Consider the following 230,070-nt stretch of genomic DNA (forward strand, 5'->3'; position numbering starts at 1 on the left):
TTCGAGACGCGCGTCGCTGTCCACCGCCTTTGAGTCAAAGCCGTAGTTGGCGTACACCTCGACGTCGATCGGCCCGGCCTTGATGTTGTGGGTTTTGGTGGTCAGCGCGTAGTGGCCGTTGTCGCCGGTGTCGGAGCTGCCGGTACAGGTGATGCGCGACGGGTTGGTCTCGTCGGCCATCACTTCCGGGCTGCAGGATTTCACCTGCGACACCGCCGCCACGTCGAACTGCACGCCGCCGATATCAAAGTTCTTTACCCCGGCGCCCTGGCCGTCGTGGTTCATCCAGAAGTAGTCGTTGATCCCCTGTTGCGGACGCTGGTGGAAGTCGCGGCCGGCCCAGATATAGGCGTTGGGGTTGGATTCCAGCACGTTGGTGACCCCGACGTAGGCCTTCTTCAGGTTAACTTCGTCGCTCCAGTGGTCGAACATCACGTTGAGATCCCAGATAGCCCCCTGCGCGCTTTTGAAGGCCTTGCTGATCTGGAATTCGCCGCCGTTGCTTTCGTTGCCCAGACGGCCGATCGCCGAGGCGCCGTTATAGGAGCCGTCGACGCCGACATATTTCTGGTCGCCGGTCTGGAAGTGGGCGCCATAGCGGGCGTAGCCGCTGAACTTGAGGCCAAACGGAATGGCCATATCCGGCGAGGCGGCGGTGGTCTGCGGGTTGGTGATCACGTCGACCTTTTTGTCGGCCGCGGCGTCGATTTTCGCCTGGCGGTCGGCCAGCGCTTTATCAACGGCTTTGGCGACGATGGCGTCGATCTGTTCCTGAGTAAATTCTTGCGCCATTACAGAGGTAAGCGGAAAAAACGCGGCGATAACCGCCATGGTTAATGGAAGCTTTTTTATCATTGTCATGAGTTTCTCAATATAGGTTAATTTTATTCAGACAATAACCAGCCTATTCTGAGCTGACAGAATATGTCGCTATCATCAGAACAAGTTATTTTTTATTTTGTACGGTCACAGAGGCGTTACACAATTATCGTTACCCTTCCTCCTTCTCTGATATTAAACAGGTGGTCTTTCGCCACTGACAAAAAAAACACAGCACGAACCAATAAACGCTATTTCCCGGCAGCGGATAGACGGCGCAATACATGCCCCCGCGGGGGCATGTCAGCAAAAATTAACCAAAGATATAGGTATTGACGAGATTTTCGAGTAATTCCTGACGCCCGCTCTGAGGCTGCGGATTCAGATTATGCTGCTCAGCGTATCGGGCAATATTATCCAGCGACATCTGCCCGCTCATAATTTTCTGCCCCAGCTCGCCCTGCCAGCCGGCATAGCGTTTTGCCAGACCCTGATCGAGCTTGCCATCTTCAATCATGCGCGCGGCCAGCTTGAGGGACAGCGCCATCACGTCCATGGCGCCAATATGGCCATAGAACATGTCGTATTTGTCGGTGCTCTGCCGACGAACTTTGGCGTCAAAGTTCAGGCCGCCGGTGGTGAATCCCCCGGCTTTAAGGATCTCGTACATCACCAGGGTATTTTCTTCCACACTGTTCGGGAACTGATCGGTATCCCAGCCGAGCTGCGCATCGCCGCGGTTGGCATCAACGGAGCCGAAAATGCCCAGCGCGATGGCGCTGGCGATTTCATGGTGGAAAGAGTGCCCCGCCAGAGTGGCGTGGTTGGCTTCAATGTTCACCTTGATCTCATTTTCCAGACCAAACTGCTTCAGGAAGCCATACACCGTCGCGACATCGTAATCGTATTGATGCTTGGTGGGCTCCTGCGGTTTCGGCTCGATAAGCAGCGTGCCGCCAAAGCCAATCTTATGCTTGTGCTCCACCACCATCTGCAGGAAGCGGCCAATCTGCTCGCGCTCCTGGCGCAGGTCGGTATTCAACAGCGACTCGTAACCTTCTCGGCCGCCCCACAGCACATAGTTTTCGCCGCCGAGCTGGTGGGTGGCGTTCATGGCGGTCACCACCTGCGTGGCCGCCCAGGCAAACACCTCCGGATCGGGGTTGGTCGCCGCCCCGGCGCCGTAGCGCGGGTGGGTAAAGCAGTTGGCGGTGCCCCACAGCAGTTTCACGCCGGTTTGCTGCTGTTTCTCCGCCAGTACCTCGGTCATCACGGCGAAATTATGCAAATACTCTTTCAGCGACGCGCCTTCTGGCGAGACGTCGACATCGTGGAAGCAGTAATACGGCACGTTGAGCTTGTAGAAAAATTCAAACGCCACGTCCGCTTTGCGTTTGGCCATTTCCAGCGCATCGCCCGCGGCCTGCCAGGGACGCTCAAACGAACCGGCGCCAAACATATCCGCGCCATTCCAGCAGAAGTTATGCCAATAACAGGCGGCAAAACGCAGATGGTCTGCCATGCGTTTTCCCAGCACGATTTCATCCGGATTATAGTGGCGAAATGCCAGCGGATTATCGGTTTTGGGTCCGGCAAAGCGAACGCGATCAACCTGGTCGAAATAGGTTTGCATGATGAACTCCGAAATTGAGAAACAGGAAAATTAACAACTGTGACACATCGTGTATTCTCATCGTCGGTTGCTCAATTACGTTATTTCACTCGGCGATTGAGAAAATGCTCAAATGTGAGCCATCTCGCAAATAAAACTATTTTAAATATCTCGCTTCGCGCGCGTATAGAGTACACTCCCTGGGGAATTCAGGTATCCATATCAAATTAAAATGCCGGTTTTGTCACTTTGTCTGTCTGCCCGAAAATTAGCGGCGGAAAACGGTTTAACGCAGGTGATACAGGCCTTTGCTTCGAGGATCACAGAAGTAAAAAAACATAATTACGTAATTTAAAAACGTAATAGATTCTTCCTGGTCAACTGTGTCAGAAAGTGTTTCACCTACACAAAACAAACCGGAGTCTGCTTAGAATGAGTAAAAACATAATGCACAGTCGGCATGATGAATATCATAAATTAACCCGCGGAGAACGAATTGGTTATGGCATGGGCGACTTTGCGCAAAACCTGGTTTTCGGCACAATTGGGGGTTTTCTGGCTTTGCATATGCTGACGGTAAATACCATCAGCACGGCAACGGCAGGCTTTATTTTTCTTTTTGTCCGCATCATTAACGTGTTTTGGGATCCGATGGTCGGAACCTATGTGGATAAACGAACCTCAAAAGCAGGGAAATATCGTCCCTGGCTGTTACGAGCCGGCGTGCCGCTGGTGATCCTGTCGGCATTACTGTTCGCGCCAATCCCTGGGGTGAAAGGTTCGGTGGCTTTCGCCTTTATTATTTATCTGGCGCTGGACCTGGTTTATTCCTTAGTCAATATTCCCTATGGCTCGCTGAATGCGTCGCTGACCCGCGACCCGGAATCGATCGATAAGCTGACCAGTACCCGCATGATGCTGGCCAACAGCGCCAACCTGCTGGTCTATACCCTGTTCCCGATGTTTGTGCAGATGGCGGCGCCGAAAGATCGCAGCCTGAAAGACACCGGCTTTTTTGGCCTTGAGCTGAATCTCGGCAACTATACCGATCCGTCAGCGAACTACGCCTGGTTCGGCGTGTACGCCATCTATATGATCATCGGCGCGGTGGCCCTGTTTATCTGCTACAAATGCACCAAAGAACGCGTTGTCGCGACCGCCGAGCAGACCGCCAACGTCAAAACTACCGACCTTTTCCACGAGCTCAGACATAACCGTCCGCTGGTTATTCTCGGCATGTTCTTTATGCTGGCCTTTACCTTCATGTTCTTCATGAACACCGTTAACGGCTTCTTCAACCAGTTCGTCGTCGGCCATTCCGAATGGATGGGCGCGGTGGGTCTCGTCGCGTCTATTCCCGGCATCGCCTTCCCGGTGTTCTGGCCGAAACTGAAAAAAATCTTTGGTAAAAAAGGCTTCTTCCATCTGTTCCTCGCCATGTTCATCGTCGGCGAACTGCTGACCTACGTCTGGTCCCGCGAAGGGATGCACGACGCCCTGTGGCTGGCCTACATCGCCACCTTTATTAAACAGTGGGGCTTAACCTCCGCCACCGGCTTTATGTGGGCGCTGGTACCGGAAGTTATCGCGTACGGCGAATTAAAATCGGGCAAACGCAATGCCGCCATTATCAATGCCATTATGGGACTCTTCTTCAAGATCGGCTTCACCATCGGCGGCGCTATCCCGCTGTGGCTGCTGGCGGTGTATGGATTTAATGAAAGCGGCGCCGTGCAGAGCGCCAGCGCCATCGACGGGATCATTATGACCGCGGTGTGGATCCCAATTGCGCTGGCCGCTATTTCGATGGTGATCATGCAGGTTTATCCGATCTCCGATAAACATGTTACCGACATCAACCGTCAGCTGGATGAGATCCGCGTGTAGTTAAAAAAATTATAAATCAGACCGATCCTTAACTTTCCATTTTAAAAGGTGTAATGAAATGTCACTTATTCAAAACCCGATATTACGCGGCTTTAATGCCGACCCCAGTATTATTCGCGTCGAGGATACGTACTATATTGCCAACTCGACGTTTGAGTGGTTCCCGGGCGTGCGTTTACATGAGTCCAAAGACCTGAAAAACTGGAACCTGCTGCCTTCGCCGCTCTCCACCACCACCCTGCTGGATATGAAGGGCAACCCCTCCTCCGGCGGCATTTGGGCGCCGGCGCTCTCCTGGGCCGACGGGCAATTCTGGTTGGTGTATACCGATGTGAAGGTCACCGAAGGCGCCTTTAAAGACATGACCAACTACCTGACCACGGCGAAGGATATTCGGGGCCCGTGGAGCGACCCGATCAAGCTGAACGGCGTCGGGTTTGACGCCTCGCTGTTCCATGACGACGATGGCCGGAAATATATCGTCCAGCAAACCTGGGATCACCGGGAGTACCATCACCCCTTCGATGGCATTACCTTAACGGAGCTGGATACCAAGACGCTGAAGTTAATGCCGGAAACCGCGCGCACCATCTACCGCGGCACCGCCGTGGCGCTGGTCGAGGGGCCGCACCTCTATAAACTGAACGGCTACTACTATCTGTTTGCCGCCCAGGGCGGCACCGTGTTTACCCACCAGGAGGTGGTGGCGCGGTCGAAAACCCTCGAGGCCGACAGCTTCGAAACCGAGCCGGGCGACGTGTTCTTAACCAACGTCGATACCCCGGACAGCTACATCCAGAAACAGGGCCATGGCGCGCTGGTCTCTACTCCGGAAGGCGAATGGTATTACGCCTCGCTCTGCGCCCGGCCGTGGAATCGCCCGGGGGAATCCATCTACGACCCGCGCGGCTGGTCAACCCTCGGCCGGGAAACCGCGATCCAGAAAGTGTACTGGGACGACGAGGGCTGGCCGCGTATTGAAGGCGGTCACGGCGGGAAAACCTTCGTCGAAGGGCCAAAAGACGCCATCTTCACCGAAAGCGCCAGCGATAATAGCCAGCAGGATGACTTTACCTCGCCAGCGCTCGACCCGAACTGGAATACCCTGCGGGTGCCGTTTACGGCCAAAATGGGCACCACCGGCGACGGCAAATTAACCTTAATCGGCCAGGGTTCGTTAGCCAATACGCATGACCTGTCGCTGATTGCCCGCCGCTGGCAGGCCTTCTATTTTGACGCCGCGGTGAAGGTGAAATTCGAGCCCTTCAGCTACCAGCAGATGGCCGGGTTAACGAATTACTATAACGACCGCCACTGGAGCTTCGTCTTCCTGACCTGGAATGAAATTAACGGCAAGGTCATCGAAGTCGGCGAAAATAACCGCGGGAAATACACGTCGTACCTGAAAGATAACGCCATCAAGGTGCCGGACGGCGTCGAATACGTCTGGTTCCGGACTAAAGTCCGCAAGCAGACCTACAGCTATGAATACAGCTTCGATGGCGTGACGTTCACCGAGATCCCGGTCCAGCTGGATGCCGCGGTACTGTCCGATGACTATGTGTTGCAGAGCTACGGCGGGTTCTTTACCGGGGCGTTCGTCGGCCTGGCGGCGGTAGACTACGCCGGGTACGGCACCCAGGCTGAGTTTTATCAGTTCGAGTATCAGGAACTGGGCGATAGGTTAGCGGCCGATGGGAGCTATAGCTGGGAGGCTGGCGAGACGCGGGATAAGTAAGAGAAAGCTGGCCCACGCTACCGGTGAGGTAGCGTGGGGTTTGTGCTGTGTGTGATGTAATTAAAGCGAGCGCTGTAGGATGTCAGTCTGCGGGGCGCAGCCGGGCCTTCAGCTCTTCGGGAGTAAACGGCGGATCTCGCCGGTGCAGCATTGCATGGCAATTGGGACATACCGGGATCAGATCGGTTTCAGGGTTCAGACGGTAGTCCTGCTTGATCCCGGCCAGCGGAATGAGATGGTGGATATGGATAAAACCCTGGCCGATTTCGCCATAGCGGCTGGCCATATCCAGACCGCATACCTGACACCGGCAGCCATGCAGGCGAAGCGCCGCCTGACGAGCCTGACGGTCGCGCTCATAGCGATTGACCACCACCTGCATCGCCGCCCCTTCCACGAACTCCATAGTCGTCTGTCCCTCATCGGGGAAAAGCGCAACCTCGTCATCGCCAGCGCCCTGCGACGCGATCGTAAATCCTTGATCCAGTAACAGACGCACGCATTTGGATTTAATCCCTCCGCTGAAATCCGCCGGGGTAAATTCCGTTCCCGTGGCAAGCGTGGCCGCTAACCCGACGATGGCTTTTGAAGGATACCGACGCCCCTCAAACTCGATCTCGTACAGACGCGCGCTTTTAAACTGATGCGCAACGCCTGCATCGTAAGCGCGAATGGCAGCGATGATGCATTCCCTGGATAAATGGTCCGGTAGTTTTTTCATAAGACATAGCTATCTGATGGCGCGAAGCTTGAGTATAAATAGAAAGCTATGGGCTTTTCGAACAAATAACTAGCAGTGATAGTTAAATAGCGATCCACGTAGAATCGCCGCATCTGGTGGGTTGATCGGCAAGGATTTTGCGAGCATCATCGCATTTATTTAGCTGCCAATGTAACGCTATGCCCTCCAGCACCACCCTGCAACACGCGATCGAAAACATCACTATCTGGCGCAAAGGCGAACAGCGTGCGCCGCATAAACCACTATTGCTGCTGTACGTCCTCTCGCAGTACCAGCGCGGCCATGCGCGGATGTTCGACTACGCCTCAGAGATACGCGATGAGCTGCATAGCCTGCTGGAACGCTTTGGTCCGCAGCGCCGCCAGTACCGGCCGGATATGCCCTTCTGGCGCCTGAAAGGCGACGGCTTCTGGGAGCTGCACAACAGCGAACAGTGTTCATCCCAGGGCAGCCGACAGCCGCCCGGCAAAGAGCTTGAGCTCTGCCACGTCGCCGGCGGCTTTGATGAGCCGCATTTTGCGCTACTCAACAGAAATAAGAAGCTGATCAATACCCTCGCCCATCAAATCCTCGAGGCGCACTTTCCGGAGAGTATTCAGGAAGAACTGGCTGAAGAGATGGGGTTTGATCTGCTGCAGATCCGTAAAGAGCGTGACCCGCATTTTCGCCAGCAGGTGCTGCGCGCTTATAACTATGAGTGCGCGATCTGCGGCTTCAATATGCGCCATGATAATACCTCCGTCGCCCTGGAAGCGGCCCATATCAAATGGAAGCAGCACGGCGGCCCCTGCGAAATCCCTAACGGCCTGGCGCTCTGCGCGATTCACCATAAGGCTTTTGATAAAGGATCCATTGGTCTGGATGAGGATATGCGCATCCAGGTTTCGCCAGCGGTGAACGGCGGAGGCATCGTTGGCAGGCTGTTCTGGGATTTTGATGGTAAGCCGATTACCTTGCCGCAGGGGAAAGAATGTTATCCCCAGGAGGGGTTTGTGGCATGGCACCGGCGGGAGGTGTTCAGGGGGTAAGGGGGGATGGTGATAAGCGGGTTTCGATGCTGCCTTCTCGCTCCTGAACATCAACAGATCTTTTCGTGTCTGCGCCACCATCGTCTTTAAGCCACATATACGGAGGGATTGGCATCTCATTTGCTCCTTATCGTTGAAATTAACTTCAATGTCATAATGTAAAGCACAGCTGAAAGGAATATCACTATTATCAGCGATATATAAAAGAAAGTGTCATACATCGTATCGGCATTCACAATCCCGAATAAGAAGTGGCAAATATCTCTTGCGATATCATAATCGAGATAGGTTTCCGGTCTTGGAAGTGCACGTCCCAGAACCAAAAACAGCAATATAAAATAAATAATCTTACTGATTTTACGGGCAAGAGATGTTAGAGCCACTGGCAACAACCTCCACCCAACCACGAGCCATAAGGGAACGCATGCAGGGGACCTGAACCAGTGATGTATTCATAAGCGCATTCCGGATCATGGCAAAATCAGAATTATGGGCGATAGTAATACAACCCTCGGAAACCGTACCCGGATACAAACGGAAGTTACCAAGTTTCACACCCTCTACCCACGTCTCATCGTCAATTCCGCGGTCGTCACGCCATAACGCAAACCAATCGCTATTCCCCCGCCGTAGTTCGCGGCAGGACGTAATGAAACGATTGGTATTAGCCCTGCTTTTATTTATTTTCAAAGAATTGGCTGTAGCCCCCGCTCTCACGCCGGAAGCGGATATCACTCTGGTGAATCCGTCAATGTTTGCTCGTGAAGGATATCGACGGCACAACATGATGCTGTCGATGTGTTCACATAAACCGCCTGTTCATGAGTCATAACCCGTTTCTGCCATGAACAAGTCAGAGTAAATACATTTAAACCAATAATTTTAACATCCAAATTTTTTGCGTATCCAATCACTTATCGAATACTTATATGCGCTTTATTATTTATTAAATTAATACATCTCACACCAAGATAATTCATCATAATAATCAACCGTAAAGTGATATACTATGATGTTTTACGCCTTATTTAAATCAATGGTTCAAAATCATTTTGCAATACAATTTGTAACAATTAGGTTATGGTAACACTTATCAAGTTTTTTATTCTCTTGCAAATTAACATCGCTTATTTCTTGCAAAAATGATGTAGATCCTCAGTCATTTATTTAAACATAGGATAGCTATATGGCAGACATAGAAGGGATAGCGCGGAAGTTATATAACATCATTATCTCTCCTGATACAGTTACAGGGCTTATCAATGGTGGGTTATCTGTTCCTTTAGATTATGGTTATCTGATTTACGGTATCTTTGATACGGATACAAGATATGAACGTGAAACAGAAAGAATCCGTATGATGACCGCGATAAGACATGACATTCTTAACTATGAAAATATCGTTAATGCAGTTAAATTAATCTTTCAGTTATTTAATAAATATATATCCGAATCAGAACAAGATAGAATATACAGAAGTGTAGTTACCTCTATCGTGGGTAGAATCTCTACGAATATTATCGCATCGAACATCGCTAAAGCCGTTATAGAAAAAACGTCATTTACTTATGTAGTATTTAAGGGGAAAGGAAATCCAATAGCCTTTTTAAGTACTATCCTCTTGTTTGGTGGAATGGCAGAGCGTTCCATCAGGACGTCTGATAAACTCAGGAATGAAGCGCCCGAGGTATACTCGTTGTTAAGACCCCGCGATTATGTTCTTCTTTATTTCTTATTTGCCGATGCGGTACAACCTTTTGTGGATGCCATCCATGCAGGGTACACCGAGGGCAACCCCGTATTCGACAAGATTATGAAAAGAGTGGAAGATCATTTAAATACGAATGCTAAGGCTGGGTGATATGAAAAAAATCATCACGCCACTCGTCGATATAGTTCTCTGCACCTATATTATTACCACATGCTTTATTTGCCTGACTGAGTTTAATAACTGGCAGAATAAAATAATCGCAGTGACGATTATAATCGGCAGCGCTTATATCATCGCCATTGCATTGAATAGATTACTGGGAACAAAGATAGGTGTGTTAAGCGGTATTTTTAATTTACTATCAGGCCCACTATTAATTATTGGCGCTATTGTTTGCATAGCCTTACTTGACCCGTGGCCGGTTAAGGTTATTGGTCTGTTTTTATGGGTCATTATAATGTTTTGTTTACCTTCATTTATAAATAGAGATAAGGAATAATCATGTCAAATCCAGCATATCTTTGGCTAACCGATACAAACGGCTCCCCTATAACTGGTAGTTCTCTCGTTACAGGGCGTATTGGCGCTATTGAATTAAAAGCGGTAACGCACCACCTATCCATTCCTGTGGATGGAAACACCGGGAGATTAATAGGAACCAGAGTACATACGCCTATTACGGTACAGAAAGATTTTGATAAAACAACGCCCCTTTTATACAAAGCGCTGAGTGAGAACCAAACATTAAAGTCGGCAACCATAAAGATGTATCAGATCCTTGATGCAGGTGTTGAAAGCGAATATTTTAATATTATATTAGAGAATGTAAAAGTAACCGGAATTACCCCCAACTTATTTCCTGATTCTGGTACAGGTACGCACAGCGAGACGATTCAGTTAAGGTATGAGGCCATCACCTGGAAACATTGCGATGGGAATATCATTTACAAAGATTCCTGGAACCACAGGGCAACGGCATAAATTCTCCTTAGACTAAAGGCCATTCAAAAAAGTGGCCTTTTATAAGTTTAACTGATGATTTAAACCACCCTCGCCAAACAAGCCATCCAAATGCAACCGCATGGTTTGGAGGCATAGTATCTTGAAGCTATACCTCCTTGAGTAGCGCTAAATTAATTCAACACATTCGATACCTGCATAGCTTTAAGCCCCCTATAACTTCCGCTGTTCCAGGCTGGAATAAATCGTTTTAATTTCCGCTTGTAAGCTTTCGCCACGGTATACCATCGACGTATCGTATCGTTTGTACTTCTCATCACGCGTAGCGCTAAACCAGTTGAACGATCCTATGCACAGCAGCCCTTCATCACCAATCACGATTTTACTGTGAACACGGTTGACCAACATAGTCACAATGCCCAGCGCATTTAGTTTTTCCACTGCATCATTAAGGCGCTGCTGTTTTGCTTTGCGCTTTTCATAACTGACGTCTTGGGTATTAAAGCTTTTATCCGTTACGACAGTAATGTCGATACCACTTTAAGCACACCTGTTTTAGTTCCACGCACTTTTTGAGAGTTCCGGTTTTTCAGCCATCAGCCGGTACTCTTCCGGCGTCAGGTTGTTCAGGGACTCATGAGGCCGCTCGTTGTTATATTCTATCAGCCAGCGCTCGGTAATTTCCCGTGCTTCATTCAGTGTTCTGAACAGGTAAAAATCCAGAATTCCTGTCCGGTATGTCCGGTTGAACCGTTCGATAAAAGCATTTTGTGTAGGTTTACCCGGTTTAATAAATTCGAGCTGCACGCCATGTTCTTCGGCCCATTGTGCCAGTGCCCGCGAGACCAGTTCTGGCCCGTTGTCCATCCGCATTTTCAGCGGATAGCCGCGGTTTGCCACGATCCTGTCCAGCACCCGGATGATTCGCTGAGCCGGGATATTCCGGTTGATTTCTATCGCCAGTGCTTCACGGTTAAAATCATCCACCACATTGAAGGTCCGGAAGCGTCTGCCGCAGACCAACGCGTCGTGCATAAAATCGATGGGCCAGCTCTGGTTTAACGCTTGCGGTGTCGCCAGGGGTGCTGAATTACGCACTGGCAGCCGCTGTTTTCCCTTGCGACGAAAATTCAGTTTCAGCAGGCAATAAATCCGGTGAACACATTTATGGTTCCAGGTATTGCCCTGCCTGCGCAGCAGCTGGAACAGCTTCTTAAAACCGTAGCGCGGATAGCGTTCTGCCAGTTCAGTCAGCACGTGGATCACGGGTTCATCACGCCGGGTATCGGGCTGATAAAAATACACCGTCCTGCTCAGCGATAACGTCCTGCAGGCCTGGCGTAAACTTATGGCAAATTGCGTCGTCAGATAGCTGACGAGTTCACGCTTTATCGCTGGTTTTAAAGCTTTTTTCGATGACGTCTTTCAGTGCCCGGCACTCAAGACTGAGATCAGCAAACATCTGTTTAAGCCTCCGATTCTCGTCTTCCAGATCTTTGATTTTTTTAATATCGACCGCTTCCATCCCGCCATGCTTTGCCTTCCAGTTGTAATAGCTGGCTTCCGAAATAGCGGCCTCACGGCAAACATCCTTGACGGTACGTTCAGCTTCGACGGACTTCAATACGGCGATGATCTGGTGTTCAGTGAATCGGATCTTGCGCATAGCGATCTCCTCTGGGGACATAATCAGTATGTCGGAAGATCTCTAAAAGTGAATGGTTCATTTTGCCGGGATACTTACAACACCCCCACCGCAGTTCGCGGAAGGATGTAATGAAACGATTGGCGTTAGCCCTGCTTTTATTTATTTTCAAAGAATTGGTTGTAGCTTCCGTTCTCACGCCGGAAGCCGACCATTATGACAGCTATCTGTTAGTCGGCACTTAGCCCGCAACAGCCATTGCTGGAACAACTTACGACCTTCTGTTCCGTCCAGTGTTCTCCAGAGTGTAGGCCAAGCGGTGCCATATTCTAAGCAACCACCAAAGGTGAAAGAACATACTCGCTAGATAAGTTCCAGCGTCACCAGCTTTACCAGCAACACCGGCTAACAGGTAACCACTAGTAATTTACCGGTCCGCGATACCGCCGCCCTGATCCAGCTTCACAAAAGACAGGCTCTTGCTCTGTTGGAATGCAGGCAATTGTGGAAATCTCGTCTGCAACTGACCGTGCGGATAAACACTATCCATAGCTGGCGACCTGCTCCCATTGATTAACATACTTTGATTTTATTACATTTGCTCATTTACTCGCCAACACCAAAAACTTACACTTCCCACATGGAATTAAAAGCAAAAATAAGGATAAGGACGAATGGCTATTGGTCATTTTTTATTTAGGGGTGATAAGACCGCTTGCGGTGGCAGGATTCTTGAAGGATGCCCCGACCATCAATTTTTCGATAAAGATATGGCATGTGAAGGCCATAAAGTAACCTGCGGCAAACATCCAGGGCATTATCGTATCTGCGGCGGCCTTGATAGTGACGAAATACATGGTAAAAGAGTAGCCGGAACACTGCACAGCCGTTGTTCCTGTCCCTGCAAATCACGTTTTATTCCTTCCATCGATGACACTTATGAATTTTCTACAGGGGCAGCGAAAGCCGACACAGCCCAATCTCAAGTCGTCGAATTTCCCGTTCTCCCCGGCCCGATTTATGATCCCCAAGCTGATAATGTGACTGACACCTGCAAGCCAGAAGATAACCCGCTGCTGAACGGCGTTTATATCTGGACTGAAACGACAAGTGCAGGTCATGTTTTCGTTTCAGTGCATGAGAATAACAATATCTTCCTCTACACCTATGGACGCTATGGACGCACTGATAAAAGTACCTTCACTGGGGATGGGATTTTAGACTTTTTCCAAGATGAAGATGCGCGTAAGTATTACCGATACGAACTTTATGAAATGGGAGCTCGCGCTTTCCGCATTGATGATGCAGATCCTAAAATAATCCGTAAATTCTTCGAAAACCTTTGGAATGGCGGTGTAACACCAATCCAAACGCCAAACATGCAAGATGGTACAAAGCGAAGAGGCCGAACCATTGATAAGTATGATGTCACTGGTAGCAACTGTACCACTCACTCAGTCGAGGGGCTCAAGTTTGCTGGCTCAAAGGTATTCGAACACGGTTACACATCCACGACAACACAGCTACCAATCGACATAGAAGAAGATTTTACTATTCCGGTTTCACTGCAAAGATATCTTGAATCAAAGAGTGCGGATTTCTCATCAATCCTCGTTGTCGAAATGACTAATACATTCAAACAGCAGTACCCTAACACCGAGAACAAAAGCCCTCAATCAATAGGAGGGAGTGCAAAAATTCAACAATCTGCTGCCGATTCCGCTGCTGTTGCTGGCTCAACATCCCCCTACTCAGGCGGTACAGTAGGCGGTTCATTGGGAAGCACTTACGATGATGAATAAGAAGTTCTGGATCAGATGGGTGAGTATCGCGCTGATCTGTGCAGCGTATTACGCTATCGTGCTTTATTTCGATCTGGTCTTCGCTCTTAACTTTACAGAGACAATGAGTCAAGGCGGAGAATTTACCCCTTCTCAATGTACCTGGTTTGTTAAGGAGCTAGCGCAAAATCACTCTGATTCGGCTTTAGCCTCCATCATTGGTTTCGCTGTCTGCGTCCCTTTGATCCTGCTCATCTTCAAGAAAGTGAAATGACTGTCAAAGGCTGGCGAGATCCAGCCTTTTCCTTCCTCCCTCATTTTAGACAATATGTAGTGGCACACTGAATTTGGCCACCCTGGACTGCCCCCACCACTCCGGTAGACGATTCTGCCCTAAAGTTTGAGTAAAGGAGGTTCGACTGGCGCTTCGTCAACATCATCACCCGCGCCCTGGTGGCACTGGGCCAGCGCCCGGACTACGCCCGTATCGCCCGCCACGTTATCAACATCGACGAACTATTTATCGACTACGCCCGCGTCTTTTTGCCCAGCCAGGACCGCCAGGCATGGGGCAACGTGGTACGGATTGCCGTTGGCATCACTGAGAAAAACACGCCACGTAATCTTCAGGGAAGGGACAGCTACGTCGTCGCGCTGGAGCAGTACCTTTCAACCACCCGATTACACGACACGATCCTCGACGGTCTACGTACTGCCGTGCGCTATGACAAAACCTATTTCGATAAGATCGTCGCCTCGCTGCTGCCACTGCTGGAAAAACTGACCACCAGAAAAATCTCCCAACTGCTGGCCCCGGACTACGGCGACCTTAACGACCCGCGCCCAGTATTCAACTGGCAGCAGGCCATTCGCCAGCGGGCGATTATTTATGTCGGGCTGGATGCATTGTCTGACGCAGAAATTGCCGCCGCTGTCGGCAATTCAATGTTCGCCGATCTGGTCAGCGTCGCCGGACATATCTACAAGCACGGCGTGATGGATGGCCTGCCGCAGACGGAAGAGAACCCGGCCATCAACCTGCACTGCGATGAGTTCAGTGAACTGATGGGCGATGAATTTATTCCGCTAATAAATAAAGGCGGCGGCGCAGGTGTAGAGGTTACGGCCTACACCCAGACGCTCTCCGATATAGAAGCCCGCATCGGCGACCGCGCCAAAGCGGACCAGGTCGTCGGCAACTTCAACAGTCGGATCATGATGCGGGTGCGGGAATCTGCCACCGTCGAATTGTTGACGAAGCAACTGCCGCAGGTGGATGTGCTCAGCAACAGCATCAGTTCCGGCGTTGCCGACAGCGCCGACGCACAGGGCAATATCAGTTTTTCCAGCAACACCCAGGATCGGATGAGCAGCATACAGGTGCCGTTACTGGAACCCGCCTCACTGGTACAGCTTCCCAAAGGGCAGGCGTTCGCTCTGCTGGAAGGTGGTCAGCTCTGGAAGCTACGCATCCCATTACCGGACGCAGCACACGATCCGCTGATGCCGGAAAGCATCACACACATAGCCCGCTATATGGAAAAACAGTACGACAGCACGCCCATATGGTGGGACCGCCCGGAGACAGTTGTAACGGCGAAAAATGACCCTATTTTATGGCTGAACGACAGCGAAACCACGGAGAAACAGACCGATGATACCCCGGACACACCGCCAGCTCGTGAGCGTTGAAGTGATGTGGCCTGCACAAACACTGCCTCTTCCCCTGCAACAGGCGGTGGAAGCGCTGACGCAGGGAGAAACGCCCGACCAGATTATCGCCCGGATGAATTTGCAGGGCTTTCAGGCATGGCGCGAAGCTACATCGCCGCAAGGCGAACACGACATTTTTCAGATACGACTGGATGAGGCACACGAGGCACGGTTCCTCTGCCGCTACATTACTCTGCCGCTGCACTGATGCCCGAACATGCGCCACCAGGCCCCGTGCGTCGCCCCGGACGGCTCGGCTGGATAGCATTACTTCCCGGCGTGCTGATCGGTTTTTGCCTCGGCGCGTGGATGCTGGCGATAACGCTGGAGTGGCTGGGCGAGGCGTTTTTCTGGCGGAACACCTGCGCCAGTCACAGTGAGCAGGTATTGCTGGCGACATGGCAGTGGTGGAAAAGCTCTGCTGGCGCACCGATGTGGTTAGTAGAAGACCTCGCGATTGTCAGCGATACGTTGCAGAAAGGGAGCGCGGCGCTGATTGCTTCTCTCAGTGGTCAAAGCGGGTTGTTCTGGACGGAGGCTGTCACGACGGTAATCCGCTGCGCGTTACAGTCTGCGATTAAGTTACCCTTACCTTTCTGCTGCGCTGGCTATTTTATTGCAGGCGCTACCACAGTTTGTGCTGACCATTGTTATAGGGCTGATTGACGGGCTGGTACGCCGCGACTTACGGCGATTCGGCGCAGGCCATGAGTCCGGGTTTGTTTATCATCATGCAAGGCGTATGATTTCATCCAGCTAGACAGCGACGGGGCTGGTGTTGCCGCAATTTCTTACCCCTGAATATTTTGTGGTACTAAGTTCAGTAATAGTTGGATTAGCGGTATCCTTTGTAATTAGGACATTTAAAAAATATTTTTGAGTATATTAAAATGACATTAAAGACTATCATCGAACAATTTCCACCGTTATCAGTTGATGAGCTAGTCACTGGGATCAATAATTTCCCTCAATACAACATAGCTATGAAAAAAGAATTCTTAGCTAAATTGATCAAACACCACCCTTTGCTCTATGTTGATTGGGGAGAAGGCTCTTCATATTATAGAGCAAGGTATATGGGAAATGATGCGTCCCCTATTGACCACGTCAGTAAAATTCTTTGCCCCCCAAAAGAAATAAGATCCTACGGTAGAATTGATTCAGATGAAAATGAGATTCTCTACACAGCCAGCAGTAAAAACACTGCACTTAACGAGTTAAAAAATTATAATAATAGCTTTAATTATTATACTATAGCTACTTTTCGTATCTATAATAGCATAAAAGTTCTTCCGATCGGGGAACTTTCACATACTCAAGTTACAGGAAGAGGAATGCTTCTGGGTAATCAATCACAATCAATTAACAAATTGATCAATGCCTGCAATCCTGATGAAGTAACCCGATTACTTATAACTGACAAATTCCTTTCTGACTCTCTAATGAGCGATAACTACAACATAACTTCATATGTTGCCAATTGTATCTTTGAAAAAAATTCTGACATTTATGTTATAGCATACCCCAGCAAACAATATCCCGGAGGAATAAATTTCGCCATAAAAAACAAAGTGATATGGGATCACCTCGGCATAAATGCAGTTAGATATGCGCAGATTCGACATTTAGCATGTGGCTACTTTGAAGAAAGAAATACACGTCATGTGAAAGGGATTACACAAAGAGGGAAACTTATCTGGGATGAAAATCATGCTGATGATGAATATTATACCTATCCTTTGGAACCGCTCTGGACCCCGGGACAGAGCATTTAAATTATAAAAAACTCTGTTTGATTCATCGGCTGACAATAACAGTTTATAGGGTCATCTAGCAAACGAATGCCAGCGGGATGACTCATATGACTACAAATAAGCTGACATTCACGATTTTCACCATAATTGACCAGCCCCCAGGATTCGATATAACCGTAAGTTAGTAATATCTGTTTTCTAACTGTTTAATTCCCCATTTCACCATCGTGCTGCAAATTCTGATGGCGTCTGATAATTTAGTGCTGAATGTGGACGACACTCGTTATAATCCTGCCGCCAGACATTAATGGTTTTCCTGGCGTGACCGATATCTCTGAACTAGTGCTCATTCAGACATTCATCGCGAAAGCGTCCGTTAAAACTCTCAAAAAATCCGTTCTGCGTTGGTGTAAGCGCACCCGTTTTAGTTCCACGCACTTTTTGAGATTTCCGGGGTTTCAGCCATCAGCCGGTATTCTTCCGGCGTCAGGCTTTTCAGGGATTCATGGGGGCGCTCGCTGTTATATTCAGCCAGCCAGCGCTCTGTAATTTCACGTGCTTCGTTCAGGGTTCTGAACAGATAAAAATCCAGTATTTCTGTCCGGTACGTCCGGTTGAATCATTCGATAAAGGCATTCTGTGTTGGCTTGCCGGGCCTGAGAAATTCCAGCATCACACCATGCTCTTCTGCCCATTGTGCCAGCGTCAGCAAGACCAGCTCCGGACCGTTATCCATCCGCATCTTCAGCGGATATCCGCGGTTTGCCACGATCCTGCCCAGCACTCTGACAACCCGCTGCGCCGGGATATTCAGGTCAATTTCGATCGCCAGCGCTTCCCGGTTATAACCATCCACCACGTTGAAGGTTCTGAAACGTCTGCCGCACACCAGCGCATCGTGCATAAAATCGATGGACCAGCTCTGGTTCATCGCCTCTGGCGTTGCCAGCGGAGCCGGATTGCGCACCGGCAGGTGCTGTTTTCCCTTACGGCGAAAATTCAGTTTCAGCAGGAAGTAAATCCGGTGAACGCGCTTATGGTTCCAGGCGTTGCCCTGCCTGCGAAGGACCTGAAAAAACCTTTTATATCCGTATCGCGGATAGCGTTCAGCCGCCACGGTCAGCGCCATAATGACTGGCTCATCACGTTGCGTATCCGGCTGATAACGAAATACCGTCCTGCTCAGCGACAATATCCTGCATGCCTGACGTAAGCTCATGGCAAACTGCGCGGTCAGATAGCTGACCAACTCACGCTTTATCGCTGGTTTTAAAGCTTTTTTTCAATAACGTCTTTCAATGCGCGGCACTCGAGGCTCAGGTCCGCAAACATCTGTTTCAACCGGCGGTTTTCATCTTCGAGGTCCTTCATCTTTTTGATATCAGAGGCTTCCATACCGCCGAACTTCGCTTTCCAGTTGTAGTACGAGGCCTCAGAAATCCCGGCTTCGCGGCACACATCTTTGACGGTGCGTCCGGCTTCGACGGACTTCAGAACGGCGATGATCTGGTGTTCGGTGAATCGGGCTTTGCGTATGGCGATCTCCTCCAAGGATATATTCAGTATGCCGGAAGATCTCTAAATGTGAATGGTCCGGTTTACCGGGATGCTTACAGGTTGACTCAGATTGACTTCTGTTGAAAGGAGAATCGCGAAAAGCCTTGCGTAGCGCGGATTTCAGGCACAAAAAAGACGTCCGTCGACGTCTATTGATGTTCCGATGGTGCGAAGGCCGGACTCGAATTTCACACCCAATAGACTGATATCAATGTAGTATATAAGCAGGAATAATTATTTATACCCACACTTGTACCCACAAGTTAAAATCCGTACAAAAAATAGACACTACGAGTGGGTATAAAGCCATACCAGTAGAACACCGATATGGCTATCAAAGCAAGATTCAGGCAGGTAGGAAAGTTTTCTTCAGAGGCACCAAGAGTTTGGTCTCGATATCAACTTGCTCGTAGTTCTCAATAAGCGCTCGGACAAGATCATCAAGTGTCCAGAGCGTCAGAGGTATCGTCGAACGATCAGCCTCATAGCGAGCATCTTTTGTAAAACCACCGGTACTGACATAAAGCCCGCGATCGTCTTTATGGCGACCGCCAATAAAGCTACGGATCTGTTGGCTTCCCATCTGTTCCCTGCGGTGCTTTACTTCAACGATGATACGCGGATTTTCAAAACCGAACCCATCAGGTGAAGCAATAATGTCTTTACCCCGATCGGCTCCCGCAGGTGAGACCTGCGTTTTATAGCCCATACTGCGTAAAACTCCGGCAACCAGATTTTGCATCTCGTCCCAGTCAAGAGAGTTGATACGATCTTTGATACCCTCAAACGCCAGCATTTCCATATCGCGGAGCGGATCAGAAACGACTTCATCTTCATCCATAGCAATTGGATTCTGAGTAATTACATCTGCAGTGGGTTTCTTATCCTGCAAAAGCTCTTCTAGAGCATATTCTGGGAGCTGGAAAACCGTTAGCGTGGAGCCCAATGTGTTTTTGGTAGCAACAGACAATCGATCGCGATCGATTTCTTCAGTATTCCATTTAACCTGTCGAGCGATTCCCATCCCCTCTTCTACCCATTCAGGGTGGTACTGGAAATCAGATGTAACCTTACCTAGCAGATAAGTACGATTGGCTGGCGAATAGGTAATAACCCAATCACCCTTTTGGATCTCATTCACAAAACGCCAGACCTGCGATGCACCAGAACGGGCTGTTCCCAGCTTTGTTAAGGGATCTGCCTCCTGGTATAAGGCCAGTAACTGGGCTCGGGACAGGCCGGGTTTGACTAATGGAGCCAGCTGAGACCAACCGATGCCTACAATTTGCTTATCGCGAAAATCGTCATAGAGCTTGCCGCCATCGCCACGAATCATCCACATTCTGTTGCCCATACCAGTCCCTTCATGAGGAAAAGAAATTAAGCTGGATCATAAGCTTGTTCGCCGTAGGCGTCAAAATCCTCTACAACGACGTCACTGCATCCCCGGATTGTGTTTTGCGATGATATAGTCAGTTAAAATTACAGCTTCAATTATAGGGCAGGATCGGCTACAGGGGTGGTTCAATTCAAGTAGAATATAGATATATTCTATACGATAGCCTCGGGCGATTAGTTCAGTAACTCCTTCCGCTGCGCGCTTACGAACAAAATATCCATTTAACTCATTGATAATAATATGGAAAAACCACTAAAGCACATATACACACGATGCATAAACAGCAAACTCACCCCATGTATTTTTGACTGATTATACAATTTTTATTACTCTTGGTAGTATAGTTCTCCTGATTGCTCTATATCATAAAAGATAAATTATTAGTCCTTGTGCATAGCGACACTAATGTATAACTTGCTTTTATTTTAAATTATAAAAAGCTCAGTAAATAGGACGAAATCAATCAATTTTTCTTATCATTTAATTTAAAAAAACTTGTAAAACTCACCCACAAAAAATAGTAGTTGAAGTTGCACAAACGAAGGCGTAAGCTGATCTGTTTATTTAATTAAAATCACGATGTTTTTCGCTTGTCTGTAAGGAGTTTGCCTTGAGTCAATCAGAATGCATTTCTTGGGTAAAATGTACTTCCTGGCTAAGTAACTTTCTTAATCGTAGAGGATTGAGACAACCTGATAGCCGTCCCCTATATGAATATCATGCGACCAATGATGAATACAATAATCTAACACAACTACTTCGTGCAGTTGGTCAAGTACAGAGTAATATCGATGATAAAGGTTACGCTGCCTGTTTTGTCCTTTTTTGCTCTGAATGGTATCGCAGAGATTATGAGCGCCATTGTGGTTGGATGTGGGACCCTATATATAGAGCATTGGGAGTATCATTAACGTCGACTGAATTAAGGATTATTATCCCTAAAGGGATGGAAGGTTACTGGAACCGCCCAATCCGATTTTACGAATCGGAACGACGTAATTTTCTCGGAACATTGTTCAGTGAGGGGGGATTACCATTCCGCTTACTGAAAGAATCGGATAGCCATTTTCAGAATGTATTCTCCCGGATTCTCAATCAATATGGGCAGGCACAACTGGCAGGATTTTCCATACTTTCTCTAGTAAGAACTGTCATAGAAAAATCAGCCCTGCCAACTGTTTTTAGCGAAGACACTTCTGTAGAACTCATCAGCCATATAGCGGAAAAACTCAGCTCGCTGGTTCTAATGTACAACCTGAGCAATCATACCGAACCCGTGAAGCAGCTTGATAAAGTGCATCCAAAATGGCGTGATGAGTTCCCTATGCCTTTGGATGATGAAACAGGTACTCGCTTTCTTAATGGGTTGCTATGTACTGCCTCCGTAGAGGCTAAATCCCACTTACAAAAAAATAAGGGTTCCGGTTGTCAATTCTATTGGTCGGAAAACCATCCCAATCAAATCCAGGCGATAATTTCGCTGCCTGATGAACTCACCTTCCCAATCATCAGCACTCCCTCAACGACGCGATTTGAACTTGCCATTTATGAAGATGGTGAAGAAGTCACCTGTCTCGGCCCCGCCTATGCATCCCTGGAGAACGCCCATGCCAAAGTTCGCCTGCGTAAAAGTGAGTCGAGATTTGTCAGACGCCAGCCAGCTGCGAGCTTAACGATTGTTGCACGAACTGGAGGAATGATTGTTGGCACCATAAAACTTGAAGATAGTGAAATCGCCGTTGGCGAGGTACCACTTACTTTTGTTGATGATGAGGAACGCTGGTTATTGCAAGGGCAAGCTTCTTGTACTGTACGTAATAGCAATGTTCTTATTGCCTTACCTCAAGAAAAAACCACTATTTCAGGGTGTGAAGGCTCTCCAGGTACAGCGTCGTTATTAGGACTCAGAACACTGTCCGTAAAAGGACGCCAAGATATAACCATTTCCGGAGATGAAACATACAGGATCCGCACCGGGAGGGAACAATCTAATCAGAGCGGATTTGATTTTGATGGAAAACATGTTACCTGGAATTGCCATCCTGATGAAACATTCCTTGGTGTACCTAAAGTTACGGCGAAAAACCTGAATGCTGAAGATATACAATTCAAACGTTACCTGAGTGGCATATCGTTAGATGAATGTCAGGTACAAGAGATGATGGGTACGCAATATGTTTCTGTCAGAAATACTCACAATGAAACTCTACTGCGTCGAAAAATTGGGATCTTGCCGGCAGATTTTAACATTGAAATAAAGGGTGGTGAGCTAGCCAATGAAGGTTCCATTGTTATCTCAACGCAACATCCCTGCATGTCTGTCTTAAAAGATAAAACATTAGAGGTTGCTCGCAAACGCTCAGCAGGACAAACAGAAATATTACTTAAAGCAGAAGGAATACCTCCTGCGTTTGTCTCTTTGCAGATTTACCCAAATTTGGGTGCAGCCCCAGTAGAGATGACTCTACCTTTCCCTGCAAAAGGTTGCCTGGCCCTTGATGCAAATGGATGCACTCTGGATAAAAATATTACTCTGCATGATTTGCTGGGTTCGAGAGCCTTTTTATTTGGTAAAAATGGCGATCCGACACGTTTTTCACTGGAATTACATTTACGTTCCAAAAGTGGGTTACAGGCATGGCATGAATGGTGTTATACCGCGGGGGAACACCCCGTCGAACTCAATTTATACAGCCTGAGAGAGCATATTGAAAACTTACTGTCTCTTGAGACAGGAATTGACCAGGTTGTTGAGATGCAAATCAAAGGCGCAGGTGCTGTAATGAGCTGGCAGATTCGCCGCTATAAATACAGTTTACGCTATGATTATGAAAGAGAACTTCTCGTCAGCCAGTCAACCCATTATCGTACCGAGCAAATGTCTTCACCTGTCATCATGTTATTGAGTGAGCCGGAGAGAAAAATCACCCCATTATCATCAAGAATGAGCGAAGGTGTACCGACAGGTGAATATGAACTGAGTTCGGTTATTAACAAAAATGGGCCGTGGTTAGTCGTCCCCAAACAGGGTGAGGAAATGGCGTTTCGCCCCTGCTTCATTCGTGGGGAACCGTCGTTACCTGTGGATGAAAGTAGTATTCGTTCATTGCAGAAAGCGACCCAGCTTTTTAATCCCCAGTCTGAAGTTAATACCATTACACTGGTACTTGAACAGATGGCTAACGATCCCGCTCATTCCGGCTGGCAATTTATGCGTTGCCTGTACGACCAATTTGGTTATCTGCCGCTGGCAACCTTTGAAGTTTGGCGTGCGCTAGTACAGCATCCACGAGCACTGGCGATGTCGCTATTTAAATTTGAGATGTCAGCTGAGTATCTGAGCCGCATTGAAAATGAGTTCCCTATTTTATGGGAGTTCTTCCCCATCTTCGAAATCAAAACTGCAGCCGATCGATTTAAATTGTTCCTGAGCCAAAAGGGTGCACCGGAAGAAACCCAGAATTTACTGGTGAAGAGCTTGTATCAGCGATTGGGGCTCGTTTTTCCGACATATGCCGACGAAATTGAGAAATGGTTAAGTTATGGACAATTCCCTCCGCCCATTCCAGAGTTCTTCATTCGCGAGTGGTATCAGGAGCTTTTACGTGAGCATAGTGAAGCTCGCTGGCCAGAGTACGGCAGCAAGCGGCTGCATAGCTGGATGACATCACAAAAAAATCCAGTGATCAGCATTAATCCTGACGCAGAATACCGCTATTCCGTTGCCTGGTTACCCGTCTTCGCCGCAGCTGTAGCAAGCGGCAATACCTCTTTTGAAGCCGTATTTGACCGTAAACCGGGTGCCGTGTTTTTCCTGAGACAGGTCAGGGACTTCGATTCCCGCTGGTTTAAGGCCATCTTCCAGTGCAGCCTGTTGCGTTATTTTGCTCAAAAATAAAAAGGGATAAGAATGACTACACGCTATTTTTCGTCACTTATTGAACAATCGTTGTCTCGTTCAACTGAAGCAACACTGAGTATCATGGGGGTCACAAACCCGCAGTTGCGTGAGCACCTCGCGCAACAAATGGGCGCCGATTGTGGGAAATCAGGCTCATTCCTTGCTTCTCCCGTTTTCCAACAAATGTTTGGCTGGAAAGCGTCAAACAAAACGATGCGTAGCCTGACGGAAGGCAAGGCATTGCTCAGTAAAGCTGTGGTTGATTCGCTGGATGATCAGAACAATGGACGCTATCGTTTTGGTGCTGACTGGAAACCCTTTACTCACCAGCTAGCCAGTTGGAAGGCTCTGCTGGAAAAAAAACATTCTGTGGTAGTGACCAGCGGTACGGGTTCAGGCAAAACCGAATGTTTTATGGTGCCGGTGCTGGAAGACCTCTACCGGGAATTACATGAAAATGGCAACAACCCACTTATCGGCGTCAGGGCCCTTTTCCTCTATCCACTTAACGCCTTAATTAATTCGCAACGTGAGCGCCTGGACGCCTGGACACGTGGTTTTGGTTCCGGAATCCGATACTGCCTCTACAACGGAAATACCGAAAATCTACACGCCGCAGTGAAAAGCGAACAGGTAAAAAGACCGAATGAAGTACTCTCGCGCGAAAAAATGCGTGAAGAACCCGCTCCAATTCTGGTGACCAACGGCACAATGCTGGAATATATGATGGTCCGCCAGATCGACGCTCCAATTATCCAGCAATCTAAATCACAAAAATCATTACGCTGGATCGTATTGGATGAAGCGCATACCTATGTCGGCTCGCAGGCCGCTGAACTGGCGCTGCAGTTACGCCGCGTGATGACGGCCTTTGGTGTGACTCCAGATGATGTTCGCTTTGTAGCAACCTCTGCAACCATTGCCGGAAGCGATGCCGAAAAGCAATTAAAAAAATTCCTCTCTGAATTATCCGGTATACCGCAAGAGCGCATTGACGTACTGGACGGAAGCCGGGTTATTCCGGAACTGGAACCATGCAAACACGTTTTTATTCCGTTAGAAGAAATTGAGCAAATCCCTGATACAGACATGAAGGGCGTAAGCCCAGAGCGCTTTGATGCACTTACGCATTCACCTGAAGCGTATTACTTGCGCGACATGCTAGTTACTCAACCGAATCCAATGAAGTTGGATGATATGACGCAGCGGTTGAACTCGCTAACAAAACAGCATTATAGCCAGCAGGATGTGTTGCGCTGGATTGACGTCTGCTCTGGCACACAACCCAATACTAAGGATCCCGCATTTCTTAAGGTCAGGGCGCACATATTCCAACGCAATACCCAGGGGGTGTGGGCCTGCGTTGATAAAGAATGCAGATTAAAGCACGGTACCCCGCTGGAAAAGGGTTGGCCTTTTGGCTATGTGTATGTGAACAAACGCCAAAATTGCGATTGTGGAAGCCCGGTTTACGAGCTGGCATTCTGTAATGAATGTAATGAGCCACATCTTCTGGCGCGGGACAAAAAGGGAAAACTTGTCCAATGGGAAAATAAAGGCGGTGATGAGTTCTCTTTGCAAGATGATGTGCATATTGAACATGATGCCGCAGAAGAAAAAGTTGATAAAGAGAGTCGTTTTCAGCCCGCACTCATTATCGCCGCAGAGAAGACCAGCGCGGCGGGTTATACCCAACAGCGTCTGGACCGTCAGACGCGTCGTATTGGTGTTATTAACAATGACAGCATCCCGCTAGTTATTAACGACATTGAACAAGTATGTAGTGCCAGTAGCTGTGGCTACAGAGGCACGAGCGGAAAACAACCGTTCCGCCGTGCCTTATTAGGTGGGCCATTTTACGTCACCAATATTGTGCCAACCGTTCTGGAATATTGTCAGGATTTTATTAGTGAAGAAGGAAAAGAGGGCGTCGGACCTGATTCGTTACCAGGTCGAGGCCGTCGACTTATTACCTTTACCGACAGCCGGCAAGGAACGGCCCGCATGGCAGTGCGCATGCAGCAAGAAGCTGAGCGCAGCCGCTTACGCGGCAGTGTGGTGGAAATCCTGAGCTGGCATCAACGAACACAGACTTCTGCAACACCGAATGCCAATGCCGATCTGGAAAAGTTAGCGACGAGGGCAAAACAGGCCCACAATGAGGCGAAAGAGTATAGAAGCTGGGGAATGCCGGAACAAGCAAAACTGGCTGAAGCGCAAGCCGAACAGCTTGAACAGGCTATTCAGGCCGCGACCGGTGGCAAAGCTGCGACCATTCTGTTTTCGCGGACCTGGATTGAAATGGTTAATGAACTTAAAGAGAAAGCCGATATTCGCGGCCCTATTCTGCAATATAACCACTATCTGAAGCCTGAAATTTTCAATGAGAATGGCGGGCCGCTAAAGCTTTCTGAGATGTTGTTATTCCGGGAGTTTATGCGCCGGCCCAAACGAACTAACAGCCTGGAAACGCAGGGATTAGTTCAGGTTGGTTATCAGGGGCTGGAGAAGATCCATAAGATGCCGGTGCATTGGCAAGAGAAAGGGCTGACGCTGGATGACTGGAAGGATTTTCTTAAGGTTACGCTGGATCTGTACGTACGTGAAAGCAACTTCACACAACTGGACGATGAGTTGAAAAACTGGATTGGTAGCCGTTTTTCATCGAAATTCGTCCGTAACCCGGACACAAAAGATCCCGAAGATAATCAGAACAGACGCTGGCCACAAATTCGTAATGGCAATATATCCCATCGTTTAGTGAAGTTATTAATGCTTGGCGCAGGATTCAAAACCGTAAATACGGCGACGATGGATATTATCAATACGTGGCTGAAAGAAGCGTGGACCCAACTTACCGGCCCACTTGCAGTGCTGAAACCTGATGGTAACCGTTTCTATCTGCCAAAAGAGCACATGACTTTTTCTTTAATCACAGATGCCTGGATTTGTCCGGTAACCAATAAGATTCTGGATACGGCCTTTAAAGGCTTAACCCCTTATCTGCCCACCCACATTTCGTTTGAACACCTTACCAAGACACAATATGACGCTTTTGTCGCGCAAAAGGTCACCATGCCGGAAATCTGGAAGCTGGATCGTTCGCAAGAAGACTACGCTCCGGGTCTGGCGAAGGTACGTGACTGGGTTAGTAAAGAGCCACTAATCGCACAATTACGTTCGGAAAACGTCTGGACGGATATTAACGATCGTGTCGTGGAAGGCGGATTTTACTACCGCACAGCCGAGCACTCTGCTCAGCAATCGTCAGAACGTTTGCAAAGCTACGAAAAGATGTTCAAAAACGGGCAGCTTAATGTTCTTAACTGTTCTACCACCATGGAAATGGGGGTTGATATCGGTGGCATTACCGCCGTAGTGATGAACAACGTACCGCCCCATCCGGCTAACTATTTACAGCGTGCCGGGCGAGCCGGGCGTAGTCAGGAATCGCGTGCGATCTCTTACACACTATGTAAAGGGAACCCGCACGATCAACAGGTTTTTGCCAACCCACTCTGGCCATTTGAGACCATGATCCCCGCGCCAATGGTGGCAATGAATTCCGCCCGGCTGGTGCAACGCCACGTCAATGCGTTATTACTGTCCGACTTTTTATGTCACGTCATTGGCGAAACAGATAAAGAAAAAACCAGTCTTGATAGCCTCTGGTTTTTCGGTGAAGACGACGGGCAATCAAAATGTGAACACTTTAAAGTCTGGCTCGAGCGTCCGGTTCTTGATATCGACGCGGCGCTGGAACGGCTGGTGAAAGGTACAGCATTACATGGCGCCAGACCCGACCTGTTGCGGGATAAAACAATCCATGCGATTACGTTCCTGCAACAGCGATGGCTTTCCGTCTACCGCGATCTTGTAGCCCAGGAACGAGAATCGCAGCCGCAAACGCCTTATCGCAAGCGCATAGAACTGGAGAAAAAACGACACTGTGGCGAGTATTTGCTGCGTGACCTGGCGGCCAGGACTTTCCTGCCGGGATACGGCTTCCCGACAGATGTGGTGACGTTTGATAACTTCACTATGGAAGACTATATCCGTGAAAAATCACAGAAAAGCCGGGATAAAAAAGATCGCGAAGATAATGTGTCACGTTATAAGGGACTTCCCTCACGTAACTTGGGGGTTGCCATCCGTGAATATGCACCAGGTGCAGAGATCATACTGGATGGCCGGGTCTTCCGCTCTGCTGGCGTCTCACTGCACTGGCACAATATTAATGCCGATACCAATGAAGCCCAGCGTCTGGATTGCGCCTGGCGCTGTCACAAATGCGGGACCATAGGCTATGAAGAGGGGTTGAGCAGTTCCGGGACGCTATTTTGCACCAACAGCGCCTGTGGTGAAAAAATCATCATGGATAATCGTCGCCAGGTGCTGCAGCCAGCCGGGTTTGTAACTGATGCACACGCGCCGGTGACGAACAATATTGAAACCATGAAATTTATCCCGGTTGTCCCTGCCTGGGTATTTGTTAAAGCAGAACCCGTATCGCTACCTAACCCGATAATGGGGTATATGGCATCTGGCGCTGATGGGCATGTTTTCCAGCAAAGCCTTGGAGAAGGTGGGCATGGTTACGCACTTTGTCTGAGCTGCGGTCGCGCAGAGTCGATGTTGAACGCAAACGATGCGCCGAAAAGTATGGAAGCCCACTACCCGCCGCGTCCGGGAAAAGCAGATCGCGACAGCCAGAATCAACGTCTAATTTGCCCCGGCTCGACGGCGCTCATGAAGAACGTCACGCTGGGGGCATTGGCACGAACGGATGTCTTTGAAATGGTTCTACGCAAGCCGCAAAACGGTGAATATCTCCCGGATAGCACGGAAGAAGGGCGGATTGTTGCCATGACTCTGGCGGTAGCACTACGTCAGGCGCTGGCCGGGGTTTTGGGTATCTCCGCGGCAGAACTGGGCTACGCCGTGCGTCCGGTCAGACTGGAAGATGGACAATCAGTATTAGCCGTTCAACTCTACGATGTGATTAGCGGTGGTGCAGGTTTTGCATCCAGTGCGCCAATGCACATTGAGGCCATTCTGTTGGGAATGGTGAAGCAGTTGGGTTGCCACCACTGCGATACGGCATGCAGTGAATGCCTCCTCGACTCCCAGACTCGCCACGATCACGATTTGCTGGATCGTAAAGCAGCACAGGCATGGCTTGGTGATGACTTCTCGTACTACATCGGTTTGCCGGATGATGAAACATTCTCGCTACCGGATGCCCGATATTGCCCGGGAGCCATTGGCGATACCCTTCGTCGGGCGATTAACGAGGGTGCTGAAAAACTCACACTGTGGATGAATGGGCCACTCAATGAGTGGGATCTTTATGCCCGTCAATTCCGGGCGGCTATTCAGAACTACCGGATTAAGGACAATGTTGCGGTCGACCTTGTCATTCCTGCTGGCGTCGATGATCCGGAGCTGTTGCATGAGCTTTCGCAGTTTACTGCTTTGGGCGTGCGTTTGTGTCATAGCGAACAGGCTCTGGAATTGCCGATTGTTGCGCAAGTCGCCTTTGCCGATCGCGTAATGACGCTGGCTTCACGCAGCCAGCAGGCAACTATCCCAGGGCCAGGCTGGCACCTGAATGACGAACTGGTCGTTCGCAGCCTCGGCTATAACACGGTAAAACTGAACGAGTTTGTTTTGCCGGGGAAAGCAGCGAACTCTGTTGAGCGTGTCAAAGACATAGAGATTCATAAACAGTTAAATGGTGCACTTTCGCAGTTCGGACAACGCTTCTGGGACACGCTGTTTAACAGCCATGAAGAAGCACAATCGCTGATGAAAAACCAGCGAATCACCAGCGTTCACTATACCGATCGCTATCTGCAAAACCCGGTTGCGCTGGCACTGCTGGGGGCGATACTGAAACCGCTAAAAACAAAGCTGACCGATGACGCGGAGCTTGAGCTTGATACTCTGTTTAAGCCCAAGGATCGTCCCGGCAACCGGCCGTTCCATGACTGGATGAGCGATGCGGATTTTCAGGATTTCGCCGACCAGTGGTTTACTGCGGCAATGGGCAGAGCGGTAGAACTGACGGTGTTCGATTCGCCACGTGATATTCCACATCATCGTAAGCTGACGGTGACCTTTGAAGATGGTCAGACGTTGAAGATTCGATTCGACCAGGGAATGGGATACTGGCGTATCGACTTCCCAAATGCATGGCGTAACTTTGACTTTACTGACGATGTGACTTATCAGCTAGTAAAAATGGCGCAAGCCTGCCAGGAGGGCAAAGTCCTTAATAGCGAGGACAGCTGGGCAACGGATGTGCTGGTAGAGGTGATGTCGTCTTAATGGATTAGCACTCCTAATTCCTTATTGGGAGTGCTAAAACGACTCGAGTCAGCGATGTTTGATAACCATCATTACGCTTTTTTACGCGAGGATTTTTTACCGCTGCTGGCCGCGCGTTCGGCTTTAATCCTTTCCAGCAGCGCGGTGGCGCTGTTTTCACCGCTGATAAGACTTGGGTTTTCAGCACGCCACTGGGCGGTAAGTTCACCGCGGAACGCTTTCGCCAGGATCGACTGGGTGAGATTGTTGACGCGGGTTAAAGCGTTGTTGACCTGTTTTTCGATGGTGTCGGCGTAGGCGAAGAGCTGCTCGACACGATGGACGATTACGGCTTGTTCTTTTAAAGAAGGGACTGAAAGTTCAAAATTCCGGAGACTTGATAATGAGACTGTTTTTTGTGCAGTCCCAGTAGCAACATCACTTGCATGTTTGAATATTTGTGGTGATTCTAAATAGAATAATAAAAATCTATAGTTAATCAAATTGCTATTTGGCTTTATGATGGCAATATGTCGTTGGAAACAAAATGGTTTAGTGGTGTTAACAACTACTGGGATTCCAAAAGAACCTGTAACAGTGTATAAAATATCATTTAGAGATGGTTTTCTAATCTCTTTTAGTGCCAGGTAATAAGACTCTGGAACCCATCTGGATACATTTTCAAGATCAATTTTCCCTTTATTAACATCGGAGATGACTAGAAAGGGGATTCCTGTTTCAGATTTTGGTGGAGCTTGATGGTCACCATCCGAAATACTGACACAAAGATTTTTTAATGAATATACTTTCCATTGTTCAGTATTCGTTGATAATTTTCCATTAACAATTGCAGCTAGCACCACCTGACGAAAACGTTTCAGGATTTGTGGGATTTGCTCAAGACGTGCTTTGGTGCTATCTACCTGCGCCAGCAGCGTATCGAGTTTTTCGGCGATGATTTTTTGTTCGAAAAATGGCGGGAGATTAATTGAAAGAGCCTTCAAAACTTCCAGACGTATTCCTTTTACCGTTGTACCGGTCCCTAAACTTTCGATTAGCTGCGCCTGCGAACGGTACCAGTGAATAAAGAAATTACGTTCAACTCCGCTAGACAGGAATAACGCCTTTAAGTCTTGGTTAATTGCTGAATCAAAAGACGCTGTAACAATTTTCCCCAAGCTCATACGAGTCGCAATAATCGGTGTCCCAGCAGGAATTATATTTGTACTGCTATTTTCTACTGCATCATTGGTAATATGATCGATAGTATCTGTAAGGGTATGTTTATTCATATCCTTGACACTCATCCATGGAATATCCCCTTGATAATACTCAGGGATTGCTTTGCTTGGGGTACCTCCGCCAATAATAGTAAGGAGTATATTATCCAGCTCGCTTTTTACCCACCCCTCCGGCAATTTCCCCTCACTCATACCTTCACCTCACCAAACGCTTCATTCAGCAACTGACGCTGCGCATCCGCCTCATCGCCCGCGCCCAGCTCGCGCATCAGCGCATCCAGTTCGCTCAACGCCTGTACCAGCTCGCCCATCGCTTCTGCCGCCAGCACGTCCGGCTCCGGCAGACTGTCGGCGTCGATGCTGTCTTTATCTTTCAGCCAGGAGATATCCAGTGAATCGGATTTTGCCGTGCGGATCCATTCGCGGCTGAACTTACGCCAGCGGCTGGTCGCCTGGTGCTGGTCGGTGTTTTTGTTCTCTTCGCTGTCGGCGACTTCGCTCTCTTCGGCGTTAAAGCTCCACTCACCCTCGGTTCGCGGGCTTAAGCCGTGCGGATCTTCGCCGTAGACGGTTTCAAACGGCTGCAGATGCTGCTCGGTGAACGGCGTGCGCTTGCCGAAGCTTGGCATATTGGTCCGCAGGTCATACACCCACACGTCGTCGGTGCAGTTTTTATCCTGATGTGGATTGGCTACCGTGCCTTTGGTAAAGAACAGCACGTTGGTTTTGACGCCCTGGGCGTAAAAGATGCCGGTCGGCAGACGCAGGATGGTGTGCAGATGGCATTTGTCCATCAGGTCGCGACGAATGTCCGTACCCTTGCCACCTTCAAACAGGACGTTATCCGGCACTACCACCGCCGCGCGACCGCCAGGGTGCAGGGTTTCGATAATATGCTGCATAAAGCACAGCTGTTTATTGCTGGTCGGGTGCACGAAGGTGCGGGTAATGTTGGTGCCTGCGGCGCTGCCAAACGGCGGGTTGGTGGCGACAATATGCGCCTTCGGCAGGTTTTCACCGTCGCTGCCCAGCGTGTTGCCCAGACGGATAGCGCCGCCGTGGTCGAGGTTGCCTTCAATGTCGTGCAGCAGGCAGTTCATCAGCGCCAGACGGCGGGTGCCGGGCACCAGTTCAAGGCCGATAAACGCGCGGTGGATCTGGAAATCCTGGGTGTCGCCGTCGAGATCGTCCAGATCGTGAGTCTGCGACTTCACGTAGCGATCCGCTTCAATCAGGAAGCCCGCCGTACCTGCAGCCGGATCCTGCACCACTTCGCGCGGCTGCGGCTTCAGCAGATGGATAATGGTTTTAATCAGCGGACGCGGAGTGAAGTACTGGCCCGCGCCGGATTTGGTTTCGTTAGCGTTCTTCTGCAGCAGCCCTTCGTACATATCGCCGAAGTCGTCTCGGGACTTCCCGTGGTTGCCGTTGTACCAGTCCAGCGCGTCCATATAGCTGACCAGCTCAGTCAGCTGTTTGGGTTGCTCAATGGTGGTACTGACATTATGGAACACCGCCTGCACCAGCTTTTTCTCATCAGTGCCTAACTGGACCAGCAGGTTACGGTAGAACTGCATCTGATCCTGGCCAATGCGCGACTTCAGATCATCCCAGCGGTAGCCTTCCGGCAGGTAGTCCGCTTCCTGGCCGGTCTCTTTACACATTTTCAAAAACAGCAGCGAGGCGAGTTCATTCACGTAGTTTTGATAGGAGACGCCGCCGTCGCGCAGGTTGTCGCACAGTTTCCACAGTTTGGCGACCAGATCGTTATTGTTCATTGAAGATCCCATGTAAAACAGCGGCCCTTATCGGGGCCGCAGAAGAAGAAATTGCCGGGGATGATAACGCGTCAGGCGAGCTCATCCCAGATGTAATCGCTGAACTTATCCAGCACGCTGTCGAGGTCGTCGTCAAAGGCACGCTGTAACATTGGCTTACCGCCGCGGCGGTGGAAATTGCCGGTTTTGAAAACATCGTCGTCGAGCACCACCTTCTCTTTTAGCGCCTGCGCTAAACGGTCGAGCCAGCTTAGCTGTTCATCGCTCCAGTCGTTCTCGGCCTTGATACGCGTCAGCGCGTGATCGACACGCTCGTCGAACGGTTTGAGCGCATCGCCCACCGCCGCACGGCGGATGTGGCCGATCAGCCGGGCGGCGATATCCTGATTGCGCGTCGCTTTCCACGCGCTGCGCAGGGATGACTCTTCAAAATGCTGGCGGTCAAACCACTCCTGCAATTCCACCAGCCCTTTACGGGTGAGGTCGCGCGGGCGATTAATCACCGCCTGCAGCGCGGGCTGGGTGTTCGGGGAGCGTTGCACCAGCTCATCAAACGCTTCGAGGAAATCCTGCGGCGTGTCGTAATCGCCATACAGCGATTTGACGCTCACCACCTCATCGTCAATATCGAGGAAAATGGGGGCCTCGCGCAGTGCGTTGATATCGGTTTTCAGCCTTTCGAGGCGCGCGATAAAGCCGGGAAGCTTATTAAAAATCTCGGCGCTCCAGTGCGGTCCTTTTTCCCGCAGGCGTGAGGCCAGACCGCCAAAGTTGACGCCCGCGGCATCCAGGCACAGCTCGTCCAGACGGCGAACCTGCTTATCCACAGCTTCGCTGCGATCGCGGTTATAAATGGCGAGGCCGATGATTCTCTGCAGCTTAGCGACCAACTGTTCATGGCTGTGCTCGGCAAAACTGCGGCCATCCGCTTCAATGGTTTTGTAGGTTTCTGAGTCGGTAATTTCATTGACCAGCGTTTGCAGTTCCACCTGTGGACGCACAACCACCGGGCGCATGGTATCGACGCTTTCCAGCGAGCTGTAGATATCAACACAGTCGAAAATCTTAAAGCTGGTTTTCCCCACCGACGGGCACAGACGCGTGGCACGGCCCTTCATCTGCTCGTAGAGAATGCGGCTTTTGACTTTGCGCAGGAACACAATATTACAGATTGACGGGATATCCACGCCGGTGGTCAACAGATCGACGGTAACCACAATATTGGGTAGCCGCTCTTTGTTGAAGCGGACGATCATGCTTTGCACTTTCTTCGCGTCTTTATCGGCATCACCGGTGATCTTGATAATCGCGTCGTGCTCCAGCTGCGGATACTTTTTCTTAAACGCGGTGCGCAGCTCGTCAACCACCATGTCGGCATGGGCGTTGGTGACGCAGAACACCAGCGTTTTTTGTTGCCCGGTGGGATCCAGGTATTTGGTGAGCTCACCGCATACCGCACGGTTAAACGCCGGGATCACCAGGCCGCGGTTAAAATCGGCAACCTCAAAATCCTGATCGTCAGCCAGCGTGTCGTTGATCAGCTCGCCCTGTGGGTTCAGGCGTTCCACCTGTTCACCCTCGGAAAGATAGACCCCATCCTGCGCATTGCGGGTAACGATCTGAATAGGCGGATCCTGATCGATCAGGTAGCCGTCGATCACCGCCGTACGGTAGGTGTAGCGGTAAACCGGCTCGCCGAAAATATCGACCGTGTGCAGCGCTGGCGTGGCGGTCAGGGCAATTTTTACCGCATCGAAGTGATCGAGAATGCGACGGTAGGCGGAAACGTAATCCAGCTGGCTGCGAAACTGCAGCTCGCCTTCGGTCTGCTCTTTATCGAGAATGTAACCGCGGTGTGCTTCATCGACGACAATACAGTCGTAACGGCCGACCGGCATCGGTTCATCTGATTGCAACGTGCGTTTAACCAGCGACTGAACCGTGGCGACGTGAATTTTGGTGCTGTCTTCCGGGAATTTATCAGTCAATCCTTTGATATCGAAAATGCTGTTAAAAGTGTCGCCGTTAATCCGTGTATCTTCAAACGATCCCAGCGCCTGCTCGCCGAGCGAGCGACGATCAACCAGGAACAAGACGCGTTTGAAACGCTGCGACTGGATCAGGCGGAACATCAGGGCGATGGCGGTACGGGTTTTACCGGTACCGGTCGCCATTGCCAGCAGGATCTCTTGTTGGCCGTTAACAATGGCCTTCTCTACCGCGCGAACGGCATCCTCCTGGTAATAACGCAGACCCAGTTCGCTCATTCCGGGGTTATCGGCAAACCACTGATTCTGTTTTTGCGGGTCGCTGCCCAGCATATCCAGCAGCTCTTCCGGGCGATGCCATTCCGGCAGCGCTTTCGACATATTGGTGGTGTGGCGGACGTCGCGATACCAGATACCGCTTTTGGTCTTCATTGCCGCGCGGTATTCACGCCCGTTGGTGGAGTAGCAAAAGGGGATTTTAAAACGCTGTGTGCCGCTGGTGTCCTGCCAGCTAATTTCGTAAGCAGGTACCGCTTCATGTACTTCATCAGGAGAGTAGTGTTCTAACAACGTGTCGCGTAAGAACGCGTTATCGAAGTATTTACTGTAGCGATACGATTCGTTGAGTTTGCCGGGAACATCGATATTTTTACGTTTTGCTTCGACCACTGCGATAGGCTTAAGGCCCACGAACAGAACATAATCCGCAAAACCTTGCTTCCCGGTTTCATCTTTGCCAGTTGGCCATTCGGCAATGGCTTTATTTACACCCGGTTCTGGACGCTCACCTTTGGAGAAACGTAACGTTTTACTATCGGCCTGCCAGCCCGCTTTACGCAGTTGGGCATCAATCAGGAAGCGGCTTTCTTCCTCGCTGAGATTCAGTGTGCGCTTGATAGCCTGGTCGGTAATCTCTTTATGATATGCCTTGCGTTCCTGTTCGGTTTGTTTTGCTAACTCGGCGTTTTTGGCGGCGAGTTGCGCTTCCAGTGCGGCCACGCGTGCTTTGGTTTGTGCTTCGGTTTCCTGCTGTTTGCCTTCGAGAACGGCAATGTAGCCGTTGAGTGCAATTAATCGTTGCTGCTGAGCTTCCAGTTCTGCCTGGCTTTGTACTTTTTCCTGTGTCTGCTGTTCCAGTTGCTGTTTGAGGGTGAGAACTTCGGCGTGGTAGCGATCCTCACCGTGCTCAGGCAGCACAAAAACCGGCACAGGAAAGTCGTAATCTTTGGTTACCAACCGGTAATACCAGACGGCAAGACGGAAACCCAGGCGCAGGCACATCTGAACATCATCCAAATCATTATGGTATTCGTGGACGGCCTGGTTACCAATTCGGCGCAATTTATGGAATACAGAAAGGATGTTGTCATCAACAAAGGAAATTTTGCCCAGTTCACGCAGAAGATCGTGTTGATTCTCACAGAGGGGGATATCCAGCAGCAGGCCAAGGTGTTTAGCCGTCGCTTCGCCAAACATACGCATTTTCACCAGTGCGGTGTTGGGATCATCCGGGTAATTATTTTCCGCCGCACAGGCGATGGCATAGGTGAAATCGTTGACGCCCTTCAGGAACTCAAAATTGGATTTAGTCATCATTAGGTTTTAATCCATCGCTGTGCGAGCCTATCCATATATTTAAGGCTCATAACTCTTTATCTTAGCTTTCCACATCTTCCCGGGCAATGGCCAACGTCACAGCAACTGACTAATTCTTAAGGGTTCGTCTATTTTGTAGTGTTGTACTAAACACAAAAAGTCCCAAACTCTTCAACCAAGTCAGCTGACCATATCGAGCGCACACTTTTAAATTATAAAATCGATAAATAATTAAATCATTTCAACACATTACCATTATTCCCAAAATCAAACGGGCTAACCCCTTTCTCCCGATTCGCATCCAGAAAGTCAGCCCACCATTGCAGCATCAGTTTGCGTTCATCCAGATGCTCTGCTTTATGAATATAAGCCGCACGTACTAAGTTACGTTCCATATGGCTCATTTGCCGCTCTACAGCATCCCTTGACCATAGCCCTGACTCAATCAGCGAGCTACATGCCATAGTCCTGAAGCCATGCCCACAAACCTCCACCTTAGTGTCATACCCCATAACACGCAGCGCCTTATTCACCGTGTTTTCACTCATGGGCTTACGAGGGTTATGATCGCCAATGAAAACAAAATCGCGCTCACCACTAAGCTTGTGAACCTGTTCAAGGATTGCCAATGCCTGACGAGACAGCGGTACTAAGTGGGGTGTGCGCATTTTAGAACCACGTTGAGAATGCTTCACTCCATCGATAGCTTCTCGTTCTGCCGGGATTGTCCACATTGCCCTTTCAAAATCGATCTCAGACCAACGGGCGAAGCGCAATTCACTAGAACGAATAAAGATTAATAACGTGAGCTCAACAGCCAGACGAGTCAAAGGCCGCCCGGTGTAGCTATCAATTCGGTGGAGTAGTTCAGGTAAGCGTTTCAGTTCAAGTGCTGGTCGATGGACACGATTACTTGAAGCAACTGCCCCAGCCATCTCCTGAGCAGGATTGTAATCGATCAAACCGCTTTGCACTGCATAACGCATAATCGCATTGGTACGCTGCTGAAGACGCGAAGCCACTTCAAAACGCCCTGTAGCCTCAACGACCTTGATAGGAACGAGGAGATCGCGCGTGCTAAAACTATCAATACTCCGCTTCCCAATTGCTGGGAACAAATTATCCTCCAGACTCTTCAGCACCCGTCGGCTATGTTCTTCTGACCATTTTTTATTTGCGGCATGCCACTCTCGGGCAACTAACTCAAAGGTAATATTTTCTTTCGCCTGTTCTTCTTTCACAGCACGTTTGTGTTCGCGAGGATCGATTCCAGCAGCAACAAGCTTTCTGGCCTCTTCCCTCTTTTGACGAGCATCAGCTAATGACGTTTCAGGATAAACACCAAACGCCATCAGGTGCTGCTTACCACCAAAGCGAAAACGGAACCGCCAGTATTTTGAGCCGTTAGGGTGAATGAGCAAAAACATGCCATCCCCATCGACAAGGGTATACTCCTTTTCCTGTGGTTTTGCAGAACGCACTTTGATATCTGTCAGAGCCATAAAAGTTCTCCTTCCATGTGCCGAAGTGAGTATACAACCATTATCGAACCAACATATATACTCGGTTCTATACTCACAAGCGTCTTGATGTGGGTTGACTCAGATTGACTTCTGTTGAGTGAAAAAGCGAGGAAAGCCTTGCGGATACTGGATTTCAGGCACAAAAAAAGACGTCCGTTGACGTCTATTGATGTTCCGATGGTGCCGAAGGCCGGACTCGAACCGGCACGTATTTCTACGGTTGATTTTGAATCAACTGCGTCTACCGATTTCGCCACTTCGGCACTGAAGGGGATGCGGAAACGTTCTGGATTATACCTGTCGGCGGCGGTCATGCAAGCGACAGCGTGTCGTCATTGCGCTAAGTGTTGAAAAAAACAGCGCTATCCTGCGCGGCGTCACCTTTTACGACCGTTCCACAGCGCGACTGCCACCAGCCCCCCTCCTCTCACTCCCCCGAGAACCCGGCTCCCCCTGCCAGCCCCCCTTCTCCCCCGGTAACCCCAAACCCCACTCAAACTTATCTCAACTTGTTCTCACCTCACTCTCAACCACATCCCCAGCACAACCCATCTTTCCCCAGATAAATTCCCCTCGCCTATACCCCAATATTCCCCCCAACCCTACCCACCACCATTCCCATATATTCCAGAAAGTTTTAGCCAATACCTTTTTGTTATTCACTCGCTCCGCAGCCAAATATTAATTTCATCAATATTTTTATAACTTTACATTAATGAAAAGTTTTCTTTTTGCCGTTTATTCCAGGATTTTCCTCAGGCGTGAAGGGTTCCGGTAAACACTATTTTTACTAGTCGCTGTACGAGTCTTGATGGACATATTCACTCGATGAATTAACTCAGGAGAATACTTGTGACGACGTTAAAACCTTTGCTGGCCCGCAACCGCAGCTGGGCGCTGCAGAAGTGTCAGCATGACCCGGGCTATTTCGAAAAATGGGTCGACGGGCAGCGGCCCCACTCGCTGTGGATCGGCTGCTCCGACAGCCGCGTTCCCGCCGAGGTGCTCACCGGCAGCCAGCCCGGCGAGCTCTTTGTCCACCGCAATATCGCCAATATGCTCGATCCCGCCGACGATAACGTCATGAGCGTCCTGCAATATGCCCTCCACTACCTTGAGGTGGAGCGGGTGGTGCTCTGCGGCCACTACGGCTGCGGCGGCGTGCAGGCGGCGCTCTCCCTGCCCACCCTGCCGCTGGCGCAGGAGTCCTCGGCGCTGGCTCGCCGCATCGGCCAGTTGCGCCACACCCTGCATCACGAAATTGCGCAGATCGCCGATGGGTGTGGTGTTGAGGCCTCCCCCGGCGCCAGTGCCAGCGCCAGCGCCGACGCGGAGCCCTCTCGCCGTGCCCTTCACGCCCTGGTGGAAGCCAACGTTCGCGCCCAGTTCGCCCGTCTGCTGGAGAGTGAGCCGGTGCAGACGGTGCTCGCCAGCGGGCGACCGCTCAGCCTGCACGGCTGCGTCTACGATCTGGCTTCCGGCCATTTAACCACCCTCGTCGAACACCTCTCACCGCAGGAGCACGCCCCATGAACACGCTTCGTCAGGACTCTCTCGCCGGCATCGTCGTCTTCCTTGTCGCCCTGCCGCTGTGCCTCGGCATCGCCCAGGCCAGCGGCTTACCGCCCTTCGTCGGCCTGCTGACCGGCATCATCGGCGGCCTGGTCGTCACCGCCCTCAGTCCCTCCCGCTTCGCCGTCAGCGGTCCCGCCGCCGGACTGGTCACCATCGTCGTCGCCGCCATTGAATCCCTGGGTTCCTTCTCCCTCTTCCTGATGGCGCTGGTGCTGGCCGGCGCGCTGCAGCTGCTGTTCGGCATCCTGCGGGCCGGGCGCTTTATCTCGCTGGTTCCCGCCAGCGTCATCAAAGGCATGCTGGCGGCGATCGGCATCCTGCTGATTATGCAGCAGATCCCCGTCGCGCTCGGCACGGCGGAAGAGACCGGGCTTGCCGATGTGGTTCAGGGCAATGCCGCTTTCTCCGTCACTGCGATGGCCGTGGCCGCGGGCGGCTTGCTGGTGCTCTGGCTGTGGGGTTCGCCGCTTATCCGCCGGGTGAAGAGCCTGCGCTGGATCCCCGGGCCGCTGATCGCCGTCCTGCTCGGCTGCGTGACCACCCTGCTGCTGACCCATTTTGCGCCGCAGCAGCTGGCCGCCCTGCCGCGTATTACCCTGCCGGCGTTCGGCAGCCTCGGCGACCTGCTGGGCGAGCTGGAGTCTCCCGCATGGAGCGCGTGGCGCAATCCGTCGGTGTGGGTGGTGGCGGTAACCCTGGCGCTGGTCGCCAGCCTCGAAACCCTGCTCAGCCAGGAGGCGCTGAAAAAGCTGCGCCCGCAAAATCCGCCGCCTTCGCCGAACCGTGAAATGGTCGCCCAGGGCGTCGGCAACCTGCTCTCCGGTGTGCTGGGGGCGATGCCGATCACCGCGGTGATCGTCCGCAGCTCGGTGAACGTCAGCAATGGCGCGCAGAGCAAACTGTCGATCTTTATCCACGGCGTCCTGCTGTTAATCTGCGGCCTGTGGTTCAGCGGCCTGCTGACCTTAATCCCGCTCGCCAGCCTCGCCGCCGTGCTGCTGTATACCGGCTATAAGCTGGCGACCCCGCGGCTGTTCATCGAGCAGTTCCGCCAGGGGGCGGCGCAGTACGTCCCGTTCCTCGCCACCATCGGCGGGATTATCGCCTGCGGCATGCTGGCGGGGATCGGGATTGGTCTTGCCACCCAGATGGCATTCAGCCTCTGGCGCAGCCATCGCCACTCGCTGCAGCTGGCGCGCTACGATGACCACTACGTGCTGCGCATCCAGCAGAATCTGACCTTTATGCACAATCCGCATCTGCTGGCCCTGCTGGCGAAAATTCCGGAAAAGAGCGTGGTGATCGTCGAGCACGATAGCGTCGGCTACCTCGACCCGGACGTGCGCGCAGTGCTGGATGATTTTGCCGAGAACGCCCCGCAGCGCGGCATCCGCCTTAATCAGTGGCCGCTCGCCAGCCGCTGACCTTAACGGGCGGCTGGCCCGCCCGCTTCGCGACCCCTCCGATTGCCAAGCGCCGGGGAATACCATGCTCTACACTTTCTGGGTTATCACGCCAACCCCAAGGAAATGAACATGACCATCATTAAAAGCTACGCCGCCAAAGAAGCGGGCGCCGATCTGTCGCTGTGGGAATACGATGCCGGCGAGCTACAGCCGGAAGATGTCGAAGTTGAAGTGGAATACTGCGGGATCTGCCATTCGGACCTGTCGATGATCGACAACGAATGGGGGATGTCGAGCTACCCGCTGGTGGCCGGTCACGAGGTGATTGGCCGGGTGGCGGCGCTGGGCAGCGCGGCGCAGGATAAAGGGCTGAAGATTGGCCAGAAGGTCGGCATCGGCTGGACGGCGCGCAGCTGCGGCCATTGCGACGCCTGCATCAGCGGCAACCAGATCAACTGTCTGGAAGGCTCGGTGCCGACCATTCTCAATCGCGGCGGCTTCGCCAATAAGCTGCGCGCCGACTGGCAGTGGGTGATCCCCCTGCCGGAGAGCATCGATCTGGCGTCCGCCGGCCCGATGCTGTGCGGCGGCATCACCGTCTTTAAACCGCTGCTGACCCACCACGTCACCGCCACCAGCCGCGTCGGGGTGATCGGCATCGGCGGCCTCGGCCATATAGCCATTAAGCTGCTGCGGGCGATGGGCGCGGAAGTGACCGCCTTCAGTTCCAACCCGGCGAAAGAGCAGGAAGTGCTGGCGATGGGCGCCGATCGCGTGGTCAACAGCCGCGATCCTGAAGCCTTAAAAGCGCTGGCCGGTCAGTTCGACCTGATCATCAACACCGTGGCGGTGGACCTCGACTGGCAGCCGTACTTCGAAGCCCTGGCTTACGGCGGCAACTTCCACACCGTCGGCGCGGTGATGAAGCCGTTCCCGGTGCCGGCCTTTACCCTGATCGGCGGCGACCGCAGCATCTCCGGCTCGGCGACCGGTAATCCGTCCGAACTGCGCACGCTGATGAAGTTTGCCGGGCGCAGCAAAGTGGCTCCGACCACCGAGCTGTTCCCGATGTCGCAGATTAACGAAGCGCTGAAGCACGTTCGTGAAGGCAAAGCCCGCTACCGCGCGGTGCTGAAAGGCGACTTCTGATCCTTCTCTCCCGCCGGGCGGCCCGCTCGCCCGGCGTTTTCCCCGTCGCTTCATCAAACCGTCATCTCCCCGCCATGCCTCTGTAGTCATTGCTTCCCACAATCCGGGCTTCGATAAATGGCTGAACGAGATGCGCGTCACCATGAGAAAGACCTGGCTTCCCTGGCTGATCCTGTCGCCTTCCCTGCTGTTTTTACTGCTGTTTACCTGGTTCCCGCTGGGGCGTTCGGTGTATGACAGCCTGTTTGATACCCGCATGGCCAGCGACGGCGCACAGTACGTCGGCCTGGATAACTTCGCCCGCCTGTTTGCCGATAACGTCTTCTGGCAGTCGCTGGGCAATAACCTGCTCTATATCCTGCTGACGGTGGTGCCCGGGGTGACCCTCGCCCTGCTGCTGGCGGTGGCGCTGAGCGAGAACCATCGCGTCAACCGCTGGCTGCGCACCGCCTTTTTCTTCCCGATGATTATCCCGATGGTCAGCGCCGCCGCGCTGTGGCTATTTATCTTTATGCCCGGCCTCGGCTTGCTCGACCACTATCTGGCGAAGCTGTTCGGGCCGATGAACAACAACTGGCTGGGGCGCAGCAACAGCGCGCTGCTGGCCCTGGCGCTGATCGGCGTGTGGAAGTTCGCCGGCTACTACATGCTGTTTTTCCTCGCCGGGCTGCAGAGCATTCCGGCCTCGACGCGGGAAGCGGCGCTGATGGAGGGGGCTACCCGCACGCAGGTCTTTTTTAAGGTCACGCTACCGCTGCTGCGCCCGACCCTGAGCTTTGTGATCACCACCGCGCTGATCTACTCCATCACCCAGATAGACCACGTGGCGGTGATGACCCGCGGCGGGCCGGATAACGCCACCACCGTGCTGCTCTATTACATCCAGAATCTCGCCTGGGATACCCACGACCTCGGTAAAGCCTCCGCCGCCACCTTCCTCACCCTGGCCGGGCTGTTCGCCTTCTCGCTGATTAACCTGAAACTGCTGGAGAAAGGAGCCCACTATGAGCGCTGAAATCTCGCCGCTGCTGGTCCGCACGCCCGCCGCCGCCCGTCCGCTGTGGCTGCGCCTGCGCCGCTCGTCGCCCTTTACGCTCACAGTATTAATGTGCTGCATGGCGCTGCTGTGGGTCAGCCCGTTTATCTGGATGCTGGCGACCTCGTTCAGCGCCACCACCTTCGGCGACGATATGGCGTCGCTGCTGCCGCGCCTGCCGCTGACCCTCGATAACTTCCGCGACGCCTGGCAGAGCGCCGACTGGCTGAGCCTGTACGCCAACACCCTTATCTTCACCTTCGGCACCTTCTGCGTGCAACTGTTGACCATCACCACCGCCGGCTACGTCTTCGCCTGCCACGAGTTTCGCGGCAAGCAGACGCTGTTTCTCCTGTTCCTGGTGCAGCTGATGATCATGCCGGTGGTGATGATGGTGCCGAACATGCTGACCCTGAAAACCTTCGGCCTGCTCAACACCCTCACCGGGGTGATGATGCCCTACTTCACCTCGGCGTTCGGCGTGTTCCTGATGCGTCAGGCGTTCCTCGCCATTCCGAAAGAGCTGGAGGAGGCCGCGCTGATGGAGGGCTGCCGCTGGTGGCAGGTGCTGTTCCGCGTGCTGCTGCCGATGTCCTGGCCGTCGGTGCTGGCCTTCGCCACCGTCAGCATTACCTACCACTGGAACGAGTACCTGTGGCCGCTGATGATGCTCAACGATCCCGATAAGCAGGTGCTGACCGTCGGGCTGGTCTCCTTCGCCATGGGCGCCGAATCCGGCGGCCAGTGGGGCACCATCGGCGCCGGGACGCTGATGGTCTGCCTGCCGCTGATGCTGGCGTTCATCCTTTTTCAGAAACAGTTCCTGCGGAGCTTCGGCTTCTCCGGGATCAAATAAGGAGTGATTCATGCTGTTAGCGCACATTTCCGATACCCATTTCCGCAGCCGCGGCGAGAAGCTGTACGGCTTTATCGACGTCAATGCCGCCAACGCCGACGTGGTCTCCCAGCTTAACGCGCTGCGCGAGCGCCCGGACGCGGTGGTGGTGAGCGGGGATATCGTCAACTGCGGCCGCCCGGAGGAGTATCAGGTGGCCCGCCAGATCCTCGGCAGCCTGAACTATCCGCTGTATCTGATCCCTGGCAACCACGACGACAAAGCCCATTTTCTCGAGCATCTTCACCCGCTGTGCCCGCAGCTGGGCAACGATCCGCAAAATATGCGCTATGCGGTGGATGACTTCGCCACCCGCCTGCTGTTTATCGACTCCAGTCATGCCGGCACGTCAAAAGGCTGGCTGACCGACGAGACCATCGGCTGGCTGGAGGCCCAGCTGTTCGAGGGCGGCGACAAACCGGCAACGATCTTTATGCACCACCCGCCGCTGCCGCTGGGCAATGCGCAGATGGACCCGATCGCCTGCGAAAACGGCCACCGTCTGCTGGCGCTGGTGGAGCGTTTCCCGTCGCTGACGCGCATCTTCTGCGGCCATAACCACAGCCTGACCATGACCCAGTATCGCCAGGCGCTGATCTCCACTATCCCCGGCACCGTCCATCAGGTGCCGTACTGCCACGAAGACACCCGGCCCTATTACGACCTCTCCCCGGCCTCGTGCCTGATGCACCGTCAGGTCGGCGATCAGTGGGTGAGCTACCAGCACTCGCTGGCCCACTACGCCGGCCCGTGGCTGTACGACGAAAACATCAGTTGCCCAACGGAAGAGCGCTAACCGCTATGCTCAGTCTGCAAAACATCAGTAAACGTTTCGACGGCAAGCCGGCGCTCAGCGCCCTGTCGCTGGATATTCACGAAGGCGAATTCGTGGTGCTGGTCGGCCCGTCGGGCTGCGGGAAAAGCACCCTGCTACGCCTGCTCGCCGGGCTGGAGCCGGTCAGCGAAGGCCAAATCTGGCTGCATAATGAGAACATCACCGCCGCCACGCCGCGCGAGCGCAACTTCGCGATGATCTTCCAGAACTATGCCCTGTTTCCGCATCTGTCGGTGCGCGACAACATCACCTTCGGCATGAAGGTGCGCAAGGAAGAGAAAAGCAGCTGGCAGCCGCGGGTGGACAAAGTGGCGCAGATGCTGCAGCTGGAGGCGCTGCTCGACCGCAAACCGGCGAAGCTCTCCGGCGGCCAGCGCCAGCGGGTGGCGATGGCCCGGGCGATTGTGCGCAATCCGCGGCTGTTCCTGATGGACGAGCCGCTCTCCAACCTCGACGCCCGCCTGCGCAGCGAAGTGCGCGACAGCATTATGGCGCTCCACCAGCAGCTGAAAACCAGCACCATCTATGTGACCCATGATCAGACCGAGGCGATGTCGATGGCCGACCGCATCGTGGTGATGAACGGCGGCCACGTGCAGCAGGTCGGGCGCCCGGAGTATCTGTACGCCAACCCGGCCAATCTGTTCGTCGCCGGATTTATCGGTTCGCCAGCGATGAACCTGCTGTCGCTGCCCTGCGCCAACGGTGCAGTACTGTTGGGAGAACAGCGCTATCCGCTGCCGCCGCGACACCGGGATCAGACCCACGTCTGGCTGGGCATTCGCCCGGAACATATTACCGACCGCGTGGAGGAGGGCCATCTGCGCCTGCCGGGCACCGTCCTGCAACGAGAACTGATGGGAGCCGATTATCTGCTTCACGTCAGCACCCCAATGGGCACCCTGCGCTTTAGCCGCCGCCACCGCGGCACGGTGCCGGAAAAAGGCGAATCGCTACCGATCGGCTTTTCACCTGCCGATGTGCATCTTTTTCATGCTGAGACCCAGCATAATTTGTTGATGGAGTGTAATCATGTTTAAACCTTTTACGCTAGTCGCGGTTGGCCTCAGCCTTGCCCTGAGCGGCGCGGCGCTGGCGAAAGAAAAAATAGACTTCATGTTCCCGGCGCCGGTGGACGGCAAGCTGACCATGGAGATGACCCGCGTCATTAAGCAATTCAACGACTCACAGCAGGATGTCGAAGTACGCGGGATCTTCACCGGCAACTACGACACCACCAAGATCAAAGCCGAATCGGCGCAGAAGGCCGGCCAGCCGCCGGCGCTGGTGATCATGTCCGCTAACTTCACCACCGATCTGGCGCTGAAGGATGAGATCCTGCCGATGGACGAGCTGTTTAAATATGGCGATCAAAAGGCTGGCGATTTTCTGCACAAGGAATTCTGGCCCGCGATGCATAAGAACGCCCAGGTGATGGGCACCACCTATGCGATCCCGTTCCATAACTCGACGCCGATCCTCTACTACAACAAGACGATGTTCGATCGGGCCGGGATCAAACAGCCGCCGCAGACCTGGGCCGAGCTGCTGGCCGATGCCAAAAAGCTGACCGACGAGAGCACAGGCCAGTGGGGGATCATGCTGCCGTCGACCAACGACGACTACGGCGGCTGGATCTTCTCGGCGCTGGTGCGCGCCAACGGCGGGAAATACTTTAACGAAGACTATCCGGGCGAGGTCTATTACAACTCGCCGACCGCCATCGGCGCCCTGCGCTTCTGGCAGGATCTGATCTACAAGGACAAGGTGATGCCGTCCGGGGTGCTGAACTCGAAGCAGATCAGCGCCGCGTTCTTCTCCGGCAAGCTCGGGATGGCGATGCTCAGCACCGGCGCGCTGGGCTTTATGCGCGAGAACAGCAAAGACTTTGAGCTTGGGGTGGCGATGCTGCCGGCCAAAGAGCAGCGCGCGGTGCCGATCGGCGGCGCCAGCCTGGTGAGTTTTAAAGGCATCAGCGAGGCGCAGAAGAAAGCGGCGTATCAGTTCCTGACCTATCTGGTGAGCCCCGACGTGAACGGCGCGTGGAGCCGCTTCACCGGCTACTTCTCGCCGCGCAAGGCGTCATACGATACGCCGGAGATGAAGGCCTATCTGCAGCAGGATCCGCGGGCGGCGATCGCCCTTGAGCAGCTGAAGTACGCCCATCCATGGTACTCCACTTGGGAGACCGTGGCGGTGCGTAAGGCGATGGAGAACCAGTTGGCGGCGGTGGTCAATGATGCCAAAGTGACGCCGGAAGCGGCGGTGCAGGCGGCGCAGAAGGAAGCCGACGCGCTGATGAAACCGTATGTGGATAAGACCGCGCTGGCGGAAGTGAAGTGACGCGTTACCCGTCATCATCATCCTCACCCCGGCCCTCTCCCTGAGGGAGAGGGAACTGTCCGGCGCTGTGGTTAAGCCCTGGGTCCGGTTGTGAAAGGCAAAAAAGCAGGCCATACCCGGTATGGCCTGAAAATGTCACAACGATTAGATCCCTGCCGTTTCGCGGATATATTTGCGCGCTTTGACGGCGTATTCGAAAGGATTGGCCAGAGCAGGATCCTGCTCGGCTTCCACTACCATCCAGCCTTTATAGCCAAAGTCGTCCAGCAGCTTGAACACCGGACGGAAATCGATCACCCCGTCGCCCGGGACGGTGAAGGTGCCTTTTTTCACGCCGTCGAGGAACGACAAGCCGTCGCGGCGCACCTGGTCGATCACCGGCGGGCGGACGTCTTTCAGGTGGACGTGGTTGATGCGCGGCAGATACTTTTTGAGGATCGCCAGCATCGGCGCTTCGCCGCCTTCGGAATACCAGGCGTGGCCGGTGTCGAACAGCAGGAAGACGCGCTCGTCCACCAGCGACATAAATTTGTCGATTTCCGCGGTGGTCTGAATGCCGGTGCCCATGTGGTGATGCAGACAGACCTGCATTCCCTTCTCCGCCGCCAGGCGGCCGAGGGTGTTGTAGCCTTCCGCCACCCGCTGCCACTCTTCGTCGCTGAAGCACGGCTTCGCATCGCCGAGGATCGGTTTATCCAGCCCCTGGATGCTGCCGCTCTGCTCGGAGCAGCCAATCACTTTCGCGCCCATCGCATGAAGGAAGTTCATGTGATTGACGAATTCATCAATGGTTTTTTCCCGCTGGCCGTTGGCGAAAAAGGTGCTGAACCAGGCGTTGCAGATCTGAATGCCGCGGATATCCAGCATCGGCTTGAGAACCGCCGGGTCGCGCGGATATTTGCTGCCGACTTCGCTGCCGGTAAAGCCGGCCAGCGCCATTTCGCTGACGATCTGCTGGAAGGTGTTTTCGCTGCCGAGCTCCGGCATATCATCGTTAGTCCAGCCGATTGGGGCGATAGCCAGTTTGACGTTATCTTTGTTCATAGTAGGGCTCCTGCCGCTGCGCCTTAGCGGCGCAGCAATTCACGTTCAATAAGTTCACGGGTTTCCACTGCCTGGTATTTCATTTTTTCCGGGTAGCCAAACAGCGAGGTGGCGACAATCGGCTCCCCGCCGACCTTGAAGGTCTGCTCGGCGAATTTCATTTCGCGCAGGGTGCGGAACAGCGCGTCGAAATCCACATCCCCTTCCCCGACGCCTACGTGCTGGTGCACCACGGCATCCACGCCCGGCGGGTTAACGATATAGCGGCAATGTTTCGTATGGTTGCGGGTATCCGCAATCAGGACATGGGAGAGATCGCTCCCGGCATAGCGCAGCATGCTCGCCACGTCGCCGACGCCTTTGTCGTAGAAAAAGGTGTGCGGCACGCTGTAGACGTACTTCACGTTATCGCTGCGGAACGACTTCACGATATCGACGGTTTCATTGTTCTCTTCGCAGAAATCCCAGGGATGCGCCTGGATCTCCACGCGGATGCCTTCCCGCTCAAAAATCGGCAACAGCTCTTCCATTGAGCGATAGAACATTTCATCGCAGATCTCAGGCTGATTCGGATCGCCGGAGAACTCGGTGTTGATCACCTGAACGCCCATCTCTACCGCAATTTCCACCAGCCGTTTCCAGTTTTTCACCGCCGCCTGACGGCGCAGTTCGTCCGGGCCGGACCAGCGGTAGACGCAGATAAACGACGACAGCTCAAGGCCGGTATCGCGCAGCGCCTGCTTGTACTCCGCCATGATCTCCCGGCTGGCGCGCGGGTGCTTGTAGAACGGGTTAATCTGCGGGTGCGGCGACTGTTCAATGTACTTGTAGCCCCACTCCGCTACCTGATGGACCATGCGGGTGATCCCGAGGTCCTTAATGACATCCACATCAAAAGCAATTTTCATCGTCGTTACCTGTGCAAAGAAGTTCCGTCAGCAAAACGCGCTTAACGTTTGTAGAATGCCGGGCACTCAGGCAGCGTCACTTCAACCGGCTCGCTGGTTCCCTGCGCTTTAATGCAGGCATCCGCCGCCACCGACGCCGCGTAGCCGTCCCAGGCCGACGGGCCTTGCAGCTGGCCGGCTTTGACGTCGTTGATAAAGGCCTGCAGCTCGACGTCGTAGGCTTTGATAAAGCGGTCTTTCCAGTCGGTGAGAATGGCGGTCGACAGGCTGGCGGACTTGCGCATCTGGACGGCAGACGGCTCCGGCAGACGGGCAATCCCGGTTTCGCCGACCACTTCGCACTGGATGTCATACCCGTACTGGCAGTTCACGAACACTTCGACGTCGATCAGGGTGCCTTTTTTGGTTTCAAAGGAGACGATCTGCGGATCTTTCAGGCGCGCATGGGTGTGCGAGGTGGAGCGCGGGAAGCGCACCTGCACGGAACGGTAGTCATCGTTCAGCAGCCAGCGCAGCACGTCCAGCTCGTGGATCAGGGTGTTGGTGATCGCCATATCGGTGGTGTAGTTCTCGCCGACCGACTGGTTGCGGTGGGCGCAGCGCAGCATCAGCGGTGCGCCGATATCGCCATCGTCGATCACTTTTTTCAGCGCCAGATAGCCTTCGTCGTACGGGCGCATAAAGCCAACCTGTACCAGACGACGGCCGGCCTTCATTTCGGCATCGACGATGCGACGGCAGCCTTCCGCAGACATCGCCAGCGGTTTTTCGCAGAACACCGGCTTACCGGCGGCAATGGCGGCCAGGGTGTACTCTTCGTGGGTCGGGTCCCAGGAGGTGACCAGGATGGCATCGACATCGCTGGCGTTAATCACGTCGTGGCCGTCGGCGTAGACTTCCGCCTGCACGCCCGGCAGCGCGACCGCCGCGCGGGCGTTGTCGGCATTGATATCAGACACCGCCACAACGGTGGCGCCCTGCAGAACCTGGGTGCAGCGACGGATGTGTTCTTTACCGATAGCGCCAGCGCCGATGACACCTAATTTGAGCGACATAATGGTTTTCTCCGTAAGTCTGTAGGATTCAGGGTAGAGGTTCGTTTTAGTAATCACGCGCCTGGGCGCGCTTTTCATTAATCATTTGCGCCACCTTGCGGATCCGCTCAGAGAGCGCCGTCTGGGCGACCCCGACGTTCCACCAGCTGCCGTATTTGTGCACCATGGTCTTCGGCAGCACTTTAATATCAATCAGGGTGCTGACCGTTTCGCGACGGGCGGCGTCCAGCGCGTGGCGCAGTTCGTCCAGGGTGGTGACGCGCCAGGTTTTGCAGCCGTAGCCGGCGGCGATGGTGGCGAAGTCCACCGGCACCAGGCCGCCCTGCAGCTGGCCGGTTTCCGGCTGGCGGTAGCGGAACTCGGTGCCGAAGCTGTCCATCCCGTGCTCCATCTGCAGGTTGTTGATGCAGCCGTTGGCCATGTTGTCGAACAGCACGACGTTGATCTTCGCCCGCTCCTGCAGGGAGGTGACCAGCTCAGAGTGCAGCATCATGAACGAGCCATCGCCGACCAGGGAGTAGACTTCGCTCTGCGGCTGCGCCAGCTTCACGCCCAGCGCCGCGTTGACTTCGTATCCCATGCAGGAGTAGCCGTACTCCACGTGGTAGGTGTTTTCCGCGCGGTTGCGCCAGACGCGCTGCAGATCGCCTGGCAGGCTGCCCGCCGCCGCGACGATCACCGCCTCGGCCGGCAGCGTTTCATTCAGTACCCCAAGAACGCTGCTCTGGGTCAGGGTGGAGTCGGTGATCTGGCGGAACTCGCGATACACCGATTCGCGATCGAGATGATCGTCGATCTCCGGCACAAAGGATTTTTCCTGCCACACCGCCTGGTAGACGCGCTGGGTCTCTTTTAACTGACGGCTCTGCACGCTCTCGATCTGCGCGCCCCAGCCGGCCTGCCAGCCGCTGTCCGCCAGCGCCGCGTCGAGAGCGGTCATCGCTTCCCGGGCGTCCGCCAGCATGGCAATGCCGTCCAGCTTCCAGGCGTCGAAGTTGCTGACGTTAATATTCAGGAAACGCACCTCCGGGTGCTGGAAAATCCATTTCGAGGCGGTGGTAAAATCGCTGAAGCGGGTGCCGACGCCGATCACCAGGTCGGCCTCTTTCGCCAGCAGGTTCGCCGCCAGGCAGCCCGTTTCGCCGACGCCGCCGACGTTCAGGGGGTGAGACGAGACCACCGTCCCCTTCCCGGCCTGGGTTTCGGCGAAGGGCACCCCGTAGCGCTCGGCGAAACGGGACAGCGCTTCGCCCGCGCCGGAGTATTTCACCCCGCCGCCGCAGACGATCAGCGGTTTACGGCTGGCTTTGATGGCCGCCACGGCGTCCGCCAGCTGCGCGGCGCTGGCCGGGCGGCGGTCGAGACGGTGCACGCGGCGCGCAAAGAAGGATTCCGGGTAATCCCAGGCTTCGCCCTGCACATCCTGCGGCAGGCACAGCGTTACCGCGCCGGTTTCCGCCGGGTCGGTCAGGACGCGCATGGCGTTGATGCAGGCGCTCATCAGCTGTTCCGGGCGGGTAATGCGGTCCCAGTATTTGCTGACTGCGCGGAAGGCATCATTGGTGCTGATGCTGAGATCGTAGCTCTGTTCAATCTGCTGGAGCACCGGGTCCGGCTGGCGGGTGGCGAAGACATCGCCCGGCAGCAGCAGCAGCGGGATGCGGTTGGCGCTGGCGGTGCCGGCGGCGGTGATCATGTTGGCCGCTCCCGGACCGATGGAGGAGGTGCAGGCGATAATCTGCCGGCGCAGGGCCTGGCGGGCAAAACCGGTGGCCGCGTGGGCCATCCCCTGCTCGTTGCGCCCCTGATAGACGCGCATATCGCCGCTGTCCTGCTCCAGCGCCTGCCCCAGCCCCAGGACGTTGCCATGGCCGAAAATCGCGAAAATGCCTTTCACGAACTTCAGCTCTACGCCATCCACTTCCAGGTACTGGTTATCGAGGAACTTCACCAGCGCCTGCGCCGTTGTCAGTCTCAGTTTGCCCATGATGCACAATCCTTATTGTTCAGTATTTGTGTGTGGCGTCGCGCCGATGCCGCCGGGGCCGTCGTTCACGTCACTGGAATACCTGTGGATTATAGGCAAACATTTTTTTCATTAAATACAAATACAGAAGAAATATTTCATTTTGCGAGAAGGATCAAACTCTCTACCCATTTCATACGTTTCACTTACATTCCAGACACGTTTTCGGGCCCTTTTTTGCCGCACCAGACGGCAATATCCCCTTAAAAATCATAGGTAAATGGATGCCATTTGGCGTTTCATTTTCCCCCGGGTCGACAGAGGGGGCGATCCGCGCTCGCGCGAGGCTCAGTGCGGCAGAGTGGTAGATCCCTCACACTTTTGGTTTTTTAATTTCGAACGAGTTTGCAAATGAAATATTTATTTCTCAAACTAAGGGTAACCAATAACCCTCAGGCTGTTCACGGAGTCGACGTCGGGATCCCGACCCTTCCAGGCAGCAGACACCAAAAAGGAAATCCTAGCTATGAATGCAGCAGTAAAGCGGCTCGACGTCATCTGTATAGGTCGGGTGGCCGTCGACCTCTATGCCCAGCAGATTGGTTCGCGGCTAGAAGACGTTGCCAGTTTCGCGAAATATCTGGGCGGCTCCTCCGGCAACGTGGCCTTTGGCACCGCGATTCAGGGGCTGAAATCGGCCATGCTGGCGCGCGTTGGCGATGAACACAACGGCCGTTTCCTGCGCGAAACGCTCAACCGCGCCGGGGTGGATACCGAGTATCTGATTACCGACAAATCTCGCCTGACCGCGCTGGTGATGCTGGGGATTAAGGATCAGGAGACCTTCCCCCTGATTTTCTACCGCGATAACTGCGCCGATATGGCCTTAACGCCTGACGACATTAGCGAGGAGTATATTGCCTCCTCCCGGGCGCTGGCGGTGACTGGCACCCACCTGTCGCACGCCAACACCCGCGCCGCGGTGCTGAAGGCGCTGGAGTACGCCCGCCGTCACGGCCTGCGTACCGCGCTGGATATCGATTACCGTCCGGTGCTGTGGGGGCTCACCTCGCTCGGCGATGGCGAAACCCGTTTCATTGAGTCCGGACCGGTCACCAGCCAGCTGCAGGAAGTGCTGCATCTGTTCGATCTGGTGGTGGGAACCGAAGAAGAGTTTCATATTGCCGGGGGCAGCACCGATACCCTGACCGCGCTGAAAAATGTGCGCAATGCCACCAAAGCCACTCTCGTCTGCAAGCGCGGGCCGATGGGCTGCGTGGTGCTGGAAGGCGACATCCCGGACAGCTGGGACCAGGTGCCGCTGCAGCAGGGCGTGCGCGTGGAGGTTCTCAACGTGCTGGGCGCCGGAGATGCCTTTATGTCGGGTCTGCTGCGCGGCTGGCTCAACGACGAAGGCTGGGAGCAGGCTTGCCGTTACGCCAACGCCTGCGGGGCGCTGGTGGTCTCCCGCCACGGCTGCGCGCCGGCGATGCCGACCAAAGTCGAACTCGATGACTACCTGCAGCGCGCCGAATCGGTGCCGCGCCCGGACGTCGACGAGCGCCTCAACCACCTACACCGGGTCACCAGCCGCCGTCAGCAGTGGCCGGAGCTGTGCATTTTCGCCTTTGACCATCGCAAACAGCTGGCCGATCTGGCGCGGGAGACCGGGCGTGACGAAGCCTGCATTCCGCAGCTCAAGCTGCTGTTGTTGGCCGCGGCCGAAGCGGCGGCGCAGGAGGCAGGTCTCGATCAGCGCAGCGGCATTCTGGCCGACGGCACCTACGGCCAGCGTGCGCTCAACGCCATTACCGGCAAGGGCTGGTGGATCGGCCGCCCTATCGAACTGCCCAGCTCGCGACCGCTGCGTCTGGAGCATGGCAACATCGGCTCGCAGCTGATCGACTGGCCGCTGGAGCATGTCGTCAAATGCCTGGTCTTCTATCACCCGGACGACCCGGCGGCGCTGCGTGCAGAGCAGGATGCCCTGCTGCTCGAGGTCTGGCAGGCCTGTAACAAGTCAGGCCATGAACTGCTGCTGGAGGTGATCCTGCCGGAAAATGGCCCGGACAAAGACGAGCGCCATTACCACACCATGCTGGAACACTTCTATCAGCTGGGGATCAAGCCGGACTGGTGGAAGCTGCCGCCGCTCTCCAGCGCCAGCTGGCAGCAGATCACCGCGCTTATCGAGCGTGAAGATCCGTGGAGCCGCGGGATCCTGATCCTCGGGCTTGACGCGCCTTCCGACAAACTGCGCGCCGGTTTCGCCGAGGCGGCCGCACACCCGATGATCAAAGGTTTCGCCGTCGGGCGCACCATCTTTGGCCAGCCGTCGCGGCGCTGGATGCAGGGTGAGCTCAGCGATGAGGCCCTGATAGAGGAAGTGAAACGCAACTACCTGACGCTTATTGGCTACTGGCGCGAAGCCCGCCGCTGATCCCCCGACGCCCGTCTCCGTCACCTTGCGGAGCGGGCGTTTTTCTGTTTCTTCGTGAAATGAATCGCGTATTTCGTCGCAATAAATGAAAAATTCGCTTCATTTGGTACACTGGAAGCCATATTCCTTCCATTTTCTCAGAGCGCACTCTATGGCCAATAACCCAACACAGCTGACCATCCTGCAGGATGAAATCAGGCGTCGCTACGATACGTTAAGCAAACGCCTGAAACAGGTCGCCCGCTATATCCTTGATAACAGCAATAGCGTGGCTTTCGATACCGTGGCCTCCATTGCGCAACAGGCGGATGTTCCCCCTTCCACGTTGATTCGTTTTGCCAACGCCTTCGGCTTCAGCGGCTTTAACGAAATGAAACAGATGTTCAAGCAACATTTGATGGAAGAGACCGCCAACTATACCGAGCGCGCCCGTCTTTTCCGCCAGACCACCAGCGATGAGTCCAGCCCGCCGGAAACGCCGACGGAAATCCTCAATATGTTCACGATGGTGAACAACCAGGCGCTGCAGCAGCTGGCGATGCAGACCTCCAGCGATGATCTGGAGCGCGCGGTGGCCCTGCTGGGCGAGGCGGAAAATATTTACGTCATTGGTCTGCGCCGGTCGTTTAGCGTCGCCTCCTATCTGACCTATGCGCTGCGTCACCTCGATCGCAAAGCCTTTCTGATCGACGGCCTCGGCGGCATGTTCACCGAGCAGCTGAGCCTGGTCGGTCCGAAAGACGTGGTAGTGGCGGTGAGCTTCTCGCCGTACGCCCGGGAAGTGGTCGAGCTGGTGGAGCTGGGCGCGCAGCGCAAAGCGCGGCAGATCGCCATTACCGACAGCCAGGTCAGCCCGCTGGCGGCTTTCAGCGATGTCTGCTTTGTGGTGCGTGAAGCGCAGGTGGATGGATTCCGCTCGCAGGTTGCTTCGCTGTGTCTGGCCCAGACGCTGGCGGTTTCGCTGGCGCTGAACAGCAGCCAGGAGTCCGAGGCCAAGCAGAAGGCGTGAGATAGGCTGCCTGGCGTTTGTTACTCGGCGGCGCAGTATAGGCTTACGGAAGGATGCCGTAGGCCGGATAAGGCGAAGCCGCCATCCGGCACAAAGGCGGGTATGGTGTCTGCGGTGTCCTGCCCGGCGGCGCTGCGCTTGCCAGGCCTGGGGTATATGGGCTTACGGGAGGCTCCCGTAGGCCGGATAAGGCGAAGCCGCCATCCGGCACAAAGGCAGGTATGGCGCCGGAGGTGTCCTGCCCGGCGGCGCTACGCTTGCCGGGCCTGGGGTATAGGGGCTTACGGGTGGCTCCCGTAGGCCGGATAAGCGTAGCGCCATCCGGCATAAAAGCAGGTATGGCGCCGGAGGTTCCTGCCCGGAGGCGCTGCGCTTGCCGGGCCTGGGGTATATGTGCCTGCGGGGTGCCGGAGATAATGTTATTGGTATGCAACTCTATTAATCCGGGTAAAGCGTTTGTCGCATGTGATTTCAGCGCACATTGCGCTCCCGGTTAATCTTCTGCGTTATGCCTGGCATGGCGCAGGGAGCGCACAGGGGGCGGCCAGTCGCCGCCGCCCCCTGTACCCCCGGGCTCCGGCCAGCAAAATCGCCGCTACGCGGTCCCTTCGACTTATCCCTGCAGGCTTCGGGTCGGGCCGAGGCAGCGTCCGTGCAAAACACGGCCCTCAGCCCGCATCCATGCGGGCTGCCCCGGCCTTCCGGGAACGTCTCAGCGATTTTGAGGCCGTCAGCACCGGCAGTTTCAGCAACAATGGTGAATAAATTAACGGCAGGTCGCACGAACCGTATGCCGGGCAAGGCGTGAGCCGCCGCCCGGCATAAAAGCAGCGCCGTGCCTGTGGTCATCGCCCGGCGGCGCTGCGCTTGCCGGGCCGACGGTATAGGGGCTTACGGGAGGATGCCGTAGGCCGGATAAGGCATTTGTGCCGCCATCCGGCACAAAGGCAGGTATGGCGCCGGAGGTGTCCTGCCCGGCGGCGCTGCGCTTGCCGGGCCGACGGTATAGGGGCTTACGGGATCCTCCCGTAGGCCGGATAAGGCGAAGCCGCCATCCGGCACAAAGGCGGGTATGGCGCCGGAGGTGTCCTCCCCGGCGGCGCTGCGCTTGCCGGGTCGGGAGTGGGATTCCGCGGAGCGTTTCGCGAAAAAACACCCACCGCCCTCAAACAGGAAGGCCGGTTAGCATCGCTAACCGGCCTTCTTTATCCGCTTCTGCACCGCGCGTCAGTCGTGGCGCGGATACTCCGGCGTGTTGATCCAGGCGTGGTCATCTTCCCAGGTGAACAGCCATTTCCGGTCCGGCCCGGCCATCACGTTCAGATAGTAGCTGTCGTAACCGGCAATTGCTGCCACCGGATGGTAACCGCGCGGCACCATCACCACATCGTGGTTGTAGGGCGCCATACAGGCGTCCAGGCTGCGGTCGTCGGTGTAGACCCGCTGGAAGGCAAAGCCCTGCGGCGGATCGAAGCGGTGATAGTAGGTTTCTTCCAGCTGCGTCTCTTTGCCCGGCTGGGCGGTATCATGCTTATGCGACGGCCACGAGCTGGTGGCCCCCTCGTCGGTGTAGACTTCCACCACCAACAGGCAGTCCGCCTCGGCGCTGTCCGGCAGAATATTATGCACCCGGCGCTGATTGCGCCCTTTCCCACGGTGCTCTACCCCGACGTCTTCCGGCCGAATGAGGCGTGCCGGGAAGCGGCCTTTGCCCGGCGCGCTGCATACCGCCAGCTCCAGATCGGAATCGGCAGTCACCTCGACTTTATCCTGCGGCGGGACGTAGACCGACCACGGCGGGGTGCGCTCAAACGGCGACATCCGTTTACCGAGATTCGGGAAATCGGCATGCTGCGTTTTCACCGACGCCAGCCCGGCGACCAGCACCAGGCACAGCTCGCGATCGCCGCTCTCCAGCGTCACGGTCTGCCCTTTTTTCAACATCCAGACATCAAAGCCGATATAGCGCCAACCGGCGCTTTGCGGCGTAATATGCTGGATCTGTCCCTCTTTTCGCGATTTAGCCAGTAACGACATGGCACTCTCCTTCGCCGATTAACCTAACGTCGGCATGCTGAATTCAGATACGGTCTGCTGCCCTGCCGGCCAGCGTACGGTGGCGGTCTTCATGCGCGTGTAGAAGCGCACGCCGTCCGGCCCGTGGACGTTCAACGCGCCAAACACCGAGCGCTTCCAGCCGCCAAAGCTGTGGAACGCCATCGGCACCGGTACCGGCACGTTCACCCCGACCATCCCCGCCTGCACGTCGTGGACGAATTCACGCGCGGTGTGGCCGTTGCTGGTGAAAACGGCGCTGCCGTTGCCAAACTCATGGCTGTTGACCAGCTCAAGGGCGCTGTTATAGTCCGCCGCGCGCACAATCCCCAGCACCGGGCCAAAGATCTCTTCGCGCCAGATGGTCATCTCCGGGGTGACGTGATCGAACAGGGTGCCGCCGACATAGTAGCCCGCGTCGTAGCCCGGCACGCGCAGTTTGCGGCCATCGACCACCAGTTTTGCCCCTTCGCTTTCGCCTTTATCAATATAGCCGAGCACTTTTTTCTGGTGGGTATCAGACACCACCGGTCCCATCTCGTTCTCTTCCTGGCCACGCATGCAGCCCGGGCCTACTTTCAGCGCTTCCACCAGCGGCTTCAGGCGGGCGATCAGTTTGTCGGCGGTTTCATCTCCCACCGCCACCACCACCGGCAGCGCCATGCAGCGCTCGCCTGCGGAGCCAAAAGCGCCGCCCATAATGGCGTTAACGGTGGCGTCGAGATCGGCATCCGGCATCACAATCGCGTGGTTTTTGGCGGCGCCGAAGGCCTGCACGCGCTTGCCGTGGGCGCTGGCGGTCTTATAGATATACTCCGCCACGCCGGAGGAGCCGACGAAGCTCACCGCCGCAATACGCGGGTCAGTGTACAGCTGCTCAGCATCTTCATTGCTGCAGTGCACGACGTTAAACACGCCGTCCGGCAGACCAGCCTCTTTTAACAGCTCTGCCAGACGCACAGCGGCCGTCGGCGCCAGCGCGGGCGGCTTGAGGACGAAACTGTTGCCGCAGGCCAGCGCCAGCGGGAACATCCACATCGGCACCATCGCCGGGAAGTTGAACGGGGTGATCCCTGCCACCACGCCCAGGGGCTGCATCAGCGAGTAGCTGTCGACGCCGGTGCCGACGTCAGAGGAGTATTCGCCTTTAATCAGGTGCGGGATCCCGCAGGCGAATTCGACCACTTCCATACCGCGGGTCAGCTCGCCCAGCGCATCCGACCACACCTTACCGTGCTCGCTGACGATGATCCCCGCCAGCTCTTCCACGTGCTGCTCCAGCAACATTTTGAAGTTGAACAGCACGCGGGCGCGGCGCAGCGGCGTGGTACGGGACCAGCTGTCAAACGCATCGCGAGCAACCTGAATCGCCTCGGAGACTTCCTGCGCGGTTGACACCGTGACTTCGCGCACCGCTTTGCCCGTCGCCGGGTCGTACACCGGCATCGTTTCGTTGCTGCTGCTAATAACGGTTTTCCCGCCAATAAAGTTTCCTGTGATCGTCATGTTCTCGCCTCATAGTGAAGGGGGCCAGCGCACACCGGCCCGTCGCTGATTCTGCTGTGCTATAACCGTAGTAAAATGAAATTTATATTTCAACATTGTTGTGAAATGAAATTTCATTTTGGTGATAACAGTCGCATTTTGCGCTAACCGGTCGCCTGTGCGCTTCCCGCATCGCGCCTCGTTGCCCTCGACGCCAGGCTTCCCGCCGCTGTCGCGCCGGCAGTCGGTGCCGGTGATATTTTGCGAGACAGCTCAAACATTCATCATTTCCATTCTTGATAATTTTGGAATAAACGTTTTGACTGTTAGCCAATTGAACGAACCTACCCCCTCTTCCGTCAGGAGTGTCCTATGGCCATCGCAATGCAACGTTTTTGTATTAACCGCAAAATCGCGCCAGCGCTCAACATTGAAGCGTTTTTCCGTCTGGTGAACCGTCTGGGCCTGAATAAGGTCGAGCTGCGCAACGATTTACCCAGTGGAAAAGTGACCGACGATCTGAGCCATCAGCAGGTGCGCGAGCTGGCGGCGCGCTACCACATCGAGATCCTGACGATTAACGCGGTCTACCCCTTTAACCGTCGTAGCGAAGAGGTGCGGCAGTTGACCGAATCGCTGCTGAAAGAGGCCCAGGCCATCGGCGCCAAATCGCTGGTGCTCTGTCCGCTCAACGACGGCAGCGAGGTGCCGGCCAGCGAAACCCTGGGCGCCCTGCGCGACCTGGCGCCGCTGTTCGCCTTCTATGGCATCCACGGCCTGGTGGAGCCGCTGGGCTTCCCGCAAAGCTCGCTGCGTTCTGCGCACCAGGCGCAGACGCTGATCCACGACGCCCGCGTGCCGTTTAAGCTGCTGATCGATACCTTCCATCACCATCTTTACCCGCAGGCGGCGGACGAGTTCAGCCAGGTAAAGGTGGCGGATATCGGGCTGGTGCACCTTTCAGGAGTGGACGATAGCCGTCCGCGCGAGCAGCTCACCGATGCCGAGCGCATCATGCTAACCCCGCAGGATCGTCTCGGCACCTGCGAGCAGGTTAAAGCGCTGGAAGCCCGCGGCTATCAGGGGGTGTACGCTTTTGAGCCCTTCGCCCCCGAGCTGGCGCAATGGAGCGAAGCGGATATCGAGCGCGAAATTGAGCAGAGCATCGCGCTCATCCAGCGCCACTGCGCCTGAGACCCTCACGGTACAGCGTGCGCGGCGCGTGACGATTTTCCCAACGCCGGACGACGAGGTTGCCTATAATCGTCGCAGGATAAATGGAGGAATCGACCATGAGCTCACCCCTGTTGATTGCGCGCACGCTGGATAACGCGCTCTATTTACTGCCTGCGATGGCCAACCGCCATGGGCTTATCACCGGTGCGACCGGCACCGGTAAAACCGTCACCCTGCAGAAGCTGGCTGAGTCGTTCTCGGAGATTGGCGTGCCGGTATTTATGGCCGACGTCAAGGGCGACCTGACCGGCATTGCCGCCGCGGGGCAGAGCTCAGAGAAACTGCAGGCGCGGCTGGAGAAGATCGGCGTCAGCGACTGGGAGCCGCACGCCAACCCGGTGGTGCTCTGGGATATCTTTGGCGAGAAGGGCCACCCGGTGCGGGCGACGGTCTCCGATCTCGGCCCCCTGCTGCTGGCGCGCCTGCTCAATCTCAACGAGGTGCAGAGCGGCGTACTGAACATTATTTTCCGCATCGCGGACGACCGCGGCCTGCTGCTGCTCGACTTCAAAGACCTCCGCGCCATCACCCAGTTTATCGGCGATAACGCCAAGTCTTTCCAGAACCAGTACGGCAATATTAACAGCGCCTCGATCGGCGCCATCCAGCGCGGGCTGTTGACCCTGGAGCAACAGGGCGCCGAGCACTTCTTCGGCGAGCCGATGCTGGATATTGCCGACTGGATGCGCGTCGATGCCAGCGGTAAAGGGGTGATCAATATCCTTAGCGCCGAAAAGCTCTACCAGATGCCGAAGCTGTACGCCGCCAGCCTGCTGTGGATGCTCTCCGAGCTCTACGAGCGCCTGCCGGAAGCCGGCGACCTCGATAAACCGAAGCTGGTGTTCTTCTTCGATGAGGCGCATCTGCTGTTCAACGACGCGCCGCAGGTGCTGCTGGATAAAATTGAACAGGTGATCCGCCTTATCCGCTCCAAGGGGGTCGGCGTCTACTTTGTCTCGCAGAACCCGGCGGATATTCCCGACGCCGTGCTCGGCCAGCTGGGCAACCGCGTGCAGCATGCCCTGCGCGCCTTTACGCCGAAGGACCAGAAGGCGGTGAAAACCGCCGCCCAGACCATGCGCGCCAACCCGGCCTTCAGTACCGAGCAGGCGATCCAGGAGCTGGGCACCGGCGAGGCGCTGATCTCCTTCCTCGATGAGAAAGGCAGCCCGTCGGTGGTCGAGCGGGCGATGGTTATCGCCCCCTGTTCGCGAATGGGGCCGGTCAGCGATGACGAGCGCAATGGTCTGCTGAACCACTCGCCGCTGTACGGTAAGTATGAGGAGGAGGTGGACCGCGAGTCGGCTTTCGAAATGCTGCAGCAAGGGGTGCAGGTCGCCACCGGGCAGCAGTCGGCTCCGCCGGCGAAGGGCCAGCAGAGCGGGGAAGACGACGGGCTGCTTGGCGGCCTGAAAGATATCCTGTTCGGCAGCACCGGCCCGCGAGGCGGTAAACGCGACGGTATCGTGCAGACCGCAGCGAAAAGCGCGGTTCGCCAGGTCACCAATCAGATCGTCCGCGGCATGCTGGGCAGCCTGCTGGGCGGACGCAAGCGCTAAAAAAAAGCCCCCTCATCGCTGAGGGGGCTTACGTTTCAGGCTTACCCGCTAGGCCTTGCGCATCATCAGCCAGAGGCTTATCAGGAAGAAGCTGGCGCTCGGCAACAGCGCGCCGATGATCGGCGGTATGCCGTAGACCAGGGTCAGCGGGCCGAAAATCTGGTCGAGGACATAGAAGATAAAGCCGAAGCTAATCCCCGTCACCACCCGCACGCCCATCGGCACGCTACGCAGCGGGCCAAAGATAAACGACAGCGCCATCAGCATCATCACCGCCACCGACAGCGGCTGGAAGATTTTGCTCCACATATTGAGCTGGTAGCGTCCCGGATCCTGGCCGCTGGACTTGAGGTATTTCACATAGTTGTGCAGCCCGCTGATCGACAGCGCATCCGGATCCAGGGCAACCACGCCCAGTTTGTCCGGCGTCAGGTTGGTTTTCCAGGTGCCGCTCACCATCTGCGACCCGGTCACCTGCTTTGGATCGGTCAGGTCGGATTCATCCACCTGCGACAGACGCCACACTTTATTTTCGCTATCGAATTTTGCCGAAGCGGCATAGCGCACCGACTGTAAACGACGCTCCGGGTTGAAGGCATAGATGCTGACGCCCCCCAGCTCATCGTTGCCTTTCACCCGTTCGATATAGACAAAGTTGTGGCCATCTTTCGCCCACAGCCCCTGCTGGGTTGAGAGCAGCGAGCCGCCGTACATCTGCTGGGCACGGTAGTTGCGCGCCATCTGTTCGCCCTGCGGCGCCACCCACTCGCCGATGGCCATGGTCAGCAGCACCAGCGGGATCGCGGTTTTCATTACCGCCAGCGCTACCTGCAGCCGGGTGAAACCGGATGCCTGCATCACCACCAGTTCGCTGCGCTGGGCCAGCATCCCCAGCCCCAGCAGCGCGCCAAGCAGCGCCGCCATCGGGAAGAAGATCTGGATGTCCTTCGGCACGCTGAGGATGGTGTAGAGACCAGCGCCCAGCGCATCGTAGCTGCCCTGCCCGGACTTTTTCAGCTGATCGACAAACTTGATAATGCCGGAGAGCGACACCAGCATGAACAGGGTCATCATGATGGTGTTGAAAATCGTCTTACCGATATAACGGTCAAGTACGCCAAACGCCTGCATCAGGCCGCTCCTTTATTAAAACGGGCGCGGAAGCGGCGCATCGGCACCGTGTCCCACAGGTTTAACAGCACCGCCAGCGCAAAATAGAGCAGGTTAATCGCCCACATCCAGATAGCCGGGTCCATTTTGCCTTTGCCGCCGTTCGACTTAATCGACGTTTGCAGCAGGAAGAACACCAGGTAAAGCAGCATCGCCGGCAGCATCGACAGCACACGGCCCTGACGCGGGTTCACCACGCTGAGCGGCACCACCATCAGCGCCATAATGAAGACGGTCGCCACCAGCGTGAAGCGCCAGTGCAGTTCGGCGCGCGCGCGGTCGGTGTGGGTTTTCCACAAGGTGCGCATATCCATCTGTTCGGTGTCGTCCGGATCGGCGCTCACCGCCTGGTGGCCGATAATAGCCTGATAGTTATTGAAGTCGGTAATGCGGAAGTCGCGCAGCATCGCGGTGCCTTCAAAGCGGGTGCCCTTGTTGAGGGTCACCACCTGCGAGCCGTCTTTCTGCTGCGACAGCTCGCCGGAATCCGCCACCACCACCGAGGGGCGCGCATTGCCTTTCGGACGCAGCTGGGCAAGGAAGACGTCATGGAAGCGGTTGCCGTTGACGCTTTCGATAAACATCACCGCGTTACCATCGCTGGCCTGCTGGAACTGGCCCTGGGCCAGCGCCGCCATACCGGGGTTGGCTTTAGCTTCGGCCAGCACCTCGTCCTGATGGCGCGACGACCACGGCCCCGCCCACATAACGTTGACCGCCGCCACCGCGCCGGTGAACAGCGCAAGGATCATCGCCGCCTTGATCAGCACGGCTTTGCTCAGGCCGCAGGCGTGCATCACCGTAATTTCACTTTCGGTGTACAGCTTGCCGAGGGTCATCAGCAGGCCAAGGAACAGACTTAACGGCAGGATAAGCTGCGCCATCTCCGGGATGCCGAGCCCCAACAGCGAGAGCACCAGATTGGTTGGGATATCGCCATCCACCGCGGCGCCGAGGATCCTGACTAATTTCTGACAAAAGAAAATCAGTAACAGGATGAATAGGATCGCCAACTGGCTTTTCAGCGTCTCACGAACCAGATATCTTATGATTATCACTATAAATACGCCCGTAAAAACCCGTTTTAGTGCAGGAAAATTGCTTGTTTCATGGCTTAAACGTCATTTATTCTCTTTGGTCGTCGAAAACGTCGCTAAGATTAAATGACTCATCGGTTCTGCATGTCAGGATCTTTTCTGACGAACCCAGGCCTTAATAACGTTAAGATTAACACGAAGTCACCGCAACAGCGGATATGAGTTACGAAAGCTTGCAATTATATACTCAATGGATTTCGAGTTGTAAGAAGGCAGCAGGGCTGTGGCCCCTGGCGCGCACAATGTGCCACGTCAGGGTAAGCAGGCGCAGCCGGCGCATCTGCAACTTGAAAGGCGACGAGTATAGCCGTAGCCACCACTGTTGTCTTTAAGATTCAGGAGCATAGTGCATGGAGTTCAGTGTAAAAAGCGGTAGCCCGGAGAAGCAGCGGAGCGCCTGTATCGTGGTCGGCGTCTTTGAACCACGTCGCCTCTCCCCCATCGCCGAACAACTCGATAAAATCAGCGACGGCTACATCAGCGCCCTGCTGCGTCGCGGCGAGCTGGAAGGCAAACCTGGCCAGACGTTATTGCTGCACCATGTGCCTAACATTCTGTCTGAGCGCATTCTGCTGATTGGCTGCGGCAAAGAGCGCGAGCTGGATGAGCGTCAGTATAAGCAGGTCATCCAGAAAACCATCAATACCCTGAATGATACCGGCTCAATGGAAGCCGTCTGCTTCCTGACCGAGCTGCACGTCAAAGGCCGTAACAACTACTGGAAAGTTCGCCAGGCGGTTGAAACCGCCAAAGAGACGCTGTACAGCTTCGACCAGCTGAAGACCAACAAAAGCGAGCCGCGTCGCCCGCTGCGTAAAATGGTCTTTAACGTGCCGACCCGTCGCGAGCTGACCAGTGGCGAACGCGCCATTCAGCATGGCCTGGCGATTGCCGCCGGCATCAAAGCGGCGAAAGATCTTGGCAATATGCCGCCGAACATCTGTAACGCCGCCTATCTGGCTTCCCAGGCGCGTCAGCTGGCCGATACCTACAGCAAAAACGTCATCACCCGGGTGATCGGCGAACAGCAGATGCGCGAGCTGGGGATGAACGCCTACCTCGCCGTCGGCAATGGGTCGCAGAACGAGTCGCTGATGTCGGTCATCGAATATAAAGGCAACCCGGCTGAGGACGCGCGCCCTATCGTGCTGGTCGGTAAAGGCCTGACCTTCGACTCCGGCGGTATCTCCATCAAGCCTGCCGAAGGCATGGACGAGATGAAGTACGACATGTGCGGCGCGGCGGCGGTGTACGGCGTGATGCGGATGGTTGCCGAACTGCAGCTGCCGCTGAACGTCATCGGCGTGCTGGCGGGCTGTGAAAACATGCCTGGCGGCCGCGCCTATCGTCCGGGTGACGTCCTGACCACTATGTCCGGCCAGACGGTGGAAGTGCTGAACACCGACGCCGAAGGCCGCCTGGTGCTGTGCGACGTCCTGACCTACGTTGAGCGCTTCGAGCCGGAAGCGGTTATCGACGTGGCGACGCTGACCGGGGCCTGCGTGATTGCCCTCGGCCATCACATCACCGGCCTGATGTCGAACCATAACCCGCTGGCCCATGAGCTGATCGGCGCCTCCGAACTGGCGGGCGACCGCGCATGGCGTTTGCCGCTGGCCGACGAGTTCCAGGATCAGCTGGAGTCCAATTTTGCCGATATGGCGAACATTGGCGGCCGTCCTGGCGGCGCGATCACCGCCGGCTGTTTCCTGTCGCGCTTCACCCGCAAGTACAACTGGGCGCACCTCGACATCGCCGGTACTGCCTGGCGTTCCGGTAAGGCCAAAGGCGCGACCGGTCGTCCGGTGGCGCTGCTGTCGCAATTCCTGCTCAATCGTGCGGGTTTTAACGGCGAAGAGTGATGTGACATGCCGGGCGGCGCTACGCTTACCCGGCCTACAAACGGCAGCACACTGTAGGCCGGGTAAGCGTAGCGCCGCCCGGCTTTGCATTTAAATCCACAACAAGAAGCCCCATATATGAAAAACGCAACGTTCTATCTTCTGGACAATGACGCCACCGTCGACGGCCTGAGCGCCGTCGAGCAGTTGGTGTGTGACATTGCCGCAGAACGTTGGCGCAACGGCAAGCGCGTCCTGATCGCCTGCGAAGATGAACAGCAGGCGATTCGCCTCGACGAGGCGCTGTGGTCGCGGCCGCCGGAGAGCTTTGTGCCGCATAACCTGGCGGGCGAAGGCCCGAGAGGCGGCGCGCCGGTAGAGATTGCCTGGCCGCAAAAGCGCAACAGCAGCCCGCGGGATATTCTTATCAGCCTGCGGCTAAACTTTGCAGATTTTGCCACCGCTTTCACAGAAGTGATAGACTTTGTCCCTTACGAAGACAATCTGAAACAACTGGCGCGCGAACGCTATAAGGCGTACCGCATGGCTGGTTTCAACCTGAACACGGCAACCTGGAAATAATGGAAAAGACATACAACCCACAAGATATCGAACAGCCGCTTTACGAGCACTGGGAAAAGCAGGGCTATTTCAAACCGAATGGTGATGAAAGCCAGGAGAGCTTCTGCATCATGATCCCGCCGCCGAACGTCACCGGCAGTTTGCATATGGGTCATGCCTTCCAGCAAACCATCATGGATACCATGATTCGCTACCAGCGCATGCAGGGCAAAAACACCCTGTGGCAGGCCGGTACCGACCACGCAGGTATCGCTACCCAGATGGTGGTTGAGCGTAAGATTGCCGCTGAAGAAGGGAAAACCCGCCACGACTACGGCCGCGACGCCTTTATCGACAAAATCTGGCAGTGGAAAGCGGAATCCGGCGGCACCATTACCCGTCAGATGCGCCGTCTCGGCAACTCCGTGGACTGGGAGCGCGAGCGCTTCACCATGGACGAGGGGCTTTCCAATGCCGTGAAAGAAGTCTTTGTTCGCCTGTACAAAGAAGACCTGATCTACCGCGGCAAACGCCTGGTTAACTGGGACCCGAAACTGCGCACCGCCATTTCCGACCTCGAAGTGGAAAACCGCGAATCGAAAGGTTCCATGTGGCACATCCGCTACCCGCTGGCCGATGGCGCGAAAACCGCTGACGGTAAAGATTACCTGGTGGTCGCCACCACCCGTCCGGAAACCCTGCTGGGCGATACCGGCGTGGCCGTTAACCCGGAAGATCCGCGCTACAAAGATCTGATTGGCAAATTCGTGGTGCTGCCGCTGGTTAACCGCCGCATCCCGATCGTGGGCGACGAGCACGCCGACATGGAAAAAGGCACCGGCTGCGTGAAGATCACCCCGGCGCACGACTTTAACGACTACGAAGTGGGTCGTCGTCACCAGCTGCCGATGATCAACATCCTTACCTTTGACGGCGACATCCGCGAAAGCGCGGAAGTCTACGACACCAAAGGCAATGAATCCGACGTCTACTCCAGCGAGATCCCGGCGGAGTTCCAGAAACTGGAACGCTTCGCGGCGCGTAAAGCCGTTGTTGCGGCAGTTGACGCCCTCGGCCTGCTGGAAGAGATCAAACCGCACGACCTGACCGTCCCTTACGGCGATCGCGGCGGCGTGGTGATCGAGCCGATGCTGACCGACCAGTGGTACGTGCGCGCGGACGTGCTGGCCAAGCCAGCAGTCGAAGCCGTTGAAAACGGTGATATTCAGTTCGTGCCGAAGCAGTACGAAAATATGTACTTCTCCTGGATGCGCGATATTCAGGACTGGTGTATCTCCCGTCAGCTGTGGTGGGGTCACCGCATCCCGGCATGGTATGACAACGACGGCAACGTCTACGTAGGCCGTAGCGAAGACGAAGTGCGTCAGGAAAACAACCTGAGCGCCGACGTTGCCCTGCGTCAGGATGAAGACGTTCTCGATACCTGGTTCTCCTCCGCGCTGTGGACCTTCTCCACCCTCGGCTGGCCGGAAAACACCGACGCCCTGCGTCAGTTCCACCCGACCAGCGTGATGGTGTCCGGCTTCGACATCATCTTCTTCTGGATCGCCCGCATGATCATGATGACCATGCACTTCATCAAAGATGAAAATGGCAAGCCGCAGGTACCGTTTAAGACCGTCTACATGACCGGTCTGATCCGCGATGACGAAGGCCAGAAGATGTCCAAGTCCAAGGGTAACGTCATTGACCCGCTGGATATGGTTGACGGTATCACCCTGCCGGAGCTGCTGGAAAAACGTACCGGCAACATGATGCAGCCGCAGCTGGCGGATAAAATCCGCAAGCGTACCGAGAAACAGTTCCCGAACGGCATCGAGCCGCACGGCACCGACGCCCTGCGCTTCACCCTGGCGGCGCTGGCCTCTACCGGCCGCGACATCAACTGGGATATGAAGCGTCTGGAAGGTTACCGTAACTTCTGTAATAAGCTGTGGAACGCCAGCCGCTTCGTGCTGATGAACACCGAAGATCAGGATTGCGGCTTCAACGGCGGCGAAATGGTGCTCTCCCTGGCCGACCGCTGGATCATCGCGGAATTCAACCACACCGTGAAAGCATATCGCGAAGCGCTGGATAACTTCCGCTTCGATATCGCCGCCGGTATCCTGTATGAGTTCACCTGGAACCAGTTCTGCGACTGGTACCTGGAGCTGACCAAGCCGGTTATGAACGGTGGCAGCGAAGCGGAGCTGCGCGGGACTCGCCATACGCTGGTAACCGTGCTGGAAGGTCTGCTACGCCTGGCGCATCCGATCATTCCGTTCATTACCGAAACCATCTGGCAGCGCGTGAAAGCGATCTGCGGTATCACCGCCGACACCATCATGCTGCAGCCGTTCCCGCAGTACGATGCTTCTCAGGTGGATGACGCGGCGCTGGCCGACACCGAATGGCTGAAGCAGGCGATCGTCGCCGTGCGTAACATCCGTGCGGAAATGAACATCGCTCCGGGCAAACCGCTGGAACTGCTGCTGCGCGGCTGCAGCAAAGAGGCCGAGCGTCGTGTGAACGACAACCGCAGCTTCCTGCTGAACCTGGCGCGTCTGGAAAGCATTACCGTGCTGCCTGCCGATGATAAAGGTCCGGTCTCGGTGACCAAGATTGTCGACGGCGCCGAGCTGCTGATCCCGATGGCGGGCCTCATCAATAAAGAAGATGAGCTGGCGCGTCTGGCGAAAGAAGTGGCCAAAATCGAAGGTGAAATTGGCCGCATCGAGAGCAAGCTGGCCAACGAAGGCTTTGTCGCCCGCGCGCCGGAAGCAGTGATCGCTAAAGAGCGCGAGAAGCTGGAAGGCTACGCGGAAGCGAAAGCGAAGCTGATTGAGCAGCAGGCGGTGATCGCCGCGCTGTGATCCTCCCGCCCCTTGCCACCCGGCAAGGGGCGTTTTTTATGAAACATCCTCGCTTGCGCTTTCCCCTGTCGCGATGTTATTAACATCATCATTCGTCTTTTTTGGGTAATGAGTCATTGTATGAATACGAGCGTCCCCGCGGCGACGTTGCTGCGTCGCATTACGGCGGCAGACAATGCCGCCATCGCCAGGGTCATCCGCCAGGTCTCGGCTGAATATGGCCTGACCGCCGATAAAGGCTATACGGTCGCCGACCCGAATCTCGATGAGCTGTATGAGCTGTACAGCCAGCCGGGCTCCGCCTACTGGGTGGTGGAGAAAGAGGGGGAAGTAGTTGGCGGCGGCGGCGTCGCGCCGCTCGCCTGCAGCGAGCCGGATATCTGCGAGCTGCAGAAAATGTATTTTATGACCAGCGCCCGCGGCCAGGGGCTGGCGAAGAAGCTGGCGCTGCTGGCGCTGGACTACGCCCGCGAACAAGGGTTTAAGCGCTGCTATCTGGAAACCACCGCCTTCCTGACGGAGGCGATCGGCTTATATGAACATCTCGGCTTCGAGCACATTGACGGGCCGCTGGGCTGCACCGGCCACGTGGACTGCGAAGTACGGATGCTGAAAACGCTGTAGCGCCTCGATATCGCAGGCGTCCCCGGTAGCGCTGCGCTTACCGGGGCTACAGGGCCCGAATACGGCGGGTTACGCCGCTACCGGCACACCGCTGTGAAAGCGGAACTCGGCCTCCGGACGGAGGATCAGCGCCGCTTCCGCCTCGCCGAGCTGGCGCACCCGCTCGCTGATATCTTCTCCGGCAATCTTCTGCGCCAGATCCAGATAGTCCTGATAGTGACGCGCCTCGGAGCGCAGCAGCGACAGGTAGAACTTCTGCAGATCGTCGTCCAGCCACGGCGCCAGGGCGGCAAAGCGTTCGCAAGAGCGGGCCTCGATATAGGCGCCGCAGATCAGCTTATCGATCAGCATCACCGGCTCATGCGAGCGCACTTCGCGCCGCAGGCCGCGGGCATAGTTGCTGGCGGTGATTTTGACGTAGGGGATATCGCGCGCCAGCATCATCTCCCGCACCTGCGTGAAGTGATGCAGTTCCTCTTTAATCAATAAAATCATGCTGTCCAGCAGCTGGCGGCCCCACGGGTCGTCGGTCTGCGGCATGGCGCTTTTGTTGATCCGTTTATGCAGGGCGACAAAATCCGGCTCCGGCCCCCGGCGGTAGGTGAAGTCTTCGTACGGCTTCAGGCAGGCCAACAGTTCGTCGGCGTCAGCTTTATCCGCGACGTAGCGACGCACCAGCAGCATGGCGTTCTGCGCCGCTTTCAGCTCGCACACCATATGGTCGGTCAGCAGCAGCGGCAGGTTTTCCGGCTTGCGGGCTTCGTCAATCCACGCCTGCGGCGTCGGGCAGTGCAGGAAGTTGATAATCGGGGAAAGAATCTGCGGGTAATCCATGAAAGTTCCTTGCTATACGGCGGCAGGCGCCGCCGTATCCATCTACGACATTTGCGACTTAGTGGCGAACACCATCGTCGTCTTCATCGACATACTCTTCGTCATCGTCGTCGCCGTCTTCACCGTTCGGGTCCTCATAATAGGTGCCCCAACCGTCATACTCGACGTCATATTTTTCTGCCAGCGTCATCAGCTGTTCCACCTGGGCATCGATCAGGTCTGCGTTCAGCGCGCATTCGCTCAGAATATCGCAGCAGATGACCATGTCACCCTCTTCCACTTCCAGCTCTTCGGGCTCGGTCACTTCGTAGCCCAGCTTGAACGCTTCAACCGCCACTTTCTCCAGGGTTTCGAAATCGTCTGCAGAGAGGTGATGCTCAATCGTGTACAGTGCGTCCGGATCGCTGCCATCTTCCAGCAGCTCTTCGATAATCAGACGCGTCTCTTCACGCTGTTCTTCCAGGTGTTCCGGGTTTGCCATGGCTCGTTCCTCATAATGTGCGGCAGTTATCCCTATTGTCACATACCGCCGTCATTGCCTCCACTTCTCAGTGAAAGATTTCGATCACAGACTTGCAAATGAATATTCATACATATAAATTGAATTTTAATTCAATTAGTGGCCTATGCCAGGTGAGGGAACCATGTCTGCGTTTTACCAGAAGCATTTTTTAAAGTTACTCGATTTTACGCCTGCAGAAATCACCGCCCTGCTCGAGCTGGCGGCAAAGCTGAAAGCCGATAAGAAAAACGGTATCGAAGTCCAGAAACTGGCAGGAAAAAACATCGCGCTCATCTTCGAAAAAGACTCAACCCGTACACGATGCTCTTTCGAAGTTGCCGCATACGATCAGGGTGCCCGCGTGACCTATCTGGGGCCCAGCGGCAGCCAGATTGGCCATAAAGAGTCGATCAAGGACACCGCCCGCGTGCTCGGACGGATGTACGACGGCATTCAGTACCGCGGCCACGGCCAGGAAGTGGTAGAGACCCTGGCGCAATACGCCGGCGTGCCGGTGTGGAACGGCCTCACCAACGAGTTCCACCCCACCCAGCTGCTGGCGGACCTGCTGACCATGAAAGAGCATCTGCCGGGCAAAGCCTTTAACCAGATGACGCTGGTCTACGCCGGCGACGCGCGCAACAACATGGGCAATTCGATGCTGGAAGCCGCCGCCTTGACCGGTCTGGATCTGCGCCTGGTGGCGCCATCGGCCTGCTGGCCGGAGGCCGCGCTGGTGGAGACCTGCACCGCGCTGGCCAAACAGCAGGGCGGCAACATCACCCTGACGGAAGATATCGCCGCGGGGGTGAAAGGCGCCGATTTTATCTATACCGACGTCTGGGTCTCAATGGGCGAGGCGAAGGAAAAATGGGCCGAACGTATCGCCCTGCTGCGCGACTATCAGGTTAACAGCGCGATGCTGGCGCTCACCGGCAACCCGCAGGTCAAGTTCCTCCACTGCCTGCCGGCGTTCCACGACGACCAGACCACGCTGGGCAAACAGATGGCTGCCGATTACGGCCTGCACGGCGGCATGGAGGTGACTGACGAGGTGTTTGAGTCGGCGGCGAGCGTGGTCTTCGACCAGGCGGAAAACCGGATGCACACCATCAAAGCGGTGATGGTGGCGACGCTGAGCAAATAGCCCCTCGCTCGCGGCTGTGTCCCGGATGGCACGGCGTTCATCCGGGATTCGGTTCGCCATTTTACGCCATCAGCATCTTCACCACCGCTTTGCGCACCTTCGCCGGGGCGCCTACGGCGCACAGCGGTTTATGCACTTCGCCGGGATAAAACACCACAAAATCCCCTTCGTTAAGGATCACCGTTTTTTCCTGCCGGCCTTCGGCAAGAAAAGCGATGTCTTTCTCCGCCAGCCAGTCGGTCTGCGGCTCTCCTGGCGGCAAGGTGCTGAAGGTCATCCCCTCGCTGCCGCGGAGCACAATCTGGATATCGAGATAGCGAGCATGGTATTCCGCGCGGCGCGCGGCCTGCGGCTCGGTGGTGTCTTCGGAGATCAGATAAAACAGGTTGTCGCCGTCGATAGCGTGTTTACCCAGCGGCGTCGCCTCGCTGACCTGAGCGATAACCTGTTCGATAGCCTCGCGCAGCGCGGCAGGCAGCCATGGCTGCAGATGGTGGATATTGCCAATAATCATTGCTTACCTCAAATATAAAACAGCATTTCATTTCTTTGTTTTATACCCCCATCACCGCTGCCATACCAGTACAGTTTCACGCTTCTTTGCGCTGGCGCACTTTTCGACAGGCAAACGATTACCTGTTTGTGAATGAATCGCTTGATCGTCATAACGGTCTGCGTATAATGCCAGTCGTTTTGCCGGGAGGAAGCATGGCCAATTGCGTACGACATTCTGTCTTAGCGCGTCTCAATGCAGACGCTGGCCTGCCGTTTTTCTTTCCGTTGCTCATTGGATTCCCGAAGCCCCTTATTTAAGGGGCTTTTTTTTTGCCCAGGCGTCAGGAGATAAGCATGGCTAACCCGCTATATCAAAAACATATCATTTCCATAAACGATCTCAGCCGCGAAGACCTCGAACTGGTGCTGGCGACGGCGGCAAAGCTGAAAGCCAATCCACAACCCGAGCTGCTGAAGCATAAGGTTATCGCCAGCTGCTTCTTTGAAGCCTCGACCCGCACCCGCCTCTCTTTTGAAACCTCGATGCACCGCCTGGGCGCCAGCGTGGTCGGCTTTTCCGACAGCGCCAACACCTCGCTGGGCAAAAAAGGGGAAACGCTGGCGGATACCATCTCCGTCATCAGCACCTACGTCGACGCCATCGTGATGCGTCATCCGCAGGAGGGCGCCGCGCGCCTGGCGACCGAATTCTCCGGCGGCGTGCCGGTACTGAACGCCGGCGACGGCGCTAACCAGCACCCGACCCAAACCCTGCTCGACCTGTTCACCATTCAGGAGACCCAGGGCCGCCTCGAAAACCTCAACGTGGCGATGGTCGGCGATCTGAAGTATGGCCGTACCGTCCACTCCCTGACCCAGGCGCTGGCCAAATTCAACGGCAACCGCTTCTACTTCATCGCCCCGGACGCGCTGGCCATGCCGCAGTACATCCTCGATATGCTCGATGAAAAAGGCATCGCCTGGAGCCTGCATAGCGCCATCGACGACGTGATGGCGGAAGTGGATATTCTGTACATGACCCGCGTGCAGAAAGAGCGTCTGGATCCGTCGGAATACGCCAACGTCAAAGCGCAGTTCGTCCTGCGCGCCGCCGACCTCGAAGGGGCGCGCGCCAATATGAAGGTGCTGCACCCGCTGCCGCGCATTGACGAAATCACCACCGATGTCGATAAAACACCGCACGCCTGGTACTTCCAGCAGGCCGGTAACGGCATCTTCGCCCGCCAGGCGTTACTGGCACTGGTACTGAATAGCGAGCTGGCACTGTAAGGGGGAATGAGAGATGACACACGACAATAAACTGCAGGTAGAAGCGATCAAACGCGGCACCGTGATTGACCATATCCCGGCGCAGGTCGGCTTTAAGCTGCTCACCCTGTTCAAACTGACCGAAACCGACCAGCGCATCACCATCGGCCTGAACCTGCCCTCCGGCGAGATGGGCCGCAAGGATTTGATTAAAATCGAGAACACCTTCCTGACCGACGAGCAGGTTAACCAGCTGTCGCTGTACGCCCCGCAGGCGACGGTAAACCGCATTGATGATTACGAAGTGGTGGGCAAATCCCGCCCGAGCTTGCCGGATCGTATCGACAGCGTGCTGGTCTGCCCGAACAGCAACTGTATCAGCCACGCCGAACCGGTTTCTTCCAGTTTTGCAGTGAAAAAACGCGCTGATGACATCGCACTCAAATGCAAATACTGCGAAAAAGAGTTTTCTCATTATGTGGTGCTGGCCAACTAAATGCGGTTGGTATTGGTGGTAGGCCTCCCTATAATGGCTACCACCCTACGCTTCGTCCTTCAGGCGGCGTCTGCGCCGGCGATACAGCGCTTACCGCCTGGCGGCAACCTGAATGATTTTGCGTAACATTACTCAGTTCATCTGGAGATAACATGAGCAAAACTATTGCGACGGAAAATGCACCAGCGGCGATTGGCCCCTACGTTCAGGGCGTTGACCTCGGCAGCATGATCATCACCTCTGGCCAGATCCCGGTCGACCCGAAAACCGGCAGCGTCCCGGAAGACGTGTCCGCGCAGGCGCGCCAGTCGCTGAACAACGTGAAAGCGATCGTTGAAGCCGCAGGCCTCACCGTCGGCGATATCGTCAAGACCACCGTATTCGTCAAAGATCTCAACGATTTCGCTACCGTTAACGCCACCTACGAAGCGTTCTTCACCGAGCATAACGCCACCTTCCCGGCGCGCTCCTGCGTTGAAGTCGCACGTCTGCCGAAAGACGTGAAGATCGAGATCGAAGCCATCGCCGTGCGTCGCTGATCGCTAACCTCGGCATGAAAAAAGGCAGCCAGTGGCTGCCTTTTTTACGTGGGTCATCCGAAAACGCGTCCCTCACTGCCAGCCGTAGCGGCGGCTGTAGAAGCCCTTCACGGCCTGGGTCAGCACCATATAGCCCGCCAGGATCGCTACCAGCCATGGGAAGTAGCTCAGCGGCAGGGCCTGCAGCTGCAGGTAGCTAGCCAGCGGCGAGAACGGCAGCGCGATACCCACCGCCATCACCACCAGGGTCATGGCGAACAGCGGCCAGGCGGCCCGGCTCTGAACGAACGGAATGCGCCGGGTGCGGATCATGTGCACAATCAGCGTTTGCGACAGCAGCCCTTCGATAAACCAGCCGGACTGGAACAGGGTCTGCATCTCCACGGTATTGGCGTGGAACACCCACCACATCAGGCCGAAGGTGAGGATATCGAAAATCGAGCTGATCGGCCCGAAGAAGACCATAAAGCGCCCGAGATCGGCCGGGTTCCAGCGCTGCGGCTTGCGGATCTGCTCATCATCGACGTTATCAAACGGGATCGCCACCTGGGAGACATCGTACAGCAGGTTCTGAATCAACAGGTGCAGCGGCAGCATCGGCAGAAACGGCAGGAAGGCGCTGGCCACCAGCACGCTGAAAACGTTGCCGAAGTTGGAGCTGGCGGTCATTTTGATGTACTTGAGCATGTTGGCGAAGGTGCGGCGGCCTTCGATTACCCCCTCCTCCAGCACCATCAGGCTCTTCTCCAGCAGAATGATATCCGCCGCCTCGCGGGCGATATCCACCGCGCCGTCGACCGAGATGCCGATATCCGCCGCGCGCAGCGCCGGGGCGTCGTTGATGCCGTCGCCCATAAAGCCCACCACGTGACCTTCACGCTTGAGCAGCGTCACGATACGCTCTTTATGCAGCGGCGCCAGGCGGGCGAACAGCGTGGTGCGTTTGGCCAGCGCCGCCAGCTCGTCGTCGCTCATGGCTTCAATCTGGCTGCCAATCACCACTTCGCCAGCATCCAGTCCCACTTCATGGCACACCTTCGCCGCCACCAGCTCGCTGTCGCCGGTGAGGATCTTCACCGTGATGCCGCTGGCCTTCAGCGCCTTCAGCGCCGGGGCGGTGGTCTCTTTCGGCGGATCGAGGAAGGCGATGTAACCTTCAAGGATCAGGTCCGACTCATCGGCGCGCTGGTAGTCGCCTTCGCGGGCCGGCAGGTATTTGGTCGCCACCGCCACCACCCGTAGCCCCTGTCGGTTGAGGGTATCGGTCACCCGGCGAATGCGGCGCAGCATGGTGTCGTCCAGCGGTACGATATCGCCGTTGTAGCGCACCTGGGTCGAGACGTTGAGGATCTCCTGCAGCGCCCCTTTGCAGATCAGCTGATGCGCGGCGTCATCCTCCTTCACCACCACCGACATGCGGCGGCGTTCGAAGTCGAAGGGTATCTCATCCACCTTCTGCCAGCGTTCCGCCAGCCCGCGGGCGGCATCCAGCTCAACCCCGTCCAGCACCGCGGTGTCGAGCAGGTTTTTCAGGCCGGTCTGGTAGTGGCTGTTGAGCCAGGCGGCATGCAGTACCCGCTCGCAGACCTTGCCGGAGACGTCGGTATGGTTCTCCAGCACAATCTTATCCTGGGTCAGGGTGCCGGTTTTATCAGTGCAGAGGATGTCCATCGCGCCGAAATTCTGAATGGCGTCGAGGTGCTTCACGATGACCTTTTGCTTCGACAGCTTCACCGCCCCGCGCGCCAGCGTCGAAGTGACGATCATCGGCAGCATCTCCGGCGTCAAGCCGACCGCCACCGACAGCGCGAATAGCGCCGCCTCCCACCAGTCGCCTTTGGTGTAGCCATTGATCAGCAGCACCACCGGGGCCATCACCAGCATAAAGCGGATCAGCAGCATGCTGACCCGGCTGATGCCCTTCTGAAAGGCGTTCGGCTCGCTCTCCTGTTCACTGACGCGGCCGGCCAGTTGGCCAAACCAGGTGCGGCCGCCGGTGGCGAAGACGATGGCCTGCGCCGAGCCGCTCACCACGTTGGTGCCCATAAAGCACAGGGTGTCGCACTCCAGCGGGTTTTGCTGCAGCGGATCGCGGCTGCGGGCCACTTTCTCCACCGGCAGCGATTCGCCGGTCAGCGAGGCCTGGGCGACGAATAAATCCCGCGCCTGCAGGATACGCAGGTCCGCCGGGATCATATCTCCCGCCGACAACCGGATAATGTCGCCCGGCACCAGCTGGTCGATAGGCAGCTCCAGCCAGCGGCTCTCCCCCTGCTCGTTCACCACCCGCAGCACGGTGGCGGTGTTGCTCACCATCGCCTTCAGCGCATCCGCCGCTTTGGTCGAGCGCGCCTCCTGGATGAAATTGAGCAATGTCGAGATCCCCACCATCAGGGCGATAACCCCGGCGGCGAACAGATCCTCGGTGGAATAGGAGACGATGCCGAGCACGGTCAGCAGCAGGTTGAACGGGTTGCGATAGCAGGTCCACAGATGCACCCACCACGGGGAGGGCTTCTGCGCCGGGATCTGGTTGTCACCATGTTTGAGGATTTTCGCCGCCACTTCGCCTTCATTGAGCCCTTCAGGGTGGCTGTCAAAGGCGCGCCAGATCTCCTGGTCGTCCATCGCCGCCACGTTCAGGCAATGCTGACCAAGCGATTCAGGAATGGGGCCACTCGCCAGATGGCGGGCGTCCGGCAGCGGATCGCGCTGGACTAAACGACGTGGCAGATGGCGGCTAAGCTGCGCGAACAGCTGCCGGGTATAATTTTTCAGCATAAACAGTCCCTCCGCGCTCGCCAAAGCGAACGCAGCGTTGCCGACGGGCGTAGCAAAACCTACCTGTCAGGCATGTTATTTTTATGGCAGGGACATCAAGGACGTCACTGCTTTACGCTTTCCGGTAAAGCAGTGTTAAACAGGCTTACCGGAAAGAAAGGTTGCTCCATCGAGGATGAGGAGTGGGATCGGGGTCCATAACTATCTCCGGTAAGTGAATATAAACGGCGCGAATTATAGCGCCCTCGCTGAGGATTGTGTGGCAATAATGGCGATGATAAACCCGCGCAACTAAACCGAACGTAAACCAGACTTTGCTCATTGCGGTTTGGTTGAGTAGCATTAGGCTCACTTCTACCATCCCTGACGAGAATTCCGCATGCAGAACCGGCTGACCATCAAAGATATCGCGCGCTTAAGCGGCGTAGGGAAATCGACGGTATCCCGCGTCCTTAACAACGAGAGCGGGGTCAGCGAACGGACCCGCGAGCGCGTCGAAGCGGTGATGCAGCAGCACGGTTTCTCGCCCTCCCGTTCCGCCCGCGCCATGCGCGGCCAGAGCGATAAAGTGGTGGCGATTATCGTCACCCGTCTCGATTCGCTGTCGGAAAACCTTGCCGTGCAGACCATGCTGCCCGCCTTTTATGAGCAGGGTTACGATCCGATTATGATGGAGAGCCAGTTCTCCCCGGCGTTGGTGGAGGAGCATCTCGGCATGCTCGCCCGGCGCAATATTGACGGCGTGGTGCTGTTCGGTTTTACCGGCATCGACGAAGCGATGCTCGCCCCCTGGCGCGACACCCTGGTGCTGATGGCCCGCGACGCTCCCGGCTTCGCCTCGGTGTGCTATGACGACGAAGGGGCCATCACGCTGCTGATGCAGCGGCTCTACGATCGCGGACACCGCCACATCAGTTTTCTTGGCGTACCGCACAGCGACGTCACCACCGGCGAACGCCGCCATCTGGCCTACCTCGCCTTCTGTAAAAAGCATCGTCTGACGCCCACCGCCGCCCTGCCGGGGCTGGGCATGAAGCAGGGATATGACACCGTCGCCAACGTGCTGACGGCTGAAACCAGCGCCCTGGTCTGCGCGACGGATACCCTCGCCCTCGGCGCCAGCAAGTACCTCCAGCAGCAGGGTCGCGATGCGCTGCAGCTCGCCAGCGTCGGCAGCACGCCGCTGATGAAGTTTCTCCACCCGGAAATCTTGACCGTCGATCCGGGCTATGCCGAGTCCGGACGCCGGGCCGCCCGGCAGTTGATCGAGCAGATCGCCGGCAGCGTCGATCCCCGCCAGATCGTGATTCCCGCCGCCCTCAATTAATCTCGCTCGGGCGATTTATGTGATCGTCGCCGGGTTTCGGGAACGTTCCCATTTTGCAAATTAAGCGGAACGGTTAGGATGCCCTCAAGGTAAAAACGGCATCTCTCCCCTCTGTTTTTGAGGCTTCATCATGAGCAAAGTAAACCAGCAGGACATCGATAAACTGATCGAACTGGTGGGCGGGCGCGGTAACATCGCCACCGTCAGCCACTGTATTACCCGTTTGCGCTTTGTGCTGAACGACCCGGCCATCGCCAGACCAAAAGAGATTGAGCAGCTGCGCATGGTGAAGGGATGCTTCACTAACGCCGGCCAGTTCCAGGTGGTCATCGGCACCGAGGTGGGCGATTACTACAAGGCCCTGCTGGCGACCACCGGCCAGACCTCCGCCGACAAAGAGCAGGTCAAGCAGGCCGCGCGGCAAAATATGAAGTGGCATGAACAGTTAATCTCGCACTTCGCCGAGATCTTCTTTCCCCTGCTGCCGGCCCTGATCAGCGGCGGTCTGATCCTCGGTTTCCGCAACGTTATCGGCGACCTGCCCATGAGCAATGGCCAGACGCTGGCCCAGATGCACCCGTCGCTGAAAACCATCTATGACTTCCTGTGGCTGATTGGCGAGGCGATCTTCTTCTATCTGCCGGTGGGGATCTGCTGGTCAGCGGTGAAGAAGATGGGCGGCACGCCGATCCTCGGGATCGTCCTTGGCGTCACCCTCGTCTCCCCGCAGCTGATGAACGCCTATCTCCTCGGCCAGCAGGTGCCGGAGGTGTGGAACTTCGGCCTGTTTACCATTGCCAAAGTCGGCTACCAGGCGCAGGTGATCCCGGCCCTGCTGGCTGGCCTGGCCTTAGGCTTTATCGAGACGCGCCTCAAGCGCATTGTGCCTGACTACCTCTACCTGGTGATTGTCCCGGTCTGCTCGCTGATCCTCGCGGTGTTCCTCGCGCACGCCATTATCGGTCCGTTCGGCCGCCTGATCGGCGACGGCGTGGCCTTCGCGGTACGCCATCTGTTAACCGGCAGCTTCGCGCCGATCGGCGCCGCGCTGTTCGGCTTCCTCTACGCGCCGCTGGTGATTACCGGTGTCCACCAGACCACCCTCGCTATCGATATGCAGATGATCCAGAGCATGGGCGGTACCCCGGTGTGGCCGCTGATTGCGCTGTCGAATATTGCCCAGGCGTCGGCGGTGGTTGGCATCATCATCGCCAGCCGCAAGCAGAATGAACGTGAAATCTCGGTACCGGCGGCGATCTCCGCCTATCTCGGGGTCACCGAGCCAGCGATGTACGGTATCAACCTGAAATACCGCTTCCCGATGCTGTGCGCAATGATTGGCTCTGGCCTCGCCGGCCTGCTGTGCGGCCTGAACGGCGTGCTGGCGAACGGCATCGGCGTCGGCGGCCTGCCGGGGATCCTCTCCATCCAGCCTACCTACTGGCAGGTGTACGCCATGGCGATGGCTATCGCGGTGGTGGTGCCGATTATCCTCACCAGCGTGGTGTATCAGCGCAAGTACCGTCAGGGCACCTTGCAGATTGTCTAACTTCTTCTTTCGGGGCGCCTTTGGCGCCCCTCGTTGCAGCAGGAAAGTACTATGAATCATCTCCCCCACTGGTGGCAAAACGGCGTTATTTATCAAATCTATCCGAAGAGTTTTCAGGATACCACCGGCAGCGGTACCGGCGACCTGCGCGGCGTCACCTCCCGCCTCGACTATCTGCAAAAGCTTGGGGTCGACGCCATCTGGCTGACGCCGTTCTACGTCTCACCGCAGGTGGATAACGGCTACGATGTGGCGAACTACACCGCCATCGATCCCTCCTACGGCACGATGGCCGACTTTGACGCCCTGGTGACGGAGGCAAAGGCCCGCGGCATCCGCATCGTGCTGGATATGGTGCTGAACCACACGTCGACCGAACATGAATGGTTCCGTCAGTCGCTGAATAAGGAGAGTCCCTACCGCCAGTTCTATATCTGGCGCGATGGCGAACCGGACGCCCTGCCGAACAACTGGCGCTCTAAATTTGGCGGTAACGCCTGGCAGTGGCACGCCGACAGCGGGCAGTATTATCTGCACCTGTTCGCCATTGAGCAGGCGGATCTCAACTGGGAGAATCCGGCGGTGCGCGCCGAGCTGAAAAAGGTCTGCGAATTCTGGGCTGACCGCGGCGTCGACGGTCTGCGCCTCGACGTGGTCAACCTGATCTCAAAAGACCAGACCTTTCCCTGCGATCTGGACGGGGATGGCCGCCGCTTCTATACCGACGGCCCGCGGGTGCATGAGTTCCTGCAGGAGATGAGCCGCGATGTCTTCACCCCGCGTAACCTGATGACCGTCGGCGAGATGTCCTCCACCTCGCTGGAGCACTGCCAGCAGTACGCCGCGCTGGACGGCCGCGAGCTGTCGATGACCTTTAACTTCCACCATTTAAAGGTCGATTATCCCGGCGGAGAGAAATGGACCCTCGCCCGCCCGGACTATGTGGCGCTGAAGGCGCTGTTCCGCCACTGGCAGCAGGGAATGCACAATCGGGCGTGGAACGCGCTGTTCTGGTGTAACCACGATCAGCCGCGCATCGTGTCGCGCTTTGGAGACGAAGGCGAGTACCGGGTGACGGCGGCGAAGATGCTGGCGATGGTGCTGCACGGCATGCAGGGCACGCCCTATATCTACCAGGGCGAAGAGATCGGCATGACCAATCCGCACTTCAGCAGCATCAGCGATTACCGTGACGTCGAAAGCCACAATATGTTTATCGAACGTGCGGCGCAGGGGCAAAGCCCGGACGAACTGCTGGCGATCCTCGCCAGCAAGTCGCGCGACAACAGCCGCACGCCGATGCCGTGGCACGCCGGCGAGAACGGTGGCTTCAGCGACGGTGAGCCGTGGATCGGCCTTGGCGATAATTACCAGGAGATCAACGTCGAGGCGGCGCTGGCGGACCCCGATTCGGTGTTTTATGCCTATCAGCAGCTGATTACGCTGCGTAAAACCCTGCCGCTACTGACCTGGGGCGATTACGAGGATCTGCTGCCGGAGCATCCGTCGCTGTGGTGCTATCGTCGTCAGTGGCAGGGGCAAACGCTGGTAGTCGCCGCTAACCTGAGCCGCGAGCTGCAGGCCTGGCAGCCCGCTGAGGCCCCGGGCGAGTGGAAGATGATCATCAGCAACTATGCCGAGACCACCCCGCGCCCGACCGGGCTGACGCTGCGGCCGTTCGAAGCGATATGGTGGCTGCAGGGATAACGCTTTTCCCCGGTGGCGCAACGCTCACCGGGGCTACGATTTGTCAGGCTGGAGGTTATGCGCGGTCGGCATCAGCAATCGCAGCGCTCGCTTGGGGTTGCGCCGAGGCGTGCTCTTCTTTTGCCTTTAGCCGATCCCAGGCGCGGAAGAACGGATAGTAGACCACCAGCGAAATCGCTAAATTCACCACCTGCAGCACCGTGCCGGAGATATGCCCTCCGGTCGCCAGATAGCCGCTGATGAAGATCGGCGTGGTGAACGGCAGCGCGATTCCGGCGGGCGGCGCCACCAGCCCGGTCGCCATCGCGGTATAGGACACGATCACCAGCAGCACCGGCGTTAAAATAAACGGCAGGAAAAAGTACGGGTTCATCACCAGCGGGATGCCAAACACCATCGGCTCGCTGATGTTAAACAATGCCCCGGGCGCGGCAATTTTCCCCAGCTGCTTCATCTGCTGGCTACGGCTACGCAGCAACATAAAAATCACCAGCCCCAGCAGCGCGCCGGTACCCCCGGGGGCAATCCACAGATCGTAAAACTGCTGAGTAATGATATGCGGGATCGGCTGACCGTTCTGGAAGGCCGTCAGGTTCTCGGACATATTCGACAGCCATACCGGCTGGATAAACACCAGTACGATCGCGTCGCCGTGCAGGCCCAGGGTCCACAAAATACCAATCAAAATGACTGAAATAATCATGCCCGGCAGCGTACCGCCGACGTGGTGCATCGGAATACCAATCAGGGTGGCGATCATACTGTTGATATCGCCGAACGGCGAGGCCTCGACCGCCAGGCGCAGCGCCAGCACCACCGCCAGCACGCAGAAGCCGGGGATCAGGGCAAGGAATGATTTCGCCACTGCCGGCGGCACGCCGTCCGGCATGCGGATAACGAGATTGCGGCTGGCGACCAAACGATAAATCTCCGTCGACAGCAGCGAAATGACAATGGCGACAAACAGCCCCTGGCTGCCGACCATGCTCACCGGGATCACCCCTTTAATCACCTCCGCCGCGCCGTGTACCGGCGTAAACAGCGTGTTCTGCGGGATCGTCATCATGAAGGCCACCAGCGACATCGCTCCAGCGCTCAGCGGATCGAGAGTGCGATACTTCTCCGCCAGCCGGTAGGCGATGCCGAAGCTGGAAATCAGCGCCATGATGTCGTAGGTCGCTTTCACCGGGTACAACATTTTATCGCGCCAGACCTCGCCAAACAGGCTGCTCATCATATCGGCATAGCCGGGGATCGGCAGGTAGGCGAAAATCAGGAAGAATGAGCCAATCAACATAAACGGCATATTGAGAATGATGCCGTCGCGCACCGACAGGACGTGCTTTTGCCCGGCGATTCTCAGCGCCGCCGGCATGACGTAACGTTCAATCCAGCTTGTATTCGACATGGTGTGCTCCCGAGGGGAAATAGCGGTCAGTTAAATTGCGTCAGCCATTGACGGTTGATGGTTAATACTTCATCCAGCAGCGCCTGGGCATCGGTGACGTTACCGACCAGCGGGTTGGTCACCAGCGCCAGCAGTGCGCTTTCGCGACAGCCGTGTACCGCGGCTTCAATCGTCAACCGCTCGAAGGCTTTCACCTGCTGGGTCAGGCCATTCATCGCCGGCGGCAGCGGGCCGAACGCCAGCGGCCGCGCCCCTTGCGCATCAATAATGCTGTTGGTTTCCACCACCGCATCATCATCCAGGCCATGAATCGCGCCGTTGTTGCGGGTATTCACCACCATCTCCGCGCCCAGGTTGTTGTAGATCGCGTTGATAAGCTCGACGGCCACCTCCGAGTAGTAGGCGCCGCCGCGAAAGCTCAGTTGCTCCGGTTTTTCTTCCAGCTGCGGGTCGGCGTACAGCGCAAACAGCTCCTGCTCGACTTTCATCACCTGTTCGGCGCGGGTGCCCTTGGTTTTCGCCGCGGCGATCTCTTCCGCCAGCATCGCCGGCGTCAGCCAAAAATAGCGATGATAGGGGCACGGAATCGCCTTCAGCGCGCGCAGGAATTCCGCCGGCCACGGCAGCTCTTTAATGTTGTTCATCGACAGCGCCTTACCGTCGCACAGCATGTCGATCACCTTGCCGGTGACATCCTCGCGCCCCTGTAGCACCTTATGCACCCAGACCATATGGTTGAGCCCGGCAAAGCGCAATTTCACTTCGGACTCCTGGGCGCCCAACATCCCGACGATCATGTGCTGCATGTTGATCGGCACATTGCACAGGCCGATGATCTTCGCCGTGCTGTAGCGGCTGACCGCCTCGGTGACGATCCCCGCCGGATTAGTAAAGTTGAGAATGAACGCTTCCGGCGCCAGCTGTTCCACTTTGCGCGCCACCTCAAGGATCACCGGGATCGTCCGCAGCGCCTTGGCAAAACCGCCGACGCCGGTGGTCTCCTGGCCCAGCAGGTGGTACTTGAGACCCAGCCGCTCATCGGCGGCGCGCGCCGCCAGCTGTCCGACACGCAGCTGGGTCAGCACAAAGCTGGCGCCGCGGATGGCCTCATCGAGCGTAAAGTGGACGCTGACCGCCACCTGCTCCAGCCCTTTATGTTTCAGCATCCGCCGGGTCAGCGCGGCGATGATCTCCACCTTTTCCCGGCCGGATTCGACATCTACCAGCGCCAGCTCTGTGACCGGAAGCTGCTCGTAACGAACGATAATCCCTTCAATAAGCTCCGGCGTGTAGCTGCTGCCGCCGCCGATAACGGCAATTTTCAGTGCTTGCATAGTGTCCTCTTTTCGGATTTTCGGCATACAGAGCGCCGCGCGCGATCGGCAGGACCGCACGTGATGATGATGAAAAACGGGATGAGAAAATTAGTGTTCGAGCAGGGCTAGCGCTTTATCCAACACCGCGGCGCCGCGCATCATGCCGTAGTCAGCCATATCGATCACCGCCACCGCCTTGCCCTGCGGCGCGGCCAGCGCGGTTAGCCGTCCGGCTTCATATTTAACCTGCGGCCCGAGCAGAATGACGTCGGCGTTTGGCAATTCGCGTTCAAATTCCGCCACCGCCACCGCATAGATTTCCAGCGCCAGCGCACGCTGCTGGGCTTCTGCTTTCATTTTGTTCACCAGCATGCTGGTCGACATGCCTGCGGCACAACAGAGTACGATTCGTGGCATTGCGCTTCCCCTTTACGTGTTATCGCTTCAGCCCTCAGGGCCTGGACGACTATATTGTTAATATTGTGTGATAGTGAAGGCTATATGAAAATAATTTTCACCGATGTGATCGAGGCTCAATTTTTACGCATTTTTATCGCCAGGGTGTCACCCTTTACTGCTCTAACCATAGGAAATATGCGGCGTGGGTGCTATAAAGAGAGACAGTCGATAATTGAAAAATATTTTCAAATGCGGTTTTTGCCAAAGGGAACATGAGGATGGATATCGTAGGTCAGCTGCAGGAAGGAATGCGCCGCTTTAGTGCCCAGGAGTCGCGCGTCGCCACCTTTATTCTACAAAATCTAAGCTTTACCGCCAGCGCCTCTATTGACGAGCTGGCCGCCAGCGCGGGGGTCAGCCCTGCCACCATTACCCGCTTCGCCCGCTCAGTGGGCTGCGATGATATTCGTGATCTGCGTAAACAGCTGGCGCAGGCCAGCGAACGGCGCGCCAGCTGGCTTACGCCGGACAGCGCCGCCCTGCCCGTCGCCTGGCGCGACAAACTTAGCAGCCTTGGCGTTACCCTAACTCGTCAGCTCGGCCATACCGCGGAAGCGGCGGTGGAAAAGTGTAAATCGCGCCTGCTGAGCGCCCGTGCGGTACACTGCTTCGCCCTTGGCGCCCAGGACGTGACGCTGGCCGCGCTGCTCCAGCATCAGCTACTGCCCTCCGGCATCGCGATTAATCTCTGTCAGGATGCGGCGCTGATGCGGCTGACCGCCAGCACCCTCAATGACGATCATCTGCTGCTGGTGCTGGCCACTGCCGAGGCCAACCCTGTGTTGCAAAGCGCCACCTTGCAGGCGCGTACGCAGGGAGTGACCATTATTGCTCTGACGCCGGAACAGCACGCCCTTGGCGATATGGCCAGCGCCATCCTGCCGCTGCCCGCTGACCCGCAGCAGGCTCGCTATGCCCTGCTACTGCTGGTCGATCTGCTTAACGATACGTTGATTGCCTGAATATTTGCCCGTTTCATGCCTGAACGGGCTCGATTTTTGCTTATATTTTAAGCGCCTAAATTTACATTTATCGCCAGCGCCCATCATCCGTACTCTCACCTTTTTACCTTGTTCTGGGTCAATAAAATCGCAAACATCTTTGATGCAAATCACTACATATAGAACTTAAAATGCGCCTCGGCCCAACATGTTGTATTAATCGTCTATTATGTCACCATATCTTGTCGATGTCTGGCGGTGATGAGATGTGGATAAAACGGGCCGGATCCGAAGGTAAACAGCACGAGCCGTAGCGTGCAGCGCCTTCGGGATAACCTCCGCCTCTGTGGATAACCTGTTCTATATATGGAGTGATCATGACACCGCATGTGATGAAACGTGATGGCTGTAAAGTGCCGTTCAACTCAGAGCGCATTCAGGAAGCAATTCTGCGTGCAGCTAAAGCAGCGGGAGTCGATGACGCAGACTATTGCGCCACCGTCGCAGAAGTCGTTAGCCAACAAATGCAGGGCCGCGCCCAGGTCGACATCAACGAGATCCAGACCGCGGTGGAAAACCAGCTGATGTCCGGCCCCTATAAGCAGCTGGCGCGCGCCTACATTGAGTATCGCCATGACCGCGATAGCCAGCGTGAGAAGCGCGGCCGCCTCAATCAGGAGATCCGCGGCCTCGTCGAGCAGACCAACTCCGCGCTGCTCAACGAAAACGCCAACAAGGACAGTAAAGTCATCCCGACCCAGCGCGACCTGCTGGCCGGGATCGTCGCCAAGCACTACGCCCGGCAGCACCTGCTGCCCCACGATGTGGTGATGGCCCACGAGCGCGGCATGATCCACTATCATGACCTCGATTACTCGCCCTTCTTCCCGATGTTCAACTGCATGCTGATCGACCTGAAAGGCATGCTGACCCAGGGCTTTAAGATGGGCAACGCGGAGATCGAGCCGCCGAAGTCTATCTCTACCGCCACCGCGGTGACAGCGCAGATCATCGCCCAGGTCGCCAGCCATATTTACGGCGGCACCACCATCAACCGCATCGACGAAGTGCTGGCGCCGTTCGTCAGCGAAAGCTTCAAAAAGCATCGCAAAATCGCCGAAGAGTGGCAGATCCCGGATGCCGAAGGCTATGCCCGCGCCCGTACCGAAAAAGAGTGCTACGACGCCTTCCAGTCGCTGGAGTATGAGGTCAACACACTGCATACCGCCAACGGCCAGACGCCGTTCGTCACCTTCGGGTTCGGCCTTGGCACCAGCTGGGAATCGCGGCTGATCCAGCAGTCGATTCTGCGCAACCGCATTGCCGGCCTCGGTAAAAATCGCAAAACCGCGGTGTTCCCGAAACTGGTGTTCGCGATCCGCGACGGCCTGAACCATAAGTTCGGCGACCCGAACTACGACATCAAACAGCTGGCGCTGGAGTGCGCCAGCAAGCGCATGTACCCGGATATCCTCAACTACGATCAGGTGGTGAAAGTCACCGGGTCGTTTAAAACGCCGATGGGCTGCCGCAGCTTCCTCGGGGTATGGGAAAACGAGAACGGCGAGCAGGTGCATGATGGACGCAATAACCTCGGCGTGATCAGTCTCAACCTGCCGCGCATCGCCCTGGAAGCGAAAGGCGATGAAGCCGCCTTCTGGGCGCTGCTGGACGAGCGCCTGCAGCTGGCGCGTAAAGCGCTGATGACCCGTATCGCCCGCCTGGAAGGAGTGAAGGCTCGCGTGGCGCCGATCCTGTATATGGAAGGCGCCTGCGGCGTGCGGCTGAAAGCCGACGACGACGTCTCCGAGATCTTCAAAAACGGCCGCGCGTCCATTTCTCTGGGCTATATCGGTATCCATGAAACCATCAATGCGCTGTACGGCAACCAGCATATGTACGACAGCGAGGCGCTGCGTGAGAAAGGCGTGGCCATCGTCCAGCGCCTGCGCGACGCCGTCGATTTGTGGAAGGAAGAAACCGGCTACGGCTTTAGCCTGTACAGCACGCCGAGCGAAAACCTGTGCGATCGCTTCTGCCGTCTCGACACCGCCGAGTTTGGCGTGGTGGAAGGGGTAACCGACAAAGGTTACTACACCAACAGCTTCCACCTCGACGTGGAGAAGAAGGTCAACCCGTACGATAAGATCGATTTCGAAGCGCCGTACCCGCCGCTGGCCAACGGGGGGTTCATTTGCTACGGCGAGTACCCGAATATCCAGCATAACCTCAAGGCGCTGGAAGACGTGTGGGATTACAGCTATCAGCACGTGCCGTACTACGGGACCAATACGCCGATCGATGAGTGCTACGAGTGCGGTTTTACCGGCGAGTTCGAGTGCACCAGCAAGGGCTTTACCTGCCCGAAATGCGGTAACCACGACGCCGCCCGCGTTTCCGTTACCCGCCGGGTGTGCGGTTATCTAGGCAGCCCGGACGCGCGGCCGTTCAACGCCGGCAAGCAGGAAGAAGTGAAGCGCCGCGTGAAGCACCTGGGCAATGGGCAGATTGGTTAATTCCAGCTGGTTTAGCCCCTCACCCTCTCCCCAACGGGGAGAAGGGACCGGCCCCGTAGCCGTTTGGCCACTAAGGAGCCGTTCCCGGATAGCGGCGCGCAGCGCCTTATCCGGGCTACCACTACCACTGTTGTAGCTCGGCCGAGCGCAGCGACGCCAGGAAATGGCCGCACTCCTTCGTTTTCGCAAAGCAATTAACGTCAGAGCAAGGCGGCAAACGAAGGAATCCCCGGGAGCGTACATTCAGTACGTGACCGGGGTGAGCGAGCGCAGCCAACGCGGCTATGGCGTTAATTGAGAAGCGAAAATGAATTATCACCAGTACTACCCCGTCGACATCGTCAACGGCCCCGGCACTCGCTGCACCCTGTTTGTCTCCGGCTGCGTCCACGAGTGCCCCGGCTGCTACAACAAAAGCACCTGGCGGGTGAACTCCGGTATGCCGTTTACCGCTGAGATGGCCGACCGTATCATCGCCGACCTCAACGACACCCGCATCAAACGCCAGGGGCTTTCGCTCTCCGGCGGCGATCCGCTGCATCCGCAGAACGTCGCGGATATTTTAAAGCTGGTTCAGCGCGTGCGCGCCGAATGCCCCGGCAAAGATATCTGGGTCTGGACGGGCTATAAGATTGACGAACTGAACGCCGAGCAGATGGAAGTCGTGAACCTGATTAACGTGCTGGTTGACGGTAAGTTTGTGCAGGATTTGAAAGATCCGGCGCTTATCTGGCGCGGCAGCAGCAACCAGGTCGTACATCATTTGCGATAGCGTTTAGAGCCGTTTATTCGCCTGATGATAAACGGCCGCTTTCTCTCTTTTGCCAATGGCAATAACGTAAACCACCACCACACTATCTCGTACTTGATACACCAACCGATAACCTGACGCCTTAAGCTTGATTTTGTAGCAATCCGGTAAATCGCTCAGCCTGGTCGACTCAATTCGCGGATTCTGCACAATCTGCTGGAGCTTATTTTTGAACTGTTTTTTGACCGTCTCGCCAGGCTTCTGCCATTCGCGCCTGGCTCGTGGATCAAACTCCAGTTCATAGGTCATCCAGACTCACCTTAACCCCTGGCCGTGGGTTTTCCAGCCGTTCGCGAACGGTGCGTAATAACGCCGCTTCGCCATCACTGATGGTCATACTTTTCACCGGCATGCGGCCATTTTCCGCAATGTATTGAAACAGCAGGCGTACCGCCTCCGTTGGTGTCATATCGAGTTTCTCCAGCACGGCATAAGCCTCTTTTTTGAGTTTATCGTCCAGTCGAACATTGAGCGTGGCCATTATGCCTCCGGAAAGGGGAATTTTGTAATGCAGTATAGCATTACATTTGAATTACACTCGAATCTGGAAAACGCCTCTCAAAACCGGCTGACGCACTCCATCGCCACCGTTTTAAACTCATCAAAGCTGCGGGTCGCGGCGAGGCGACTCATGGCGCGCTCGCGCAGGAAAGTCACGAAAATATCGTAGATCGCCATCGCCTCTTCATACTCGCGCTTGCTGATAGCGAGCAGGAAGATGAGATGGGCGGTTTCGTCGCCCCAGGCGATGCCCTGCGGGGCGATAACGGTATAAACCACCGTCTTTTTCGCCAGCAGCCCCAGGGAGTGCGGCAGCGCAATGCCATCCCCCAACATGGTGCTGACGATCGCTTCACGTTCCACTACCGAAGCATGAAACTCCGCATCGACAAAGCCTTCCTCCAGCAGCTGCTGGCACAGCTCGGCGAACAGCGTTTGCTGATCCATCGGCTTATCCACCACCCGGAAGTGGGCGGCATCGAAGTATTTATTCAGCATCCACGGACGGGTACGGTCCACCAGCACCAGCTTGCCGATTTGATCCAGCTGATAGTCGGTGGGGAACGGCGCGATGGTCACTACCGGCTTGTCTTTTTCGCCGATCCGCACCGTTGAGATAACGAAATCCGCCTCGATCGCGTCCCGCTGTTCGTACTCGCGCTGGGAGATGGTAGCGGCGATCTCCAGCTGCGGATATTTACGCTGCAGGATCGCCTCGATCATCCGTACCATCGCATTGCTGGTATCGCACACCAGCAGCACCTGCGGCTGACGCTGGTAGCCGATGTTGTAGTGACGCTCCAGCCCAACGCCGATATGCAGTACCAGAAAGCCGATTTCGTTTTCGCTGATGGTGTACGGAGTATATTTCCCCCAGCTGGAGACCGCGGCCAGGGTCATATCCCAGGCCATCGGGTAGTGCTGTTTGATGTTATCCAGCAGCGGATTGGGGATCATGATCTGGTAGCGCACCCGGGTGATCATGGTTTTAATGTGGGTCAGCAGATCGGCATGCAGCTGGGCGTCGTCCAGCAGGTTGTAATTATACTGGCTGTTGATGTAGCGCAGGATGTAATTGACCAGCGCTTCATCATCGTCGGCGCTGATAGTTTCCGGATCGACATCCTGCACCTGACGGGCCGCGATATGCACGCATAGCCACTCTTCTTCGGCGGGCGATAAAGGTTTCCCGGCCAGCCGCTGCAGCTCGCCCGTCAGCTCGCGCGCGGCGTCGCGGACGTTCTGCGCCACATCTTCAGCGCTGAATTCGGCCAGCGGGTAGCCTTCGCTGACGCGGCGCACCACCACCGCGCCATACAGGCAGACAAAGCGCTCGCCGGCGTCGGTGAGGCGAATATGATGCCGCGTGAGCGTCTCCTGCAGCACCGGCTCCAGCAGCGCTGGCACCTCCGCCGCAAAGGCCTCGGCGCCGATCGGCGGCGCGATATCGCCTTGCTGGGTCAGCTCCCACAGCAGGTCGGTCAGGCAGGCGCGAATTGACACCTCGCTGCCGAACAGCTTCATACCGTGGCGCGGGCGGGTTTCAAGAGTCAGCTGATAGCGCTGGAAGCGCTCGCGCACCTCAACCATGTCATTTTGCAGCGTGGCGCGGCTGACGAACCACTCATCCGCCAGATCTTCCAGCTTGATAGAGAACGCCGAGGTCAGGAAACGCACCAGCAGAAACGTGATGCGATCCTGGGCGGTACGCGGCACGTGCTGCGCCTTCGGCGCGGTCTCCTCCAGCGCCTGGAAACTCGTCGGATTATCTATCTTCAGCTGATAACCGCTGCCGCGGTTAAGGATAAACTGCGCGCCATATTGCGCCAGCAGCGTATTCAGGGCGGTAATATCGGCGCGCACGGTACGGGTGGAAACCGACAGGCGTTGCGCCAGCTCATCCTGCGGCAGCGTTTCATTTCGCAGCAGGGTGAAGAGTTGCGCTAAGCGTTGGTTGGGAAATCGCATGTCAGTTCCTTGTAATTACGGCTCAGGGTTGGGCGGATATCACCATCTGCGATGGGCTACCGACCGGCGTATAGTCGGAGGCAAAGGTTAATTTGCCATCCTTCGGCGCCACGCTGAAGCGGGTAATATTATCGCTACGCTGGTTCATGACGTACAGCCACTGCCCCTGATTATCCAGCGTCAGGGTGCGGGGATAATCGCCACGCGTCCAGATATCTTCCTGGTGACTCAGGCTGCCGTCGGCCAGCACCGTGAAGTGGGCAATGCTGTTATGCAGGCGGTTGGCGACATATAGCTGTTTGCCATCGTTGCTCAACACAAGTCCGGCGGCAAAGCTGGTGCCTTTATAACCTTCCGGCAGCGCGGAGACAGTTTTGCCTTCACGCAGCAGGCCGCTTTGCTTATCCAGATGATAGAAGGTCAGCGTCGACGCTTCCTCGTTAATCAGCCACAGGCCGTCGCCCTGTGGCGTAAAGACGAAGTGGCGCGGGCCGGCTCCCGGCGACGAGGCGGCGATAAACGGCGGATCGTTCGGCGTTAGCTTGCCGCTGGCGCTATCCAGCCGATACTGATAGATCCGATCCAGCCCCAGATCGGTAGAGTAAACGTATTTCCCGCTGGGATCGGCGGCGATCATATGGGCATGCGGGCCGTTGTGATCGCTGATGGCGAAGCTGCCCTCGACGGCCGCCGCCGGGCGTTCGGCGCCTGCCGGGCCTTCATCCTGATGCCTGTCCACCGCCTCAGCCAGGCTACCATCTTCTTGCACCGGTAGCACGGCGATACTGCCGCTGACATAGTTAGCCACCAGCAGATGCTTACCGTCCGGCGTCAGGGAGAGATACACCGGCCCGGCGCCGCCGGAGGCGACCTGGCTGAGCGCGGTCAGCTCGCCGTTCTTTTCAATGCGCCACGCCTGCACCACGCCTTTTTCGACCTCACTGGCGGCATACAGCGTTTTGCCATCGCGCGACACGGTTAATTGCGCGACGTTCGGCAACGAGCTCACCAGCGTCTTATCGCGCAGGGCGCCGGTTTTGGCATCGACGGTAAAGCGATACAGACCTTCGCCATTGGGGTTATAGGTGCCTACCCAGGCATAGTGGGTTTGCGCGGCGCCCGCGGCGGCGGCAAACAGGGACAGTGAAGCGACAAGCAGATGACGAGCGACAGGCATAGCAACTCCTTGATGGTTCAGTGGGATAAGCTGCCCCTCACCCTTTGAGGGTGAGGGACAAGGGCACTACTTCACTAACTGTTTGGTCATCTCCAGCAGCTGGCGCACATCGGCCGGGCGGGTGTTACCGCTGGCTTTATCGATAATCGAGCTGTAAATATGCGGGATGATTTTGCTTACCCCGGCATCGAGGGCGATTTTCAGGATCTCGCTGTAGTTTTCCAGATCGATACCGCCGGTCGGCTCGAGCCAGAAATCGTGCGCGGCGCAGGCTTTGGCGACGGCTTCAAACTCGGCGCGGTGCTTCAGGCCGCCCATCGGGAAGTATTTGATGGAGCTGCCGCCCATGTCTTTCAGCAGCGCGATGGCGGTTTCCAGCGGCACAATGCCATCCGCCGCGCCGCTGCTCAGCGGGCCGGTGGAGATCTTAACCATTCCCGGCGTACCGGTGGGAGAGACCAGGCCGTTGACCACCGTCTCGTTCTGCCCGAGCAGCGCGCGGCTGGTAGCCACGCCGGTGAAGACCTGGTTGACGTGCTGCGGCTGCACCTGGCGACAAATCTCGCTCACCATCGCCGACTGGTTTGGATCGCCTGCCCCCAGCCCGACGGAGAGCGCATTATCGATCAGCTTCGCGTAGTCGCGCATATCGGCCACCGCGCTGGCGACGTCCGGATAGTTTTTGGAGAGCACGCCGACCAGGACGTGACCTTCCGCCGCGTCGTAAATTTCACGGGCGTTGTCTTTGCTGCCCGCCAGGACGTTCAGGCACACGCGGTCACGGTAAAAGTTTGGGGTCAGTTTCATGCTTGTTTCTCCTTATTCAGAACTTCTGCGATGCGGCGAGCGACCACCGCCAGCTGCTCCGCGTTTACGCTGCGGACATCGGCTTCGATAATGCCTTCATTCGCTTTATAGCCGCGGAAGTAGATGGCGTATTCACCCTGCTTCAGCGCGTTAACCAGATCGCCGGTCTTCACGCCGGTCGTGGCTTCATCAAATTTAATTTCGGCGCGGGCGATATCGCGGCCCGCGCTGTCCCACACCACCCGCGCGGTCACGCCGTTAAGCGCGTTGAGCTGTTCGATAAACGGCGTCATCTTCGCCACCATCTGCTCGCCGCTCTCTTTGCTCGCCGTCAGGTAGTGTTCAATGGCGCAGGTCAGGCCGAGAATGCCCTCTTTACCCACTTTCATCGCCCGGCCAATCCCCATCGACTGGCGTTTAACCCACTCGACGTACTGCGTTTTGCCGATCACCAGCCCGCTGGTCGGCCCTTCAATCGCTTTCGCGCCGCTGTAGATAACCAGGTCGGCGCCCATGCGGTAGTAGCACTGCAGATCTTCTTCCGCCGCCGCATCGACGATCAGCGGCAAGTTATGCTGGTGCGCCACTTCCGCGGCCTGCGCGACGTTGAGCATGCTTTTCTGCACGCAGTGGTGGGATTTGATATACAGAATCGCCGCGGTGCGCGGAGTGATCGCCGCCGCCAGCTGTTGGGCAGAACATTCGTTGGCGTAGCCCGCTTCCACCAGCTTACCGCCGCCCAACGCCACCATCGTGCCAACCGGCGCGCCGAAGTTGACGTTGTGGCCCTTCGGCAACACGATTTCGTTATTTTCAATCGGCGTAACGTGCAGGTTCTCCAGCAGCCAGTCGCTGTCTTTCACCAGCACCGCCGCTACCGACTGGGCAATCCCCGCCGACGCGCAGGAGACAACGGTCGCCCCTTCCACATCCAACAGTTTGGCGATGTACTCGCCGGTTTTATTCACCAGGTCTTTCATTTCAAAGTACTGGTTCATACCTGCCATCGCGGCTTCCACCACTTCCGGGCGCGGCGTGGAAACGCCCAGCGCCGTCATGCGGCCAGAAGTATTAATCACCTGTTTTAAATGGTATTTCTCAAAAATCGAAGGCATGTTCCGCGCTCCCTTGTTCGGTCAGATAGCCTTTGCCCGCGCGGATCGCGGCCAGCGGCACCAGAATGTTGTCAGCCTGCAGGCTCTCTTTTTCAGCATCCACCAGCAGCGTGGGCCGGTGCTCCAGGCGAAATAGCGTTAAATCGGCGTCGAAGCCCACTTCCAGCCGCCCTTTACGCGACAGGCGCAGCCCTTCTGCGGCGCTGACGGTCACGCAGTCAATCACCTGCGGCAGCGTCATGCCGATGGCGAGGAATTTCGACATCACCAGCGCCAGCGAGCGCACCGGGCCGTCGATCCGGTTGCGGCAGTAAATATCGGAGCTAATGGTGTGCGGCAGAATGCCCAGCGCAATCGCCCGCCGCGCCACCTCAAAGCTGAAGCTGGCGGTGCCATGGCCGACATCGAGACGCACGCCGCGCTGCAGAGCGCGAGTAATAGAGCTGCGCAGCTCGCCGGCAGGATTCAGAATGCGGTTCGGCTTGCCGTTATAGCAGTGGGTAATGATGTCGCCGCTGCTCAGCAGATCGGCGATTTCATCGAGGTTCGGCGGGTTATTGCCGATGTGCACCATCAGCGGCAGATCGTCGTTTTCCTGCTGAATGGCCTTGGCGCGCGCCAGCGGCGTAATGCCGTTTTCGCCCACCACGCTGCTGCTCATCCGCGCCTTCAGGCCGACGATAAAGTCGGGATGACGCTGCACCGCCTGCTTCACCGCGGCGGCGTCGATATTGGCCATATTGGCCAGCTCATTCTGCGCAATCAGCCCGACGCGGGAGATGTTGAGCAGCGCATAAACTTCCGTCGCCGCTTTACGGGTCAGTTGATAGAAGTCATCGACGTCGTCGGCGCCGGTGCTGCCGGCATCGATCACGGTGGTGACGCCGGTGGCGATGCCGACGCTATCCGGCTCATCGTGATAAATCGGTGAATTCGGGTAGCAGTGAACGTGAGAGTCAATCCAGCCAGCGCTGACGTAAACCTTGCCGTTCAGCTCAATGGTTTTACGGGAGGGCGCGCTAATCTCGCCCAGCGCCGCGATTTTCCCGTCCTGAATGGCGATATCAGTCAGGGTATCGTCGACGAGGCGCGCGCGGCGCAGGAGTAAATCAAACATAGCTATCTCCTGATGAAAAGAGTGTACGGATGGCGGCGTACCGCCTTATCGGGCCTACAAACCGCGCTGGCTTGTAGGCCCGATAAGCGCAGCGCCATCGGGCGCTTAGCTAATCGCCACCGGGAAGATGGAACCGAGGATCATCGCCCCGAGGATGGCGCCGCCGGTGATCGGTTTCTGCCAGATGTAGAACAGCAGTGCGCCAACCAGCGAGCCAATCCCGATAGGAATCGAGGCGGTCATTGCGCTGAGGATGATCAAGGGACCAAGGAAGCGGCCGGAGGCGTTACCGGCCCCCATCATCACGTCGGCGCCGTAGGTGGAATCGCTCTGGTTGATGGTGAACTTACGCGCCAGAATGATGATATAGCCCACCGCCAGGCCGAGGACCAGACCGGTGACCAGCGACGCGGCGAAGTTCGCCACCGGGAAGACAAAGCCCGCGCCGAGCAGCAGCGCCGGCACGCCAAGACCGATACCGGTCTGTATCGCGCCGCCGATATCGAGGATCCCTACCAGCGACCCTTCGATGATGCGGGCGAAAAGGAAGCTGGCGCCAAACGCCGCCACCGCGCCGTAAACGCCGGTATCAATCCCCGACTTCAGCATCGCCACGAAGGCCACTTCGTTAAAGGCGCCGATGCCGTACAGGTAGTACATGTGGGTCCCGGCGAAGACGCCGGAGGAGAGCAGGCCAACAAAGATCGGGAACGACCAGTCGGCATACCAAAAACCTTTATTCTGTTCCATTATCCGGCTCCCGTTACTTGCCGCTGAGTGAGTTGTGGATCATGTCCAGCCAGTTCGGCACGGTCAGATGGAAGGATTCGATCATCTTCATGTCGAAGCCACGGAAGAAGCCGCTGAGGACAAACAGCGCGACGATGGCCACCATCATCACTTTAGTCACCCGGTTCCAGCCGCTCTCTTCGACGCCTTTACCGATCAGGATCCCCAGCACCAGACCCGGTACGGCGTTACCCATAATCAGCTGCGCGGCGCCGCCGAAAATCGTCGCCCAGAAGCCTGATTTTTTACCGGCATCGATCGCCGCCAGCCAGAAGATCACCGGCATCACGGTGTTCACCAGCAGGTTTGCCGCCGGCACCAGTACCTTAACGGCGGTGACCTGCAGCGCTTCCGGTACGGACGAGGCGGTCAGGTTGAGGAAGGCGACGACAATCATGCCGATGATGCCGCAGGAGATGGCCATTTTTTTCGGATCGTGCAGCGTTTCGCCAACGTTACGATTTTTCAGCATCAGCGCCGCCGCGCCCCAGTTGGGGATAATGCGGTGGTCAACATCCTGGGTGAAGGAGCCTGCTGCAACGGAAGAGGCCCAGGCGTTAAAGAAGAAGCCAAGGCCAAAGGAGAAGTGGGAGGCCGGATCGCCCTCACAGGAATTCAGCTCGCCCAGGGTTCGAAACGCCCCCATCCCCTGCGTGGTGGGGGCATGAAACATGCGTGCCGCTCCGGCGCCCACGCCGACGCCGACCAGGCCGCCGATGATAAGCGATTTTATTAAAATTATCAGGAACATAGTCAGACCTTTTGCTAACAATCAGGTTTGCGTGACGAAATCCACTTTATCGAGATCGATGGCGGTCACGTTGACGGTGACGTCCAGCTCCACGCTGTAGGTCCGTCGTTCACGGCGCAAAAAGAAGAACAGAAACGCCTCTTTTCGTACCGCTTCGCGCGCATGAACAACCGTCACGTCCTGTGGCTCAATACGCAGTAGGATGCGCGAGGATGATTTCATCACCGCAGCCTGCACATGGTTCAGGGCATCGGCGAAGGCCCGTGATTTGCTTTCGCCTTTGCCGGCAACCCTCACCGTGGTGGTGAATTGCTCTTTCATACTTATGCGCCGTATTTCTTTTTCCAGGCTTCGACCAGCCGCTCGCCCAGCTCTTCTTTATCCATAAAGCCGAAGCCCAGCACATTGCAGCCTTCGTTGATAGCGGTGACGCCCTCATCAATAGAGCGCATGCCATATTTTGCTTTGTAGCCGTATTTGGTCTGGGCGGTGATGGCGCCGGCGCCGCCGCTGCCGCAGAAGGAGATGCCGAAGGTGGCGTTTTCCGCTTTCATTATGTCGCCAAGCTTCATGTCGGCCGCAACGCCAGGGACGACCACAGCACGTGCGCCCGCTTTTTCAGCGCCTGCGGCGACTTTTTGGCCTTTACCCAGACGGTCGCCAATGACTACGGTGATTTGTTCCATGTTTTGCTCCTTACAGGTTATCTTTCGCGACTTCGAAGTGGACGGAGAGCAGCCAGGCCTCTTCATCAGGCAGGTTGCCGAACTGTGCGACCACTTCGCGGGCCAGCATCATTGAATCTTCAGAAATTTCTTCGAACAGACTGGCATCCACTTCCGGTAGCGGTTCGCCGCTGATTGACCGGTGGGCCATGGCCCGCACGTGGGAAGTCAGCATTTGCTCCTGAACGTCGTTAGGGACGATGTCGTGACGGCTTAACAGGGCGAATACCTGCTGTAACATCTTGTCAGCCAGGCGTTCGGTCTGCGCCGCCTGCTCCCCTACGTCGTTTATTACCGCTCCGTTATTCACTTGTGTTACCCCGCTGATGTCTCTGGAAATCAAGGTAGCGCCGGGGGTCAGGAGTTTGTAGCGAGTTGTTTTCCACTTCGAAGTGGAAAGGGAGAAGGCTTAGGTGATCGACTCCACATATTCGCCGGATAAATGTAAAAACAGGCGATATGACGTGATGCGCATCACAACAATGAGCGAGGTTTAGCGGAAAACGACCGCAGAAAGACCGGAAAAAGAGAGTGGAAAAATGTGATATCGGTAGGCTTTCAGGTGGGAGGCATCGGCTGATGCCTCCCGAAAAGAACGGTTAGCGGTACTTCTTATGATAGGTGTTGCGGGTGGTTTTAAACTCCTCCGCGGCGGCCTGCGCCTCTTTCACCTTGCCTTCGTTCGCCAGCTTCAGCGCACCGTCGATCTGGCCGATCAGAATATCCAGACCGTGACGGTAATCTTTCATCTCAGCGCTGTCGGCCGCTTTGCCTTCCAGCTTCGGCGGGGTCTCTTTCTGAGCATCGACCGCGGCGGTACGCATCTTATTCAGCGCCGCTTTCAGCTCGCCGGCGTCGGAGGTCTTCTGTACCACTTGCAGGTTTTCTGCCAGAGTGTCCATGTCTTCGCCCAGGTCGGCGAAGGCCGACGCTGAACCGAGCGCAAAAGCAGAGACAGCCAGCATCGCTAACAGTTTTTTACGCATTGCTCACTTCCTTTTTATTATTTAAGCAAACAGGTGTTATTGCCCGGCGATTTTCATCTCCGGCAGCAGCACAGAACCGCACTGAATGTTGCTGCGCGTTTCAATATCATCGCCAATGGTCACGATATTACGCCACATTTCTTTCAGATTTCCTGCAATGGTGATCTCACTGACAGGATATTGAATTTCGCCGTTTTCTACCCAGAAGCCGGATGCGCCGCGTGAGTAGTCGCCGGTGACGCCACTGACACCCTGCCCCATCAGTTCGGTAACCACAAGACCGGTGCCCATCTCTTTAAGCATCTTTGCAAAACTCAGGCCGCGGCCGTTAATGCGCCAGTTGTGGATGCCCCCGGCGTGGCCGGTGCTTTTCATCCCCAGCTTGCGCGCTGAGTAATTGGTCAGCAGCCACTGGGTCAGCACGCCGTCTTTGACGATATCGCGACGTTCGGTGCGCACGCCTTCGCTGTCGAACGGCGTGGAGGCCAGCCCTTTCAGCAGGTGCGGATGCTCTTCAATGGTCAGCCACTCCGGCAAAATTTGTTTGCCCAGCGAATCGAGCAGGAAGGTCGATTTACGGTAGACCGCGCCGCCGGCAATCGCTCCGACCAGGTGGCCAAACAACCCGGTCGCCACTTCGTTGGCGAAAATGACCGGCGCCTTCATGGTCGACAGCTTACGCGGCGCCAGGCGCGACAGGGTGCGGCGGGCGCACTCTTCCCCGACCCATTCCGGGGACTGCAGATCCTCGATTGCCCGGCCAATGGTGTAGGCGTAGTCGCGCTCCATATCGCCGTCATCTTCCGCAATGACGCAGCTGGAGAGGGAATGGCGAGTCGAGCAGTAACTTTGCAGCATGCCGTGACTGTTACCGAACACTTTGATGCCGTAGTGGCTGTTAAAGCTGCCGCCTTCGGTGTTGGTGATGCGTTTATCGGCCTTCAGGGCCGCTTGCTCCGCGCGGGCGGCCAGTTCGATGGCGTCGTCCGGGGAGACCTCCGCCGGGTGGAACAGGTCCAGATCCGGGGCGTCAAAGGCCAGCAGATCTTTATCGGCTACGCCGGCAAACGGGTCCGGGGAGGTATAGCGGGCGATATCCAGCGCCGCCTGCACGGTGCGGGCGATGGCGTCCGGGCTAAGATCGGTGGAGGAGGCGCTGCCCTTGCGGTTCTGATGGTAAACCGTGATGCCTAATGCCCCATCGCTGTTGAATTCTACATTCTCCACTTCGCCATAGCGGGTGCTGACGCCGATGCCCGTGGTTTTGCTGACGGAAACTTCCGCACCATCAGATTTACCTGCCGCCAGTTCCAGTGCCGTGGTAACGGCTTCTTCCAGCGTCTTACGCTGCTGTGCAACTTGAGAGATGACTTTCATTGCTAATGCCATAATGTAAGAAGGAGTTAACTGAAGTCTAACAGAGAACCGTTTTTCAGTGCGCGCCTTAACTGGTAACATTAGCCTCTTTTTTTAAGGAGCCTGAGATGACAAAGCAGCCCGAAGACTGGCTCGACGACGTGCCCGGTGATGACGTTGAAGATGAAGATGATGAAATCATCTGGGTCAGTAAGAGTGAAATTAAGCGCGACGCGGAAGAACTGAAGCGTCTTGGCGCGGAACTCGTTGACCTGGGGAAAAACGCGCTGGATAAAATTCCGCTGGATACCGACCTGCGCGACGCCATCGAACTCGCCCAGCGAATCAAAAAAGAGGGTCGCCGCCGCCAGCTGCAGCTTATCGGCAAGATGCTGCGCAACCGCGATGTCGATCCGATTCGTCAGGCGCTGGACAAGCTGAAAAACCGTCACAACCAGCAGGTTGCGCTGTTCCACAAGCTGGAGCAGATCCGCGATCGACTGATTGACGACGGGGATGACGCCGTCGCTGAAGTGCTGAACCTGTGGCCAGATGCTGACCGTCAGCAGCTGCGTTCGCTGATCCGCAATGCGAAGAAAGAGAAAGAAGGCAACAAGCCGCCGAAATCGGCGCGCCTGATCTTCCAGTATCTGCGTGAACTGGCGGAAAACGAAGGCTAAGTCCCCCTGTTTTTGCCCGCAATAGTCTCCCGGATGGCGGCGCGCTGCGCCTTATCCGGGCTACGGTTCCCTATATCAAACGGTTACTCAACACCGTAGGCCCGCGCAAGCGCAGCGCCGCCGGGCAAGCTGTACCAGACTCCGTTCCCGTCGTTATGCCGGATGGCGGCTACGCCTTATCCGGCCTACCTTCACCCCAGCTCTAAGGCTTGCGCCAGCAGGGGGATTCCCGTCGCATCACCTGAGTCCCCTCATCCACACGACGATACGTTTGTTTATAGCCTGATTTATCAAGCTGAATCGTTAAAGCTAAAAACAATGTAGATCACATATCCTGGTGATAAATACGTATTACTCAGCAAAATAATACGACTTTCATCTCATTTAACATCATAAAAACGGCCACTTTCTCACCAGGTGAGGCGCTTCACATTTTACTCACCCCCATGCCGGTAGATTTCACACGTCAATGACACAATCGATTCAGCAAAAAGGGAATAAAAATGAAAAAGACATTGGTTCTGACGACGATCGCCCTGCTGGTTTCCGGCTCGGCCGTGGCAAAAACATGGGTGCTGACGAACGCTGAAGAGGGAATGGATAAAGGAAACTGGCAGATCAACAGCGATCAGCTGAAGGTGAAAGACCATGCGTTCAGCATTGAGCAAAAAGTCCTGCACGGCGGTAAGCAGGAAGGCAGCAAAATCCTCACCATTCATAGTAAAGACGGCCTGACCATCACCCTGAGCCCGACACGCGGCATGAACTTGCTGCGTATTGAGGGTTTCGGCAGCCGGATGGGCTGGGATTCGCCGGTTAAAGAGGTCGTCAACCCGGCGTTTATCAACCTGGAAAGCCGTAATGGCCTCGGCTGGCTGGAAGGATTCAACGAGATGATGGTCCGCTGCGGCTATGAATGGACCGGCCATCCGGTGACCGCGGACGGGCAAATTTATACCCTACACGGCAAGGCGGGCAACACGCCGGCCTCTCTGGTGGAGGTGGAGGTGGCCGATAGCGCGCCGTATGAAATCCGCATCCGCGGGCTGGTGAAAGAGAGCACCTTTAAAAAAGCCGATCTGCAGACCCTGACCGAACTGCGCTACGTGCCGGGTAGCAACAGCTTCAGCTTACATGACGTCTTAACCAACCATGCCGACTATCCGCATGATTATCAGATCATCTACCACAGCAACTTCGGCACCCCGATCCTCGAAGAAGGCGCGCGTTTCCTCGCCCCGATCTCCAGCATCAGCCCGTTCAATGATTACGCGAAGAGCGGGTTAAAAACCTGGCAAACCTATCAGGGACCGACCAAAGATTTTGACGAGATGGTATTTAATATTCAGCCGCTGGCCGATGAAAATCACCAGACCCTGGCCGCCGTGGTCAACAAAGCGGGCGATAAAGGGGCCTCTATTCAGTTTGATACCCGTCAGCTGCCGGTCCTGACGCTGTGGAAAAACACCGATACCGTCAAGCAGGGCTATGTCACCGGTATCGAGCCGGGGACCAGCTACGCCTATCCGGTGACCATTGAACGCGAGCAAAAACGCGTGAAGCAGCTGCAGCCGGGCGCCAGCGCGCAGTTTGATCTAACCTACACCCTGCTGCACGATAGCGCCCAGGTAGCCGCCGTTGAGCAGAAAATCGCGCAGATTCAGGGCGATAACAAAGTCGCGGAGAACGAGACGCCGATCGCCAAAGAGTAACAGCGCCGCCAGTCGAATGCCCGGAGCGGTACGCCGAGCCGGGCTACTCCCGCCCCATCACCTCGTGCCCGAGATCCCGGGCAAACTGCTGATACTGCCGCTCACCGATCGGCTGTGGATAGCTGAGCACCAGCAGCTCATGATCCGCAATGCCCTGATGATAGGTCGGATGATGATGCGCCCAGGGATTAGCATGGAACCCCATCGACTGATAAAAGCGCAGCCGTTTATGGGCGATGGCCGTGGTTAGCGGATCGATTTCCAGAATGGTCAGCGGGGCGCGCGTCAGGATCTGCGCCAGCAGCTGTTTACCATAGCCGCGGGAGCGCAGCGTGTCGTCGATCGCCAGATGTTCGATATAACCGTAGCCGGCAAACTGCCAGCAGCCGCTGAGGCCGACAAAGACGCCTTCATCGAACCATGCTTCCAGCGCGTAGCGCGGGTGGCTCAGCGCCTGACGTTTGGCCTCGCTTTCGCGCTGCTCGTGCCACGGAAAGGCGCGCGCGTAAAGCGCGTCCAGCGTGGCGAAATGGGGCGAGTCGGTAGAACGTACGCTTTCGCAGGTCAGCATCACACAATTCCTGGTAGCTAAAATAAAACTGCCCTCACGCGGAGGGCAGTGACCGGAGGCGTACGCGCTTATTCAGCCGCGGCCGCTTTTTGCGCCAGCTTATCCAGCAGCTTCTGATGAATACCGCCGAAGCCGCCGTTGCTCATCACCAGGATATGGTCGCCCGGGTGGGCGGTTTTGACCACCATCTCCGCCAGGGTATCGACGTCGGCGCTCCAGTGGGCCGGCTGGACGCAGGCTTCCGCCACTTCCGCCACCTGCCACGGAATATGCTGCGGCTGCAGGAGGAACACTTCATCGGCGCGGCCGAGAGACGGCGCCAGATCGTCCTTGCAGACGCCCATTTTCATGGTGTTAGAGCGCGGCTCCAGCACGGCGAGAATGCGCGCGGTACCGCCTACTTTACCGCGCAGCGCCTGCAGCGTGGCGAGGATTGCCGTCGGATGATGGGCGAAATCGTCATACACGGTGACGCCGTTGGCTTCGCCCCGCAGCTCCAGGCGACGGCGGGCGTTGATAAAGCTGCCCAGCGCGTTCGCGGCATCCGCCGGCAGCACGCCGACGTGACGCGCCGCGGCAATCGCCATCAGGCCGTTATGCATATTATGCTCGCCGACCAGCGCCCACTTCACTTCGCCGACCTTTTCGCCGTCGAGTAAGACTTCCCACTGCGAGGCGTCGGCGTTCAGTTTTTTCGCCTGCCAGTGGCCCTGCTCGCCCACCAGCTCCTGCTCGCTCCAGCAGCCCATCGCCATCACCTGCTTCAGGTTGATGTCGTTCTCCGGCAGGATAATTTTGCCTTTGCCCGGCACGATGCGCACCAGATGGTGGAACTGTTTCTGAATCGCCTTCAGGTCATCAAAGATGTCCGCGTGGTCGAACTCAAGGTTGTTGAGGATCAGCGTCCGCGGGCAGTAGTGAACAAACTTGGAGCGCTTGTCGAAGAAGGCGCAGTCATATTCGTCGGCTTCAATGACGAAGAACGGGCTGTCGCCCAGGCGCGCGGAGACGTCGAAATTGCCCGGAACGCCGCCAATCACGAACCCCGGTTTATAGCCGCAGGCTTCAAGGATCCAGGTCGCCATGCCGGCAGTGGTGGTTTTGCCGTGGGTCCCGGCGACGGCCAGCACCCAGCGATCGCGCAGCACGAAGTCGTGCAGCCACTGCGGGCCGGACATATAGGGAATATTATTTTCCAGCACCGCTTCAACGCACGGGTTGCCGCGAGTCATGGCATTACCGATGATCACCAGGTCCGGCCGGGGCTCCAGCTGGCTGGGGTCATAGCCCTGAATTAAATCAATCCCCTGGTTTTCCAGCAGGGTGCTCATCGGCGGATAGACGTTAGCATCCGACCCCGTTACCTCATGACCGAGGGAGCGCGCCAGCATGGCCAGCCCCCCCATAAACGTGCCACAGATTCCTAAAATATGAATGCGCATTCGTCATTTCCTTTTCTTATCCGGGGCACATTTTACCCATATCCCGGGCCCTGGCGAAATGCATTTCAGGCGAATCTGTATTTTGCTGGCGCGATTCACCTGTGCGCACTTTTTTGATTCTTTGTTAAGATTGTTGCGTTCGTTTTACTCAACATAAAAATGCAGGGAACGAGTTATGAAAACGTTAGGTGAGTTTATTGTTGAAAAGCAGCACGAGTTCTCCCACGCCACCGGTGAGCTGACTGCTTTGTTGTCAGCAATAAAGTTGGGCGCCAAGATCATCCACCGCGATATCAACAAGGCCGGTCTGGTCGATATCCTGGGTGCCAGCGGTGCTGAAAACGTTCAGGGCGAGGTTCAGCAAAAACTCGATCTGTTCGCTAATGAAAAATTAAAAGCCGCACTGCGAGCACGCGATATTGTTGCCGGGATCGCCTCTGAAGAAGAAGATGAGATTGTCGTCTTCGAAGGGTGTGAACACGCCAAATACGTGGTGCTGATGGACCCTCTGGATGGCTCCTCTAACATCGACGTTAACGTCTCTGTCGGTACGATCTTCTCTATCTACCGCCGCGTGACGCCTGTCGGCACGCCGGTGACAGAAGAAGACTTCCTGCAGCCGGGTAACAGGCAGGTGGCCGCGGGCTATGTGGTCTACGGATCGTCGACGATGCTGGTGTATACCACCGGCTGCGGCGTTCACGCCTTCACCTACGACCCGTCCCTTGGCGTCTTCTGTCTATGCCAGGAGCGCATGCGCTTCCCGGAGAAGGGCAATACCTACTCCATCAACGAAGGCAACTACATCAAATTCCCGCAGGGCGTGAAGAAGTACATTAAGTACTGTCAGGAAGAGGACAAAGCGACTCAGCGTCCTTATACCTCACGCTATATCGGCTCGCTGGTGGCGGACTTCCACCGCAACCTGCTGAAAGGCGGCATCTATCTCTATCCGAGCACCGCCAGCCACCCGGAAGGCAAGCTGCGCCTGCTGTATGAATGCAACCCGATGGCCTTCCTCGCCGAACAGGCGGGCGGTAAGGCCAGCGACGGTAAAGAGCGTATTCTGGATATTATCCCGGAAAGCCTGCATCAGCGTCGCTCCTTCTTCGTCGGCAACAACCACATGGTAGAAGACGTCGAGAACTTTATTAAAGCGTTCCCGGACGCCTAAGCGTCCTGCCCGCTCCTCCCGCGCCTGCGGGAGGAGCATTTCTTAGCGACTCCCCGCCCCGCTCACCCGCGTCACCGCCGCATTTTGCCGATTTTCCCACAGCACGGTCAGCCCACGCTGCAGCGCGATAAAGATAAACAGCAAAATGCCGATGGCGATTTTCGTCCACCATGAGCTGAGGGTGCCGTCGAAGTTGATGTAGGTCTGAATCAGCCCCTGGATCGCCACCCCGAATAGCGTTCCCAGCACGGTACCGACGCCACCGCTGAGCAGCGTACCGCCGATCACCACCGAGGCAATCGCATCCAGCTCGACGCCGACGCCCGCCAGCGCATAGCCCGCCTGGGTATAAATGGAAAAGACGATCCCGGCCAGCGTCGCCAGTCCGGTGGAGAGCATATAGATACGGATCGTGGCGCTGCGAGTCGAAATCCCCATCAGATTCGCCGACATGGCGTTGCCGCCGATGGCATACACCTGGTTGCCAAAGCGGGTGCGATGGGCGACAAAAATACCGGCCACCACCACCAGCAGCATCAGCAGTCCCATGGCGCTGAGACGACCGCCGCCGGGAATGGTCCATGCCAGCCCGGACAGGGTGTCGTACACTGGGTGGTTAATCGGAATCGACTCCTCTGACACCAGATAGCTCACGCCGCGCAGGAAGAACATGCCGGCGAGGGTGATGATAAAGGCCGGGATCTTCAGGGCGTCAATCAGCAGCCCCATAAACGCGCCGAAGGCGCAGCCCATCACCAGCACCAGCGGAAAGGCCACCAGCGGCGAGATTCCCCAAAAGCCAATTGCTTTGGCGAGGAAGACGCCGGTAAAGGCGATCACCGACCCCACCGACAGATCGATCCCGCCGGAGAGGATCACAAAGGTCATGCCCACGGCGATGATCCCGAGGAAGGCATTATCCGTCAGGATATTGCAGATCACCCGCGTTGAGGCAAAACCGGGGAACTGGGTCAGGCAGTAGAGGTAGCCCAGCACAAACACCGCAAGGGTGATCATCAATGGTAAATTACGTTTTATCATGGCCGCGTACCCCTTTCAGTAAACCGATAAAGCGCGGCGACTGGACAATCAGTACGCACAGCACCACCACCGCTTTCACCACCTGGTTGAGCTCCGGCGGGAAGCCGGAGAGCAAAATCCCGGTGTTCATTCCCTGGATAATCAGCGCCCCCACCACCGAGAGCAGCAGGTTAAAGCGCCCGCCCATCAGCGAGGCGCCGCCGATGACCACCGCCAGAATGGCGTCCAGCTCAAGCCATAGCCCGGCGTTATTGGCATCCGCGCCGCGGATGTCCGCCGCCACGATGATCCCGGCGATCGCCGCGCAGACGCCGCTCAGGACATAGGCCAGCATCACCACGATGCGGGTATTGACGCCGGCGTTTTTCGCCGCGCGGATGTTGATCCCTACCGCCTCAATAAACATGCCCAGCGCCGTTTTACGGGTAAACAGCCAGAACAGCAGCAGCGTAGCGGCGGCGACGATCACCGGCGTCGGAAACAGCAGAAACGATCCGCTGCCGAGCCACGCCAGGGCCGGGGAATCAAAGGTGACGATCTGCCCGGCGGTGATCAACTGCGCCACCCCGCGCCCGGCCACCATCAGGATCAGCGTCGCCACAAAGGGCTGGATCTTAAGGACCGCCACGAGGATGCCGTTCCACAATCCGGCCAGCGCGCCCGCGGCCAGCGCGGCCAACAGCACCACCGGCAGGCTGTGCCCGGCGACGGTCATCGAGGCGGCCGTCGCGCCGGCAATCGCCATCACCGCCCCTACCGACAGGTCGATGCCGCCGGTGGCGATCACCAGCGTCATGCCAATCGCCAGCAGCGCCACCGGCGCGGCGCGGTTGAGAATATCGATCGGGCTGCCAAACAGGCGGCCATCCTGGAGCACCACCTGATAAAAATGGGGCGCCACCAGGCTGTCTACCAGCAGAACCAGCAGCAGGGCAATAATCTGCGGGGTGCCCTTCGGCCAGGTGAAGCGTCGCTTCTCCGGGCCGGTTTGCGAAAGAGATCGAGGCATCATGGGTTACTCCTTATGCCGCAATAGCGTTCATGATCGCCGGAACAGAGAGCTCGGCGAGCGGGATCTCCGCTACCTGTCGGCGATCGCGCAGGATAATGACCCGATCGGCGTAACCCACCAGCTCCTCCAGTTCAGAAGAGATAACCAGCAGCGCCAGGCCATCGGCGCAGAGGGTTTCAATCAGGCGAATAATTTCCGCATGGGCGCCGACGTCGATGCCGCGGGTCGGCTCATCGAGGATCAGGAACTGCGGTTTGGTCAGCAGCCAGCGGGAGAGCAGCACCTTCTGCTGGTTGCCGCCGGAGAGAAACTCGATCGGCTGCTCGGCGCTCGGAGTACGGATCCCCAACTGGCGAATAAAGCGCTCGGCGATCTCATTCTGCTCCCGGCGGGGGATCGGCCGCAGCCAGCCGCGCTGCGCCTGCAGGGCCAGAACGATATTTTCCCGCACCGAAGCGGCGGCGATAATGCCGTCGGTTTTGCGATCTTCAGGACAGAAGCCGATCCCGAGGCAGGAAGCCTGATGCGGGGAGCGCAGGGTCTGAGGTTTGCCTTTGATCCACGCCTTCCCGCTGTCCGCCGTTTTAATGCCGAAGATCACCTCGGCGGTTTCCGTGCGTCCGGAACCCAGCAGGCCGGCGAGGCCTACAATTTCTCCCGGGCGGACCTGCAGGTCGAACGGGGCGATGGTTCCTTTTTTACCGTAGCCTTCAAACGCCGCTACCGGTTTATCGCTCAGCAGGGTACGGCCCGCCCGCTGCAGGGCATTGTGGTCCAGTTCGCGACCCAGCATCATTTTCACCAGCTCAATCTGCGGCAGCTCGCGGGTCTCACGGCAGCCCACAAATGTGCCGTTACGCAACACGGTGATGCGGTCGCTGACCGCATAGACCTGGTCGAGAAAATGGGTGACGAAGATCAGGCTGACGCCGTTATCCCTGAGCTGGCGCATCAGGGTGAACAGCATCTCCACCTCCTGGGTATCGAGGCTGGCGGTGGGCTCGTCGAGGATCAGCACCTTGGCCGACAGGTCGATGGCCCGACAGATAGCGACGATCTGCTGCATCGCCACCGAAAAGCGGTTCAGCGGCTCGCGCACGTCGAGGGAAAAGCCGTAGGAGGCCATCAGCGCCGTCGCCCTGGCCTCCATCTCTTTACGTCGCAGCAGACCAAACCGCCGCGGCTCACGGCCGATGAACAGGTTATCCGCCACCGACATATTAGGCAGCAGGTTCACTTCCTGGTAGACGGTGCCGATCCCCAGCTGCTGGGCATGGGCGGTATTTTTGGGCGTAATAGCCTGGCCTTCCAGCCAGATAGTGCCGCGATCGGCATGGTAAACGCCGGTGAGCGCTTTGATCAGCGTCGATTTTCCGGCGCCGTTTTCGCCCAACAGGGCCATGATTTCGCCGCGCCGCAGGCTAAAGTTGACGTTATCCAGCGCCTTAACGCCGGGGAAGAATTTACTAAGTCCTTCGGTGCGAAGGATCTCCTGGTGTGCCTCGGCGCTCATAATCGATGTCACCTTCAAATGATGTCAGGTTACCCCGGGTCGCGCTGGGCTTCCCGGGGTTTCTGGAACGCTGCTTTTTACCCTCTCCCACCGGGGAGAGGGATGGAATGAGGGCCTCCCCACTCAGTAGCCCATATTTTTCTTCTTCTCTAACTCTTCTTTCGCCGTATCCGGCAGATACAGCGTCGATTTGGTAATGGTCAGCTTCTCCGGCAGGGTGCCGTCTTTTTTGTATTTCTCCAGCGCATCGAACGCCGGGCCGGCCATATTTGGCGTCAGCTCGACGCTGGCGTTGGCTTCTCCGGCGATCATCGCTTTATAGATATCCGGCACGCCGTCGATGGAGCCGGTCAGAATATCTTTGCCCGGCTTCAGACCAGCTTCTTTAATGGCCTGGATGGCGCCGATGGCCATATCGTCGTTATGAGCGAACACCATGCAGATGTTTTTGCCGTTATTCTCAGCTTTGATAAAGCTCTCCATGACCTCTTTCCCTTTACTGCGGGTGAAGTCGCCGGACTGGGAGCGGATAATTTTGATATTCGACGCTTTGGCAATCGCGTCGGCGAAGCCTTTCTTACGATCGATGGCCACGCTGGCCCCAACGGTGCCCTGCAGTTCAACGACGTTACACGGCTTACCGTCGACGGTTTTCACCAGCCAGTCGCCAATCAGCTGGCCTTCCAGCACGTTGTTGGCGGTCACGGTGGTCATGTAGAGATCTTTATCTTTAACATCAATGGAACGGTCGAGGAGGAAAACCGGGATCTTGGCCTCTTTCGCCTCTTTCAGCACCGGTTCCCAGCCGGTGGCCACCACCGGCGCAATGAAGATCGCGTCGACCCCTTGAGCAATAAAGGAACGCACTGCTTTGATCTGGTTTTCCTGTTTTTGCTGACCATCAGCGATCTTCAGGGTGATACCGCGCTTGGCGGCCTCCTCTTTCGCGACGCTGGTTTCCGCCGCACGCCAGCCGGATTCAGAACCGACCTGCGAAAAACCTACGGTTAGCGGGGCAGCTATCGCCATAGACGACATAGCTGCGGAAACTGCTGTGACAAGAAGTAAGCGCTTCCACATAAGGGTATCCTCGTAGGGTTATTGTTGGTTAAAATCTCACCTGCGGACAAACTATAGACAATCGGTGATGTAACTGAATGCGTTACATCACACTTCAAAAAAGTAAATGAGATGTTAATGATGGCCCTACTGCCCAGCGGAGAGCCGATAAGGCTTCGCAGGGAGCGCGGCTGTTGCGGTTTATGACGTTTTTTTAAGCAGTATGATAAATCAATCACATGCAATGAAAACGGTTACATAAATTTATTCATGATGTGGCTATGTTTATGGATTTTCATGTCATTATTACGCGAAAAATTCGGAGCACTCTGCGGCGATATCGGGAAAAAGAAGCGAAGACTTTCGATGTGAGTTGGCTATAATACCGAGCACTTGTTTGCCATACATTTTAAAGGAAACAGACATGAGCTTACTCAACGTACCTGCGGGCAAAGATCTGCCGGAAGACATCTACGTCGTGATCGAAATCCCGGCGAACGCAGATCCTATCAAATACGAAATCGACAAAGAGAGCGGTGCACTGTTCGTTGACCGTTTCATGTCCACGGCAATGTTCTATCCGTGCAACTACGGCTACATCAACCACACCCTGTCCCTGGACGGCGACCCGGTTGACGTGCTGGTCCCGACTCCGTACCCGCTGCAGCCGGGCTCCGTGATCCGCTGCCGTCCGGTTGGCGTTCTGAAGATGACCGACGAATCTGGTGAAGATGCGAAACTGGTTGCCGTACCGCACACCAAGCTGAGCAAAGAATACGATCACATCAACGATGTGAACGACCTGCCGGAACTGCTGAAAGCCCAGATCACTCATTTCTTTGAGCACTACAAAGATCTGGAAAAAGGCAAGTGGGTTAAAGTCGACGGTTGGGACAACGCGGAAGCGGCGAAAGCCGAAATCGTTGCCTCTTTCGAGCGCGCTAAGCAGAAGTAATTCTGTCTCAGGCAGGGTCATCCCCTGCCTGATTGCGGCACGGATAGCCGCGATAACACCATGGAGGGTGTCCCGTGAAAAGCGTTCGCTATTTCACCCTTAACTTTTCTGGCTTCACGACCGCCGCCTGTGAAAAACAGGGGTATCTGCGTCTTATCGCCGGCGACCATGTCTTTTATACCGATAAACGCTATTTTAACGACCCCTCGCTTTTTGACCGCCTGACGATCAATCAGCCTCTGCACCTTGGCGTCCGCCGCCTGGACAACGGCAGTTACTGGATCCACTGGCTCAGCGATGGCGAAACGCTCCTTGAGCCCAGTCAACGGGTAAAGCGCTGGGCCCGGCCGCTGCTGAGTATCAGCCTGCTGACGCTCATCGTCGCTCTTATCCCGCTCATGATGAGCACCTCAGAATGGGGAAGGTTCGGCTTCGGCATTATCGCGATACTGGCCTTCATCGCGTTGTTAACCGGCCTCTGCGAGCTACTGTTCCACCGGGCGCTAAAAATGCACCCCGCCATGCGCGATCTGTTGGCGAAGATGGCGCAGGCCCGCCGCCGCGACTTTTCCTTTTGCCAGCCGCTACCGACTACGGCGCAAACCCTCCGCCAGTCGGCGAAGCCTTTTACGCAAGCCCTGCCGGAACGCTATGCCGTCCGGACGGGAAAAATTAGCAATATCATTTTTAAGAAGTGGTTCGCGGGGAACCCAACGCGGGAATACCATGGCGTTGGGATACAATGCGACACGGCGCCGCTGGCCTTCTTCTGGCAGAACGGCTTCGCCAACTTCGGTCTGCATCCCTTTTTTTACCGCCGTCAACCGCCCTTTCTCGCTATCGGCGATCGGATAGTCGTCGTCTACCAACGGAAAGATAACGACGTCCAGGCGTTATACAACGTCAGCGACGGGTGCGCTTTTCTGAAAAATCATCCCTGTTATCCCGGTGACCGGCAAATGTCGCTAGTCTATAACCTGTTTTATGGCATGGTGCTGGTGATGTACCTCCTCATACTCGGCATGTCGCTAAATAACCCATACAAACCAGCCAGGGGATTTGGGTGGTTAATTCAGGATTCACTGGACATGCTGTCCCTATTATTACTCAGTTTCGGCGGGATCCTGGCGGTACTGGAGCTGATTGGCCCGACGGCCTGGTTATTGTCACACCGGGTGGCTGACTGGATGAAGATGCGCTCGGCGATGCGGCACTACCTGCAGGGAGCGGCCCGCCATACCGCGCTCGAGGAGATCATGTAATGTTCAGCACCCCAACACGACGATTATTATTCCTCGCGCTGACGACGCTGGCTTCCGCGATGTGGCTGGCGAAGGATCATCTCCCGCTCTGGTAAGGAGTGGGTCGGCAACGCGTGATACGTAAAACACCATCATTTCATCAAGGAAGGAACCTTGTGAAACAGACCCATTATTTCACCGTGAATTTTACCGGCTTCACCACTGCCGCCTCGGAAGAGCAAAGCTATTTACGCCTCATTGCAGGCGAGCATGCCTTTTATACCGATAAACGCCATTTTAAAGACCCCTCGCTTTTTGACCGTCTGAGGCTCGGCCAGCCGCTACATATCGGCACTTGCCGCCTAAAGGATGGCAGTTACTGGATCCACTGGTTAAGCGATGGCCACATTTTGCTCGAACCTTCCCGGCAGCCGCTGAGTATTAAAAAGCTTCTTCGACCTGTCGGCTTGGTCTTTTTTGTTTGCTTGATCATTCTCGCTTGTGCTCCATGGTTGGATATTTTTTTATTATTATGTTTTATCACAATGTTGGTGAATCCCTTCGGCATCTTCTCTTTTTGCTCTTGCAATTTCTCACTCAGGTTACGTGTTCTCAATGCGAAAATGCAGCGAACGAAGCAAGGCGATATTTCATTCTGTCAGCGTCTGGAAATTCTACCCGCTACTTCTGAAAGGCATCCACCATCGGCCAACAACGAGATAGCGCTGCCAAAAGAATTTGCGCTTGAAGAAGGCGTGATTCTGAATAGTTATTATCAAATATGGTTCGCTACGAGGGTAAGGCCTTATTTTATCAAAGAAGGCGCCTGTTTTCAGCTGGCGACTCGTCACTCGTTTTTTTCAGCGCGCTTGACCTGGCTGAGCGATGCCCTGAATAATCGTTGTCGCCCGCCATTTCTTGCCGATGGGGACTGGGTTATCGCCGCACGCCGGCATGGATACGATGATCTTCAGGCGTTATACAATGTCAGTGATGGCAGTGTTTATTTAAAAAATAGCCCCTTTCATCCCGGCAATCAGCAGATGGCATCAATTTATAAAATCGCGTACGGCCTCGTACTCATAGTGATGTTTTTTACGCTCACCATCAAACTGCACGACCCCATGCTTAATCTGGGCAGTTGGCCATTTTATCGTGAAATGCTTACCAGGCTGACAGGCACCCTGCTCCCGATTAACCTGCTGTTAATAGTGATGGAGTTTGTCCGTATGATTGCCCATCCCCTGTCACGTCGGGTGGCCGGTAGAGTGAAGGTACATCAGGCCATATTACGTTATGCCAGACGTCAGGGCGCCAGAATGACGCCATGGGAACTGAAGTAATAAAAAACAACGCCACCCGAAGGTGGCGCTGTCGTGGTTAATACTGGTCGCGATCCAACCAGTTGCCGTTCGCTATCAACGTACAACCCTCAACGGAACGTTGATAGACATACATCCATGCGCTGCCGTAAGGCGTCTGAATCAGGTGGCGCGCATACTCGCCCCCCTTGGTGCGCAGCGCATCCAGTTCGGCCAGCGTCGATGCATCAATACGATAAACTTCACCATGTACTGTGCCTTCGCCGGGCACCGCGCCTGGATAGTGGCCCAGGCTGTACAGCTGATAATCGTCGACACTATGAGCGCCCAGCCACTGGGCGTTGGTCATCCAGTGGCTGTTGCCTTGTTTGCGTCGTAAACTGCCGTAAACAAATATTCGCATTGCTAAAACTCAAACTGATAGAGCAAATCGAGCGCCTGGTCGATGCCAGACACCGCTTCCACATATAGCTTAGGCATCAGGCGATAACGTAAAGTCAGCGTCGCCAGGGAATCGAAGATACCGACCCCGTATTTTACCTGCAGACCCGGCAGTACATAGCCGCTGACCACCACCTGGGAAGAATCGCCTACCCCTTCGGTGTCCAACGCCAAGTTGCTTACGCCAAACGTCTCGCCGATTTTACCCACAACCTGACCACTTTGTGCAACCCCCATACCAATAAGCATTGAGGTCATCGCGGCGCTATCGCTCTGACCACTACTCAAACCCTGGCCGCGCAGCAGATAAGACAGCGCTTCCTGCTGGGACATAACCGGATCAGAGAAGATCTCCGCTTTCGGCTGATCGGCGGAGCCGGTGACGCGAACGCCGGCGATCACATCGTCTTCGGTGGCATCCGGGTTACGAATCGCTTCGATATTCAGCAACGGCTGATCCGGCGGACCGGAGAACAGCAGCTCCCCTTTGCGGACAATCAAGTCCTGACCATAGGCGTGGAAACGGCCGTCCGGAATATTAATCTGCCCGTTGAGGCCCAGCCCCTGCTTGTCCTGCGCCACTTTCAAATCACCGGTCAGACGCGCTTTCAGGCCGAAGGCTTCCAGACGAACGTTGTTGCCGACGTGAATGGTCAGGTTGCTGTTGATCGGGATGCTGGCGCTCTGCTGCTTAATCGGCTTGAGGTTTTTATCCAGCATCACTTCATCAGAGGAGACGCCGACCGCGCTCTCCGGCACCTCGTTGACCACGATCCGCGCCCAGGGCACATCCACTTTGCCGTCGAGATTGAACAGGCTTGGCGTGGCGGTAAACACCACATCCGGCGATACATCGAGACGCACCATCGGCGGCACCGTGATCCGCACCCGGCTGCCTTTCGCCGCAATTTGCGCCCGCCAGTTATCGATCTGCGTCCAGTCGGCGTTACCGCTGAGGGCGATTTGCCCCTGGCGGGTGTTCACCGTCCCCTGCAGGGTCGAGCGCGTGCCGTTGAAGTTCATCGCCAGCTGGCTCGGCTGCATATCAAACGGCATAAAATTGCCGTCGATATCCACCCCGCTCAGCTGCATCTGGCCGAACAGCTGCGGACTTTTCACATTGCCGCCCAGACGCAGACGGGCGTTGAGCCTTCCCTCTGCCTTTTCACCACGAGCGAAAATCGGGTTGATCATCGCCAGCGAGAAGTTGCTGATATTGACATTGCCGCCGAGATTACGCCGCCCCTGCGGGTCGGTAACCTGCACTTGCCCATCCAGTTGACCATTGTTGGTCAGGCGGATAAGCCAGCCCAGCTCGGCGCGATTGTTGTGCAGGTCGGCGCTGAGGTTCAGCGTATCGAACGCCACCGGCAACGGCGCGTCGTTGACGACCTGGGTCACCTTGACGTTGCGCCCGCTGAGGGTCACTTTGCCCTGCGGCAGTCCCTCTTTGGTGGTGTCCCAGCTCACATCGGCATTACCGGTAAACACGCCGCTGGCCTGGGTCGCCTCCGGCATAAACGGCTTGAGCATCGCCAGATCGAAGCGGTTGAGATTCACCCGCGCCCGTCCGCTGGCGCCCGCGTCAATGGTTTCAGGCACGCAGAGCTCGGCGTTCGGGTTGGTCCAGCAGTGTGGCCCGATGCTGATTTTCTGCTCCAGATTGCGATAGTCCAGCGCAATGCTGCGCGTCAGCGCTACCGGCCCCACCGGCGTCTGGAAGCGGGTATCGCTCAGCGAGCCCTTCCAGCGTTCGGCCTGACGATCGAAGCTGCCTGCCAGCGTCAGCTGGCCGGAAACCGGATCGCCCTGCACGCGTAGCCGCAGCTCATGCTGTTTCTCTGTACCTTTGGCATTGAGCTGCACCAGGCTGATATTGACCCCCGGCTGGCTGATGCGATCCACCCGCACGTCCAGGTTACCGCCAATCTGATCGGTGGATTTCACATCCCCTTTGACGTTGACCTGGGCGATGGTCAGCTCCTGCCAGCGCAGCGCCCGGGCGGTGATGTCGGCCAGCAGCTGCGGCGCATCGACAGTGCCGCGCACTTTTACCAAGCCCTTCGCCGTCCCGCCGAGCCCCGGCAGCGCATTATCCAGGTGCGGCGCATCGATGGTGGCGTCGAGATTAAGATCCTTCACCCCCAGCTCGCCTTTGATATCAGCGCTGTTCGGGCCTAACGCCAGATGCAGTCCCGGGATTTTCCACTGCAGATAGCTGTTACCCTGCAGCGAGCCCGCCACATCCACTTTGTTCTGCTTCACGTTGCCGGTAATTTTCAGCTCCGGCACCGACATCTGCCAGCTGCCGCCGTACAGGCTGCCCTGGGTCTTGATCCGGCCGTTAAGCTTCGACGGCCAGTCCGGCACCTCTTTGGCGGTGTTGATGCCGTCGAGGGTCAGCTCGCCGCGCCAGCTGATCGCCTGCTGCCAGTCGAGCAGCGCCTTCAGCTCGGTTTTCCCTTCCAGGGCGTTGACCGTCAGCTTGTCGAGATTGATCTGCCGTTCATTGCCTTTGGCGTTGAGGGCGATTTTCGCCGGCGGCAGCGATTGACCTTTCACCGCGGTGGAGAAGGCCAGCGCATAGTCGGTCATTTTGCCGCTGAACTTCAGCTGGACATCGTCGGCCTGGAACTGCTTCTCGCCGCTGAACGGCCAGGCGAGCTGCTTACTCTTCAGCTCCATATTGAGCGGCAGCCCGGCCTCCGCCAGCTGCGCATCCGCGCGCAGCGTGGCCGCGACCGGCCCGCTTAAGTCCACTCCGACTTTGAGCGTTTTACGCACTTCGCCGCCCACCTTCAGCTGCACCTTCTCCCCTTTCATCGGGTCGACGTTCAGGGTTCCGGCGAGGGTAATGTCCACCGGCCAGTTATCCTGCAGCTGCGCGCTGCCCGAGGCGCTGACCTTGCCCTGATCGGAGTCGATATCAAGGGCGTCGAGCTTCATCTGGCCGTCAATACTGCTGACTTTCAGCAGCAGGTTATACACGGTGATATCGGTATCGCCGGTCAGGCGCAGCTGCTCGCCGCGGAACGCCTGAATATTGAGGTTCAGCGGCAGATGGACATCGGTCATCGCCGGCAGCACCGGCTGCGAGAAGAGGTCGGTCATCGTCTCGCCGAGCGGTTTTTCCTGCGGCTGCGGGTTGTCAATTTTCGGCTCAACCACCTGCTCCTGCGCCACTTTCGCCACCTTAGGCAGGGCGATCAGCAGCCCCTGCAGCGAGGTCGGCGTCAGGGTCAGATTTTTCTCCTGCCAGTCCAGGCCGGTGGAAAAATCGCGTACGGAGACCGCGGTATCATCGATTTTAACGTTGACGTTATGCAGCGCGACGCGGCTGAGGGTGATCGGATAAGGAGTGGAGAGATTCAGCGGCCCGCTGTCCTCTTCCTCGACCGGCGCTGAGGGCGGCATCTTCTTGGTATCGACGGCGACATAAATATCGCGCAGCGCGATGTCGTTTACGCACAGGCTGCTGTCCCACAGGCAGCGCAACCTGACGCTGAGGTGAAACTGACCGGCGGTGACCGCCACCCCGGGCTGTTCGTAGCGAACATTATCGAGGGTTAAATCACGCCAGCCACCGGTCACTTTGCCGATTTCCAGCCCCGGTACCCAGCGATCCGCCGCCTTGAACACCAGATGCAAGCCGGTGGTGGTCCCCACCAGGAACCCGACGGTTCCCAGCAGGAGCACCAACACGATTAAGACGCCGAGGCTTATCTTCTTCCATAAACTCATAATTCAGGCCCCAGACCGATGTAAAACTGTAAACCATGCTCTTCTTTGTCGCCGATCGGCCGGGCGATATCCAGCTTGATCGGCCCCACCGGCGACTGCCAGCGCACGCCCACCCCGGCGCCGGTTTTGAAATCGCTCTCGCGAATATCGCTGACCGCTTCGCCGCTATCTACAAACACGGCGCCCCACCATTTACCACTGACGTTGTACTGATACTCCAGCGAGCCGGTCGCCAGCTTCGAGGCCCCGATCAGCTTGCCGTCATCGTCCTTCGGCGAGATAGATTTGTATTTATAGCCGCGAATACTGCGATCGCCCCCGGCGAAAAAACGCAGATCTGGCGGCACCTTGTCAAAGTTGTCCGCTTCGATCCAGCCAAGGTTGCCGCGCACCACAAAGCGGTGGCGGTCATAGAGGGTACGGATCCAGACGTCCTGGGCCTGCATCACGATGAAGTTGATGTCCGAGCCCCACATGGTGTTGGAGTAGTCCACCGAGTAGCGCTGGGAATCGCCCCAGGTAGGCATCAGGCCGCCGCGGGAGCGAGTGCGGTTCACCGAGACCCCAGGATAAATCAGCATGGTGGTGTTGGTGACGTTCGCCTGGGTAAAGTGATCCAGGCTCCAGCGCAGGTTAATCGCTCGCTGCCAGCCGCTCGACATCTCCCAGAAACGCGAGACCCCCAGGGTGGTAGAGTCGGCCTGGGTATCATTGAGGTCGGTACGCTTAAAACCGCCCTGCATCAGATAATACTGTTCGAGGGGGCTCTTCAGCAGTGGGACTTTATAGGTAAAGTCGAACTGCTGCTCCGGGGCGGAGAGGCTGACGCTGGAGGTCAGGCTGTGGCCATACGAGTTGACCCATGGTTTTTTCCACGTGGCTTTCACTCGCGGACCGACGTCTGTGGAATAGCCGACCCCGGTTTCCACGGTGTTCTCTTTGCGAGGCGAGACAACGCCCTGCAGAGGCAGCACCTTGGTTTTCCGCGACTTAGCAAAATCAGGCGCCACCACCACCGAACTGAACCAGCCGGTCGCCGCCAGGCGGCGGTTTAGCTCGGCCAGGTCCTGTGAGGTGTAGTAGTCGCCCTCTTTAAACGGCACGAGGTTTTGCAGGTATTCATCGCGGATTTGCGAGCCAGAGAAAGTGACGTGGCCAAAGCGATAGCGTTCGCCGCTGTCGTAATCGATATCCCAGAACGCCTGATGACGGTCGAGGGAGACCCCGAGCTGGCTCTTAAGAAACTCGCTGTCAAAGTAGCCTTTGCGCAGGGCGACGCGGGTCAGCGAGCTCTTGAAGCCGTCGTAATCCCCGTGGTTGAGCACCGTCCCGATGGCCGGGCGCGTTTTCAGCAGCGCCAGGTAGTCGCTATCGGTGCGGGCGCCGCCGCGCAGAATCACCTCGGTTCCGCCAATGCGCACCGGTTCTCCCGGGGTCACTTTGGCGATCAGCACCTGACGTCCCCTTTTCGGCGGCGGACGCAAATCAAATTCAATCGTCGGCTCGTAATAACCCAGCGCTTTCAGACCTTCGCGAATGGCGTCATCGACGCGCGCGCGAAAGCGACGATCCGGCGTGACTTCATCGCTCTGGATGGTGGAAAGCTGGGCGCGAACGTTTTTCTCCAGCTCCCCGGATAATCCCTCAACCTGCAAACGCACATTCGCTGCGCTGGCGACCCCGCTGACCAGCAAAAGGCTGGTGACACATAACTGGCGGATTTTTAGCACATTTTCTCCTGAATATCCCTGTTTCCTCTACAGGAAACACTGGCGCCGCTCCACGGCTTAACAAAACCCTAACAACATAGGGTTGAAAAAGTGGCAATAACCCAAATAATTCTTATGTATTAATCTAGACGTATTACGCGTATTTATTGTGTTAAAAGACACGCTTCGTTACAACCTTAACGACGATTTCTGTATTGAGAGGCCAACCGTGAGTCTATTTGATAAAACGCATCTTGTCGCCCAGGCGGATGCGCTGCCTGGACGCAATACCCCCATGCCAGTGGCGACGCTCCACGCAGTTAACGGCCACTCGATGACCAACGTCCCGGCGGGGATGGAAGTGGCGCTGTTCGCCATGGGCTGCTTCTGGGGAGTTGAGCGCCTGTTCTGGCAATTGCCGGGGGTTTACAGCACCGCCGCAGGTTACACTGGCGGCTATACGCCCAATCCGACCTATCGCGAAGTATGCAGCGGCCAGACCGGTCACGCGGAAGCGGTACGCGTGGTTTATGATCCGCAGGTGATTAGCTATGAGCAGTTATTGCAGGTGTTCTGGGAAAATCACGACCCGGCGCAGGGTATGCGGCAGGGTAACGACCACGGCACCCAGTACCGCTCGGCGATTTACCCGCTGACCCCGGAACAGACGGAGGCGGCAAAGGCCAGCCTCGCCCGCTTCCAGGCGGCGATGAACGACGCGCACGATACCCGTCACATCACCACCGAGATCGCCACCGCCAAACCGTTCTACTATGCCGAGGACGATCACCAGCAGTATCTGTATAAAAACCCGCACGGCTATTGCGGCATCGGCGGCATTGGCGTCTGCCTGCCGCCTCAAGCGTAATTCTGATTTCCGCCTCAACAGCGAGGCGGTCAATGAACGCTCTGGCGGCTTTACATTCCCTTACGCTATACTAGCCAGTGTGACAGCCGGTCCAGCGCCTTCGGACCGGTTTTTTATGTATTCCACATTTGAGTTATCAACTTCCCTTCCGAGGATCTGGCCTCAACGGTCAGAAAAGATATGTTAAACAGTATTTTAGTAATACTCTGTCTGATAGCCGTCAGTGCGTTTTTTTCGATATCGGAAATTTCACTGGCCGCCTCACGTAAAATCAAACTGAAACTGCTGGCCGATGAAGGCAACGTCAATGCACAGCGGGTGCTGAAGATGCAGGAGAACCCGGGCACCTTCTTTACCGTCGTGCAGATTGGCCTCAACGCCGTCGCCATTCTTGGCGGTATTGTGGGCGACGCGGCTTTCTCACCGGCGTTTCATAGCCTGCTCAGCGGGTATTTGTCGCCGGAGCTCTCCGAGCAGCTGAGCTTCATCATCTCTTTTACCCTGGTCACCAGCTTGTTCATCCTGTTTGCTGACCTGACTCCGAAACGCATCGGTATGATTGCGCCCGAAACTGTGGCCCTGCGCATCATCAACCCGATGCGCTTCTGCCTGTTAGTCTTCCGCCCGCTGGTGTGGTTGTTTAACGGCATGGCCAACATGATCTTCCGCATCTTCAAACTGCCGATGGTGCGGAAAGACGATATCACTTCCGATGATATCTATGCCGTGGTCGAGGCCGGCGCGCTGGCCGGGGTGCTGCGCAAGCAGGAGCATGAGCTAATTGAGAACGTGTTCGAGCTGGAGTCCCGCACCGTTCCTTCCTCCATGACCCCGCGTGAAAGCGTCATTTGGTTTGATTTGCACGAAGACGAGCAGAGCCTGAAGAATAAAGTGGCCGAACATCCGCACTCGAAGTTCCTCGTCTGTAATGAAGATATCGACCACATTATCGGTTACGTCGATTCAAAAGATCTGCTGAACCGCGTGCTGGCGAACCAGAGCCTGGTGCTGACCGGCGGCGTACAGATCCGCAACACGTTGATCGTGCCGGACACCCTGACCCTGTCGGAAGCGCTGGAAAGCTTCAAAACCGCCGGGGAAGACTTCGCGGTGATCATGAATGAATACGCGCTGGTGGTCGGGATCATCACTCTCAACGACGTAATGACCACCCTGATGGGCGACCTCGTCGGCCAGGGGCTGGAAGAGCAGATCGTCGCCCGCGATGAAAACTCGTGGCTGATCGATGGCGGTACGCCGATTGATGACGTGATGCGCGTGCTGGATATCGACGAGTTCCCGCAGTCCGGGAATTACGAGACCATCGGCGGCTTTATGATGTTTATGCTGCGTAAAATCCCCAAACGCACCGACGCGGTGAAGTTCTCCGGCTATAAGTTTGAGGTCGTGGATATCGATAACTACCGTATCGACCAGCTGCTGGTAACCCGCATCGATAACAAGCCAACGGTGCTGGTGCCGAAGCAGGCGGAAACGGCGGAAAGCCAGAACGCCTGAGCGTAATCTTTTCTCTCTCCTAAGGGCGGATGACCATCCGCCCTTTTTTTATGGCCCAAATGGTTATCCCACACTCCCACTTAACAAAATTGCTTTATCGGTGGGCTACAGCGATCCGGTCTATTTCACTCGCTTGTTTCGTAAACATAACGGCATCCCGCCGGGTGAATATCGCAAACGCTATGCGGAAATGAAGGGCTAAAAACATCAACGGCTCCCATCGGGAGCCGTCTTTTACCTACTACGTACTGCTACGTGCCAGGCTATGCCATCTCAGTTTGCAGACGCAACACCTGACGATTGACTTCGGACATCACTGACAGATGCAGCTTGTCCTTGACCTTCGGGATAAGGATTTTGCCCTTATCAAATTCAAATGCGCCAACGTCCTTGATGTACAACCGTCCACGAAACAGGATCTTCACGTACTTCGCCACTTGCAGCGGATTGTAGCGTTGGAAAATTTTCATTCTTCTCTCCTGCCAGGGTTACGCTCTTGTGGTGCCACAGTTAGCCCACGTCTTGGGAGCGCAAATTTTAATGCCCTAAAACTATAGTCCAGAATCTCAGAGGGACCCAGTATGTATAAGTTTATTTACCCTTTGATGACAATAATTCAGAATTTTCGTTTCAGACATACGATGAAGTAAGTATAAGTCGCCGTTTTACGACTAATTTGTGCGTCAACACGCAAACTGGCATCCTCATTGCGGGTAATCACCGTCAATCGCACTTATGATTAAACGAGACCAAGTGGTCGGATCACCTGCATAAAAATGATTAAGGATTGCGCATGACCCTACGTAGCATACTGGCCGCCTCGTTACTGCTTCTCCCGCTGCTGGCCACAGCGCATAACTTCGTCGACGGCCAGCGCGTGGCGCCCGTTGGCGTCGCGGATCGGGGAGAGCTTATTCTGGATAAGGATAAGTTTAGCTATAAAAACTGGAATAGCGCCCAGCTGGCGGGAAAAGTGCGCGTGGTCCAGCACATCGCCGGACGCTCGTCAGCAAAAGAGAAGAATGCCAACCTGATCGAGGCGATTAAAGCGGCGGGCTTCCCGCACGATCGCTATCAGACCACCACCATTGTAAACACTGACGACGCCATCCCGGGCACCGGGATGTTTGTACGCAACAGCATTGAAAGTAATAAAAAGCTCTTCCCATGGTCGCAATTTATCGTCGACAGCAATGGCCTGGTGCGGAAGGCCTGGCAGCTGGACGAGAAGAGCTCAGCGATCGTGGTGCTGGATAAGAACGGGCGTGTGCAGTGGGCTAAAGACGGCGCCCTCACCCAACAAGAGGTGCAGCAGGTGATCGACCTGCTGCATAAATTGCTTAATAAATAGAGACCCGGAAGCCGGGGTTGAGGAAGGATTCACGCGGCGTGTAGTCGAGGGTTTTCCCCTGCCAGTCGTGAACATGCGCCCCGGCGGCCACCGCGACCGCATGGCCGGCGGCGGTGTCCCAGGTGCTGGTCGGCCCGAAGCGCGGATAGAGCTGGGCCTGACCTTCCGCCACCAGGCAGAATTTCAGCGACGAACCGATTGAGGTGGTCTGGTGTTCGCCCAGTTGCTCAAGGTACTCCTGCAGCTCCGGATCGTTGCTATGGGAGCGGCTAATCACCACCAGCGGCGGACGGGCATCGCGGACCTGGATCTGCTTGCGTACGCCGCACTCTTCTTTCCAGGCTTTGCCATTTTGCGCGCTGTACATCACCTTCATCACCGGCGCATAGACAACCCCCAGCGTCGGCTTGCCGTTTTCAATCAGCGCGATATTGACGGTGAATTCGCCGTTACGCTTAATAAACTCTTTGGTGCCGTCCAGCGGGTCGACCAGCCAGTAGCGCTGCCAGTGCTGGCGCACTTCCCACGCCGGCGGGTCCTCCTCGGAGAGGATCGGGGTATCCGGATCCAGCGCCTGCAGGCCGCTGACAATGACTTTATGCGCTGCGATATCCGCCGCCGTGACCGGAGAATCATCTTTCTTGCTGGCGACGTTGATCGGCTGGTTTCCATCGTAGACTTCCATGATGGCATCGCCCGCATTCCGTGCAAGCTGACATACTTGTTCTAACATTCTCCACCTCGTCTGGTTACAGTGGCGTTAACTCGTTGTTTTATTTATATCGCATCACCGCGAGTTCCGCTATCTGTGATAACGATGGCGGTTTCTCTGCCCGCTTTTCTGGCAAGATTCACATTTCTGTAAGCAACAGAATATAAATACATTTTCTTCTGTGCTATCGCTCATAAAAAAGGACGCCTCTGATGATTAAGTTTAGCGCAACGCTCCTGGCCACGCTGATCGCCGCCAGCGTCAACGCCGCGACGGTCGACCTGCGGATCATGGAAACCACCGATCTGCACAGCAATATGATGGACTTCGACTATTACAAAGATGCCGCCACGGAGAAATTCGGCCTGGTGCGTACCGCCAGCCTGATCGAACAGGCGCGGGCAGAAGTTAAAAACAGCGTGCTGGTGGATAACGGGGATGTGATCCAGGGGAGCCCGTTAGGCGACTATATGGCGGCAAAAGGGCTCAAAGAGGGCGATATACATCCGGTATATAAGGCGATGAACACCCTGAATTACGCCGTCGGCAATCTGGGCAACCATGAGTTCAATTACGGTCTCGACTTCCTGCACAAGGCGCTGGCCGGGGCGAAGTTCCCCTACGTGAACGCCAATATCATCGATGCCAAAACCGGCAAACCGATGTTTACGCCGTACCTGATCCAGAATACCCGGGTCGTGGACAGCGACGGTCAATCCCACACCCTGCGCATCGGCTATATCGGCTTTGTGCCGCCGCAGATCATGACCTGGGATAAAGCCAATCTTAACGGCAAGGTGACGGTCAATGACATTACCGAAACCGCGCGCAAATATATCCCGGAGATGCGGGCGAAAGGGGCTGATGTGGTGGTAGTGGTCGCTCACTCCGGCCTCTCCGCCGACCCGTATCAGGCGATGGCCGAGAATTCGGTTTACTACTTAAGCCAGGTGCCCGGCGTGGACGCCATTATGTTCGGCCATGCCCACGCGGTGTTCCCGGGTAAAGACTTCGCCAACATCAAAGGCGCGGATATCGCCAAAGGGACGCTGAACGGTGTACCGGCGGTGATGCCGGGAATGTGGGGCGATCATCTCGGGGTGGTCGATCTGGTGCTAAATAACGACAGCGGTAAATGGCAGGTAACTCAGAGTAAAGCGGAAGCGCGGCCAATCTATGACGCGGTGGCGAAGAAATCACTGGCGGCCGAAGATGGCAAGCTGGTGGCGGTGCTGAAAGCCGATCATGACGCCACTCGCGAATTCGTCAGCAAGCCGATCGGCAAGTCCGCCGACAACATGTACAGCTATCTGGCGCTGGTGCAGGACGACCCGACGGTGCAGGTGGTCAACATGGCGCAGAAAGCCTACGTAGAACACTATATTCAGGGCGACCCGGATCTGGCGAAGCTGCCGGTGCTCTCCGCCGCCGCGCCGTTTAAAGTCGGCGGGCGTAAAAACGATCCCGCGAGCTTTGTCGAAGTGGAGAAAGGCCAGCTCACCTTCCGCAATGCCGCCGACCTCTATCTCTACCCCAACACCCTGGTGGTGATGAAGGTCAGCGGGAAAGAGGTTAAGGAGTGGCTGGAATGCTCTGCCGGACAGTTTAACCAGATCGATCCCGCCAGCAGCAAGCCGCAGTCGCTGATCAACTGGGACGGCTTCCGCACCTACAACTTCGACGTCATTGACGGGGTGAACTACCAGATCGACGTCACTCAGCCGGCCCGCTACGACGGCGAATGCCAGATGATCCATCCGCAGGCAGAGCGTATTAAGCACCTGACCTTCAATGGAAAACCGGTTGATCCGCAGGCTACTTTCCTGGTCGCGACCAATAACTATCGCGCTTACGGCGGCAAATTCGCCGGCACCGGTGAGAGCCATATCGCCTTCGCCTCACCGGATGAAAACCGTTCGGTGCTGGCGGCATGGATTGGCGCGCAATCGAAGAAGGAAGGCGCGATCCATCCGGCGGCGGATAACAACTGGCGTCTGGCGCCGATCCACAGCAACACGCCGTTGGATATTCGTTTTGAGACCTCGCCTGGCGACAAAGCCGCGGCGTTTATCAAAGAGAAAGCGCAGTATCCAATGCGCCAGGTGGCCACCGATGATATCGGCTTCGCCATTTATCAGCTGGATTTGAGCAAGTAATGCCTGTTCCCCGGCGGCGCTGCGCTTACCGGGGCTACAGGGAGTGATACATTTTCACTCCCCGTGGTTAGCCAGCACCGAGGGCAGATTAACCTCGATCCAGTCCGCCAGGGCGGCCACCTTCTCGCTCACCTGCAGGCCGAGCGGCGTCAGGCTATATTCAACGTGCGGGGGCACCACCGGATAAGAGACGCGGTCGATAAAACCATCCTGCTCCAGCGCCTGCAGCGACTGCGCCAGCATCTTTTCGCTGACCCCGCCCATCTTACGGCGCAGATCGCTGAAACGGTGGGTTCCCTCGCGCAGCGCCACCAGAATCAACACGCCCCAGCGGCTGGTGACATGTTTAAGCACATCGCGCGACGGGCACTGTTCCGCAAACAAATTGCCGGTGCGCAGTTTCTCGCTCAGCGTCGGTTCGGCCATTTCACACTTACCTTTTTGTACGTACTTACTAAAAGTTAGTTAAGGTGGTAGCTTACCACAACTGCCAATAAACACGAAGGAGAAGACCCATGATCGCTCTTACCGGTGCCACCGGCCAGCTTGGTCACTACGTTCTGCAAGACCTGCTTAACACCGTCCCTGCCAGCCAGATTGTGGCGATTGTCCGCAACCCGGCCAAAGCCCAGGCGCTCAGCCAGCAGGGCGTGGTTGTCCGCCAGGCCGACTACAGCGACGAAGCGGCGCTGACCGCCGCGCTGCAGGGCGTGGATAAACTGCTGTTAATCTCCTCCAGCGAAGTCGGCCAGCGTGCTGTACAGCACCGCAACGTCATTAACGCCGCCAAAGCCGCCGGGGTGAAATTCATCGCCTATACCAGCCTGCTGCATGCCGACACTTCGCCGCTGGGTCTGGCCGCAGAGCATATCGAAACCGAGCAGATGCTGGCCGACTCTGGTATCGCTTACGCCCTGCTGCGTAACGGCTGGTATACCGAAAACTATCTGGCCAGCGCGCCGCCGGCGCTGGAGCATGGCGTGTTTATCGGCGCCGCCGGCGAGGGTAAAATCGCCTCCGCCACCCGCGCGGATTATGCCGCCGCTGCCGCCCGCGTTATCGCCAGTGAGGGTCATGAAGGCAAAATTTACGAACTGGCGGGTGATAACGCCTGGACGCTGAGCGACCTGGCTGCCGAGCTGAGCAAGCAAAGCGGGAAAAACGTGGTCTACCAGAACCTCAGCGAAGCCGATTTCGCCGCCGCGCTGAAAAGCGTCGGCCTGCCGGCCGGGCTTGCCGATATGCTGGCGGATTCCGATGTCGGCGCGTCGAAAGGCGGACTGTTTGACGACAGCCGCACCCTGAGTACGCTGATCGGCCGCCCGACCACCTCCCTTGCTGAAAGCGTGAAAGGCATTCTGTAACCGCCCCTCTCAGCTTTTGCGGTTGCGTCCCGGCGGTTCCTCTCCCATATTGAAGGGATAACCGTCGGGAGGCAGGCATGCAGGGCGTACCACTCCAATTTAGTGATGAAAAAGATCGCGCGCGCTTTCGCCATCTCGAACAGTTGCCCGGGGTGGAGCTTTACCACGCCCATATTTCCCGCTACGCCTTTGAACCCCATACCCACGAAGCCTTCGGCATCGGCGTGATTGAGCAAGGCGCGGAGCGCTTTCGCTACCGCGGCAGTCAGCATATTGCCGCCGCAAACTCCATTGTCACCATGAATCCCGACGAGCTGCACACCGGCGAAGCGGAAACCGCCGACGGCTGGCGCTACCGGATGATTTATCTGGAGCCGGACCGTCTGGAAGCCATCACCGGGGTGCGCGACTGGTGGTTCAGCGAGGTGGTCCGCGAGGATCCCCTACGTTCCCGACAAATTGGCCAGCTGATTTATGGCCTGTGGCATAGCGACGATCCGCTGGCCCAGCAGGGAATGCTGCTCGACCTCATCGACGCCTTCCGCCCTCTGGCCCACCATGCCTCTGCGCAAGGTGAGGCCGGGCACCGCTTTGACCGCGTGCGCGACTACCTGCACGATAACTATATGCGTCCCATCACCCTCGACGAGTTGGCGCAGGTGGCGGCGCTGAGCCCGTACCACTTTCAGCGCCAGTTTAAAGCCCACTATCACGTAACGCCCCATCAGATGCTGATGGCCATCCGTCTGTGGCGCGCCAAAGCGTTCCTCACCCACGGCATGCCCGCCGCCGAAGTGGCGATAGCCGTCGGCCTCACCGACCAGTCCCACCTGACCCGCGCCTTCACCCAGCGTTACGGCATTACGCCGGTGCGCTATCAGAAGCAGGTCGCCAGGCGCTAATGCGCAATCTCATACAATATTCCTGCCCGGCCCCCTTCTACACTGCAGACAACGGTAATGACAACGGATGCAATGATGATTAGTGGTGTGTTATACGCCCTGCTGGCGGGGCTGATGTGGGGTTTAATTTTCGTCGGGCCTTTGCTGGTGCCAGAGTATCCGGCGATGCTGCAGTCGATGGGACGCTATCTGGCGCTGGGCCTGATCGCCCTGCCGCTGGCGTGGCTCGGGCGCGCGCGACTGCGCCAGTTGAGCCGGCACGACTGGTGGACCGCGCTGGGCCTGACAATGATGGGGAACCTTATCTATTACGTCTGCCTGGCCAGCGCCATTCAGCGCACCGGGGCGCCGGTTTCCACCATGATTATCGGCACGCTGCCGGTGGTACTGCCGGTGTTCGCCAATCTGCTCTACAGCCAGCGCGACGGGAAGCTGCCGTGGCGGCGCCTGTTTCCGGCGCTGATCTGCATCGCCGTGGGCCTGATCTGCGTTAACGTCGCGGAGCTGCGTCAGGGGCTGCCGAATTTTAGCCCGTGGCGCTACGGCTCCGGCATTGCGCTGGCGCTGGGATCGGTGGTCTGCTGGGCCTGGTATGCCCTGCGCAACGCCCGCTGGCTGCGGGAGAACCCGCATCAACCGCCAATGATGTGGGCTACCGCTCAGGCGCTGGTGACGCTTCCGGTTTCGCTGGCCGGCTATCTCGCCGCCTGCGCCTGGCTGCACGGTCAGCAGGCCGGGTTTCCCCTGCCCTTCGGCCCGCGTCCTGCGGTGTTTATTACGCTGATGCTGGCCATCGCGGTGCTCTGCTCATGGGTCGGCGCGCTATGCTGGAATATTGCCAGCCAGCGGCTGCCGACGGTGATCCTCGGCCCGCTTATCGTCTTCGAAACCCTGGCCGGACTGCTGTATACCTTCCTGCTGCGGCAAAGCTTACCGCCGCTGCTGACCCTGAGCGGGATCCTGCTGCTGGTGCTCGGCGTGGTCTCTGCCGTACGCGCCAGACCGGAAAAACCGATGCTGCAGCCGCTGGCGGACGAAAAAAAGTAGCCTCGCCTCCTTAAGGGGTATTCCCTCGCCAAAAAGATGCATTTAAAATACATCTTATATTCCTGATGACGAGGTAACTGCTATGGCTTTCCGTGACCAACCTTTAGGCGAGCTGGCGCTGACCATCCCGCGCGCCTCCGCCCTGTTCCGTCAATACGATATGGATTACTGCTGCGGCGGCAAACAGACCCTGGCGCGCGCCGCATCGCGCAAAGCGCTGGATGTCGCGGTGATTGAAGCCGAGCTGGCGAAACTGGCCGAGCAGCCTCTCTCCCGCGACTGGCGCGCGGCGCCCCTCGCGGAGATTATCGACCATATCATCGTTCGCTATCACGACCGGCACCGTGAACAGCTGCCGGAGCTGATCCTGCAGGCCACCAAGGTTGAACGCGTCCATGCCGATAAACCGAACGTGCCGAAAGGACTGACTAAGTACCTGACCATGCTGCATCAGGAGCTTTCCAGCCACATGATGAAAGAGGAGCAGATCCTGTTCCCGATGATCAAACAGGGAATGGGCGCCCAGGCCGGGGGGCCGATCAGCGTGATGGAAAGCGAGCATGATGAAGCGGGCGAACTGCTGGAAGTCATTAAGCACATCACCCACAACGTGACGCCGCCGCCGGAAGCCTGTACCACCTGGAAGGCGATGTATAACGGTATCAACGAGATGATCGACGATCTGATGGAACACATCAGCCTGGAAAATAATGTGCTGTTCCCGCGCGCCCTCGGCGGAAAGTAAAGAAAAAGGCGCCCGCGGGCGCCCTCGACATTGTCCGTCTTATTTGGCCACTCCGGGTGGCCTTTTTTATGACGGGCCGTTGCAAGCAACGTTAAAATTTTCGTTTATTTCGCCAGCCGTTTTTTGCCGGCAAACAGCCAGCCCGCGCCCAGCAGCACAAACCACAGCGGGGTGACCATCAGCGCTTCACGGGTATCGTCTTCCAGGGTCAACAGCACCAGCACAAAGACGAAGAAGGCCATGCACACCCAGCACATGACTTTACCCAGCGGCATCTTGTAGCTTGACTTCTCATGCAGCTGAGGGCGGTTTTTGCGATACGCCAGGTAAGAGCAAAGGATGATGGTCCAGACGAACATAAACAGGATCGCCGACACCGTGGTGATCATGGTGAAGGCGGCAATCACGCTCGGGTTGACCATCAGCATCACCACCCCGCCCAGCAGACACATGCAGGAGAAGGTTAAGCCCTTCGCCGGCACCGCACGCTTCGACAGCTTGGCGAACATCTTCGGCGCCTGACCATCCTGCGCCAGACCGAACAGCATACGGCTGGTAGAGAACACGCCGCTGTTGGCCGAGGAGGCCGCGGAGGTCAGCACCACGAAGTTGATCAGGCTCGCCGCCGCCGGCAGACCAACCAGCACGAACAGCTCAACGAACGGGCTCTTGCTCGGCACCACGGAGCTCCACGGCGTCACCGACATAATCACAATCAGCGCGAAGACGTAGAACATAATGATACGCAGCGGGATGGAGTTAATCGCTCGCGGCAGGGACTTTTCCGGGTCTTTGGTTTCGGCGGCGGTGGTACCCACCAGCTCAATCCCCACGAAGGCAAACACCGCAATCTGGAAGCCGGCGAAGAAGCCGCTCAGCCCTTTCGGGAACCAGCCGCCGTCATTCCACAGGTGGGCGAAAGAGGCTTCGACCCCGGTCGGCGATTTGAAATGCATCATCACCATTACCAGGCCGACCACGATCAGCGCCACGATGGCGACAATTTTGATCATCGCGAACCAGAACTCCATTTCGCCAAACATCTTGACGGTGGCCAGGTTCAGGCCCAGCAGCAGCAGGATCACCGCCAGCGAGGCGACCCAGTCGGAGAGTCCGGGAAACCAGAACTGCGCGTAGGCGGTGATGGCGACAACGTCCGCCATCCCGGTCACTACCCAGCAGAACCAGTAGGTCCAGCCGGTAAAGTAGCCCGCCCACGGCCCCAGCAGATCGGCCGCGAAGTCGCTAAAGGATTTATATTCGAGGTTCGACAGCAGTAATTCGCCCATGGCACGCATCACGAAAAACAGCATAAAACCGATAATCATATAAACAAAGATAATGGATGGTCCGGCAAGGCTGATGGTTTTGCCAGAACCCATAAATAACCCGGTGCCGATCGCTCCGCCAATCGCGATCAGCTGAATATGTCGGTTTGTGAGATTTCGCCGTAGCGATTGTTCAGTCGGCTCCTGCTCGACAGCAGCGACTTTAACCTGATCTACCATGTGATTTCTTCCTGTTGTACCTGTCTGTGTTGTTCAGGCTCTGATGGCCCGTCGTCTGTCATTAACCCCAGCAAGGGCTAGTCGATATTAGGTAAGAATCGGAGGGATGAATACTATGATTTAGATATAATGTTAATTTTATGTTTAAAGTGAGTGTTATATCACTCATCTAACGCGAAATAGCTCACAAAAATACACCCATACGTGATGAATGCAAAACATAATTCCAATTAATTTTTAACTTAAGGATTTTACGCTATTTTTATGGCTTCCCCTGCCGCGGGGAAGAGGAAGCCGCTGCTGTTTAGATAATGTCCAGCAGTTCAACTTCGAAGATCAGGGTGCTGAACGGAGGAATCGATGCGCCAGCGCCGCGCTCACCGTAGGCGAGGTTGTGCGGGATCGTCAGTTCCCATTTGGAACCTACCGGCATCAGAGTCAGCGCTTCAATCCAGCCGCCGATCACGCCGGTCACCGGGAATTCAGCCGGTTCACCGCGAGCGACGGAGCTGTCGAAGACGGTGCCGTCGATCAGTTTGCCAGTGTAGTGCACGCGAACGCGGTCAGTACGCGCCGGGATCGGGCCTTCGCCCTGGGTCAGTACGCGGAACTGCAGACCAGACTCGGTGCTGTTCACACCTTCTTTCTCGCGGTTTTCATCAAGGTATTTTTGGCCGTCAGCGGCCATGGCCTGAAAACGCTCGCGACGCACAGCGTCAGCACGCTCGTGGATTTCACGCAGCGCGCGGTGAACGGCTTCCACCGGCACCTGCGGCTGGTTACCTTCCAGCGCATCGGCGATACCCGCCACCAGCGCTTCCGGCAGCAGCCCCTGCAGGCCGGATTCGCTCAGCTGTTGTCCAACCTGCAAGCCGATACCGTAACTTGCCTGCGCTTCGATAGTGTCAAAAGTTGGGGTTGCCATCGTTGTTCCTTTTTGGGTGATAAACATCAAGATAAAAGCGTGCGAAAGCATAACAGCCATAGCGAAATGGGTAAAACTTTGTCGGCGGATGATGACAAATCTCAGCGAAAAAGAAACAATAGGCGGCAGCAGGTTAACTTCACTTTGTTCCGGTCATCAGGACGTTAGCCATCTATACTCATGAGCAGGATATAAATATGCGGAGCAGGAGGAAAGCCATGCCCGGGCGCTTTGAACTGACATCTACCCTGGCGAAAATCTGGCACGCCCCGGATCATTTTCGCCTCCTGGACCCGCTGCCTCCGATGCACCGCCGGGGAATTATCGCTGGCTTCCTGTTGGTTATTATTGGTATTCTGCTTCCCTCCGATGATAGCCAAAGCCCGGCGTCGACCAGCCGTGAAGCGAACCTGAATCTACAGTCGCAGTCCCAGCCGCAAGCTGGCGGCAATCAGGCCGTTCCGCTGCCGCCGATCACTAATACGCCTACCGTGAGCGACGCCGATCAGATGGCGCCGGTCGCCCCGGAGCCGATTCAGGATGAGCAGCCGGATCAAGCGCAGACGCAGCAGCCCGCCGCCACCCAGCCTTATCAATCCTCATCACAGCAGTCCGCGCCGGGTATTGAGCAGCAATGGCGGACCTATCGCATCGAGTCAGGCAAAACCCTGGCGCAGCTGTTCCGCGATCATGGGCTGCCGGCCACTGACGTCTACGCCATGGCGCAGGTTGAAGGCGCTGGCAAGCCGCTAAGTACTTTGCAGAGCGGACAGACGGTGCAGATTCGGCAGAACGCCAACGGCGTGGTCACCGGGCTCACTATCGATACCGGCAACGGCCAGCAGGTGCTGTTTACCCGCCAGTCGAACGGCAGCTTTGTGCGTGCGCGATAGCAGAGAAGACGACAGCAAGCGTTACGCCGCCGCAAAATGAAAGGCGCTAAAAAGCAAAACGCCGGCACAAGGCCGGCGGTTTGTTGTTACCAGAACGTCAGAGGCCGATTACTCAGCAACCACGTTGATGATAACTTTAGCGAATACTTCGCTGTGAACCTGGAAGTTCACTTCGTGCTCGCCAACGTTACGCAGAACGCCGTTCGGCAGGCGAACTTCGCTCTTAGCAACTTTAACGCCTGCTGCAGTAACAGCGTCAGCGATGTCGCGAGTACCGATGGAACCGAACAGTTTACCTTCGTCGCCAGCTTTAGACGCGATGGTTACGGATTCCAGGGCGTTGATCTGCTCAGCACGAGCTTCAGCTGCTGCCAGAACGTCAGCCAGTTTGGCTTCCAGTTCAGCACGACGTGCTTCGAAGAATTCAACGTTTTTCTTGGTAGCAGGAACAGCTTTACCCTGCGGGACCAGGAAGTTACGAGCATAGCCCGCTTTAACGTTAACCTGATCACCCAGGCTACCCAGGTTTGCTACTTTATCAAGCAGAATAACTTGCATTACCTTATCCTCTCAAAGTCGTATTAATGGACCGTGACCGATTACTGATGACGATCAGTGTACGGCAGCAGGGACAGGTAGCGAGCGCGTTTGATAGCGCGAGCCAGCTGACGCTGGTATTTTGCACGGGTACCGGTGATACGGCTCGGGACAATCTTACCGCTTTCGGTGATGTAGTTTTTCAGCGTAGCGATATCTTTATAGTCGATCTCTTGAACGCCTTCCGCGGTGAAACGGCAGAACTTGCGACGACGGAAATAACGTGCCATATGGCTAGTCTCCAGAATCTATCAATTCAATCTGCTCGGCATGCAGAACCATTTTGCTCAAGCCGTTCTTTGCCTTATGGCAAGAGATGAACCCTCGAACGGTTACTGCGCTACCGACCGTTATACTGTGAGTAATGGCCTGGTTCTCATGACCGCTAATAATAACGGGCATCTGACACCATGCCTGCCGGTGAAAACCGGCTTCCTCCTGCACTGAACGATGCTCAAGCACGAACTGGCAGTGAGGAATTCCTGACGGGCTGACCTTACGAAGTGGAGTCCTGCAAATAATGCCGGACAGCTCCAGACGGTTGGTCATCAGGATTACTCTTCAGAATCCCCAGCTTCAGAATCATCTGCGGTTTCGTTGGCGAAATCTTCGCGACGCTCACGGCGCTCGTCTTTCGCTTTAACCATCGGAGATGCTTCGGTAACAGCGTGCTTAGTACGCATTACCATGCTGCGGATAACGGCGTCGTTGAAGCGGAAGTTAGTTTCCAGCTCATCGATCGCTTCCTGCGGCGCTTCAACGTTCATCAGAACGTAGTGAGCTTTGTGCAGTTTGTTGATCGGATAAGCCAGCTGACGGCGGCCCCAGTCTTCCAGACGGTGGATCGTACCTGCTGCTGCAGTAATTGCACCAGTGTAACGTTCGATCATGCCCGGAACCTGTTCGCTCTGGTCAGGATGGACCATAAAAACGATTTCGTAATGACGCATCGAATTGCTCCTTACGGATTATTCAGCCTCCTGTCTGGGTCAGCCGCGGCCCATGGAGGCAAGGAACGTGTTAAAGGGCGGCTGAAAAATTGACGCGTCATTCTAATGGCGGCCCCTCAGGAACACAAGCGCATTTGCACAAATAATTCGCACTAAGCGCCAAGCTGGGCTAAGTGGGTGATTTAAAATTAACCAATAAAGGAAGCGGCATTTTTTTGAACAACTGCATCAGAAAAGGTCGCCATGCGATGAACGCGCAGCGATTACACTTCTATCAAAGCCCAACGATCACAGGAGAGCCCCGAGTCAGCGTCAGGACTGTCAGTCAGGAGCGTAGTATATGAAACTGAAAATCATCGCCATGATGGCTGCGCTTTTCTTCAGCGCCAACGCGCTGGCAGCTATCCAAATCACCGAACGTCAGGCCCGCAACATGGACGACGTGCAGAGCCTCGGCGTTATCTATATCAATCACAATATGGCCACTGAGCACGAGGCCGAACAGGCCCTTAGCCAGATGAGCGATGCGCAGGGGGCGAAATACTTTCAGCCTATCCTGATGCACGAACCAGAAACCAACGGCCCGCTTCGCGCCAGCGCGGTGATATACCGCTAACGCCTGCCCGATTCTTCGCCTCTCCTCGCGAGGGGCGAAGCGAGGTCTGCGCCCAAACGCAATTGAGAATTATTTTACAAACCGACTTACCAGCGTCATCGCAACCTGATTTAATCAGCCACTCGCCATTTGATAATCAGGAGTGATTGATGGTTCCGCGTTTCGCCACCTTAGGCCGTATCCCCAAAGGCGTTTGGGTACTCGGCGGCGTCAGCCTGCTGATGGATGACCACTGATTTAATTTTCATCGCTACCTGCAAAGTCGATAGCGACCGTTTCGGATGCAGTTATTCAAAAAATTACCGCAGACCGCTCTTCTCGTTAATTAATCGTCAGTTATCCCTGCTCAGGAATGGCGTCTGCACTTGCGGCATCCTGCATTCCATCCGGCATCCTTACCCGTAGCCATTTACCGCGATAAACCAGAATCAGCGTATTTCCCTGCCAGTTAAAAGCCATTCCTTGCAACCCACAATATTTCGGACGCTGCAATGAGGCAATTCTCGTCGCAGTTGCCACCTCCCAGATATCAATTCTTGTTCCCGATCCGGATGGCTTTTCACAACCAGCCTGAGCATAAAAACGGCCATGAGCGGAGCGTGCGGTTGCATCAATGCTGTCAGCATTTTTCAGCTCTGCGCTAAAGCGCCATTTGCCGCTGAGGCTATCAATAAAATATGTCCCAATCCTTCTTTTATTCAGATTGTTCACCGGAGGAAACAAATATGCATAATGTAACGCTATCCAGTGTGCTTCACGAGAACCCAGCGGTGACGGCGAATTTCGGGCAATATCATCGTTCGATAACTTCATGGTGCGCGTTCTGGGATCCCCTTCCGTACGGAAGGGAACCGAATACGATGATTCCGCTCTACCAGTCTTAGCGTTAAGTTTGACTAATCCATTGCTGTCTTCCAGCCAGAAATAGCCTGAGGTTATAATGCGTACGGCCTGAATGGAGTTACCGCTGGCGTAATAATTACGGCATGTTCTGAAGATGACATTTTCCGTCGCCGGAAGACGGGGATCCATACGCCGAAAAACCAGACATCCTTTTCCTTCGTCACTGTAATCAGTATAGTAAGCAATGGGCTCATCGTGCGTATCGTGGAACCATGATGCTAATGAATAAGCGTCAGATTCTGTCTGCGGTGCGGTCATTGCCGTGATTTTATGGTTTGAGATATCCAGTGCGAACCATTGTCGCGGGAACGCTTCGAACCAGGCCTTTGCTCCCTGATGCACCAATATTAACCTGGACAACCTTTTTCCTTGCCAGAGTTGGGTGACCTGCCGTGGGTCTTCTGGCTTCGTGATATATAGTTCTGCCACTTGACTTTGCTGTTCTCGATCGAAGCGTGTTGTCGCGAATAAGGCATTTCCTTGCGGAAGTTCTTGATAGCTCTCAATCCTTCGTGAATCGTCAGTATCGGGGAAGATATCGTTAAGTGCGATGGTTTCCACGCTAATCGTTACGGATTGCGCCGCTTCCTGAGGTTGACGTTCAGGCATTTTATCCTCTGCCGGCGTTGTTTTCACCCAGGCCAAAGCCGTTGAAGCCAACTCGCTGGAAATATTATTTTCTTTCAGGTGGGCCAGAATGGGTTTAATACTTTCAGCAGGCACAAATCGGTCGGTTAAATAGCGTTTCAGTTTCTGAATATTCGTGCCGAAAAGTGAAGAGTCAGCGAGCCGTGCCTTGCCATTTTCGGCGGCTTTTTTGATGGAATATTCCGGGTTTGGCGTTATGTCGCAGGTTGTTAATGTTAATGCGACTTTGGGTTGTCCAAAGAATAAACCGGCATCCATTATTTGCATGTAGGTTGTGCGTTTACTGACTCCTGCGTTGTACGTTTTACTGGCGATGATAATAGGGATGTCTTGCTGTAATTCTGGTTGCAACTGCTTCGGATCTCTCCAGACACCCCATAGCAGGTGTTGCGATATTGCCCATTCGATTTTTTGTTCAACTTCGGCTGGCGTGATGTCTCCATCTTGCGCCGCCCGTCGTAGTGTGGGCGCGATAAATTGTTGCGCCAGACGCACGGCTATCTCCGGGCGGCGTGACAGGAGCACCTGTCCCCAATCTTTTTCCAGACGAGTGATCGGCATTGATGTTGTCTGGAGTTTAAAATTTTCCTTTTCAAGTAAGCCGGATAATACCGGTGCCAGCGTTTGCCAGTTGCCGTCAATCAACAGCGTCGCTTCATTTGCCGCAACACGTTTATTGCCATCTGACCAGAGCAGAATATTACCATCGCTGGCGGTATTGGCCGGGTCCCACTCTTTGCTTGATATCCACTGCCAGTGAGTAAAAACCGGCGCAGGATCATAATCAACGTAAGTTGATAACTGGCAATCGCGTGGATGTGGGGCGGTTGCTGTCCCTTCGTCAACCAGAGACCAGGCCAGCAATGGCAGAAAAATAAGCGCCAGCCAAACATACCATTTTTTCATCAGCATCCCGTTGCTCCTGTTTCCGTGTCCAGACGAAGAGATTGTCCTTGGGAAGCCTACCTGAAATGCTGGCAAAGATAAAAGCCGCCCTCCGCTCGCGGGGCAACGTTTTACGCCGGGGCGATAATTTGCGTGGTCACGCTCATCGGCATGCGCGTGATGCCGTCGGCCTATCGTCAGGATTAAAAACGGCTCCGGGGCCAGACCAGTTGCTTCACCGTGAGGGGTGAAAGCCCCGGAGCGCGCTATCTACTTTTGCCCATAGTAGGCGTTTGGCCCATGCTTACGCTGAAAATGCTTATTCATCAGCCAGCTATCGATGGGCTGCAACTGCGGATTAATGCCGCGGGCAATCCACGCCATGCGCGCCACCTCTTCCATCACCACCGCGTTGTGTACCGCCTCGTGGGCGTCTTTGCCCCAGGCAAATGGCCCGTGCTGATAGACGACGATCCCCGGCGTATGCAGCGGATTGGCCTCACCCAGCGTTTCGATAATCACCTGCCCGGTGTTCAGCTCGTAGGCCTCGTCCACCTCCTGTGCGCTAAGCGCCCGGGTGCAGGGAATATCGCCGAAGAAGTAGTCCGCATGGGTGGTGCCGAGCGCCGGGATCGCCAGCCCCGCCTGCGCCCAGGCGGTGGCGTGCGTCGAATGGGTATGCACCACCCCGCCAAGGTCGGGATAACGGCGATAGAGCGCCAGATGGGTGGCGGTATCAGAGGAGGGACGCCAGCGCCCTTCCACCACGTGCCCCTGCAGATCAACCACCGACATGTCATCGACGGTCATTGACTCGTAGGCGATGCCGCTGGGCTTAATCACCACCAGCCCACGCTGCCGATCAATGGCGCTAACGTTACCCCAGGTAAAGGTCACCAGGCCGTAGCGCGGCAGATCCATATTGGCCTCGAACACCTGCTGTTTCAGCTGTTGCATTATGCCGCCTCCATCAGGCCCGCGCGGGCCATCCGCGCCTTCACCCAGTCACGCGCCTTCGCCACCTCCGCCAGCGGGTCAGCGCTGGTTTCGCTCCACATCTCAATCAGGTACGGGCCGCAGTAGCCGGTCTGCTTGAGCGTTTCGAAGCAGCGTTCAAAATCGACCACCCCTTCGCCGAACGGCACGTTTTTAAAGACGCCGGGCTTCGTGTCTTTGACGTGTACCGCCACGATATGCCCGCTCCCCGCCTTCAGCTCCATCTGGACGTCGTTATCCCACGCCGACAGATTGCCGATATCCGGGTAAAGCTGGAACCACGGATTATTCAGGTAATGGGCATAGCCCAGCGCTTTACTGATCGAGTTCATCAGCGGGTAGTCCATGATCTCCATCGCCAGGGTTACCTGGGCTCGGCTGGCCATCTCGACGCTCTGTTTCAGGCCGTCGCGAAAGCGGCGGCGCGTCTCATCGTTCGCCTGCTGGTAATAGACGTCGTAGCCTGCCAGCTGGATCACCCGAATCCCCACATCCTGCGCCAGGCGGATGGCTTTACGCATGATCTCCAGCCCCTGATGCCGCACCGCGTCGTCTTCACTACCCAGCGGAAAACGGCGATGGGCGCTAAGGCACATCGACGGCACCCGGACGCCGGTTTCAGCCACCGCCTTGACCAGCGCCAGACGCTGCTCCGGGCTCCAGTCCAGCCGCGCAAGGCGGGCGTCCGTTTCATCGAGAGACATCTCAACGAAATCAAAGCCCAGCGCTTTTGCAAGCTTTAGCCGCTCCAGCCAGCACTCCCCGGCGGGGAGCGCTTTTTCATAGATGCCGAGCGGAATGGATTTCGCCAACATAGTCGCTCCTTAACCCCACAGCTGGGCGATAGAGCGTTTAAACTGGCGCGCCGCTTCCACCGGCGAGGCGGCATCGCGGATGCTGCGTCCGGCAATAAAGACGTGAACAGGGATCCCGGCAAACAGCGGCAGGTCTTCCAGCGCCAGTCCGCCGGTGACGGTCACTTTGAAGCCCATATCAGACAGACGCTTAATCGCGCTGATATCCGCCTCACTCCACGCCACGCCTGCCGCCTGCGCGTCGCGGCTGCGGTGATAGACCACCTGCTGAATACCCGCCTCGCGCCACGCCTGCGCCTGCTCCCAGGTCCAGAAGCCGGTCAGCTCAATTTGCACATCGCCGTTGAACTCTTTGGCGACATCCAGCGCCCCTTTGGCGGTGTTGATATCGGCGCAGCAGATCACCGTGACCCAGTCGGCGTTGGCTTCGAAGCACATCCGCGACAGGATCTTGCCGGCATCGGCAATTTTGGCGTCCGCCAGCACGATTTTATGCGGATACAGCGCTTTCAGATCGCGCACCGCGCGTACACCTTCACCGACGCAGAGGATAGTGCCGACTTCAATGATATCTACCTCTTCGGCGATCAGACGGGTTGTTTCATAAGCGCTGGCCAGCGTTTGGTTGTCCAGGGCGACCTGTAACATAGGTAATGACATGATAGTGTTCCTTTTAAACAGCCGCCGCGGTGGCGTTTTTGATTAAATCCAGCACTTCCTGCTCGCTGCGGCAGGCGCGTAAACGGTCGAAATTGGCTTCGTCATCAAACAGGTTAACGATCTGCATGATGCCCACTTCCTGGTGGGTGGTGGCGTCAACCGCCGCCATGGTGATCAGGATGTCGACCGGGTCGTTATCTTCGTGGTTGAAAATCAGCGGTTTCTTTAGCGTGACCAGCGCAAAGCCGGTTTTTTTGACGCCCTCTTCCGGCCGCCCGTGCGGCATGGCTAATCCCGGAGCGATCACAAAATAGGGGCCGTGCTGCGCGACGCCGTCGAGAATTGCCTGGTAGTAGCGCGGTTCCACCACGTCGGCGGCCACCAGCAGATCGACGCCGATTTTCACCGCCTCCTGCCAGGTTTCCGCTTCCGCCTGCAGGCGAATGGAGTGATTCTGCGCCAGTGATTCATGGAGTTTCATGGCCGCTCCTTATTTCACGTCCTGCGGGAAATGAGCTTTAATCACCTCCAGCAGCTTTGGCCCGAAATCCGCGGGGGAAAGCATATTACGCACCCCCACCACGTGTTTATTGCCGGAGACGGTAATCTCCCCCGCGATATGGGTTGAAGCGATGATGATATCCGCGCCGTTTAGTTCGCTTTTGTATTCACCCACCGCGCAGCTGTTCACCGTGTGGTCGATATTGGATTGCGTCAGGAACTGATCCACTTTCATTTTCATGATCATGGAACTGCCTTGCCCGTTACCACACACAGCCAGAATACGTACGGTCATAATCAGAACTCCTTATTGGGCAGAGGCCTCTGCCAGTTGTTTTTCCGCGTCTTCTTCGGCGCGCAGCGCGCGGCCAGCGAAGAACATATAAGCGAGAGCAATCAGGATAATGACGGCCATAAACGCCAGCCCGATGGAGGCGAAGCCCTGCATCATCGGCGGCGCCAGAATCGACCAGTCCGCCATTCCCATCCAGGCGCTCATACCGGTGAGCTTCACCGCCCACACGCAACCGAAAATTTCAACCATGCCCATCACCAGGCAGATTTTGAGCGCCGCGCGCCAGCCGCCGAAGTGGTTGGCAAAGACGCCAATCGTCGCGTTGGAGAAGAACATCGGGATAAAGCCCGGAATAATCAGAATTGAAGAGCCAATGCCAACCAGAATGCCGACGGCAATCAGCTGGCCGATGGTGCCCCACATAAAGCCCCACACCACCGCATTCGGCGCAAAGCTATAGATCGCGGCGCAGTCAATCGCCAGCACCGCGCCGGGGATCAGGCGTTGCGAGATACCGTTGAAGGCTTCGGACAGTTCGGCGACGAACATCCGCACGCCCTGGGTAATGATGAAAATGGCCACCGCGAAGGAGAAACCGGTCTGCAGGATATAGACCGTCCAGTGGGTTTTCCCCGCCATCGCCTGCACGACGTCAATACCAAAGGAAAGCAGGATCGCGCCAAAGAAAATGGTCATGACAATCGCGGTGGAAACGATGTTGTCGTGGAAGATATTGAGCCAGCCTGGCAGCTTGAGGTCTTCCACACTCTCCTCTTTTTTCCCCAGATACGGCGCCACTTTGTAGGCAATCCATGAGGCAAACTGCTGCTGGTGACCGATGGAGAAGCCGCAGCCGTCGGTGACCAGCTGAGTCGGCTTGAACATCATGTTGGAGGTGATACCCCAGTACAGGGAGACCAGCACGGCGGTACAGATGATGGTCGTCCACATTCCGTAACCAAAGATAAAGAACGAGACGGCGATCAGCCCCGCCTGCTGAAACATGATATGGCCAGTCAGCATGATGGTGCGGATGCCGGTTATCCGGCGCAGCAGGACGTAACAGATGTTGAGCGCCAGCGCCAGCAGCACCGCATAGCCCACCCAGCTATAGGCCTCGCCCATCCGGTCGATGGTCGCCATCATCGAGGCATAGGTGTCAGAGATCGCGCCGTTGATGCCGTACACCTCTGACATTTTCGCCACCACCGGTTTAAAAGTGCTGGTGAGGATGCCGGAGCCGGCCTGTAACAGCATGAAGCCGATAATGGTTTTGATCGTGCCTTTAATAATCACGCTGACGCTTTTGCGCAGCAGGATATAGCCCAGACAGGTGACGATACCCAGCAGCAGCGGGGCATTGGTCATCACCTGATTAAAGAAAACGGTAAAGATGTTGTAGAGGATTGCCATAACACACTCCCGATGGTGAAGGCGCTGAACGCGCCTTACGCTCAGCATTTCTCGTTGCCCACTCTAATAATCAAAAATAATCACAACAAGATTGAATTTGATTAAACGTGACGCGCGCCGCAATAATCCTCTATTTCATTGTGACTATTGCCGATCAGTAGCGCCGAAACATAATTAAACATTTTCAAATCATATAGATAAAACAAAGCACAACCTTTATGGATGCTGGACCCCCTGAGAGATGATGCGCATCTCTTCGTAAAATTGAGGGAAAACAAGATTGCAATCTTGAAAATCCAGTGACAACATAAATCAAAACCAATCAAAATTTGATTACTATTGAAAATACGAGGAAGAGCACGATGAGTAAAGTACAGACCATCACCCGTGAATCATGGATCCTGAACACCTTTCCGGAATGGGGCAGCTGGCTGAATGAAGAGATTGAGCAGGAGCAGGTTGCGCCCGGCACCTTCGCCATGTGGTGGCTCGGCTGTACCGGTATCTGGTTAAAATCCGAAGGCGGGGCTAACGTCTGCGTCGATTTCTGGTGCGGCACTGGCAAACAGAGCCACGGCAATCCGCTGATGAAAACCGGCCACCAGATGCAGCGGATGGCAGGCGTGAAAAAATTACAGCCTAACCTGCGCACCACGCCGTTCGTGCTGGATCCGTTCGCCATTCGCCAGATTGACGCGGTCCTCGCGACCCACGATCACAACGATCATATTGACGTCAACGTCGCCGCCGCCGTCATGCAGAACTGCCCGGCCGATGTGCCGTTTATCGGCCCGAAAACCTGCGTCGACCTGTGGATCGGTTGGGGCGTGCCGAAAGCGCGCTGTATCGTCATGAAACCTGGCGATGTCGTGAAGATCAAAGACATTGAGATCCATGCGCTCGATGCGTTCGATCGCACCGCGCTGATCACCCTCCCGGCGGACCAAAAAGCCGCTGGCGTACTGCCGGACGGCATGGACCAGCGCGCGGTCAACTACCTGTTTAAAACACCGGGCGGCAACCTGTACCACAGCGGCGATTCCCACTACTCCAACTACTACGCGAAGCATGGCAACGAGCATCAGATTGACGTCGCCCTCGGCTCGTATGGCGAGAACCCGCGCGGGATCACCGACAAAATGACCAGCGCCGATATCCTGCGCATGGCAGAGTCGCTCAACGCCAAAGTTGTGATCCCGTTCCACCATGATATCTGGTCAAACTTTCAGGCCGATCCGCAGGAGATCCGCGTTCTGTGGGAGATGAAAAAGGATCGTCTGAAGTACGGCTTCAAGCCGTTTATCTGGCAGGTCGGCGGCAAATTTACCTGGCCGCTGGATAAAGACAATTTCGAATATCACTACCCGCGCGGTTTCAACGATTGCTTCACCATTGAGCCGGATCTGCCTTTCAAATCCTTCCTGTAAGTCGCCGCCGGCAGGCCCTGCCTGCCGGAAATACCCCGCCGCAGGGTTAGTATTTTCACATGATTTCAAATATCATCTTTGCCGTTCACTTTTAATCGGATTCGCTCATGACGGAAGCGCAAAGGCACCAAATTCTGCTGGATCTGCTCGCCCAAACGGGGTTTGTTACCGTGGAGCAGGTGATGTCGCGGCTCGGGATCTCACCCGCTACCGCCCGACGTGATATCAACAAGCTGGATGAAAGCGGCAAACTGAAAAAGGTTCGTAATGGCGCGGAAGCCATTAGCGAACAGCGCCCCCGCTGGACGCCGATGAACATCCACCAGGCGCAAAATCTGGATGAAAAAGTGCGTATTGCACGCGCCGCTTCGCAACTGATCGCGCCGGGTGAGAGCATCGTCATTAACTGCGGCTCCACCGCCTTTCTGTTGGGTCGGGAACTGTGCGGCAAACCGGTGCAGATCATCACCAACTATCTGCCGCTGGCTAACTACCTGATCGACCAGGAGCATGACAGCGTGATTATCATGGGCGGCCAGTACAACCGCAGCCACGCCATCACCCTCAGCCCCCACGGTAGCGAGAACAGCCTCTATGCCGGACACTGGATGTTTACCAGCGGCAAAGGGCTCACCGCCGAAGGCCTCTACAAAACGGATATGTTGACCGCCATGGCCGAGCAAAAAATGCTTAACGTGGTCGGCAAACTGGCGGTGCTGGTCGACAGCAGCAAGATCGGCGAGCGCGCCGGGATGCTATTCAGCCAGGCCGGACAAATAGACGTGGTGATCACCGGCAAACAGGCCGATGCCGCGATCCTCAAACAGCTTGAGGATCAGGGCGTCAGCGTAATCCGCGTTTAAAGGTGCTGCTGAAAAAAGGCGACCGTGGTAGCCAGCGCCTCTGGCGTAATGCGATGGCGGACGCCTTTCTGCCAGACACAGGTCAGCCTGGCGGCAAGATCCGCCTGCCGGAGCGCCTGTTCTAGTCGAAAGGTTTCTTCCGGCGGCACCACGTCATCGGCATCGCCATGCCAGAGCAATAGCGGCCGCCGGGCAAGGGACGCCAGCTGATGGCTGACATCCCATTCGTTGAGGCTATCGACATCAAAATCAGGCGAGGGGAACAGGGTTTGCGATAGGGAACGAAAATAGCCCGACCCCATCAGACAGGCGACGCTGTTCAGCTCGGGGTGATGCGTCATGATGCCCAGCGCCGTCATTCCACCCATCGAAGCGCCCGCCACCGCCAGCCGCTCCCCTTCCAGCCATCCTTCAGCGATTATCGCCTCGCGCAGCGCAGGAAACTCCCTGAAATTCTGCTGCAGAATCGGCCAGAAGCGCTGCATCCGCCCGGCCTCATCGCCCTGATAGCGCGCCCCATGCTCCGGCGCGTCCGGCATGATCACCCGGAATCCGGCCTCGGCCAGCGCCACCGCAAAGTAGCTGTAGACCAGCTTCGACGAGGTAAAGCCATGATAAAAGACGATACAGGGCAAGGGCTTATCCAGACTCTCCTGCGGACAGGCATGTAAAATTTCACCACCGCCGAGGTTGCGCATTTCTAGTGCAATCATTTATCGTCTTCCTTCTCTATCGTGGTTAGGCGTCATGGGAAAATTCATTCACCAGGCAACCCAGTTTGCTACGATTCATAATGTTGAGAACCCGGTTACGCTTTCACAACATTTTCATTCGAAAATCGCGTCAGAGATAACAGTTCGGGAACATTCCCCGGCAATCCTGTTAAGGCTACCACTACACTATCACTATCAGGAAACGAGATATGGTTATGCGCAGGTTTTCACCGTGGTTACTGGCTATCGTCCTCAGCGGGTGTAGCGCCCTGCAGGGAACGCCAGAAGCCCCGCCGCCCGCCACCGACCATCCGCAGGAGATCCAGCGCTACCAGACGGCTGGCCTGCAGAAAATGGCCACGGTGAGCGTACTGATGTACGGTTCGCCGATGGATGTCGAAGCGGCGCTGAAGGCCAAAGCAGAAGCAGCCAAAGCCGATTACTACGTCATCATCATGATCGATGACACCATGGTACCCGGCCAGTGGTATTCGCAGGCGATCCTCTATCGTCGATAACGAGGCGGCGTCTTTAAATCTGCTTTACACAGCTTTGCGTCCATTCACGTTCTCCTGTGCATAATAACGTTCGGCCAGCCACCTGGCAGGACGTTAGCAACGGACTGCCCTTGGGACTACGTGAAATGGAGCTGACGATGAAACGATCTTTTACCCTATCCAGCCTGCTGTTAACCGCTGCGACGGCCAATACGTCCGCGCAGTCAGCCGAATTCGCCAGCGCGGATTGCGTCACTGGCCTGAATGAAATCGGTCTGATCTCCGTCACTAATCTTTCCGGTAGCCAACAGGATGTAGAGCACGCCATTGCCCGCAAAGCAGACGAGCAAGGCGCCTCCTGGTATCGCATTATTCAGATGTACGAGGAACAACAGCCGGACAGCTGGCGCGTGCAGGCCATTCTCTACGCCTGAGGCGCCTGGCGCCCGCGCCCCATAGCCCGCAGCAGCAGGTCGTCGAGGGTCGGCGCGTCAAGACGTATGCCGCCGCGGGTGTCGAGCATCATCCGGCACCAGGCTTCGGCCAGCGGCGGCGAAGCATGGCGCAGCATCTGCGCCCCCGCGCCAAGACGATAGACCAGCCGGGCAATCTCTCTCCCCTGCTCTTCGGCGGGTCGTTTCAGCAGTTGCTGCAGCTGACGCCATGCGCGGTCGAGATGGCGGTTCTGTCCTTTCACCTCCGCACACTCCGCGGCCAGCAGCTCCATCGCCGCCGGCTGCTTGCTCAGCACCCGCATCACATCGAGGCACATAATATTGCCGGAGCCTTCCCAGATGCTGTTGACCGGCATCTCGCGATACAACCGCGGTAGTTCGCTCTCCTCGCAATAGCCGATGCCGCCCAGCACTTCCATCGCCTCGGCGACAAACGGGATACCGGCCTTACAGATGGCAAACTTGGCCGCAGGCGTAAACAGGCGCGCCCAGGCGCTTTCCCGGGCATCATCCCGACGGTCCCAGGCCCGCGCCAGGCGAAACAGAAACGCGGTCTGCCCCTCCAGACGGAGCGCCATTTGCCCCAGCAGCTGGCGCATCATCGGCTGTTCGACCAGGTTTTTGCCAAACGCCTGACGCTGTAGCGCGTGATACAGCGCCACCGAGAAGGCGCGACGCATCAGGGCATGGCTGCCCAGCGCGCAGTCAAAGCGGGTCAGGCCGCCCATCCTGAGGATCTGCCGCACGCCGTCGCCTTCGTCGCCCACCAGCCAGCCGCAGGCCTCATAAAACTCCACTTCGCTACTGGCGTTGGAGCGGTTGCCGAGCTTCTCTTTTAAGCGTTCAAGACGCACGCCGTTACGCTGCCCATCGGGCAGCAGACGCGGCACAAAGAAGCATGAGAGCCCCGCCGGAGCCTGAGCCAGCACCAGGTGAGCATCGCTCTGCGGCACCGAGAAGAACCACTTGTGTCCCACCAGTCGGTAAAACCCTTCCGCCGTTTTCTCCGCGCGAGTGGTATTGCTCAGCACATCAGACCCCCCTTGCTTCTCGGTCATCCCCATGCCGATCAGCAGGCCGCGCTTCTGGCCGCCAGGCGCAAGGTGCGGATCGTAACGGTCGCTCAGCAGTGGCGACAGCCAGTCGCGAAAGGGCGCGGGCAGGGCGTGCTGCAGCAGGGGCGTCGCGGCGAAGGTCATGGTAATCGGGCACAACGTCCCGGCCTCCACCTGGGCATGGAGCAGAAAGCGGGCGGCGCGGGCGACAAACGCGCCTTCGCGGGCATCCTCCTGCCAGGCGAGGTTATGTACCCGGTTCGCGCACAGCCCCTGCATCAGCAGGTGCCAGGCGGGATGAAAGCGCACGTCGTCCAGCCGGGCGCCGGTGGCGTCATAGCGCAGCAGCTCCGGCGGATTGCTGTTGGCCAGGCGTCCCAGCTCCAGCGATTCGGCTGTCCCCAGCTGCTGGCCAATGCTGGCGAGCAGATCGCCATCCCAGCCGGCGCCTTCGCGGACCACGGCTTCACGCAGAGCGGTATCGGACAGAAACAGATTGCTGTTATTCAGCGGGGTGGGTTGATTAAAAACGGTGTGCGTTTGCCAGTGCATCGTGTCTCCCTCCATCAATGGCGATAGCCATAAGTATGGTTATCCGGAGGGATACTCGCCCGCGAGAGCGGTCACAAAAAAGCCATCCCGGAGGATGGCTTTTTTTGATTCGTCGATGGTTCAGCTTAGCTGCGCTGACGTACTGCTTCAAACAGACAGATGCCGGTAGCCACCGAGACGTTCAGCGAGGAGACGCTGCCCGCCATCGGGATGCTGATCAGCTCATCGCAGTGTTCGCGGGTCAGACGACGCATGCCTTCGCCTTCCGCGCCCATCACCAGCGCCATCGGGCCGGTCATTTTGCTCTGGAACAGCGTATGGTCGGCTTCCCCTGCGGTTCCGACGATCCAGACGTTCTCTTCCTGCAGCAGACGCATGGTGCGCGCCAGGTTGGTGACGCGGATCAGCGGGACGTTCTCCGCCGCGCCGCAGGCCACTTTCTTCGCCGTCGCATTCAACTGAGCGGAACGATCTTTTGGCACGATCACCGCATGCACGCCGGCGGCGTCAGCGCTACGCAGGCAGGCGCCGAGGTTGTGCGGATCGGTTACGCCGTCGAGGATCAGCAGGAACGGTTGATCGAGCTGCGCCAGCAGATCCGGCAGATCGTTCTCCTGATACTGACGCCCCGGCTTCACGCGGGCAATGATCCCCTGGTGCACAGCGCCTTCGCTCTTCTCATCAAGAAACTGACGGTTGGCCAGCTGAATCACCACGCCCTGCGCTTCCAGGGCATGGATCAGCGGCAGCAAGCGCTTATCCTCACGGCCTTTCAGAATATAAACTTCCTGAAAACGCTCAGGTGCGCGCTCCAGCAGTGCCTGCACCGCATGGATGCCGTAAATCATTTCACTCATTGATGTACTCGTTTTAGGTTCTGTTATCTGCCCCCTTCACCCCATCCTGCGTCAGCAGACTTCAGGGTGAAGGGAGGTCAATCACTCGGCGATCTTCTTCTTTGCCGCGCGCTTGGCTTTCGTCGCGGCGGCGATTTTCTGTGTTTTCGCCGACGGTTTTTTCGCTTTTTTCTCTTTCTTCGGTCGGGCGGTCTCTTTCTCTTTACGGAAAGCGCTGTCCGGCTCGAAGTTTACCTGCTTACCCACCTGGCGGCGACGGCCGCCCGGCTTGCCAGAGGTACTCTTTTTCGCTTTCTCACGGGCGGTCTTGCCGACATTACGCGGCGCACGCTCGCTGGAGATCAGGGTAAAGTCGATTTTCCGCTCGTCCATGTTGACCGCTTCCACACGGACTTCCACGCGGTCGCCCAGGCGATAGGTCTGGCCGCCGGACTCACCAATGAGACGCTGCCCCACCTGGTCGAAACGATAATAGTCGTTATCCAGGCTGGAAACATGCACCAGACCGTCGATAAACAGATCGTTCAGGCGGACGAAGAAGCCAAAGCCGGTCACGCTGGCGATCACGCCGGAGAAGATGTTGCCCACCTGATCCTGCATGAAGTCGCACTTCAGCCAGTCAGACACTTCGCGCGTCGCTTCGTCGGCGCGGCGCTCGGTCATCGAACAGTGCTGACCCAGCTGGAGCATCTCTTCCATACTGTAGTGCCAGCCGCCGGTCTCGGTGCTGTTGCCTTTATGTCCCTGCTCTTTGGCCAGCAGATACTTGATAGCGCGGTGCAGCGACAGGTCCGGGTAACGACGAATCGGCGAGGTGAAGTGGGCGTATGACTGCAGCGCCAGGCCAAAGTGACCGCGGTTTTCCGGATCGTAGACCGCCTGCTTCATGGAGCGCAGGAGCATCGTCTGCAGCATTTCCGCATCCGGGCGATCGGCGATGGAGGTTAGCAGCTCTGCGTAATCACGCGGCTCCGGCTTGTTGCCGCCAGGCAGCTCCAGTCCCAGCTCAGCCAGCACGGTACGGAAGGAGGTAATCGCTTCGGTGGTTGGCTTATCATGGATACGGAACAGCGCCGGCTCCTGCGCCTTCTCAACGAAGCGCGCGGCGGAGATGTTCGCCAGGATCATGCACTCTTCAATCAGCTTATGCGCATCGTTACGCTGAGTCTGTTCGATACGCTCAATACGGCGTTCGGCATTGAAGATGAATTTAGCTTCTTCACTTTCAAATGAGATACCACCGCGCTCTTCGCGGGCGCTCTCCAGCACTTTGTAGAGGTTATGCAGCTCTCCAATGTGCTTCACCAGCGGCGCGTAGTGTTCGCGCAGTTCCTGGTCACCCTGCAGCATATGCCACACTTTGGTGTAGGTCAGGCGAGCATGTGAACTCATCACCGCTTCATAGAATTTATAACCGGTCAGACGGCCTTTTGACGAAATCGTCATCTCGCACACCATACACAGGCGATCGACCTGCGGGTTCAGCGAGCATAGACCGTTAGACAGCACTTCCGGCAGCATCGGCACTACCTGCGACGGGAAGTAGACCGAGGTGCCACGACTGCGCGCTTCCGCATCCAGCGGCGTCCCCGGGCGCACGTAGTAGCTGACGTCGGCAATGGCGACCCACAGGCGCCAGCCGCCGCCGCGTTTCTTCTCGCAGTACACCGCGTCATCGAAGTCGCGGGCATCTTCGCCGTCAATGGTAACCAGCGGCAGCGAGCGTAAATCGACGCGTCCGGCCTTCGCCTCTTCCGGCACCTGTTCTTTGAGACCGGAAACCTGTTTTTCCACCGCCGGCGGCCAGACATAAGGAATTTCATGGGTACGCAGCGCCATATCGACGGCCATGCCGGTGCCCATGTTGTCGCCCAGCACTTCGACGATTTTACCCACCGCTTTGGTGCGGCGGGTTGGTCGCTGGGTCAGCTCGACCACGACCACGTAGCCCATCCGCGCGCCCATTATCTCTTCCGGCGGGATCAGGATATCGAAGCTCAGGCGGCTGTCGTCCGGGACGACAAAGCCGACGCCAGCGTCGGTGAAGTAACGGCCAACTATCTGGCTGGTTTTCGGCACGAGGACGCGGACGATGCGCGCTTCGCGGCGGCCCTTACGGTCCGCGCCCAGCGGCTGAGCCAGCACCTGGTCGCCGTGAATACAGGTTTTCATCTGCTCTGACGACAGGTACAGATCGTCTTTGCGCCCTTCAACGCGCAGGAAACCATAGCCATCGCGGTGGCCAATAACGGTTCCTTTGAGGAGATCGAGGCGTTCCGGCAGGGCATAGCACTGGCGGCGGGTGAAGACCAGCTGACCGTCGCGCTCCATCGCGCGCAGGCGGCGGCGCAGCGCTTCGGTTTGCTCTTCGCCCTCGATATTTAACTCGATGGCCAGCTCATCGCGGCTGGCAGGCTTTTCCCGTTTAGTTAAATGTTCGAGGATAAATTCCCGGCTCGGGATAGGGTTCGCGTACTTCTCAGCTTCGCGTTCCTGGAATGGATCTTGTGACATATCGGTTCCTCCGTTGTCATCTCCGGCAGAGTGGCGTCACTCCACCAGCAATAATTTATAAAGCGGTTGATTCTTCTCAACCAAATCAGCCAGCGTATAGTTATCCAGTTCCTTGAGAAAACTCTGCGCGGCTTCAGCTAGTGCCTGTTTCAGACGACAGGCTGGTGTAATGTGGCAAAACTCGCTGCTGCAGTTGACCAGCGATAAGGGTTCAAGGTCACGCACCACGTCACCGACGCGGATCTGTCCTGCTGGTTTGCCGAGGCGAATGCCCCCGTTCTTCCCCCGCACGGCAGTCACGTAGCCCATGCGACTTAACTGATTGATTATTTTAACCATATGATTACGGGAGACGCCATAGACCTCGGTCACTTCCGAGATACTGGTCATTCGTCCTTCCGGCAGCGACGCCATATAAATCAGCGCGCGTAGTCCGTAATCGGTGAAACTCGTTAACTGCACATAAACCTCAGGGAAAAGAAAACAGGGTATGTCGAGCGACATCATTATTATTGATGATAAACCAGCCAGCGCTCAGGCCGCTAATTTATTTGAAATGGGGCGGGCGAACAGCAAAAACAAGGGCGCCCGAACGGCGCCCCTTGAGAGTGATTACGCGTCGAACGGATCGCGCAGAATCATAGTCTCGGTACGGTCTGGACCGGTAGAGATGATATCCACCGGCACGCCGGTCAGCTCTTCAATACGCTGGATGTAGTTCAGGGCTGCCTGCGGCAGGCCGCTGCGCTCTTTCACGCCGAAGGTGGTTTCGGACCAGCCCGGCATGGTTTCGTAGATAGGCTCGATACCTTCCCAGTTATCGGCAGCCAGCGGAGTGGTGGTCACTTCGCGGCCATCCGGCATACGGTAGCCAACGCAGATTTTCACTTCTTTCAGGCCGTCGAGGACGTCCAGTTTAGTCAGGCAGAAGCCGGACAGGGAGTTAATCTGCACCGCGCGACGGACTGCGACCGCGTCCAGCCAGCCGGTACGACGACGGCGGCCGGTGGTGGCGCCGAATTCGTTACCCTGCTTGCAGAGGAACTCGCCAGTTTCATCAAACAGCTCGGTCGGGAACGGACCTGCACCGACGCGAGTCGAGTACGCTTTAATGATGCCCAGTACGTAATCCACATAACGCGGGCCCAGGCCGGAGCCGGTCGCCACGCCACCTGCGGTGGTGTTAGAGGACGTAACGTACGGGTAGGTACCGTGGTCGATATCCAGCAGCGTACCCTGCGCGCCTTCGAACATCACGAAGTCGCCGCGCTGACGCGCCTGATCCAGCAGGTCGGATACGTCCACCACCATGCTGGTCAGGATGTCGGCAATCGCCATCACATCGTCCAGCACTTTCTGGTAGTCAACCGCTTCTGCTTTGTAGAAGTTCACCAACTGGAAGTTGTGATATTCCATCACTTCTTTCAGTTTATCGGCGAAGGTTGCTTTATCGAACAGATCGCCAACGCGCAGACCGCGACGAGCGACTTTATCTTCGTAAGCCGGGCCAATGCCGCGACCGGTAGTGCCGATCGCTTTCGCGCCACGCGCTTTTTCACGCGCCACGTCAAGCGCCACGTGATAGTCAAGGATAAGCGGGCAGGCTTCAGAGAGCAGCAGACGCTCGCGAACCGGGATACCACGGTCTTCCAGGCCCTTCATCTCTTTCATCAGCGCGGCCGGAGACAGCACGACGCCGTTACCGATGATGCTGGTGACGTTTTCACGCAGAATGCCTGATGGAATAAGATGGAGAACGGTTTTTTCACCGTTGATTACGAGAGTATGGCCGGCGTTGTGACCACCCTGGTAGCGCACAACATATTTAGCCCGTTCAGTCAGGAGATCGACGATCTTCCCTTTACCTTCGTCACCCCATTGGGTGCCCAGTACGACGACGTTGTTACCCATTTTTCAAAATCACCGTTTGCTTAAAAATGGATTCTACCATCGCTTTTTCAGAGTTACAGCACTTTTTGCATCCAAAATAAGGCAAATCCGACCACTTTTTGATCAGCCAATCGATTTCCTCAACATGTAGTAGATCACAATCCCGGCAACCACAAGTCCGCCGCCAAAACGACGCAATAAATTATCCGGTAGCTGGCTCAGGCTAGCGACCATCTTGCGCCAGGCGCGCGGATAAAGCAGCGGGCCAAGCCCTTCAAGTACTAAAACCAGCGCCAGCGCCAGCCAAATGGTGGAGTTCATCGTCAACCCTAATTGAAAAGTATCATTGCCGCCCTCGCGGGCGTCTCGGCCAGCATGGTGAATTCATTCCCTCATTTCACATTGTCCCGTATTTCAGCTTCATTATGAACCGGAAAGGTGAAACAAAATTCACAACTAATTGTATTGCTGGATATTTTTTAAATTGTAACTATGCCATCGCGTACTACAACCCGGTACGTCTACTTAATCAGGAAGATTATGATGAGAGAATTAACCGCATTTGAAATCGAAAATGTGAGCGGCGCAGGCTGGCTACAGGATGGTCTGGCGGCCTTAGGCAGCAAGGTCGGCGCAGCCGCATGGACGATGGGCACTGATGCCCTGAGCATTAACCTGCCGCTGCTTGGCACCCTCAATCTGGCCGACCTGGCGCCGGACCTGGGCAAAACCCTGGGCGAAAGCGTTGGGTCGACTATCGGCGGCACCATCGAAAGTGCGCTGGCAGGCCTGCCGGTGATCGGCGGCCTGCTGAACAAGCTACTCGGCAATTAATTCCCGCCCTCGCAGCATGAAAAAAGGCGCCTGTTTCAGGCGCCTTTTCGCATTATTACTTCAGGTTTACACCTTCTCCGGCTTATTTACGCGCCGAATCCGGTGAACGCATATAGCGGAAGAAATCGCTGTCCGGACTCAGGACCATCACATCCTGATTGCTCTGGAAGCTCTTCTCATAGGCACGCAGGCTACGGATAAAGGAGTAGAAGCCTGGATCCTGGCTGAACGCGTCGGCAAACAGTTTCGCTGATTCCGCATCACCTTCACCACGCAGGATACGGCCCTGGCGCTCGGCTTCCGCCAGCGTCTTGGTGACTTCATAGTCCGCAGTCGCGCGCAGTTTTTCCGCCTCTTCCTGACCCTGTGAACGATGGCGACGAGCAACCGCTTCACGCTCCGCGCGCATACGGTTATAAATCGCTTCCGACACTTCTGCCGGCAGGTTGATCTGTTTGATACGTACGTCGACAACTTCGATACCCAGCGCCGCCATACTGTTCGGGTTGATCACCTGCACTTTACCGTTGGTTTCGGCTTCCACACGCTCTGCCGCTTTAGCAATCGCGTCGTCAGCCGCCGGGGTGCTAACCTCATCTTCCGTACCGGCCGAACCCGAGTTCAGCGCATCGCGCACTTCCAGGGTCAGGCGACCACGGGAGTCGGTGACGATATCTTTCACATCCAGACGACCAATTTCAGAACGCAGACGGTCAGAGAATTTACGCTTCAGCAGTACCTCGGCCTGGGAGACGTCGCCGCCGCCGGTTGCCAGGTAGTAACGGCTGAAGTCGCTGATGCGCCACTTGATATAGGAGTCGACGATCAGGTCTTTCTTCTCTTTAGTAACGAAACGGTCAGCCTGGTTGTCCATGGTCTGAATACGCGCATCCAGCATCTTCACCGATTCGATAAACGGGATCTTGAAGTGCAGGCCTGGCGCATACACCAGCGGCTTGTTTTCGTCGTCGCGCAGAACTTTACCGAAACGCAGCGTGATACCGCGCTCGCCTTCCTTTACGACAAAGACAGACATGTAGAGCACTACCAGCACGATGACAATGATCGCGATAACAGATTTACGCATCGTTATTCCCCCTGACGCTGGTAGTCGTTACGCTGCGCGTTAGCGCGGCGTTGGTCCATAATGCTACCCCCGGTTGAGCTCGAGGTTGATGAGGTGCTGGCGCTGCTTGAGCTGGATGCTGGCGGCAGGCGCAGCAGATCGCTGGCGTCACTACTATCGCTCTTTGCTGCCGGCGCAGCGGCGCCTTTCAGCATCTGATCCAGCGGCAGAACCATCAGATTGCCGTTTTTGCTGTCATTGACCAGCACTTTACGGGTGTGGCTCAGCACTTTTTCCATGGTTTCGATATACAGACGCTCGCGGGTAATTTCCGGCGCGGCTTTGTATTCCGGCAGGATCTTCGCAAAGCGAGCCACTTCACCCTGGGCTTCCAGAACGGTCTGGGTCTTATAGGCGCGTGCCTCTTCGAGGATACGCTGCGCCTGACCATTCGCCCGCGGCTGGACTTCGTTGGTATACGCTTCCGCTTCACGAATGTACTGCTGCTCGTTCTCACGCGCGGCAATGGCATCGTCAAACGCGGCCTTCACCTCTTCCGGCGGACGCGCCGTCTGGAAGTTGACGTCCAGCAGAGTGATACCCATGTTGTACGGGCGAATCGTCTCTTCCAGCTCACGCTGGGTATCGCTACGGATCACGGTACGACCTTCGGTCAGAATGCGATCCATGGTGTATTTGCCGATCACGCCGCGCAGCGCGCTGTCGGTGGCCTGACGCAGACTGTCGTCCGCGCTGGTCACGCTAAACAGATAGCGCTCCGGATCGGTGACGCGGTACTGCACGTTCATCTCAACGCGCACCACGTTTTCGTCAGAGGTCAGCATGACGCCGGAAGCCGCAAGTTCGCGCACCGACTCCACGTTCACCGCCTGAACGTTATCGATAAAGGTCGGTTTCCAGTTCAGGCCAGGCTCAACCAGATGGCTGAACTTACCAAAACGGGTGACCACGCCGCGCTCGGCCTCTTTAATGGTATAGAAACCGCTGGCCGCCCAGATAATCACTGCCGCCGCGGCAACGATGCCGACAATACGCCCGCCCATCGGTCCGCGAGGCCCCTGCGCGCTATTGCCGCCGCCCAGTCCGCCCTTGCCGCCGCCGAGCCCGCCAAGTTTTTTACTTAACTTGCGGAAGATATCATCCAGATCCGGTGGCCCCTGCTCGCGACCGCCTTTATTGCCATTTCCCTCAGAGTTGCCGCCAGGTTTGCTGCTCCCCCACGGGTCGCGGTCCTGTCCGTTATTACCGGGCTGATTCCACGCCATGTATATGCTCCATATTTGTTTTTGATATCCCCACAGGGGTCAATATCTTCAGGCAAGCTGCAAGGTTAAACCACATAGTCAACAAGCGTTGGCTCTTGCTTACAGAGGCGCCGCCAGTCAACGATCGGCATGCGCACCTGCAGACTCACGCTGCCGTCATCCTCCATCCACTCTTTTTCTATCGCCTGAAGCTGATAGAAACGGCTTCTCAGTCGCCCTTCTTTCGGCGGTAAGCGCAGCGTATGCTGGGCCACTTCACCGGAAAGACGCTCCGTTAATGCCTGAAAAAGCAGTGGTACGCCAACCCCGGTCTGGGCTGAAAGCCAGACCCGAATCGGTTTATTTTCATCGTCGCGATCGATGCGCGGTTCAAAATCGTCAAGCATGTCGATTTTGTTCATCACCAGCAGCGCCGGGATCTCATCGGCCTCAATTTCAGCGAGAACCGTATTTACCGCATCAATGTTTTCCTGCACGCGGACATCCGCCGCGTCAATCACATGCAGCAGCAGCGTCGCCTGACGCGTCTCCTGCAACGTCGCTTTAAACGCGGCTACCAGATCGTGCGGCAGGTGGCGAATAAAGCCGACGGTATCGGCCAGCACCGTTTCGCCGACGTCAGGGACGTCAATGCGGCGCAGCGTCGGGTCCAGGGTGGCGAACAGCTGGTTCGCGGCATAGACCTCGGCGGCAGTGATCTGGTTAAAGAGCGTTGATTTTCCGGCGTTGGTATAGCCCACCAGCGACACGGTAGGAATATCGGCTTTCGCACGCGACCGCCGCCCCTGCTCGCGCTGTTTCTCGACTTTTTCCAGCCGCGACAGGATCTGCATGATACGGTTACGCAATAAACGGCGGTCGGTTTCGAGCTGGGTTTCACCCGGGCCACGCAAACCAATCCCGCCCTTCTGTCTTTCAAGGTGGGTCCAACCGCGGACAAGGCGAGTCGCCATATGGCGCAGCTGCGCCAGCTCGACCTGCAATTTCCCTTCATGGGTGCGCGCGCGCTGGGCGAAAATATCTAAAATAAGACCGGTGCGATCGATAACCCGGCATTCGCACAGGCGTTCCAGGTTACGTTCTTGCGCCGGACTCAGGGCATGATCGAAGAGCACGACCGAAGCGCCGGTCGCTTTAACGGCTTCCGCAATTTCGACTGCCTTACCTTCACCAACAAAATACTTCGGGTGCGGTGCTTTACGGCTACCGGTAATCACCTGCATTGCTTCGACACCGGCGGAAGAGGCCAGAGTTTCAAACTCCTGGAGATCTTCCATATCTTTGTCTTGCGAAAAATAGATGTGTACCAGTACCGCCTGCTCACCGGCGTCATAACGGTCAAACAAGCGTAAACCCCTTATAAAATACCAGCGGGGAACGCAGAAAACCTGGCTCCCCGGCGTGGAAAAACAGCACTGGCCTTATTCGGCGTCGTCGCTGTCTTGTTGCGGCGCAGAAGAACCCTGCGCGCTACCACCGTGGTGATAGTTACTGGAACCGCCGCCAGCATTGTTGCTGTGGTGAGACACCGGGCGAGACGGGACAACAGTAGAAATTGCGTGCTTATAGACCATCTGGCTGACCGTGTTCTTCAACAGGATCACGAACTGATCGAAAGACTCAATTTGCCCTTGCAGCTTGATACCATTCACCAAATAAATAGAAACCGGAACGCGTTCCCGACGCAAAGCGTTCAGGAACGGATCTTGTAAAGATTGCCCCTTAGCCATTCTCTCTTTTCCTTATATGTATGCTTGTTTTGTACTCAGAACCTTACGATTCTCAAAAAAAATTACGCACGATACCGTTTAATTGTACACGTTCAGTTCTGGCTCGCACCAACAACCTGTAATACTTTGTTGAGCGCTTGTTCAGGTTGTTCACTGTCTAACCAGTGCACACCTTCCCAACCGCGCAGCCAGGTGACCTGACGTTTGGCTAACTGTCTCGTGGCGCAAACACCTCGATAAACCATCTCATCATACGGGATCTCGCCATTGAGATATGACCACATCTGGCGGTATCCGACACAACGGATGGAAGGCATGTCCGTATGCAAATCTCCGCGGGCAAAAAGCGCCCGTACTTCTGCTTCAAAACCTGAAGCTAACATCTGATGAAAACGCTGTTCTATGCGTTGATGGAGCAGTTCACGGCTCGCCGGGGCGATGGCGAACTGATGCACCTGATATGGCAGAGCGTCTCCTGACGTTTGCGTCAGTTCCGTTAAAGTTTTACCCGAAATGAAAAAAACTTCCAGTGCCCGGGAAAGCCTTTGCGGATCATTTGGATGAATACGCGCAGCAGCCACGGGATCGATCTCCTGTAATTGCTGATGTAACGCATTCCACCCCTGCTCTGCGGCCTGCTGCTCAATCCGCGCTCTGACCTCTGGGTCAGCCGACGGTAAGGGCGACAATCCTTCCAGCAACGCTTTGAAATACAACATCGTTCCGCCGACTAACAGCGGAATTCGCCCGGCGGCGACAATATCCGCCATCGCCGCCAGCGCATCGCGGCGAAAATCCGCCGCGGAATAGGCCTCCGCAGGATCCAAAATATCCAGCAGCCGATGCGGCGCAGCGCTAAGCTCCGCAGCATCCGGTTTGGCGGTGCCAATATCCATTCCCCGATAAATGAGGGCGGAATCAACGCTAATCAACTCTACTGGCAAAACTTTACGTAAGGCTATCGCCAGCGCGGTTTTGCCGGAGGCCGTCGGGCCCATTAAAAAAATTGCCTTGGGCAGGCTCGCCTCGGTTACATCATTCATCTTTCAGGGCATTCATCGCCGAATGGAGATCTACAGGTTGTAACAGGCCACCCGGCGGCGTTCTCACCAGCTGCGGGCAAAGACGCTCAACGTCCGCCAGCAGCGCAATCGCCTGCGCCATATTCCATGACGTCTGTTCGCTCGTCAGATTACGCGCCATCCATTGGGCGATATTGCCGACGTCGAATGCGTTTTGCTGCGCCAGGTAGCCTATCAGTTCAGGAATCAAGATTTGTAAATTTTGTTGTCTTAAGGGTAAAGGGACCGCGCGCACCGTCACGTGCAGGGCATCGGTATGCACATCGATCCCTAGCTGCGCCAGCGCCGGCTGAGCGGCGGCCAGCGCCTGCTTTTCCCCTTCCGTAACTTTTAACCGCAGCGGGATCAGCAGCGGCTGAGCACATACCGCCTCCGCTCCCGGGGTCAACTGCGCCTGGCGCAGCCAGCGCTCGGCAACGGTCAACGACAGCAGCGCCAGACCGCCCTCGCGCTCCAGCAGCGCGCAGTCGCCGCCAACAATCGTCAGCACTCTGCCAAAGCTCTGACTGTGACCGGCCAACTCTGCCGCTGCCGGAGGCCGCAACGCTGGCTTTGGCGCCGTTGGCGTGTCGAGCAGTTGACGATAAAGCGCTCCCTGCTGCTTCTGGTAACCCGGCTGCGCATGCGGCCAGCTCGCGCCGCCCGGTTTGCCGCTGGAGGCCGCAGGCTCACGCGATGGCGTGATGCTGAAGCGGGTCGCAGGTTCCCGCGCTTCCGCTGGCCGCGCAAACTGGTTTCCGCCCGCGGCGATGCGGTTCTCCGGCATCGGGCGCGGCGCCGGCGGGTCGTCTTTTTCCGCCAGCGGCGCGTCAAGCTGCTGCTGCAGTACGCTCAGTACGCCCTGGTAGATAAAGTCGTGCACCAGGCGCGACTGATGAAAACGCACCTCATGCTTGGCCGGGTGGACGTTTACATCCACCTGATGGGGATCGATCTCCAGATACAGCACAAACGCCGGTTGCTGATCGGCCCCTAGCTTGTCTTCACAGGCCTGGCGGATAGCATGGTTGATCAGCCGATCGCGCATCATCCGCCCGTTAACGTAGCAATACTGAATTTCCGCCAGCGCCGGGGTGGTATGCAGCGGATCGGCGACCCAGCCGCGCAGGGTCAGATCGCCATGCTGCCACTCGATCGCCAGCGCATGTTCGAGAAAAGCGGCGCCGCAAATTGTCCCCAGCCGGCGCTCGCGCTGGCCATCCTGAGCGACTGCCCGATACTGGCGCATCACCTTGCCGTTATGGCTGAGGTTGATAGTGACGTCGAAGCGCGCCAGCGCAATGCGGCGCACCACCTCGTCAATGTGGCCGAACTCGGTCTTTTCGGTGCGCATAAATTTGCGCCGCGCCGGGGTGTTATAGAACAGATCGAGGACTTCCAGAGTGGTACCGACCGGGTGCGCCGCCGGCTTCACCGTCACCGCCTGATCGCGGCCTTCAGCATACGCCTGCCAGGCTTCCTGCTGCTCCGCCGTGCGCGAAGTCAGCGTTAAGCGCGCCACCGAACTGATACTGGCCAGCGCTTCGCCGCGAAAGCCGAGGCTAATAATGGCCTCCAGATCGTCAAGCGAGGCGATCTTGCTGGTCGCATGACGAGCCAGGGCCAGCGCCAGCTCGTCTTTTTTGATGCCGCTGCCGTTATCGCGGATGCGAATAAGCTTCGCGCCGCCGCGTTCGATATCAATGTCAATCCGCGTGGCGCCCGCATCAAGACTGTTCTCAACCAGCTCTTTCACCACCGACGCGGGCCGCTCCACCACCTCGCCGGCGGCAATCTGGTTGGCGAGCTGCGGCGGCAGAACCTGAATCGGCATCCCCTGCTCCTTAGTTAATCAACATCCCGCCCGGCGCCGCGGCGCTGGCGGTCTGCGCCGCCTCGCCGCGAGGCGCCGACTGCAGCGGATGCTGCATAAAGTAGTTGCGTAAGCCGTTATAAATCGCCTCCGCAATCTGCTCCTGGTAATCATCGCTACCCAGCAGCCGCTCTTCGCCGTTGTTACTGATAAAGCCCGTTTCCACGAGGATCGACGGGATGTCCGGCGAGCGCAGCACTCCAAGGCTAGCATGCTCCGGGCGGCGTTTGTGCAGGTTGCCAATACGCTGCAGCTGGCTCAGCACGTTGGTCGCCACATCGTAGCCGACGCGCTGGGAATGACCAAACTGCAGATCCAGCACCGCCTGGCTCAGGTAGGGGTCGGCCTGGCTGTTTGCCAGCACATCGCCCGCACCGCCGAGCAGTTCAGACTGCTTCTCATGCTGCTCGAGCCAACCGGCCATTTCGCTGTTGGCGCGACGGTTCGAGAGCACCCACACCGAGGCGCCAGTGGCATCGCGGTTTGGCGCGGCGTCAGCATGGATAGAGACGAGGAAATTGGCGTTTTGCTTACGCGCCACGTCAGAGCGGCCCATCACCGAAATAAAGTAATCCCCGTCGCGGGTCAGCACCGGCTTAAACTGCGGATCGGCGTTCAGTAACGCCCGCAGCTTGCGCGCGATAGCGATAGTCACGTTTTTCTCTTTGGTGCCGTTCGGGCCAATCGCGCCAGGATCCTGGCCGCCGTGCCCGGCATCAATAGCGATAATGACTTTATCATCCGCCGACACCGTGCGGGCCGCCGGGCGAGTCACGGTCTGATTGTTGGTCATCGCCGGCTGAGAGGAGGTCATCACCGTCTGCCGTTCATGACCCGACGAGCTGAACGGGTTACGCCCTGACGTCGTCGTCCGGGAAGGCATCACCGGCGGCGGGTCGGCCCGTTTCACCACCACGGGCGGCGGAGGCGGCGGCGGCGGCGCGTCGGCGTTGATGGTAAAGACCACCGTGTAATTCGCCCCGTTCTGTTGCTTCACCGCCCGGGTTTTGCCATCTTCCGTCAGATCCACCAGCAGACGCAGCGTCTGCGTATCCTGCGGCGTGCCGGCGCGAATACTCTTCACCAGGTTGCTGCCGCTAAACTGCAGCGGTAGTCCCTGCAATACGCCGGTCTGCTTGATATCCAGCGCCACCTGACGTTTACCCTGTGGGGTAAAGGAGTACTCCGGCTCACCGACAAAGCTTAGGGTAATACGGGCCTGCTGGTCTCCGTTAGAGACCTGGATATCGGATAAACTCGCCGCAGTGGCGTGAAGACTCGACAGCATCAGCGCAGCGGCAAGCCAGGTGGTTATGCGATACTTCATCCCGTCATCCTTCAGGCTAAAAGGCTATACGCGCCAGTAAAGATTCACCCCGTGAGGAGATCGCGGTAATACGCGCCTCACGCCCTTGTGCCTGGTAATCAAGGTGAATTTCAACATCCGGGTCAGGCAGGACACCTGCGCCTTGCTGCGGCCATTCCACCAGGCAGATGGCATCGTCGGCAAAATAATCACGGATCCCCATAAATTCGAGTTCCTCAGGATCCGCCAGACGGTAGAGATCGAAGTGATACACCATCAGGTTCTCGAGGGTATAGGGCTCCACCAGGGTATAAGTTGGGCTTTTGACATTGCCGCGGTGACCGAGCGCCTGCAAAAAGCCGCGGCTGAAGGTCGTTTTCCCCGCGCCTAAATCACCATACAGATAAATCACGGTGGCGCCGGTACAGGCCTGCGCGATGCGGTCGCCAAGGGCCAGCGTGGCCTGCTCATCGGGTAAAGGAATCACTCGGTTAATCATGGTCTACGTCAATCACATCCGGGTTAACAACACGCCTGAGCGTGGAAAAGAGATCGGTCGCCAGCATGCCGCGGGTGCCCTCGCGGGCGGCCAGTCGGTCGGCGGCATCGCCATGAGCGACGCACCCGGCACAGGCAGCATCATACGGCGTCAGGTGCTGTCCTAACAACGCGGCGATGATGCCGGTGAGCACATCGCCCATCCCGCCGCTGGCCATCCCGGCATTGCCGGCATCGATAATGCCCATCGCCCCGCTTTCACTGGCCACCACCGTGCCCGCGCCTTTCAGCACAACCACGCCGCCATACCGTTTTACCAGACGCTGCGCAGAAAGTAAGCGATCGCTTTCAATTTCTGCCACGCTGACGTTCAGCAGACGGGCCGCTTCGCCGGGGTGCGGCGTTAGCACGCGATTGTGACGTTTATCGGGATTGAATGCCAGCAGGTTCAGCGCGTCGGCGTCCCAGACCATCGGTTTGTTAAAACTTTCCACCGTCCGCAGGGCGCTGCGTCCCCATTCGCGCTGCCCCAGGCCAGGGCCAATCGCCACCACATCAGCCCACTCCAGCGCGGCTTTCAGAGTCTGCGGCGTCAGTTCATCTACCATTAATTCCGGCCGCACGGTGACAATGGGCGCCACGTTCTCCGGGTGAGTAAGTACTCGCACCAGTCCCGCGCCGCTGCGTAGGGCCGCTTCACCGCACATACGGATAGCGCCTGCCGTGCCGCGATCGCCGCCGACAATCACCAGTTTACCGTGATCGCCTTTATGGGAGGTGGCCCGCCGCGGCGGCAGCCAGTCGGCGAGGTGGGCGGCGCAAAACCGCGTCAGAGGAGTGCTTTGTCCGGCGAGCCAGCGTTCGAGCCCCAGCGCATGATGGTGGAGTTGCCCGACGACATCCCGCGCCTTGCCGGTCAGCAGCCCCGGCTTGAGGGCGATAAAGGTCAGCGTATGGTCGGCCTGTACCACTGCACCTGGCGTCGCGCCCGTCTGCGCATTCAGGCCGGAAGGGATATCCAGCGCCACCACCGGCGCCGGGTGGTGGTTCGCCTGGTGGATGAGCGCCGCAACGGGATCGCGCGGCGCACTGCGCAGACCGGTGCCGAGCAGGCCATCAATAATCAGTGAGATATCGTCGGGCCATGGGATGGTCGCCGCATGGATCACGCCGCCGGCGTTAAGCCACGCCTCCCGCGCCGCCTGCGCCTCTTCCGGCAGCGGGCTGTCACTCTCCACCGCCAGCAGCGTCACCCGCCGCCCCGCGGCCTGTGCCAGACGCGCAACGACATATCCGTCGCCGCCGTTGTTGCCATGTCCGCAGAGGATCAGCCAGTGCGCGCTGGCAGGATAAGCACAGCTGGCCAGCTGGAACGCCGCCTCGCCCGCGCGCTGCATGAGTTCGAACAGCGTCAGCCCCAGGCTGTCCGCCGCCTCTCGTTCGGCCAGGCGCAGCGCCTCCGCAGGCCAAATGTTGTATGGTATACTGTCAGGGTTTTTCGTCATTGTATGGTCCATCATGTCACAGCCCCTCGATCTCGTTCAGTTAGCGCAACAAATCAAACAATGGGGCACAGAGCTTGGGTTCCAGCAGGTGGGGATCGCCGATACCGACCTCAGCGCCAGTGAACCCAAACTGCAGGCATGGCTGGATAAACAATACCACGGCGAAATGGAATGGATGGCCCGTCACGGTATGATGCGCGCCCGTCCCCACGAACTGCTGCCCGGTACGTTACGCGTCATCAGCGTGCGGATGAACTATCTGCCCGCTAACGCCGCCTTTGCCCGCACCCTGAAAGATCCCACGCTGGGTTACGTCAGCCGTTATGCCCTCGGGCGTGATTATCATAAGCTGCTACGTAATCGCCTGAAAAAGCTGGGGGAGAAGATTCAGGAACAGTGTGCTTCGCTCAATTTTAGACCTTTTGTCGATTCCGCGCCTATCCTGGAACGGCCAATCGCAGAAAAAGCGGGCTTAGGCTGGACAGGTAAGCACTCACTTATCTTAAGCCGCGACGCCGGATCGTTCTTTTTCCTCGGCGAACTGCTGATTGATCTGCCCCTGCCGGTCGACAGCCCGGTCGCGGAGGAGTGTGGGCGCTGCGTCGCCTGCATGACCATCTGTCCCACCGGGGCCATCGTTGAGCCCTATACCGTCGACGCCCGGCGCTGCATCTCCTATCTCACCATTGAACTGGAAGGTGCAATCCCCGAGGAGTTCCGTCCACTAATCGGCAACCGTATTTACGGTTGTGATGATTGTCAGCTGATCTGCCCGTGGAACCGTTTCTCACAGCTCACCGATGAAGAGGATTTCAGCCCACGCAAAGCGCTGCATGCCCCGCCGCTGGTGGAGCTGTTCGCCTGGAGCGAAGCGTGGTTTCTGAAGGTGACCGAAGGGTCGGCGATTCGTCGCATTGGCCACCTGCGCTGGCTGCGCAATATCGCCGTCGCGTTGGGCAATGCGCCCTGGGATGAAGCCCATCTTCGCGCCCTGGAGAGCCGCCGGGGCGAGCACCCGCTTCTCGACGAACACATTGAGTGGGCGATTGCCCAGCAACTGAAAAAGCGGAACGCCGACGCCGTTGAAGTACAGCTGCCGAAAAAATTACGTCTGGTCAGAGTGGTAGAGAAAGGCTTGCCGCGCGACGCCTGATTCATTCACAGGCTGTGAATAAAATCTAAAACACATTGCGTTTCAAGGCGCAGACCAAGGTCAAGTGATCGGATTAACATTTTGAAATGAAATTTATTTGTTAAATTTCAATCACATACAAAGATACTATTTACAAAGCGAAGCATTTGCGCCGCCAGTGACGGAACGACAACCTGTGGATAACTCTGTTCACAGTATTTCTGCGGACCAAACGAAAATCATCCCCGGCGCTGGATTGCACTGTGGATAAATAAGAGATGGAAGAAAATTTGGAGCGGGAAACGAGACTCGAACTCGCGACCCCGACCTTGGCAAGGTCGTGCTCTACCAACTGAGCTATTCCCGCTTAATCATCGTCATTCAAGCTACCGTCTAGCAACCTGAAAACTGCGACTGGTGTGGTGTGTCTTTCAAATTTTGGAGCGGGAAACGAGACTCGAACTCGCGACCCCGACCTTGGCAAGGTCGTGCTCTACCAACTGAGCTATTCCCGCTTAATCTTCGGCTTTCGCCCCGCATCTGCGAGATGAAATCCTTTGATCAGGATGGTGCTTTCAAATTTTGGAGCGGGAAACGAGACTCGAACTCGCGACCCCGACCTTGGCAAGGTCGTGCTCTACCAACTGAGCTATTCCCGCGTTACTGCATTTTTTGCCATATTTCGATGGCGTCGTAATTTGCATTTCTGCGTCGTTACGGGAGGCGCATTATACGAGAATTCGATGCCCCTGCAACCCCCTGACGATCACTTTTTTGCGTTTTTTGTTTAAATGGACATTTTCTCGCCATCTACGCCGCTGAATTGTATAAATAAGCGTCATAACGGGCAAAATCGCTTTTTCCGCCCGGCTGAATGACGCAAAATCGCTCGCATCATACAGCGGTGGCGCGACGTATAACGAGGCCACCCCGACGCCAAACAGGGAATTAGCATGAGAAAAGTCCTCACCGTCCTGCTGCTGAGCACGCTGGCCATCGGAACCGCGTCAGCCGAGACGCTCCATTTTGGCACCACCACGGCCAATCCACCGTTTGTCACCGCCAACGGCAAAAATCAGCCCGTTGGCTTCGATATCGATCTCGCGCACGCCCTGTGCCAGCAGATGCAGGCGCAGTGCCAGTTCACGGCGCAGCGTTTCGATACCCTGATCCCGGCTTTACGCTTTAAGAAATTTGACGCGGTGATTGCCGGCATGGAAGTGATCCCGATGCGTGAGAAGCAGGTCGCCTTCAGCCGACCCTATCGCCAGGCGCTCTCCGGGGTAGTGATCGTCAACAAAGATGTCGCCCATACCTTTGCCGATCTGAAGGCTAAAAAAGTCGGCGTGGTGAAAGGCACGCTGCATCAGCGCTACCTGCGTGATAAACAGAAAGCCGTACAGGCTGTCCCTTACGACGATGTCGCCAGCGCCCTGGCCGCGCTGAAAGCCGGGCAAATAACCGGCGTCATGGGCGACTTCGCCACCCTCGACGCCTGGCAGCAGGAGAACCCTGACTACGCCATCATGGATGAACGGGCCACCGACCCGGCTTATTACGGTAAGCAGTATGCGATTGCGGTGCGCAAAGACGATCCGGAGCTGCTGAACGCCATCAACGATGCCCTGGCCGCGGTCATGGCGACACCTGACTTCCAGCAGATGCAGCAGAAGTGGTTTAAATAACGCAGAAAAGTGTACCGGGCCGCGCACAGGGCCCGGTCGCGGTTTACAGCTTAATGAAGTGTTCGCGGTAGTAAGCCAGCTCGGCGACCGACTCGCGGATATCGTCCATCGCCTGATGAGTGCCCTGCTTTTTAAAACCGTCGAGAATTTCCGGCTTCCAGCGGCGCGCCAGCTCTTTCAGCGTGCTAACGTCCAGATAGCGATAGTGGAAATAGGCTTCCAGTTGCGGCATGTACTTAAACAGGAAGCGACGATCCTGGCCGATACTGTTGCCGCAGATCGGCGACTTGCCCGCCGGCACCCACTGCTTAAGAAACTCAATGGTCGCCAGTTCGGCATCGTGCTCGCTGACAGTGCTGGCCTTTACGCGATCCACCAGACCGCTGCCGGTATGCGTCCGCACATTCCACTCGTCCATTACTGCCAGCTGAGCGTCCGACTGATGCACCGCGATGGTCGGGCCCTCAGCCAGAATGTTCAGGTTGGCATCGGTCACCAGGGTGGCGATTTCGATAATGCGATCGCGCTCCGGATCCAGCCCTGTCATCTCAAGATCGATCCAAATGAGGTTGTTTTCATTTGCACTCATGCTATTTTCCACCCTTCTCGCGTGACTATATTCATCTAAAATAGCGTGTATCATAGAGGTTTTGCCCCATCAGGGCGACCAGGAGCCAGTTCGATTGAGTAAAAATAAACTCTCCAAAGGCCAGCAGCGCCGCGTCAAAGCCAACCACCAGCGCCGTCTGAAAACCACTGCGGAGAAGGCCGACTACGATGACAACCTGTTTGGCGAAACGTCGGAAGGCATTGTCATCAGTCGCTTTGGTATGCATGCCGACGTCGAATCCGCTGACGGCAGCGTGCATCGCTGCAATATCCGCCGGACGATCCGCTCGCTGGTCACCGGCGACCGCGTGGTCTGGCGGCCGGGTAAAGACGCCGCCGACGGCGTAAGCGTCAAAGGGATCGTCGAGGCGGTGCACGATCGCGCCTCCGTCCTGACGCGTCCGGATTTTTACGACGGCGTGAAGCCTATCGCCGCCAATATCGACCAGATCGTGGTGGTTTCCGCGATCCTGCCTGAGCTGTCGCTGAATATTATCGATCGCTATCTGGTGGCCTGCGAAGCGCAGGATATCGAGCCGCTCATTGTGCTGAATAAAATCGATCTGCTGGATGATGATGGTCTGCGCTTCGTCAATGAGCAAATGGATATCTACCGCAACATCGGTTACCGCGTGCTGCTGGTTTCCAGTCGGACTCAGGACGGCCTTAAGCCGCTGGAAGAGGCCCTGACCGACCGCATCAGTATCTTCGCCGGGCAGTCCGGGGTCGGTAAATCGAGCCTGCTGAACGCCCTGCTCGGGTTGAGCGAGGATCAGATCCTCACCAATGATGTCTCGGACGTTTCCGGCTTAGGTCAACACACCACCACCGCGGCACGCCTCTACCACTTCCCGCACGGCGGCGATGTGATTGATTCACCGGGGGTACGTGAGTTCGGCCTGTGGCATCTGGAAGCGGAACAAATCACCAACGGCTTTGTCGAATTCCATGATTATTTAGGCCGTTGCAAATATCGCGACTGTAAACACGATACCGATCCTGGCTGTGCGCTTCGCGAAGCGGTAGAGAACGGCAAGATCGCCGAAAGCCGTTTTGAGAACTACCACCGCATCCTGGAAAGCATGGCGCAGGTACAGGTAAAAACGCGTAAAAACTTTTCCTCGTCCGATGACTGATCATTAAGCTGAGCATCACATCAGGCGCTGCCGGGCAGCGGTGATGACGCAGCTTACGCGGATGCCATTTGGCGAGTTTTACGTATAGAATCGTCCCCTTTTTTCAGGTCCCCGCCCGCAGGCGGGGTCAGGAACGACATATCATGGCCTGGAGGCTACTTTGTTAAACGATCTTAAACTTTCACTGCAATACATTCTGCCTAAACTGTGGCTCACCCGCCTCGCAGGCTGGGGTGCGAGCAAACGCGCAGGTTGGCTGACGAAGCTGGTCATCGATCTGTTCGTGAAATACTACAAGGTCGATATGAAAGAGGCGCAGAAGCCGGATACCGCGGCTTATCGCACCTTCAACGATTTCTTCGTGCGCCCGCTGCGCGACGACGTTCGCCCGCTGAATACCGATCCAAACGTGCTGGTGATGCCGGCCGATGGCGTGATCAGCCAGCTTGGCGCCATTGAGAACGATAAAATCCTGCAGGCTAAAGGTCATGACTACAGTCTGGAAGCCCTGCTGGCCGGCAACTATCAGATGGCCGACCTGTTCCGTAACGGCAGCTTCGCCACCACCTACCTGTCGCCGCGCGACTATCACCGCGTACATATGCCGTGCAACGGCATCCTGCGCGAAATGATCTACGTTCCTGGCGACCTGTTCTCTGTTAACCACTTGACGGCGCAGAACGTCCCGAACCTGTTCGCCCGTAACGAGCGCGTCATCTGCCTGTTTGATACTGAGTTTGGCCCGATGGCGCAAATTCTGGTGGGCGCAACTATCGTCGGCAGCATTGAGACCGTGTGGTCCGGCACCGTGACCCCGCCGCGCGAAGGCATTATTAAACGCTGGACCTGGCCCGCTGGCGACAACGAAGGCTCCATCGCCTTGCTGAAAGGCCAGGAGATGGGCCGCTTCAAACTGGGTTCCACCGTGATCAACCTGTTTGCCCCGGGCCAGGTGAAGCTGGTCGACACGCTGCAAAGCCTGTCCGTGACCAAGATCGGCCAACCGCTGGCGACAGCAGTGGAAGCGACCGCCGCCGCTGAACCCGCGCCGTTACCGGAAGAAGAGATCCGCGCCGAACACCGCGCCAGCCCGCTGGTTGACGATAAACAAGACCAAGGTTAATTCTTCAGCAAAAGGGTTATGCCGTGCGCCTGATATACACTTTCCTGTTGGCCTTGAGCCTCAGTTTCGGGGCGTACGCTGCGACAGCCCCGGATGCTAAACAGATAACCCAGGAACTGGAACAGGCGAAGGCGGCAAAGCCCGCCCAGCCTGAAACCGTTGAAGTTCTGCAGTCCGCGCTGAACGCGCTTGAGGAGCGAAAATCATCCCTCGAGCGCGCCCGTCAGTATCAGGACGTTATCGACAATTTCCCCAAACTGTTTCAAAGTCTGCGTGCCCAGCTCAATAATCTGAGCGAAGAGCCGCGCCAGGTGCCAACCGGCCTGACCGCCGATGCGCTGAACCAGGAGATCCTGCAGGTCAGCAGCCAGCTGCTGGAATCGAGCCGCCAGGCGCAGCAGGAGCAGGATCGCGCGCGTGAAATCGCCGACTCCCTGAACCAGCTGCCGCAGCAGCAAACCGATGCCCGTCGTCAGCTCAATGAGGTTGAGCGCCGCATCGGCACGCAAACCGGCAACAATGCTCTCGCCCAGGCGCAAAATCTTGCCCTGCAGGCGGAATCAGCGCGTCTGAAGGCGCTGGTGGATGAACTCGACCTCGCCCAGCTCTCCGCCAACAACCGCCAGGAGCTGTCGCGCGCCCGTTCCGAGCTGGCGCAAAAACAGAGCGAGCAGCTGGATGCCTATCTGCAGGCGCTGCGCAATCTGCAAAACAGCCAGCGCCAGCGGGAGGCGGAAAAGGCGCTGGAGAGTACCGAACTGCTGGCGGAGAACAGTGAAAACCTGCCGCCGGACATCACCGCCCAGTTTAAGGTCAACCGTGAGCTCTCCCAGGCGCTGAACCAGCAGGCGCAGCGCATGGATCTGGTGGCGTCCCAGCAGCGGCAGGCGACGAATCAAACGCTGCAGGTGCGCCAGGCGTTAAACACCCTGCGCGAGCAGTCGCAGTGGCTGGGCTCCTCCAATCTGCTGGGCGAAGCCCTGCGCGCCCAGGTGGCGCGGCTGCCGGAGCGCCCTCGCCCGCAGCAGCTGGATACGGAAATGGCGCAGCTGCGCGTGCAGCGTCTGCGCTTTGAAGATTTGCTGAGTAAGCAGCCGCAGCTGCGGCAGATCCGCCAGGCCGACGGCGAACCGCTGACCAGCGAGCAGAACAAGATCCTGCAGGCGCAGCTGCGCACGCAGAACGAGCTGCTGAACTCGCTGCTGCGCGGCGGCGATACCCTGATGCTGGAGCTCACCAAGCTGAAGGTCGCCAACGGCCAGCTGGAAGACGCGCTGAAAGAGATCAACGAAGCCACCCACCGCTATCTGTTCTGGACTTCGGACGTCAGCCCCATCGGCTTCTCCTGGCCGCTGGAGATCGTCCAGGATCTGCGGCGCCTGATCTCCCTGGATACCATCAGCGAACTGGGTAAAGCCAGCGCGATGATGCTTACCAGCAAAGAGACCCTGCTGCCGCTGTTTGCCGCCCTGCTGCTGGTTGGCTTTAGCATCAGCTCGCGGCGCCATTTCACCCGCTTTCTCGAGCGCTCCAGCGCCCGGGTGGGGAAAGTCACTCAGGATCACTTCTGGCTGACGCTGCGCACGGTCTTCTGGTCGATACTGGTGGCCTCGCTGCTGCCGGTGCTGTGGATGACGCTCGGCTATGGTCTGCAGTCCGCCTGGCCGTTCCCGCTGGCGGTGGCGATTGGCGATGGAGTCACCGCGACGGTGCCTCTGCTGTGGGTGGTGATGATCTGCGCCACCTTCGCCCGGCCAAACGGGCTGTTTATCGCCCACTTCGGCTGGCCGCGTAGCCGCGTGGCGAAGGCGATGCGCTACTACCTGATGAGCATCGGGCTGATTGTGCCGCTGATTATGGCGCTGATCATGTTCGATAATCTTAACGACCGCGAATTCTCCGCTTCGCTGGGCCGCCTGTGCTTCCTGCTGATCTGCGGCGCGCTGGCGGTGGTCACCCTGAGCCTTAAGCACGCCGGTATTCCGCTCTATCTGGATAAAGAGGGGAATGGCGACAATATGGTGAACCGCCTGCTGTGGAACCTGATGCTTGGCGCCCCGCTGGTGGCCATGCTGGCGGCCGCCGTCGGCTACCTCGCCACCGCCCAGGCGCTGCTTGCGCGTCTGGAAACCTCGGTCGCCATCTGGTTCCTGCTGCTGGTGGTCTATCACATCATCCGCCGCTGGATGCTGATCCAGCGCCGCCGGCTGGCCTTCGACCGGGCCCGCCATCGTCGCGCGGAAATTCTCGCTCAGCGCGCCCGCGGCGAAGATGAGCCCGTTCACGTCAGCAGCCCGGAAGGGTCGGTGGAGACGGAGGTCAGCGAGGTCGACCTCGATGCCATCAGTACCCAGTCGCTGCGGCTTGTGCGCTCCCTGCTGATGCTGATCGCGCTGCTATCGGTCATCGTGCTGTGGTCGGAGATTCACTCGGCGTTTGGCTTCCTTGAGAATATCTCGCTGTGGGACGTGACCTCGACGGTACAAGGAGTGGAAAGCCTTGAGCCTATTACGCTTGGCGCGGTGTTGATTGCCATTCTGGTGCTGATCATCACCACTCAGCTGGTACGCAACCTGCCCGCGCTGCTGGAACTGGCGATCCTCCAGCATCTCGATTTAACCCCCGGCACCGGCTACGCCATCACCACCATCACTAAGTATCTGCTGATGCTGGTCGGCGGGCTGGTGGGCTTCTCGATGATCGGTATCGAGTGGTCGAAGCTGCAGTGGCTGGTCGCCGCGCTGGGTGTGGGTCTCGGGTTTGGCCTGCAGGAGATCTTCGCCAACTTTATCTCCGGCCTGATTATCCTGTTTGAGAAGCCGATCCGCATCGGCGATACGGTCACCATTCGCGACCTGACGGGCAGCGTCACCCGCATTAATACCCGTGCGACCACCATCAGCGACTGGGACCGAAAAGAGATTATCGTGCCGAACAAGGCGTTCATTACCGAACAGTTTATCAACTGGTCGCTGTCGGACTCGGTTACCCGCGTGGTGCTGACGGTGCCGGCGCCTGTGGACGCCGATACCGAAGAGGTGACGAAAATTCTCATCGCCGCGGCGCATCGCTGCTCGCTGGTCATCGATACCCCGGCGCCGGAGGCGTTTCTCGTCGACCTGCAGCAGGGGATCCAGATTTTCGAGCTACGTATTTTTGCCGCGGAGATGGGGCACCGCATGCCGCTGCGCCATGAGATGCATCAGCTGATCCTGGCGGGCTTCCGCGAGCATGGCATTGATATGCCGTTCCCTCCGTTCCAGATGCGTCTGGAAAGTATTGACGGCAGGCAAAGCAGTAAAACCATGACCTCGGCCGGAAAAACCAGCCGCCGTACGGCTGGTAGCCTGTAAACCATCCCCTGCCCGGCGGCACCGCCGGGCAGGCTCTTTAACTCTCCATCACCAGCGCGCCGGACGCCATGCGCCGACGGTAGCTTTCGTAGATCCCCAGCGCCAGCAGTGAGAAGAAGATCGGCCCACCGACCATCCACAGGGTGCTGTTCCAGTCCCCGCTGTCGATGACGGGTTGGATAATGGTGAAGATATTGGCGAAGGTCACCACCAGCAGCACCACGCCGGTCGCCAGCAGCGTCGACGGACGGTTTTTGAAGATCACGAACGGCCGGTCAAGATGGGTTTTCGCCTTGAAGAACGGGAAGGCGATGGTCAGGAACAGATAAGGCAAGGTCATAGAGACATTGGCCATCAGCGTCAGCTTGTTATAAAACGCGGAAGCGCTATCCCCACCGAACGATACCAGTACGATAAACACCCCGACCAGCAGACACTGCAGCCACATCGCCGCGGCGGGCATTCCGTTGACGTTGAGACGGGTCATCACCGACGGCCAGAGCGCTTTTGGCGTGCCCTGGATAATCGCTTTCAGGGGAGAATAGCTGAGGGTGAAGAACGCGCCGGTGTAAGCGAGAAACATCGACAGGCCGGTAATACGGGCGAACCAGACCCCGGTCAGGGCTGACGCCGCAGGGGTCAGGTGCAGGGCCTGGCCCAGCGTCGCCCCGAGGCTGGTCATCAGCACATAGGTGATGTTGCCGAGGTTGGTCGAACGCGCGCCAAGCACCTGCTGCCAGTTGGCGCTCACGCCCCACAGCACAATCGCCAGCGAGTAACCGATCGAGATAACGATCGCCGCGATGATAATACCTTTGGCAAAGTTCTTTTCCGGCTTATCGGTCTTATCCACTAAGCCGCCAACCGCCTCAATTCCGCCATAGGCAAAGATGGCAAATACCACAAACGACAGCATCGCCATGCCCGACTGATACCCGGGATTAGGCGAAAGGGTGAAGTTTAACGGCTGGGCGAAATGACCGCCGTTAAGCAGAAGGATCGCCCCGCTCACCAGCAGCAGCACCAGGTTAAGCCCCATCACCGCGATACCACCGACAGCGGTAATTTTAGCGATTTTATTGATCCCTTTGACGGCAATAAAGGTCACCACGACCATCCAGCAGGCCGCCAGAATACCGACCGTCTGCGTCGGCGTCAGGCTACCCAGCGCCCAGGTCTGGGTTTTGTCCGCGCCAAACAAAAAAGTAGAGAGCGGGACCCAGATCTTAGCGGCGGTACTCACCATCCACACTACGTACGAGGCAAACCACATAAAGGTACCAATGAAGGCAAAGCGCGGCCCGACGCTGTGGTTCATCCAGGAATAGATCCCGCCCTCTTCGCGACGATAAGCTGAGCCCATCTCCGCCATCATCAGCGCGAACGGGATAAAGAAAAAGAGGGCGGAAAAAAGGTAAAACGGCATCGCGCTATAGCCCATCAGATAAAACGCCGATGGGCTGTTGGCAAAGCCAAATACCGAGGTGAAGATCATCAGAATCAGCCCGATCAGGCTCATCTTCTTGAGTTGTTGATGCATAAATCTATCCAAACGTGGGCATCGCCCGACGAGCGACGCCTGGCCTCATAAAAAGAGCGCGGATAGTAGCAAAATCACGGAGGGAAATTGTGGGTATTCGGGCTAAAGCCGGGGCGAGGGTGTCAGGTTCAGAGTCGTCTTTCACCTCCCCTACCCGCCGGCGGAGGGAGGTGAAAAAGCGATCAGGCGCGGTCTACCGTAAAGGCGATCACTTCGCCGATGCTTTCAGCGCCCAGCGCCAGCATGACCACGCGGTCAACGCCCAGCGCCACGCCGGAGCAGTCCGGCAGACCCGCCTCCAGCGCCGCCAGCAGGTTGTTATCGATGGGCTGCTGCGGAAGGCCGCGCGCGGCGCGTTTGCGGTTATCCTGCTCAAACCGCAGGCGCTGTTCATGGGCATCGGTCAGCTCGTGGAAACCGTTCGCCAGCTCAATACCTTTGTAATAGACCTCAAAGCGCTCAGCGACCCGATGATCTTCCGGGCTGATCTGCGCTAAAGAGGCCTGAGTCGCCGGGAAATGATAAATGAACGTTGGTCGATCTTTGCCGATGTGCGGCTCCACGCCCATGGTGAACAGCAGCTGCAGCAGGGTATCGCGATCTTCTTCAGTATCGGCGATATTGCTCAGATCCAGCTTCGCTGCGACTTCACGCAGCTGTGCTTTATCGGCAGAGAGCGGGTCAATTTCCAGATGGCGCTGAAACGCCTGCTGATAGGAGAGACTTTCCGCCGGTTGGCACTCCAGCACCTGCTGCAGCAGATCGTCCACCTCATTGATCAGGCGATACATGTCATAGCATGGACGATACCACTCCAGCATGGTGAATTCCGGATTGTGATGACGCCCCATCTCTTCATTACGGAAGCTGCGGCACAGCTGGAAGACCGGGCCGCAACCCGCCGCCAGCAGGCGCTTCATGTGGTATTCCGGACTGGTCATCAGGTACAGGTTAAGCCCCTGAGAATGGCCCGGGCCGACGAAACGGGTTTCGAACGGGAACAAATGAATATCCGTTACCGTCGCCTGACTCATGCAAGGCGTCTCCACCTCCAGCACGCCGCGATCGGTAAAGAAACGGCGGATTTCCGCCATCACCGCCGCGCGCTTCAACAGATTGGGAATGGGTGCGCTCGGCTGCCAGGTTGCCGTCTCGCTCATGGTACTTTCTCCGATTGCAAATTAAGGGCACGAAGTCTACTCGCAACCGGCGAGTGAAACAAATTTTGTGCAATCTCCGGCAGACTACATGCCATTAATCTATCGTTAACCCTGACGCATAAATACCACTGATAAATAACCGCACATATCGATAAAAAAATCGAACACGTCAATTTTCCATACTGACCCTAAGGCTATACTCCTGTACCTATAAAGGAGCAGTGATACTTTTTCGCCAGCCCGGCGGCGAAATACACTAAAACTGGAGGAATGTCGTGCAAACTTTTCAAGCCGATCTCGCCGTAATTGGCGCCGGCGGGGCAGGCCTTCGTGCCGCTATCGCCGCCGCTCAGGCCAACCCCAACGCTAAAATCGCCCTGATTTCTAAAGTCTATCCGATGCGCAGCCATACGGTCGCTGCAGAAGGGGGGTCCGCAGCCGTTGCCCAGGATCACGATAGCTTTGAGTACCATTTTCACGACACCGTCGCGGGAGGCGACTGGCTGTGCGAGCAGGATGTCGTCGACTATTTTGTTCATCACTGCCCGACGGAAATGACCCAGCTGGAGCAGTGGGGATGCCCATGGAGCCGCCGCCCCGACGGCAGCGTCAACGTCCGGCGCTTCGGTGGCATGAAAATCGAACGCACCTGGTTTGCCGCCGACAAAACCGGCTTCCACATGCTGCATACCCTCTTCCAGACCTCCCTTCAGTTTCCCCAAATTCAGCGCTTTGACGAACATTTCGTCCTTGACCTGCTGGTCGATGACGGGCAGGCCCGCGGCCTGGTGGCGATGAATATGATGGAAGGCACCCTGGTGCAGATCCGCGCTAACGCCGTGGTGCTGGCTACCGGCGGCGCCGGGCGCGTCTACCGCTACAACACCAACGGCGGCATCGTCACCGGTGACGGGATGGGGATGGCCCTGGGCCATGGCGTGCCGCTGCGCGACATGGAATTCGTTCAGTATCACCCGACCGGCCTGCCGGGCTCCGGGATCCTGATGACCGAAGGCTGCCGCGGCGAAGGCGGGATTCTGGTCAACAAAAACGGCTACCGCTATCTGCAGGATTACGGCATGGGCCCGGAAACCCCGCTCGGCGAACCGAAGAATAAATATATGGAGCTGGGCCCACGCGACAAAGTGTCCCAGGCCTTCTGGCACGAGTGGCGGAAAGGGAACACCATCCCGACGCCGCGCGGCGACGTGGTCTACCTCGATCTCCGCCACCTCGGCGAGAAAAAACTGCTGGAGCGTCTGCCGTTTATCTGTGAACTGGCGAAAGCCTACGTCGGCGTCGATCCGGTGAAAGAGCCGATCCCGGTGCGCCCGACCGCGCACTACACCATGGGCGGTATTGAAACCGATCAGCAGTGCGAAACCCGAATCAAAGGGCTGTTTGCCGTGGGCGAATGCTCGTCCGTTGGCTTACATGGCGCCAACCGTCTGGGCTCCAACTCGCTGGCCGAGCTGGTGGTCTTCGGCCGCCTGGCCGGGGAGCAGGCCATGCAGCGCGCCGCTCAGGCGGGCGAGGCAAACGGCGCAGCCCTCGATGCGCAGGCTGCCGATGTGGAGCAGCGCCTGAAAGATCTCGTCAACCAGGAAGGTAACGAAAACTGGGCGAAAATTCGCGATGAAATGGGGCTGTCGATGGAGGAAGGCTGCGGCATCTACCGCACGCCGGAGCTGATGCAGAAAACGATCGACAAGCTGGCTGAACTGCAGGAACGCTTTAAGCGCGTGCGCATTACTGATAACTCCAGCGTGTTCAATACCGATCTGCTTTACACCATTGAGCTGGGGCACGGTTTAAACGTTGCCGAATGTATGGCGCACTCGGCCATCGCCCGTAAAGAATCGCGCGGGGCGCACCAGCGTTTGGATGAAGGCTGTACCGAACGCGACGACGTCAACTTCCTCAAGCACACTCTCGCCTTCCGCGAGGCCGATGGCACTACCCGTCTGGAATATGGCGATGTGAAGATCACCACGCTGCCGCCGGCAAAACGTGTCTATGGCGCAGAAGCGGACGCGGCTGAGAAGAAGGAGACCACCCATGGCTGAGATGAAAAACCTGAAAGTCGAAGTGGTGCGCTACAATCCGGAGGTCGACACCGCACCGCACAGCGCATTCTATGACGTGCCTTACGATGAACAGACCTCGCTGCTGGACGCGCTGGGCTACATCAAAGACAACCTGGCGCCAGACCTGAGCTACCGCTGGTCCTGCCGAATGGCAATCTGCGGTTCCTGCGGCATGATGGTCAACAAGGTGCCGAAGCTGGCCTGCAAAACCTTCCTGCGCGATTACACCAAAGGCATCAAGGTGGAGGCATTGGCCAACTTCCCGATCGAGCGCGATCTGGTGGTGGACATGACCCACTTTATCGAAAGCCTGGAAGCCATTAAGCCGTATATCATCGGCAATAACCGCACGCCTGACCAGGGGCCAAACAAGCAGACCCCGGCCCAGATGGCGAAATACCATCAGTTTTCCGGCTGCATCAACTGCGGGCTGTGCTATGCCGCCTGTCCACAGTTCGGCCTGAACCCGGAATTTATCGGCCCGGCGGCGATCACCCTCGCCCACCGCTATAACGAAGACAGCCGCGACCACGGTAAAAAGGAACGCATGGCGCAGCTTAACGGCCAGAATGGCGTCTGGACCTGCACTTTCGTGGGCTACTGCTCGGAAGTGTGTCCGAAGCACGTCGACCCGGCGGCCGCGATCCAGCAGGGCAAGGTGGAAAGCTCGAAAGACTTTCTTATCGCCACCCTGAAACCACGCTAAGGAGTGCATTATGACGACGAAACGCAAACCCTACGTGCGGCCAATGACCTCCACCTGGTGGAAAAAGCTGCCGTTTTATCGCTTCTACATGGTACGGGAAGGCACGGCGGTACCGACGGTATGGTTTAGCATTGTGCTGATTTATGGGCTATTTGCCCTCAAGCACGGCGCCGAGAGCTGGGCGGGATATATCGGATTCCTGCAAAACCCGGTGGTGGTGATCCTCAACCTGATTACCCTGGCGGCGGCGCTGCTGCACACCAAAACCTGGTTTGAGCTGGCGCCGAAAGCCGCCAACGTCATCATCAAAGGCGAAAAAATGGGGCCAGAGCCGGTCATTAAAGGGCTCTGGGTGGTGACGGCGGTGGTCACCGTGGTGATCCTGTTTGTCGCCCTGTTCTGGTAAGGAGGCTGAGATGATTAATCCCAATCCGAAACGTTCCGATGAACCCGTATTCTGGGGGCTGTTTGGCGCAGGCGGCATGTGGGGCGCGATCGTCGCGCCGGTGATGGTGCTGCTGGTCGGCATCCTGCTGCCGCTTGGGCTCGCCCCGGCCGACGCCTTCAGCTATGAGCGTGTGCTGGCCTTTGCCCAAAGCTTTATCGGCCGCGCGTTCATCTTTCTGATGATTGTCCTGCCGCTGTGGTGTGGGTTGCATCGTATTCACCACGCCATGCACGATCTGAAAATCCATGTGCCAAACGGTAAATGGGTCTTCTACGGCCTGGCGGCAATCCTCAGCGTCATCACCCTCGTTGGCGTACTGTTTATCTGATCCTGCAAGAGCCAGGTCGCATTTCTGCTACCGGGCTCGCTTCATAGAAAAATCTTGCCGCCTTTTCCCTGCTGGACTCTACACTTAGCTTAAAAGCCAGCAAGGAGCATGCCATGCGTATCCTGCCGATAATCACCGCGATTGCCGTCTCGTTCCTGTCTGTCGCCTGCAGCACGCCCGCCCCGCCGCCGGGCGTCACCGTGGTCAGTCCCTTCGACGTTCAGCGCTATCTGGGTACCTGGTATGAAATCGCCCGCTTTGACCACCCTTTTGAAAGCGGGCTGGAAAAGGTCACGATCGCCTGGCACCCACGCGATGACGGTGGCCTGGACGTGGTCAATAAAGGCTATAACCCCGACCGTGGTATGTGGCAGAAAACGGACGGGGTAGCGTACTTTACCGGGGAGCCCAGCCGCGCCGCGCTGAAGATTTCCTTCTTCGGCCCTTTCTACGGCAGCTATAACGTCATTGCTCTGGATAAGGAGTATCGTTACGCGCTGGTCTGCGGCCCCGATCGCGACTATCTCTGGCTGCTGGCCCGGGCGCCGACCATCGCCCCGGAGGTCAGGCAGCAGATGCTGGACATTGCCACCCGACAGGGCTTTGATGTCGGCAAACTGGTCTGGGTCAATCAGCGCTATGATTAGTGCGCGCTGATCTTCAGGCCAATGATGCCAATCACGATACAGACAAGGCTGGCGATACGCATGGCGCTGGCGGATTCCCCTAACAGCACAATACCGGTCACGGCGGCCCCCACGGCGCCGATCCCGGTCCAGACGGCGTAGGCGGTACCTACCGGTAGGGTTTTCATCGCCCATGAGAGCAGCGCCATGCTGGCCACCATCGCCACGATGGTGATAACGCTGGGAACCAGGCGGCTAAAGCCATGGGTATATTTCAGGCCGACGGCCCACACCACTTCCAGCAGGCCAGCGATAAACAAGACTATCCAGGACATAAGGCTCCTTTGCTGGGGCCGTCCCCGGATGAGAAACGCTTACGGGTCGTCCCGTAAGGTGGATGAAAAGTCGTGGTGAGTATATCCAACGGAATGAGAGAAGTGAAGAACGGTACGGCGCTAAACCGTACCGTTGACGGCGTTTATTGCTGAGCTTTGGTTGCCGCGCCAGAGATTGCGTTGCCGCCGTCTGAAATATCCTCACCGACACCGCGCGTGGTGTTACAAGCGGTCAGTGCTGAAGAGAGGACCAAAACCGTAAAGAACGCTGCAATCGTTTTTTTCACCATAATGTCATCCTTAGTGTCAGTTTTGTTTTCATGCCCTATAAGCATAGACAAACCGTCCAAAGATGAAGGGATCTTTGCGATTTTTAAGAGAAAAGGAGTATGCGTGGAGGAGGCTGACATACCGGGAGGCAAGCGCCATTAACGAAACGGCAGGGAAATTCAGCTCACAGCGTGAGAGATAGCGTGGCCCAGGCCCTGAATATCTTCACCCACACCGCGGGCGGTGTTGCAGCCAGCCAGTAACGCGCTGCTCAGAAACAGTAACACCAGAAGTTTTACGCTGCGCTTCATGTCTCGTGTTCGTCGTACCTGTGCGTAAAGAGCGGCGCAGCACGGAGGCTGCGCCGGTCATCATGACGCGAAATTATTTCACGCGGGATACGTATTCGCCAGAGCGAGTATCCACTTTGATCACTTCGCCAATCTGGACGAACAGCGGAACTTTAACCACCGCGCCAGTAGACAGGGTCGCTGGTTTACCGCCGGTACCCGCGGTGTCGCCTTTCAGACCTGGATCGGTTTCAATGATTTCCAGCTCAACGAAGTTCGGCGGGGTGACCGCGATCGGCTGGCCGTTCCACAGGGTCACGATGCACTCAGCCTGATCCAGCAGCCATTTAGCGTTGTCACCGATCGCTTTCGCGTCAGCAGACAGCTGCTCGAAGGTTTCGTTGTTCATGAAGTGCCAGAACTCACCGTCGTTGTACAGGTAAGTCAGGTTCATATCGACAACGTCCGCGCCTTCTGCGGAATCGGTAGATTTGAAGGTTTTCTCAACGCGGGTACCGGTCAGCAGACGGCGCAGCTTAACGCGCGCAAACGCCTGGCCTTTACCTGGTTTAACGAATTCGCTGGCTTCTACCGCATAAGGTTCGCCATCTAACATGATTTTAAGACCAGCACGAAAATCGTTGCTATAGTAAGTCGCCATAAGGCCCTCTGAAATTGTTTAACTGGTAGCTAAGCCACAAAATGGCGCATATTGTAACCCTAAATACCCCATCCAGAGAAGATTGGATAACGCAACTTGCCAATGTTGTGACCAGTCCTGATGAACTGCTGCGTCTTTTAAATGTAGACGCTGATGAAAAACTGCTGGCCGGACGCGAGGCCAGACGCCTGTTCCCGCTGCGCGTCCCGCGCGCGTTTATCGCCCGCATGGAGAAAGGCAACCCTAACGATCCGCTGCTTCGTCAGGTACTTACCGCCGAGGAAGAATTTATCGTCGCCCCCGGCTACTCCACCGATCCGCTGGAAGAACAGCACAGCGTGGTGCCCGGTCTGTTGCACAAATATCGCAACCGGGCCCTGCTGCTGGTGAAAGGCGGTTGTGCAGTCAATTGCCGTTATTGTTTCCGCCGCCACTTCCCTTATGCCGAAAATCAGGGCACCAGGCGCAACTGGCAGACAGCGATGGACTACATCGCGGCGCATCTGCAGCTTGATGAAATCATCTTCTCCGGCGGCGACCCGCTGATGGCAAAGGACCATGAGCTTGACTGGCTAATGACCCAGCTGGAAGCTATTCCGCACGTTAAGCGCCTGCGTATTCACAGCCGCCTGCCGATTGTGATCCCGGCGCGCATCACCGAGACGCTGGCCAGTCGCTTCCAGCGTTCGTCGCTGCAGGTAATCCTGGTTAACCACGTCAATCACGCGAATGAAATTGACGGTGAGTTTCGCGCGGCGATGGCCATGCTGCGTCAGGCGGGCGTCACGCTGCTCAACCAGAGCGTGCTGCTGCGCGGGGTGAACGACAACGCGCAAACCCTGGCCGACCTCAGTAATGCGCTGTTCGACGCCGGGGTAATGCCCTACTACCTGCACGTGCTGGATCGGGTGCAGGGAGCGGCGCACTTCATGGTCAGCGATGATGAAGCCCGTGAAATCATGCGCGAACTATTGACCCTCATCTCTGGCTATATGGTGCCGAAGCTGGCGCGCGAGATTGGCGGGGAACCCAGCAAGACGCCACTGGATTTAGGGCTGAAGCAGCGTTAATAAACTGAAGGTCTGCCAGGACGTTCTGGCAGACCTTCAGATAGGAAGATTTCGACAGACGGGTGTTAAGGTGACCAGCAAATGACTATCGCACCGCGCTATAACCCCTGGCTGTGACGAGCTACCGGTTTAGCACGACCAACACAATAATATTAATTACAATCATCACGACAATTAGCGCGATTAACCATACGGGTATTTTAAAAGTAACATGCAACCGCTCAGATGCTTTTTCACCTTCTTCCGGTTTATTTGCCATCAAATCACTGCCATGCTTTGATGAGTTTTCTATTAGTGGAAGATTTAAATGAGTGTCAGGCTTTTCCTTTTCTTCAGAAATAAAGTCGACAACTTTATTATTCTGATAATGCGTTAATGTCACCCGATTCATATTCTTGCACTCTTCATCAGAGAGAGGAATGACCAATGTATTCGGAGCGACGCTAAAGCCTTTTTGCCGGACGGTGATAATGATATCCTCAGATAGCCCAGCTTTTACCAGCGATTTTCGCAGCAAAGAGATATTTTGATAGAACGTATTTTGCGAAACGACCACCCCCCGTGTTTCCCATACAGCCGCCAGGAACTCATCCCGTGAAATGACTTTGCCGCAATTCTGCAAAAGCAGCAGCAAGCATCTGGCGGTTGGCGCATTGAGGCTGATGCACTCCCCGTCCCCGGCAAGCGGCCGCAGCTCATTCATATTGGCATTAAATATAATCTCCTGATTAATTATACACCCATTAAATAATACTGCGTCATTCATATCCTTGCCCCACGTAACCCTATTATCCATAATAAAATCAAATGATTTCAACCAAACGATTATGTGAACATTCTTGTTTCAGATGAAAACAGGTACATTTCACATTGAAGTTCAGCCCACAGGATACCGCAGATAAAAAAACAAGCGATAGCTAACTTGCTTAATGGTCAGATTTTCAGATTAAATTAATCTCAACTGGAATCCACATCTCATCAGAGAGGGGGGCAGCATTAAATTCACAGGTGCTTCATCAACAATTCACAAGCATTTTTTGCACCAGACTTTTAAATTACTCCCGCTTCTCCATGGTTCGCTATGGCAAGCGATATGGTAGCGTTGTTCAACAGGATGATTTGTCTCAGCACTATATAAAGGAATGCTGGCGCTTATTTTCAATATCAATGCGAATGCATACTCCATTCCCTTGATAACTGTTATCAACTCTACACAGGACTAAGTATCTATATATGGATTAATTAAATGAAAAAGACAATCGTAGCTGTAATGGTCGCTGCATCTGCAGTGCTGAGTGCTCAGGCAATGGCAACCAACACCGCTCAGGTAACTGTACTGGGTGAAGTCTCTGATGCAGCTAACTCTTGCGTCGTGACTCCGACTGGTACCCTGAACAACGGTATCGTTCAGCTGATCACTGTGACCACTGCGGAAGCAAATGCTGAAGCTGCAGGTACTCTGTTCAAAACTCAGGACTTCGGTTTTAAAGTTACTGACTGCGCACAGGGCAGCGCTAACCCGGTTACCGGCCTGACTGTAAACGTTGCCGGTGTCACCTCCAGCGATAAAACCATCCTGGACAACACCGCAGCTGGCGGCGCTACCGGTATCGGTATCGGTATCCAGCGTCTCAGCGATTCACATCGCGTAGCCTTCGACGGTTCTGACACCATGACCGAAAGCTACTCTGCTACTACCGGTACTCAGCTGAAGTACACCACTGGTTATGTAAAAGTGAACTCTGCTACTCCGGTAACCGAAGGCCCGGTTAAAGGTGTTGCGACCTTTACTATCGATTACACCATCTAATTTTTCCCCAAAGGGCCCCGCTTCACGGCGGGCCCTTTTTTGCATTCAGAGAAAAAACATGTTCAGGACTTTATTAACTTTCACCGCTTCCTGTGCATTACTCCTCAGCAGTATTGCCCATGCCGGTATTGTAGTGGGATCCACCCGCTATCTGTATAAAGAAGGCGCACGTGAAATCACCGCGCAAATAGAAAATAAAGATGATATTCCCTATCTGATTAAATCCTGGGTTGAAGCGCCGGCAGGAAAAGCGCCCTCTTTTATGGCCACGCCGCCGCTGTTCCGCCTTGAAGGGAAACAACAGAATACGGTTCGTCTGTTTTCTAACGGAAACGTTAATGCGCCGACCGACCGGGAATCCATGTACTATTTTAACGTGATGGCGATTCCTCCGGCAGATGATGCCAAAGCGAATAACAACACCATTCAACTGGCGGTTCGTCACCGTATGCGTCTGGTCTATCGTCCTAAAGCACTTTTCGACCTCTCCCCTAATACGGAAGCGAAAAAGCTCGAATGGCGAAAGTCTGGCACTAAGCTGACGATCAAAAATCCAACGCCCTTTTTCTTCTATTTCCATAGCATCCAGATTGGCAGCAAAGAAGTGAAGCCGGAAGTCAACTCGGTCGCCCCGATGACGACTAAAGAAGTGACGTTAAAAGAAAATATTAATGCCTCCAGCATTACCTGGAAAGTTGTCAATGATTATGGCGGAGCTGGGTCGCTCTACTCCTCATCGCTGTAATAAGAAATTTATTTTATCATTATAGGGATGTGTCTATGCCAAATAAGAATAATGGATTATTCAAACTATCCACCATCTTCTTTGCAATGCTTCCGGCATTGCTTTCTGGTTTGAATAATAAAGCGCAAGCACGTGACTTTTTCGATCCCTCATTCATTAGCTCATTGAATGGTAGCGATCCATCAACCACTCCTGACTTATCCGTATTTCAGACCCAGAACGCGCAGGCGCCGGGGGATTATCGGGTCGATATCATGTTTAATGGCCGCTACCTGGATACCAGGACGATAAAGTTTGTCGCCAACAATCGCGCCAGCAGCGATAACCGCGAACCCGCTCTGGTTCCCTGCCTGAGTCTAAAAGCTCTCGCGGAATATGGCGTAAGGATAAAATCCTTTCCAGAGTTAGCCGAGGATCAAAACGGCTGTGCAAACTTTTCTGTCATTCCGGACACCAAAGCGGATTTTGACTTTACCGCCCAGCGCTTAAATATTTCTATTCCGCAGGCGGCCTTATCCACCACCGCGCAGGGATATATCCCACCGGATCAGTTTGATGATGGCATCAACGCCCTGCTGGTGAACTACCAGTTCAGCGGCTCGAACGACATGCAGGCCAATGATGAATACTACAGCTTGAACCTGCAGTCTGGCCTCAACGTTGGCCCATGGCGTATCCGCAACCTCAGCACATGGAATAAAAACAATAGCGATGCCGGGGACTGGGACTCCGCCTATCTCTATATGCAGCGAAGTATTCGCTCGATCAACAGTAACCTGGTGATGGGCGAAAGTTCATCGCTCTCAACCATCTTCGACAGCGTGCCGTTTACCGGTATTCAGCTGGCCACCGATACCACGATGTTGCCGGAAAGTATGCGCGGCTATGCGCCGATTATTCGCGGTATCGCCAAAACCAACGCCCGCGTCGTCATTAAACAGAACGGCTACCAGGTTTACCAGACCTACGTGGCACCCGGGGCATTTGAAATCACCGATATGTACCCGAGCGGCGGTAGCGGCGACCTTTACGTCAGCGTGGAAGAGTCCGACGGATCCAAGCAAGAATTTGTTGTGCCGTTCGCCACCCTACCGGTCATGGTGCGTGAAAATCAACTGGAGTATGAGATTACTTCCGGTAAATATCGTCCTTACGATGGTGGAGTCGATGAAACGCCATTTACTCAGGCCACCGCGACCTATGGCGTCTCCAGCAGCCTGACGCTTTATGGCGGTATGCAGGCGGCCTCGCGCTACCAGGCGCTGTCGACGGGCCTCGGCTATAACCTGGGCGAGCTTGGCGCCGCCTCGGCAGACGTCACCCAGGCATGGTCGAAAAAGAAAGACGATGAAAAGACCTCAGGACAGTCCTGGCGGGTCCGTTATGGTAAAAACATTGTCGAAACTGGCACCAATGTCACCATCGCGGGCTACCGCTATTCCACCCGCGGCTTTAATACCCTCTCGGAGGTGCTGGATAGCTACTCTAATGACGGTAATTATACCTCTCGCTCACTGCGCAATCGCACCAACCTGACGGTTAACCAAAGCCTGGGTAAAGGCCTCGGTAGCCTGTCGATAAGCGGGTTGATTGAAGATTACTGGGACGATAAGCGAACCAACAAGTCAATTAGCGTAGGTTACAACGGCGGTTTCCGTAATGTGAACTACTATCTGGGCTACAGCTATAACCGCTACACCTGGAGCGGAAATAACTCAGGTAAGGATGCCCAGGACGATCAGCGCATCACCCTGACGGTGACGCTACCGCTGAGCAACTGGCTGCCGGGTACCTATACCAGCTATCAATTAACCAACAGCAATCCGGGATCTACCGATCAGTCGGTCTCCATTGGTGGCGTCGGGCTAGATAACGACAGCCTGGAATGGAGCCTGCAGCAAGGGTACAGCAACCGGGAATATTACAGCGGCGATATGCGTGGGACCTATAACGGTGCCCGCGGCAGCCTTAATGCCGGCTATAGCTATGACAATAACAGCCAACGTATTGACTACGGCGCCAACGGCAGCATCGTCGCTCATGCCGATGGCATTACACTTGGCCAGGACATCACTGACGCCGCCGTGCTGGTTAAAGCGCCGGGCCTGGATAACGTCAAGTTGACCAACGATAACACCATCTCCACCGACTATCGCGGTTACGCTATCGTCCCGTACGTTACACCTTACCGTCGTACCGACATCACCCTTGACAGCACTTCACTGGGTGAAGATATGGAGCTTCCAGAAACTACGCAAAGCGTCGTGCCGACCCGTGGTGCCATCGTGCGTGCTAATTATGACGGCAATATCGGCCAGAGGGCCTTTGTGCATCTGAAAACCGCCAGCGGTCAGGACGTGCCTTATGGCGCGATGGTTCTACTCGCCGGCGACAGCAAATCGCAGCCAAGCATCGTCAGCGACGCCGGTATGGTCTATATGTCCGGGTTGCAGCAGACCGGGATCCTTAACGTCCAGTGGGGCAAAAGCGCCGCGCAGCAGTGCAATGCTTCCTTTACTTTACCAGCCAGGGAAGGCAAAGCGTCTGGCATCAGTCAAATCGAAACGGTTTGTCGCTAATATTGACCAAGGAACAATAAAGAATGAGAAAAATACTTCTTTTTTTATCCCTACTATGCTGTTGTAGCGAGGTAATTGCCAAATGCGATTATTCTGGTTCCGCTGGACAAGCAATGTTTAACATAAGTCCTAAAATCGCAACAGACCCAACAATTCCGGTGGGTACAGTCCTCTATACTAAAAAAGTCGGTACCGGACATTATAAAACATTTGAGTGCAGCAAAATAATGGGAGACCAGTATATTGTTGAATCAACAGCACCGGAAGTTACCGGCGTCACGGGTATAAGGGGCAAACCAGTCTATGAAACCGGCATAGATGGAATTGGCTTTCAGTTTTCAGATCTTCTGAGCAGCAAAAATGGTTCTATTAATCCTGCTGTTGCTCAATCTACAATCGTACCTATTTTAGAATCGAATGAAGATTATAAATTTATGACGGTATGGTTAATTAAAACAAAGCAGGTCATCGATACATCCGGCACCAGTACAAACCCGGTATTTAAATTCTCAGCAGGTAACTTAAGCACCAACCCAAGGGCAGCTGACCGCCTTTTGTTAACAGCAACCCTGAAGTTCAAGACTATTTCATATAAAGATACCTCTTGCGATATTTCAGTATCAGGGCCTAGCCAAATCACCCTGAATAAAATTGAAAAAAACACATTAATGTCCATTTCTCGAGGAGGTACAACTCCATCACAAAAAACTATCAAAATGGATGTGACTTGCCCACAAGGTTCAGTTGGCAACAAGCTTTACTACTGGTTTAACCCTGTTAATGGCACCAGTTCTGCCGGGGATGGGATCATCGATAACATGATAACTGGAACCGAAGCCGCAAATAACGTTGGCGTTATCTTCAAAATTGACAACAAGCCTATAATATTTTACGACGCCGAAACTTATAGCTTCGCCAAGGCACAGGCATCACAAAACTTTACCTTCACCGCCGACTATTATCGCATGAGTGACAATAGCGCTGAAGTCTCTTCCGGTCATGTAAAAGCTATGCTTGAAGTTGTCATACAGGAAGAGTAAAAGTATAACCTCCATACCCCTACAAAAGGTGGATAATGATATCCACCTTTTTTATTTTTATGTCAACAACCAAAAAAATGTCATATATGAATGCAAGAATAAATCAATATATCTGCAGCACATCGATAATAGCTGCGTGCCACCACCTGCTGAATTAGTTACTGTTTTATGAACCTATAAATAGTTTAGATTTGATTCACTATTAACCTCTAATTTCATCAACAATTCATATTTAGTTGAGTTGATTCATACTACAGCAACGACTATCTTTTCTGCGGACCAAATTCTGGTCTGGAATGAATATATAATTTTAATTTTAGTTAAAGGACTAATCATGCACCAATTAACTGTATTTGAAATGGAAGAAATTTCTGGCGGTGCGCTGACCGATACTCTTACCGATATCGTCACCTGGGCCGCAAAAGAAGTTGGCGCTATCGCACTGGGCGCCTCTCTGGGCGCTATTTTTGGTACAGCGTACGCCGGACGTTGGGGTGGCGTAAGTGGCGGTATCTTCGGTATCGGCTCAATCGGCCAGGGTGTAGGGATGATCGCCGGGGTTATTCTCGGTGGCGTTTGCTTTGGTATTGCAGCGGGTATCGTTGGCTGGGATATGACTCTGGATTATGCTCAGGGCGTAATGGATGCTATTTATGACGGCACCCTGAACTTCTGGAGCAACTAAGTTTACGCGCCAATGATTAGCTCAACAGTTTGTTGACAAGCATTCATTAGTAATTAAGGCCTGACGTATCGGGCCTTTTCATTTTATAATTTAAGCGATAACTATGTTAAAAAAAATCTATCGCAAGGAAGCGATTGAGTATAAAAAGCATCACTGGAAAGGAAAGGCACTGCTGCTCGCAGGGCTTCCAGCATGGCTTGTTGCATTACTCTCTTTTGCTTTTCTTGCGATCCTGATAGCCACCACAGTATTTTGCTCCTTTACCCAGAGAATCGACGTTCAGGGAGAGGTCATTACTCTACCTCACTCTGTCAACGTTTATGCCCCGCAGCAAGGCTTTGTTATCTCCCAATATGTAAAAGTCGGCGATATTGTGACCAAAGGCCAGCCGTTATATGAGATCGACATTTCCCGGAACACCACAACGGGTAATGTTAGTGCGGTACAAATAGAGGTCATTAATGAAAAGATCGCAAATGCTGAAGATATCATTTCAAAACTGAATCATAATAAAGAAGAAACAACCATTTCTTTAGAGAAGCAGTTAAAAACAATCAATGATTCGTTAAAAGAAACTAATCGCATGTTGGCTAACGCCCAGGCTGGATTAAAGAAAATGCATGATAATCTATCCAGCTATGATAAGTATTTAAGTGACGGACTGATTACCAAAGACCAATATAACTATCAACACTCTTTGTATTTTCAACAACAAAGCACTTACCAGTCTCTGGTGAGTCAGAAAATGCAACTGGAATCGCAGGTCACTCAGCTCAATAGTGATAAAATTACAAAAATAGCTGATTTTGACAATCAAATCTCGTCACAAGAAAACCAGATTAATGATTATAAAAATCAACTGGTTGAATCAAACGCAAACGGTAACATTATTATTAAAGCAACGACTGAAGGCCGTATTGAATCATTGACCGTCACTAAAGGCCAAATGGTTGATAAAGGCAGCAGTCTAGCACAGATAAAACCTACCGGTGATATAGAGTATTATCTTATTTTATGGTTACCTAACAATAGTATACCTTATGTAAAACCTGGGGATGAAATTAACATTCGTTATGCTGCATTCCCATCAGATAAATTTGGTCAATTCCCGGGAAAAATACTTTCAATATCTTCTGTTCCCACATCTCGACAAGAAATGTCTGAGTATACCAATGTTACGAACGGCACAAACCAGCAGGAACTGGCGCTCTATAAGACCATTGTGAAAATTGAAAACAAAACCTTTGAATATAATGGTAAAACGCTTTCGCTTTCAAATGGCCTCAAGGCTCAAGCTGTTGTATTCCTGGAAGAGCGTCCGCTCTATATGTGGATGTTTACCCCTGTGTATAAGATAACTCAAAGCATTACTGGGCCGATCCATGACTAACGAACTTTTCAAAACTGTTGTTGCAAAGTTAAATTTTTCTCTTGTTAACAAAACGCCCGTTATTCTTCAGTCAGAATCATCAGAATGTGGAATTGCCTGTCTGGCAATGGTCTGTGGTTTTTATGGGTTGAATATCGATCTGTTTAATTTCCGTCAGCGGTTTGGTAGCCCCTCCCAGGGCTCCTCACTAATGTCTCTAAGCAAAACTGCAAAGCATGCCGGCTTAAAAAGCCGGGCGTTAGCTCTTGACCTTGATGAAATAAAGCAGCTTAAACTCCCCTGCATCATCCACTGGGGGATGAACCACTACGTTGTTCTTACAAAGGTAAGGAAAAACGGATTTGTTATTCACGATCCGGCGTTGGGTAAAAGAATCATTGGCATCAATGAGATGTCAAACAATTTTACCGGTGTAGCGCTTGAACTTTGGCCCGATCATAACTTCCAGCAAGAAGAAGCAAAATCCCGATTACGATTGCTGGATTTAATGCATAAAATTGTTGGTTTAAAATCAGCACTGATTAAGATCTTTGCTTACTCTGTAGTGGTAGAAGCTATCGGACTCCTGTTACCGATTGGTACACAGCTAGTCACTGACCATGTGATTATGGCTCACGACCAAAGCTTACTGTCTGTTATCTGTATCGGGTTGATATTTTTTACCCTATTCCGCACGTTTATTAGCATGCTACGTGCATGGACGTCGTTAACGTTAAATACCCTGACAAATATTCAGTGGAAAACGACGTTATTCGATCATCTGACAAGTTTGCCATTATCCTTTTTTGAGAAAAGGCATTTAGGTGATATTCAGTCTCGCTTCTCGTCTTTGGATACGATTCGCTCAATATTTACCAATAGTATCGTTACCGGCATCATCGACTCGATAATGACAATCGGTTTATTGGTGATGCTGACCTTATATGGTGGTTGGTTAGTCTGGGTCGTCATCGGCTTTACCATTTGCTATGCGATTATGCGCTTTGCTACCTATAGCTTTTATCGTCGCGTAACGGAAGAACAGGTCATCAAAGGCGCACGTGCTAACTCCCACTTTATGGAGTCACTTTATGGCATTTCTACGATCAAAGCACTGAATTTAAAAGAACGTCGCTCACAGCATTGGCTGAATCTTAACGTTGACGCCAGCAATGCAGGTATAAAGCAAACTCGATTCGATATGATGTTTGGTGGCATTAATACCTTTATCACCTCAATCGATCAGGTAGTGGTACTGTGGTTGGGTGCCATTATGGTAATTGATAATGAGATGACGCTCGGTATGTTTATGGCATTTAACGCCTATCGGGGTCAGTTTTCTCAACGTGCATCGAATCTCATTGATTTGGTGATGCAACTTCGTATGCTCTCACTGCACAACGAACGTCTATCAGAAATAGCATTTAGTGAACCAGAAAAAGAACTTCCATCGCGGCGTGTTTTTACGGAAAACACTGGCGTAAAACTTGAAGTGAGAAATCTTAGTTATCAATACGATCCTTTTTCACAACCCATCTTTACAAATTTGAACATAACCGTTGCTCCTGGAGAATCAGTTGCGTTAATTGGCCCATCTGGCGTAGGGAAAACCACACTATTAAAAGTTATGTGCGGACTGCTCTCGCCGGATTCCGGCGAAATACTGGCGGATAATCTGGAGATTAAAAAGATTGGTTTGAATAACTATCGTCTTGGTATCGCCTGCGTACTCCAGGAAGACCGTCTCTTTTCCGGCTCCCTTATTGATAATATAAGTGGCTTCGATGATAGCGCCGATCTTGATTTTGTGATGGAGTGTGCCAGACGGTGCAACATTCATGATGAAATTATGAAGATGGCTATGGGATACGAAACCATTGTCGGCGAACTTGGGCTGGGTATTTCAGGTGGGCAAAAGCAGCGTATCCTGATCGCCCGCGCACTGTATCGCAAACCGAGTATTTTATTCATGGATGAGGCTACCAGCCATCTTGACCTCAGAAATGAGTCGGTTATCAATCAGTCTATTTCAGCGCTAAGTATCACCCGCATTATCGTCGCGCATCGACCATCGACCATTGCATCCGCCGATCGTGTTATCGATCTCTCACAATCGAAGTCGGTGACTACTGCTTAATAAAGGAGAAGAATATGCAAGGAACGTTTATAGGTTTTAATACCGCAGGAATTACCTTTGAAGAGCGATTTTTAGCGTTGCTGCTGAAAGTTAAGAAGGAAAATGGCTTTTGCGAGATTTACTATCTTCAGGCACCGGTGCTAGCTGATCTGCTCCTGATACTGCAGAGCAGAATGGCTGTGATTTTCCAGCGGCTTGAAAACCAGGGAGAGGCCTATAAAGATGAACTTATCACGTATAATGAGGCACTTGTTGCCAATATTCCTCAGGTTGAGACGGCTGAAATACAGCAACCATCCCCTGAGCGGCGAATCATGTCCATTACGCTCAAACCTGGCGAAACACAGTCAACGTTAATTCTTGTATTTCAGGATGAACAAATTAGTACTTTATGTATTGACGATCTGCAAATCGAAGCATTAATTATCGGTATTCAACAAGCATTAAAAACAGTCGGCGACCAGGAACTGGTTCAGTATTTAAGTTCAAATATGGATTTTTTAATGTGCTATACCGTCGACTTAACCACTCAGCCCAATATCGATTACCAGCAACACCCCCAGGAAGACTGGAAGCTAAACCTGTTTTCCCATTATCTGGGCGTGCTGTACTGCTGCGAGACAGACGAAGGCAAGAAAATTGTCTCCGGAGCGGTGGTCAAAACCAGCGCGCCGCATTTGTCGGAACTGGAAAATAACGTTGTGATGTGGCTTATCGAGAAAAGCCCCAAGCTCAAGGCGATGCACGCGGAGCTGGCGCCATGCCAGATCTTCAGTACCATTATCCCTTCCCAGCCGGGAAGAATGCTCAGTCTGGAAGAGTGCCTGCGTCCCCTACACGCCTTCTACCTTGAAAAGAAAGCGGAGCTTAGCGCCTGATCCTCATCTAACGACCACGCCTCTCTCTGCGCTCGCGGAGAGAGGCGTCACGCATCAGTTCGGGCACTTATAAACCTGGCCGTTCATTTCGCTGTCGGTAGGCACAAAGCTCGACAGCAGGTTTTGCGTCGGGCTGCTGACGCCGTAAATCACGTTGCCGCCCATCGCTGCCGCCTGGTTGCGCAGGGCGTTTGCCGCACCGCGCATGGAACCACCCTCATCGCCATTCTGGCCGGAGAGCCAGTTGCTCTGTTTACCCGTCGCGGTCCCTAACAGCTGACACTCTGCGCCCGGCTTCTCCTGCACGAAGCGCACATTCTGGCCGGCAGAGGTTAATTCATTGCTGGAACTGCAACCTGCCAACAGTAAGGCTGCGCCGACAATCCCTGCTAAATATTTTACCTGCATGTTATTCCCCATGATCGATGAGCTGGACGCACTGGCCCGGATGTAAATCTGTCATCCTTCAAACTGCGTCGGCATGAGCCGCGTTCATTTCCTCCCCGGTCGCGCTTGTCAGTTCACGCCCGAAACAGAGGTGCTTGCCGCTCTGATGCAGCTTAAATGATTTTTATGTATAAGCCTTATACTAAAAAGCGCGCCAAAAGAAAAACCCCCAGCCATTGCTGGCCAGGGGTTTCTGCTTTTTTATGCCGTAGAGCGCACGATTACATCATGCCGCCCATACCGCCCATGCCGCCCATACCGCCAGCAGCACCTAAGTCAGGCGCGTCGCCTTTCGGCAGGTCGGTCACCATGCACTCGGTGGTAATCATCAGGCCAGCCACGGAAGCCGCGTACTGCAGTGCAGAACGGGTGACTTTGGTTGGGTCCAGGATACCGAAGTCGATCATGTTGCCGTATTCTTCAGTTGCTGCGTTGTAACCGTAGTTACCGTCGCCTGCTTTCACGTTGTTTGCCACAACAGACGGCTCTTCACCGGCGTTGGAAACGATCTGACGCAGCGGCGCTTCCATTGCGCGCAGCGCAACTTTGATACCGACGTTCTGATCTTCGTTCTGACCGGTCAGGCCAGCGAGTTTCGCCGCAACGCGAACCAGCGCTACGCCGCCGCCAGCCACCACGCCTTCTTCAACCGCAGCACGGGTTGCGTGCAGGGCGTCGTCGACGCGTGCTTTTTTCTCTTTCATTTCAACTTCGGTAGCCGCACCGACTTTGATTACTGCCACGCCGCCAGCCAGTTTAGCGACACGTTCCTGCAGTTTTTCACGATCGTAGTCGGAGGTCGCTTCTTCGATCTGCTTACGGATCTGAGCTACGCGGCCCTGGATTGCGGATTCTTCGCCAACGCCATCGATGATGGTGGTGGTGTCTTTGTTGATAACCACGCGTTTCGCCTGGCCCAGGTCTTCCAGAGTCGCTTTTTCCAGCTCCATACCGATCTCTTCAGAGATAACGGTACCGCCAGTCAGAGTAGCGATGTCCTGCAGCATAGCTTTACGACGGTCGCCGAAGCCCGGTGCTTTCACCGCAGCCACTTTAACGATGCCGCGCATGGTGTTAACCACCAGGGTCGCCAGCGCTTCGCCTTCAACGTCTTCAGCGATGATGACCAGCGGTTTGCCAGCTTTCGCTACGGCTTCCAGAACCGGCAGCATTTCGCGGATGTTGGAGATTTTTTTGTCAGCCAGCAGGATGAACGGGCTTTCCAGCTCAACGGCACCGGTGTCCGGCTTGTTGATGAAGTACGGAGACAGGTAGCCGCGGTCGAACTGCATACCTTCAACTACGTCCAGTTCGTCTTCCAGACCGGTACCGTCTTCAACGGTGATCACGCCTTCTTTACCAACTTTATCCATCGCTTCCGCGATCAGTTTACCGACGGTTTCGTCGGAGTTAGCGGAGATGGTACCTACCTGAGCGATAGCTTTGGAGTCAGAGCACGGAACGGACAGCGCTTTCAGCTCTTCTACTGCAGCCAGTACCGCTTTGTCGATACCGCGTTTCAGATCCATCGGGTTCATGCCTGCTGCAACAGCTTTCAGGCCTTCGTTCACGATAGCCTGAGCGAGTACGGTTGCGGTGGTGGTACCGTCGCCTGCCGCGTCGTTCGCTTTAGAGGCAACTTCTTTCACCATCTGCGCGCCCATGTTTTCGAACTTGTCTTCCAGTTCGATTTCACGTGCAACGGAAACACCATCTTTGGTGATGGTCGGCGCGCCGAAGGATTTGTCCAGAACTACGTTACGGCCTTTCGGGCCCAGGGTCACTTTAACTGCATCTGCCAGTACGTTTACGCCGCGCAGCATTTTTACACGAGCGTCGTTACCGAATTTTACGTCTTTTGCTGCCATTTCTTTTATTCCTCAAATTCGTTCAGGGTCGTGCGAATTAAGCTTCAACAATTGCCAGGATGTCGCTTTCGGACATGATCAGTACTTCTTCGTTGTCGATCTTTTCAGTCTTCACGCCGTAGCCATCGTTGAAAATCACGATGTCACCAACTTTAACGTCCAGCGGCTGCACGGTCCCGTTTTCCAGGATGCGGCCTTTACCGACAGCGATGATTTCGCCACGAGTTGACTTAGCTGCTGCAGAACCGGTCAGAACGATGCCGCCCGCAGATTTGGTTTCAACTTCTTTACGTTTGACGATCACACGATCATGTAACGGACGAATACTCATTGATAGCTCTCCTTCGAGAAAGTCATTATCAGTTATGGGTGACGCCGGGCCGAACGCGGTTTACCGGCTAGTGCAGAGAGAGATGGGGATGGCCATTTCCGGCTTCAAGGGCAAAATTAAAAAAAATTTTTACCTTTGCGCTGGCGCACAAAAAGCGGCCATGTCAGGCAATCGGTCATAAGGAAAAGCGATTGTGATACTCTCTTTTTTTTCACTGGCGCAGGATTGAATCATGAGTGGTTTAAAACAGGAGTTAGGGCTGGGACAGGGAGTTGGGTTGCTTTCCACCTCATTGCTGGGTACCGGCGTCTTCGCCGTCCCGGCGCTGGCGGCGCTGGTCGCTGGCGATAACAGCCTGTGGGCATGGCCGCTGCTCATTCTCCTTGTTTTCCCGATTGCCATCGTCTTCGCCCTGCTCGGCCGCCATTTTCCCAGCGCGGGCGGCGTGGCCCACTTTGTCGATATGGCCTTTGGGCCACGTCTGGCCAGCGTCACCGGCTGGCTGTTTTTATCGGTTATCCCGGTCGGACTCCCCGCCGCCCTGCACATCGCCACCGGTTTTGGCCAGGCGCTGTTCGGCTGGCATGATGCGCAGCTGCTGCTGGCGGAGCTGGGCACCCTGGCCATCGTCTGGTGGGTCGGTTCGCGTGGCGCCAGCTCCAGCGCCAACCTGCAGACGTTGGTTGCCGTACTGATTGTGGCGCTGATCGTCGTAGTCTGGTGGCGCGGCGGGATAAGCCCGGCGCAGATCCCCTTCCCGGCCCCGGCGGAGATTGACCGCGGGCAGCTCTTTTCGGCGCTGTCGGTGATGTTCTGGTGCTTTGTCGGTCTGGAAGCCTTCGCGCATCTCGCCTCGGAGTTTAAACATCCCGAGCGTGATTTCCCCAGGGCGCTGATGATAGGCCTGCTGCTTGCCGGCTCGGTCTACTGGGCCTGCACCGTACTGGTGCTGCACTTCCACGCCTTTGGCGAGGAGATGGCGGCGGCGGCGTCATTACCGAATATCGTGGTCCGTCTGTTCGGCGTCGAAGCGCTGTGGGTAGCCTGCGTCATCGGCTATCTCGCCTGTTTCGCCAGCCTCAACATCTATATTCAAAGCTTTGCCCGCCTGGTCTGGTCGCAAGCGCAGCATAAGCCACACAGCTACCTCGCAAGGCTGTCGCCACGGCAGATCCCGCGCAACGCCCTCAACGCCGTGCTGGGATCCTGCGTAGTTAGCACCCTTGGCATCTATCTGCTCGATATCAATCTGGACGCGCTGATCGTTTACGCCAATGGCATTTTCATCATGATCTATCTGCTGTGCATGCTGGCGGGTTGTCGTTTGCTTCGCGGTCGCTATCGGCTATTGGCGGTGGTGGGCAGCATTCTCTGTCTGCTGCTGCTGGCGATGGTCGGCTGGAAAAGCCTGTACGCGCTGGTGATGCTGGCGGGGCTGTGGCTGTTTTTACCCAGGCGCAAGCTGGCGACGGGAAGCGCGTAGGCCTGCAAAGAAAGCGGCCCGGTCGCATCTGCTGACCGGGCCGGGGAATGTTAATCGCGGCGATCGTCCTTATGGTCCAGACGGTCGCGCTGCTCATCTTTGCGCTGGAATTCCCCTTCGAAGGTCTCTCCGCCGCCAGTTCCGGCGCTAAAGCCGCCGCCCGGCATCCGGCTGAAGCGCAGGTGCGGCATCAGCTTCATCGTCAAATGCTTTTGCACCGGCGGCAGCAATAGCAGCAGGCCGAGGAAGTCGGTAAAGAACCCCGGGAGCAACAGCAGCAGACCAGCGATAATCAGCGATACGCTCTTGATCATCTCCGCCGCCGGGCTCTCGCCCGCGGCCATCTTCTGCTGCATCAGCAGGAAGTTTTTGAAGCCCTGGTTACGCACCAGCGACATCCCTACCACCGAGCTAAAGATCACCAGGATCAGGGTCATAAAGACGCCCAGCACGTGCGCAACCTGGATAAAGATCGATATCTCAATGTAAACGTAAAGAAAAAAAGCAATAAACGGAATCCAACGCACCGGCGTCTCCTTCATCAACGGGCGCTGCGTTCAGCGCCCGTAATCATCAATTTGCTGATCGCATCCCACTAACATGGGGATGCTGAGCGGCTTTTCAATCAGCGGAAAGGCTTATTTTTCTCAGGAATAAGAAAGCGGTGACCCATTTCACAGATTAATAAATCTTCTCATACCCGCAATGTAATAAGTGATCAAGCTTACTGATATTCGCTATCATCAGCATATGATCTTGGGCACCGGGCCGGTTAAGGAAATAATCGTCGGCCAGAAAATATACTGAATACTGGATATTCTGTGTGTTTGGTGAATTCATTGGCAGCTTGAAAAGAAGGTTCACATGTTAAACAACATTCGTATCGAAGAAGATCTGTTGGGCACCAGGGAAGTTCCCGCGGACGCTTACTACGGCGTTCATACTCTGCGAGCGATTGAAAACTTCTACATTAGCAACAGCAAAATCAGCGACATACCAGAATTCGTGCGCGGCATGGTCATGGTTAAGAAAGCCGCCGCGCTGGCGAACAAGGAGCTGCAGACCATTCCCAAAAGCGCGGCAAATGCGATTATCGCCGCCTGTGACGAAGTCCTGAATAACGGCAAATGCATGGACCAGTTCCCGGTCGATGTCTTCCAGGGCGGGGCCGGTACCTCCGTAAACATGAACACCAACGAAGTCCTGGCGAACATTGGCCTTGAGCTGATGGGCCACCAGAAAGGCGAATACCAGTACCTGAACCCAAACGATCATGTCAACAAATGCCAGTCCACCAACGATGCTTACCCCACCGGGTTCCGCATTGCGGTGTATGCCTCCATCCTTAAGTTAATCGATGCGATTAAACAGCTGGGCGAAGGCTTCCAGGCGAAAGCCGTGGAGTTCCAGGACATCCTCAAAATGGGCCGCACCCAGCTGCAGGACGCGGTGCCGATGACCCTCGGCCAGGAGTTCCATGCCTTCAATGTGCTGCTTAATGAAGAGACCAAAAGCATTCTGCGCACTGCGGAGCTGCTGCTGGAGGTGAACCTCGGCGCCACCGCCATTGGTACTCGCCTCAACACCCCGGACGGCTATCAACAGCTGGCGGTGCAGAAGCTGGCTGAAGTAAGCAACTTACCTGTCGTCCCGGCGGAAGATCTGATTGAAGCCACCTCGGACTGCGGAGCGTACGTTATGGTTCACAGCTCGCTGAAACGCCTGGCGGTGAAACTGTCCAAGATCTGTAACGACCTGCGCCTGCTCTCTTCCGGTCCGCGCGCGGGCCTCAACGAAATCAACCTGCCTGAGCTGCAGGCTGGCTCTTCAATCATGCCGGCGAAGGTTAACCCGGTGGTGCCGGAGGTGGTCAACCAGGTCTGCTTCAAAGTTATCGGCAACGATACCACTGTGACCATGGCCTCCGAAGCCGGTCAGCTGCAGTTGAACGTGATGGAGCCGGTAATCGGCCAGGCGATGTTCGAGTCGATTCATATCCTGACCAACGCCTGCTACAACCTGCTGGAGAAATGCGTTAACGGCATCACCGCCAATAAAGCGGTATGTGAAGGCTACGTCTACAACTCCATCGGCATCGTCACCTACCTCAACCCGTTTATCGGCCACCACAATGGCGATATCGTCGGCAAGATCTGTGCCGAAACCGGCAAGAGCGTACGGGAAGTGGTGCTGGAGCGCGGACTGCTGACGGCGGCGGAGTTGGATGATATTTTCTCTGCGCAAAACCTGATGCATCCCGCTTATAAAGCAAAGCGTTATACCGATGAAAGCGAACAGTAATCTTTCAGGTTAGTCATTCAAAGGCATGTCAGCGATGACATGCCTTTTTTGCTTTTTGGTTTTACTAAAATACAACAATTCAATATCAACTTGTTAAAAAACAAGGAAGGCATATATGTTTGGTGCAGAACTGGTTATTGTCCTGCTGGCGATTTATCTCGGCGCCCGGCTCGGCGGCATCGGTATCGGCTTTGCCGGTGGCCTTGGCGTCCTTGTCCTGACGCTTATTTTTCAAATTAAACCGGGTGCGATCCCCTTCGACGTTATTGAAATCATTATGGCGGTGATTGCCGCTATCGCCGCCATGCAGGTCGCCGGCGGGATGGATTACCTGGTCAGCCTCGCCGAACGGATGCTGCGCCGCCACCCGAAGTACATTACCTTCCTTGCCCCGCTGGTGACCTGGTTTATGACCGTGCTCGCTGGCACCGGCCATACCGCCTTCTCCACGCTGCCGGTGATCACCGAAGTTGCCAAAGAGCAAGGAATTCGTCCGTCTCGTCCACTGTCGATTGCGGTGGTGGCCTCCCAGATAGCGATCACCGCCTCGCCCATTTCCGCCGCAGTGGTCTTTTTCGCAGGTATCCTTGAACCGCTGGGCGTTAGCTATTTGACGCTGCTGGCCATCTGTATTCCGGTCACGCTGCTGGCGGTGATGCTCACCGCTATCGTCTGCAACTTCCTCGGCTGCGAACTGAAAGACGATCCGGTTTACCAGGAGCGGCTGGCCAAGGGGGAAGTCAGACTGCGCGGCAGCCAGGTATTTGAGCTGCAGCCGCACGCCAAACGCTCTGTCCTGCTGTTTTTGATCGGCATCGTGGCGGTGATGTTCTACGCCACGGCCATCAGCGATACCGTCGGCCTGATTAAGAACCCGGTGCTGCCGCGTAACGAGGCGATCGTGGTATTTATGCTGACCATCGCCACCCTGATTAGCATCACCTGCAAAATCGACACCGGCGAAGTGCTCAACGCCAGCACCTTTAAGTCCGGGATGAGCGCCTGCGTCTGCGTCCTCGGCGTCGCCTGGCTGGGAGATACCTTCGTTAAAGCGCATATCAGCGACATCCAGGCCGTGGCCGGCGATCTGCTGCACAATTACCCATGGCTGCTGGCGGTGGTACTGTTTTTCGCCGCCACGCTGCTCTACTCGCAGGCAGCCACTACCAAGGCGTTGATGCCTGCCGCGCTGCTGCTGGGCGTCAGCCCGCTGACGGCTATCGCCTCGTTTGCCGCGGTCTCGGCGCTGTTCGTTCTACCGACCTACCCAACCCTGCTGGCGGCGGTAGAGATGGACGACACCGGCTCAACCCGCATTGGTAAATATGTCTTTAACCACGCCTTCCTGATCCCCGGCGTTATCGCTATCACGCTGTGCGTGATCCTCGGCTTTATCTTTGGCGGGATTATGCTGTAAATACCGCTGGCGGCGGGCCCACTACGGGCCCGCCTTCCGTTGCCCTCACTTTCCCCGCTCGTTACGCTAATATCCCCGCATCTTGCGTGTTATAGTGCCTCTTTTCGCTGATACGAGGTTCATGATGACTACGCCTGATGCTGTTGTTGTGCTCTGTACCGCGCCGGACGAAGCGACCGCCCAGGATCTGGCGGCAAAAGCGCTGGCGGAAAAGGTGGCAGCCTGCGCCACGCTGCTGCCGGGGGCTACCTCTCTGTATTACTGGGAAGGGAAACTCGAGCAGGAGTATGAAGTGCAGATGCTACTCAAAACTGACCTTGCCCATCAGCAGGCGCTGCTGGACTGCCTGAAGTCACACCACCCGTATCAAACCCCAGAACTGCTGGTTCTACCCGTCACGCATGGAGACAACGATTACCTCTCATGGCTTACCGCATCATTACGCTGATCCTGCTGCTGTGCAGCACATCAGCCACCGCCGGGTTATTCGACGCGCCGGGGCGCTCGAACTTCGTGCCTGCTGATCAAGCTTTCGCCTTTGACTTTCAGCAGCAACAGCATGACGTCAACCTGAGCTGGCAAATCAAGGATGGTTATTATCTTTATCGTCAACAGTTTACCTTCAGCGCCGCCGGGGCGACGATCGACGAACCGGCGCTGCCGGCGGGAGAGTGGCATGAAGATGAGTTTTACGGCAAAAGCGAGATCTTTCGCCAACGCCTGACCGTGCCGGTGACGGTGAAGGAGGCGGACAAAGAGGCTACTCTCACCGTCACCTGGCAGGGCTGCGCCGATGCCGGATTCTGTTATCCGCCGGAGACTAAAGTGATCCCGCTGAGCGCCGTGCGGGCGGCCTCAAACGACGCTCAGCCAACCGCCGCCGCGCCCGTGTCGTCGCTGAACCATCGTCCGGCCTTCAATCCGCCGCTGCCGGTTGAACCGCGCCCGATGGAGGAGAACGCCGTGCCGCAGGCGCCTGCCATGGCGCCGCCAGCAGACGTCCCCGCTCGTCTGCCCTTCACCGCCCTGTGGGCGCTGCTGATTGGCATTGGTATCGCCTTCACCCCCTGCGTGCTGCCGATGTACCCGCTGATTTCGGGCATCGTGCTGGGCGGAAAACAGCGGCTTTCCACCGCGCGCGCCCTGCTGCTGGCCTTTATTTACGTCCAGGGGATGGCCCTGACCTATACCGCGCTGGGGTTGGTGGTAGCCGCCGCCGGGCTGCAGTTCCAGGCGGCCCTGCAGCACCCATATGTCCTGGTCGGCCTGTCGGCGGTGTTTATACTGCTGGCGCTCTCCATGTTCGGCCTGTTCACGCTGCAGCTGCCGTCGTCGCTGCAGACCCGGCTGACGCTGCTCAGCAATAAGCGCCAGGGCGGCTCGCCCGGCGGGGTCTTTGCGATGGGCGCTATTGCCGGGCTGATCTGCTCCCCCTGCACTACCGCGCCGCTAAGCGCCATTCTGTTGTATATCGCCCAGAGCGGTAATCTGTGGCTGGGCGGCGGCACGCTGTACCTTTACGCGCTGGGCATGGGTCTGCCGTTGATCCTTGTGACCGTGTTTGGCAATCGCCTGCTGCCGAAAAGCGGCCCGTGGATGAGCCATGTGAAAACCGCCTTCGGGTTTGTGATCCTTGCCCTGCCCGTCTTCCTGCTGGAACGCATATTCGGCGACCAGTGGGGGTTACGGCTGTGGTCAATGCTCGGTGTCGCCTTCTTCAGCTGGGCGTTTATCACCTCGCTGGGCGCTACCCGGCCGTGGATGCGGCTGGTACAGATCATTCTGCTTGCCGCCGCGCTGGTCAGCGCGCGGCCTCTGCAGGACTGGGCGTTTGGCGCCCCGGCGGTCGAGCAGCAGGCGCACCTGGCTTTCACCCGCGTCAGCTCGGTGGCCGAGCTTGACCAGGCGCTGGCGCAGGCGAAAGGTCAACCGGTGATGCTCGATCTCTACGCCGACTGGTGCGTGGCCTGCAAAGAGTTTGAAAAATACACCTTTAGTTCACCTGACGTGCAGCAGGCGCTGAAAGGCACCGTGTTATTACAGGTTGATGTGACGAAGAACAGCCCGCAAGACGTCGCGCTGCTGAAACACCTGCAGGTGCTGGGTCTGCCGACGATCCTGTTCTTTAACGCTGAGGGTCAGGAACAGCCTGAGCGGCGAGTCACCGGCTTTATGGATGCCGCGGCATTCAGCGCCCATTTGCGCGATTGGCAAGCGTGAGCGACACTTTAGGAGGAAAGATGGAGGAGAACACCGTGCTACGTGAAGACGTCCTGGCAGAAGCCATTAAGATTCTTGAAATTGAAGGTATCGCCAACACGTCGCTGGAGATGGTCGCTGAGCGCGTGTCCTGCCCGACGAGCGACCTGAAACGCTTCTGGCCTGACCGCGAAGCGCTGCTGTACGACGCGCTTCGCTATCTGAGCCAGCAGGTGGATGCCTGGCGTCGTCAGCTCCTGCTGGACGAGACCTTAAGCGCAGAGCAAAAGCTGCTGGCACGCTATGCCGCACTCACCACCTGCGTAAGCAACCAGCGGTACCCGGGCTGCCTGTTTATCGCCGCCTGCACCTTCTACCCGGATCCTCAGCACCCCATTCACCAGCTGGCGGAACAGCAGAAGCAGGCTTCGCTGGCCTACACTCACGAGCTGCTGACTCAGCTGGAGGTGGATGACCCGGAAATGGTCGCCAAGCAGATGGAGCTGATTGTCGAGGGCTGTCTGAGCCGTCTGCTGGTCAAACGTAGCCAGACGGATGTGGATACCGCCCGGCGGCTGGCTGAAGATATTCTACGCTTCGCCCAGTGCCGTATGGGCGGCGCCTTGACCTGATTCTGATATCCTAACCGCCACGTCGCGCCTATAATTTCCCCCTCACTGATTGCTGACAGGGATTGATATGCGCGCGTTCTTCTGGGCTGCCTGGCTGGGCCTCTGCTCTACGCCCCTGCTGGCGGCTCCCCTGCAAGGTTTTTCCTTTGCACAAAAAGACTGGGAGCTCGCCTGCGATAATACCGGCGCCTGCCGGGCGGCGGGTTACGGCGTCCGCATGGGTGAGGTCAGCGTGCTGTTGACCCGCAACGCGGGCAGCGAACAGCACCTCACCGCCACGGTAACCTTTGCGCAAATCGAGCACGATATCCCCGCCGACTCCACCGCCAGCCTGCTGATCGACGACCGGGATTTTGGCGCGCTGGACGCTCTCGACGACAGCCACTTTCGCCTCGACAGCGATCAGACCACCGCCCTGCTACAGGCGTTAACGAATCAGCGCAAAATCGAATTCACCCTTAACGGCCAGCACCTGCCGCTTTCCAGCGCCGGCAGCCGCGAGGTGCTGGGTAAAATGGATGCGTTTCAGCGACGCACCGGCACCGCCGATGCGCTGCTGGATAAAGGCGATGCCGGCGACGATGCCATTTTGCCAGCCACTCCCGCCCCGGAAATTATCGCCGCCCCGGTTCTCCATAACGCGCAGCCAGTGCCGTTGAGTATGCTTCAGCGCCAGAAACTGCTGCCCATCCTGACGCCGCTGCTGAACCAGCGCTGCGACGACTGGCAGAATCAGGCCATTCCGGCGGCAGATCGCCAGATCACGCTGACCGCGCTGGATAAAACCCATTCTCTGGCGCAGGCGCTCTGCTGGCGAGCGCCCTATAACGACGGTTACGCCCTGTGGCTGGTCGATAACGCCCAGTTGAGCAAACCGCGGCTACTCACTACCGAGGCCTCCAGCTACGCCGACGGCGCTATCGTCTTTTTGCACAAAGAACGGGGCATGGCCGACTGCGTCACCGGCGAGACGCGCGTTTGGGATGGTAAAACCTTTACCCCCAGCCTGAAGTACAGCACCGGTATGTGTCGGGAAATCACCCCGGGTGGCACCTGGATGCTGCCGACCTTTGTCAGCCAGGTGATCCCCAGGCAGCAGAAAGAGGCGGATAACCTGGCTCTGCGCACGTTGTATAACGCAGTGTTGAAAGCGCAAAAAAGCGATCCAGAATTGTCGCTGAATAAGGTCGCCGAGCAGTTTCCGTTAACCGGCCATATTACCGACTTCACGCTCACTTACGCCGACGATACGCTGATCACGACCAGTAAACCGTCCCCGGATATCAGCGATGATGAGTGGCAGGCGTTTCTGCGCTCCTCGATTAGCGCGGATTCAGAAAACGGCAAAGTCAGCTTTACCCTTATCGACCTCGACGGCGACGGCAAACGCGACCTGATCATCGACAGCTACGTGGGCGGCACCGGGCTCTTCAGCTACACCGGGGTGCTCAAGCGAGGTGATGATGATTTTGCCGCCGTCAACGGCAGCGACAGTGATAATGGTGATGATTTCGATGCCGGGGTGCCCGGCGCTCTCTTTTCCATTAATGGCCGCGGGGCTAACCAGTGGAACCACTGGGTCAAAATCAACGGCCAGGTGTATGCCCTGTGGTACAACGGCCAGTTTGGCGAAGATAACCTCTACCTGCTACGCCCGTTCAGCACCACCAGCCAGACGCCCGCGGTGACGGTTCGCTATCGCTATACGCTGAACAGCATCCGCTCCCCGGAGAAAGACCAGCCGCTGACCCCCAGCCTGAGCGACGGCGATAAAGCGGACCTGCTGCGCTCGCTGGAGGTAATGCAGGGCAGCCTGCTGAAAGACAGACCCGCCAGCGACAACGACGCGCCGATCTGCCCCATCCCGCCGGGCACCTCCGCTGACGAGGCGGATAACTACTACAGCGGCGTCGCCGTTAACTATATCTATGAGACGGTGGCCTATATTCCGGTCTGGCTGAACGGGAAGTGTTATATCGGCACCATTTTCAGCCATCATGGCGCCTATCGCCACGGCGTGGATGCGGAAATTACCCTGAGCTCGCCGCGTGAGGACGAGGAGGTCATTGGCGATTATCTCATCTCCGGACTACGCCACGTTATCGCCATTACCAGCGGCTGGAAAACCCGCGAGGGCGATAACGGCATGCAGTGAAGTTAAGCCAAAACGCGCCTTTGAACGCAGAATTGCCGCAAAGATAAGCAATCGATAAGTAATTTAAGAAATTTGGTTGACGGGGTGGGCGGATTACGGTTTAATGCGCCCCGTTGCCCGGATAGCTCAGTCGGTAGAGCAGGGGATTGAAAATCCCCGTGTCCTTGGTTCGATTCCGAGTCCGGGCACCACTATTTAAAGAACCCGCCCAAAAGGCGGGTTTTTGCTTTTCTGCATCCGGACTCTTCATCGAACTCCGTTCGATTATTCGCCGCACAGCGGCTCACCCCTTCGGGGCCAGCGCGGCAAGCGCGCTGTTCAACGCCTGCGGCGTTAGTCCGAGTCCGGGCACCACTATTTAAAGAACCCGCCCAAAAGGCGGGTTTTTGCTTTTCTACATCCGGACTCTTCATCGAACTCCGTTCTATCACCCGCTGCCTGGCGGCGCTGCGCTTGCGCGGGCCTACGCTGTTTGAACCAGCAGAGGACCCGCAGGCCGGATAAGGCATTTATGCCGCCATCAGGCACAACCGCGGGTACGGCGTCTGATGTGTATCGCCCGGCGGCGCTGCGCTTGCACGGGCCTACGCTGCTTGAACCTGTGGAGGACCCGCAGGCCGGATAAGGCATTTATGCCGCCATCCGGCACAACCGCGGGTACGGTATCTGATGTGTATCGCCCGGCGGCGCTGCGCTTGCGCGGGCCTACGCTGTTTGAGCCTGTGGAGGACCCGCAGGCCGGATAAGGCATTTATGCCGCCATCCGGCACAACCGCGGGTACGGTGTCTGATGTGTATCGCACGGCGGCGCTGCGCTTGCGCGGGCCTGGAGGACGAAGAAACGCCTGCTGGAGGGCCCGTAGGCCGGATAAGGCATTTATGCCGCCATCCGGCACAACCGCGGGTACGGCGTCTAATGTGTATCGCCCGGCGGCGCTGCGCTTGCACGGGCCTGGAGGACGAAGAAACGCCTGCTGGAGATCACTTAAGACCATTACGGCCAAAGCAGTACCATCGTAGTGAATCAGTTCCCAGTGGACAGCATGGACTGATGGAGATCCTGACAACGGCAGACGTAATCCTGGACAGGCTGCTGTATAAAACGCGCGCAGGGTGGTTCTGCAGGGTAAGTCGATGAGGAAAAGCTCGCTGGTAGTGGAAAGCGAGGGAAAAACAGGTTAAAAGCACTATAAAAAGTTAACGCATCCCGATTGATCGAACAGATGCGAAACACTGATCGAACTTCAATTCTAATCCATGATCGCTCAGAGCGGAATGAGCAACCAGATACACTAAAAGGATTTACCATGTCACAGCAATACACCAATGAACTGACCACTGATGTACTGGAACGGCTGCGTCAGCCGCCATTTACCGATGAGTTTCTGTCAGAACTTGAGCCACAGTCGCGTCAGTCACTCGTCGCAGAAATGGAATCAATGTTACAGCGCCCTGTTCTCCATATTTTCCGGGGTGCAACGATTGGCAGCCTGACCCGTCATGGTGGCGTGATCCGTGAGACATCCGGCAAAAGTACCCTTGACGGGCACTATTCTGCGCGGGTCGGAGATAAAGTTGTGTATCCGGATGGACGTGAGGCGACCATTATTTGCGGAGCCGGTAAAGGTCGGGTGATGCAGGGGGAATCGATGGCGCTCGTGGGCAGCATGCTGGATAACGGTGATGAAATCATTTCAACACCTCAGGGGTGTCAGATGTTTGTATTCCGTGAGGGCGATGCACTGCCGGATGGCTTTTTAACTGTGCCGGGAGATAAGCACTGATGGCGCTGGAAGGCTATTTTCTTTTCCAGGGAGATCGTACCGTCTGTGGCGGTAAAATTATCACCGGTGCTGAAGACACCGAATTTTTCGGGCGATCACAGGCGCGGGAAAGCGATAAAGTGACCTGCGGAAAACATCCGGGGATCTACCGTATTTGTGGTGGCATGGGCGACATGTACGAAGTAGGCGGTGTAAACCGCCAGCTAGCAGGCTCCATCGAAAGTTACAGCTCCTGCCCGTGTCGGGCGAAATTCATTCCGCAAGATTTGGATAACACCTACGAATATAACTGCAATGCCGGGCTGGCTGCCGAACGGGAGAGGGAAGCCAGCAGGAAAAAACTGAATGAGGCGAAGGCTAAAGGGCCTCAGCCAATGCCCCTTCCGGCGCTGATTTATGCCACGCAGAGGGCAATGGATGACTACGGCGCAAAGGACATGCACCACGGTGATCTGAGCGAGGAAGCACTGAAAGAGCGCTTTGGTCTGACGGATGTCTCGGCGAAAGTGAACCCGTATACGCTGACCCTTGTCCCACCAGCGCCCGCCAGTTCGTATGGTGTATTTTATCCGGGCAGCCTGACGGGAAGTACGCCGGTCGTGGTCAGCCGGGAGGAAAGTGTCCGGCTGATGTTTGATGAGTTCCGGGGACTTGCCAAGGTATTCTCCTTCCATGGCCCATATAAAAACATCATCACCGAAATGATTAATCATATGCAGGGGAACAGCGGCACACCGTACAGCAGCCCATTACTGGACAGGGCGCTGAAAGAGCAGATCCTGAATGACCATTCGAGTGATAGCTCGTTGTTGGGGATTAAAAGGGCCTTGGATGATGCTGTTAGCTACGAATATGGATTTCTTCCTCTCGGTAAAAAGGACGATTTATTCGACGGAAAGGGCAACTTTAAGGAAGTTAATAAAGCTGTTCTACCTAAATTTGATCGTCAGATCGATAAGACTAACGGGCTGGTGATTACCGTCCATGATACGTGGTCGACGCATATCACGCTCGAGTCACTGGAGGTGACGGGCGACAGCTACCGGGCGAAAGTACACTACCGGGTACAGGACCACTTCGGGCTTGATGACGCGGATATCCTGAACCCTGTTTTTCATCAGGGCCGAATTTTCCGGATCTGGTTTGTGCAGCAGCGCTATGTGAAATACGGCTATAGGCCGTTCATCACCGAGATGAATGCGACCGTGGAAATCAGCGGGAGGCGGGGTGAATAAGCGACTGATAGCGGGGGTTGTAGCGGCTGCGGTAGGTGGTTATCTACTATGGCAGTATCTGTCCCCGGTTGAGATTGTGGCAGTTCACGATGGAAATACGATTCTGGTCAGGCATTTTCCATACCTGAAAAGTCGTCAGATAGCCTGGTGGGAAGCCAATAAGGCCGTAATACAGGCGAAGTACGGGATTCCACACGAGGGTAAAGACGGCTTTTACCATGTATGGATTGTTGATTTTGGGGATGGATATCGCACGGAACCGGATGAAAACCTACTGTTTTCTACCGATGAGGTTTTTTGTTTTAACGACATCCCGACAGAGGATCGGTGTATTGATAGAAAGCCCCTTTTTGACGTTAGGTGGAGTAGGAATTACGGGCTTAAATATGAGTCGTATTAACGTAATTGTTAACGGCTGAACGTGACATCACAAGGATCTTCTTGAGATCCTTTTTTCATGCGTATTCTCTTGCTTTGAAAACGAAAAAACCGCCCAGCAATGAACTGACCCCATGCTCTTGCGCGGACCTACGGACGAATGTCATGGGTGGACCCAATGCCATTTGTAAGCAGGATAAGGCATTTATGCCGCCATCAGGCACAACCGCGGGTACGGTGTCTGATGTGTATCGCCCGGCGGCGCTGCGCTTGCGCGGGCCTACGCTGTTTGAACCTGTGGAGGACCCGTAGGCCGGATAAGGCGAAGCCGTCAGGCAAACGTCGTGAAGAAAGGCATTACTCGGCGGCCGTTTTCCCTTTGCCGGGCAGTCTGAATGCTTCGCCATAGGGCTTCGCAATGCCCATACGATATTGAGTCTCTTTCGCCGCCTGGTGGAGGTCGGCAAACTCCTCTTTCGGCGCCGGCGGACGTTGCGCCTTTTTCAGACACTGATTGCGATGGTGACGGATCCACTCTCGGTCCTCATCGTCCAGGCAACGCTGCATCACCTCAATCCATCTGGATGCCGCCCGACGGTAGAGGCCGCATGCCTCTAACCGCTCAGCAATACTGTCCCTTATTCTCATCCACCTCGCTCCTCTGATGCTTTCACGATATCTCATGGTATTCCGACGCGTGAGTCGGAATACCATGGTAGTGTTAATTTATGACAAAACTATTCCTGTGCGGCGCAAGGAATATATTCATTATAATAATCGCTGTGCATAGCAAACCGCATTGGCGGTAAATACTTCCAAAGAGCTCCGGAATTATATGCCGAATGCCATCATCGATACCGCCGGGTATCGACGGTTGTACCTATCAATATCTATTTAATTTATTAGATTTTCGTCAACAAATACCTTGCGATAACATCCATTCTCTGTACAGCGAAGCTTCATAACGAACGTTCGGTCTGCTCCAGCAGCTTATTTCGAAAGATAAATAAGCAAGCTTCATTAAAATTATCTAACCCCAACCGCTCATAAAGCGCAGTACGCTTGCGGTAAAGGCTTTTTAGTGACGTATTGAGATTGACGGCCACCTCCTCCATGGTCATCCCCGCCATGAGTAAACGTAACATTAACTGTTCAGACAAACTTAAGCGCAGATCGTCAAACCACTCTTTGGTCAGACGCTTGCTATTCATCTCCAGAAAAAGGCCAAATAATGTCGCCATATCCGCGGGTGATAATGACATGTTTAAAAACGATTTCAGGCTCAGTAAATGCTCTTCCCGATGGCGCATATCGAGGACGATACAACATATTCGCTTTCTGGATTTCGCCGCTGCCAGCACGAGATAATCGTAATGGCAAAGCGGCGAGCGGCTATCAACCAGCAGAGAGACTTCATCAACCTCATTATCTAAAATCGCTTTTCCGCTAGAATCTAACTGAATGATATCAGGAAAAAAATTCTTAACACCTTGAAAAAGATAGTAATCTTGGGTAACCAATATCATTAAAGTTGCCACAAATCGTCCCTTTAACATTTAATCAACAAATTCTCGTCAACCAGACGTTTTCCCTCCCCCTATGGAACGCTTCGCATGGCAGTGAAAATAACGAGACCTGTGATTTATCATTAGCGCGGCATCTGAATCTGGCTGTGAAAACCCTCCTTGCGTTCTGACAGGAAATAAACAGATTGATTATAAATAAAAAAAATCCACAGAAAAGATGCTTTTTTTGCTATTGAGAATTTTTGTCAGAAATCATCTTAAATATTGCCTAAAAAACTCTAACCCCAACTAAATATAAGTCACACCGCCATTTTGAAACAAAATTCCACCTGACTTTCTTTTTTATTTATATCAGTAGGTTAAAGAAATCAACTTGAACACTTCCGTTCGAATGAAGTCGATTTTACAGAATTATCTTAAAACGCAGACCATAATTTATCCATATTTATCGGTTGCCGTATCGGGTATAAATTACCCATTCATTTATCAACAGGAGATATGTTTATTAGTTTGCAATAGGTCATTCACCTGCAGTGCCAGTCAGCTAAATGGGACCATCCTCATCCTTTAACTCACCGTCAAAGGACGGTCGTGTTGTGCAATGGATTCTTGATGAACATATGGCAAATAGAAATGGAAAGATCACCTTATTCAAATACGTTATTGTTTAATCGCAACACGAAACTCTCGCTATCAATCGGCTTGCTTTTGCTCTTCCCGGCGCTGGTTCAGGGAGCGGATTCGCTCTATGACCAGCAAATCTTGCAAGCGCGCCAAGGCCAGTACGCCCCCTTTCTCAGTTACCTTCAGCAGTACCAGCTGCGGCATGCCTTAACCCCTTCTCAGGTGGCGGACTGGCTGCAGGTGGCCCTCTGGGCCGGTCAGGACGATGAAGTGGTGAAAGTCTGGCGACGCTACCAGGTCTATATGCCGATTCCCGCACGGGGCACCGCCGCCGCGGCGCAGGCCCTGCGCAACCAGAAGCAGTGGCAAACCTCGCTCACCCTCTGGCAGCAGGCGCTCAGCCAGGCCCCTGGCAGCGACGACTATCGTATCGGCTATATCAAAACGCTCGCCGATGCCCGCAAGGACGGCGAGGCGCTCAGCGAAGCGCGTCGCCTGGTGGCGGAGCAGGCGAGCGTTGCGCACCTGCAGACGCTCTCCTATGTCTACCTGCGGCTGGGCAAAAGCTGGGACCAGCTGTTGGTGGACACGCAGATCCTCGATCGTGAACCGCAAAACAAAACCGCGCTGGCCAGCCTGATGGCGACCCTGACCCGCAACCGGATTGATTCCCCTGCTCTCGGCCTGGCGAATAGCGTCGAACTGACGCCTGCGGAAAAGCGTAACTTGCAGTTGAACGCCGCCGCCGAACTGGTGCGCCTTGCCGATACCCCTTCCCGCGAAGAAAAGGCGCGTTACGCGCTGGCCCGCACAGCGCTCACGCAGTATGACGCGATGATCGCCGCCTGGCACCCCGACCCACAGGCTGCGCCCGACATCATCCGGGCGCGTATTGATCGTCTGGGCGCGCTGTACGCCAGCGCCGAGTACGCGCAGGTCATCCGCGAATACCAAAGCCTGATCGCCCAGCAGCAGACCGTTCCCGACTGGGCCATCGGCTGGGTCATCTCCTCTTTTATCGCCCTTAAGCAAATTGAGCCTGCGCTGACGCTTATCCACCAGCATCCTTCGTGGCTGACAAGCCAACAGAATGAGGAACACGAGCTTTTCTACGCTCTGCTGGACACCGGTCAGTACCCGGCGGCGCAACGGTATGTTGCCCGCCTCACCAGGAATGCGCCCTACATCCGTCGTCTCTACGGCTCGCCAACGCCGCAGCCGAACGACGACTGGCTCACCGCACAGTCGCTTAACGTGCACTATTTAGCGGCTACCAACGACCTGCCGCAGGCCGAAGCCCGAATGCAGCGCCTGGCGGCGACGGCCCCTGGAAACCAGGGCCTGCAGATAGACTATGCCGCCCTTCTGCAGGAGAGAGGATTGCCACGGGCAGCCGAACGCCAGCTAAAAGCGGCGGAATCTCTGGAACCCGCCAGCCTGCAGCTGGAGCGCCAGCAGGCCTGGGTCGCCCTCGATCTGCAGGAGTGGCGGCAAATGGATCTGCTGGCTGACGACGTCGTCGCCCGCTCGCCACGGGATCTGAACACCCAGCGCCTGGCCAGAGCGCGCGAGATCCATCATCTCTCCGAGCTGCGCCTGAGCGTTGGCAAAGGGCTGCATTCCGACAACCCGGTGAGCGGCACGCACGACCTCAGTTTTGAGACGGCGATCTACAGCCCGCCGCTAGCCGACAGCTGGCGGTTGTTCGGCGGGCACCGCTTCGCTGAAGGCAATTTTGAAGAGGGGAAAGGCAGCCGTCGCCAGCTGTTTGCCGGTATTGAATGGCGTCCGCGCGACTACTGGGGCGAGCTTGAGCTCTCCAGCGTCAATTTTCACGACGAGAACAAGCCCGGCGTCCGCCTTTCCGCCGCCCATGACGTTAGCGATCGCTGGCAGCTGGGCGGCGAACTGGAGCGGATTTCGCAGCAGACGCCGCTGCGCGCGTTACGCAACGGCGTCAGCGCCAACCGCGGCGAAGGCTGGCTGCGCTGGTCTCCAAACGAACGCCGGGAGTACCGCTTCAGCGCGGCCGCCAGCCGGTTTACCGATCGCAACCGCCGCCAGGAGTACACCCTCTCCGGTAAAGAACGCCTCTGGCAAACCCCATGGTTAACGCTGGATTTGCAGCCCGGTCTGTCGGCCAGCGCCAATAGCCGCACCGACACCGCCTACTACAGTCCGGCACGGGACCTCGCCGCCACCGCGGCGCTGGCCGTCGATCACACGCTTTACCAGCGCTATGACACCGTCTGGAGCCAGCAGTTACTGGCCGGCGGCGGCAGCTACTGGCAAAAAAATCACGCCGCCGGGGCGATCACGGTGCTGGGTTACGGGCAGCGCCTGCGCTGGAACAACGTCGTCGACACCGGGCTGATGCTGAACTGGGATAAGCGCCCCTACGACGGCAAACGTGAAAACAACCTCGCCATCACTCTTGATGCAAATATACGGTTTTAAGGATGACCATGCTGAACACGACCCTGCGCAACGGCCTGATGCTTCTCATCTGGCTGTGCCTTATCTTCAGCGTGCGTGCTGAGGAAGTCCCCTTCCTCGCCCCGCAGCAGCGCCCCCAACTGGAGGCCAATCAACCCTGGCCGGCGGATCGCTTTCTGGTGCTGGCCTACCATGACGTCGAAGACGATGCCGCCGACCAGCGTTATCTTTCGGTGCGCACCAGCGCACTCAATGAGCAGATCGCCTGGCTGCTGCATAACGGCTACCATGCGATTAGCGTTCAGGACATTCTCGATGCGCATTATGGCTTAAAGTCGCTGCCGCCCAAGGCTTTTCTCCTCAGTTTTGACGATGGTTACAGCAGCTTTTACACCCGCGTATGGCCGCTGCTTAAAGCCTGGAACGTCCCGGCGCTGTGGGCGCCGGTGGGCAGCTGGGTGGACACTCCCGCTGGTCAGCCCGTTAATTTTGGCGGCCTGATGACGCCGCGCGAGCGCTTCGCTACCTGGGAGATGGTGCGCGAGCTCAGCCGCTCGCCGCTGGTGGAGATCGGCGCTCATACCTGGGCCTCGCACTACGGTCTGCCGGCCAATCCGCAGGGCAGCCGCGAGCCTGCCGCCGCCAACCGCGGCTGGGATAAAACCACCGGCCGCTATGAAAGCGACGCGCAGTTTACCCGGCGAATGACAGATGACGTGCAGAAAGTGACGGCGAAAATCCATGAGGTTGCCGGGAAAACGCCGCGCGCCTGGGTGTGGCCCTACGGCGCCGCCAGCGGCAGCACCCTGACTATCGCCAAACAGCAAGGGTATCAGCTGGCGTTTACGCTGAACGACGGCCTGGGCAACGTGAAGGATCTGGACAATATTCCACGCCTGCTGATCGCCGGTAACCCGTCGCTCAAGGCCTTTGCCAGCGCCGTGACCCAGATTCAGGAAGCCGATCCTGTTCGGGTGATGCATGTGGATCTGGACTATGTCTATGACCCCAATCCCGTCCAGCAGGCAAAGAATATCGATAAGCTGGTGCAGCGCGTCTATGACATGAAAATCAGCCACGTCTTTCTGCAGGCCTTCTCCGACCCGCAGGGCGACGGCACGGTCAAGTCGCTCTATTTCCCCAACCGCTGGCTGCCGATGCGCGCCGACCTGTTTAACTTCGTCTCCTGGCAGTTGCAGACCCGCGGCAATGTGAAGGTTTATGCCTGGATGCCGGTGCTGGCCTTCGATCTTGCCTCAGATCTGCCGCGCGTTCAGCGCTGGGATCCGCAAACCGGGAAGGCGTTACTTGCCCGCCAGCCGTACGTCCGTCTGTCGCCCTGGGATCCCCGGGTTCGCCAGCAGATCACCGACATCTACGAAGATCTGGCCCGACACGCCAGCTTCAGCGGGATTCTGTTTCACGACGACGCCGTGTTGACCGATTTTGAAGACGTGAGCCCGGAGGCGGTCGCCGCCTGGCGGCAGACGGGTATGGCGCACGATGCCGCCCCGGTGCCCCAACGTCCGCAAGAGCGCCAGGCATGGATGCGTTTCAAAAGCCAAACCCTGACCCGCTTCACTCTGGATCTACGCCAGGCAGTGCAGGCCATCCGCGGCCCGCAGGTGAAAACGGCGCGTAATCTCTTCGCCCTGCCGATCCTGGAGCCGCAAAGCGAAGCCTGGTTTGCGCAGAATCTGGATGACTTCCTTGCCGCCTATGACTGGACGGTCCCCATGGCGATGCCGCTGATGGAGTCCGTGCCGATCGACGCCAGCCAGGCCTGGCTGACGCGGCTGGTGCAGGCCGTCGCCCGCCACCCGGGCGCGCTGAAGAAAACCATCTTTGAACTGCAGGCCAGAGACTGGAATCGACGCCAGCAAAACGCCATTCCCGACCAGCAGCTGGCGGACTGGATGCGTTTGCTGCGGCTGAACGGCGTCAAAAACTACGGCTACTACCCTGACGATTTTATTAACAACCAGCCTGATATCTCTCGTATCAGGCCGCAATTTTCTTCCTGGTGGTACCCTGACCATGACTGATCGCATTATCGCATTGTGCATTTTATGCCTCGTATTCGGGCTGCCGTTAGGTGTCGCAGCGGTATTTACCGGCGAGCTTATCCTCGACTTTGTCTTTTTCTGGCCGCTGTTTATGTCAGTGTTGTGGATCACCGGGGGTCTCTACTTCTGGTTTCAGCTGGAACGTCACTGGCCGTGGGGGGAGGATACCCCGCCGCCGACGCTGCCGGGCAATCCACTGATCTCGATCCTGATCCCCTGCTTTAACGAGGAGAAAAACGCCCGGGAAACCATCAGCGCAGCGCTGGCCCAGCGTTACGCCAATCTTGAAGTGATCGCGATTAACGACGGCTCTTCGGACAACACCGCCCAGGTGCTCCAGCAGCTGGCGCAGGAGGAGCCGAGGCTGCGGGTGATCCATCTGGCCGCCAATCAGGGAAAAGCGGTGGCGCTCAAAGCGGGCGCCGCCGCCGCCCGCGGCGATCTGCTGGTCTGCATCGATGGCGACGCCCTGCTGGACCGGGATACCGCGGCCTGGCTGGTCGCGCCGTTGATCCATTATCCGCACGTCGGGGCGGTCACCGGCAATCCGCGGATCCGCACCCGATCCACGCTGATCGGCCGCATTCAGGTTGGGGAGTTCTCGTCGATCATTGGGCTTATCAAACGGACGCAGCGGATCTATGGCCGGGTCTTTACCGTCTCCGGCGTAATCGCCGCCTTCCGGCGCCAGGCGCTGGCGGACGTCGGCTACTGGAGCCCGGATATGATCACTGAAGATATTGATATCAGCTGGAAGCTTCAGCTCCGCCACTGGGACATCTTTTTCGAGCCGCGAGCGCTGTGCTGGATCCTGATGCCGGAGACCCTCAAAGGGTTATGGAAGCAGCGTCTGCGCTGGGCCCAGGGCGGCGCCGAAGTCTTTCTGGTCAATCTGCGCCGCCTGTTTCACTGGCAGCATCACCGGATGTGGCCGCTGTTTCTGGAGTATGCCTGCTCCACGCTGTGGGCCTTTGCCTACGCGATCACCATTCTGCTGTTTATCCTCAGCCGCCTGATGCCGCTGCCTGACAATCTGGCGGTGCATAGCCTGTTTCCACCGGAATTCACCGGCATGCTGCTCGGCCTGATGTGCCTGCTGCAGTTCGTCGCCAGCCTGTATATCGAGCGGCGCTATGAGAAAAAGGTCGCCAAATCGCTGTTCTGGGTGATCTGGTTCCCGATGGTCTACTGGATGATCGGCCTGCTGACCACGCTGGTCGCTTTTCCGAAAGTGATGGTGAAACGTCAACGTTCCCGCGCGCGCTGGGTGAGTCCGGACCGGGGAAAAGGAAGCCTGTGATGAATGAAAATACGCTCATCTTAACCGAACATCGGGTGCTGCCCCGGCTGGTCGACGCCGGCTTAACGCTGCTGGCCTGGCTCGGTTTTCTGTTCTTTCTGTACGCCAATTTGCTGATGCAGTTCATCGCGCCGCCCTCTCCGCGCTGGGAATCGCTGATGGACTCCCTGAATACGGCGCTGGTGTATCTGCTGATTGCCGCGCTGAACGGCTGGCTGTTGATCCTCTGGTATCACTACAACCGGCGCCGCGCCCATACCCGGCGTCATACCGCGGTGCTCGCTCTGCGCGACGATGAGCTGGCGAGCAGCTTTAACGTCGCGCCGCAGATTATCTCGGAGATGAGCCGCTATAATTTGCTCACCGTTTACCACGATCAAATCGGGCAGATTATTGATTTAAAAAGCCACGCGTTACCGCCGCCGCAGGAAGAGAGCGATGACGCATGAGAGCAAGGCCGCCGTCGGCGGCCTGGACAGGTAATACGCCGGGGATTAGCCGCCGGCTTTTTTGATGGCGGCTTCCAGCGAGGCTTTGTCTGCCAGCCCCGGGAAGACGGTGATGCTGGCTTCCGTGGCGCCGGTGGTCGGCATCACGATCACGCCCGGCGTGCCGCTCAGACCAATCTCCTGCGCCAGATCGTTAATGCTCTGCAGCACCGGTTCGACGTCGGCGGCCTTCTTCGCATCAAAGCCGGCTTTCTTCGCCTGCTGCTGGATATCCGCCGTCGTCAGCTTGCCTTCGTTATGGCCGGTAGCGTAAATCCCGTTATGGTAGGCCAGATAGGCATCCGCCCCTTTCTGTTGATAGATCTGCAGGCCGGTTTTTGCCGCCTCCAGCGAGCTTTCCCAGCGGCCGCCGAAAATCGGCCACTCTTTGAAGGCGAAGCGGGTCTGCGGGTGCGCTTTAATCACCTGCTCCATCACCGGCGCCAGACGGCTGCAGTAGACGCACTGGTAGTCGAAGAATTCGATCACCGTGACTTTGCCGTTGGCCGGGCCGTAGGTCGGGGTATTTTTATCCTGGGTCAACACGGCGGCGTTCTTCAGCACCGCCTGAGTGGCCGCGCTGGCCTGCTGCTCAGCCTGAATTTGCTGCAGTTTCTGGCTCGCCTGCAGCAGGACTTCCGGGTGGGCGACCAGATAGTCGGCGGCGATTTTGCCGATTTTCGCCTCCTGTTCCGGGGTGAAAGTCGCCGGCGCGTCAGCGGCAGAGGCCATCGCCGGCAGTAAGACAGCGCTCAGCAGGGCGACAGAGAGGTATTTCTTGTGGCCAGACATAGTGGGGATCCTTGCGATAAGTGAACGGCAGGTGAGTCTGGGTGACAAAATATCACCCTTTTTCGCCGAAGCCTTGCCCAACGGCGCCTTGATTCGTAACTTTATTTTTCAGGCTCTCTCTTTCCCGCGCGATAGCGCAGGTCTGCGCCAGTGGTCAACGCGGCCCAGGCGGAGTACCCTGCGCAGCGGTTTTTCTTGCTCTTTTTTCAGGTGGTTTCTCTCGATATGTATGCATTTCTTCAACAATGGGACATGGCAGTGATTATGCTGCAGATTGTCGCCATCGACTTACTGCTGGGTGGCGACAATGCCGTGGTGATCGCCATGGCCTGCCGCAAACTGCCGCCGCAGAAACGCACCAAAGCGATCATCATCGGTACCGTGGGCGCCATCCTGGCGCGCGTTCTGCTGCTGGCGATCGCTTTGTATCTCCTGTCGCTGCCGTGGCTGAAAATAGTCGGCGCGCTGCTCCTGCTGTGGATTGGCATCAAGCTGGTCAGGAATGAGGAAGAAGAGAGCGAGGTTAGCAGCTCTGGCAGCCTGTGGCGCACCGCGATCACCATCACCGTTGCCGATGTGATTATGTCGCTGGATAACGTACTGGCGGTAGCTGCTGCGGGGAAAGGGCACATTGCGCTGGTCGCCCTCGGCGTGGCGATCAGCATTCCGGTTATTGTCGCCGGCAGCAAGCTGGTGCTGGTCCTGCTCACCCGCTTTCCCACGGTGGTGCTGCTGGGCGGGATGCTCATCGGCTGGATTGCCGGGTCAATGCTGGTCAGCGACCCTACCATTCGCCAGCTGTTTCCCAGCGCCGGCGAGGGCACCGCGCGCCTGGCTGGCGCCGTCGGCGCGCTGCTGGTGCTATTCACCGGATGGCGCCGCCGCCCACGGCCGCAGGCGAAGGACTAATCTTATCCACGGCGCCGTCGACCCCGACGGCGTCAAGTTTCCGCCACTTTTCTTCCCCGTCAGGGCGCATTTGCCCTACGCTTTATACTGACGCCTGTTCCAGGGAATATGTAACCACCGCACTGAGCATAGATGAGAAAAAATCATGGAATTGAAGGATTATTATGCCATTCTCGGGGTGCAACCAACCGACGATCTGAAAACCATCAAGACCGCCTACCGCCGCCTGGCGCGCAAATATCACCCCGACGTCAGTAAAGAAAACGATGCCGAAGCCAAATTTAAGGATCTCGCCGAAGCCTGGGAAGTCCTGAAAGATGAGCAACGGCGCGCCGAATACGATCAGCTCTGGCAGCATCGCAACGATCCCGGCTTCGGTCGCCAGCGACAGACCCACGAGCAGAGCTACAGTCAGCAAGATTTCGACGACATCTTCTCCTCCATGTTTGGCCAGCAGGCGCATCAGCGTCGTCGTCAACACGCGGCGCGCGGCCACGATCTGGAGATCGAAGTGGCGGTGTTCCTTGAAGAGACGCTGGCCGAGCAGACGCGCACCATCAGCTATAACCTGCCGGTGTACAACGTGTTTGGCATGATCGAAAGCGAAACGCCGAAAACGCTGAATGTGAAGATCCCCGCCGGGGTAGTCGATGGTCAGCGTATCCGCCTGAAAGGCCAGGGGACGCCGGGGGAGAATGGCGGCCCGAACGGCGATCTGTGGCTGGTTATCCACATCGCCCCGCATCCGCTATTCGATATTGTCGGTCATAACCTGGAGATCGTCCTGCCGCTGGCGCCATGGGAGGCCGCGCTGGGCGCGAAAGTGACGGTGCCCACCCTGAAAGAGAGCATTCTGCTGACGGTGCCACCGGGCAGTCAGGCAGGGCAGCGACTGCGTATCAAAGGGAAAGGACTCGTGAGCAAAACCCACACCGGCGATTTGTTCGCCGTTATTAAAATAGTGATGCCGCCAAAACCAGATGAAAAAGCGCGTGAGCTCTGGCAACAATTGGCCGCCGCCGAAGCCAGCTTCGATCCGCGTAAGACATGGGGGAAAGCCTGATGGCTACAGTAACAGTGACGTTTACCATTACCGAATTGTGCCTGCGTACCGGGGTGTCGGAAGAGGAGCTGACGGAGATCGTCGGCTTAGGGATGATTGAGCCACACCAGCCGCAGGCGGACACCTGGCTGTTCGACGACAGCGCGGTGACGATCGTGCATCGCGCGGTACGCCTGCGTAACGAGCTGGAGCTGGACTGGCCGGGAATTGCGGTGGCGCTGACCCTGCTGGATGAGAACGCGCGGCTGACCCGCGAAAATCGCCTGCTGCAGCAGCGCCTGGCGCGCTTCCTCGCCCACGGATAGGGGTGCCATCCCGGGTCGTGGCGTTCCGTCTTCGCGCCGGGTGGCGGCTACGCCTTACCCGGCCTACAAATGGCACTGGACCCACCATTACACTGGATCCGTAGGCCCGCGCAAGCGTAGCGCCGCCGGGCATGGCCCCAGCCAGGGAGCCGCCTGTATGCCGGGTGGCGGCTACGCCTTACCCGGCCTACAAACGGCACTGGGCCCACCATTACACTGGATCCGTAGGCCCGCGCAAGCGTATGGACTGCACCCCAAAAGTTGGACACCCAACTGAGTAAGGTGCAGTTTTATGGCTAAACCAAAGTATTCCCCTGAAACAAAACTGGCTGTGGTTAATCATTATTTGTCCGGTAAAGACGGAGAACAGAGTACAGCCGACCTTTTTGGTATTGAAAGAACATCTGTCCGTCGCTGGGTCAGGGCATGGCAGTTCCACGGTGCAGAAGGCCTGACTGCAAAAAATAATCATTATTCCGATGAATTTAAACTCGTGGTCGTCCGGGCGGTTATCAGTGACCGCCTGACGATGCGTGAAGCGGCTGCCCGGTTTAATCTCTCCGCAGAAATACTTGTCCGGCGCTGGCTCGACGTGTACAACGATGCCGGAGCGGAAGGTCTTTTAAACATGCAATGCGGACGGCCCGGACAAATGACAAAGCCAAAAAATATCCCACCACTGACAGATAAAGAGCTGGAAAAACTCTCCCCCGAAGAGCTCAGGGCCGAACTGCGTTATCTGCGGGCAGAGAATGCCTATCTAAAAAAGTTGAAAGCCTTGGTTCAGAGCGAAAAAAATGGCAAAAAGCCCTGATAATCAGTGAACTAAGGCATGAACACGCTCTGCGGGACCTTCTGCGGGCGGCCGGTATGTCCCGTAGCACGTGGTATTACAATATGAATGCACTGAAGCAAGGGGACAGGTATGCGGGTCTTAAAGAGAACATCAGGAAGATATACCACTATCACAAAGGTCGTTATGGCTACCGCAGGATCACGCTCGCACTGAGAAAACAGGGGCTGCGGATAAACCATAAAACAGTGCAGCGGCTGATGGCAGAACTGTCACTCCGGTCTGTGATAAGGGCGAAAAAATATCGTGCCTGGAAAGGGAGAACGGGCGAGGCCGCGCCCAATATCCTGAGCCGGAACTTCGGTGCGTCAAAAGCCAACGAAAAATGGGTAACAGATGTGACAGAGTTCCCGGTACAGGGAAAAAAGCTTTACCTGTCGTCAGTTCTCGATCTGTTTAACCGGGAGGTTATCGCCTACAGCCTGTCGGAAAGGCCGGTGATGGAGATGGTGAATACGATGCTGGACGGTGCGTTCCCGAAGCTCAGACCGGGAGATGCTCCGCTGCTGCACTCGGATCAGGGCTGGCATTACAGGATGAGGAGCTATCAGGAACGTTTAAAGGCGCATGGGATGACGCAGAGTATGTCGCGTAAAGGAAACTGCCTGGATAATGCAGTGATGGAAAACTTCTTCGGGACCCTGAAATCGGAGTGTTTTTATCTGAGGGAGTTCAGGAGTGTCAGTGCGCTAAGAAAAGCCGTAGAGGACTATATCCATTACTACAACAACGAGCGGATAAGCCTGAAATTAAAAGGCCTGAGTCCGGTAGAGTACCGAACCCAGGCTCTGAGAGCCGCTTAATATGAACCATCCAACTTTATGGGGTCAGTCCAGTAGCGCCGCCGGGCATGGCCCCAGCCAGGGGGCCGCCTGTATGCCGGGTGGCGGCTACGCCTTACCCGGCCTACAAACTAAGCGCAGCGCAAGCCGGGGAGTTTCCCGGGTCGCGCAAACCGGGAATAGCGCTTAATCCGGTAACGAACCGGCGAGATTACGCGCGGAGACGCTCTCGCTCACCGACGCGGGCGGCTCCGGCGCCTTAGCCGGGGCGGCCGCTGGCGCGGCTGCCGGGGCGGGAGAGGCCGGCTGGATTTCAAGGAACGAGGCCAGCATCTTACGCAGCGTTTCCGGTTTAGTATCTTCCGCCAGCAGCGCCGCCAGCATCGACGGTAAGCGGCTATCGACTTCCCCTAACGCCAGCCCCGCCAGCAGCGCGGTACGCGACATATCGCCGCGGTCGCCACGGTGATGGGCCTCAATTTTTGCGTCCGCGAAGCGCTCGCTGGCGCTGATATCCGGGCGCAGGTAAATCAGCACTTTTCTGCGATCCAGAGTCATAGACGCTCCTTAACCAATAATTTTCAGACCACGCACCAGGGCAAACTGCGGCTCTTCAGCCACCACGAAACGATCCTCGCGCAGACCCATCCGTTCACGAATGGCGTCGGCAACCAGCGGCGCGCCGCCGCCAATGACGATCGCGTGCGAATAGCCTTTAAAGCTATCGATGGCCGTCAGGACACGCGTGGTCAGACGTTCGATACTGTTATTGATCACCTTCTTCACCTCAGAAACCGCATCCGGATCGTTGATGTTGTCGGTCAGGTATTCTTCGTCGTGGCGATTGATGATTATCTGGTCGACGTTATAGTTGGAGGTGTCGGTATTCGCCCGGGCCAGCGCCAGCTTAACGGCGTCGGTCACCAGCGATACGCCCAGCTTCGGGTCGCCGTAAATGCGCGAAACCGAGGTCATCTGCCCGGCGACCATTGAAATATCCAGCGTGGTGCCGCCAAGGTCGATAATCAGCACCGAATGCGACGGTTTCAGCTCATCACACAGGCTAATGCCCGCCGGAATCGATTCCGGGCGCACGGTAACTTTAGTGATATTGAACACCACGCCTTTATTCAGTTTAACGTCGCGCAGCAGGCTCTTTTTCTTGCGCTCAATATTGTCGAGGCGATATTGCGCATCTTCATCATAAAATTCGGTCAGCGGCAGGGTGACCACAATTTCAACATCCTGTGGCTCAAGACCGCTGGTCAGCAGCGCGTGATGGACAGCGATGGAGTTCAACGGGCTGTATTGCCAGTCAATGTTATTGGTTGGGAGCGCATCGGGAGTGATCAGGTCGAATGAGTACTTTTCATCATCCACCGTGTAGTTAAAAGGCTTCCCCGAACCGAAGGTGGCAGACCAGCCGCGTTTAAAACTGTTGGGGCTGATATGGGTGAAAGTTTCGCCATCTTGCTCCCACAGCATTTTGATATTGGTTGAACCATCATCGATAAAAATGCGCATTGCATTGCTCCATCACTGAGACAAATAAGAGAAAAATGTAAGACCCAAAAAGAGTAGCAAGAGTTAAAAAGCAGCGCAAGAGCACGAAAAAGAGACAATTCTGAGTTTTATTTGAGAACAATCGGAGAAACAAACAGTCCAGAACGCTCAAAAAGAGAAATAATTGAGATAAAATAGAGAACTACAGTTTTCTCTTTCTGTCTTTTTAAGACACTGTTTTTTGCTCAAAAAGAGAGCATCCCTCCCCTCTTTCGTCAGCGGTTTTCGCACGCTTTTTACACCTGATTGGGTACCACAATCGGCCGTTCCGGCTCGACGTCATTTTCCGGTACCCGGCGATATTTATCCAGCAGGTGAATCTGAATCCGTCGCAGCATATCGCCATTCAGTTTGTAATAACGGAAATAGAGAAACAGCGTCAGAGCAAAAAAGAGCGTCGGCAGCGCAATCATAATCGCCTGCATCCCCAGCAGCGTGTGGGACGACTGCACAACATTCGGCACGTAACCGATGATACCCAGCACGATGGCGATAAACCAGGCCGCAAACGCCGAACCGGCTTTGACTACCAGCGTTTGAACGGAATAGGCGATGCTTTCGCAGCGGATATTCATCGTATATTCGCCATAGTCGACGGTATCGGCCACCATAATAACCTGCAGCACCCAGAACAGCGCGGTGCCGATATTCAACAGCACCCCGGCCAGCGAAATCAGCGCGATGTTGTAAACGCCGCCCAGCGCCATCAGCAACAGCACGCCGCAGCCCAGCACCGGCATGATCGAAGCACCCGCCCACAGAATGCGCCGCGACAGCCCTTTTACCAGTCGTGGGAACAGGATCAGCGTCAGCAAATTCGCCGCCCCGGCGTAGGACATGTAATACGGGAACATCTCCGCGCTGCCAATCACGTAGGTAAAGTAGTAAATCGCAAAGCCAGCGATAATGTTCGCCGCCGTGTTATAGGCCAGCGCCATGCCTAACAGGCAGGCCAGCTGATCGTTTTTATAGATCAGCGCCACCATCTGGCGCAGTGAGAGGTGGCTGGAGTCTTCGCTCACACCACTGTCGGAGGAGTAAACCTCATGCACGTTGCGCAGGGTGACGAGGGTGGAAACGACGAAGAAGGCGATCAGCACCAGAGTGAACATCTGAAAACCGAAACCGCGATCGGCGCCGCCGACGGCGTTGACGAACGGCAGCGTGACGCCGGCCGTGACAAATCCCGCCAGACTGGCGAAAAAGCGCGGGTAAGGCACCAGCTGCTCGCGTTCGCGTTTATCGAGGGTAATGGTCGGCACCAACGACCAGAACGGCACATCCATGATGGTGTAAGTGAAGCCCCACAGCAGGTAGGTTAGCCACACCCACGCCAGCAGCGCCCCGCCGCTGAAATGGTGGGCGCTGAACAGCATATACAGCATCACCGAGTTGGTTATCGTGCCGATCAGGATCCACGGTTTGAACTTTCCCCATCGCGACCGCGTACAGTTAACGATCCATCCCATAATCGGATCGGCTATCGCATCGAGGATCCTTGCCACCAGGAACAAGGTGCCAACCACCCCGACCGATAAGCCAACAATATCGGTGTAGTAATACATCAGGTACATGTAGACGATACCGATAGCGAAATCTTTACCAAAGGCACCAAATCCGTAGCTGAGCTTTGTTGTCATTGAAATACTCATAGGGTCCAGGTCGCTGTCGCCAGCGCCTCCTTTAGCGTTTGATAGAGCGTGACAGGCACCGCCGGGTTCGTTGCCCCCGGCGGCATAAGAGGATTAACGGTGCAGCCAGGCCGGCAGCCAGTCGCCGTGGCTGGCGATCAGATCGTCCACCAGCGCGTAGATCTCTTCGATCCCCAACACCGCGGCGGTGTGCGGATCCATCATCGTGGCGTAATAGACGTAATCGCGATTTTCGGTGAGGATCGCCTGCGTGAGCAGCGTCTGCACGTTGATATTGGTCTGCATGAGCGCCGCCAGATGCGCCGGCAGCGCGCCCACTTTGGTCGGCTGGATGCCGTTGGCGTCCACCAGGCAGGCCACTTCCACACAGCAGCCCTGAGGCAGGTTGTCGATGAGATTATCGTTGCGCACGTTGCCGTACACCACGCTTGGCTCGCCGGTCCAGATGGCGTTCATGATGGTGCTGGCATATTCGCGGGAGGGTTTCACCTCAATGCGCTCCCCGCGCTTATAGCTCTCCAGCTCCTGATGCCAGTTGGCCAGTTGCTCGACGCAGCGTTTAGGGTATTCATCCAGCGGC

The 230,070-nt window shown here is 56.1% G+C and carries 206 protein-coding genes, 5 tRNA genes and 9 pseudogenes (2 of these 220 running past the window's edge); 108 read left to right on the forward strand and 112 right to left on the reverse strand.

All coding sequences use genetic code 11. The features are described 5' to 3' along the window. Together OHJ17_RS22405 and xylA are read right to left on the reverse strand one after the other, a co-directional pair. On the reverse strand, positions 1 to 861 hold the 5' portion of the coding sequence (locus OHJ17_RS22405; RefSeq protein WP_004146875.1) for a carbohydrate porin. It extends 522 nt beyond the left edge of the window; 861 of the gene's 1,383 nt are visible here — the first part of the coding sequence; the start codon lies at positions 859 to 861; its stop codon lies beyond the left edge, outside the window. 271 nt (positions 862 to 1,132) lie between these two features. After that, a complete protein-coding gene (gene xylA, locus OHJ17_RS22410; RefSeq protein WP_004178432.1) occupies positions 1,133 to 2,452 on the reverse strand; it encodes a xylose isomerase in 1,320 nt (439 codons plus the stop codon). Between the two features lie 426 nt (positions 2,453 to 2,878). On the opposite strand from xylA, the gene OHJ17_RS22415 reads away from it, so the two are divergent. Then, positions 2,879 to 4,318 (forward strand): MFS transporter, encoded by a 1,440-nt coding sequence (locus OHJ17_RS22415; RefSeq protein ID WP_004153321.1) that lies wholly within the window; start codon positions 2,879 to 2,881, stop codon positions 4,316 to 4,318. Between the two features lie 58 nt (positions 4,319 to 4,376). Beyond that, the gene (locus tag OHJ17_RS22420) at positions 4,377 to 6,056 is read left to right on the forward strand and encodes a glycoside hydrolase family 43 protein (protein WP_002887062.1); all 1,680 of its coding nucleotides are present in this window, start codon (positions 4,377 to 4,379) and stop codon (positions 6,054 to 6,056) included. Between the two features lie 82 nt (positions 6,057 to 6,138). Here the strand turns inward: OHJ17_RS22420 and OHJ17_RS22425 are convergent, their stop codons facing one another. Then, positions 6,139 to 6,777, reverse strand: a complete 639-nt coding sequence (locus OHJ17_RS22425) for an HNH endonuclease (RefSeq protein ID WP_002887060.1) — start codon at positions 6,775 to 6,777, stop codon at positions 6,139 to 6,141. Between the two features lie 179 nt (positions 6,778 to 6,956). Between OHJ17_RS22425 and OHJ17_RS22430 the strand changes: the two genes are divergently transcribed. Continuing rightward, the gene (locus tag OHJ17_RS22430) at positions 6,957 to 7,826 is read left to right on the forward strand and encodes a phosphorothioated DNA-binding restriction endonuclease (protein WP_004192252.1); all 870 of its coding nucleotides are present in this window, start codon (positions 6,957 to 6,959) and stop codon (positions 7,824 to 7,826) included. Between the two features lie 22 nt (positions 7,827 to 7,848). Here the strand turns inward: OHJ17_RS22430 and OHJ17_RS22435 are convergent. From OHJ17_RS22435 to OHJ17_RS22445, 3 genes and pseudogenes are all read right to left on the reverse strand, one after another. Then, positions 7,849 to 7,941 (reverse strand): annotated as a pseudogene (locus OHJ17_RS22435) (type VI secretion system tube protein Hcp); the annotation flags it as partial. 1 nt (position 7,942) lies between these two features. Further along, positions 7,943 to 8,209, reverse strand: coding sequence for a hypothetical protein (locus OHJ17_RS22440; protein WP_004192254.1), 267 nt, complete (start codon positions 8,207 to 8,209; stop codon positions 7,943 to 7,945). After that, the gene (locus OHJ17_RS22445; protein WP_071531910.1) at positions 8,184 to 8,561 is read right to left on the reverse strand and encodes a DUF2778 domain-containing protein; all 378 of its coding nucleotides are present in this window, start codon (positions 8,559 to 8,561) and stop codon (positions 8,184 to 8,186) included. Before OHJ17_RS22445 ends, OHJ17_RS22440 begins: the two co-directional genes overlap by 26 nt. Here OHJ17_RS22445 and OHJ17_RS22450 point away from each other — a divergent pair. From OHJ17_RS22450 to OHJ17_RS22465, 4 genes are all read left to right on the forward strand, one after another. Next, positions 8,476 to 8,658 carry a hypothetical protein gene (locus OHJ17_RS22450; protein WP_032414053.1) on the forward strand — a complete coding sequence of 61 codons (183 nt, stop codon included), beginning with the start codon at positions 8,476 to 8,478 and terminating at the stop codon, positions 8,656 to 8,658. The two genes, OHJ17_RS22445 and OHJ17_RS22450, sit on opposite strands and share 86 nt — an antisense overlap. Before the next feature lie 354 nt (positions 8,659 to 9,012). Then, positions 9,013 to 9,687 carry a hypothetical protein gene (locus OHJ17_RS22455; protein ID WP_004192261.1) on the forward strand — a complete coding sequence of 225 codons (675 nt, stop codon included), beginning with the start codon at positions 9,013 to 9,015 and terminating at the stop codon, positions 9,685 to 9,687. A gap of 1 nt (position 9,688) precedes the next feature. Next, positions 9,689 to 10,036: a hypothetical protein gene (locus tag OHJ17_RS22460; protein WP_004199257.1), complete on the forward strand. Its 348-nt coding sequence runs from the start codon at positions 9,689 to 9,691 to the stop codon at positions 10,034 to 10,036. 2 nt (positions 10,037 to 10,038) lie between these two features. Then, entirely contained in the window at positions 10,039 to 10,518 is a 480-nt protein-coding gene (locus OHJ17_RS22465) for an Hcp family type VI secretion system effector (RefSeq protein ID WP_032433792.1), read from the forward strand. Positions 10,519 to 10,710: 192 nt separating this feature from the next. On the opposite strand, the pseudogene OHJ17_RS22470 reads toward OHJ17_RS22465, so the two are convergent. Next, a pseudogene (locus OHJ17_RS22470) lies at positions 10,711 to 11,034 on the reverse strand (phospholipase D-like domain-containing protein); the annotation flags it as partial. Positions 11,035 to 11,052: 18 nt separating this feature from the next. Continuing rightward, a protein-coding gene (locus OHJ17_RS22475) for an IS3 family transposase (RefSeq protein ID WP_087497898.1) occupies positions 11,053 to 12,163 on the reverse strand; the annotation gives its coding sequence in 2 pieces (ribosomal slippage) (positions 11,053 to 11,911 and positions 11,910 to 12,163; 1,113 coding nt in all). A 653-nt stretch (positions 12,164 to 12,816) separates the two neighbouring features. Between OHJ17_RS22475 and OHJ17_RS22480 the strand changes: the two genes are divergently transcribed. The 6 genes and pseudogenes from OHJ17_RS22480 (at position 12,817) to OHJ17_RS22505 (ending at position 17,411) form a co-directional block, all read left to right on the forward strand. Continuing rightward, complete coding sequence (locus tag OHJ17_RS22480; RefSeq protein ID WP_004146856.1) at positions 12,817 to 13,944, forward strand: PAAR domain-containing protein; 1,128 nt, start codon at positions 12,817 to 12,819, stop codon at positions 13,942 to 13,944. Further along, complete coding sequence (locus OHJ17_RS22485; protein ID WP_004192273.1) at positions 13,934 to 14,197, forward strand: hypothetical protein; 264 nt, start codon at positions 13,934 to 13,936, stop codon at positions 14,195 to 14,197. Before OHJ17_RS22480 ends, OHJ17_RS22485 begins: the two co-directional genes overlap by 11 nt. Before the next feature lie 134 nt (positions 14,198 to 14,331). Beyond that, positions 14,332 to 15,615: pseudogene (gene traD, locus OHJ17_RS22490) on the forward strand (conjugative transfer system coupling protein TraD); the annotation flags it as partial. Continuing rightward, complete coding sequence (locus tag OHJ17_RS22495) at positions 15,578 to 15,844, forward strand: hypothetical protein (RefSeq protein ID WP_004178415.1); 267 nt, start codon at positions 15,578 to 15,580, stop codon at positions 15,842 to 15,844. The pseudogene traD and the gene OHJ17_RS22495, both read left to right, overlap by 38 nt. Continuing rightward, positions 15,844 to 16,516: pseudogene (locus OHJ17_RS22500) on the forward strand (DUF4400 domain-containing protein). Before OHJ17_RS22495 ends, OHJ17_RS22500 begins: the two are co-directional and overlap by 1 nt. 10 nt (positions 16,517 to 16,526) lie before the next feature. Then, positions 16,527 to 17,411, forward strand: a complete 885-nt coding sequence (locus tag OHJ17_RS22505) for an RES domain-containing protein (protein WP_004192285.1) — start codon at positions 16,527 to 16,529, stop codon at positions 17,409 to 17,411. A gap of 198 nt (positions 17,412 to 17,609) precedes the next feature. Here OHJ17_RS22505 and OHJ17_RS22510 read toward each other — a convergent pair. From OHJ17_RS22510 to OHJ17_RS22520, 3 genes and pseudogenes are all read right to left on the reverse strand, one after another. Then, positions 17,610 to 17,798, reverse strand: a pseudogene (locus OHJ17_RS22510) (integrase core domain-containing protein); the annotation flags it as partial. A 16-nt stretch (positions 17,799 to 17,814) separates the two neighbouring features. Beyond that, positions 17,815 to 18,926, reverse strand: a pseudogene (locus tag OHJ17_RS22515) (IS3 family transposase). Positions 18,927 to 19,293: 367 nt separating this feature from the next. After that, positions 19,294 to 20,301, reverse strand: a complete 1,008-nt coding sequence (locus tag OHJ17_RS22520) for a restriction endonuclease (protein ID WP_019705538.1) — start codon at positions 20,299 to 20,301, stop codon at positions 19,294 to 19,296. Positions 20,302 to 20,956: 655 nt separating this feature from the next. Between OHJ17_RS22520 and OHJ17_RS22525 the strand changes: the two genes are divergently transcribed. Both OHJ17_RS22525 and OHJ17_RS22530 read left to right on the forward strand, forming a co-directional pair. Continuing rightward, positions 20,957 to 24,244 (forward strand): STY4851/ECs_5259 family protein, encoded by a 3,288-nt coding sequence (locus OHJ17_RS22525; protein WP_023283168.1) that lies wholly within the window; start codon positions 20,957 to 20,959, stop codon positions 24,242 to 24,244. A 12-nt stretch (positions 24,245 to 24,256) separates the two neighbouring features. After that, positions 24,257 to 30,577: a DEAD/DEAH box helicase gene (locus tag OHJ17_RS22530; RefSeq protein ID WP_023283167.1), complete on the forward strand. Its 6,321-nt coding sequence runs from the start codon at positions 24,257 to 24,259 to the stop codon at positions 30,575 to 30,577. Between the two features lie 71 nt (positions 30,578 to 30,648). Here OHJ17_RS22530 and OHJ17_RS22535 read toward each other — a convergent pair whose 3' ends face one another. From OHJ17_RS22535 to OHJ17_RS22555, 5 genes are all read right to left on the reverse strand, one after another. After that, positions 30,649 to 31,989, reverse strand: a complete 1,341-nt coding sequence (locus OHJ17_RS22535; protein ID WP_023283166.1) for a restriction endonuclease subunit S — start codon at positions 31,987 to 31,989, stop codon at positions 30,649 to 30,651. After that, positions 31,986 to 33,575, reverse strand: a complete 1,590-nt coding sequence (gene hsdM / locus OHJ17_RS22540; RefSeq protein WP_023283165.1) for a type I restriction-modification system methyltransferase — start codon at positions 33,573 to 33,575, stop codon at positions 31,986 to 31,988. Before hsdM ends, OHJ17_RS22535 begins: the two co-directional genes overlap by 4 nt. A 71-nt stretch (positions 33,576 to 33,646) precedes the next feature. After that, positions 33,647 to 37,159 (reverse strand): type I restriction-modification system endonuclease, encoded by a 3,513-nt coding sequence (hsdR, locus tag OHJ17_RS22545; protein ID WP_267302664.1) that lies wholly within the window; start codon positions 37,157 to 37,159, stop codon positions 33,647 to 33,649. A 236-nt stretch (positions 37,160 to 37,395) separates the two neighbouring features. After that, positions 37,396 to 38,661: a tyrosine-type recombinase/integrase gene (locus tag OHJ17_RS22550; RefSeq protein ID WP_023283163.1), complete on the reverse strand. Its 1,266-nt coding sequence runs from the start codon at positions 38,659 to 38,661 to the stop codon at positions 37,396 to 37,398. Between the two features lie 199 nt (positions 38,662 to 38,860). After that, a tRNA-Leu gene (locus OHJ17_RS22555) sits at positions 38,861 to 38,945 on the reverse strand. A gap of 589 nt (positions 38,946 to 39,534) precedes the next feature. Here OHJ17_RS22555 and OHJ17_RS22560 point away from each other — a divergent pair. The 8 genes from OHJ17_RS22560 (at position 39,535) to OHJ17_RS22595 (ending at position 47,921) form a co-directional block, all read left to right on the forward strand. Next, entirely contained in the window at positions 39,535 to 40,215 is a 681-nt protein-coding gene (locus tag OHJ17_RS22560) for a carbonic anhydrase (RefSeq protein ID WP_032433790.1), read from the forward strand. Further along, entirely contained in the window at positions 40,212 to 41,681 is a 1,470-nt protein-coding gene (locus OHJ17_RS22565; protein WP_032433789.1) for a SulP family inorganic anion transporter, read from the forward strand. Before OHJ17_RS22560 ends, OHJ17_RS22565 begins: the two co-directional genes overlap by 4 nt. A gap of 111 nt (positions 41,682 to 41,792) precedes the next feature. Then, positions 41,793 to 42,812 carry an NADPH-dependent aldehyde reductase Ahr gene (gene ahr, locus OHJ17_RS22570; RefSeq protein WP_032433788.1) on the forward strand — a complete coding sequence of 340 codons (1,020 nt, stop codon included), beginning with the start codon at positions 41,793 to 41,795 and terminating at the stop codon, positions 42,810 to 42,812. Positions 42,813 to 42,942: 130 nt separating this feature from the next. Continuing rightward, positions 42,943 to 43,827, forward strand: a complete 885-nt coding sequence (locus tag OHJ17_RS22575) for a carbohydrate ABC transporter permease (RefSeq protein WP_004146807.1) — start codon at positions 42,943 to 42,945, stop codon at positions 43,825 to 43,827. Further along, positions 43,817 to 44,704, forward strand: a complete 888-nt coding sequence (locus OHJ17_RS22580; protein WP_019705529.1) for a carbohydrate ABC transporter permease — start codon at positions 43,817 to 43,819, stop codon at positions 44,702 to 44,704. Before OHJ17_RS22575 ends, OHJ17_RS22580 begins: the two co-directional genes overlap by 11 nt. Before the next feature lie 10 nt (positions 44,705 to 44,714). Then, on the forward strand, positions 44,715 to 45,539 hold the full coding sequence (locus OHJ17_RS22585) for a phosphodiesterase (RefSeq protein WP_004186746.1): 825 nt from the start codon (positions 44,715 to 44,717) through the stop codon (positions 45,537 to 45,539). A gap of 5 nt (positions 45,540 to 45,544) precedes the next feature. Further along, positions 45,545 to 46,618 carry an ABC transporter ATP-binding protein gene (locus tag OHJ17_RS22590; protein ID WP_032433787.1) on the forward strand — a complete coding sequence of 358 codons (1,074 nt, stop codon included), beginning with the start codon at positions 45,545 to 45,547 and terminating at the stop codon, positions 46,616 to 46,618. Further along, complete coding sequence (locus tag OHJ17_RS22595; protein ID WP_016529153.1) at positions 46,611 to 47,921, forward strand: ABC transporter substrate-binding protein; 1,311 nt, start codon at positions 46,611 to 46,613, stop codon at positions 47,919 to 47,921. The genes OHJ17_RS22590 and OHJ17_RS22595 overlap by 8 nt, the downstream gene beginning before the upstream one ends. Positions 47,922 to 48,065: 144 nt before the next feature. Here the strand turns inward: OHJ17_RS22595 and iolE are convergent, their stop codons facing one another. The 4 genes from iolE to iolD are packed head-to-tail and all read right to left on the reverse strand — an operon-like array spanning position 48,066 to position 52,915. Then, positions 48,066 to 48,965 (reverse strand): myo-inosose-2 dehydratase, encoded by a 900-nt coding sequence (gene iolE / locus OHJ17_RS22600; RefSeq protein ID WP_002886970.1) that lies wholly within the window; start codon positions 48,963 to 48,965, stop codon positions 48,066 to 48,068. Positions 48,966 to 48,988: 23 nt separating this feature from the next. Continuing rightward, the gene (locus OHJ17_RS22605; protein WP_004152193.1) at positions 48,989 to 49,873 is read right to left on the reverse strand and encodes a sugar phosphate isomerase/epimerase family protein; all 885 of its coding nucleotides are present in this window, start codon (positions 49,871 to 49,873) and stop codon (positions 48,989 to 48,991) included. Positions 49,874 to 49,914: 41 nt separating this feature from the next. After that, positions 49,915 to 50,928, reverse strand: a complete 1,014-nt coding sequence (locus OHJ17_RS22610) for a bifunctional inositol 2-dehydrogenase/D-chiro-inositol 1-dehydrogenase (protein WP_032433786.1) — start codon at positions 50,926 to 50,928, stop codon at positions 49,915 to 49,917. 46 nt (positions 50,929 to 50,974) lie between these two features. Continuing rightward, the gene (gene iolD / locus OHJ17_RS22615) at positions 50,975 to 52,915 is read right to left on the reverse strand and encodes a 3D-(3,5/4)-trihydroxycyclohexane-1,2-dione acylhydrolase (decyclizing) (protein ID WP_004152191.1); all 1,941 of its coding nucleotides are present in this window, start codon (positions 52,913 to 52,915) and stop codon (positions 50,975 to 50,977) included. A 505-nt stretch (positions 52,916 to 53,420) separates the two neighbouring features. Here iolD and OHJ17_RS22620 point away from each other — a divergent pair. Then, on the forward strand, positions 53,421 to 55,334 hold the full coding sequence (locus OHJ17_RS22620) for a bifunctional 5-dehydro-2-deoxygluconokinase/5-dehydro-2-deoxyphosphogluconate aldolase (RefSeq protein ID WP_004146797.1): 1,914 nt from the start codon (positions 53,421 to 53,423) through the stop codon (positions 55,332 to 55,334). 151 nt (positions 55,335 to 55,485) lie between these two features. Beyond that, positions 55,486 to 56,343, forward strand: a complete 858-nt coding sequence (locus tag OHJ17_RS22625) for a MurR/RpiR family transcriptional regulator (RefSeq protein WP_004152190.1) — start codon at positions 55,486 to 55,488, stop codon at positions 56,341 to 56,343. Between the two features lie 1,227 nt (positions 56,344 to 57,570). Here the strand turns inward: OHJ17_RS22625 and iolB are convergent. Both iolB and OHJ17_RS22635 read right to left on the reverse strand, forming a co-directional pair. Continuing rightward, positions 57,571 to 58,380, reverse strand: a complete 810-nt coding sequence (iolB, locus tag OHJ17_RS22630; RefSeq protein ID WP_004186731.1) for a 5-deoxy-glucuronate isomerase — start codon at positions 58,378 to 58,380, stop codon at positions 57,571 to 57,573. Between the two features lie 18 nt (positions 58,381 to 58,398). Further along, positions 58,399 to 59,904: a CoA-acylating methylmalonate-semialdehyde dehydrogenase gene (locus OHJ17_RS22635; protein ID WP_009486529.1), complete on the reverse strand. Its 1,506-nt coding sequence runs from the start codon at positions 59,902 to 59,904 to the stop codon at positions 58,399 to 58,401. Between the two features lie 351 nt (positions 59,905 to 60,255). On the opposite strand from OHJ17_RS22635, the gene OHJ17_RS22640 reads away from it, so the two are divergent. Continuing rightward, the gene (locus OHJ17_RS22640; protein WP_032433785.1) at positions 60,256 to 61,077 is read left to right on the forward strand and encodes a TIM barrel protein; all 822 of its coding nucleotides are present in this window, start codon (positions 60,256 to 60,258) and stop codon (positions 61,075 to 61,077) included. 98 nt (positions 61,078 to 61,175) lie between these two features. Next, positions 61,176 to 62,678 carry a helicase HerA-like C-terminal domain-containing protein gene (locus tag OHJ17_RS22645; protein ID WP_004210619.1) on the forward strand — a complete coding sequence of 501 codons (1,503 nt, stop codon included), beginning with the start codon at positions 61,176 to 61,178 and terminating at the stop codon, positions 62,676 to 62,678. A gap of 48 nt (positions 62,679 to 62,726) precedes the next feature. On the opposite strand, the gene lptG is transcribed toward OHJ17_RS22645, so the two are convergent. Together lptG and lptF are read right to left on the reverse strand one after the other, a co-directional pair. Next, entirely contained in the window at positions 62,727 to 63,809 is a 1,083-nt protein-coding gene (gene lptG / locus OHJ17_RS22650) for an LPS export ABC transporter permease LptG (protein WP_002886956.1), read from the reverse strand. Further along, a complete protein-coding gene (gene lptF, locus OHJ17_RS22655; protein WP_002886955.1) occupies positions 63,809 to 64,906 on the reverse strand; it encodes an LPS export ABC transporter permease LptF in 1,098 nt (365 codons plus the stop codon). The genes lptG and lptF overlap by 1 nt, the downstream gene beginning before the upstream one ends. 389 nt (positions 64,907 to 65,295) lie before the next feature. Here lptF and pepA point away from each other — a divergent pair, with 389 nt between their 5' ends. The 4 genes from pepA (at position 65,296) to OHJ17_RS22675 (ending at position 70,847) form a co-directional block, all read left to right on the forward strand. Next, the gene (gene pepA, locus OHJ17_RS22660; protein WP_002886954.1) at positions 65,296 to 66,807 is read left to right on the forward strand and encodes a leucyl aminopeptidase; all 1,512 of its coding nucleotides are present in this window, start codon (positions 65,296 to 65,298) and stop codon (positions 66,805 to 66,807) included. A 117-nt stretch (positions 66,808 to 66,924) separates the two neighbouring features. After that, the gene (gene holC / locus OHJ17_RS22665; protein WP_002886953.1) at positions 66,925 to 67,368 is read left to right on the forward strand and encodes a DNA polymerase III subunit chi; all 444 of its coding nucleotides are present in this window, start codon (positions 66,925 to 66,927) and stop codon (positions 67,366 to 67,368) included. Beyond that, on the forward strand, positions 67,368 to 70,223 hold the full coding sequence (locus tag OHJ17_RS22670; RefSeq protein ID WP_009486532.1) for a valine--tRNA ligase: 2,856 nt from the start codon (positions 67,368 to 67,370) through the stop codon (positions 70,221 to 70,223). Before holC ends, OHJ17_RS22670 begins: the two co-directional genes overlap by 1 nt. A 120-nt stretch (positions 70,224 to 70,343) precedes the next feature. Further along, positions 70,344 to 70,847 carry a GNAT family N-acetyltransferase gene (locus OHJ17_RS22675; protein ID WP_008807124.1) on the forward strand — a complete coding sequence of 168 codons (504 nt, stop codon included), beginning with the start codon at positions 70,344 to 70,346 and terminating at the stop codon, positions 70,845 to 70,847. 69 nt (positions 70,848 to 70,916) lie between these two features. On the opposite strand, the gene miaE is transcribed toward OHJ17_RS22675, so the two are convergent. Beyond that, entirely contained in the window at positions 70,917 to 71,681 is a 765-nt protein-coding gene (gene miaE / locus OHJ17_RS22680; protein WP_032433784.1) for a tRNA isopentenyl-2-thiomethyl-A-37 hydroxylase MiaE, read from the reverse strand. A 58-nt stretch (positions 71,682 to 71,739) separates the two neighbouring features. Next, complete coding sequence (gene rraB, locus OHJ17_RS22685) at positions 71,740 to 72,162, reverse strand: ribonuclease E inhibitor RraB (protein WP_002886947.1); 423 nt, start codon at positions 72,160 to 72,162, stop codon at positions 71,740 to 71,742. 98 nt (positions 72,163 to 72,260) lie between these two features. On the opposite strand from rraB, the gene argL reads away from it, so the two are divergent. Together argL and argF are read left to right on the forward strand one after the other, a co-directional pair. After that, complete coding sequence (argL, locus tag OHJ17_RS26485; RefSeq protein ID WP_370736902.1) at positions 72,261 to 72,356, forward strand: putative translational regulatory protein ArgL; 96 nt, start codon at positions 72,261 to 72,263, stop codon at positions 72,354 to 72,356. Beyond that, positions 72,326 to 73,330 carry an ornithine carbamoyltransferase gene (gene argF, locus OHJ17_RS22690; RefSeq protein WP_004178387.1) on the forward strand — a complete coding sequence of 335 codons (1,005 nt, stop codon included), beginning with the start codon at positions 72,326 to 72,328 and terminating at the stop codon, positions 73,328 to 73,330. The genes argL and argF overlap by 31 nt, the downstream gene beginning before the upstream one ends. Before the next feature lie 61 nt (positions 73,331 to 73,391). Here the strand turns inward: argF and OHJ17_RS22695 are convergent, their stop codons facing one another. Beyond that, positions 73,392 to 73,844, reverse strand: a complete 453-nt coding sequence (locus OHJ17_RS22695) for a YhcH/YjgK/YiaL family protein (RefSeq protein WP_004894676.1) — start codon at positions 73,842 to 73,844, stop codon at positions 73,392 to 73,394. 194 nt (positions 73,845 to 74,038) lie between these two features. Between OHJ17_RS22695 and OHJ17_RS22700 the strand changes: the two genes are divergently transcribed. The 5 genes from OHJ17_RS22700 (at position 74,039) to ridA (ending at position 76,129) form a co-directional block, all read left to right on the forward strand. Then, positions 74,039 to 74,143 (forward strand): pyrBI operon leader peptide, encoded by a 105-nt coding sequence (locus OHJ17_RS22700; protein WP_002886930.1) that lies wholly within the window; start codon positions 74,039 to 74,041, stop codon positions 74,141 to 74,143. Then, positions 74,118 to 74,177 (forward strand): pyrBI operon leader peptide, encoded by a 60-nt coding sequence (locus OHJ17_RS22705; RefSeq protein WP_227650304.1) that lies wholly within the window; start codon positions 74,118 to 74,120, stop codon positions 74,175 to 74,177. Before OHJ17_RS22700 ends, OHJ17_RS22705 begins: the two co-directional genes overlap by 26 nt. 2 nt (positions 74,178 to 74,179) lie before the next feature. Continuing rightward, positions 74,180 to 75,115 carry an aspartate carbamoyltransferase gene (pyrB, locus tag OHJ17_RS22710; protein ID WP_002886928.1) on the forward strand — a complete coding sequence of 312 codons (936 nt, stop codon included), beginning with the start codon at positions 74,180 to 74,182 and terminating at the stop codon, positions 75,113 to 75,115. A 13-nt stretch (positions 75,116 to 75,128) separates the two neighbouring features. Beyond that, on the forward strand, positions 75,129 to 75,590 hold the full coding sequence (pyrI, locus tag OHJ17_RS22715; protein WP_002886927.1) for an aspartate carbamoyltransferase regulatory subunit: 462 nt from the start codon (positions 75,129 to 75,131) through the stop codon (positions 75,588 to 75,590). Between the two features lie 152 nt (positions 75,591 to 75,742). Next, positions 75,743 to 76,129, forward strand: coding sequence for a 2-iminobutanoate/2-iminopropanoate deaminase (gene ridA, locus OHJ17_RS22720; RefSeq protein ID WP_002886926.1), 387 nt, complete (start codon positions 75,743 to 75,745; stop codon positions 76,127 to 76,129). Between the two features lie 72 nt (positions 76,130 to 76,201). On the opposite strand, the gene mgtA is transcribed toward ridA, so the two are convergent. Beyond that, positions 76,202 to 78,910, reverse strand: a complete 2,709-nt coding sequence (mgtA, locus tag OHJ17_RS22725; RefSeq protein ID WP_009309303.1) for a magnesium-translocating P-type ATPase — start codon at positions 78,908 to 78,910, stop codon at positions 76,202 to 76,204. Between the two features lie 145 nt (positions 78,911 to 79,055). Continuing rightward, the gene (mgtL, locus tag OHJ17_RS26490; RefSeq protein ID WP_219620685.1) at positions 79,056 to 79,271 is read right to left on the reverse strand and encodes a mgtA regulatory leader peptide MgtL; all 216 of its coding nucleotides are present in this window, start codon (positions 79,269 to 79,271) and stop codon (positions 79,056 to 79,058) included. An 18-nt stretch (positions 79,272 to 79,289) separates the two neighbouring features. On the opposite strand from mgtL, the gene treR reads away from it, so the two are divergent. From treR to treC, 3 genes are all read left to right on the forward strand, one after another. Beyond that, entirely contained in the window at positions 79,290 to 80,237 is a 948-nt protein-coding gene (treR, locus tag OHJ17_RS22730) for a trehalose operon repressor TreR (RefSeq protein WP_032433783.1), read from the forward strand. A 130-nt stretch (positions 80,238 to 80,367) separates the two neighbouring features. Continuing rightward, positions 80,368 to 81,786, forward strand: coding sequence for a PTS trehalose transporter subunit IIBC (treB, locus tag OHJ17_RS22735; RefSeq protein ID WP_004186710.1), 1,419 nt, complete (start codon positions 80,368 to 80,370; stop codon positions 81,784 to 81,786). Positions 81,787 to 81,837: 51 nt separating this feature from the next. Beyond that, on the forward strand, positions 81,838 to 83,493 hold the full coding sequence (gene treC / locus OHJ17_RS22740; RefSeq protein WP_020316343.1) for an alpha,alpha-phosphotrehalase: 1,656 nt from the start codon (positions 81,838 to 81,840) through the stop codon (positions 83,491 to 83,493). Positions 83,494 to 83,548: 55 nt separating this feature from the next. On the opposite strand, the gene celB is transcribed toward treC, so the two are convergent. From celB to OHJ17_RS22755, 3 genes are all read right to left on the reverse strand, one after another. Next, positions 83,549 to 84,901, reverse strand: a complete 1,353-nt coding sequence (gene celB / locus OHJ17_RS22745) for a PTS cellobiose transporter subunit IIC (protein WP_004146783.1) — start codon at positions 84,899 to 84,901, stop codon at positions 83,549 to 83,551. A 26-nt stretch (positions 84,902 to 84,927) separates the two neighbouring features. Further along, entirely contained in the window at positions 84,928 to 86,235 is a 1,308-nt protein-coding gene (locus tag OHJ17_RS22750; RefSeq protein WP_004177662.1) for a 6-phospho-beta-glucosidase, read from the reverse strand. Positions 86,236 to 86,325: 90 nt separating this feature from the next. Then, positions 86,326 to 86,589: a PTS sugar transporter subunit IIB gene (locus OHJ17_RS22755; RefSeq protein ID WP_014908078.1), complete on the reverse strand. Its 264-nt coding sequence runs from the start codon at positions 86,587 to 86,589 to the stop codon at positions 86,326 to 86,328. Positions 86,590 to 86,718: 129 nt separating this feature from the next. Here OHJ17_RS22755 and OHJ17_RS22760 point away from each other — a divergent pair, with 129 nt between their 5' ends. The 4 genes from OHJ17_RS22760 to nrdG all read left to right on the forward strand — a co-directional run bounded on the left by OHJ17_RS22760 (position 86,719) and on the right by nrdG (position 90,905). Further along, entirely contained in the window at positions 86,719 to 86,892 is a 174-nt protein-coding gene (locus OHJ17_RS22760) for a hypothetical protein (protein WP_032433782.1), read from the forward strand. Positions 86,893 to 86,894: 2 nt separating this feature from the next. Then, complete coding sequence (locus OHJ17_RS22765; protein WP_002886905.1) at positions 86,895 to 87,638, forward strand: MurR/RpiR family transcriptional regulator; 744 nt, start codon at positions 86,895 to 86,897, stop codon at positions 87,636 to 87,638. Between the two features lie 356 nt (positions 87,639 to 87,994). Next, on the forward strand, positions 87,995 to 90,133 hold the full coding sequence (gene nrdD / locus OHJ17_RS22770; RefSeq protein WP_004186701.1) for an anaerobic ribonucleoside-triphosphate reductase: 2,139 nt from the start codon (positions 87,995 to 87,997) through the stop codon (positions 90,131 to 90,133). A 307-nt stretch (positions 90,134 to 90,440) separates the two neighbouring features. Continuing rightward, entirely contained in the window at positions 90,441 to 90,905 is a 465-nt protein-coding gene (nrdG, locus tag OHJ17_RS22775) for an anaerobic ribonucleoside-triphosphate reductase-activating protein (protein WP_002886903.1), read from the forward strand. Positions 90,906 to 90,908: 3 nt separating this feature from the next. On the opposite strand, the gene OHJ17_RS22780 is transcribed toward nrdG, so the two are convergent. The 14 genes from OHJ17_RS22780 to pmbA form a co-directional block, all read right to left on the reverse strand. Further along, on the reverse strand, positions 90,909 to 91,193 hold the full coding sequence (locus OHJ17_RS22780) for a type II toxin-antitoxin system RelE family toxin (protein ID WP_009486548.1): 285 nt from the start codon (positions 91,191 to 91,193) through the stop codon (positions 90,909 to 90,911). Continuing rightward, positions 91,183 to 91,425, reverse strand: a complete 243-nt coding sequence (locus OHJ17_RS22785; RefSeq protein WP_002886901.1) for a type II toxin-antitoxin system RelB/DinJ family antitoxin — start codon at positions 91,423 to 91,425, stop codon at positions 91,183 to 91,185. The genes OHJ17_RS22780 and OHJ17_RS22785 overlap by 11 nt, the downstream gene beginning before the upstream one ends. A gap of 77 nt (positions 91,426 to 91,502) precedes the next feature. Continuing rightward, positions 91,503 to 93,413 carry a BglG family transcription antiterminator gene (locus OHJ17_RS22790; RefSeq protein ID WP_009486549.1) on the reverse strand — a complete coding sequence of 637 codons (1,911 nt, stop codon included), beginning with the start codon at positions 93,411 to 93,413 and terminating at the stop codon, positions 91,503 to 91,505. 22 nt (positions 93,414 to 93,435) lie between these two features. Next, complete coding sequence (locus OHJ17_RS22795) at positions 93,436 to 94,590, reverse strand: lactonase family protein (protein WP_002886900.1); 1,155 nt, start codon at positions 94,588 to 94,590, stop codon at positions 93,436 to 93,438. Between the two features lie 66 nt (positions 94,591 to 94,656). Then, the gene (dagF, locus tag OHJ17_RS22800) at positions 94,657 to 95,397 is read right to left on the reverse strand and encodes a 2-dehydro-3-deoxy-phosphogluconate aldolase (RefSeq protein WP_009486551.1); all 741 of its coding nucleotides are present in this window, start codon (positions 95,395 to 95,397) and stop codon (positions 94,657 to 94,659) included. After that, entirely contained in the window at positions 95,394 to 96,512 is a 1,119-nt protein-coding gene (locus OHJ17_RS22805; protein WP_032433781.1) for a DgaE family pyridoxal phosphate-dependent ammonia lyase, read from the reverse strand. Before OHJ17_RS22805 ends, dagF begins: the two co-directional genes overlap by 4 nt. Then, the gene (locus OHJ17_RS22810; RefSeq protein WP_004152268.1) at positions 96,496 to 97,629 is read right to left on the reverse strand and encodes an amidohydrolase/deacetylase family metallohydrolase; all 1,134 of its coding nucleotides are present in this window, start codon (positions 97,627 to 97,629) and stop codon (positions 96,496 to 96,498) included. Before OHJ17_RS22810 ends, OHJ17_RS22805 begins: the two co-directional genes overlap by 17 nt. Positions 97,630 to 97,734: 105 nt before the next feature. Further along, positions 97,735 to 98,379 (reverse strand): DUF4310 family protein, encoded by a 645-nt coding sequence (locus OHJ17_RS22815; protein WP_004152267.1) that lies wholly within the window; start codon positions 98,377 to 98,379, stop codon positions 97,735 to 97,737. A gap of 13 nt (positions 98,380 to 98,392) precedes the next feature. Then, positions 98,393 to 99,169 carry a DUF4311 domain-containing protein gene (locus OHJ17_RS22820; protein WP_002886897.1) on the reverse strand — a complete coding sequence of 259 codons (777 nt, stop codon included), beginning with the start codon at positions 99,167 to 99,169 and terminating at the stop codon, positions 98,393 to 98,395. A 21-nt stretch (positions 99,170 to 99,190) separates the two neighbouring features. Beyond that, positions 99,191 to 99,490 carry a DUF4312 family protein gene (locus OHJ17_RS22825; protein ID WP_002886896.1) on the reverse strand — a complete coding sequence of 100 codons (300 nt, stop codon included), beginning with the start codon at positions 99,488 to 99,490 and terminating at the stop codon, positions 99,191 to 99,193. Positions 99,491 to 99,492: 2 nt separating this feature from the next. Then, complete coding sequence (locus tag OHJ17_RS22830; RefSeq protein ID WP_002886895.1) at positions 99,493 to 99,855, reverse strand: SFCGS family glycine-rich protein; 363 nt, start codon at positions 99,853 to 99,855, stop codon at positions 99,493 to 99,495. A 10-nt stretch (positions 99,856 to 99,865) separates the two neighbouring features. Then, the gene (locus tag OHJ17_RS22835; RefSeq protein WP_002886894.1) at positions 99,866 to 100,204 is read right to left on the reverse strand and encodes a PRD domain-containing protein; all 339 of its coding nucleotides are present in this window, start codon (positions 100,202 to 100,204) and stop codon (positions 99,866 to 99,868) included. A 289-nt stretch (positions 100,205 to 100,493) separates the two neighbouring features. Next, positions 100,494 to 100,880: a cytochrome b562 gene (gene cybC, locus OHJ17_RS22840; RefSeq protein WP_002886893.1), complete on the reverse strand. Its 387-nt coding sequence runs from the start codon at positions 100,878 to 100,880 to the stop codon at positions 100,494 to 100,496. A 36-nt stretch (positions 100,881 to 100,916) separates the two neighbouring features. After that, positions 100,917 to 102,269 carry a metalloprotease PmbA gene (pmbA, locus tag OHJ17_RS22845; protein ID WP_004152265.1) on the reverse strand — a complete coding sequence of 451 codons (1,353 nt, stop codon included), beginning with the start codon at positions 102,267 to 102,269 and terminating at the stop codon, positions 100,917 to 100,919. A 95-nt stretch (positions 102,270 to 102,364) separates the two neighbouring features. On the opposite strand from pmbA, the gene yjgA reads away from it, so the two are divergent. Then, a complete protein-coding gene (gene yjgA, locus OHJ17_RS22850) occupies positions 102,365 to 102,916 on the forward strand; it encodes a ribosome biogenesis factor YjgA (RefSeq protein WP_004177664.1) in 552 nt (183 codons plus the stop codon). 202 nt (positions 102,917 to 103,118) lie between these two features. On the opposite strand, the gene OHJ17_RS22855 is transcribed toward yjgA, so the two are convergent. Beyond that, the gene (locus OHJ17_RS22855; protein WP_032433780.1) at positions 103,119 to 103,235 is read right to left on the reverse strand and encodes a hypothetical protein; all 117 of its coding nucleotides are present in this window, start codon (positions 103,233 to 103,235) and stop codon (positions 103,119 to 103,121) included. 184 nt (positions 103,236 to 103,419) lie between these two features. Here OHJ17_RS22855 and OHJ17_RS22860 point away from each other — a divergent pair, with 184 nt between their 5' ends. Beyond that, positions 103,420 to 104,628, forward strand: a complete 1,209-nt coding sequence (locus OHJ17_RS22860) for an aldose 1-epimerase family protein (protein ID WP_020324896.1) — start codon at positions 103,420 to 103,422, stop codon at positions 104,626 to 104,628. Positions 104,629 to 104,671: 43 nt separating this feature from the next. On the opposite strand, the gene OHJ17_RS22865 is transcribed toward OHJ17_RS22860, so the two are convergent. Both OHJ17_RS22865 and mpl read right to left on the reverse strand, forming a co-directional pair. Next, a complete protein-coding gene (locus OHJ17_RS22865) occupies positions 104,672 to 105,199 on the reverse strand; it encodes a GNAT family N-acetyltransferase (protein ID WP_032433779.1) in 528 nt (175 codons plus the stop codon). A 68-nt stretch (positions 105,200 to 105,267) separates the two neighbouring features. Next, positions 105,268 to 106,641 carry a UDP-N-acetylmuramate:L-alanyl-gamma-D-glutamyl-meso-diaminopimelate ligase gene (mpl, locus tag OHJ17_RS22870; protein WP_002886886.1) on the reverse strand — a complete coding sequence of 458 codons (1,374 nt, stop codon included), beginning with the start codon at positions 106,639 to 106,641 and terminating at the stop codon, positions 105,268 to 105,270. 175 nt (positions 106,642 to 106,816) lie between these two features. Here mpl and fbp point away from each other — a divergent pair, with 175 nt between their 5' ends. Continuing rightward, entirely contained in the window at positions 106,817 to 107,815 is a 999-nt protein-coding gene (fbp, locus tag OHJ17_RS22875; protein WP_023283155.1) for a class 1 fructose-bisphosphatase, read from the forward strand. A 42-nt stretch (positions 107,816 to 107,857) separates the two neighbouring features. Here the strand turns inward: fbp and yjfF are convergent, their stop codons facing one another. The 4 genes from yjfF to ytfQ all read right to left on the reverse strand — a co-directional run bounded on the left by yjfF (position 107,858) and on the right by ytfQ (position 112,461). Beyond that, positions 107,858 to 108,856, reverse strand: a complete 999-nt coding sequence (yjfF, locus tag OHJ17_RS22880; protein ID WP_004178367.1) for a galactofuranose ABC transporter, permease protein YjfF — start codon at positions 108,854 to 108,856, stop codon at positions 107,858 to 107,860. Next, a complete protein-coding gene (gene ytfT / locus OHJ17_RS22885; protein ID WP_004152011.1) occupies positions 108,843 to 109,868 on the reverse strand; it encodes a galactofuranose ABC transporter, ATP-binding protein YtfT in 1,026 nt (341 codons plus the stop codon). Before ytfT ends, yjfF begins: the two co-directional genes overlap by 14 nt. A 10-nt stretch (positions 109,869 to 109,878) precedes the next feature. Next, positions 109,879 to 111,381 (reverse strand): galactofuranose ABC transporter, ATP-binding protein YtfR, encoded by a 1,503-nt coding sequence (ytfR, locus tag OHJ17_RS22890; protein WP_023283154.1) that lies wholly within the window; start codon positions 111,379 to 111,381, stop codon positions 109,879 to 109,881. Between the two features lie 123 nt (positions 111,382 to 111,504). Continuing rightward, positions 111,505 to 112,461 carry a galactofuranose ABC transporter, galactofuranose-binding protein YtfQ gene (ytfQ, locus tag OHJ17_RS22895; RefSeq protein ID WP_002886769.1) on the reverse strand — a complete coding sequence of 319 codons (957 nt, stop codon included), beginning with the start codon at positions 112,459 to 112,461 and terminating at the stop codon, positions 111,505 to 111,507. A gap of 403 nt (positions 112,462 to 112,864) precedes the next feature. Here ytfQ and ppa point away from each other — a divergent pair, with 403 nt between their 5' ends. The 3 genes from ppa to OHJ17_RS22910 all read left to right on the forward strand — a co-directional run bounded on the left by ppa (position 112,865) and on the right by OHJ17_RS22910 (position 115,979). Then, on the forward strand, positions 112,865 to 113,395 hold the full coding sequence (gene ppa, locus OHJ17_RS22900; protein ID WP_023283153.1) for an inorganic diphosphatase: 531 nt from the start codon (positions 112,865 to 112,867) through the stop codon (positions 113,393 to 113,395). 74 nt (positions 113,396 to 113,469) lie between these two features. Then, positions 113,470 to 114,657: a hypothetical protein gene (locus OHJ17_RS22905; protein WP_023283152.1), complete on the forward strand. Its 1,188-nt coding sequence runs from the start codon at positions 113,470 to 113,472 to the stop codon at positions 114,655 to 114,657. Positions 114,658 to 114,812: 155 nt separating this feature from the next. After that, positions 114,813 to 115,979 carry a hypothetical protein gene (locus OHJ17_RS22910; protein ID WP_002886725.1) on the forward strand — a complete coding sequence of 389 codons (1,167 nt, stop codon included), beginning with the start codon at positions 114,813 to 114,815 and terminating at the stop codon, positions 115,977 to 115,979. Positions 115,980 to 116,016: 37 nt separating this feature from the next. Here OHJ17_RS22910 and OHJ17_RS22915 read toward each other — a convergent pair whose 3' ends face one another. From OHJ17_RS22915 to tamA, 3 genes are read right to left on the reverse strand one after another with little or no spacing between them, the layout of a single operon-like run. After that, positions 116,017 to 116,361 carry a gamma-glutamylcyclotransferase family protein gene (locus OHJ17_RS22915; protein ID WP_002886724.1) on the reverse strand — a complete coding sequence of 115 codons (345 nt, stop codon included), beginning with the start codon at positions 116,359 to 116,361 and terminating at the stop codon, positions 116,017 to 116,019. A gap of 2 nt (positions 116,362 to 116,363) precedes the next feature. Continuing rightward, positions 116,364 to 120,140: an autotransporter assembly complex protein TamB gene (gene tamB, locus OHJ17_RS22920; RefSeq protein WP_016831386.1), complete on the reverse strand. Its 3,777-nt coding sequence runs from the start codon at positions 120,138 to 120,140 to the stop codon at positions 116,364 to 116,366. Continuing rightward, on the reverse strand, positions 120,137 to 121,870 hold the full coding sequence (gene tamA, locus OHJ17_RS22925) for an autotransporter assembly complex protein TamA (RefSeq protein ID WP_002886722.1): 1,734 nt from the start codon (positions 121,868 to 121,870) through the stop codon (positions 120,137 to 120,139). The genes tamB and tamA overlap by 4 nt, the downstream gene beginning before the upstream one ends. 208 nt (positions 121,871 to 122,078) lie before the next feature. Here tamA and msrA point away from each other — a divergent pair, with 208 nt between their 5' ends. The 3 genes and pseudogenes from msrA to OHJ17_RS22940 all read left to right on the forward strand — a co-directional run. Beyond that, positions 122,079 to 122,717 carry a peptide-methionine (S)-S-oxide reductase MsrA gene (msrA, locus tag OHJ17_RS22930; RefSeq protein ID WP_002886721.1) on the forward strand — a complete coding sequence of 213 codons (639 nt, stop codon included), beginning with the start codon at positions 122,079 to 122,081 and terminating at the stop codon, positions 122,715 to 122,717. A 180-nt stretch (positions 122,718 to 122,897) separates the two neighbouring features. After that, the gene (locus OHJ17_RS22935) at positions 122,898 to 124,235 is read left to right on the forward strand and encodes a polyamine export protein PaeA (protein WP_002886718.1); all 1,338 of its coding nucleotides are present in this window, start codon (positions 122,898 to 122,900) and stop codon (positions 124,233 to 124,235) included. Positions 124,236 to 124,305: 70 nt separating this feature from the next. Further along, positions 124,306 to 124,437, forward strand: a pseudogene (locus OHJ17_RS22940) (helix-turn-helix domain-containing protein); the annotation flags it as partial. Positions 124,438 to 124,498: 61 nt separating this feature from the next. On the opposite strand, the gene OHJ17_RS22945 reads toward OHJ17_RS22940, so the two are convergent. Next, entirely contained in the window at positions 124,499 to 124,705 is a 207-nt protein-coding gene (locus tag OHJ17_RS22945) for a DUF1107 domain-containing protein (protein WP_002886707.1), read from the reverse strand. A 323-nt stretch (positions 124,706 to 125,028) separates the two neighbouring features. Here OHJ17_RS22945 and OHJ17_RS22950 point away from each other — a divergent pair, with 323 nt between their 5' ends. Beyond that, positions 125,029 to 125,586 (forward strand): YtfJ family protein, encoded by a 558-nt coding sequence (locus tag OHJ17_RS22950; RefSeq protein WP_002886706.1) that lies wholly within the window; start codon positions 125,029 to 125,031, stop codon positions 125,584 to 125,586. Here the strand turns inward: OHJ17_RS22950 and cysQ are convergent. Then, entirely contained in the window at positions 125,576 to 126,319 is a 744-nt protein-coding gene (cysQ, locus tag OHJ17_RS22955; protein ID WP_004177677.1) for a 3'(2'),5'-bisphosphate nucleotidase CysQ, read from the reverse strand. The genes OHJ17_RS22950 and cysQ overlap by 11 nt on opposite strands. Positions 126,320 to 126,510: 191 nt before the next feature. On the opposite strand from cysQ, the gene cpdB reads away from it, so the two are divergent. Further along, positions 126,511 to 128,454 (forward strand): 2',3'-cyclic-nucleotide 2'-phosphodiesterase, encoded by a 1,944-nt coding sequence (gene cpdB, locus OHJ17_RS22960; protein ID WP_032433778.1) that lies wholly within the window; start codon positions 126,511 to 126,513, stop codon positions 128,452 to 128,454. A gap of 54 nt (positions 128,455 to 128,508) precedes the next feature. On the opposite strand, the gene OHJ17_RS22965 is transcribed toward cpdB, so the two are convergent. Then, on the reverse strand, positions 128,509 to 128,880 hold the full coding sequence (locus OHJ17_RS22965; protein ID WP_004152015.1) for a winged helix-turn-helix transcriptional regulator: 372 nt from the start codon (positions 128,878 to 128,880) through the stop codon (positions 128,509 to 128,511). A gap of 89 nt (positions 128,881 to 128,969) precedes the next feature. On the opposite strand from OHJ17_RS22965, the gene OHJ17_RS22970 reads away from it, so the two are divergent. The 4 genes from OHJ17_RS22970 (at position 128,970) to ytfE (ending at position 132,512) form a co-directional block, all read left to right on the forward strand. After that, a complete protein-coding gene (locus OHJ17_RS22970) occupies positions 128,970 to 129,818 on the forward strand; it encodes an SDR family oxidoreductase (RefSeq protein WP_002886702.1) in 849 nt (282 codons plus the stop codon). Positions 129,819 to 129,895: 77 nt separating this feature from the next. Further along, on the forward strand, positions 129,896 to 130,720 hold the full coding sequence (locus OHJ17_RS22975; RefSeq protein WP_023287042.1) for an AraC family transcriptional regulator: 825 nt from the start codon (positions 129,896 to 129,898) through the stop codon (positions 130,718 to 130,720). 75 nt (positions 130,721 to 130,795) lie between these two features. Next, a complete protein-coding gene (locus tag OHJ17_RS22980; protein ID WP_002886691.1) occupies positions 130,796 to 131,767 on the forward strand; it encodes a DMT family transporter in 972 nt (323 codons plus the stop codon). Positions 131,768 to 131,849: 82 nt separating this feature from the next. Then, on the forward strand, positions 131,850 to 132,512 hold the full coding sequence (gene ytfE / locus OHJ17_RS22985) for an iron-sulfur cluster repair protein YtfE (protein ID WP_004152016.1): 663 nt from the start codon (positions 131,850 to 131,852) through the stop codon (positions 132,510 to 132,512). Positions 132,513 to 132,616: 104 nt separating this feature from the next. On the opposite strand, the gene cycA is transcribed toward ytfE, so the two are convergent. Both cycA and fklB read right to left on the reverse strand, forming a co-directional pair. Beyond that, a complete protein-coding gene (cycA, locus tag OHJ17_RS22990) occupies positions 132,617 to 134,020 on the reverse strand; it encodes a D-serine/D-alanine/glycine transporter (RefSeq protein WP_002886688.1) in 1,404 nt (467 codons plus the stop codon). A 304-nt stretch (positions 134,021 to 134,324) separates the two neighbouring features. Next, positions 134,325 to 134,945 (reverse strand): FKBP-type peptidyl-prolyl cis-trans isomerase, encoded by a 621-nt coding sequence (gene fklB, locus OHJ17_RS22995; RefSeq protein WP_002886687.1) that lies wholly within the window; start codon positions 134,943 to 134,945, stop codon positions 134,325 to 134,327. Between the two features lie 218 nt (positions 134,946 to 135,163). Between fklB and OHJ17_RS23000 the strand changes: the two genes are divergently transcribed. Further along, entirely contained in the window at positions 135,164 to 135,838 is a 675-nt protein-coding gene (locus tag OHJ17_RS23000) for a LysM-like peptidoglycan-binding domain-containing protein (protein ID WP_004177687.1), read from the forward strand. A gap of 108 nt (positions 135,839 to 135,946) precedes the next feature. Here OHJ17_RS23000 and rplI read toward each other — a convergent pair whose 3' ends face one another. Genes rplI through rpsF form a run of 4 tightly spaced genes read right to left on the reverse strand, consistent with a single transcriptional unit; the run spans position 135,947 to position 137,385 of the window. After that, positions 135,947 to 136,396 carry a 50S ribosomal protein L9 gene (gene rplI / locus OHJ17_RS23005; RefSeq protein WP_002886682.1) on the reverse strand — a complete coding sequence of 150 codons (450 nt, stop codon included), beginning with the start codon at positions 136,394 to 136,396 and terminating at the stop codon, positions 135,947 to 135,949. Positions 136,397 to 136,437: 41 nt separating this feature from the next. Further along, positions 136,438 to 136,665: a 30S ribosomal protein S18 gene (rpsR, locus tag OHJ17_RS23010; RefSeq protein ID WP_000135199.1), complete on the reverse strand. Its 228-nt coding sequence runs from the start codon at positions 136,663 to 136,665 to the stop codon at positions 136,438 to 136,440. Between the two features lie 4 nt (positions 136,666 to 136,669). Beyond that, entirely contained in the window at positions 136,670 to 136,984 is a 315-nt protein-coding gene (gene priB, locus OHJ17_RS23015) for a primosomal replication protein N (protein ID WP_002885722.1), read from the reverse strand. A 5-nt stretch (positions 136,985 to 136,989) separates the two neighbouring features. After that, positions 136,990 to 137,385, reverse strand: a complete 396-nt coding sequence (rpsF, locus tag OHJ17_RS23020; RefSeq protein WP_002885691.1) for a 30S ribosomal protein S6 — start codon at positions 137,383 to 137,385, stop codon at positions 136,990 to 136,992. Between the two features lie 340 nt (positions 137,386 to 137,725). Here rpsF and OHJ17_RS23025 point away from each other — a divergent pair, with 340 nt between their 5' ends. Next, positions 137,726 to 138,001 carry a YdgH/BhsA/McbA family protein gene (locus OHJ17_RS23025; RefSeq protein ID WP_002885689.1) on the forward strand — a complete coding sequence of 92 codons (276 nt, stop codon included), beginning with the start codon at positions 137,726 to 137,728 and terminating at the stop codon, positions 137,999 to 138,001. Positions 138,002 to 138,150: 149 nt separating this feature from the next. After that, positions 138,151 to 138,228: pseudogene (locus OHJ17_RS23030) on the forward strand (hypothetical protein); the annotation flags it as partial. Between the two features lie 109 nt (positions 138,229 to 138,337). Here OHJ17_RS23030 and OHJ17_RS23035 read toward each other — a convergent pair. Beyond that, positions 138,338 to 140,464 carry a hypothetical protein gene (locus OHJ17_RS23035; protein WP_004192454.1) on the reverse strand — a complete coding sequence of 709 codons (2,127 nt, stop codon included), beginning with the start codon at positions 140,462 to 140,464 and terminating at the stop codon, positions 138,338 to 138,340. Between the two features lie 96 nt (positions 140,465 to 140,560). Here OHJ17_RS23035 and OHJ17_RS23040 point away from each other — a divergent pair. Continuing rightward, a pseudogene (locus OHJ17_RS23040) lies at positions 140,561 to 140,644 on the forward strand (hypothetical protein); the annotation flags it as partial. Positions 140,645 to 140,707: 63 nt separating this feature from the next. On the opposite strand, the gene OHJ17_RS23045 reads toward OHJ17_RS23040, so the two are convergent. Genes OHJ17_RS23045 through ulaA form a run of 6 tightly spaced genes read right to left on the reverse strand, consistent with a single transcriptional unit; the run spans position 140,708 to position 145,117 of the window. Next, on the reverse strand, positions 140,708 to 141,394 hold the full coding sequence (locus OHJ17_RS23045; protein WP_002885687.1) for an L-ribulose-5-phosphate 4-epimerase: 687 nt from the start codon (positions 141,392 to 141,394) through the stop codon (positions 140,708 to 140,710). Further along, on the reverse strand, positions 141,394 to 142,248 hold the full coding sequence (locus tag OHJ17_RS23050) for an L-ribulose-5-phosphate 3-epimerase (protein ID WP_002885686.1): 855 nt from the start codon (positions 142,246 to 142,248) through the stop codon (positions 141,394 to 141,396). The genes OHJ17_RS23045 and OHJ17_RS23050 overlap by 1 nt, the downstream gene beginning before the upstream one ends. 9 nt (positions 142,249 to 142,257) lie before the next feature. Then, positions 142,258 to 142,908: a 3-keto-L-gulonate-6-phosphate decarboxylase UlaD gene (gene ulaD / locus OHJ17_RS23055; protein WP_002885684.1), complete on the reverse strand. Its 651-nt coding sequence runs from the start codon at positions 142,906 to 142,908 to the stop codon at positions 142,258 to 142,260. 13 nt (positions 142,909 to 142,921) lie between these two features. Further along, a complete protein-coding gene (gene ulaC, locus OHJ17_RS23060; protein ID WP_002885683.1) occupies positions 142,922 to 143,389 on the reverse strand; it encodes a PTS ascorbate transporter subunit IIA in 468 nt (155 codons plus the stop codon). A gap of 9 nt (positions 143,390 to 143,398) precedes the next feature. Then, the gene (ulaB, locus tag OHJ17_RS23065; protein WP_002885682.1) at positions 143,399 to 143,704 is read right to left on the reverse strand and encodes a PTS ascorbate transporter subunit IIB; all 306 of its coding nucleotides are present in this window, start codon (positions 143,702 to 143,704) and stop codon (positions 143,399 to 143,401) included. A 12-nt stretch (positions 143,705 to 143,716) separates the two neighbouring features. Further along, a complete protein-coding gene (gene ulaA / locus OHJ17_RS23070) occupies positions 143,717 to 145,117 on the reverse strand; it encodes a PTS ascorbate transporter subunit IIC (RefSeq protein ID WP_002885681.1) in 1,401 nt (466 codons plus the stop codon). 362 nt (positions 145,118 to 145,479) lie between these two features. On the opposite strand from ulaA, the gene ulaG reads away from it, so the two are divergent. Further along, on the forward strand, positions 145,480 to 146,544 hold the full coding sequence (gene ulaG / locus OHJ17_RS23075; protein WP_004222078.1) for an L-ascorbate 6-phosphate lactonase: 1,065 nt from the start codon (positions 145,480 to 145,482) through the stop codon (positions 146,542 to 146,544). Positions 146,545 to 146,651: 107 nt separating this feature from the next. Further along, positions 146,652 to 147,407 carry an HTH-type transcriptional regulator UlaR gene (ulaR, locus tag OHJ17_RS23080; protein WP_004177697.1) on the forward strand — a complete coding sequence of 252 codons (756 nt, stop codon included), beginning with the start codon at positions 146,652 to 146,654 and terminating at the stop codon, positions 147,405 to 147,407. Here ulaR and yjfP read toward each other — a convergent pair. After that, positions 147,404 to 148,120, reverse strand: a complete 717-nt coding sequence (gene yjfP / locus OHJ17_RS23085; protein WP_004178343.1) for an esterase — start codon at positions 148,118 to 148,120, stop codon at positions 147,404 to 147,406. The genes ulaR and yjfP overlap by 4 nt on opposite strands. Before the next feature lie 209 nt (positions 148,121 to 148,329). Here yjfP and bsmA point away from each other — a divergent pair, with 209 nt between their 5' ends. Beyond that, positions 148,330 to 148,638, forward strand: a complete 309-nt coding sequence (bsmA, locus tag OHJ17_RS23090) for a biofilm peroxide resistance protein BsmA (protein ID WP_002885674.1) — start codon at positions 148,330 to 148,332, stop codon at positions 148,636 to 148,638. A gap of 137 nt (positions 148,639 to 148,775) precedes the next feature. Further along, positions 148,776 to 149,051 (forward strand): DUF1471 family protease activator YjfN, encoded by a 276-nt coding sequence (gene yjfN / locus OHJ17_RS23095; RefSeq protein WP_002885673.1) that lies wholly within the window; start codon positions 148,776 to 148,778, stop codon positions 149,049 to 149,051. Here yjfN and OHJ17_RS23100 read toward each other — a convergent pair. From OHJ17_RS23100 to OHJ17_RS23125, 6 genes are all read right to left on the reverse strand, one after another. Beyond that, complete coding sequence (locus OHJ17_RS23100; RefSeq protein WP_004178342.1) at positions 149,042 to 150,679, reverse strand: isovaleryl-CoA dehydrogenase; 1,638 nt, start codon at positions 150,677 to 150,679, stop codon at positions 149,042 to 149,044. The two genes, yjfN and OHJ17_RS23100, sit on opposite strands and share 10 nt — an antisense overlap. Positions 150,680 to 150,804: 125 nt before the next feature. Beyond that, positions 150,805 to 151,536, reverse strand: a complete 732-nt coding sequence (gene rlmB / locus OHJ17_RS23105) for a 23S rRNA (guanosine(2251)-2'-O)-methyltransferase RlmB (RefSeq protein WP_002885669.1) — start codon at positions 151,534 to 151,536, stop codon at positions 150,805 to 150,807. Between the two features lie 81 nt (positions 151,537 to 151,617). After that, positions 151,618 to 154,050, reverse strand: coding sequence for a ribonuclease R (gene rnr / locus OHJ17_RS23110; RefSeq protein ID WP_032433776.1), 2,433 nt, complete (start codon positions 154,048 to 154,050; stop codon positions 151,618 to 151,620). A 36-nt stretch (positions 154,051 to 154,086) separates the two neighbouring features. Next, positions 154,087 to 154,512 carry a nitric oxide-sensing transcriptional repressor NsrR gene (gene nsrR, locus OHJ17_RS23115; protein WP_002885667.1) on the reverse strand — a complete coding sequence of 142 codons (426 nt, stop codon included), beginning with the start codon at positions 154,510 to 154,512 and terminating at the stop codon, positions 154,087 to 154,089. A gap of 150 nt (positions 154,513 to 154,662) precedes the next feature. Then, positions 154,663 to 155,961, reverse strand: coding sequence for an adenylosuccinate synthase (locus OHJ17_RS23120; RefSeq protein ID WP_002885665.1), 1,299 nt, complete (start codon positions 155,959 to 155,961; stop codon positions 154,663 to 154,665). A gap of 102 nt (positions 155,962 to 156,063) precedes the next feature. Beyond that, on the reverse strand, positions 156,064 to 156,261 hold the full coding sequence (locus OHJ17_RS23125; protein WP_002885664.1) for a DUF2065 domain-containing protein: 198 nt from the start codon (positions 156,259 to 156,261) through the stop codon (positions 156,064 to 156,066). A 222-nt stretch (positions 156,262 to 156,483) separates the two neighbouring features. Between OHJ17_RS23125 and OHJ17_RS23130 the strand changes: the two genes are divergently transcribed. Continuing rightward, complete coding sequence (locus OHJ17_RS23130; protein ID WP_002885663.1) at positions 156,484 to 156,774, forward strand: hypothetical protein; 291 nt, start codon at positions 156,484 to 156,486, stop codon at positions 156,772 to 156,774. Between the two features lie 82 nt (positions 156,775 to 156,856). On the opposite strand, the gene hflC is transcribed toward OHJ17_RS23130, so the two are convergent. From hflC to nnr, 9 genes are all read right to left on the reverse strand, one after another. Continuing rightward, positions 156,857 to 157,861 (reverse strand): protease modulator HflC, encoded by a 1,005-nt coding sequence (gene hflC, locus OHJ17_RS23135; protein ID WP_002885662.1) that lies wholly within the window; start codon positions 157,859 to 157,861, stop codon positions 156,857 to 156,859. Between the two features lie 2 nt (positions 157,862 to 157,863). Beyond that, complete coding sequence (gene hflK / locus OHJ17_RS23140; protein ID WP_004146726.1) at positions 157,864 to 159,126, reverse strand: FtsH protease activity modulator HflK; 1,263 nt, start codon at positions 159,124 to 159,126, stop codon at positions 157,864 to 157,866. 65 nt (positions 159,127 to 159,191) lie between these two features. Next, a complete protein-coding gene (gene hflX / locus OHJ17_RS23145) occupies positions 159,192 to 160,472 on the reverse strand; it encodes a ribosome rescue GTPase HflX (protein WP_004146725.1) in 1,281 nt (426 codons plus the stop codon). 75 nt (positions 160,473 to 160,547) lie between these two features. After that, the gene (gene hfq, locus OHJ17_RS23150; protein WP_002885659.1) at positions 160,548 to 160,856 is read right to left on the reverse strand and encodes an RNA chaperone Hfq; all 309 of its coding nucleotides are present in this window, start codon (positions 160,854 to 160,856) and stop codon (positions 160,548 to 160,550) included. 92 nt (positions 160,857 to 160,948) lie between these two features. Further along, positions 160,949 to 161,899 carry a tRNA (adenosine(37)-N6)-dimethylallyltransferase MiaA gene (gene miaA, locus OHJ17_RS23155; RefSeq protein WP_002885652.1) on the reverse strand — a complete coding sequence of 317 codons (951 nt, stop codon included), beginning with the start codon at positions 161,897 to 161,899 and terminating at the stop codon, positions 160,949 to 160,951. Beyond that, positions 161,892 to 163,751, reverse strand: coding sequence for a DNA mismatch repair endonuclease MutL (gene mutL, locus OHJ17_RS23160; protein WP_032433775.1), 1,860 nt, complete (start codon positions 163,749 to 163,751; stop codon positions 161,892 to 161,894). Before mutL ends, miaA begins: the two co-directional genes overlap by 8 nt. 10 nt (positions 163,752 to 163,761) lie before the next feature. Beyond that, positions 163,762 to 165,117, reverse strand: a complete 1,356-nt coding sequence (amiB, locus tag OHJ17_RS23165) for an N-acetylmuramoyl-L-alanine amidase AmiB (RefSeq protein WP_032433774.1) — start codon at positions 165,115 to 165,117, stop codon at positions 163,762 to 163,764. A gap of 16 nt (positions 165,118 to 165,133) precedes the next feature. After that, positions 165,134 to 165,595, reverse strand: a complete 462-nt coding sequence (gene tsaE / locus OHJ17_RS23170; protein WP_004210688.1) for a tRNA (adenosine(37)-N6)-threonylcarbamoyltransferase complex ATPase subunit type 1 TsaE — start codon at positions 165,593 to 165,595, stop codon at positions 165,134 to 165,136. Next, entirely contained in the window at positions 165,588 to 167,099 is a 1,512-nt protein-coding gene (nnr, locus tag OHJ17_RS23175; protein ID WP_004198690.1) for a bifunctional ADP-dependent NAD(P)H-hydrate dehydratase/NAD(P)H-hydrate epimerase, read from the reverse strand. Before nnr ends, tsaE begins: the two co-directional genes overlap by 8 nt. A gap of 13 nt (positions 167,100 to 167,112) precedes the next feature. On the opposite strand from nnr, the gene queG reads away from it, so the two are divergent. Next, positions 167,113 to 168,252 carry a tRNA epoxyqueuosine(34) reductase QueG gene (gene queG, locus OHJ17_RS23180; RefSeq protein WP_004178333.1) on the forward strand — a complete coding sequence of 380 codons (1,140 nt, stop codon included), beginning with the start codon at positions 167,113 to 167,115 and terminating at the stop codon, positions 168,250 to 168,252. 270 nt (positions 168,253 to 168,522) lie between these two features. Here the strand turns inward: queG and OHJ17_RS23185 are convergent. From OHJ17_RS23185 to OHJ17_RS23195, 3 genes are all read right to left on the reverse strand, one after another. Then, a tRNA-Gly gene (locus OHJ17_RS23185) sits at positions 168,523 to 168,598 on the reverse strand. A gap of 72 nt (positions 168,599 to 168,670) precedes the next feature. Beyond that, positions 168,671 to 168,746 (reverse strand) — tRNA-Gly (locus OHJ17_RS23190). Positions 168,747 to 168,814: 68 nt separating this feature from the next. Next, positions 168,815 to 168,890, reverse strand: a tRNA-Gly gene (locus tag OHJ17_RS23195). A 294-nt stretch (positions 168,891 to 169,184) separates the two neighbouring features. Here OHJ17_RS23195 and OHJ17_RS23200 point away from each other — a divergent pair. Next, on the forward strand, positions 169,185 to 169,916 hold the full coding sequence (locus OHJ17_RS23200; protein WP_004177719.1) for a transporter substrate-binding domain-containing protein: 732 nt from the start codon (positions 169,185 to 169,187) through the stop codon (positions 169,914 to 169,916). Between the two features lie 43 nt (positions 169,917 to 169,959). Here OHJ17_RS23200 and orn read toward each other — a convergent pair whose 3' ends face one another. After that, positions 169,960 to 170,505: an oligoribonuclease gene (gene orn, locus OHJ17_RS23205; protein ID WP_009309332.1), complete on the reverse strand. Its 546-nt coding sequence runs from the start codon at positions 170,503 to 170,505 to the stop codon at positions 169,960 to 169,962. A 94-nt stretch (positions 170,506 to 170,599) separates the two neighbouring features. Between orn and rsgA the strand changes: the two genes are divergently transcribed. The 3 genes from rsgA (at position 170,600) to mscM (ending at position 176,137) form a co-directional block, all read left to right on the forward strand. Further along, positions 170,600 to 171,661 (forward strand): small ribosomal subunit biogenesis GTPase RsgA, encoded by a 1,062-nt coding sequence (rsgA, locus tag OHJ17_RS23210; protein WP_032433773.1) that lies wholly within the window; start codon positions 170,600 to 170,602, stop codon positions 171,659 to 171,661. Between the two features lie 160 nt (positions 171,662 to 171,821). Then, on the forward strand, positions 171,822 to 172,784 hold the full coding sequence (asd, locus tag OHJ17_RS23215) for an archaetidylserine decarboxylase (RefSeq protein ID WP_002885536.1): 963 nt from the start codon (positions 171,822 to 171,824) through the stop codon (positions 172,782 to 172,784). A gap of 23 nt (positions 172,785 to 172,807) precedes the next feature. After that, a complete protein-coding gene (gene mscM / locus OHJ17_RS23220) occupies positions 172,808 to 176,137 on the forward strand; it encodes a miniconductance mechanosensitive channel MscM (protein WP_267302689.1) in 3,330 nt (1,109 codons plus the stop codon). A gap of 37 nt (positions 176,138 to 176,174) precedes the next feature. Here the strand turns inward: mscM and yjeM are convergent, their stop codons facing one another. Together yjeM and epmA are read right to left on the reverse strand one after the other, a co-directional pair. After that, positions 176,175 to 177,677 (reverse strand): glutamate/gamma-aminobutyrate family transporter YjeM, encoded by a 1,503-nt coding sequence (gene yjeM, locus OHJ17_RS23225; protein ID WP_004178330.1) that lies wholly within the window; start codon positions 177,675 to 177,677, stop codon positions 176,175 to 176,177. A 182-nt stretch (positions 177,678 to 177,859) separates the two neighbouring features. After that, positions 177,860 to 178,837 carry an elongation factor P--(R)-beta-lysine ligase gene (epmA, locus tag OHJ17_RS23230; protein ID WP_004146714.1) on the reverse strand — a complete coding sequence of 326 codons (978 nt, stop codon included), beginning with the start codon at positions 178,835 to 178,837 and terminating at the stop codon, positions 177,860 to 177,862. Between the two features lie 275 nt (positions 178,838 to 179,112). Between epmA and frdA the strand changes: the two genes are divergently transcribed. The 5 genes from frdA to OHJ17_RS23255 all read left to right on the forward strand — a co-directional run bounded on the left by frdA (position 179,113) and on the right by OHJ17_RS23255 (position 183,053). Further along, positions 179,113 to 180,903, forward strand: coding sequence for a fumarate reductase (quinol) flavoprotein subunit (gene frdA / locus OHJ17_RS23235; protein WP_004177727.1), 1,791 nt, complete (start codon positions 179,113 to 179,115; stop codon positions 180,901 to 180,903). Then, entirely contained in the window at positions 180,896 to 181,630 is a 735-nt protein-coding gene (frdB, locus tag OHJ17_RS23240; RefSeq protein ID WP_004177729.1) for a fumarate reductase iron-sulfur protein, read from the forward strand. The genes frdA and frdB overlap by 8 nt, the downstream gene beginning before the upstream one ends. 10 nt (positions 181,631 to 181,640) lie before the next feature. Next, the gene (frdC, locus tag OHJ17_RS23245) at positions 181,641 to 182,036 is read left to right on the forward strand and encodes a fumarate reductase subunit FrdC (protein ID WP_002885530.1); all 396 of its coding nucleotides are present in this window, start codon (positions 181,641 to 181,643) and stop codon (positions 182,034 to 182,036) included. Positions 182,037 to 182,046: 10 nt separating this feature from the next. After that, the gene (frdD, locus tag OHJ17_RS23250) at positions 182,047 to 182,406 is read left to right on the forward strand and encodes a fumarate reductase subunit FrdD (RefSeq protein ID WP_002885526.1); all 360 of its coding nucleotides are present in this window, start codon (positions 182,047 to 182,049) and stop codon (positions 182,404 to 182,406) included. Between the two features lie 113 nt (positions 182,407 to 182,519). Next, positions 182,520 to 183,053: a lipocalin family protein gene (locus tag OHJ17_RS23255; RefSeq protein ID WP_002885523.1), complete on the forward strand. Its 534-nt coding sequence runs from the start codon at positions 182,520 to 182,522 to the stop codon at positions 183,051 to 183,053. Here the strand turns inward: OHJ17_RS23255 and sugE are convergent. From sugE to efp, 4 genes are all read right to left on the reverse strand, one after another. Continuing rightward, positions 183,050 to 183,367 carry a quaternary ammonium compound efflux SMR transporter SugE gene (sugE, locus tag OHJ17_RS23260; RefSeq protein ID WP_002885521.1) on the reverse strand — a complete coding sequence of 106 codons (318 nt, stop codon included), beginning with the start codon at positions 183,365 to 183,367 and terminating at the stop codon, positions 183,050 to 183,052. The two genes, OHJ17_RS23255 and sugE, sit on opposite strands and share 4 nt — an antisense overlap. Positions 183,368 to 183,510: 143 nt before the next feature. After that, the gene (ecnB, locus tag OHJ17_RS23265; RefSeq protein ID WP_002885518.1) at positions 183,511 to 183,657 is read right to left on the reverse strand and encodes a lipoprotein toxin entericidin B; all 147 of its coding nucleotides are present in this window, start codon (positions 183,655 to 183,657) and stop codon (positions 183,511 to 183,513) included. A gap of 159 nt (positions 183,658 to 183,816) precedes the next feature. Beyond that, positions 183,817 to 183,948, reverse strand: coding sequence for an entericidin A/B family lipoprotein (locus OHJ17_RS23270; protein WP_002885511.1), 132 nt, complete (start codon positions 183,946 to 183,948; stop codon positions 183,817 to 183,819). Positions 183,949 to 184,021: 73 nt separating this feature from the next. Then, positions 184,022 to 184,588 (reverse strand): elongation factor P, encoded by a 567-nt coding sequence (efp, locus tag OHJ17_RS23275; protein ID WP_002885506.1) that lies wholly within the window; start codon positions 184,586 to 184,588, stop codon positions 184,022 to 184,024. Positions 184,589 to 184,629: 41 nt separating this feature from the next. Here efp and epmB point away from each other — a divergent pair, with 41 nt between their 5' ends. After that, positions 184,630 to 185,658, forward strand: coding sequence for an EF-P beta-lysylation protein EpmB (gene epmB, locus OHJ17_RS23280; protein WP_032433772.1), 1,029 nt, complete (start codon positions 184,630 to 184,632; stop codon positions 185,656 to 185,658). A gap of 121 nt (positions 185,659 to 185,779) precedes the next feature. Here the strand turns inward: epmB and OHJ17_RS23285 are convergent, their stop codons facing one another. Then, on the reverse strand, positions 185,780 to 186,424 hold the full coding sequence (locus OHJ17_RS23285) for a winged helix-turn-helix domain-containing protein (protein WP_020317255.1): 645 nt from the start codon (positions 186,422 to 186,424) through the stop codon (positions 185,780 to 185,782). Between the two features lie 480 nt (positions 186,425 to 186,904). On the opposite strand from OHJ17_RS23285, the gene OHJ17_RS23290 reads away from it, so the two are divergent. The 8 genes from OHJ17_RS23290 (at position 186,905) to yjeJ (ending at position 196,901) form a co-directional block, all read left to right on the forward strand. Beyond that, complete coding sequence (locus OHJ17_RS23290) at positions 186,905 to 187,468, forward strand: fimbrial protein (RefSeq protein ID WP_004177738.1); 564 nt, start codon at positions 186,905 to 186,907, stop codon at positions 187,466 to 187,468. A gap of 58 nt (positions 187,469 to 187,526) precedes the next feature. After that, positions 187,527 to 188,213: a fimbrial biogenesis chaperone gene (locus OHJ17_RS23295; protein ID WP_004177740.1), complete on the forward strand. Its 687-nt coding sequence runs from the start codon at positions 187,527 to 187,529 to the stop codon at positions 188,211 to 188,213. A 35-nt stretch (positions 188,214 to 188,248) separates the two neighbouring features. Continuing rightward, positions 188,249 to 190,792, forward strand: a complete 2,544-nt coding sequence (locus OHJ17_RS23300) for a fimbria/pilus outer membrane usher protein (RefSeq protein ID WP_023283144.1) — start codon at positions 188,249 to 188,251, stop codon at positions 190,790 to 190,792. 23 nt (positions 190,793 to 190,815) lie between these two features. After that, positions 190,816 to 191,832 (forward strand): fimbrial protein, encoded by a 1,017-nt coding sequence (locus OHJ17_RS23305; RefSeq protein WP_004177744.1) that lies wholly within the window; start codon positions 190,816 to 190,818, stop codon positions 191,830 to 191,832. A 334-nt stretch (positions 191,833 to 192,166) separates the two neighbouring features. Beyond that, a complete protein-coding gene (locus OHJ17_RS23310) occupies positions 192,167 to 192,517 on the forward strand; it encodes a hypothetical protein (protein ID WP_004177746.1) in 351 nt (116 codons plus the stop codon). A gap of 103 nt (positions 192,518 to 192,620) precedes the next feature. Next, entirely contained in the window at positions 192,621 to 193,907 is a 1,287-nt protein-coding gene (locus tag OHJ17_RS23315) for an HlyD family secretion protein (RefSeq protein ID WP_004177748.1), read from the forward strand. Next, positions 193,900 to 196,023, forward strand: a complete 2,124-nt coding sequence (locus OHJ17_RS23320; RefSeq protein ID WP_114505213.1) for a peptidase domain-containing ABC transporter — start codon at positions 193,900 to 193,902, stop codon at positions 196,021 to 196,023. The genes OHJ17_RS23315 and OHJ17_RS23320 overlap by 8 nt, the downstream gene beginning before the upstream one ends. A 14-nt stretch (positions 196,024 to 196,037) precedes the next feature. Then, a complete protein-coding gene (gene yjeJ / locus OHJ17_RS23325; RefSeq protein WP_023283143.1) occupies positions 196,038 to 196,901 on the forward strand; it encodes a YjeJ family protein in 864 nt (287 codons plus the stop codon). A 54-nt stretch (positions 196,902 to 196,955) separates the two neighbouring features. On the opposite strand, the gene OHJ17_RS23330 is transcribed toward yjeJ, so the two are convergent. From OHJ17_RS23330 to OHJ17_RS23340, 3 genes are all read right to left on the reverse strand, one after another. Continuing rightward, positions 196,956 to 197,309, reverse strand: coding sequence for a DUF4156 domain-containing protein (locus OHJ17_RS23330; RefSeq protein WP_004152419.1), 354 nt, complete (start codon positions 197,307 to 197,309; stop codon positions 196,956 to 196,958). 260 nt (positions 197,310 to 197,569) lie between these two features. After that, positions 197,570 to 199,216, reverse strand: a complete 1,647-nt coding sequence (gene groL / locus OHJ17_RS23335; RefSeq protein WP_002885441.1) for a chaperonin GroEL — start codon at positions 199,214 to 199,216, stop codon at positions 197,570 to 197,572. Between the two features lie 37 nt (positions 199,217 to 199,253). Continuing rightward, positions 199,254 to 199,547, reverse strand: coding sequence for a co-chaperone GroES (locus OHJ17_RS23340; RefSeq protein WP_004152420.1), 294 nt, complete (start codon positions 199,545 to 199,547; stop codon positions 199,254 to 199,256). Between the two features lie 232 nt (positions 199,548 to 199,779). Between OHJ17_RS23340 and yjeH the strand changes: the two genes are divergently transcribed. After that, entirely contained in the window at positions 199,780 to 201,030 is a 1,251-nt protein-coding gene (gene yjeH / locus OHJ17_RS23345; protein WP_032433771.1) for an L-methionine/branched-chain amino acid transporter, read from the forward strand. A 50-nt stretch (positions 201,031 to 201,080) separates the two neighbouring features. On the opposite strand, the gene OHJ17_RS23350 is transcribed toward yjeH, so the two are convergent. Then, the gene (locus OHJ17_RS23350; protein WP_002885425.1) at positions 201,081 to 201,557 is read right to left on the reverse strand and encodes an FxsA family protein; all 477 of its coding nucleotides are present in this window, start codon (positions 201,555 to 201,557) and stop codon (positions 201,081 to 201,083) included. Between the two features lie 337 nt (positions 201,558 to 201,894). Here OHJ17_RS23350 and aspA point away from each other — a divergent pair, with 337 nt between their 5' ends. From aspA to OHJ17_RS23400, 10 genes are all read left to right on the forward strand, one after another. Next, positions 201,895 to 203,331, forward strand: a complete 1,437-nt coding sequence (gene aspA / locus OHJ17_RS23355; protein ID WP_002885424.1) for an aspartate ammonia-lyase — start codon at positions 201,895 to 201,897, stop codon at positions 203,329 to 203,331. A 115-nt stretch (positions 203,332 to 203,446) separates the two neighbouring features. Continuing rightward, positions 203,447 to 204,748, forward strand: a complete 1,302-nt coding sequence (locus tag OHJ17_RS23360) for an anaerobic C4-dicarboxylate transporter (protein ID WP_002885423.1) — start codon at positions 203,447 to 203,449, stop codon at positions 204,746 to 204,748. Positions 204,749 to 204,872: 124 nt separating this feature from the next. Continuing rightward, entirely contained in the window at positions 204,873 to 205,196 is a 324-nt protein-coding gene (cutA, locus tag OHJ17_RS23365) for a divalent cation tolerance protein CutA (protein WP_002885422.1), read from the forward strand. After that, a complete protein-coding gene (locus OHJ17_RS23370; RefSeq protein WP_032433770.1) occupies positions 205,172 to 206,968 on the forward strand; it encodes a protein-disulfide reductase DsbD in 1,797 nt (598 codons plus the stop codon). Before cutA ends, OHJ17_RS23370 begins: the two co-directional genes overlap by 25 nt. Before the next feature lie 35 nt (positions 206,969 to 207,003). Continuing rightward, positions 207,004 to 207,579, forward strand: coding sequence for a transcriptional regulator (locus tag OHJ17_RS23375; RefSeq protein WP_004218175.1), 576 nt, complete (start codon positions 207,004 to 207,006; stop codon positions 207,577 to 207,579). A 67-nt stretch (positions 207,580 to 207,646) separates the two neighbouring features. Next, on the forward strand, positions 207,647 to 209,734 hold the full coding sequence (locus OHJ17_RS23380) for a DUF1176 domain-containing protein (protein ID WP_020325135.1): 2,088 nt from the start codon (positions 207,647 to 207,649) through the stop codon (positions 209,732 to 209,734). Between the two features lie 115 nt (positions 209,735 to 209,849). After that, positions 209,850 to 209,925: transfer RNA gene (locus OHJ17_RS23385), tRNA-Phe, on the forward strand. 1,116 nt (positions 209,926 to 211,041) lie between these two features. Continuing rightward, a complete protein-coding gene (locus OHJ17_RS23390; protein ID WP_009484465.1) occupies positions 211,042 to 211,518 on the forward strand; it encodes a PAAR domain-containing protein in 477 nt (158 codons plus the stop codon). After that, the gene (locus tag OHJ17_RS23395) at positions 211,518 to 212,753 is read left to right on the forward strand and encodes a PAAR domain-containing protein (RefSeq protein ID WP_023283142.1); all 1,236 of its coding nucleotides are present in this window, start codon (positions 211,518 to 211,520) and stop codon (positions 212,751 to 212,753) included. Before OHJ17_RS23390 ends, OHJ17_RS23395 begins: the two co-directional genes overlap by 1 nt. Then, positions 212,746 to 213,153, forward strand: a complete 408-nt coding sequence (locus OHJ17_RS23400; RefSeq protein ID WP_009484467.1) for a DUF943 family protein — start codon at positions 212,746 to 212,748, stop codon at positions 213,151 to 213,153. Before OHJ17_RS23395 ends, OHJ17_RS23400 begins: the two co-directional genes overlap by 8 nt. Positions 213,154 to 213,488: 335 nt before the next feature. Here the strand turns inward: OHJ17_RS23400 and OHJ17_RS23405 are convergent, their stop codons facing one another. Then, positions 213,489 to 213,845: a PerC family transcriptional regulator gene (locus tag OHJ17_RS23405; RefSeq protein WP_305953346.1), complete on the reverse strand. Its 357-nt coding sequence runs from the start codon at positions 213,843 to 213,845 to the stop codon at positions 213,489 to 213,491. A gap of 128 nt (positions 213,846 to 213,973) precedes the next feature. On the opposite strand from OHJ17_RS23405, the gene OHJ17_RS23410 reads away from it, so the two are divergent. Next, the gene (locus OHJ17_RS23410; protein ID WP_004146686.1) at positions 213,974 to 214,096 is read left to right on the forward strand and encodes a hypothetical protein; all 123 of its coding nucleotides are present in this window, start codon (positions 213,974 to 213,976) and stop codon (positions 214,094 to 214,096) included. On the opposite strand, the gene OHJ17_RS23415 is transcribed toward OHJ17_RS23410, so the two are convergent. Continuing rightward, the gene (locus tag OHJ17_RS23415) at positions 214,091 to 214,657 is read right to left on the reverse strand and encodes a helix-turn-helix transcriptional regulator (protein ID WP_002885396.1); all 567 of its coding nucleotides are present in this window, start codon (positions 214,655 to 214,657) and stop codon (positions 214,091 to 214,093) included. The genes OHJ17_RS23410 and OHJ17_RS23415 overlap by 6 nt on opposite strands. A gap of 633 nt (positions 214,658 to 215,290) precedes the next feature. On the opposite strand from OHJ17_RS23415, the gene pgaA reads away from it, so the two are divergent. From pgaA to pgaD, 4 genes are read left to right on the forward strand one after another with little or no spacing between them, the layout of a single operon-like run. After that, entirely contained in the window at positions 215,291 to 217,738 is a 2,448-nt protein-coding gene (gene pgaA / locus OHJ17_RS23420) for a poly-beta-1,6 N-acetyl-D-glucosamine export porin PgaA (protein WP_072196959.1), read from the forward strand. 8 nt (positions 217,739 to 217,746) lie between these two features. Further along, positions 217,747 to 219,762, forward strand: a complete 2,016-nt coding sequence (pgaB, locus tag OHJ17_RS23425; protein WP_023283140.1) for a poly-beta-1,6-N-acetyl-D-glucosamine N-deacetylase PgaB — start codon at positions 217,747 to 217,749, stop codon at positions 219,760 to 219,762. Continuing rightward, entirely contained in the window at positions 219,755 to 221,083 is a 1,329-nt protein-coding gene (pgaC, locus tag OHJ17_RS23430) for a poly-beta-1,6-N-acetyl-D-glucosamine synthase (RefSeq protein ID WP_002885393.1), read from the forward strand. Before pgaB ends, pgaC begins: the two co-directional genes overlap by 8 nt. Next, a complete protein-coding gene (pgaD, locus tag OHJ17_RS23435; protein WP_002885392.1) occupies positions 221,083 to 221,532 on the forward strand; it encodes a poly-beta-1,6-N-acetyl-D-glucosamine biosynthesis protein PgaD in 450 nt (149 codons plus the stop codon). The genes pgaC and pgaD overlap by 1 nt, the downstream gene beginning before the upstream one ends. Before the next feature lie 45 nt (positions 221,533 to 221,577). Here the strand turns inward: pgaD and OHJ17_RS23440 are convergent, their stop codons facing one another. Beyond that, complete coding sequence (locus OHJ17_RS23440; protein WP_002885391.1) at positions 221,578 to 222,363, reverse strand: DsbA family protein; 786 nt, start codon at positions 222,361 to 222,363, stop codon at positions 221,578 to 221,580. Positions 222,364 to 222,588: 225 nt separating this feature from the next. On the opposite strand from OHJ17_RS23440, the gene OHJ17_RS23445 reads away from it, so the two are divergent. After that, positions 222,589 to 223,272 carry a TerC family protein gene (locus tag OHJ17_RS23445; RefSeq protein ID WP_004199298.1) on the forward strand — a complete coding sequence of 228 codons (684 nt, stop codon included), beginning with the start codon at positions 222,589 to 222,591 and terminating at the stop codon, positions 223,270 to 223,272. On the opposite strand, the gene OHJ17_RS23450 is transcribed toward OHJ17_RS23445, so the two are convergent. Then, on the reverse strand, positions 223,229 to 223,342 hold the full coding sequence (locus tag OHJ17_RS23450) for a hypothetical protein (protein WP_002885341.1): 114 nt from the start codon (positions 223,340 to 223,342) through the stop codon (positions 223,229 to 223,231). The two genes, OHJ17_RS23445 and OHJ17_RS23450, sit on opposite strands and share 44 nt — an antisense overlap. Before the next feature lie 75 nt (positions 223,343 to 223,417). On the opposite strand from OHJ17_RS23450, the gene cbpA reads away from it, so the two are divergent. The 3 genes from cbpA to OHJ17_RS23465 all read left to right on the forward strand — a co-directional run bounded on the left by cbpA (position 223,418) and on the right by OHJ17_RS23465 (position 226,296). Then, positions 223,418 to 224,335, forward strand: coding sequence for a curved DNA-binding protein (gene cbpA / locus OHJ17_RS23455; protein WP_002885338.1), 918 nt, complete (start codon positions 223,418 to 223,420; stop codon positions 224,333 to 224,335). Beyond that, positions 224,335 to 224,640, forward strand: coding sequence for a chaperone modulator CbpM (cbpM, locus tag OHJ17_RS23460; RefSeq protein ID WP_002885324.1), 306 nt, complete (start codon positions 224,335 to 224,337; stop codon positions 224,638 to 224,640). Before cbpA ends, cbpM begins: the two co-directional genes overlap by 1 nt. 292 nt (positions 224,641 to 224,932) lie before the next feature. Next, positions 224,933 to 226,296, forward strand: a protein-coding gene (locus OHJ17_RS23465; protein ID WP_085955203.1) for an IS3-like element ISKpn1 family transposase whose coding sequence is annotated in 2 segments (ribosomal slippage) — positions 224,933 to 225,401 and positions 225,401 to 226,296 — 1,365 coding nt in all. Because the reading frame shifts where the segments join, the coding sequence is not laid out codon by codon here. 165 nt (positions 226,297 to 226,461) lie between these two features. Here the strand turns inward: OHJ17_RS23465 and OHJ17_RS23470 are convergent. The 5 genes from OHJ17_RS23470 to OHJ17_RS23490 all read right to left on the reverse strand — a co-directional run. Further along, positions 226,462 to 226,833, reverse strand: a complete 372-nt coding sequence (locus OHJ17_RS23470) for a plasmid partitioning/stability family protein (protein ID WP_032413201.1) — start codon at positions 226,831 to 226,833, stop codon at positions 226,462 to 226,464. 9 nt (positions 226,834 to 226,842) lie between these two features. After that, positions 226,843 to 227,799 carry a plasmid segregation protein ParM domain-containing protein gene (gene parM / locus OHJ17_RS23475; protein ID WP_032413200.1) on the reverse strand — a complete coding sequence of 319 codons (957 nt, stop codon included), beginning with the start codon at positions 227,797 to 227,799 and terminating at the stop codon, positions 226,843 to 226,845. 147 nt (positions 227,800 to 227,946) lie between these two features. Then, positions 227,947 to 228,069: a hypothetical protein gene (locus tag OHJ17_RS23480; protein WP_004146677.1), complete on the reverse strand. Its 123-nt coding sequence runs from the start codon at positions 228,067 to 228,069 to the stop codon at positions 227,947 to 227,949. 5 nt (positions 228,070 to 228,074) lie between these two features. Continuing rightward, on the reverse strand, positions 228,075 to 229,490 hold the full coding sequence (melB, locus tag OHJ17_RS23485; RefSeq protein WP_032413198.1) for a melibiose:sodium transporter MelB: 1,416 nt from the start codon (positions 229,488 to 229,490) through the stop codon (positions 228,075 to 228,077). Between the two features lie 93 nt (positions 229,491 to 229,583). Then, a protein-coding gene (locus OHJ17_RS23490; RefSeq protein WP_032412783.1) for an alpha-glucosidase/alpha-galactosidase crosses the window boundary here: on the reverse strand, positions 229,584 to 230,070 show its 3' end. It continues 866 nt past the right edge of the window; only the last 487 of its 1,353 coding nucleotides appear in the window; its start codon lies beyond the right edge, outside the window; it ends in the stop codon at positions 229,584 to 229,586.

The sequence above is a fragment of the Klebsiella sp. KP20-425-1 genome, assembly GCF_025813515.1.
Classification (GTDB): Bacteria; Pseudomonadota; Gammaproteobacteria; order Enterobacterales; family Enterobacteriaceae; genus Klebsiella; species Klebsiella pneumoniae.

Excerpts from the sequence above, each read along its gene's own strand:
- xylA (WP_004178432.1), bottom strand. The coding sequence starts at position 2,452 with ATGCAAACCTATTTCGACCAGGTTGATCGCGTTCGCTTTGCCGGACCC.
- OHJ17_RS22415 (WP_004153321.1), top strand. The coding sequence starts at position 2,879 with ATGCACAGTCGGCATGATGAATATCATAAATTAACCCGCGGAGAACGA.
- OHJ17_RS22420 (WP_002887062.1), top strand. The coding sequence starts at position 4,377 with ATGTCACTTATTCAAAACCCGATATTACGCGGCTTTAATGCCGACCCC.
- OHJ17_RS22425 (WP_002887060.1), bottom strand. The coding sequence starts at position 6,777 with ATGAAAAAACTACCGGACCATTTATCCAGGGAATGCATCATCGCTGCC.
- OHJ17_RS22430 (WP_004192252.1), top strand. The coding sequence starts at position 6,957 with ATGCCCTCCAGCACCACCCTGCAACACGCGATCGAAAACATCACTATC.
- OHJ17_RS22450 (WP_032414053.1), top strand. The coding sequence starts at position 8,476 with ATGAAACGATTGGTATTAGCCCTGCTTTTATTTATTTTCAAAGAATTG.
- OHJ17_RS22455 (WP_004192261.1), top strand. The coding sequence starts at position 9,013 with ATGGCAGACATAGAAGGGATAGCGCGGAAGTTATATAACATCATTATC.
- OHJ17_RS22460 (WP_004199257.1), top strand. The coding sequence starts at position 9,689 with ATGAAAAAAATCATCACGCCACTCGTCGATATAGTTCTCTGCACCTAT.
- OHJ17_RS22465 (WP_032433792.1), top strand. The coding sequence starts at position 10,039 with ATGTCAAATCCAGCATATCTTTGGCTAACCGATACAAACGGCTCCCCT.
- OHJ17_RS22480 (WP_004146856.1), top strand. The coding sequence starts at position 12,817 with ATGGCTATTGGTCATTTTTTATTTAGGGGTGATAAGACCGCTTGCGGT.
- OHJ17_RS22485 (WP_004192273.1), top strand. The coding sequence starts at position 13,934 with ATGATGAATAAGAAGTTCTGGATCAGATGGGTGAGTATCGCGCTGATC.
- OHJ17_RS22495 (WP_004178415.1), top strand. The coding sequence starts at position 15,578 with ATGATACCCCGGACACACCGCCAGCTCGTGAGCGTTGAAGTGATGTGG.
- OHJ17_RS22505 (WP_004192285.1), top strand. The coding sequence starts at position 16,527 with ATGACATTAAAGACTATCATCGAACAATTTCCACCGTTATCAGTTGAT.
- OHJ17_RS22520 (WP_019705538.1), bottom strand. The coding sequence starts at position 20,301 with ATGGGCAACAGAATGTGGATGATTCGTGGCGATGGCGGCAAGCTCTAT.
- OHJ17_RS22530 (WP_023283167.1), top strand. The coding sequence starts at position 24,257 with ATGACTACACGCTATTTTTCGTCACTTATTGAACAATCGTTGTCTCGT.
- OHJ17_RS22535 (WP_023283166.1), bottom strand. The coding sequence starts at position 31,989 with ATGAGTGAGGGGAAATTGCCGGAGGGGTGGGTAAAAAGCGAGCTGGAT.
- hsdM (WP_023283165.1), bottom strand. The coding sequence starts at position 33,575 with ATGAACAATAACGATCTGGTCGCCAAACTGTGGAAACTGTGCGACAAC.
- hsdR (WP_267302664.1), bottom strand. The coding sequence starts at position 37,159 with ATGATGACTAAATCCAATTTTGAGTTCCTGAAGGGCGTCAACGATTTC.
- OHJ17_RS22550 (WP_023283163.1), bottom strand. The coding sequence starts at position 38,661 with ATGGCTCTGACAGATATCAAAGTGCGTTCTGCAAAACCACAGGAAAAG.
- OHJ17_RS22565 (WP_032433789.1), top strand. The coding sequence starts at position 40,212 with ATGAACACGCTTCGTCAGGACTCTCTCGCCGGCATCGTCGTCTTCCTT.
- ahr (WP_032433788.1), top strand. The coding sequence starts at position 41,793 with ATGACCATCATTAAAAGCTACGCCGCCAAAGAAGCGGGCGCCGATCTG.
- OHJ17_RS22575 (WP_004146807.1), top strand. The coding sequence starts at position 42,943 with ATGCGCGTCACCATGAGAAAGACCTGGCTTCCCTGGCTGATCCTGTCG.
- OHJ17_RS22580 (WP_019705529.1), top strand. The coding sequence starts at position 43,817 with ATGAGCGCTGAAATCTCGCCGCTGCTGGTCCGCACGCCCGCCGCCGCC.
- OHJ17_RS22585 (WP_004186746.1), top strand. The coding sequence starts at position 44,715 with ATGCTGTTAGCGCACATTTCCGATACCCATTTCCGCAGCCGCGGCGAG.
- OHJ17_RS22590 (WP_032433787.1), top strand. The coding sequence starts at position 45,545 with ATGCTCAGTCTGCAAAACATCAGTAAACGTTTCGACGGCAAGCCGGCG.
- OHJ17_RS22595 (WP_016529153.1), top strand. The coding sequence starts at position 46,611 with ATGTTTAAACCTTTTACGCTAGTCGCGGTTGGCCTCAGCCTTGCCCTG.
- iolE (WP_002886970.1), bottom strand. The coding sequence starts at position 48,965 with ATGAACAAAGATAACGTCAAACTGGCTATCGCCCCAATCGGCTGGACT.
- OHJ17_RS22605 (WP_004152193.1), bottom strand. The coding sequence starts at position 49,873 with ATGAAAATTGCTTTTGATGTGGATGTCATTAAGGACCTCGGGATCACC.
- OHJ17_RS22610 (WP_032433786.1), bottom strand. The coding sequence starts at position 50,928 with ATGTCGCTCAAATTAGGTGTCATCGGCGCTGGCGCTATCGGTAAAGAA.
- iolD (WP_004152191.1), bottom strand. The coding sequence starts at position 52,915 with ATGGGCAAACTGAGACTGACAACGGCGCAGGCGCTGGTGAAGTTCCTC.
- OHJ17_RS22620 (WP_004146797.1), top strand. The coding sequence starts at position 53,421 with ATGAATGCAGCAGTAAAGCGGCTCGACGTCATCTGTATAGGTCGGGTG.
- OHJ17_RS22625 (WP_004152190.1), top strand. The coding sequence starts at position 55,486 with ATGGCCAATAACCCAACACAGCTGACCATCCTGCAGGATGAAATCAGG.
- iolB (WP_004186731.1), bottom strand. The coding sequence starts at position 58,380 with ATGTCGTTACTGGCTAAATCGCGAAAAGAGGGACAGATCCAGCATATT.
- OHJ17_RS22635 (WP_009486529.1), bottom strand. The coding sequence starts at position 59,904 with ATGACGATCACAGGAAACTTTATTGGCGGGAAAACCGTTATTAGCAGC.
- OHJ17_RS22640 (WP_032433785.1), top strand. The coding sequence starts at position 60,256 with ATGGCCATCGCAATGCAACGTTTTTGTATTAACCGCAAAATCGCGCCA.
- OHJ17_RS22645 (WP_004210619.1), top strand. The coding sequence starts at position 61,176 with ATGAGCTCACCCCTGTTGATTGCGCGCACGCTGGATAACGCGCTCTAT.
- lptG (WP_002886956.1), bottom strand. The coding sequence starts at position 63,809 with ATGCAGGCGTTTGGCGTACTTGACCGTTATATCGGTAAGACGATTTTC.
- pepA (WP_002886954.1), top strand. The coding sequence starts at position 65,296 with ATGGAGTTCAGTGTAAAAAGCGGTAGCCCGGAGAAGCAGCGGAGCGCC.
- holC (WP_002886953.1), top strand. The coding sequence starts at position 66,925 with ATGAAAAACGCAACGTTCTATCTTCTGGACAATGACGCCACCGTCGAC.
- OHJ17_RS22670 (WP_009486532.1), top strand. The coding sequence starts at position 67,368 with ATGGAAAAGACATACAACCCACAAGATATCGAACAGCCGCTTTACGAG.
- OHJ17_RS22675 (WP_008807124.1), top strand. The coding sequence starts at position 70,344 with ATGAATACGAGCGTCCCCGCGGCGACGTTGCTGCGTCGCATTACGGCG.
- miaE (WP_032433784.1), bottom strand. The coding sequence starts at position 71,681 with ATGGATTACCCGCAGATTCTTTCCCCGATTATCAACTTCCTGCACTGC.
- rraB (WP_002886947.1), bottom strand. The coding sequence starts at position 72,162 with ATGGCAAACCCGGAACACCTGGAAGAACAGCGTGAAGAGACGCGTCTG.
- argL (WP_370736902.1), top strand. The coding sequence starts at position 72,261 with ATGAATATTCATACATATAAATTGAATTTTAATTCAATTAGTGGCCTA.
- argF (WP_004178387.1), top strand. The coding sequence starts at position 72,326 with ATGTCTGCGTTTTACCAGAAGCATTTTTTAAAGTTACTCGATTTTACG.
- OHJ17_RS22695 (WP_004894676.1), bottom strand. The coding sequence starts at position 73,844 with ATGATTATTGGCAATATCCACCATCTGCAGCCATGGCTGCCTGCCGCG.
- OHJ17_RS22700 (WP_002886930.1), top strand. The coding sequence starts at position 74,039 with ATGGCCAATTGCGTACGACATTCTGTCTTAGCGCGTCTCAATGCAGAC.
- pyrB (WP_002886928.1), top strand. The coding sequence starts at position 74,180 with ATGGCTAACCCGCTATATCAAAAACATATCATTTCCATAAACGATCTC.
- pyrI (WP_002886927.1), top strand. The coding sequence starts at position 75,129 with ATGACACACGACAATAAACTGCAGGTAGAAGCGATCAAACGCGGCACC.
- ridA (WP_002886926.1), top strand. The coding sequence starts at position 75,743 with ATGAGCAAAACTATTGCGACGGAAAATGCACCAGCGGCGATTGGCCCC.
- mgtA (WP_009309303.1), bottom strand. The coding sequence starts at position 78,910 with ATGCTGAAAAATTATACCCGGCAGCTGTTCGCGCAGCTTAGCCGCCAT.
- mgtL (WP_219620685.1), bottom strand. The coding sequence starts at position 79,271 with ATGGTAGAAGTGAGCCTAATGCTACTCAACCAAACCGCAATGAGCAAA.
- treR (WP_032433783.1), top strand. The coding sequence starts at position 79,290 with ATGCAGAACCGGCTGACCATCAAAGATATCGCGCGCTTAAGCGGCGTA.
- treB (WP_004186710.1), top strand. The coding sequence starts at position 80,368 with ATGAGCAAAGTAAACCAGCAGGACATCGATAAACTGATCGAACTGGTG.
- treC (WP_020316343.1), top strand. The coding sequence starts at position 81,838 with ATGAATCATCTCCCCCACTGGTGGCAAAACGGCGTTATTTATCAAATC.
- celB (WP_004146783.1), bottom strand. The coding sequence starts at position 84,901 with ATGTCGAATACAAGCTGGATTGAACGTTACGTCATGCCGGCGGCGCTG.
- OHJ17_RS22750 (WP_004177662.1), bottom strand. The coding sequence starts at position 86,235 with ATGCAAGCACTGAAAATTGCCGTTATCGGCGGCGGCAGCAGCTACACG.
- OHJ17_RS22755 (WP_014908078.1), bottom strand. The coding sequence starts at position 86,589 with ATGCTGGTGAACAAAATGAAAGCAGAAGCCCAGCAGCGTGCGCTGGCG.
- OHJ17_RS22760 (WP_032433782.1), top strand. The coding sequence starts at position 86,719 with ATGAAAATAATTTTCACCGATGTGATCGAGGCTCAATTTTTACGCATT.
- OHJ17_RS22765 (WP_002886905.1), top strand. The coding sequence starts at position 86,895 with ATGGATATCGTAGGTCAGCTGCAGGAAGGAATGCGCCGCTTTAGTGCC.
- nrdD (WP_004186701.1), top strand. The coding sequence starts at position 87,995 with ATGACACCGCATGTGATGAAACGTGATGGCTGTAAAGTGCCGTTCAAC.
- nrdG (WP_002886903.1), top strand. The coding sequence starts at position 90,441 with ATGAATTATCACCAGTACTACCCCGTCGACATCGTCAACGGCCCCGGC.
- OHJ17_RS22780 (WP_009486548.1), bottom strand. The coding sequence starts at position 91,193 with ATGACCTATGAACTGGAGTTTGATCCACGAGCCAGGCGCGAATGGCAG.
- OHJ17_RS22785 (WP_002886901.1), bottom strand. The coding sequence starts at position 91,425 with ATGGCCACGCTCAATGTTCGACTGGACGATAAACTCAAAAAAGAGGCT.
- OHJ17_RS22790 (WP_009486549.1), bottom strand. The coding sequence starts at position 93,413 with ATGCGATTTCCCAACCAACGCTTAGCGCAACTCTTCACCCTGCTGCGA.
- OHJ17_RS22795 (WP_002886900.1), bottom strand. The coding sequence starts at position 94,590 with ATGCCTGTCGCTCGTCATCTGCTTGTCGCTTCACTGTCCCTGTTTGCC.
- dagF (WP_009486551.1), bottom strand. The coding sequence starts at position 95,397 with ATGAAACTGACCCCAAACTTTTACCGTGACCGCGTGTGCCTGAACGTC.
- OHJ17_RS22805 (WP_032433781.1), bottom strand. The coding sequence starts at position 96,512 with ATGCCTTCGATTTTTGAGAAATACCATTTAAAACAGGTGATTAATACT.
- OHJ17_RS22810 (WP_004152268.1), bottom strand. The coding sequence starts at position 97,629 with ATGTTTGATTTACTCCTGCGCCGCGCGCGCCTCGTCGACGATACCCTG.
- OHJ17_RS22815 (WP_004152267.1), bottom strand. The coding sequence starts at position 98,379 with ATGGAACAGAATAAAGGTTTTTGGTATGCCGACTGGTCGTTCCCGATC.
- OHJ17_RS22820 (WP_002886897.1), bottom strand. The coding sequence starts at position 99,169 with ATGTTCCTGATAATTTTAATAAAATCGCTTATCATCGGCGGCCTGGTC.
- OHJ17_RS22825 (WP_002886896.1), bottom strand. The coding sequence starts at position 99,490 with ATGAAAGAGCAATTCACCACCACGGTGAGGGTTGCCGGCAAAGGCGAA.
- OHJ17_RS22830 (WP_002886895.1), bottom strand. The coding sequence starts at position 99,855 with ATGGAACAAATCACCGTAGTCATTGGCGACCGTCTGGGTAAAGGCCAA.
- cybC (WP_002886893.1), bottom strand. The coding sequence starts at position 100,880 with ATGCGTAAAAAACTGTTAGCGATGCTGGCTGTCTCTGCTTTTGCGCTC.
- pmbA (WP_004152265.1), bottom strand. The coding sequence starts at position 102,269 with ATGGCATTAGCAATGAAAGTCATCTCTCAAGTTGCACAGCAGCGTAAG.
- yjgA (WP_004177664.1), top strand. The coding sequence starts at position 102,365 with ATGACAAAGCAGCCCGAAGACTGGCTCGACGACGTGCCCGGTGATGAC.
- OHJ17_RS22860 (WP_020324896.1), top strand. The coding sequence starts at position 103,420 with ATGAAAAAGACATTGGTTCTGACGACGATCGCCCTGCTGGTTTCCGGC.
- OHJ17_RS22865 (WP_032433779.1), bottom strand. The coding sequence starts at position 105,199 with ATGCTGACCTGCGAAAGCGTACGTTCTACCGACTCGCCCCATTTCGCC.
- mpl (WP_002886886.1), bottom strand. The coding sequence starts at position 106,641 with ATGCGCATTCATATTTTAGGAATCTGTGGCACGTTTATGGGGGGGCTG.
- fbp (WP_023283155.1), top strand. The coding sequence starts at position 106,817 with ATGAAAACGTTAGGTGAGTTTATTGTTGAAAAGCAGCACGAGTTCTCC.
- yjfF (WP_004178367.1), bottom strand. The coding sequence starts at position 108,856 with ATGATAAAACGTAATTTACCATTGATGATCACCCTTGCGGTGTTTGTG.
- ytfT (WP_004152011.1), bottom strand. The coding sequence starts at position 109,868 with ATGATGCCTCGATCTCTTTCGCAAACCGGCCCGGAGAAGCGACGCTTC.
- ytfR (WP_023283154.1), bottom strand. The coding sequence starts at position 111,381 with ATGAGCGCCGAGGCACACCAGGAGATCCTTCGCACCGAAGGACTTAGT.
- ytfQ (WP_002886769.1), bottom strand. The coding sequence starts at position 112,461 with ATGTGGAAGCGCTTACTTCTTGTCACAGCAGTTTCCGCAGCTATGTCG.
- ppa (WP_023283153.1), top strand. The coding sequence starts at position 112,865 with ATGAGCTTACTCAACGTACCTGCGGGCAAAGATCTGCCGGAAGACATC.
- OHJ17_RS22915 (WP_002886724.1), bottom strand. The coding sequence starts at position 116,361 with ATGCGAATATTTGTTTACGGCAGTTTACGACGCAAACAAGGCAACAGC.
- tamB (WP_016831386.1), bottom strand. The coding sequence starts at position 120,140 with ATGAGTTTATGGAAGAAGATAAGCCTCGGCGTCTTAATCGTGTTGGTG.
- OHJ17_RS22935 (WP_002886718.1), top strand. The coding sequence starts at position 122,898 with ATGTTAAACAGTATTTTAGTAATACTCTGTCTGATAGCCGTCAGTGCG.
- OHJ17_RS22945 (WP_002886707.1), bottom strand. The coding sequence starts at position 124,705 with ATGAAAATTTTCCAACGCTACAATCCGCTGCAAGTGGCGAAGTACGTG.
- OHJ17_RS22950 (WP_002886706.1), top strand. The coding sequence starts at position 125,029 with ATGACCCTACGTAGCATACTGGCCGCCTCGTTACTGCTTCTCCCGCTG.
- cysQ (WP_004177677.1), bottom strand. The coding sequence starts at position 126,319 with ATGTTAGAACAAGTATGTCAGCTTGCACGGAATGCGGGCGATGCCATC.
- cpdB (WP_032433778.1), top strand. The coding sequence starts at position 126,511 with ATGATTAAGTTTAGCGCAACGCTCCTGGCCACGCTGATCGCCGCCAGC.
- OHJ17_RS22965 (WP_004152015.1), bottom strand. The coding sequence starts at position 128,880 with ATGGCCGAACCGACGCTGAGCGAGAAACTGCGCACCGGCAATTTGTTT.
- OHJ17_RS22970 (WP_002886702.1), top strand. The coding sequence starts at position 128,970 with ATGATCGCTCTTACCGGTGCCACCGGCCAGCTTGGTCACTACGTTCTG.
- OHJ17_RS22975 (WP_023287042.1), top strand. The coding sequence starts at position 129,896 with ATGCAGGGCGTACCACTCCAATTTAGTGATGAAAAAGATCGCGCGCGC.
- OHJ17_RS22980 (WP_002886691.1), top strand. The coding sequence starts at position 130,796 with ATGATTAGTGGTGTGTTATACGCCCTGCTGGCGGGGCTGATGTGGGGT.
- ytfE (WP_004152016.1), top strand. The coding sequence starts at position 131,850 with ATGGCTTTCCGTGACCAACCTTTAGGCGAGCTGGCGCTGACCATCCCG.
- cycA (WP_002886688.1), bottom strand. The coding sequence starts at position 134,020 with ATGGTAGATCAGGTTAAAGTCGCTGCTGTCGAGCAGGAGCCGACTGAA.
- fklB (WP_002886687.1), bottom strand. The coding sequence starts at position 134,945 with ATGGCAACCCCAACTTTTGACACTATCGAAGCGCAGGCAAGTTACGGT.
- OHJ17_RS23000 (WP_004177687.1), top strand. The coding sequence starts at position 135,164 with ATGCCCGGGCGCTTTGAACTGACATCTACCCTGGCGAAAATCTGGCAC.
- rplI (WP_002886682.1), bottom strand. The coding sequence starts at position 136,396 with ATGCAAGTTATTCTGCTTGATAAAGTAGCAAACCTGGGTAGCCTGGGT.
- rpsR (WP_000135199.1), bottom strand. The coding sequence starts at position 136,665 with ATGGCACGTTATTTCCGTCGTCGCAAGTTCTGCCGTTTCACCGCGGAA.
- priB (WP_002885722.1), bottom strand. The coding sequence starts at position 136,984 with ATGACCAACCGTCTGGAGCTGTCCGGCATTATTTGCAGGACTCCACTT.
- rpsF (WP_002885691.1), bottom strand. The coding sequence starts at position 137,385 with ATGCGTCATTACGAAATCGTTTTTATGGTCCATCCTGACCAGAGCGAA.
- OHJ17_RS23025 (WP_002885689.1), top strand. The coding sequence starts at position 137,726 with ATGAAACTGAAAATCATCGCCATGATGGCTGCGCTTTTCTTCAGCGCC.
- OHJ17_RS23035 (WP_004192454.1), bottom strand. The coding sequence starts at position 140,464 with ATGCTGATGAAAAAATGGTATGTTTGGCTGGCGCTTATTTTTCTGCCA.
- OHJ17_RS23045 (WP_002885687.1), bottom strand. The coding sequence starts at position 141,394 with ATGCAACAGCTGAAACAGCAGGTGTTCGAGGCCAATATGGATCTGCCG.
- OHJ17_RS23050 (WP_002885686.1), bottom strand. The coding sequence starts at position 142,248 with ATGTTGGCGAAATCCATTCCGCTCGGCATCTATGAAAAAGCGCTCCCC.
- ulaD (WP_002885684.1), bottom strand. The coding sequence starts at position 142,908 with ATGTCATTACCTATGTTACAGGTCGCCCTGGACAACCAAACGCTGGCC.
- ulaC (WP_002885683.1), bottom strand. The coding sequence starts at position 143,389 with ATGAAACTCCATGAATCACTGGCGCAGAATCACTCCATTCGCCTGCAG.
- ulaB (WP_002885682.1), bottom strand. The coding sequence starts at position 143,704 with ATGACCGTACGTATTCTGGCTGTGTGTGGTAACGGGCAAGGCAGTTCC.
- ulaA (WP_002885681.1), bottom strand. The coding sequence starts at position 145,117 with ATGGCAATCCTCTACAACATCTTTACCGTTTTCTTTAATCAGGTGATG.
- ulaG (WP_004222078.1), top strand. The coding sequence starts at position 145,480 with ATGAGTAAAGTACAGACCATCACCCGTGAATCATGGATCCTGAACACC.
- ulaR (WP_004177697.1), top strand. The coding sequence starts at position 146,652 with ATGACGGAAGCGCAAAGGCACCAAATTCTGCTGGATCTGCTCGCCCAA.
- yjfP (WP_004178343.1), bottom strand. The coding sequence starts at position 148,120 with ATGATTGCACTAGAAATGCGCAACCTCGGCGGTGGTGAAATTTTACAT.
- bsmA (WP_002885674.1), top strand. The coding sequence starts at position 148,330 with ATGGTTATGCGCAGGTTTTCACCGTGGTTACTGGCTATCGTCCTCAGC.
- yjfN (WP_002885673.1), top strand. The coding sequence starts at position 148,776 with ATGAAACGATCTTTTACCCTATCCAGCCTGCTGTTAACCGCTGCGACG.
- OHJ17_RS23100 (WP_004178342.1), bottom strand. The coding sequence starts at position 150,679 with ATGCACTGGCAAACGCACACCGTTTTTAATCAACCCACCCCGCTGAAT.
- rlmB (WP_002885669.1), bottom strand. The coding sequence starts at position 151,536 with ATGAGTGAAATGATTTACGGCATCCATGCGGTGCAGGCACTGCTGGAG.
- rnr (WP_032433776.1), bottom strand. The coding sequence starts at position 154,050 with ATGTCACAAGATCCATTCCAGGAACGCGAAGCTGAGAAGTACGCGAAC.
- OHJ17_RS23120 (WP_002885665.1), bottom strand. The coding sequence starts at position 155,961 with ATGGGTAACAACGTCGTCGTACTGGGCACCCAATGGGGTGACGAAGGT.
- OHJ17_RS23125 (WP_002885664.1), bottom strand. The coding sequence starts at position 156,261 with ATGAACTCCACCATTTGGCTGGCGCTGGCGCTGGTTTTAGTACTTGAA.
- OHJ17_RS23130 (WP_002885663.1), top strand. The coding sequence starts at position 156,484 with ATGAGAGAATTAACCGCATTTGAAATCGAAAATGTGAGCGGCGCAGGC.
- hflC (WP_002885662.1), bottom strand. The coding sequence starts at position 157,861 with ATGCGTAAATCTGTTATCGCGATCATTGTCATCGTGCTGGTAGTGCTC.
- hflK (WP_004146726.1), bottom strand. The coding sequence starts at position 159,126 with ATGGCGTGGAATCAGCCCGGTAATAACGGACAGGACCGCGACCCGTGG.
- hfq (WP_002885659.1), bottom strand. The coding sequence starts at position 160,856 with ATGGCTAAGGGGCAATCTTTACAAGATCCGTTCCTGAACGCTTTGCGT.
- miaA (WP_002885652.1), bottom strand. The coding sequence starts at position 161,899 with ATGAATGATGTAACCGAGGCGAGCCTGCCCAAGGCAATTTTTTTAATG.
- mutL (WP_032433775.1), bottom strand. The coding sequence starts at position 163,751 with ATGCCGATTCAGGTTCTGCCGCCGCAGCTCGCCAACCAGATTGCCGCC.
- amiB (WP_032433774.1), bottom strand. The coding sequence starts at position 165,117 with ATGAAGTATCGCATAACCACCTGGCTTGCCGCTGCGCTGATGCTGTCG.
- tsaE (WP_004210688.1), bottom strand. The coding sequence starts at position 165,595 with ATGATTAACCGAGTGATTCCTTTACCCGATGAGCAGGCCACGCTGGCC.
- nnr (WP_004198690.1), bottom strand. The coding sequence starts at position 167,099 with ATGACGAAAAACCCTGACAGTATACCATACAACATTTGGCCTGCGGAG.
- queG (WP_004178333.1), top strand. The coding sequence starts at position 167,113 with ATGTCACAGCCCCTCGATCTCGTTCAGTTAGCGCAACAAATCAAACAA.
- OHJ17_RS23200 (WP_004177719.1), top strand. The coding sequence starts at position 169,185 with ATGAGAAAAGTCCTCACCGTCCTGCTGCTGAGCACGCTGGCCATCGGA.
- orn (WP_009309332.1), bottom strand. The coding sequence starts at position 170,505 with ATGAGTGCAAATGAAAACAACCTCATTTGGATCGATCTTGAGATGACA.
- yjeM (WP_004178330.1), bottom strand. The coding sequence starts at position 177,677 with ATGCATCAACAACTCAAGAAGATGAGCCTGATCGGGCTGATTCTGATG.
- epmA (WP_004146714.1), bottom strand. The coding sequence starts at position 178,837 with ATGAGCGAGACGGCAACCTGGCAGCCGAGCGCACCCATTCCCAATCTG.
- frdB (WP_004177729.1), top strand. The coding sequence starts at position 180,896 with ATGGCTGAGATGAAAAACCTGAAAGTCGAAGTGGTGCGCTACAATCCG.
- frdC (WP_002885530.1), top strand. The coding sequence starts at position 181,641 with ATGACGACGAAACGCAAACCCTACGTGCGGCCAATGACCTCCACCTGG.
- frdD (WP_002885526.1), top strand. The coding sequence starts at position 182,047 with ATGATTAATCCCAATCCGAAACGTTCCGATGAACCCGTATTCTGGGGG.
- OHJ17_RS23255 (WP_002885523.1), top strand. The coding sequence starts at position 182,520 with ATGCGTATCCTGCCGATAATCACCGCGATTGCCGTCTCGTTCCTGTCT.
- sugE (WP_002885521.1), bottom strand. The coding sequence starts at position 183,367 with ATGTCCTGGATAGTCTTGTTTATCGCTGGCCTGCTGGAAGTGGTGTGG.
- ecnB (WP_002885518.1), bottom strand. The coding sequence starts at position 183,657 with ATGGTGAAAAAAACGATTGCAGCGTTCTTTACGGTTTTGGTCCTCTCT.
- OHJ17_RS23270 (WP_002885511.1), bottom strand. The coding sequence starts at position 183,948 with ATGAAGCGCAGCGTAAAACTTCTGGTGTTACTGTTTCTGAGCAGCGCG.
- efp (WP_002885506.1), bottom strand. The coding sequence starts at position 184,588 with ATGGCGACTTACTATAGCAACGATTTTCGTGCTGGTCTTAAAATCATG.
- epmB (WP_032433772.1), top strand. The coding sequence starts at position 184,630 with ATGGCGCATATTGTAACCCTAAATACCCCATCCAGAGAAGATTGGATA.
- OHJ17_RS23285 (WP_020317255.1), bottom strand. The coding sequence starts at position 186,424 with ATGAATGACGCAGTATTATTTAATGGGTGTATAATTAATCAGGAGATT.
- OHJ17_RS23290 (WP_004177738.1), top strand. The coding sequence starts at position 186,905 with ATGAAAAAGACAATCGTAGCTGTAATGGTCGCTGCATCTGCAGTGCTG.
- OHJ17_RS23295 (WP_004177740.1), top strand. The coding sequence starts at position 187,527 with ATGTTCAGGACTTTATTAACTTTCACCGCTTCCTGTGCATTACTCCTC.
- OHJ17_RS23300 (WP_023283144.1), top strand. The coding sequence starts at position 188,249 with ATGCCAAATAAGAATAATGGATTATTCAAACTATCCACCATCTTCTTT.
- OHJ17_RS23305 (WP_004177744.1), top strand. The coding sequence starts at position 190,816 with ATGAGAAAAATACTTCTTTTTTTATCCCTACTATGCTGTTGTAGCGAG.
- OHJ17_RS23310 (WP_004177746.1), top strand. The coding sequence starts at position 192,167 with ATGCACCAATTAACTGTATTTGAAATGGAAGAAATTTCTGGCGGTGCG.
- OHJ17_RS23315 (WP_004177748.1), top strand. The coding sequence starts at position 192,621 with ATGTTAAAAAAAATCTATCGCAAGGAAGCGATTGAGTATAAAAAGCAT.
- OHJ17_RS23320 (WP_114505213.1), top strand. The coding sequence starts at position 193,900 with ATGACTAACGAACTTTTCAAAACTGTTGTTGCAAAGTTAAATTTTTCT.
- yjeJ (WP_023283143.1), top strand. The coding sequence starts at position 196,038 with ATGCAAGGAACGTTTATAGGTTTTAATACCGCAGGAATTACCTTTGAA.
- OHJ17_RS23330 (WP_004152419.1), bottom strand. The coding sequence starts at position 197,309 with ATGCAGGTAAAATATTTAGCAGGGATTGTCGGCGCAGCCTTACTGTTG.
- groL (WP_002885441.1), bottom strand. The coding sequence starts at position 199,216 with ATGGCAGCAAAAGACGTAAAATTCGGTAACGACGCTCGTGTAAAAATG.
- OHJ17_RS23340 (WP_004152420.1), bottom strand. The coding sequence starts at position 199,547 with ATGAGTATTCGTCCGTTACATGATCGTGTGATCGTCAAACGTAAAGAA.
- yjeH (WP_032433771.1), top strand. The coding sequence starts at position 199,780 with ATGAGTGGTTTAAAACAGGAGTTAGGGCTGGGACAGGGAGTTGGGTTG.
- aspA (WP_002885424.1), top strand. The coding sequence starts at position 201,895 with ATGTTAAACAACATTCGTATCGAAGAAGATCTGTTGGGCACCAGGGAA.
- OHJ17_RS23360 (WP_002885423.1), top strand. The coding sequence starts at position 203,447 with ATGTTTGGTGCAGAACTGGTTATTGTCCTGCTGGCGATTTATCTCGGC.
- cutA (WP_002885422.1), top strand. The coding sequence starts at position 204,873 with ATGACTACGCCTGATGCTGTTGTTGTGCTCTGTACCGCGCCGGACGAA.
- OHJ17_RS23370 (WP_032433770.1), top strand. The coding sequence starts at position 205,172 with ATGGCTTACCGCATCATTACGCTGATCCTGCTGCTGTGCAGCACATCA.
- OHJ17_RS23380 (WP_020325135.1), top strand. The coding sequence starts at position 207,647 with ATGCGCGCGTTCTTCTGGGCTGCCTGGCTGGGCCTCTGCTCTACGCCC.
- OHJ17_RS23390 (WP_009484465.1), top strand. The coding sequence starts at position 211,042 with ATGTCACAGCAATACACCAATGAACTGACCACTGATGTACTGGAACGG.
- OHJ17_RS23395 (WP_023283142.1), top strand. The coding sequence starts at position 211,518 with ATGGCGCTGGAAGGCTATTTTCTTTTCCAGGGAGATCGTACCGTCTGT.
- OHJ17_RS23405 (WP_305953346.1), bottom strand. The coding sequence starts at position 213,845 with ATGGTATTCCGACTCACGCGTCGGAATACCATGAGATATCGTGAAAGC.
- OHJ17_RS23410 (WP_004146686.1), top strand. The coding sequence starts at position 213,974 with ATGCCATCATCGATACCGCCGGGTATCGACGGTTGTACCTATCAATAT.
- OHJ17_RS23415 (WP_002885396.1), bottom strand. The coding sequence starts at position 214,657 with ATGATATTGGTTACCCAAGATTACTATCTTTTTCAAGGTGTTAAGAAT.
- pgaA (WP_072196959.1), top strand. The coding sequence starts at position 215,291 with ATGGAAAGATCACCTTATTCAAATACGTTATTGTTTAATCGCAACACG.
- pgaB (WP_023283140.1), top strand. The coding sequence starts at position 217,747 with ATGCTGAACACGACCCTGCGCAACGGCCTGATGCTTCTCATCTGGCTG.
- pgaC (WP_002885393.1), top strand. The coding sequence starts at position 219,755 with ATGACTGATCGCATTATCGCATTGTGCATTTTATGCCTCGTATTCGGG.
- pgaD (WP_002885392.1), top strand. The coding sequence starts at position 221,083 with ATGAATGAAAATACGCTCATCTTAACCGAACATCGGGTGCTGCCCCGG.
- OHJ17_RS23440 (WP_002885391.1), bottom strand. The coding sequence starts at position 222,363 with ATGTCTGGCCACAAGAAATACCTCTCTGTCGCCCTGCTGAGCGCTGTC.
- OHJ17_RS23445 (WP_004199298.1), top strand. The coding sequence starts at position 222,589 with ATGTATGCATTTCTTCAACAATGGGACATGGCAGTGATTATGCTGCAG.
- OHJ17_RS23450 (WP_002885341.1), bottom strand. The coding sequence starts at position 223,342 with ATGCGCCCTGACGGGGAAGAAAAGTGGCGGAAACTTGACGCCGTCGGG.
- cbpA (WP_002885338.1), top strand. The coding sequence starts at position 223,418 with ATGGAATTGAAGGATTATTATGCCATTCTCGGGGTGCAACCAACCGAC.
- cbpM (WP_002885324.1), top strand. The coding sequence starts at position 224,335 with ATGGCTACAGTAACAGTGACGTTTACCATTACCGAATTGTGCCTGCGT.
- OHJ17_RS23470 (WP_032413201.1), bottom strand. The coding sequence starts at position 226,833 with ATGACTCTGGATCGCAGAAAAGTGCTGATTTACCTGCGCCCGGATATC.
- parM (WP_032413200.1), bottom strand. The coding sequence starts at position 227,799 with ATGCGCATTTTTATCGATGATGGTTCAACCAATATCAAAATGCTGTGG.
- melB (WP_032413198.1), bottom strand. The coding sequence starts at position 229,490 with ATGAGTATTTCAATGACAACAAAGCTCAGCTACGGATTTGGTGCCTTT.